The 230,686-nt window shown below is 38.4% G+C and carries 227 protein-coding genes, 1 other RNA gene, 7 pseudogenes, 4 riboswitches and 4 other annotated features (1 of these 243 cut by a window edge); of the genes and pseudogenes, 191 read left to right on the top strand and 44 right to left on the bottom strand.

Features of this window, described 5'->3' with window-relative positions:
- The first annotated feature begins 124 nt into the window (after window positions 1–124).
- The 27 genes from BAOM_RS18385 to pheA all read left to right on the top strand — a co-directional run bounded on the left by BAOM_RS18385 (window position 125) and on the right by pheA (window position 24,774).
- Window positions 125–1,102 (top strand): PulJ/GspJ family protein, encoded by a 978-nt coding sequence (locus BAOM_RS18385; protein ID WP_127761526.1) that lies wholly within the window; start codon window positions 125–127, stop codon window positions 1,100–1,102.
- Window positions 1,103–1,114: 12 nt separating this feature from the next.
- Entirely contained in the window at window positions 1,115–2,755 is a 1,641-nt protein-coding gene (locus tag BAOM_RS18380; RefSeq protein ID WP_127761525.1) for a GspE/PulE family protein, read from the top strand.
- A gap of 12 nt (window positions 2,756–2,767) precedes the next feature.
- The gene (locus BAOM_RS18375; RefSeq protein ID WP_127761524.1) at window positions 2,768–3,808 is read left to right on the top strand and encodes a type IV pilus twitching motility protein PilT; all 1,041 of its coding nucleotides are present in this window, start codon (window positions 2,768–2,770) and stop codon (window positions 3,806–3,808) included.
- Window positions 3,808–5,016, top strand: coding sequence for a type II secretion system F family protein (locus BAOM_RS18370; RefSeq protein ID WP_127761523.1), 1,209 nt, complete (start codon window positions 3,808–3,810; stop codon window positions 5,014–5,016). The genes BAOM_RS18375 and BAOM_RS18370 overlap by 1 nt, the downstream gene beginning before the upstream one ends.
- Window positions 5,017–5,114: 98 nt before the next feature.
- Window positions 5,115–5,198: riboswitch (cyclic di-GMP riboswitch) on the top strand.
- An 80-nt stretch (window positions 5,199–5,278) separates the two neighbouring features.
- Window positions 5,279–5,737, top strand: coding sequence for a type II secretion system protein (locus BAOM_RS18365; protein WP_127761522.1), 459 nt, complete (start codon window positions 5,279–5,281; stop codon window positions 5,735–5,737).
- Between the two features lie 148 nt (window positions 5,738–5,885).
- Window positions 5,886–6,638: a prepilin peptidase gene (locus tag BAOM_RS18360; RefSeq protein ID WP_127762634.1), complete on the top strand. Its 753-nt coding sequence runs from the start codon at window positions 5,886–5,888 to the stop codon at window positions 6,636–6,638.
- An 11-nt stretch (window positions 6,639–6,649) separates the two neighbouring features.
- Window positions 6,650–7,633, top strand: a complete 984-nt coding sequence (pilM, locus tag BAOM_RS18355; RefSeq protein WP_127761521.1) for a type IV pilus biogenesis protein PilM — start codon at window positions 6,650–6,652, stop codon at window positions 7,631–7,633.
- Window positions 7,634–7,641: 8 nt separating this feature from the next.
- On the top strand, window positions 7,642–8,232 hold the full coding sequence (locus BAOM_RS18350) for a PilN domain-containing protein (RefSeq protein WP_127761520.1): 591 nt from the start codon (window positions 7,642–7,644) through the stop codon (window positions 8,230–8,232).
- Window positions 8,229–9,170 carry a LysM peptidoglycan-binding domain-containing protein gene (locus BAOM_RS18345; RefSeq protein WP_127761519.1) on the top strand — a complete coding sequence of 314 codons (942 nt, stop codon included), beginning with the start codon at window positions 8,229–8,231 and terminating at the stop codon, window positions 9,168–9,170. The genes BAOM_RS18350 and BAOM_RS18345 overlap by 4 nt, the downstream gene beginning before the upstream one ends.
- Window positions 9,171–9,264: 94 nt before the next feature.
- A complete protein-coding gene (locus BAOM_RS18340; RefSeq protein ID WP_127761518.1) occupies window positions 9,265–10,143 on the top strand; it encodes a hypothetical protein in 879 nt (292 codons plus the stop codon).
- 165 nt (window positions 10,144–10,308) lie between these two features.
- On the top strand, window positions 10,309–10,884 hold the full coding sequence (locus tag BAOM_RS18335) for a Maf family protein (protein ID WP_127761517.1): 576 nt from the start codon (window positions 10,309–10,311) through the stop codon (window positions 10,882–10,884).
- Between the two features lie 83 nt (window positions 10,885–10,967).
- Complete coding sequence (radC, locus tag BAOM_RS18330) at window positions 10,968–11,642, top strand: RadC family protein (protein WP_127762633.1); 675 nt, start codon at window positions 10,968–10,970, stop codon at window positions 11,640–11,642.
- Between the two features lie 147 nt (window positions 11,643–11,789).
- Entirely contained in the window at window positions 11,790–12,809 is a 1,020-nt protein-coding gene (locus BAOM_RS18325; RefSeq protein WP_127761516.1) for a rod shape-determining protein, read from the top strand.
- 408 nt (window positions 12,810–13,217) lie between these two features.
- Window positions 13,218–14,090 carry a rod shape-determining protein MreC gene (mreC, locus tag BAOM_RS18320; RefSeq protein ID WP_127761515.1) on the top strand — a complete coding sequence of 291 codons (873 nt, stop codon included), beginning with the start codon at window positions 13,218–13,220 and terminating at the stop codon, window positions 14,088–14,090.
- Entirely contained in the window at window positions 14,087–14,608 is a 522-nt protein-coding gene (gene mreD / locus BAOM_RS18315) for a rod shape-determining protein MreD (protein WP_164853287.1), read from the top strand. The genes mreC and mreD overlap by 4 nt, the downstream gene beginning before the upstream one ends.
- A gap of 82 nt (window positions 14,609–14,690) precedes the next feature.
- Window positions 14,691–15,365 (top strand): septum site-determining protein MinC, encoded by a 675-nt coding sequence (gene minC, locus BAOM_RS18310; protein WP_127761513.1) that lies wholly within the window; start codon window positions 14,691–14,693, stop codon window positions 15,363–15,365.
- A 2-nt stretch (window positions 15,366–15,367) separates the two neighbouring features.
- Window positions 15,368–16,174 carry a septum site-determining protein MinD gene (minD, locus tag BAOM_RS18305; RefSeq protein ID WP_127761512.1) on the top strand — a complete coding sequence of 269 codons (807 nt, stop codon included), beginning with the start codon at window positions 15,368–15,370 and terminating at the stop codon, window positions 16,172–16,174.
- Between the two features lie 338 nt (window positions 16,175–16,512).
- Window positions 16,513–17,376, top strand: a complete 864-nt coding sequence (locus tag BAOM_RS18300; RefSeq protein WP_252282598.1) for a M23 family metallopeptidase — start codon at window positions 16,513–16,515, stop codon at window positions 17,374–17,376.
- Window positions 17,369–18,235, top strand: coding sequence for a M50 family metallopeptidase (locus BAOM_RS18295; RefSeq protein ID WP_127761511.1), 867 nt, complete (start codon window positions 17,369–17,371; stop codon window positions 18,233–18,235). Before BAOM_RS18300 ends, BAOM_RS18295 begins: the two co-directional genes overlap by 8 nt.
- Before the next feature lie 40 nt (window positions 18,236–18,275).
- Window positions 18,276–19,757, top strand: a complete 1,482-nt coding sequence (locus BAOM_RS18290) for an Rne/Rng family ribonuclease (protein WP_127761510.1) — start codon at window positions 18,276–18,278, stop codon at window positions 19,755–19,757.
- Window positions 19,758–19,804: 47 nt separating this feature from the next.
- Window positions 19,805–19,884, top strand: a sequence feature (ribosomal protein L21 leader region).
- A 13-nt stretch (window positions 19,885–19,897) separates the two neighbouring features.
- Window positions 19,898–20,206 (top strand): 50S ribosomal protein L21, encoded by a 309-nt coding sequence (rplU, locus tag BAOM_RS18285; RefSeq protein ID WP_119116034.1) that lies wholly within the window; start codon window positions 19,898–19,900, stop codon window positions 20,204–20,206.
- A 12-nt stretch (window positions 20,207–20,218) separates the two neighbouring features.
- Window positions 20,219–20,551, top strand: coding sequence for a ribosomal-processing cysteine protease Prp (locus BAOM_RS18280; protein ID WP_127761509.1), 333 nt, complete (start codon window positions 20,219–20,221; stop codon window positions 20,549–20,551).
- A 12-nt stretch (window positions 20,552–20,563) separates the two neighbouring features.
- Window positions 20,564–20,854, top strand: a complete 291-nt coding sequence (rpmA, locus tag BAOM_RS18275) for a 50S ribosomal protein L27 (protein ID WP_119116036.1) — start codon at window positions 20,564–20,566, stop codon at window positions 20,852–20,854.
- Window positions 20,855–21,333: 479 nt separating this feature from the next.
- Entirely contained in the window at window positions 21,334–21,876 is a 543-nt protein-coding gene (locus tag BAOM_RS18270; RefSeq protein WP_127761508.1) for a Spo0B C-terminal domain-containing protein, read from the top strand.
- A gap of 52 nt (window positions 21,877–21,928) precedes the next feature.
- Window positions 21,929–23,221 (top strand): GTPase ObgE, encoded by a 1,293-nt coding sequence (gene obgE, locus BAOM_RS18265; protein ID WP_127761507.1) that lies wholly within the window; start codon window positions 21,929–21,931, stop codon window positions 23,219–23,221.
- 27 nt (window positions 23,222–23,248) lie between these two features.
- Window positions 23,249–23,698: an ACT domain-containing protein gene (locus BAOM_RS18260; protein ID WP_119116039.1), complete on the top strand. Its 450-nt coding sequence runs from the start codon at window positions 23,249–23,251 to the stop codon at window positions 23,696–23,698.
- Between the two features lie 200 nt (window positions 23,699–23,898).
- The gene (gene pheA / locus BAOM_RS18255; RefSeq protein ID WP_127761506.1) at window positions 23,899–24,774 is read left to right on the top strand and encodes a prephenate dehydratase; all 876 of its coding nucleotides are present in this window, start codon (window positions 23,899–23,901) and stop codon (window positions 24,772–24,774) included.
- A 40-nt stretch (window positions 24,775–24,814) separates the two neighbouring features.
- Here the strand turns inward: pheA and BAOM_RS18250 are convergent, their stop codons facing one another.
- Together BAOM_RS18250 and BAOM_RS18245 are read right to left on the bottom strand one after the other, a co-directional pair.
- Complete coding sequence (locus tag BAOM_RS18250; RefSeq protein ID WP_127761505.1) at window positions 24,815–25,351, bottom strand: transcription repressor NadR; 537 nt, start codon at window positions 25,349–25,351, stop codon at window positions 24,815–24,817.
- A gap of 37 nt (window positions 25,352–25,388) precedes the next feature.
- Window positions 25,389–26,513, bottom strand: a complete 1,125-nt coding sequence (locus tag BAOM_RS18245; RefSeq protein WP_164853286.1) for an IscS subfamily cysteine desulfurase — start codon at window positions 26,511–26,513, stop codon at window positions 25,389–25,391.
- A gap of 161 nt (window positions 26,514–26,674) precedes the next feature.
- Between BAOM_RS18245 and nadB the strand changes: the two genes are divergently transcribed.
- The 13 genes and pseudogenes from nadB to yajC all read left to right on the top strand — a co-directional run bounded on the left by nadB (window position 26,675) and on the right by yajC (window position 39,862).
- Window positions 26,675–28,261, top strand: a complete 1,587-nt coding sequence (gene nadB, locus BAOM_RS18240) for an L-aspartate oxidase (RefSeq protein ID WP_127761503.1) — start codon at window positions 26,675–26,677, stop codon at window positions 28,259–28,261.
- Window positions 28,242–29,090 carry a carboxylating nicotinate-nucleotide diphosphorylase gene (gene nadC, locus BAOM_RS18235; RefSeq protein WP_127761502.1) on the top strand — a complete coding sequence of 283 codons (849 nt, stop codon included), beginning with the start codon at window positions 28,242–28,244 and terminating at the stop codon, window positions 29,088–29,090. The genes nadB and nadC overlap by 20 nt, the downstream gene beginning before the upstream one ends.
- Window positions 29,090–30,193, top strand: a complete 1,104-nt coding sequence (gene nadA / locus BAOM_RS18230) for a quinolinate synthase NadA (protein WP_127761501.1) — start codon at window positions 29,090–29,092, stop codon at window positions 30,191–30,193. The genes nadC and nadA overlap by 1 nt, the downstream gene beginning before the upstream one ends.
- 209 nt (window positions 30,194–30,402) lie before the next feature.
- Window positions 30,403–30,573 (top strand): annotated as a pseudogene (safA, locus tag BAOM_RS25595) (SafA/ExsA family spore coat assembly protein); the annotation flags it as partial.
- A gap of 2,440 nt (window positions 30,574–33,013) precedes the next feature.
- The gene (locus tag BAOM_RS18220; RefSeq protein ID WP_164853284.1) at window positions 33,014–33,955 is read left to right on the top strand and encodes a phosphotransferase; all 942 of its coding nucleotides are present in this window, start codon (window positions 33,014–33,016) and stop codon (window positions 33,953–33,955) included.
- A 72-nt stretch (window positions 33,956–34,027) separates the two neighbouring features.
- A complete protein-coding gene (locus BAOM_RS18215) occupies window positions 34,028–34,645 on the top strand; it encodes a YhcN/YlaJ family sporulation lipoprotein (protein WP_164853283.1) in 618 nt (205 codons plus the stop codon).
- A 143-nt stretch (window positions 34,646–34,788) separates the two neighbouring features.
- Window positions 34,789–35,295 carry a BofC C-terminal domain-containing protein gene (locus BAOM_RS18210; protein ID WP_252282596.1) on the top strand — a complete coding sequence of 169 codons (507 nt, stop codon included), beginning with the start codon at window positions 34,789–34,791 and terminating at the stop codon, window positions 35,293–35,295.
- 78 nt (window positions 35,296–35,373) lie between these two features.
- Window positions 35,374–35,979, top strand: coding sequence for a Holliday junction branch migration protein RuvA (ruvA, locus tag BAOM_RS18205; RefSeq protein ID WP_127761497.1), 606 nt, complete (start codon window positions 35,374–35,376; stop codon window positions 35,977–35,979).
- 11 nt (window positions 35,980–35,990) lie between these two features.
- A complete protein-coding gene (gene ruvB, locus BAOM_RS18200; RefSeq protein WP_127761496.1) occupies window positions 35,991–36,989 on the top strand; it encodes a Holliday junction branch migration DNA helicase RuvB in 999 nt (332 codons plus the stop codon).
- Window positions 36,986–37,192 carry a DUF2905 domain-containing protein gene (locus tag BAOM_RS18195; protein ID WP_119117478.1) on the top strand — a complete coding sequence of 69 codons (207 nt, stop codon included), beginning with the start codon at window positions 36,986–36,988 and terminating at the stop codon, window positions 37,190–37,192. Before ruvB ends, BAOM_RS18195 begins: the two co-directional genes overlap by 4 nt.
- Window positions 37,193–37,346: 154 nt before the next feature.
- Complete coding sequence (queA, locus tag BAOM_RS18190) at window positions 37,347–38,375, top strand: tRNA preQ1(34) S-adenosylmethionine ribosyltransferase-isomerase QueA (RefSeq protein WP_127761495.1); 1,029 nt, start codon at window positions 37,347–37,349, stop codon at window positions 38,373–38,375.
- 32 nt (window positions 38,376–38,407) lie between these two features.
- Window positions 38,408–39,547 (top strand): tRNA guanosine(34) transglycosylase Tgt, encoded by a 1,140-nt coding sequence (gene tgt, locus BAOM_RS18185; protein ID WP_119117476.1) that lies wholly within the window; start codon window positions 38,408–38,410, stop codon window positions 39,545–39,547.
- Window positions 39,548–39,580: 33 nt separating this feature from the next.
- Window positions 39,581–39,862 (top strand): preprotein translocase subunit YajC, encoded by a 282-nt coding sequence (gene yajC / locus BAOM_RS18180; RefSeq protein WP_127761494.1) that lies wholly within the window; start codon window positions 39,581–39,583, stop codon window positions 39,860–39,862.
- 36 nt (window positions 39,863–39,898) lie between these two features.
- Here yajC and BAOM_RS18175 read toward each other — a convergent pair whose 3' ends face one another.
- The gene (locus tag BAOM_RS18175) at window positions 39,899–40,261 is read right to left on the bottom strand and encodes a TIGR04086 family membrane protein (protein WP_127761493.1); all 363 of its coding nucleotides are present in this window, start codon (window positions 40,259–40,261) and stop codon (window positions 39,899–39,901) included.
- Between the two features lie 151 nt (window positions 40,262–40,412).
- On the opposite strand from BAOM_RS18175, the gene BAOM_RS18170 reads away from it, so the two are divergent.
- Entirely contained in the window at window positions 40,413–41,072 is a 660-nt protein-coding gene (locus BAOM_RS18170) for a DUF421 domain-containing protein (protein ID WP_127761492.1), read from the top strand.
- Here BAOM_RS18170 and spoVB read toward each other — a convergent pair.
- Complete coding sequence (gene spoVB / locus BAOM_RS18165) at window positions 41,069–42,634, bottom strand: stage V sporulation protein B (RefSeq protein WP_127761491.1); 1,566 nt, start codon at window positions 42,632–42,634, stop codon at window positions 41,069–41,071. The genes BAOM_RS18170 and spoVB overlap by 4 nt on opposite strands.
- A 130-nt stretch (window positions 42,635–42,764) precedes the next feature.
- On the opposite strand from spoVB, the gene BAOM_RS18160 reads away from it, so the two are divergent.
- The 6 genes from BAOM_RS18160 (at window position 42,765) to dtd (ending at window position 51,450) form a co-directional block, all read left to right on the top strand.
- The gene (locus BAOM_RS18160) at window positions 42,765–43,067 is read left to right on the top strand and encodes a post-transcriptional regulator (protein WP_127761490.1); all 303 of its coding nucleotides are present in this window, start codon (window positions 42,765–42,767) and stop codon (window positions 43,065–43,067) included.
- Window positions 43,068–43,259: 192 nt separating this feature from the next.
- A complete protein-coding gene (gene secDF, locus BAOM_RS18155) occupies window positions 43,260–45,512 on the top strand; it encodes a protein translocase subunit SecDF (RefSeq protein ID WP_127761489.1) in 2,253 nt (750 codons plus the stop codon).
- Window positions 45,513–45,654: 142 nt separating this feature from the next.
- Window positions 45,655–48,027, top strand: a complete 2,373-nt coding sequence (gene recJ / locus BAOM_RS18150; protein ID WP_127761488.1) for a single-stranded-DNA-specific exonuclease RecJ — start codon at window positions 45,655–45,657, stop codon at window positions 48,025–48,027.
- Window positions 48,018–48,530: an adenine phosphoribosyltransferase gene (locus tag BAOM_RS18145; RefSeq protein WP_119117469.1), complete on the top strand. Its 513-nt coding sequence runs from the start codon at window positions 48,018–48,020 to the stop codon at window positions 48,528–48,530. The genes recJ and BAOM_RS18145 overlap by 10 nt, the downstream gene beginning before the upstream one ends.
- A 271-nt stretch (window positions 48,531–48,801) precedes the next feature.
- Window positions 48,802–50,997 (top strand): RelA/SpoT family protein, encoded by a 2,196-nt coding sequence (locus BAOM_RS18140; RefSeq protein WP_127761487.1) that lies wholly within the window; start codon window positions 48,802–48,804, stop codon window positions 50,995–50,997.
- Window positions 50,998–51,009: 12 nt separating this feature from the next.
- Window positions 51,010–51,450, top strand: coding sequence for a D-aminoacyl-tRNA deacylase (gene dtd / locus BAOM_RS18135; RefSeq protein WP_127761486.1), 441 nt, complete (start codon window positions 51,010–51,012; stop codon window positions 51,448–51,450).
- Window positions 51,451–51,518: 68 nt separating this feature from the next.
- On the opposite strand, the gene BAOM_RS18130 is transcribed toward dtd, so the two are convergent.
- Window positions 51,519–53,240 (bottom strand): N-acetylmuramoyl-L-alanine amidase family protein, encoded by a 1,722-nt coding sequence (locus tag BAOM_RS18130; RefSeq protein ID WP_164853282.1) that lies wholly within the window; start codon window positions 53,238–53,240, stop codon window positions 51,519–51,521.
- Between the two features lie 109 nt (window positions 53,241–53,349).
- On the opposite strand from BAOM_RS18130, the gene BAOM_RS24630 reads away from it, so the two are divergent.
- From BAOM_RS24630 to BAOM_RS18075, 12 genes and pseudogenes are all read left to right on the top strand, one after another.
- Window positions 53,350–53,520: a hypothetical protein gene (locus BAOM_RS24630; RefSeq protein ID WP_164853281.1), complete on the top strand. Its 171-nt coding sequence runs from the start codon at window positions 53,350–53,352 to the stop codon at window positions 53,518–53,520.
- Between the two features lie 75 nt (window positions 53,521–53,595).
- Window positions 53,596–53,833 (top strand) — a binding site (T-box leader).
- A gap of 62 nt (window positions 53,834–53,895) precedes the next feature.
- Window positions 53,896–55,167, top strand: a complete 1,272-nt coding sequence (hisS, locus tag BAOM_RS18125; protein WP_127761484.1) for a histidine--tRNA ligase — start codon at window positions 53,896–53,898, stop codon at window positions 55,165–55,167.
- 12 nt (window positions 55,168–55,179) lie between these two features.
- Window positions 55,180–56,952, top strand: a complete 1,773-nt coding sequence (gene aspS, locus BAOM_RS18120; protein ID WP_127761483.1) for an aspartate--tRNA ligase — start codon at window positions 55,180–55,182, stop codon at window positions 56,950–56,952.
- Window positions 56,953–57,007: 55 nt separating this feature from the next.
- Window positions 57,008–57,192, top strand: a non-coding RNA gene (gene ssrS / locus BAOM_RS18115) — 6S RNA.
- Between the two features lie 197 nt (window positions 57,193–57,389).
- Window positions 57,390–58,532: a M20 family metallopeptidase gene (locus BAOM_RS18110; RefSeq protein ID WP_306821273.1), complete on the top strand. Its 1,143-nt coding sequence runs from the start codon at window positions 57,390–57,392 to the stop codon at window positions 58,530–58,532.
- Window positions 58,533–58,641: 109 nt separating this feature from the next.
- Window positions 58,642–59,409, top strand: a complete 768-nt coding sequence (locus BAOM_RS18105; protein WP_127761481.1) for a tRNA threonylcarbamoyladenosine dehydratase — start codon at window positions 58,642–58,644, stop codon at window positions 59,407–59,409.
- 285 nt (window positions 59,410–59,694) lie between these two features.
- Window positions 59,695–60,882, top strand: coding sequence for an ABC transporter substrate-binding protein (locus tag BAOM_RS18100; protein ID WP_127761480.1), 1,188 nt, complete (start codon window positions 59,695–59,697; stop codon window positions 60,880–60,882).
- A gap of 84 nt (window positions 60,883–60,966) precedes the next feature.
- Window positions 60,967–61,844, top strand: a pseudogene (locus tag BAOM_RS18095) (branched-chain amino acid ABC transporter permease).
- 13 nt (window positions 61,845–61,857) lie between these two features.
- Window positions 61,858–62,820 (top strand): branched-chain amino acid ABC transporter permease, encoded by a 963-nt coding sequence (locus BAOM_RS18090; protein ID WP_127761479.1) that lies wholly within the window; start codon window positions 61,858–61,860, stop codon window positions 62,818–62,820.
- Window positions 62,795–63,577 carry an ABC transporter ATP-binding protein gene (locus BAOM_RS18085; RefSeq protein ID WP_127761478.1) on the top strand — a complete coding sequence of 261 codons (783 nt, stop codon included), beginning with the start codon at window positions 62,795–62,797 and terminating at the stop codon, window positions 63,575–63,577. The genes BAOM_RS18090 and BAOM_RS18085 overlap by 26 nt, the downstream gene beginning before the upstream one ends.
- Complete coding sequence (locus tag BAOM_RS18080) at window positions 63,577–64,284, top strand: ABC transporter ATP-binding protein (protein WP_127761477.1); 708 nt, start codon at window positions 63,577–63,579, stop codon at window positions 64,282–64,284. The genes BAOM_RS18085 and BAOM_RS18080 overlap by 1 nt, the downstream gene beginning before the upstream one ends.
- Window positions 64,285–64,412: 128 nt before the next feature.
- Window positions 64,413–66,269 carry a S8 family serine peptidase gene (locus BAOM_RS18075; RefSeq protein WP_127761476.1) on the top strand — a complete coding sequence of 619 codons (1,857 nt, stop codon included), beginning with the start codon at window positions 64,413–64,415 and terminating at the stop codon, window positions 66,267–66,269.
- An 84-nt stretch (window positions 66,270–66,353) separates the two neighbouring features.
- Here the strand turns inward: BAOM_RS18075 and BAOM_RS18070 are convergent, their stop codons facing one another.
- Window positions 66,354–67,538 (bottom strand): MFS transporter, encoded by a 1,185-nt coding sequence (locus BAOM_RS18070; RefSeq protein WP_127761475.1) that lies wholly within the window; start codon window positions 67,536–67,538, stop codon window positions 66,354–66,356.
- Between the two features lie 249 nt (window positions 67,539–67,787).
- Here BAOM_RS18070 and BAOM_RS18065 point away from each other — a divergent pair, with 249 nt between their 5' ends.
- A complete protein-coding gene (locus BAOM_RS18065) occupies window positions 67,788–68,639 on the top strand; it encodes a hypothetical protein (RefSeq protein ID WP_127761474.1) in 852 nt (283 codons plus the stop codon).
- Between the two features lie 233 nt (window positions 68,640–68,872).
- Here BAOM_RS18065 and BAOM_RS18060 read toward each other — a convergent pair whose 3' ends face one another.
- Both BAOM_RS18060 and BAOM_RS18055 read right to left on the bottom strand, forming a co-directional pair.
- A complete protein-coding gene (locus BAOM_RS18060; RefSeq protein ID WP_127761473.1) occupies window positions 68,873–69,541 on the bottom strand; it encodes a DUF2642 domain-containing protein in 669 nt (222 codons plus the stop codon).
- Between the two features lie 39 nt (window positions 69,542–69,580).
- Entirely contained in the window at window positions 69,581–70,921 is a 1,341-nt protein-coding gene (locus BAOM_RS18055; protein WP_127761472.1) for an arsenic transporter, read from the bottom strand.
- 198 nt (window positions 70,922–71,119) lie between these two features.
- Window positions 71,120–71,203: riboswitch (cyclic di-GMP riboswitch) on the top strand.
- A 23-nt stretch (window positions 71,204–71,226) separates the two neighbouring features.
- On the opposite strand from BAOM_RS18055, the gene BAOM_RS24625 reads away from it, so the two are divergent.
- Window positions 71,227–71,364: a hypothetical protein gene (locus BAOM_RS24625; protein WP_164853280.1), complete on the top strand. Its 138-nt coding sequence runs from the start codon at window positions 71,227–71,229 to the stop codon at window positions 71,362–71,364.
- A gap of 182 nt (window positions 71,365–71,546) precedes the next feature.
- On the opposite strand, the gene BAOM_RS18050 is transcribed toward BAOM_RS24625, so the two are convergent.
- Complete coding sequence (locus BAOM_RS18050) at window positions 71,547–72,824, bottom strand: replication-associated recombination protein A (RefSeq protein WP_127761471.1); 1,278 nt, start codon at window positions 72,822–72,824, stop codon at window positions 71,547–71,549.
- A gap of 193 nt (window positions 72,825–73,017) precedes the next feature.
- Here BAOM_RS18050 and cymR point away from each other — a divergent pair, with 193 nt between their 5' ends.
- The 19 genes from cymR (at window position 73,018) to BAOM_RS17955 (ending at window position 93,486) form a co-directional block, all read left to right on the top strand.
- Window positions 73,018–73,437 carry a cysteine metabolism transcriptional regulator CymR gene (gene cymR, locus BAOM_RS18045; RefSeq protein ID WP_127761470.1) on the top strand — a complete coding sequence of 140 codons (420 nt, stop codon included), beginning with the start codon at window positions 73,018–73,020 and terminating at the stop codon, window positions 73,435–73,437.
- Between the two features lie 121 nt (window positions 73,438–73,558).
- The gene (locus tag BAOM_RS18040) at window positions 73,559–74,704 is read left to right on the top strand and encodes a cysteine desulfurase family protein (RefSeq protein ID WP_127761469.1); all 1,146 of its coding nucleotides are present in this window, start codon (window positions 73,559–73,561) and stop codon (window positions 74,702–74,704) included.
- A gap of 13 nt (window positions 74,705–74,717) precedes the next feature.
- Complete coding sequence (gene mnmA, locus BAOM_RS18035) at window positions 74,718–75,833, top strand: tRNA 2-thiouridine(34) synthase MnmA (RefSeq protein ID WP_127761468.1); 1,116 nt, start codon at window positions 74,718–74,720, stop codon at window positions 75,831–75,833.
- A 93-nt stretch (window positions 75,834–75,926) separates the two neighbouring features.
- Entirely contained in the window at window positions 75,927–76,592 is a 666-nt protein-coding gene (locus BAOM_RS18030) for a tetratricopeptide repeat protein (RefSeq protein ID WP_127761467.1), read from the top strand.
- A gap of 85 nt (window positions 76,593–76,677) precedes the next feature.
- Complete coding sequence (recD2, locus tag BAOM_RS18025) at window positions 76,678–79,020, top strand: SF1B family DNA helicase RecD2 (RefSeq protein WP_373995346.1); 2,343 nt, start codon at window positions 76,678–76,680, stop codon at window positions 79,018–79,020.
- Between the two features lie 188 nt (window positions 79,021–79,208).
- On the top strand, window positions 79,209–79,667 hold the full coding sequence (locus BAOM_RS18020; protein ID WP_373995345.1) for a PRC-barrel domain-containing protein: 459 nt from the start codon (window positions 79,209–79,211) through the stop codon (window positions 79,665–79,667).
- Between the two features lie 16 nt (window positions 79,668–79,683).
- On the top strand, window positions 79,684–79,872 hold the full coding sequence (locus tag BAOM_RS18015) for a hypothetical protein (protein WP_373995344.1): 189 nt from the start codon (window positions 79,684–79,686) through the stop codon (window positions 79,870–79,872).
- 258 nt (window positions 79,873–80,130) lie between these two features.
- Window positions 80,131–81,207, top strand: coding sequence for an AI-2E family transporter (locus BAOM_RS18010; protein ID WP_127761463.1), 1,077 nt, complete (start codon window positions 80,131–80,133; stop codon window positions 81,205–81,207).
- 29 nt (window positions 81,208–81,236) lie between these two features.
- Window positions 81,237–81,446: a binding site (T-box leader), on the top strand.
- A 52-nt stretch (window positions 81,447–81,498) separates the two neighbouring features.
- The gene (gene alaS, locus BAOM_RS18005; RefSeq protein ID WP_127761462.1) at window positions 81,499–84,135 is read left to right on the top strand and encodes an alanine--tRNA ligase; all 2,637 of its coding nucleotides are present in this window, start codon (window positions 81,499–81,501) and stop codon (window positions 84,133–84,135) included.
- A gap of 66 nt (window positions 84,136–84,201) precedes the next feature.
- A complete protein-coding gene (locus tag BAOM_RS18000; protein ID WP_127761461.1) occupies window positions 84,202–84,471 on the top strand; it encodes an IreB family regulatory phosphoprotein in 270 nt (89 codons plus the stop codon).
- The gene (gene ruvX / locus BAOM_RS17995) at window positions 84,471–84,896 is read left to right on the top strand and encodes a Holliday junction resolvase RuvX (protein WP_180319795.1); all 426 of its coding nucleotides are present in this window, start codon (window positions 84,471–84,473) and stop codon (window positions 84,894–84,896) included. The genes BAOM_RS18000 and ruvX overlap by 1 nt, the downstream gene beginning before the upstream one ends.
- Before the next feature lie 11 nt (window positions 84,897–84,907).
- The gene (locus tag BAOM_RS17990) at window positions 84,908–85,189 is read left to right on the top strand and encodes a DUF1292 domain-containing protein (protein ID WP_119117440.1); all 282 of its coding nucleotides are present in this window, start codon (window positions 84,908–84,910) and stop codon (window positions 85,187–85,189) included.
- A 312-nt stretch (window positions 85,190–85,501) separates the two neighbouring features.
- On the top strand, window positions 85,502–86,635 hold the full coding sequence (gene mltG, locus BAOM_RS17985; RefSeq protein WP_127761460.1) for an endolytic transglycosylase MltG: 1,134 nt from the start codon (window positions 85,502–85,504) through the stop codon (window positions 86,633–86,635).
- Between the two features lie 238 nt (window positions 86,636–86,873).
- Window positions 86,874–87,539 (top strand): O-methyltransferase, encoded by a 666-nt coding sequence (locus BAOM_RS17980; protein ID WP_252283573.1) that lies wholly within the window; start codon window positions 86,874–86,876, stop codon window positions 87,537–87,539.
- Window positions 87,526–88,455 carry a peptidase U32 family protein gene (locus BAOM_RS17975; protein ID WP_127761458.1) on the top strand — a complete coding sequence of 310 codons (930 nt, stop codon included), beginning with the start codon at window positions 87,526–87,528 and terminating at the stop codon, window positions 88,453–88,455. Before BAOM_RS17980 ends, BAOM_RS17975 begins: the two co-directional genes overlap by 14 nt.
- A gap of 23 nt (window positions 88,456–88,478) precedes the next feature.
- The gene (locus BAOM_RS17970; RefSeq protein WP_127761457.1) at window positions 88,479–89,753 is read left to right on the top strand and encodes a peptidase U32 family protein; all 1,275 of its coding nucleotides are present in this window, start codon (window positions 88,479–88,481) and stop codon (window positions 89,751–89,753) included.
- A gap of 479 nt (window positions 89,754–90,232) precedes the next feature.
- Entirely contained in the window at window positions 90,233–90,709 is a 477-nt protein-coding gene (greA, locus tag BAOM_RS17965; protein WP_127761456.1) for a transcription elongation factor GreA, read from the top strand.
- Between the two features lie 311 nt (window positions 90,710–91,020).
- A complete protein-coding gene (locus BAOM_RS17960; RefSeq protein WP_127761455.1) occupies window positions 91,021–92,760 on the top strand; it encodes a peptidoglycan D,D-transpeptidase FtsI family protein in 1,740 nt (579 codons plus the stop codon).
- 78 nt (window positions 92,761–92,838) lie between these two features.
- A complete protein-coding gene (locus BAOM_RS17955) occupies window positions 92,839–93,486 on the top strand; it encodes a YrrS family protein (protein WP_164853279.1) in 648 nt (215 codons plus the stop codon).
- A 52-nt stretch (window positions 93,487–93,538) separates the two neighbouring features.
- On the opposite strand, the gene BAOM_RS17950 is transcribed toward BAOM_RS17955, so the two are convergent.
- On the bottom strand, window positions 93,539–93,751 hold the full coding sequence (locus BAOM_RS17950) for a DUF2536 family protein (protein WP_127761453.1): 213 nt from the start codon (window positions 93,749–93,751) through the stop codon (window positions 93,539–93,541).
- A gap of 279 nt (window positions 93,752–94,030) precedes the next feature.
- Here BAOM_RS17950 and BAOM_RS25225 point away from each other — a divergent pair, with 279 nt between their 5' ends.
- From BAOM_RS25225 to BAOM_RS17905, 11 genes are all read left to right on the top strand, one after another.
- Entirely contained in the window at window positions 94,031–94,399 is a 369-nt protein-coding gene (locus tag BAOM_RS25225; RefSeq protein WP_257467408.1) for a hypothetical protein, read from the top strand.
- A gap of 196 nt (window positions 94,400–94,595) precedes the next feature.
- Window positions 94,596–94,835 (top strand): transposase, encoded by a 240-nt coding sequence (locus BAOM_RS25220; RefSeq protein ID WP_252282588.1) that lies wholly within the window; start codon window positions 94,596–94,598, stop codon window positions 94,833–94,835.
- 4 nt (window positions 94,836–94,839) lie between these two features.
- Entirely contained in the window at window positions 94,840–95,352 is a 513-nt protein-coding gene (locus BAOM_RS25215) for a zinc ribbon domain-containing protein (RefSeq protein ID WP_306821311.1), read from the top strand.
- Window positions 95,353–95,669: 317 nt separating this feature from the next.
- Complete coding sequence (locus tag BAOM_RS17940; RefSeq protein WP_127761452.1) at window positions 95,670–95,924, top strand: ferritin family protein; 255 nt, start codon at window positions 95,670–95,672, stop codon at window positions 95,922–95,924.
- 15 nt (window positions 95,925–95,939) lie between these two features.
- Window positions 95,940–96,635, top strand: coding sequence for a 5'-methylthioadenosine/S-adenosylhomocysteine nucleosidase (gene mtnN / locus BAOM_RS17935; protein ID WP_127761451.1), 696 nt, complete (start codon window positions 95,940–95,942; stop codon window positions 96,633–96,635).
- A gap of 102 nt (window positions 96,636–96,737) precedes the next feature.
- Entirely contained in the window at window positions 96,738–97,661 is a 924-nt protein-coding gene (locus tag BAOM_RS17930; RefSeq protein WP_127761450.1) for a PLP-dependent cysteine synthase family protein, read from the top strand.
- Between the two features lie 2 nt (window positions 97,662–97,663).
- Entirely contained in the window at window positions 97,664–98,800 is a 1,137-nt protein-coding gene (locus BAOM_RS17925; protein WP_127761449.1) for a bifunctional cystathionine gamma-lyase/homocysteine desulfhydrase, read from the top strand.
- A gap of 110 nt (window positions 98,801–98,910) precedes the next feature.
- On the top strand, window positions 98,911–99,159 hold the full coding sequence (locus BAOM_RS17920; RefSeq protein WP_252282586.1) for a YrhC family protein: 249 nt from the start codon (window positions 98,911–98,913) through the stop codon (window positions 99,157–99,159).
- 198 nt (window positions 99,160–99,357) lie between these two features.
- The gene (locus tag BAOM_RS17915) at window positions 99,358–100,431 is read left to right on the top strand and encodes a hypothetical protein (RefSeq protein ID WP_127761448.1); all 1,074 of its coding nucleotides are present in this window, start codon (window positions 99,358–99,360) and stop codon (window positions 100,429–100,431) included.
- A 357-nt stretch (window positions 100,432–100,788) separates the two neighbouring features.
- Window positions 100,789–101,889, top strand: coding sequence for a CotS family spore coat protein (locus tag BAOM_RS17910; RefSeq protein ID WP_127761447.1), 1,101 nt, complete (start codon window positions 100,789–100,791; stop codon window positions 101,887–101,889).
- Window positions 101,886–103,619 (top strand): glycosyltransferase family 4 protein, encoded by a 1,734-nt coding sequence (locus tag BAOM_RS17905; protein WP_127761446.1) that lies wholly within the window; start codon window positions 101,886–101,888, stop codon window positions 103,617–103,619. The genes BAOM_RS17910 and BAOM_RS17905 overlap by 4 nt, the downstream gene beginning before the upstream one ends.
- A 210-nt stretch (window positions 103,620–103,829) precedes the next feature.
- On the opposite strand, the gene BAOM_RS17900 is transcribed toward BAOM_RS17905, so the two are convergent.
- Window positions 103,830–104,024, bottom strand: a complete 195-nt coding sequence (locus BAOM_RS17900; protein WP_127761445.1) for a YjcZ family sporulation protein — start codon at window positions 104,022–104,024, stop codon at window positions 103,830–103,832.
- Window positions 104,025–104,236: 212 nt separating this feature from the next.
- On the opposite strand from BAOM_RS17900, the gene sigK reads away from it, so the two are divergent.
- Window positions 104,237–104,950, top strand: coding sequence for an RNA polymerase sporulation sigma factor SigK (gene sigK, locus BAOM_RS17895; RefSeq protein WP_119115608.1), 714 nt, complete (start codon window positions 104,237–104,239; stop codon window positions 104,948–104,950).
- Between the two features lie 250 nt (window positions 104,951–105,200).
- Here the strand turns inward: sigK and BAOM_RS17890 are convergent, their stop codons facing one another.
- The gene (locus BAOM_RS17890) at window positions 105,201–106,094 is read right to left on the bottom strand and encodes an ROK family protein (RefSeq protein WP_127761444.1); all 894 of its coding nucleotides are present in this window, start codon (window positions 106,092–106,094) and stop codon (window positions 105,201–105,203) included.
- Window positions 106,095–106,177: 83 nt separating this feature from the next.
- Window positions 106,178–106,609 carry an AAA family ATPase gene (locus tag BAOM_RS17885; protein ID WP_127761443.1) on the bottom strand — a complete coding sequence of 144 codons (432 nt, stop codon included), beginning with the start codon at window positions 106,607–106,609 and terminating at the stop codon, window positions 106,178–106,180.
- A 311-nt stretch (window positions 106,610–106,920) separates the two neighbouring features.
- Between BAOM_RS17885 and BAOM_RS17880 the strand changes: the two genes are divergently transcribed.
- Together BAOM_RS17880 and BAOM_RS17875 are read left to right on the top strand one after the other, a co-directional pair.
- Window positions 106,921–108,882, top strand: coding sequence for a glycosyltransferase family 2 protein (locus tag BAOM_RS17880; protein WP_127761442.1), 1,962 nt, complete (start codon window positions 106,921–106,923; stop codon window positions 108,880–108,882).
- A gap of 9 nt (window positions 108,883–108,891) precedes the next feature.
- Window positions 108,892–109,138, top strand: a pseudogene (locus BAOM_RS17875) (sigma factor-like helix-turn-helix DNA-binding protein); the annotation flags it as partial.
- A 291-nt stretch (window positions 109,139–109,429) separates the two neighbouring features.
- On the opposite strand, the gene pssA reads toward BAOM_RS17875, so the two are convergent.
- A complete protein-coding gene (gene pssA / locus BAOM_RS17870) occupies window positions 109,430–109,969 on the bottom strand; it encodes a CDP-diacylglycerol--serine O-phosphatidyltransferase (protein ID WP_127761441.1) in 540 nt (179 codons plus the stop codon).
- A gap of 125 nt (window positions 109,970–110,094) precedes the next feature.
- Between pssA and BAOM_RS17865 the strand changes: the two genes are divergently transcribed.
- Window positions 110,095–110,874 (top strand): phosphatidylserine decarboxylase, encoded by a 780-nt coding sequence (locus tag BAOM_RS17865; RefSeq protein WP_127761440.1) that lies wholly within the window; start codon window positions 110,095–110,097, stop codon window positions 110,872–110,874.
- Window positions 110,875–110,937: 63 nt separating this feature from the next.
- Here BAOM_RS17865 and BAOM_RS17860 read toward each other — a convergent pair whose 3' ends face one another.
- Window positions 110,938–111,093, bottom strand: coding sequence for a sporulation histidine kinase inhibitor Sda (locus BAOM_RS17860; protein WP_127762628.1), 156 nt, complete (start codon window positions 111,091–111,093; stop codon window positions 110,938–110,940).
- A 418-nt stretch (window positions 111,094–111,511) separates the two neighbouring features.
- On the opposite strand from BAOM_RS17860, the gene BAOM_RS17855 reads away from it, so the two are divergent.
- The 8 genes from BAOM_RS17855 to BAOM_RS17820 are packed head-to-tail and all read left to right on the top strand — an operon-like array spanning window position 111,512 to window position 116,520.
- Window positions 111,512–112,033, top strand: a complete 522-nt coding sequence (locus tag BAOM_RS17855; protein WP_127761439.1) for a YqeG family HAD IIIA-type phosphatase — start codon at window positions 111,512–111,514, stop codon at window positions 112,031–112,033.
- On the top strand, window positions 112,030–113,139 hold the full coding sequence (gene yqeH / locus BAOM_RS17850) for a ribosome biogenesis GTPase YqeH (RefSeq protein WP_373995306.1): 1,110 nt from the start codon (window positions 112,030–112,032) through the stop codon (window positions 113,137–113,139). The genes BAOM_RS17855 and yqeH overlap by 4 nt, the downstream gene beginning before the upstream one ends.
- A gap of 16 nt (window positions 113,140–113,155) precedes the next feature.
- Window positions 113,156–113,998 (top strand): shikimate dehydrogenase, encoded by an 843-nt coding sequence (gene aroE / locus BAOM_RS17845; protein WP_127761437.1) that lies wholly within the window; start codon window positions 113,156–113,158, stop codon window positions 113,996–113,998.
- Complete coding sequence (gene yhbY, locus BAOM_RS17840) at window positions 113,992–114,282, top strand: ribosome assembly RNA-binding protein YhbY (protein ID WP_127761436.1); 291 nt, start codon at window positions 113,992–113,994, stop codon at window positions 114,280–114,282. The genes aroE and yhbY overlap by 7 nt, the downstream gene beginning before the upstream one ends.
- Before the next feature lie 10 nt (window positions 114,283–114,292).
- Window positions 114,293–114,865 (top strand): nicotinate-nucleotide adenylyltransferase, encoded by a 573-nt coding sequence (locus BAOM_RS17835; RefSeq protein ID WP_127761435.1) that lies wholly within the window; start codon window positions 114,293–114,295, stop codon window positions 114,863–114,865.
- Window positions 114,852–115,424, top strand: a complete 573-nt coding sequence (gene yqeK / locus BAOM_RS17830; protein WP_127761434.1) for a bis(5'-nucleosyl)-tetraphosphatase (symmetrical) YqeK — start codon at window positions 114,852–114,854, stop codon at window positions 115,422–115,424. The genes BAOM_RS17835 and yqeK overlap by 14 nt, the downstream gene beginning before the upstream one ends.
- Window positions 115,424–115,780 (top strand): ribosome silencing factor, encoded by a 357-nt coding sequence (gene rsfS, locus BAOM_RS17825; protein ID WP_127761433.1) that lies wholly within the window; start codon window positions 115,424–115,426, stop codon window positions 115,778–115,780. The genes yqeK and rsfS overlap by 1 nt, the downstream gene beginning before the upstream one ends.
- Window positions 115,777–116,520: a class I SAM-dependent DNA methyltransferase gene (locus BAOM_RS17820; protein WP_127761432.1), complete on the top strand. Its 744-nt coding sequence runs from the start codon at window positions 115,777–115,779 to the stop codon at window positions 116,518–116,520. Before rsfS ends, BAOM_RS17820 begins: the two co-directional genes overlap by 4 nt.
- Window positions 116,521–116,598: 78 nt before the next feature.
- Here BAOM_RS17820 and comER read toward each other — a convergent pair whose 3' ends face one another.
- Entirely contained in the window at window positions 116,599–117,441 is an 843-nt protein-coding gene (gene comER, locus BAOM_RS17815; RefSeq protein ID WP_127761431.1) for a late competence protein ComER, read from the bottom strand.
- A 100-nt stretch (window positions 117,442–117,541) separates the two neighbouring features.
- Between comER and BAOM_RS17810 the strand changes: the two genes are divergently transcribed.
- From BAOM_RS17810 to BAOM_RS17800, 3 genes are all read left to right on the top strand, one after another.
- Entirely contained in the window at window positions 117,542–118,183 is a 642-nt protein-coding gene (locus BAOM_RS17810) for a helix-hairpin-helix domain-containing protein (protein WP_127761430.1), read from the top strand.
- A 70-nt stretch (window positions 118,184–118,253) separates the two neighbouring features.
- Window positions 118,254–118,814, top strand: a complete 561-nt coding sequence (locus BAOM_RS17805; RefSeq protein WP_127761429.1) for a ComE operon protein 2 — start codon at window positions 118,254–118,256, stop codon at window positions 118,812–118,814.
- 13 nt (window positions 118,815–118,827) lie between these two features.
- On the top strand, window positions 118,828–121,137 hold the full coding sequence (locus BAOM_RS17800) for a DNA internalization-related competence protein ComEC/Rec2 (protein WP_127761428.1): 2,310 nt from the start codon (window positions 118,828–118,830) through the stop codon (window positions 121,135–121,137).
- Between the two features lie 103 nt (window positions 121,138–121,240).
- Here BAOM_RS17800 and BAOM_RS17795 read toward each other — a convergent pair whose 3' ends face one another.
- The gene (locus BAOM_RS17795) at window positions 121,241–121,375 is read right to left on the bottom strand and encodes a YqzM family protein (RefSeq protein ID WP_119115592.1); all 135 of its coding nucleotides are present in this window, start codon (window positions 121,373–121,375) and stop codon (window positions 121,241–121,243) included.
- A 364-nt stretch (window positions 121,376–121,739) separates the two neighbouring features.
- Here BAOM_RS17795 and holA point away from each other — a divergent pair, with 364 nt between their 5' ends.
- Window positions 121,740–122,756 (top strand): DNA polymerase III subunit delta, encoded by a 1,017-nt coding sequence (gene holA, locus BAOM_RS17790; RefSeq protein ID WP_127761427.1) that lies wholly within the window; start codon window positions 121,740–121,742, stop codon window positions 122,754–122,756.
- 144 nt (window positions 122,757–122,900) lie between these two features.
- Here the strand turns inward: holA and rpsT are convergent, their stop codons facing one another.
- Window positions 122,901–123,167: a 30S ribosomal protein S20 gene (rpsT, locus tag BAOM_RS17785; RefSeq protein WP_119115590.1), complete on the bottom strand. Its 267-nt coding sequence runs from the start codon at window positions 123,165–123,167 to the stop codon at window positions 122,901–122,903.
- A 269-nt stretch (window positions 123,168–123,436) separates the two neighbouring features.
- Here rpsT and gpr point away from each other — a divergent pair, with 269 nt between their 5' ends.
- From gpr to deoC, 13 genes are all read left to right on the top strand, one after another.
- Entirely contained in the window at window positions 123,437–124,555 is a 1,119-nt protein-coding gene (gene gpr, locus BAOM_RS17780) for a GPR endopeptidase (RefSeq protein WP_127761426.1), read from the top strand.
- Between the two features lie 209 nt (window positions 124,556–124,764).
- Window positions 124,765–125,964 carry a stage II sporulation protein P gene (spoIIP, locus tag BAOM_RS17775; RefSeq protein WP_127761425.1) on the top strand — a complete coding sequence of 400 codons (1,200 nt, stop codon included), beginning with the start codon at window positions 124,765–124,767 and terminating at the stop codon, window positions 125,962–125,964.
- Window positions 125,965–125,982: 18 nt separating this feature from the next.
- Complete coding sequence (locus tag BAOM_RS17770) at window positions 125,983–126,306, top strand: DUF3679 domain-containing protein (protein WP_127761424.1); 324 nt, start codon at window positions 125,983–125,985, stop codon at window positions 126,304–126,306.
- 297 nt (window positions 126,307–126,603) lie between these two features.
- Complete coding sequence (gene lepA, locus BAOM_RS17765) at window positions 126,604–128,439, top strand: translation elongation factor 4 (protein WP_127761423.1); 1,836 nt, start codon at window positions 126,604–126,606, stop codon at window positions 128,437–128,439.
- A gap of 78 nt (window positions 128,440–128,517) precedes the next feature.
- Window positions 128,518–129,669, top strand: a complete 1,152-nt coding sequence (hemW, locus tag BAOM_RS17760) for a radical SAM family heme chaperone HemW (RefSeq protein WP_127761422.1) — start codon at window positions 128,518–128,520, stop codon at window positions 129,667–129,669.
- Window positions 129,670–129,782: 113 nt separating this feature from the next.
- Window positions 129,783–130,814, top strand: coding sequence for a heat-inducible transcriptional repressor HrcA (gene hrcA, locus BAOM_RS17755; protein ID WP_127761421.1), 1,032 nt, complete (start codon window positions 129,783–129,785; stop codon window positions 130,812–130,814).
- A 95-nt stretch (window positions 130,815–130,909) separates the two neighbouring features.
- A complete protein-coding gene (gene grpE, locus BAOM_RS17750) occupies window positions 130,910–131,491 on the top strand; it encodes a nucleotide exchange factor GrpE (protein WP_252282583.1) in 582 nt (193 codons plus the stop codon).
- Window positions 131,492–131,520: 29 nt separating this feature from the next.
- Window positions 131,521–133,353, top strand: a complete 1,833-nt coding sequence (dnaK, locus tag BAOM_RS17745; protein ID WP_127761419.1) for a molecular chaperone DnaK — start codon at window positions 131,521–131,523, stop codon at window positions 133,351–133,353.
- 436 nt (window positions 133,354–133,789) lie between these two features.
- Window positions 133,790–134,917: a molecular chaperone DnaJ gene (dnaJ, locus tag BAOM_RS17740; protein ID WP_127761418.1), complete on the top strand. Its 1,128-nt coding sequence runs from the start codon at window positions 133,790–133,792 to the stop codon at window positions 134,915–134,917.
- Window positions 134,918–134,938: 21 nt separating this feature from the next.
- Window positions 134,939–135,880, top strand: coding sequence for a 50S ribosomal protein L11 methyltransferase (gene prmA / locus BAOM_RS17735; RefSeq protein WP_127761417.1), 942 nt, complete (start codon window positions 134,939–134,941; stop codon window positions 135,878–135,880).
- 57 nt (window positions 135,881–135,937) lie between these two features.
- Entirely contained in the window at window positions 135,938–136,690 is a 753-nt protein-coding gene (locus tag BAOM_RS17730; protein ID WP_127761416.1) for a 16S rRNA (uracil(1498)-N(3))-methyltransferase, read from the top strand.
- 5 nt (window positions 136,691–136,695) lie between these two features.
- On the top strand, window positions 136,696–138,036 hold the full coding sequence (mtaB, locus tag BAOM_RS17725; protein WP_127761415.1) for a tRNA (N(6)-L-threonylcarbamoyladenosine(37)-C(2))-methylthiotransferase MtaB: 1,341 nt from the start codon (window positions 136,696–136,698) through the stop codon (window positions 138,034–138,036).
- 166 nt (window positions 138,037–138,202) lie between these two features.
- Entirely contained in the window at window positions 138,203–138,874 is a 672-nt protein-coding gene (gene deoC / locus BAOM_RS17720) for a deoxyribose-phosphate aldolase (protein ID WP_127761414.1), read from the top strand.
- Window positions 138,875–139,138: 264 nt separating this feature from the next.
- On the opposite strand, the gene BAOM_RS17715 is transcribed toward deoC, so the two are convergent.
- Together BAOM_RS17715 and BAOM_RS17710 are read right to left on the bottom strand one after the other, a co-directional pair.
- On the bottom strand, window positions 139,139–140,845 hold the full coding sequence (locus BAOM_RS17715) for a choice-of-anchor I family protein (protein ID WP_127761413.1): 1,707 nt from the start codon (window positions 140,843–140,845) through the stop codon (window positions 139,139–139,141).
- Window positions 140,846–140,987: 142 nt separating this feature from the next.
- The gene (locus BAOM_RS17710) at window positions 140,988–141,908 is read right to left on the bottom strand and encodes a Na/Pi symporter (RefSeq protein WP_127761412.1); all 921 of its coding nucleotides are present in this window, start codon (window positions 141,906–141,908) and stop codon (window positions 140,988–140,990) included.
- A gap of 227 nt (window positions 141,909–142,135) precedes the next feature.
- Here BAOM_RS17710 and rpsU point away from each other — a divergent pair, with 227 nt between their 5' ends.
- From rpsU to BAOM_RS17580, 26 genes and pseudogenes are all read left to right on the top strand, one after another.
- A complete protein-coding gene (gene rpsU, locus BAOM_RS17705; RefSeq protein ID WP_119115575.1) occupies window positions 142,136–142,309 on the top strand; it encodes a 30S ribosomal protein S21 in 174 nt (57 codons plus the stop codon).
- 14 nt (window positions 142,310–142,323) lie between these two features.
- A complete protein-coding gene (locus BAOM_RS17700; RefSeq protein ID WP_127762627.1) occupies window positions 142,324–142,767 on the top strand; it encodes a GatB/YqeY domain-containing protein in 444 nt (147 codons plus the stop codon).
- Between the two features lie 206 nt (window positions 142,768–142,973).
- Window positions 142,974–144,281 carry an NfeD family protein gene (locus BAOM_RS17695; protein WP_306821272.1) on the top strand — a complete coding sequence of 436 codons (1,308 nt, stop codon included), beginning with the start codon at window positions 142,974–142,976 and terminating at the stop codon, window positions 144,279–144,281.
- Between the two features lie 41 nt (window positions 144,282–144,322).
- On the top strand, window positions 144,323–145,291 hold the full coding sequence (gene floA / locus BAOM_RS17690) for a flotillin-like protein FloA (RefSeq protein ID WP_180319852.1): 969 nt from the start codon (window positions 144,323–144,325) through the stop codon (window positions 145,289–145,291).
- A gap of 22 nt (window positions 145,292–145,313) precedes the next feature.
- Complete coding sequence (locus tag BAOM_RS17685; RefSeq protein ID WP_127761411.1) at window positions 145,314–145,814, top strand: hypothetical protein; 501 nt, start codon at window positions 145,314–145,316, stop codon at window positions 145,812–145,814.
- 476 nt (window positions 145,815–146,290) lie between these two features.
- Window positions 146,291–146,575: a sporulation protein YqfC gene (gene yqfC, locus BAOM_RS17680; protein ID WP_127761410.1), complete on the top strand. Its 285-nt coding sequence runs from the start codon at window positions 146,291–146,293 to the stop codon at window positions 146,573–146,575.
- 16 nt (window positions 146,576–146,591) lie between these two features.
- On the top strand, window positions 146,592–147,779 hold the full coding sequence (gene yqfD, locus BAOM_RS17675; protein ID WP_127761409.1) for a sporulation protein YqfD: 1,188 nt from the start codon (window positions 146,592–146,594) through the stop codon (window positions 147,777–147,779).
- Between the two features lie 3 nt (window positions 147,780–147,782).
- Window positions 147,783–148,745 (top strand): PhoH family protein, encoded by a 963-nt coding sequence (locus BAOM_RS17670; RefSeq protein WP_127761408.1) that lies wholly within the window; start codon window positions 147,783–147,785, stop codon window positions 148,743–148,745.
- 146 nt (window positions 148,746–148,891) lie between these two features.
- Window positions 148,892–151,048, top strand: a complete 2,157-nt coding sequence (locus BAOM_RS17665) for an HD family phosphohydrolase (protein WP_373995305.1) — start codon at window positions 148,892–148,894, stop codon at window positions 151,046–151,048.
- On the top strand, window positions 151,045–151,521 hold the full coding sequence (ybeY, locus tag BAOM_RS17660) for an rRNA maturation RNase YbeY (protein ID WP_127761407.1): 477 nt from the start codon (window positions 151,045–151,047) through the stop codon (window positions 151,519–151,521). The genes BAOM_RS17665 and ybeY overlap by 4 nt, the downstream gene beginning before the upstream one ends.
- On the top strand, window positions 151,493–151,873 hold the full coding sequence (locus BAOM_RS17655) for a diacylglycerol kinase family protein (protein ID WP_127761406.1): 381 nt from the start codon (window positions 151,493–151,495) through the stop codon (window positions 151,871–151,873). Before ybeY ends, BAOM_RS17655 begins: the two co-directional genes overlap by 29 nt.
- 25 nt (window positions 151,874–151,898) lie before the next feature.
- Window positions 151,899–152,297, top strand: coding sequence for a cytidine deaminase (locus BAOM_RS17650; protein WP_119115566.1), 399 nt, complete (start codon window positions 151,899–151,901; stop codon window positions 152,295–152,297).
- On the top strand, window positions 152,290–153,219 hold the full coding sequence (gene era, locus BAOM_RS17645) for a GTPase Era (RefSeq protein WP_127761405.1): 930 nt from the start codon (window positions 152,290–152,292) through the stop codon (window positions 153,217–153,219). Before BAOM_RS17650 ends, era begins: the two co-directional genes overlap by 8 nt.
- Before the next feature lie 100 nt (window positions 153,220–153,319).
- On the top strand, window positions 153,320–153,463 hold the full coding sequence (locus BAOM_RS17640) for a YqzL family protein (protein WP_127762624.1): 144 nt from the start codon (window positions 153,320–153,322) through the stop codon (window positions 153,461–153,463).
- A 35-nt stretch (window positions 153,464–153,498) separates the two neighbouring features.
- Window positions 153,499–154,251 carry a DNA repair protein RecO gene (gene recO / locus BAOM_RS17635; RefSeq protein ID WP_127761404.1) on the top strand — a complete coding sequence of 251 codons (753 nt, stop codon included), beginning with the start codon at window positions 153,499–153,501 and terminating at the stop codon, window positions 154,249–154,251.
- Between the two features lie 48 nt (window positions 154,252–154,299).
- Window positions 154,300–154,478: a binding site (T-box leader), on the top strand.
- A gap of 143 nt (window positions 154,479–154,621) precedes the next feature.
- Window positions 154,622–155,518, top strand: coding sequence for a glycine--tRNA ligase subunit alpha (glyQ, locus tag BAOM_RS17630; RefSeq protein ID WP_127761403.1), 897 nt, complete (start codon window positions 154,622–154,624; stop codon window positions 155,516–155,518).
- Window positions 155,505–157,574, top strand: coding sequence for a glycine--tRNA ligase subunit beta (gene glyS / locus BAOM_RS17625; protein ID WP_127761402.1), 2,070 nt, complete (start codon window positions 155,505–155,507; stop codon window positions 157,572–157,574). The genes glyQ and glyS overlap by 14 nt, the downstream gene beginning before the upstream one ends.
- A gap of 283 nt (window positions 157,575–157,857) precedes the next feature.
- A complete protein-coding gene (locus tag BAOM_RS17620; protein WP_286676322.1) occupies window positions 157,858–158,502 on the top strand; it encodes a transcriptional regulator CcpN in 645 nt (214 codons plus the stop codon).
- 26 nt (window positions 158,503–158,528) lie between these two features.
- Entirely contained in the window at window positions 158,529–159,341 is an 813-nt protein-coding gene (locus tag BAOM_RS17615; RefSeq protein WP_127762623.1) for a pyruvate, water dikinase regulatory protein, read from the top strand.
- A 441-nt stretch (window positions 159,342–159,782) separates the two neighbouring features.
- Window positions 159,783–160,265: a YaiI/YqxD family protein gene (locus BAOM_RS17610; RefSeq protein ID WP_252282581.1), complete on the top strand. Its 483-nt coding sequence runs from the start codon at window positions 159,783–159,785 to the stop codon at window positions 160,263–160,265.
- Between the two features lie 48 nt (window positions 160,266–160,313).
- On the top strand, window positions 160,314–162,122 hold the full coding sequence (dnaG, locus tag BAOM_RS17605) for a DNA primase (RefSeq protein WP_127761400.1): 1,809 nt from the start codon (window positions 160,314–160,316) through the stop codon (window positions 162,120–162,122).
- Window positions 162,123–162,158: 36 nt separating this feature from the next.
- Entirely contained in the window at window positions 162,159–163,289 is a 1,131-nt protein-coding gene (gene rpoD / locus BAOM_RS17600; protein WP_119115558.1) for an RNA polymerase sigma factor RpoD, read from the top strand.
- A gap of 120 nt (window positions 163,290–163,409) precedes the next feature.
- Window positions 163,410–163,946 carry a hypothetical protein gene (locus BAOM_RS17595; protein ID WP_127761399.1) on the top strand — a complete coding sequence of 179 codons (537 nt, stop codon included), beginning with the start codon at window positions 163,410–163,412 and terminating at the stop codon, window positions 163,944–163,946.
- A 220-nt stretch (window positions 163,947–164,166) separates the two neighbouring features.
- On the top strand, window positions 164,167–164,538 hold the full coding sequence (gene cccA, locus BAOM_RS17590) for a cytochrome c550 (RefSeq protein ID WP_127761398.1): 372 nt from the start codon (window positions 164,167–164,169) through the stop codon (window positions 164,536–164,538).
- Window positions 164,539–164,671: 133 nt separating this feature from the next.
- Complete coding sequence (locus BAOM_RS17585) at window positions 164,672–165,376, top strand: tRNA (adenine(22)-N(1))-methyltransferase (protein ID WP_127761397.1); 705 nt, start codon at window positions 164,672–164,674, stop codon at window positions 165,374–165,376.
- Window positions 165,376–166,495 (top strand): annotated as a pseudogene (locus tag BAOM_RS17580) (Nif3-like dinuclear metal center hexameric protein). Before BAOM_RS17585 ends, BAOM_RS17580 begins: the two are co-directional and overlap by 1 nt.
- A 35-nt stretch (window positions 166,496–166,530) precedes the next feature.
- On the opposite strand, the gene BAOM_RS17575 reads toward BAOM_RS17580, so the two are convergent.
- Both BAOM_RS17575 and vrrA read right to left on the bottom strand, forming a co-directional pair.
- The gene (locus BAOM_RS17575; RefSeq protein ID WP_127761396.1) at window positions 166,531–167,475 is read right to left on the bottom strand and encodes a 4-hydroxy-3-methylbut-2-enyl diphosphate reductase; all 945 of its coding nucleotides are present in this window, start codon (window positions 167,473–167,475) and stop codon (window positions 166,531–166,533) included.
- Between the two features lie 85 nt (window positions 167,476–167,560).
- Window positions 167,561–168,232 carry a VrrA/YqfQ family protein gene (vrrA, locus tag BAOM_RS17570; RefSeq protein ID WP_127761395.1) on the bottom strand — a complete coding sequence of 224 codons (672 nt, stop codon included), beginning with the start codon at window positions 168,230–168,232 and terminating at the stop codon, window positions 167,561–167,563.
- A gap of 268 nt (window positions 168,233–168,500) precedes the next feature.
- Between vrrA and BAOM_RS17565 the strand changes: the two genes are divergently transcribed.
- Together BAOM_RS17565 and BAOM_RS17560 are read left to right on the top strand one after the other, a co-directional pair.
- A complete protein-coding gene (locus BAOM_RS17565) occupies window positions 168,501–169,817 on the top strand; it encodes a DEAD/DEAH box helicase (RefSeq protein ID WP_127761394.1) in 1,317 nt (438 codons plus the stop codon).
- Window positions 169,818–169,853: 36 nt separating this feature from the next.
- On the top strand, window positions 169,854–170,747 hold the full coding sequence (locus BAOM_RS17560; protein WP_127761393.1) for a deoxyribonuclease IV: 894 nt from the start codon (window positions 169,854–169,856) through the stop codon (window positions 170,745–170,747).
- Window positions 170,748–170,935: 188 nt separating this feature from the next.
- Here the strand turns inward: BAOM_RS17560 and BAOM_RS24620 are convergent, their stop codons facing one another.
- Window positions 170,936–171,196, bottom strand: a complete 261-nt coding sequence (locus BAOM_RS24620) for a DUF2624 family protein (RefSeq protein WP_164853278.1) — start codon at window positions 171,194–171,196, stop codon at window positions 170,936–170,938.
- A gap of 153 nt (window positions 171,197–171,349) precedes the next feature.
- Here BAOM_RS24620 and BAOM_RS17550 point away from each other — a divergent pair, with 153 nt between their 5' ends.
- The 3 genes from BAOM_RS17550 to BAOM_RS17540 are packed head-to-tail and all read left to right on the top strand — an operon-like array spanning window position 171,350 to window position 173,402.
- On the top strand, window positions 171,350–172,111 hold the full coding sequence (locus BAOM_RS17550) for a metal ABC transporter ATP-binding protein (protein ID WP_127762621.1): 762 nt from the start codon (window positions 171,350–171,352) through the stop codon (window positions 172,109–172,111).
- A 21-nt stretch (window positions 172,112–172,132) separates the two neighbouring features.
- Window positions 172,133–172,966 carry a metal ABC transporter permease gene (locus BAOM_RS17545; RefSeq protein WP_127761391.1) on the top strand — a complete coding sequence of 278 codons (834 nt, stop codon included), beginning with the start codon at window positions 172,133–172,135 and terminating at the stop codon, window positions 172,964–172,966.
- 13 nt (window positions 172,967–172,979) lie between these two features.
- Complete coding sequence (locus BAOM_RS17540; protein WP_127761390.1) at window positions 172,980–173,402, top strand: Fur family transcriptional regulator; 423 nt, start codon at window positions 172,980–172,982, stop codon at window positions 173,400–173,402.
- 66 nt (window positions 173,403–173,468) lie between these two features.
- Here BAOM_RS17540 and BAOM_RS17535 read toward each other — a convergent pair whose 3' ends face one another.
- Window positions 173,469–174,044: a 5' nucleotidase, NT5C type gene (locus tag BAOM_RS17535; RefSeq protein ID WP_127761389.1), complete on the bottom strand. Its 576-nt coding sequence runs from the start codon at window positions 174,042–174,044 to the stop codon at window positions 173,469–173,471.
- A 318-nt stretch (window positions 174,045–174,362) separates the two neighbouring features.
- Between BAOM_RS17535 and BAOM_RS24740 the strand changes: the two genes are divergently transcribed.
- Window positions 174,363–174,818 carry a DUF308 domain-containing protein gene (locus tag BAOM_RS24740; protein ID WP_180319793.1) on the top strand — a complete coding sequence of 152 codons (456 nt, stop codon included), beginning with the start codon at window positions 174,363–174,365 and terminating at the stop codon, window positions 174,816–174,818.
- 88 nt (window positions 174,819–174,906) lie between these two features.
- On the opposite strand, the pseudogene ispG reads toward BAOM_RS24740, so the two are convergent.
- Together ispG and BAOM_RS17520 are read right to left on the bottom strand one after the other, a co-directional pair.
- Window positions 174,907–176,041, bottom strand: a pseudogene (gene ispG / locus BAOM_RS17525) (flavodoxin-dependent (E)-4-hydroxy-3-methylbut-2-enyl-diphosphate synthase).
- A gap of 139 nt (window positions 176,042–176,180) precedes the next feature.
- Window positions 176,181–176,510 (bottom strand): LysM peptidoglycan-binding domain-containing protein, encoded by a 330-nt coding sequence (locus tag BAOM_RS17520; RefSeq protein ID WP_127761388.1) that lies wholly within the window; start codon window positions 176,508–176,510, stop codon window positions 176,181–176,183.
- 350 nt (window positions 176,511–176,860) lie between these two features.
- Here BAOM_RS17520 and BAOM_RS17515 point away from each other — a divergent pair, with 350 nt between their 5' ends.
- Complete coding sequence (locus BAOM_RS17515; RefSeq protein WP_164853277.1) at window positions 176,861–178,567, top strand: methyl-accepting chemotaxis protein; 1,707 nt, start codon at window positions 176,861–176,863, stop codon at window positions 178,565–178,567.
- Between the two features lie 205 nt (window positions 178,568–178,772).
- Here the strand turns inward: BAOM_RS17515 and BAOM_RS17510 are convergent, their stop codons facing one another.
- Window positions 178,773–179,543: a DUF1189 domain-containing protein gene (locus tag BAOM_RS17510; RefSeq protein WP_127761386.1), complete on the bottom strand. Its 771-nt coding sequence runs from the start codon at window positions 179,541–179,543 to the stop codon at window positions 178,773–178,775.
- A 161-nt stretch (window positions 179,544–179,704) separates the two neighbouring features.
- Between BAOM_RS17510 and BAOM_RS17505 the strand changes: the two genes are divergently transcribed.
- From BAOM_RS17505 to pstB, 8 genes are all read left to right on the top strand, one after another.
- Entirely contained in the window at window positions 179,705–180,190 is a 486-nt protein-coding gene (locus tag BAOM_RS17505; RefSeq protein WP_127761385.1) for a DUF456 domain-containing protein, read from the top strand.
- Window positions 180,191–180,326: 136 nt separating this feature from the next.
- Window positions 180,327–180,935 carry a superoxide dismutase SodA gene (gene sodA / locus BAOM_RS17500; protein WP_127761384.1) on the top strand — a complete coding sequence of 203 codons (609 nt, stop codon included), beginning with the start codon at window positions 180,327–180,329 and terminating at the stop codon, window positions 180,933–180,935.
- A 117-nt stretch (window positions 180,936–181,052) separates the two neighbouring features.
- Window positions 181,053–182,264: an MFS transporter gene (locus BAOM_RS17495; RefSeq protein ID WP_127761383.1), complete on the top strand. Its 1,212-nt coding sequence runs from the start codon at window positions 181,053–181,055 to the stop codon at window positions 182,262–182,264.
- Between the two features lie 106 nt (window positions 182,265–182,370).
- Window positions 182,371–184,530 carry a peptidoglycan D,D-transpeptidase FtsI family protein gene (locus BAOM_RS17490; RefSeq protein WP_127761382.1) on the top strand — a complete coding sequence of 720 codons (2,160 nt, stop codon included), beginning with the start codon at window positions 182,371–182,373 and terminating at the stop codon, window positions 184,528–184,530.
- Between the two features lie 243 nt (window positions 184,531–184,773).
- Window positions 184,774–185,739, top strand: coding sequence for a PstS family phosphate ABC transporter substrate-binding protein (locus BAOM_RS17485; protein WP_127761381.1), 966 nt, complete (start codon window positions 184,774–184,776; stop codon window positions 185,737–185,739).
- A 60-nt stretch (window positions 185,740–185,799) separates the two neighbouring features.
- On the top strand, window positions 185,800–186,759 hold the full coding sequence (gene pstC, locus BAOM_RS17480) for a phosphate ABC transporter permease subunit PstC (protein WP_127762620.1): 960 nt from the start codon (window positions 185,800–185,802) through the stop codon (window positions 186,757–186,759).
- Window positions 186,760–186,762: 3 nt separating this feature from the next.
- The gene (gene pstA, locus BAOM_RS17475; protein ID WP_127761380.1) at window positions 186,763–187,641 is read left to right on the top strand and encodes a phosphate ABC transporter permease PstA; all 879 of its coding nucleotides are present in this window, start codon (window positions 186,763–186,765) and stop codon (window positions 187,639–187,641) included.
- A 59-nt stretch (window positions 187,642–187,700) separates the two neighbouring features.
- Window positions 187,701–188,486, top strand: a complete 786-nt coding sequence (gene pstB, locus BAOM_RS17470) for a phosphate ABC transporter ATP-binding protein PstB (RefSeq protein WP_127762619.1) — start codon at window positions 187,701–187,703, stop codon at window positions 188,484–188,486.
- Between the two features lie 203 nt (window positions 188,487–188,689).
- On the opposite strand, the gene BAOM_RS17465 is transcribed toward pstB, so the two are convergent.
- The gene (locus BAOM_RS17465; protein WP_127761379.1) at window positions 188,690–189,166 is read right to left on the bottom strand and encodes a hypothetical protein; all 477 of its coding nucleotides are present in this window, start codon (window positions 189,164–189,166) and stop codon (window positions 188,690–188,692) included.
- Entirely contained in the window at window positions 189,159–189,548 is a 390-nt protein-coding gene (locus BAOM_RS17460) for a hypothetical protein (RefSeq protein ID WP_127761378.1), read from the bottom strand. Before BAOM_RS17460 ends, BAOM_RS17465 begins: the two co-directional genes overlap by 8 nt.
- Before the next feature lie 517 nt (window positions 189,549–190,065).
- On the opposite strand from BAOM_RS17460, the gene BAOM_RS17455 reads away from it, so the two are divergent.
- The 5 genes from BAOM_RS17455 to BAOM_RS17435 all read left to right on the top strand — a co-directional run bounded on the left by BAOM_RS17455 (window position 190,066) and on the right by BAOM_RS17435 (window position 193,488).
- Window positions 190,066–190,671, top strand: coding sequence for a hypothetical protein (locus BAOM_RS17455; protein ID WP_127761377.1), 606 nt, complete (start codon window positions 190,066–190,068; stop codon window positions 190,669–190,671).
- 103 nt (window positions 190,672–190,774) lie between these two features.
- Window positions 190,775–190,924 (top strand): 50S ribosomal protein L33, encoded by a 150-nt coding sequence (rpmG, locus tag BAOM_RS17450; RefSeq protein WP_119115532.1) that lies wholly within the window; start codon window positions 190,775–190,777, stop codon window positions 190,922–190,924.
- Between the two features lie 119 nt (window positions 190,925–191,043).
- Window positions 191,044–191,607: a 5-formyltetrahydrofolate cyclo-ligase gene (locus BAOM_RS17445; RefSeq protein WP_127762618.1), complete on the top strand. Its 564-nt coding sequence runs from the start codon at window positions 191,044–191,046 to the stop codon at window positions 191,605–191,607.
- A gap of 64 nt (window positions 191,608–191,671) precedes the next feature.
- Entirely contained in the window at window positions 191,672–191,857 is a 186-nt protein-coding gene (locus tag BAOM_RS17440; RefSeq protein WP_119115531.1) for a hypothetical protein, read from the top strand.
- A gap of 116 nt (window positions 191,858–191,973) precedes the next feature.
- Entirely contained in the window at window positions 191,974–193,488 is a 1,515-nt protein-coding gene (locus BAOM_RS17435; protein ID WP_127761376.1) for a rhomboid family protein, read from the top strand.
- Between the two features lie 4 nt (window positions 193,489–193,492).
- Here the strand turns inward: BAOM_RS17435 and BAOM_RS17430 are convergent, their stop codons facing one another.
- On the bottom strand, window positions 193,493–194,350 hold the full coding sequence (locus tag BAOM_RS17430) for a hypothetical protein (protein ID WP_127761375.1): 858 nt from the start codon (window positions 194,348–194,350) through the stop codon (window positions 193,493–193,495).
- Between the two features lie 171 nt (window positions 194,351–194,521).
- Between BAOM_RS17430 and BAOM_RS17425 the strand changes: the two genes are divergently transcribed.
- The 5 genes from BAOM_RS17425 to BAOM_RS17405 all read left to right on the top strand — a co-directional run bounded on the left by BAOM_RS17425 (window position 194,522) and on the right by BAOM_RS17405 (window position 200,121).
- Entirely contained in the window at window positions 194,522–194,728 is a 207-nt protein-coding gene (locus BAOM_RS17425) for a YqgQ family protein (protein WP_119115528.1), read from the top strand.
- Between the two features lie 16 nt (window positions 194,729–194,744).
- Complete coding sequence (locus tag BAOM_RS17420; RefSeq protein ID WP_127761374.1) at window positions 194,745–195,713, top strand: ROK family glucokinase; 969 nt, start codon at window positions 194,745–194,747, stop codon at window positions 195,711–195,713.
- Window positions 195,714–195,741: 28 nt separating this feature from the next.
- A complete protein-coding gene (locus BAOM_RS17415; protein WP_127761373.1) occupies window positions 195,742–197,589 on the top strand; it encodes an LTA synthase family protein in 1,848 nt (615 codons plus the stop codon).
- Between the two features lie 97 nt (window positions 197,590–197,686).
- Complete coding sequence (locus BAOM_RS17410; RefSeq protein WP_127761372.1) at window positions 197,687–198,844, top strand: M14 family metallopeptidase; 1,158 nt, start codon at window positions 197,687–197,689, stop codon at window positions 198,842–198,844.
- Window positions 198,845–198,939: 95 nt separating this feature from the next.
- Window positions 198,940–200,121: a YqgU-like beta propeller domain-containing protein gene (locus BAOM_RS17405; RefSeq protein WP_127761371.1), complete on the top strand. Its 1,182-nt coding sequence runs from the start codon at window positions 198,940–198,942 to the stop codon at window positions 200,119–200,121.
- 48 nt (window positions 200,122–200,169) lie between these two features.
- Here BAOM_RS17405 and BAOM_RS17400 read toward each other — a convergent pair whose 3' ends face one another.
- Window positions 200,170–200,343, bottom strand: a complete 174-nt coding sequence (locus BAOM_RS17400; protein WP_119115525.1) for a DUF2759 domain-containing protein — start codon at window positions 200,341–200,343, stop codon at window positions 200,170–200,172.
- 211 nt (window positions 200,344–200,554) lie between these two features.
- Between BAOM_RS17400 and BAOM_RS17395 the strand changes: the two genes are divergently transcribed.
- The 3 genes from BAOM_RS17395 to BAOM_RS17385 all read left to right on the top strand — a co-directional run bounded on the left by BAOM_RS17395 (window position 200,555) and on the right by BAOM_RS17385 (window position 203,550).
- Window positions 200,555–201,178 (top strand): MBL fold metallo-hydrolase, encoded by a 624-nt coding sequence (locus tag BAOM_RS17395; RefSeq protein ID WP_127761370.1) that lies wholly within the window; start codon window positions 200,555–200,557, stop codon window positions 201,176–201,178.
- Window positions 201,179–201,223: 45 nt separating this feature from the next.
- Window positions 201,224–202,393, top strand: coding sequence for a M20 metallopeptidase family protein (locus BAOM_RS17390; protein WP_252282574.1), 1,170 nt, complete (start codon window positions 201,224–201,226; stop codon window positions 202,391–202,393).
- Window positions 202,394–202,473: 80 nt separating this feature from the next.
- Window positions 202,474–203,550 (top strand): class I SAM-dependent methyltransferase, encoded by a 1,077-nt coding sequence (locus BAOM_RS17385; RefSeq protein ID WP_127761368.1) that lies wholly within the window; start codon window positions 202,474–202,476, stop codon window positions 203,548–203,550.
- A gap of 45 nt (window positions 203,551–203,595) precedes the next feature.
- Here the strand turns inward: BAOM_RS17385 and BAOM_RS17380 are convergent, their stop codons facing one another.
- Together BAOM_RS17380 and BAOM_RS17375 are read right to left on the bottom strand one after the other, a co-directional pair.
- On the bottom strand, window positions 203,596–203,838 hold the full coding sequence (locus BAOM_RS17380; RefSeq protein WP_127761367.1) for a DUF2626 domain-containing protein: 243 nt from the start codon (window positions 203,836–203,838) through the stop codon (window positions 203,596–203,598).
- Window positions 203,839–203,924: 86 nt separating this feature from the next.
- Window positions 203,925–204,626: a helix-turn-helix transcriptional regulator gene (locus tag BAOM_RS17375; RefSeq protein WP_127761366.1), complete on the bottom strand. Its 702-nt coding sequence runs from the start codon at window positions 204,624–204,626 to the stop codon at window positions 203,925–203,927.
- A 450-nt stretch (window positions 204,627–205,076) separates the two neighbouring features.
- Between BAOM_RS17375 and comGA the strand changes: the two genes are divergently transcribed.
- The 8 genes from comGA to BAOM_RS17335 all read left to right on the top strand — a co-directional run bounded on the left by comGA (window position 205,077) and on the right by BAOM_RS17335 (window position 209,439).
- The gene (gene comGA, locus BAOM_RS17370) at window positions 205,077–206,120 is read left to right on the top strand and encodes a competence type IV pilus ATPase ComGA (RefSeq protein WP_127761365.1); all 1,044 of its coding nucleotides are present in this window, start codon (window positions 205,077–205,079) and stop codon (window positions 206,118–206,120) included.
- Window positions 206,086–207,138 (top strand): competence type IV pilus assembly protein ComGB, encoded by a 1,053-nt coding sequence (gene comGB / locus BAOM_RS17365; RefSeq protein ID WP_127761364.1) that lies wholly within the window; start codon window positions 206,086–206,088, stop codon window positions 207,136–207,138. Before comGA ends, comGB begins: the two co-directional genes overlap by 35 nt.
- A complete protein-coding gene (comGC, locus tag BAOM_RS17360) occupies window positions 207,128–207,466 on the top strand; it encodes a competence type IV pilus major pilin ComGC (protein ID WP_127761363.1) in 339 nt (112 codons plus the stop codon). Before comGB ends, comGC begins: the two co-directional genes overlap by 11 nt.
- Window positions 207,453–207,887 (top strand): competence type IV pilus minor pilin ComGD, encoded by a 435-nt coding sequence (gene comGD, locus BAOM_RS17355; protein WP_127761362.1) that lies wholly within the window; start codon window positions 207,453–207,455, stop codon window positions 207,885–207,887. Before comGC ends, comGD begins: the two co-directional genes overlap by 14 nt.
- On the top strand, window positions 207,874–208,212 hold the full coding sequence (locus BAOM_RS17350; protein WP_127761361.1) for a hypothetical protein: 339 nt from the start codon (window positions 207,874–207,876) through the stop codon (window positions 208,210–208,212). Before comGD ends, BAOM_RS17350 begins: the two co-directional genes overlap by 14 nt.
- Entirely contained in the window at window positions 208,196–208,642 is a 447-nt protein-coding gene (gene comGF, locus BAOM_RS17345) for a competence type IV pilus minor pilin ComGF (RefSeq protein WP_127761360.1), read from the top strand. The genes BAOM_RS17350 and comGF overlap by 17 nt, the downstream gene beginning before the upstream one ends.
- Complete coding sequence (gene comGG, locus BAOM_RS17340) at window positions 208,632–209,012, top strand: competence type IV pilus minor pilin ComGG (protein ID WP_127761359.1); 381 nt, start codon at window positions 208,632–208,634, stop codon at window positions 209,010–209,012. Before comGF ends, comGG begins: the two co-directional genes overlap by 11 nt.
- 229 nt (window positions 209,013–209,241) lie before the next feature.
- Window positions 209,242–209,439 (top strand): YqzE family protein, encoded by a 198-nt coding sequence (locus BAOM_RS17335; RefSeq protein WP_119115514.1) that lies wholly within the window; start codon window positions 209,242–209,244, stop codon window positions 209,437–209,439.
- Between the two features lie 79 nt (window positions 209,440–209,518).
- On the opposite strand, the gene BAOM_RS17330 is transcribed toward BAOM_RS17335, so the two are convergent.
- Both BAOM_RS17330 and BAOM_RS17325 read right to left on the bottom strand, forming a co-directional pair.
- Window positions 209,519–210,313 (bottom strand): YqhG family protein, encoded by a 795-nt coding sequence (locus BAOM_RS17330; protein ID WP_127761358.1) that lies wholly within the window; start codon window positions 210,311–210,313, stop codon window positions 209,519–209,521.
- Window positions 210,291–211,979 carry a DEAD/DEAH box helicase gene (locus BAOM_RS17325; protein ID WP_127761357.1) on the bottom strand — a complete coding sequence of 563 codons (1,689 nt, stop codon included), beginning with the start codon at window positions 211,977–211,979 and terminating at the stop codon, window positions 210,291–210,293. Before BAOM_RS17325 ends, BAOM_RS17330 begins: the two co-directional genes overlap by 23 nt.
- 195 nt (window positions 211,980–212,174) lie before the next feature.
- A riboswitch (glycine riboswitch) is annotated at window positions 212,175–212,263 on the top strand.
- A gap of 3 nt (window positions 212,264–212,266) precedes the next feature.
- Window positions 212,267–212,344, top strand: a riboswitch (glycine riboswitch).
- Window positions 212,345–212,433: 89 nt separating this feature from the next.
- Between BAOM_RS17325 and gcvT the strand changes: the two genes are divergently transcribed.
- From gcvT to gcvPB, 3 genes are read left to right on the top strand one after another with little or no spacing between them, the layout of a single operon-like run.
- Window positions 212,434–213,540 carry a glycine cleavage system aminomethyltransferase GcvT gene (gene gcvT / locus BAOM_RS17320; RefSeq protein ID WP_127761356.1) on the top strand — a complete coding sequence of 369 codons (1,107 nt, stop codon included), beginning with the start codon at window positions 212,434–212,436 and terminating at the stop codon, window positions 213,538–213,540.
- Between the two features lie 17 nt (window positions 213,541–213,557).
- Window positions 213,558–214,904 (top strand): aminomethyl-transferring glycine dehydrogenase subunit GcvPA, encoded by a 1,347-nt coding sequence (gene gcvPA, locus BAOM_RS17315; protein ID WP_127761355.1) that lies wholly within the window; start codon window positions 213,558–213,560, stop codon window positions 214,902–214,904.
- Window positions 214,897–216,354 carry an aminomethyl-transferring glycine dehydrogenase subunit GcvPB gene (gcvPB, locus tag BAOM_RS17310; RefSeq protein ID WP_127761354.1) on the top strand — a complete coding sequence of 486 codons (1,458 nt, stop codon included), beginning with the start codon at window positions 214,897–214,899 and terminating at the stop codon, window positions 216,352–216,354. The genes gcvPA and gcvPB overlap by 8 nt, the downstream gene beginning before the upstream one ends.
- Before the next feature lie 68 nt (window positions 216,355–216,422).
- Here the strand turns inward: gcvPB and BAOM_RS17305 are convergent, their stop codons facing one another.
- Entirely contained in the window at window positions 216,423–216,806 is a 384-nt protein-coding gene (locus BAOM_RS17305) for a rhodanese-like domain-containing protein (RefSeq protein ID WP_127761353.1), read from the bottom strand.
- 504 nt (window positions 216,807–217,310) lie between these two features.
- Here BAOM_RS17305 and BAOM_RS17300 point away from each other — a divergent pair.
- The 4 genes and pseudogenes from BAOM_RS17300 to BAOM_RS17285 form a co-directional block, all read left to right on the top strand.
- Window positions 217,311–218,105, top strand: a pseudogene (locus BAOM_RS17300) (ribonucleotide reductase N-terminal alpha domain-containing protein); the annotation flags it as partial.
- A gap of 344 nt (window positions 218,106–218,449) precedes the next feature.
- Window positions 218,450–220,219 (top strand): annotated as a pseudogene (locus BAOM_RS17295) (vitamin B12-dependent ribonucleotide reductase); the annotation flags it as partial.
- Window positions 220,220–220,585: 366 nt separating this feature from the next.
- Window positions 220,586–221,548, top strand: coding sequence for a helix-turn-helix transcriptional regulator (locus tag BAOM_RS17290; protein WP_127761352.1), 963 nt, complete (start codon window positions 220,586–220,588; stop codon window positions 221,546–221,548).
- Window positions 221,549–221,623: 75 nt separating this feature from the next.
- Window positions 221,624–222,256, top strand: coding sequence for a type 1 glutamine amidotransferase family protein (locus tag BAOM_RS17285; RefSeq protein WP_127761351.1), 633 nt, complete (start codon window positions 221,624–221,626; stop codon window positions 222,254–222,256).
- A gap of 176 nt (window positions 222,257–222,432) precedes the next feature.
- On the opposite strand, the gene BAOM_RS17280 is transcribed toward BAOM_RS17285, so the two are convergent.
- Window positions 222,433–223,311, bottom strand: a complete 879-nt coding sequence (locus BAOM_RS17280) for an IS3 family transposase (protein ID WP_127759246.1) — start codon at window positions 223,309–223,311, stop codon at window positions 222,433–222,435.
- 8 nt (window positions 223,312–223,319) lie between these two features.
- Window positions 223,320–223,610 carry a helix-turn-helix domain-containing protein gene (locus BAOM_RS17275; protein ID WP_127759245.1) on the bottom strand — a complete coding sequence of 97 codons (291 nt, stop codon included), beginning with the start codon at window positions 223,608–223,610 and terminating at the stop codon, window positions 223,320–223,322.
- A gap of 262 nt (window positions 223,611–223,872) precedes the next feature.
- Here BAOM_RS17275 and BAOM_RS17270 point away from each other — a divergent pair, with 262 nt between their 5' ends.
- On the top strand, window positions 223,873–224,517 hold the full coding sequence (locus BAOM_RS17270; protein WP_127761350.1) for a hypothetical protein: 645 nt from the start codon (window positions 223,873–223,875) through the stop codon (window positions 224,515–224,517).
- A 213-nt stretch (window positions 224,518–224,730) separates the two neighbouring features.
- Here the strand turns inward: BAOM_RS17270 and BAOM_RS17265 are convergent, their stop codons facing one another.
- From BAOM_RS17265 to BAOM_RS17240, 6 genes are all read right to left on the bottom strand, one after another.
- Window positions 224,731–225,258: a permease gene (locus BAOM_RS17265; RefSeq protein ID WP_127761349.1), complete on the bottom strand. Its 528-nt coding sequence runs from the start codon at window positions 225,256–225,258 to the stop codon at window positions 224,731–224,733.
- Window positions 225,255–225,737, bottom strand: a complete 483-nt coding sequence (locus tag BAOM_RS17260; RefSeq protein ID WP_127761348.1) for a hypothetical protein — start codon at window positions 225,735–225,737, stop codon at window positions 225,255–225,257. Before BAOM_RS17260 ends, BAOM_RS17265 begins: the two co-directional genes overlap by 4 nt.
- On the bottom strand, window positions 225,730–226,071 hold the full coding sequence (locus tag BAOM_RS17255; protein WP_127761347.1) for a PadR family transcriptional regulator: 342 nt from the start codon (window positions 226,069–226,071) through the stop codon (window positions 225,730–225,732). Before BAOM_RS17255 ends, BAOM_RS17260 begins: the two co-directional genes overlap by 8 nt.
- Before the next feature lie 781 nt (window positions 226,072–226,852).
- Window positions 226,853–227,767, bottom strand: a complete 915-nt coding sequence (locus BAOM_RS17250) for an ABC transporter substrate-binding protein (protein ID WP_127762616.1) — start codon at window positions 227,765–227,767, stop codon at window positions 226,853–226,855.
- A gap of 24 nt (window positions 227,768–227,791) precedes the next feature.
- A complete protein-coding gene (locus BAOM_RS17245) occupies window positions 227,792–228,808 on the bottom strand; it encodes a FecCD family ABC transporter permease (protein WP_127761346.1) in 1,017 nt (338 codons plus the stop codon).
- Window positions 228,809–229,843, bottom strand: a complete 1,035-nt coding sequence (locus BAOM_RS17240; protein ID WP_127761345.1) for a FecCD family ABC transporter permease — start codon at window positions 229,841–229,843, stop codon at window positions 228,809–228,811.
- Between the two features lie 540 nt (window positions 229,844–230,383).
- On the opposite strand from BAOM_RS17240, the gene BAOM_RS17235 reads away from it, so the two are divergent.
- Window positions 230,384–230,686, top strand: partial view of an SMI1/KNR4 family protein gene (locus BAOM_RS17235; protein WP_127761344.1) — the start only. It continues 636 nt past the right edge of the window; the window shows 303 of its 939 coding nt (coding positions 1–303); the start codon lies at window positions 230,384–230,386; its stop codon lies off the right edge, out of view.

The raw sequence follows: 230,686 nt of genomic DNA, 5'->3' as shown, positions 1-230,686 counted from the left end.
TAATAAAGATTAGGACAATTTTATTAAAAAGTAGTGAATTATTAACAGCTATCAAAGACTAAAGAATTATGTTTAATAATTAGTAAACTATTATTTTCATTCTATTAAAAGTGTGGTGTGATAAGTGGGGAAAAAATATATATCACAACAATCAGGGGTAACCTTGATTGAATTATTGGCAGCGCTAGCTATTTCAACACTATTAATAGGCATAGTTTATGGTGTTTTTACCTATTCGGTCCAATCTAATAATAAAACCCAATCTCACATTAATTTAAGACAAGAAGCTAACTTAATTATTACTGAAATGAGAAAACGGCATCAAGAGGCAACAGCAAACTATGAAATATGTTATGACGAGTTACTTGCAAATGAACTACCTTCTAAACAGGGGCTTTTGTTAGAAAAAGTTTCTATTGGTAAAACAACTGTAAATCAAACTACTTGTAAAGAGGAAATAGATCCTTCTCAAGCTTTGCCTGTTCAATTTACCTTGACTGATCAACAAAATCATAATCAATTTACCATAGATACGGTGATTGAAGGGAGACGAATGAATGAATCTTCTGTGTCTGTACCTATAGTAAAGCCTGGTGTTTGCCTACCAAACTCTTCAGAAATTAAGGAAGGTGATAAAGTATATAGTAGTGATACAGAGCTGAAAAATCGTGAAGTAGATAGTGTAGCACAGAACCTATACGCCAAAGGTACTTTAACCATGAAGAATGGGTCTATGATTACTGTAGGATGTAATGCTATTTTTGAGAAAACAGTGACGATGCATAACGATAGTACACTCTTAGTTAACGGTAATGCTACTTTTAAGGATAAAGTTGAGATAAAGAATGGTAAGAATGGCGGTGGAATGTTAATCAAGGGTGATGCTTATTTTGAGGATTTAGATTTGAAGAACGACGCAAAATTAGAAGTAAGGGGTAATGCCCATTTTAATGGAGAATTTATAAAACCGGATAAAGGGAGCATTTGTGTAAAGGGTCAGGCCACTTTCAAAAATAATCCTCCTACTTATTATGAGGTTAAAAATGTTACATCTTGTGGGAATAGTAATGGGATCATTTACGTCTTAAATCAAAAAAAGTAGCAGGTGAATACCATGGTAAAAGAACGAAAACGCCTAGGCGATCTACTCGTCGAGGCGGGAATCATTACTGAGGAGCAGCTCGAGGAGACGTTGCGGGAGAAGAAGAGCGGGCAGAGGCTTGGGGATGCGCTGCTTGAGCGGGGATTGATTAGTGAGCAGCAGTTAATTGAAGTGCTGGAGTTTCAGCTGGGGATTCCGCATATTAGTTTATATCGGTATCCGGTCGATGTGAGTTTGTTGAATCTTGTGTCGAAGGAATTTGCGTTTCGGAATACGCTTTTGCCGATTAAAAAAGAAGATAATCAGCTCATTGTGGCAATGAATGACCCAATGAATTATATTGCGCTCGATGATATGCGGCTATCGACAGGATTTCAGATTTCACCAGTTATTGCAACGAAGGAAGATATTGTGTCGGCGCTTTATAAATATTACAACATGTCGGAAACGTTTGAAGATATGGAATTAGAAGGTTTGGATGACGAAGAGGATGAAGAAGCGCCGGCTGTCCGGCTGATGAATCAAATTTTGGCGGTAGGGGTTCAGCTAAAGGCGAGTGATATTCATATTGATCCGCATGATACGAAAATACTCGTTCGTTATCGCGTCGATGGCATTTTACGGACAGAGCGAGTGTTGTCTAAAAACATCTACAATTTACTTATTTCACGTATTAAAATTATGGCAAATTTAAATATTACCGAGTCTCGTTTGCCGCAAGATGGACGAGTTAGGCTGGATGTTAATCTGACACCGGTTGATTTACGGATTTCACTCTTGCCAACGGTGGATGGCGAAAAGGTCGTTATTCGGATTTTGGACTTAACGAGTGTGCGGATGAATCTTTCACAGCTCGGTTTTAATAAAGTGAACGCCCAGAAGTTTATGTCGATGATTGAACGTCCGTCCGGTATGGTGTTGATTACAGGACCAACAGGATCAGGGAAAACGTCCACTCTTTATGCGGCTTTAAATCAACTGAATACAGAACAAGTAAACATTGTCACAATTGAAGATCCTGTTGAATATCAGCTTCCCGGCATCAACCAAGTGCAAGTGAATCAAACGGTTGGTCTCACATTTGCGGCAGGGTTGCGTTCCATCCTTCGCCAAGACCCTAATATTATCATGATTGGGGAAATTCGTGATACGGAAACAGCGGATATAGCGGTTCGTGCTTCGTTAACCGGCCATCTTGTTTTAAGTACGCTTCATACAAATAGTGCGTTGTTAACGATTCCTCGTTTACTAGATATGGACATTGAACCGTATTTAGTTGTTTCCTCTCTAACTGGGGTAGTAGCACAAAGGTTAGTTCGGAAAGTATGCGGTCAATGTAAACAAGAATATCATCCAACAGAAATGGAAAAATCTTTATATCAAAAACGGGGAATAAAAGTCGATACATTATATAAAGGAGCAGGCTGCAATACTTGTCAAAACAGCGGCTACCGCGGAAGACTTGCGATTCATGAAGTGTTAATGATTGATGATACGATTCGTTCCATGATGATGAATAATAAATCGATTCAGGAAATTAAACAGTATGCAATGCGCAGCGGGATGATCTTTTTACTGGACGATGGATTATTAAAGACGAAAGCGGGGCTGACAACGGTAGAAGAAGTGCTGCGAGTGACGATTCAGGAGTAGGGGGACATCAATATGAAAGAAAAACTAGATTACTTGCTGACGGCTGCGTTTGAATTAGGAACGTCCGATATTCATTTAACCGTCGGGGTTCCTCCAATCATGAGGCTTCATGGGGAACTTAAGCAATATGGTAAGGACGTGTTAAAGCCCGCTGACACGGAGGCGATGGCTCGAGCAATCGTTCCAGAAGGTTTATGGGAGAAACTGAAAACGAATGGAGAACTAGATTTTTCATATAGTATTCCACAAGTATCGCGTTTTCGTGTCAATGCGTATCATCAGCGGAACTGTTTAAGCCTTGCTATCCGGGTTGTACCGACAGAAATTCCAACATTAGAAAAGCTAAACATGCCGAATGTATTACGAGACATTTCTGAAAAACCGCAAGGACTCGTGCTTGTGACAGGACCGACAGGAAGCGGGAAATCAACGACGCTGGCGGCGATGATTGATTATATTAATAAACATTTGAAACGTCATATTATCACGTTAGAAGATCCGATTGAATATTTGCATAAACATGGTATGAGTATTATCAATCAACGAGAAGTTGGTTTTGATACGAGCAATTTTGCCAACGGTCTTCGTGCTTGTCTTCGTCAAGACCCAGACATTATTTTAGTAGGAGAAATGCGAGATTTAGAAACGATTTCGACAGCGATTACGGCAGCGGAAACCGGACATTTAGTGTTAGGTACGTTACATACAACCGATGCTCCAGCGACGATTGATCGAATTATTGATGTATTTCCGCCGAATCAACAGCCGCAAGTACGCATTCAGCTTGCCTCTGTATTAGGGGCGATTATCTCGCAGCGCTTGTTTCCGACAAAAAATCGAAAAGGACGGGTCGCAGCGACAGAAATTATGATTAATAATTCAGCGATTCGAAACTTAATCCGAAACGAAAAAATTCACCAAATCCACAGCATTATGCAAACTAGTAAATCAGCCGGCATGCATACGCTTGAAATGTCGATGAGAGAACTGATTGAAAAAAATCGAATCGATGCACAGTCAGCTGCTCCTTATTTACAAGAGGTTATGGTGTAATGGCTGTTTTTCGTTATGTAGGAAGAGATCGTACCGGGAAAAAGAAAGAAGGCAAAGTAAATGCGGAACACCGAAGAGAAGCGGTAAGTAAGCTGCGTGAAACAGGAATTGCCGTCATTCAAATTGAAGAATTAACCGGTATTTTGTATAAGGAAATCTCGTTAGGAAAGAGAAAAGTAAAAAATAAAGATTTTGTTATTTATTTGCGCCAATTTTCGACGCTATTAAAAGCTGGAATCAGTTTAGTAGAAGCAACGAAAATTCTTTCCGAGCAAACATCTAGTAAAATATTAAAGAAAACGCTCATAGACTTACTTCATAGTTTAGAAGCTGGGAAGCCATATTCAGATGGTGCCGAAAAGCATCCAAACGTCTTTCCTGCAATTTTTGTCAACATGATGCGTGCCGGAGAAGCGGGCGGTAATATTGATGAGATTTTAGAAAGAATGGCTGTTTATTTTGAAAAGCAATATCAAACAAGAAAAAAAGTTCAAGCGGCGATGACCTATCCTGCAACTGTTGGAATTATCACGATTACAATTGTTATTTTTCTCTTATCGACCGTCGTTCCATCCTTTCAAAAGGTATTTGTTTCATCAGGAGCCGAGCTTCCGCTTATTACTAAAATCGTCATCGGCATGGGAGGCTTTTTTCAATCGTTTTGGTGGCTGTTTGTTCTGTTTGCGATTGCCCTATATATCGGTATTCGTTTAATTCTTGAAAATCGTCAAACGAAATATTATTGGGATTATGCTCTTTTAAAAGTTCCGTTATTCGGCTCCATGCTTCAAAAAGCACAAATGGCGCGGATGACGCGGACGCTTAGCTCGCTTTTTTCAAGTTCTGTCCCGATTTTGCAATCGTTAACCATTGTTGAGAGAATTGTTGGGAATGAAGTCATAGCTCGAGTTGTTAAAGAGGCAAGAAGCTCGATTGAAAAAGGAGAATCGATGTCTGTTCCGATGGAAAGGCATTGGGCTTTTCCGCCGATGGTCACACAAATGATTGCGGTCGGGGAACAATCCGGGTCAATTGATGTCATGCTTGAGAAAGTAGCGGATTTTTACGACATGGAAGTGGACAATGCGACGGATCAAGTGAAATCATTAATAGAACCGATGCTCATTGTCTTTTTAGCAGGAGCTGTTGGAGGAATTGTAGGTGCTATTGCGTTTCCGATGTTTAAGATATTTGAAACAATTCAATAAATAGAAACATTTTATTAATTTTTTTAGGTAAAATGTAAGGAAATGTACAAAAATAAGCGTTGTATTTTGGGGATAAATGCCTATATAATAAAATAAAAGGTAAAGTTGGAAGCGTTGAAAGATTATTCGTATGTGGGCACTTGAATGATCCGGAGCTAGTAGTGCACCCCGCCAATTTTAAGTCTTTGAAACTGGTAAACTACTAGATTTAGTGAATATTTACATACACACTACTTCTAAAATAAAAAAGGGGGATAAAGGTATGAAAAAGAAATTACAAAAATTACTAAAAAACCAAAAAGGTTTGACACTCGTTGAATTACTAGCAGTTGTTGTTATCTTGGGGATTATTGGAGCGATTGCGGTGCCGAGTATTGCGAACATTATTGACAACAGTAAGAAAGATGCGCATGTGGCAAATGCTGAACAATTGATTGGGGCTGCGAGATTGGCGGTTGCGGCGAATGAGAAATCATTATGGGCAAACAGTGGTAATAATGCTAATGATGGTGGCAAAATTACTATGACAGAATTAGTAAGTGCTGGATACTTAGAAAGTGCAATTGAAGATCCGGATAAGGATGGTACATCCTACCCGGAAGCTACTGCCTACGTAATGTATAATGGAACTGATAAATCATATATTGTAACTCTTGAAGGTAGTGAAAGAGGTATATCAGGTAAAAAACCATCGGAACTTAAAAGAGATATTGTAGAATAAAAATATTGTGAATTTTAATAACTCCTTCCCAAGGAGTTATTTTTTTACCTATTCCTACATATCCCACCATCCTACTATCGAATCATGTTGTATTTCGTTATAATAGAATTATGGATAAGTAGAGAAGAAGCAGAGGAACATGAAGATGATGATATTTATATATAGTTATTTATTAGTGCTCGGTCTTGTGCTAGGGTCGTTTTATAATGTTGTCGGGCTTCGGGTTCCGGAGGGGCAGTCGATTGTAAGGCCGCGGTCGCATTGTCCGACGTGTAAGCGAACGCTTAGTACATTGGATTTAGTTCCGGTTTTGTCTTTTGTGTTTTTAAAAGGAACATGTCGTGGATGCGGCAGTAAGATTTCGCCGTTTTATCCAATTATGGAGCTTGCGACGGGAATTTTGTTTATGCTGGCGTTGTATCAGTTTGGTTTGACAGGTGAACTGATTGTCGCCTTGACACTTATTTCACTGTTAGTGATTATATTTGTGTCGGATATGAAGTATATGATTATTCCTGATAAAGTGCTGTTGTTTTTTTTGCCGCTTTTCTTTCTTGAACGGTTGTTCATTCCGCTTACTCCGTGGTGGGACCCATTAGTTGGTGCCTTCTTTGGCTTTGGTTTGTTATTGTTGATTGCCGTCATTAGCAAAGGCGGCATGGGCGGAGGCGATATTAAGCTCTTTTTTGTGATTGGAATTGCGCTCGGGTTTTCGCAAACATTGCTTACCTTTTTGATGGCCACTTTTTTAGGAGCTGTATTTGGTGTAGGCGGGATGCTGCTTGGGAAGCATAAACAAAAAGAGCTCATTCCATTTGGTCCGTTTATTGCAGTTGGGGCTCTTCTTTCTTACTTTTATGGAGAGAACATCATTAGCTGGTATTTCTCGATGTTCATGTAGGCGGTGAAAATATGAATTTTTTACGAAGCAACAGGCAGCATTCTGTTCATTTTACGATTAGCGATTCGTATATTCGTTTTGTCCAGAGCGATCGCAATCGGACGTTTCATACGTATGGACAAAAGTGTCTGCCGCCCGGTGTTGTCGTTGAAGGGCAGATTAAGGAGCGAGACACGCTTGGAATGATTATCGATGAGATGGTGGACAACTGGAAGCTGAAAGGGAGTAAGATGTCGTTTTGTGTTCCCAATGAGTTTGTCATTTTGAGAAAAACAGTTGTCCCGCTTGAAATTATGGAAGAGGAACTGACTGGTTATTTATATATGCAATTAGGAGAAAGCATTCATTTGCCTTTCGAAGATCCACTACTCGTACCTGTTTTATTAAAGGAAACAGAGGAGAATAAAGAAGTGCTTTTGATTGCTTCAAAAGAATCGGTGCTGCAAGAGTTTTCTGAGCTGTTCCGAGAATCTTCATTAAAACCGGTTGTGGCTGACTTATCCATGTTAGCCGCTTATCGCACTTATTTTCATCTTGGGTTAGCAACGAATGATGAACATGTGTTGATGGTTCAAATCGGTTTAAAGACGATGATTCTTTCTGTTTTTCATCAATATAAACCTGTATTTGTCCATCATTTCCGCCCATCATTCTCGGACGAGTCGTTTGAAATTGTTAAGAATAGAAGAGGGGCAGAATACTATACATGTCACGATGACGATGAAACGCTGGCGGGACATGCGCGTGATATTGTGATGGAAATTCAGCGTTTTATCTCCTATTATCGTTTCAATTTAACAGGCGGTAAATACGAAATTTCCAAACTATTAGTGATGGGCGACCATCCTTGTATAGAAGCTTTTTATCGGAATATGAAAGAATCGTTTGAATTTGAAATGGACGTACAATCGATGCTGCAACCGATTTTTCAAACAAAAAAAGGAACCAACATTCCTTCTGTGTATACAGAGTGTATTGGTCTTGCATTAAAGTAGGTGTCTACATGCTAGTTGATATAAATTTATTGCAGAAAAAAGAAAAGAAAGCATCCTTTTTTCTCATTTTTATTCTCGTTGGTGTTATCGTTCTTGTAGCTGCAGGGATTTTTGCGTGGAAGATGTATCAGACACAAGTAGCGAAAGAAAGGCAACTGGAGACGGTGCTTTCACAATATAAAGAAGAAAAGGTATTAAAGGAACAAAGTTTATCTAAAGCCGCAAGTGATAACGGAGTGGAGCAATTGAAGGCGGCGATTACATGGGCGGAAGAAACGGATACATCGACCTCTTTTCTTTTACAACATATCACCTCTTTATTGCCGAAAAGAGGGTATTTTATGAACTTTTCTTTTGCGGAAGGCAAGACGGCAGATTTGTCAATCCAATTCGATAGTTCACGAGAAGCTGCTTTTTATTTAAAAAGCTTGCAGAACTCCCCTTATATTGAAGAAGCGGAATTATTAAGTATAGAGACAGAATCTATCTCCTCTGAAGAAGATACAGTAGAAGAGGAGAATGTATTGCCAAGATATATGGCATCCTATCGTTTTGTTGTGAATGAAAAGGCGCTTCAAGAAGGGGAGGGATCTCCTTGACTTCTAAAACATCCAAGCTTCTTTTGTTTATCTTAACGATGGTTGTTGTTATCGGGGGTGGACTTTATGTATACTTCTTCCACTTTCAGCCGTTGCAACAGAAGGTGAATGAATTAGAAGCATCTATTACAAAAGAAAAGCAAGAATTGGCTATGATAGATGAAACAGGCCAATCTTCTGCGAAAAAAGAGATAGTCAATACAAGTGAGCTGCAACAAAAAATCCCTGTTCAACCTTTAACCGACCAAATTGTGTTATCTCTTGAAGAAGCGGAGGTCGCATCGGGAACGTTGATTACAAGTTTGACGTTTCAAGAAGGAGAGGAAGATGAGCAGCAAAGTTCGGAAACGGAAGACGCTCTCGGTATTGAAAAAGAGACAGAGAAGACAGCTGAAGGCGCAGAGAATCTTCCTGGCGGTGTGAAACAAATCCAAGCAGAGATGACGGTTATCGCTCCTTCTTATAAAGAATTAGAAACGTTTGTGAAAGAGATTGAACAGTTGCCGCGTATGGCAAAAGTAGAGAGCCTTCAATTCGCAGGCACACAAGAAGCAAGAGAACTAGTAGTTGAACCGGAGAATCTTTCTTTTCAGGTTGTCGTTTCTTTCTATTATTATCCGGAATTAGAAGAACTCGTTCAACAGCTACCAAACTACGAAGCACCGCCAGCTAGTGATAAAGAAAATCCTTTATATGAACCAAAAGTAGAAATTCCGCCAAAGAATGAAGCGGAAAAAGGAAACATCGTAGAAAAAGACAATATCACTTACGAAGTGTTTACGTATAAAGTTCAGCCAGGAGACACACTTTTCCGTATCTCGATGCGCTATTACAATAGCCGAGCGGGAGAAGTGTTGATTAAAAAGTGGAATAATATGACGATATTAATGGCGGGAACAAACATTGAAGTTCCAGTGCCAGTGGATGGAGAAAATTGACGAAAGCTATTGTGAACAAGACGACAAAAGTCTTGTTCTTTTTTTTGATCTCTATGATAGCATGGAAAAAAATGCTGCGAAGGGGGGAGAAAACGTGGACAAGTCTAATCAAGAGAATGGGTTTACGATTAAAATTAATGGTCAAGAGAAATCATTTAAAGAACATTCGGCAGCTCCTATAGAAGAAGGGCGAACGGAAGCAGCCGCTGTCGAATCGCCAGATGAAAGTTTCGATTGGGTTCTACCAAATGAAATTATACCGGCGCCGAATTCGAAGAAAAAGGGAAAAATTCATCCTTATCCTCAGCCTCGTCGTCCGTGGAAGTTAAAGACTCCGTTTATACTGGCTATTGTAGCGATTGTTGTTGGAACAAGCCTTGGTGTTCTTGCTATTCGAACGATTACGGCAGAGCAGACTGTTACTCCACCGATAGAAGTTGAAGAAGAAACACCGGCAGTCGTACCACCGGTTGAACAAACAAGTAAAGGGGCAACGGTGCAAACTTTTTTAGTGCAGGGCGGCGTATTTAGTACAGAAGAGGCAGCGAAGGAAGTGCAGGCGACTCTTCAGGCAAAGAAACTTCCAGCCGAAGTGTTTAAGATGGAAAACGAATACTATTTATTTTTAGGTGTCGCGGAAAGTCTAGCTGCCACGAAGGAGCTTGCTCTTGAATATAAAACGCAGGATGTGGATGTATTTTGGAAAGAAATCCGTTTTAAAGCGAAAATCGCAGAGGATGATGCGGCTGTAGACGTATATTCATCGCTTGCGGAACTTTCTGCAGCGAAGCTTCGCAATACTGATTCAAGTGTAGACCTGCAGCAAGTCACGAAGCAGCTCAATGGAGTGCAGTTATCAGGAAACAAAGAAGGTAAGAAGCGATTAATGGAAGCTAGCGAACTATTACAAAAAAATCAAGCGAGCGAGGCTCAAGAGAAGCTGCTTCTATTTTTACAAACGATTGTCTCCTAATATTATTTTTCGGGAAATATCGCAAAGGGGAACCACTATTCCCTTTTGCGACGGCTATTTTTATAGAAGTGAAAAATTGTTTTATAAAGAAATTTGTCGAGCACTCATTTATTTGGTACGATAAAATAGTATCTCCTAATTGTAAAAGAAAGGTGTTTAACGTATATGCAACCATTGATTTTAGCTTCATCTTCCCCACGTCGTAAAGAACTCCTGAAACTTCTTCAAATTCCCTTTCAAAGTATGAATGCCAATGTGAATGAAGATTTTCCAAAACAGATGAAAGCCGATGAAGTCGTCAAGGAATTAGCTTTCCGTAAAGCGTCAGCTATTGCACGTACACATTCCGATCATTGGGTCATTGGCTCGGATACGATTGTCGTTTTAAACGATACGATATTAGGAAAGCCGCTTGACCGTAATGATGCGAAAAGAATGTTAACCGAGCTGTCAGGACAAACACATGAAGTGTATACAGGTGTAGCGATTCTATTTAAGAAAAACAGCACTGTGTTTTTAGAGAAAACGAAGGTCACTTTTTGGGAGCTGTCGGAAGAGGATATTGAACAGTATCTCGATAGCGGCGAATCTTTTGACAAAGCCGGCAGCTATGGCATTCAAGGGTATGGATCATTGTTTGTAAAGCAAATTGAAGGTGATTATTTTTCGGTAGTAGGTCTTCCTGTCTCAAGACTTGCTCGTGAACTAAAGGCAATGCAAGCAAAATGGTCTTCATGCTGAAGACTTAGTACTGGATTTGTTTCGGCGAGCAGTTATTACTTCGGCACGCTCCCTTTAAGTGGATAAAGGAGTGTGAATGCTTGATGTTAATGAGAGAATATCGAAAAGAAGAAAAGCCGCGCGAGAGGTTTTTACAAGATGGTCCGGAAAGCCTCTCTGATCAAGAGTTATTTGCTTTATTACTCAGAACAGGTACGAAGGAAGAGTCGGTTTTACAAATGGCTAACCGACTGATGGATGCGTTTGAGGAATTACGGTTGCTCAAAGAAGCATCGATTGAAGAGTTAACCGCTATTAAAGGAATTGGTGAAGCCAAGGCTATGCAACTGTTGGCAGCTGTAGAACTCGGTAGACGCATCCATCGAGTCAATAATCAAGAACGTTATGTTATTCGCTCCCCGGAAGATGGTGCGAAGTATTGTATGGAAGAGATGCGTTTCTTAACACAAGAGCATTTTGTCTGTTTGTATTTGAATACGAAAAATCAAGTGCTCCATAAGCGAACCATTTTTATTGGCAGCTTAAATGCCTCGATTGTACATCCGCGAGAGATATTCAAAGAAGCCTTTCGAAGATCTGCAGCCTCTATCATTTGTCTCCATAATCATCCCTCCGGAGATCCGGCTCCAAGTAAAGAAGATATTGAAGTAACGAAAAGGCTAGTCGAATGTGGTAAGATAATAGGGATTGACCTATTAGATCATCTTATTATTGGTGAACATAAATATGTGAGCTTAAAGGAAAAAGGTTATTTATGACACTATCAAAATTTTTGTCAATAGGATATAATGTTGTTTGTGATTTTTAAAGAGGAAACTTTTTCAAAGTTAATTATTGTGGGAAGATTGACAAGCTTTCATTGACCTTATATAAGAGCATTTTTTTTACGAAAGGGAGATACGGAGATGTTTGGAATTGGTGCGAGAGATATTGGAATTGACTTGGGAACAGCAAATACGCTTGTTTATGTAAAAGGAAAAGGAATTGTAGTACGAGAGCCGTCTGTTGTTGCTGTACAAACAGATACGAAACAAATTGTCGCTGTTGGGAATGATGCGAAAAACATGATTGGACGAACTCCGGGAAATGTTGTGGCTCTTCGTCCGATGAAAGATGGTGTAATTGCGGATCATGAAACGACAGCTGCAATGCTAAAATATTACATGAAGGAAGCGCAAAAAAAAGGTGTGTTTGGTAATAAACCTTATGTAATGATTTGTGTACCATCGGGGATTACGGCAGTAGAACAGCGTGCGGTTATTGATGCAGCAAGACAAGCAGGTGCACGTGATGCTTATCCGATTGAAGAACCATTTGCAGCGGCAATTGGTGCGGATTTGCCTGTTTGGGAGCCTACAGGCAGCATGGTTGTTGATATCGGTGGGGGAACGACAGAAGTTGCGATTATTTCTCTTGGAGGAATTGTAACAAGCCAATCCGTTCGTGTTGCGGGTGATGAAATGGATGAAGCGATTGTCGCGTATATTCGTAAACATTATAATTTAATGATTGGTGATCGTACATCTGAAGCGATTAAAATGGAAATCGGTTCTGCTGGCGACACAACAGACATCCCGAACATGGAGATTCGTGGCCGCGATTTATTAACAGGGTTACCAAAAACAATTGAAATTACGGCAGAAGAAATTTCACAAGCTTTACGTGATACGGTATCAGCGATTGTAGAATCGGTCAAAAATACATTAGAAAAAACACCGCCAGAGCTTGGTGCGGATATTATGGATCGTGGAATTGTTTTAACCGGCGGTGGAGCATTATTACGCAATTTAGATAAAGTAATTAGCGCGGAAACACAAATGCCTGTGATCATTGCAGAAAATCCATTAGACTGTGTAGCTATTGGAACAGGTAAAGCGTTAGATCATATTCATTTATTTAAAACAAAATCAAAAGATTCTCGCTAATTATATTCGTACTGTTTGGATAAAAATAAGATTAACTATCTTCGGAAGGCAAGGCTGTAACTGCACATTTCTATAAGGTCATATTCGGTTTTTTGTTACACGCTGTAGGATCAGCTATACACATGAAATGTGAACGAATGATTACGATAGGTAAATGTGTTTGATGTAGAGGAAGTCGGCTCGAAATTTTGGTAAAGAGCCGATTTTTTTATGGTATTAGGAAAACGATGAGCCGCTTTAGGCAGTCGCCTAAAAAGGAGTGCAGCCGTGTTCCATACCTAGGCCCTTCAAGTTGTCTAACCAGTCGATGAAGTGAAACTTCACCTTCTGGTTTTTCAGCACTTGTCGCCAATAGTCGGGCGCCTTGTGCTTTCTTAGTAAACTAAAGTAAATTGAGGTGTAGACACCATGCCACAGTTTTTTAATAAAAAACTTCTTCTCTTACTGATTAGTATTATTGTTCTCGTGGCATTGATTGGGTTCTCATTAAGAGAGAGAGAAGAATTAAGTTGGCCCGAGCAGTTTTTAAAAGATACAACGGGTTGGTTTGTGAATGTATTTAATAAGCCTGTATCGGCTGTGACAGGTTTTTTTGGGGACTTAAGTGATCTTCAAAATACATATGAAGAAAATCAAAAATTAAAAGAGCGCCTCGATGAGTATGTTTTATTAAAAACACAAGTTCAGGATTTAAAAGAAGAGAATCAAGAACTGCGCAAAATTTTGAAAAAAGAAGATGATTTAAAGCAATACTCATCGATTCATGCCGCAGTCATTGGGCGTAATCCAGATCGTTGGCACGAAATCCTGACGATTAACCAAGGGAAAATAAATGGTGTCGAAAAGGATATGGCTGTTATAACGGCAACAGGTTTAATTGGAAAGGTTAAAAATGTTGGGCAATTCTCAGCTTCCGTTCAATTATTAACATCTATGGATACAGCCAATCGAGTTTCCGCTTATGTTCAAGGCGATAAAAAAGCATTTGGGTTGATTGAGGGCTTCGATGAGAAAACAAATCTGTTATTAATGAATAAGATTCCTTACAATAAAAAAATCAAAAAAGGTTCTTACGTTGTAACATCTGGTTATGGCGGCGTATTTCCTAAAGGATTGTTAATCGGAAAAGTAGTGGATGTAAAGGTGAATCAATATGGGTTGAATCAAACTGCTTATCTTGAACCATCGACCGATTTTTATGATATTAGTGATGTAATCGTTGTGAAACGGAATGTAGCCAATCAAATGGAAGAAATTCAATTGGAGGAGGAAGAAGAGTGAAGCATTTCATCCTTTCTCTGATTGCCTTGATTTTCTTTGTCTTCGATAGCATTTTTGCACAATTATTTGCCAGTGAGTTGTTCGGAAAAGGAAACATCTTGGTTCCACATTTTATGATGGTATTTATCTTTTTTCTAACCATTTTTGGTTCAAGAAGATATGGTATGATTTACGGAGCAGCTCTTGGACTTGCTTATGATGTTGTGTATACAGAAATTCTCGGGATTTTTATGTTTTTAATTCCTTTTTTAGCATACTTGATGGCTAAGTGTATGAAAGTCTTGCAATCTAATTGGTTGATTGTCATTGTCATATCGACTGTATTTATTGCGATTTCAGAAATGATTGTTTATGAAATGAACGTAATTATGTCGTTTGCTGCATTAACCTTTGCGGAATTTGCAGAGCGGAGATTGTGGCCAACTGCATTGTTGAATTTAGTGTTTATTATCGCAAGTTATTATCCAATCCAAAAACTTATTCGAAAAATTGTGACAAAAAGTGAAATGGAGTCTTGAATTTTTCTGCTTTTGCCAAGTGAGAAAAAGGAAAAATGTTTTCTTGTGTCGAATTATATTTCATTGAGGTGAAACAAACGTCATGAATAAAAGGATTCAGCAAAATGTAATGATAAAAGGGACAAAAGACGGGTTTATGCTTCATCTCGATGATTCTTGTTCCTTTTCCGAATTGTTAAAAGAACTAGCAGCGAAGCTATCTGAGAATTATCAGTTTCAAGAAAATGATCCCGTTCTTTCTGTGAAGCTGCATACAGGTAATCGCTATTTAACTCCAGAACAAGAGAACCAAATAAAAGAGGTTATTCATAAACAGAAAAAACTAACGGTTTCAGATATTCTTTGTAATGTTGTGACGGTAGAAAAAGCAAAGCATTGGAAAGAAGAAAATCAAGTGACGACGCTTAATAAAGTTGTTCGTTCTGGACAAATTATAGAGGTTCCGGGTGACTTATTATTGATTGGTGATGTGAATCCTGCTGGTACGGTTCGAGCAGGAGGCAGCATTTTTATTATGGGGCAATTGAAGGGCATTGCTCATGCTGGTTTTTATGGGAATAATCAAGCGGTTATTGCGGCATCTGTTATGACACCTGCACAATTGCGGATTGCGGACCAAATAAACGTAGCACCTGATCAGAAAAAAGGTCATGAAGTGAAATGTGCTTTCATGAATGATGATGAAATTATTATAGATAAGCTACATGTACTGAGGAAATATAGACCAAATTTTAATAGATTAGAAGGGGGACTCTAATCGTGGGAGAGGCAATCGTAATTACATCTGGAAAAGGCGGCGTTGGGAAAACAACTACGTCTGCCAATTTAGGAACATCATTAGCTCTTCTAGGCAAAAAGGTTTGCTTAATTGATACAGATATTGGTCTGCGAAACTTAGATGTTATTCTGGGACTAGACAATCGTATTATTTACGATTTAGTAGATGTTGTAGAAGAGCGTTGTAAGATTCATCAAGCGCTTATTAAAGATAAACACTTTGAAGATTTATTATATTTGCTTCCTGCACCGCAAACGCGTGACAAATCAGCCGTTAATGAAGAACAAATGTGTAAGCTTATTAACGATTTAAAGCCAGATTATGATTATATTATCATCGATTGTCCAGCGGGTATTGAACAAGGGTTTCGCAATGCGATTGCGGGAGCAGATAAGGCGATTATTGTGACAACCCCGGAAAGACCGGCGGTGTATGACGCGGACCGTATTATCGGGTTGTTAGAAAAAGAAGAGCATATTGAGGCTCCTAAATTAATTATTAATCGTATCCGTGGTCATTTGCTTAATGAGGATGAGGAAATGGATATTAACGGTGTGACCGATTTTTTGAAAGTCGATTTACTAGGTATTATTCCTGATGATGATCAAGTCATTGTTGCGGCCAATAGAAAAGAGCCAATTGCTTATGACCCTAATAATCGAGTGTCAATTGCTTATCGAAACATAGCTCGCCGTATTTTAGGCGAGTCTATTCCATTGACACCGATTGGTGAAGAACGAAAAGGCTTTATTGCAAAAGTGAAGAAATTTTTCGGTGCGCGTGTATAGTTTGTATGTACTCTATATACATATAAGAGGCTGTTTTGAGAGCCTCCTTTCGCATGGTAAGTGAATAATGAGGCATGACTTTATGCCGGATTTTCTATCGTGTTCATGAAGAAAGCGTGATTAAAAGGTCGAGTGCAGGACCTTTTGAATCACGCTTTTTTCTATTATAGAATCATTGAATCATTGAATCATTGAATGGTGGCTAAGTGCTTAGCCCATTAAGGTCGCGTTCTACCCAGACGATGAAAGGTCAAAGGGCGGCTTCACTTCTAGGCCCGTAAGCTGCTTTGGAGGCTGAATAAAGCGTTGTCCTAAAGGCTATGTGAAAAGGTGGGCAGATGCAAAAGGATTCTTTAGGCAGCTATGTTTTCATCATTGGTTTACAGGTATACTCCGGACAAGTTCATCATAAGTTTGTTAAAGAAGCTTGGGATTTGCAAGGGGGAGATGGCGGAATGGATAATCGCAGAAAAAATATCCGTGATCGAATTGAAAAGCGACGGAAAATCAGTGAACGAAAGACGGAAGGTGCTTGGAGGCATGTGGATAACCATGATGAAGATTTGTACACATATACAGCCTATGAGAGTAGTCCGGATCATCCACTGTTTAAAAAAGAATATTTTCTCTTTAAAATGTTAGCGGCTGTTTGTTTGTTTTTAATTATAGCGGTTATCTTTAAGCATCCGTCACAGCAATTGGATACAGCAAGAGATTACGTTTCTAAGACGATGGAACAAGATTTTCAATTTGCCTCGATTTCTAGCTGGTATGAATCGACTTTTGGGAAGCCAATTGCTTTTTTGCCACAGGAGAAAGAGAATGAAACAGAAACGGTTAATGAGTCGTATGCACTGCCTGCCACGGCTAAAATTACACAAACTTTTGAGACAAATGGAGAAGGTATTATCGTTGAAACAACGAAGGGCTCGATGGTATCGGCAATCAATGAAGGGTTTGTGACATTTGCTGGGGTGAAGGAAGGGATTGGGAAAACGATTATTGTTCAACATGAAAATAAAAGTGAGTCATGGTATGGACAATTAGAATCGTTTGATGTGGGCTTATATGAGCCGATTAAAAAAGGGCAACAAATCGGACAGGTTACAGGAAGTGAAGACGGTTCAAAAGGAACGTTTTATTTAGCAATCAAAGAAAATGGAGCTTTTATTGATCCAAAACAGGTGATTTCCTTTGAATGAGTATGGAAAACTGCTGCTCAAAATCAATGTGCATCCAACGCTTTGGTTTGTTGTCGGCATTTCGGTTCTTACAGCTCATTTTATAGAAATGATGATGCTTCTTGTGATTGTATTCGTTCATGAAATGGGGCATGCTGTTTGTGCCCAATATTTTAAATGGAGGATTAAGTCCATTAAGCTTTTGCCATTTGGTGGTACGCTTGAAACAGAGGAGTATGGAAATAAAAGTTTAAAAGAAGATATAGCGGTTGTTCTTGCAGGCCCCTTGCAGCATATTTGGTTAATTGGAGGAGCGTATATTCTTTATCTGCTCTCTTTTCTTTCCTATGACGTCTATCAGGTATTTTTTCATATGAACATTATTTTATTCTTATTTAATCTACTTCCGATTTGGCCCTTAGATGGAGGGCGTTTACTTTTTAACGGAATAGCTTTATATGTTTCCTTTCTTGAGGCGCAGAAATATACGCTTTATATATCTGCTATTTTTGCCGTTCTTGCTTTTGTAATATGGATGGTCCTTGATCCTCTTAACTTAAATGCATGGATGATTGCTTTCTTTCTTAGTATCTCGCTTTTACTTGAATGGCGTCAGCGTTATTATGCTTTTATGCGCTTCTTACTTCAACGGCACTATGGGCATAGCAAAGACTTAGTGACATTGAAGCCGATTAGAGTGGATGTCAATGAACCCATCTATAAAGTGTTAGAGCTATTTCAACGTGGATGTAAACATTCCATTATTGTGATGAAAAATGGCAAAGAAAGCGGCACATTAGATGAGACAGAGCTTTTATATGCTTATTTTTCTCAAAAGAGGACAGAAGATAGAATCGGTGACCTGTTATATTCTTATTAAGTATGGTATCCTTTCTTCAAAATAGAGAAAGGATTTTTTTATGAAAAAAATAATTGCCAACTTGTCGTCGCGTGAAAAGCGATATGCGGTGTTGGAGCAAAATGAAGTGATGAAAATAGAGAGCATGCCGCCAAATCAATTGAGTGCGGTAGGCAATATATATATGGGAAAAGTAGCGAAAGTTCTGCCCGGCATGGATGCGGTATTTGTCGATTACGGGGCAGAGAGGCATGGCTTTCTTCACCGAGACGAATTACCGGCTTTTCAGCTTGCTGATAAACCATTGAAAGGAGGAACAATCAGTCAGTATATCCGTCAAGGAGAGAAGCTGCTCGTACAGGTGAAACGAGACGAGACAGGAAATAAAGGGGCTAAGTTATCAGGCTTGATTGAGCTGTCATCTTCATCTTTAGTATACATAGCGGGCTTAGATTATGTTGGTGTTTCGAAAAAGTTCCAACATGAAGATCGGCAAAAGTATTGGAGAAACCTAGCTTTTCAACATAAGAACCAAGATGAAGGACTTATTATTCGGACATCCATGGAGAATCAAAGTGAGGAGTCTTTTGTTCACATACTGCACGCCCTTCGCGAACAGTATAATGAGTTACATAAACAGGCTCGCGCTTTAAAACATCCTGGATTAGTACTGCAAAAGGACACATTCGTCGAATTATTGTTAGCTGAGATGGACAAAGGAGAGCAGGGAGAAATTATTTTGGATGATTTTAATCTGTATCAGGAGCTGTCTAAACAAGCTTCAAGCGGTGGTGGGACATGGAAAATTTCATATGAGGCAGGGCCGAAAAATATTTTTTTCGAGCATCACCTTGATATTCAGTTGTCCAAGGCAATGAAGAAAATCGTTTGGCTTGAGAATGGGAGCTATTTAATTTTTGAAGAAACAGAAGCCTTCACAGTGATTGATGTAAATACCGGGAAATTTACTGGTAAAACTGAAAAAGAAGAAACGTTATTTCAAACAAATCTTCTAGCTGCGAAAGAAGCAGCTAGACAGCTTCGTCTTCGCAATATTGGCGGGATTGTACTCATTGATTTTATTAATATGGACAGCCGCCAGCATCAGCAAGAAGTGATGAAGCTGATGAAACAGGAAACGGTGAAGGATGACAGGCGTGTCAAAGTCATTGGTTTTACAGAACTCGGCATTCTACAATTGACTCGAAAGCGGACTTCTCCTTCTCTATATGAAAGAACAACTGTTAGCTGTACAGTTTGCGGCGGCAGCGGAAAAGTTCTAAGTCCAGAAACAGTTGCTTTTCAATTAGAGCGAGAATTAATGGAACATCGAAAAACGGATGATGAAGCGGTATGGGTGGAAGTGAATCAAGCGGTTGCGGATGTTTTATTGGGAGAAAAAGAGATCTACCGCCCCATTTTAGAAGAAGCGATTGCGAAAAAACTTGTTCTTTCGATTAGTAGTACACCGCTGAATCAATATCATATTAAACGATTCGGGAGCTATCAGGAAATTTATGAAGCATCTCGTTTAACGTATTGACAAATAGTTTGCTTGCATGGTAGACTTGTAACGTTATGTTTGTAGCACCCGTGCTACAACCGCTCATATCAGGTTTTAAGTTTTATTTTATGTAAAACGCCTGTACATGGCGAGTCTGAGACATTCAAGGAGGTGCAGGTATGTACGCAATTATTGAAACTGGCGGTAAACAAGTAAAAGTAGCAGCTGGTGAAGCAGTTTACATCGAAAAAGTAAACGCAGAAGCAGGCGAAACTGTTACATTTGACAAAGTTTTATTCGTAGGTGGCGAAAACGTGAAAGTTGGTGCTCCATTCGTGGAAGGCGCTACTGTAACGGCTAAAGTTGAAAAACAAGGTCGTCAAAAGAAAATCACGGTTTTCAAATACAAAGCGAAGAAAAACAATCGTAAAAAACAAGGTCATCGTCAACCATACACTAAAGTTGTAATTGAAGCAATCAACGCGTAAGGCTGATTTAAGATGATTAAAGTAACCTTTAATGTTCCCGATGAACGAATTACTTCGTTTACAATGAGTGGACATGCTGATTTCGCTAAAAAAGGTTCCGATATTGTTTGCGCTGGTGCATCCACTGTTTCATTTGGAATGGTGAATGCAATTATGTCCTTAACGGATGTAGAACCGGAGATTGAGTTAGGCAAAGATGGTGGATATCTTCGCTGTGTGATTCCAGAGAATCTTTCAACGGAATCCGAAGAAAAGGTACAGCTTCTTTTAAATGCCTTGCTTATATCATTGCAAACTCTTGAACGTGATTATGGTAAATACATTCAAATTACTCTTAGTAAATAGGAGGTGGAACATATGTTAAGATTAGATCTTCAGTTCTTCGCATCGAAGAAAGGGGTAGGTTCTACAAAGAACGGTCGTGATTCACAAGCTAAGCGTTTAGGCGCTAAGCGTGCGGATGGTCAATTCGTTTCTGGTGGTTCTATCCTTTACCGTCAACGCGGAACAAAAATCTATCCAGGTGAGAACGTAGGCCGTGGTGGAGACGATACTCTATACGCAAAAGTAGACGGTGTTGTACGTTTCGAGCGTTTCGGACGTGACCGCAAAAAAGTAAGCGTATATCCAGTTGCACAAGAAGCATAATTGCATCTTTGAAATTAGGATGACTCAAAAGGGTCTGATTCCTTCTACTGATAATATATATCGCGATATTGTTGGATATATATTGCTTAGATGGAATCGGCCCTTTATTTTTTATTTTGGCTTTGTTCAATCATAGTGTTGCTGACACAATTTTTGGTGAAAATGAGCCGAAAATCAATAGTGCCTTACAACAAAGCCTTAATTTTTGCTCTACCATCGTCCAAAGAATTCAAAGGAGCAAGATTTGTTTTTTTTGGACGGGGGCATTCATGTCATTTATGAACGAGTATTCATGACCGGACTTGTGCATTTTTGATATACTGGTAAATAGCAGCATGATAGAGCTTGAAGAGAAGTTTTTGTCCGGAATTAATGGGAGTGAGTGCTCTGTTAGAGGCAAGCTTTATAAAAGTTCCATTGATTCAACTGATACTCTAAGGAGTGAAATTTCATGTTATCATACATTGAAGGTGTTAATAATGGATAAAAGTTGGACAACTGTCGAAGTACTTCGACAAACGCGGCATGATTGGTTAAATAAAATCCAAATTATTAAAGGCAATTTGGAATTAAATAAGATTGATCGTGTAAAAGGGTTTATTGAAGAAATTATTATTGAAACGCAGCAAGAAGCTCGGCTTTCTAGTTTAAATATGCCAAAATTTAGCGAACTGCTAATGACGGCAAATTGGGAAAATTGGACGTTCAATTTTGAATATGAAATCGTAGATGTTTTTGAAGCATCTGAATCCATGGATGAATTGATGTATCAATGGACGAGAAGCTACTTTCAGTTATTAGGAGAACAGTTAAATCCGTTTACTGAAAATATGCTTACGATAGAGGTTTCTAAAAAAGAAATCAGAAATATGTGTTGTTCTTTCCATTTACAAGGCAAGCTAAAAGAGCAGGACACTGTGACAAAGTTTCTGACTAATTCACTAACAGAGCAGCAAACAGTTAATGTGCAATCGTTGAGTGAAGAGGAGCTTTTTTTCACAATGGACGTGAGGTTTGAATAAGAAATGACGCATACAGCAAGATAGTACATATAGAAAACAAGGAAGTGATAGCATGTTTGTCGATCAAGTCAAAGTGTTTGTAAAAGGTGGAGATGGCGGTAACGGAATGGTTGCATATCGTCGTGAAAAATATGTACCAAAAGGTGGCCCAGCAGGCGGAGATGGCGGTAACGGAGCGAACGTTGTGTTTGAAGTAGAGGAAGGTTTACGAACATTAATGGATTTCCGTTATCAACGTCATTTTAAAGCATCGCGCGGCGAGCACGGAATGTCGAAAAATCAACATGGTCGAAATGCACAGGATATGGTTGTGAAAGTTCCACCAGGTACGGTTATTATTGACGATGATACGAAAGAAGTAATTGCCGATTTAGTCGAGCATGGACAGCGTGCCGTTATTGCTAAAGGCGGTCGCGGCGGTCGCGGGAACTCTCGTTTTGCTACACCAGCTAACCCTGCTCCAGAGATTGCTGAAAATGGTGAGCCAGGGCAAGAGCGCTATATTGTAATGGAATTAAAATTACTTGCTGATGTAGGTTTAGTTGGTTTTCCAAGTGTAGGGAAATCGACATTATTATCTGTTGTGTCAGCAGCGAAGCCAAAGATTGCTGAATATCACTTTACGACGATTGTGCCGAATCTAGGTGTAGTTGAAACAGAAGATAATCGAAGCTTTGTTATGGCTGACCTGCCAGGTTTAATTGAAGGGGCATCGGAAGGTGTTGGACTCGGTCACCAGTTTTTACGCCATATTGAAAGAACGAGAGTCATCGTTCATGTGATTGATATGTCTGGTCTTGAAGGTCGCGACCCTTACGAGGACTATCAAACGATTAACAAAGAGTTGCAGGAATATAACTTGCGTTTAACCGAGCGTCCGCAAATTATTGTGGCAAGTAAAATGGATATGCCAGATTCAGAAGAAAATTTGGCGGTATTTAAAGAGAAATTACAAGAAGATTATCCGATTTTCCCAATTTCAGCTTTAACACGAGAAGGAATTCGGGAGCTGTTGTTTGCGATTGCAGATAAGTTAGAAGAGACACCAGAATTCCCGCTTGATCATGATGAAGATGAAGATAAAGGGGTTCATCGAGTATTATATAAACATGAAACGCAACAAGATGAGTTTGACATTACGCGCGAGCCAGATGGCAGCTTTGCTGTTTCTGGATTTAAAATCGAGCGTCTATTTAAAATGACGGATTTCAGTCGTGAAGAATCTGTTCGCCGTTTTGCAAGACAGCTTCGTTCATTCGGAGTGGATGAAGCCCTTCGTCAAAGAGGAGCAACAGATGGTGATATTGTTCGTATTTTAGAATATGAATTTGAATTTGTTGATTAATAACGGTTGGGCAGAGGGGGAAGGTAAGTGAACGGCATTGATAAGAAGTTTTTCCTCGTTCGCGAAGATGTCCTTCCAGAGGCCATGAAGAAAACGTTAGATGCTAAGGAAATGCTTGAACGCGGTAAAGTAGAATCTGTTTGGGAAGCAGTTCAGCGTGTGGATTTAAGTCGAAGTGCTTTTTATAAATATCGCGATACGGTATTTCCCTTTCATACAATTGTGAAAGAAAAGTTGATTACGCTCTTCTTTTATCTTGAAGATCGTTCAGGCACTTTGTCAGAGCTATTACGAGTCGTTGCGTTGTCTGGCTGCAACATTATGACGATTCACCAAACGATTCCTTTGCAAGGACGTGCCAATGTTACGCTTTCTTTAAATACGGCTGGAATGACGATGGACATTGATGAATTACTTACCACATTTCGAAAAATGGAGTTTGTTGAAAAAGTTGAAATATTAGGAAATGGTGCGTAATGATGGAGCCCGTGCATATCAATTGTACGGGCTTTTTTGCGTATAAAGAAGAAAGGGTAGATAATTTGTACGGGGTTAAAGTATTGTAAAAAGTCTGAAAATAGCATAAAATAAAGGGATATATCTAATGGTAAATAACGATAACAGGCCTGTAAATAGGGCAAATAGCTATATTGTCGTGAAAAAAGGAGAGTTTTTAGATGTCGCACAAAATTGCTTTTCTCGGACCTAAGGCTACATTCACAGATTTAGCGGTCTCTCGGCTTTTTCCGAATGAATTAAAAATGCCAAAGGCTACAATTCCAGATTGTATCGACGCTATTCAAGAAGGAGAAGCTGATATTGCTGTTGTTCCAATTGAGAATGCATTAGAAGGTTCCGTTAATATTACAATTGATTATTTAATTCATGAGGTTCAGCTTCCGATTCAGGGAGAAGTGATTACACCGATCCAGCAGCATTTTATGGTGCATCCAGATCAGGCTGTACCTGGTTTTAAACCAGACATGATTTACTCACACCCGCATGCTATTGCACAGTGTCATAAATTTTTACATAAGGAATGGAAAGGTATTCCATGTGAAGAAGTGACATCAACAGCAGCGGCAGCGAAAATGGTTAGTGAGCAACCGGAACGAAAGATTGCTGCAATTGCGAATGAATTAGCGGCCGAGGAATATGGATTAACGATTGTTCAACATAATGTTCATGATTATTCTTATAATCATACGAAGTTCATCGTCGTGTCGAAGGAGAGTGTCGACTATAAAGGGCATGTAACGGTTAATCGAGGCTGGAAAACGACGCTGATGGTGATGCTTCCTGCTGACCATTCTGGAGCCCTTCACCAAGTGCTTTCAGCGTTTGCATGGCGCAAATTGAACTTGTCCAAAATTGAATCCCGCCCAATGAAAACGGGATTAGGAAATTACTTCTTTATTATTGATGTGGAAATGGCGCTTGATGAAGTGCTTATTCCAGGTACTATTTCTGAATTAGAAGCACTTGGTTGTAAGGTTTCTATTCTTGGAAGTTATCCGAGCTTCGCTGTGGAGACAGCTGTGAAGATGGGATAAGGAAAGCCCTCATTCTTATTGAATGAGGGCTTTTCTAAATCTATTCCACAAGAATATTGGCTTTTTTTAAGACAGCTTCCGCTTCATCTAACAGCTCTTCTGATGATGCGCTTAATGTATGAAGATGAATACCATCGGTTAGTTCTAGTAAATAGGAAGCATTTGTTTCTGACATTTTAGTAAGAAATTGTTGAACGTCTTTGCGGCTGCTAACCATAATAGATGCTGTTAAATCGCCGTATATAGGATGTTCAATGCTCACATTTTTAACAGTTACCCCGATATCAACAAGTAAGTTTAGCTCTTCCTCTGTACGTGAAGGCTCATGGTGACAGGCAACGGTACGCTCATAATTTTGTGTTTTGTTTGCTGTATGCATATATAAATAGCCTTGGCTTGTTGCGATAATCGGTTCATTTCGGGCTTTTAGAAGTGTGATGTCACTCACAATTACTTGTCGGCTAACATTAGCTTGTTTTGAAAGCTCACTTCCTGTAATAGGCCGGTCACTTGATTGGAGAATGTGCAGTAGTTGCAATCGTCTTTCTTCACCGAGTAACTTTTTTTTCGTGTCCATATGATCTCTCCTCAATGTTTAAAAACGAATAATTATTTCATTGTACCACAGCCTGAATAAAGTTTTCGGCTAATTTTTTCACATCTGCTTCTGTCGTCATTTTGCCAAATGAAAGGCGAATAAGCTGATGTGCTTCCTCAATGGTTTTCCCCATAGCAAGCATCATTTTGGAAGGCTCCTGCTTATCAATCTGGCAAGCACTTCCTGTAGAAATAGCTAATCCACGTCGATTTAATTCAATCATTATATATTGTCCTTGCAGTCCTGAGCAGGTTAACGCAAGAATATGCGGCAACTGGCTTCTTTTTGATTCTATGACTTCAAAGAGTACATTCGATTCATGCAGCAGCTCAATGAATTGTGTGCGTAAGGTGAATATGCGTGCTAATTCCTGATCGAGCTGGTTTACTAGCTTTGTAGCAGCTGTCACAAAAGCGGCAATTCCTGGCACGTTGACAGTACCAGCTCGAAAGCCATATTCATGAGTCACATTTGGAAGCGCCGGTTTTAGTTTATGTTTATTTGGAAAAATAACCGCTCCGACACCTTTTGGACCATATACTTTATGGCTGGAGATTGCCATGCTGTCACAAGCTCTGCTAATCGATTGTAGTGGCAGTTTAGCAAAAGATTGGACACAATCGACATGAAGAAAAGTATCTCGGTTGTGTAGGATTGTTCGTATATCTTCAATTGGCTGTACGACTCCTGTTTCGGAATTAACGTGTTGAACGATGACGAGACATGTTTGTTCCGAAAGCTGGTTTTCTAAATAATCGAGATCTATTGTGCCATCTTGTAGATGCTCAAGGTACGTAATATGATAGCCGTTGTTTTTAAGCTTTTCAACATATTGATAGATGGAGGCATGCTCCGCTTGGCTAACTAATATATGGTTTTTATGTGGATGTTTAGATGACAATAAGGTGTCAATCGCAAGTACATTGCTTTCAGACCCGCCGCTTGTAAAAATCACATGCTCTTTTTCAACGTGTAGTAGTGCAGCGAGCTGTTGACGTGATACATCAAGTAGCTTGGCAGACTGGGAGCCGCAATCATGAAGGCTGCTTGAATTTCCATAAAACTGCTGTGAAGCATCTATCCATACTTTTAAAGCATCAGAATCAATTGGTGTTGTTGCTGCGTAGTCAAAATAAATCAAAATGGTCACATCCACTTCATAGTGTAGGATTAGGTTATAGAGAATGGTTATCTTTCCTAATGCCGTTATTTAACAGGTCTATTCTAAAAAACTCTTGATTATAGTTTAATAATGTGTAAATATATGTGTCAAGACACTTGTTAAATCAAGGAGCGGTAAAAATGAATAATATGGAAGTCATTATCGTCGGCAGTGGAATTTCAGCATTAAAAACGGCAATAGAAGCGAGTACAACCAAACATGTGATGCTTATCACAAAATCTAAGCTTCGTCATAGCAACTCGTATTTAGCACAAGGTGGAATTGCCGTTGCTATGTCTAAAGAGGATACACCGATTTCCCATAGAGAAGATACGATTCAAGCAGGCCGTTATTATAACAATGTAAAAGCGGTAGAAGCATTAGTGCAAACAGCTCCTGTTGCCATTTCAGAACTAATAGCATCTGGGATGGAATTTGATCGTAATCCAGAAGGACATCTTATGCTCGGGATGGAAGGGGCTCATAGTGAGCGTAGAATTCTTCATAGTCATGGTGATGCAACTGGAAAATACATCATCGAGCATTTGCTTAGAGAGTTGGCTCTTTCAAAGGTGGAAGTGATGGAAGATGCAGCAGTCGTTGAGCTCATAATGGGGGATGATGCTTCCTGTATTGGTGTTAAGATAGTGGATCCTGAAGGCCAGCTTCAAACGATGTATGGTGAACATATTGTGTTAGCAACTGGCGGATGTGGTTCATTATTTCAGTTCACGTCTAATGCCAACACCGTATCTGGAGACGGAATTGCTCTAGCTCTTAAAGCGGGAGCGCGTATTCGTGATATGGAGTTTATTCAATTTCATCCGACTTTATTATATTGTAACGGCAAAACACAAGGACTTGTATCTGAAGCCGTTCGTGGTGAAGGAGCAAAGCTTGTAACAGCATCAGGAAAAGCGATTATGAAGGATGTTCATGCTTTAGCAGATTTAGCGCCACGTCATATTGTCGCGCAAACGATTTACTCCTATATTGAACGTGGAGAAAACGTGTATTTAGATATTTCGATGATTTCTAATTTTAGCGAGCGTTTTCCAACAGTTGCTGCCCTTTGCTTAAAAAATGGAATCCATCTTGAAGAAGGAAAAATTCCTGTAGCTCCCGGCAATCATTTTTTAATGGGAGGAATTGAAACGGATGGGAAAGGGCGAACTTCTGTCGAAGGTTTATATGCTGTTGGAGAAGTCGCTTGTACAGGTGTTCATGGTGCCAATCGTCTTGCTAGCAATTCACTATTAGAGGGGTTAGTTTTTGGGAGCACTCTCGGTCGCTATTTGCAGCAAGCTCCTGAAAGAGTATTACCTCAAGAAAAGAAAACGTTAAAAGAGACCAGTCATGTTTTAATTATGTTGCCTGAATTAGAGGATATTCAAAAGCATCTTATGCATTATGCGGGTATTGTTCGGAATACGAAGGATCTTGGCCGCTTAAAAGCCTGGTTGGAATCATTTCAGATTGATTGTTTGCTCGAGCTAGCATGTGAGGATGTTTCGATCCAGCAGTTAGCAAAAGTGAATGCGATTATTGTCTCATGGTTGATTGCTGAATCGGCATTAGCAAGGCAAGAAAGCAGGGGTGGTCATTTCCGAAGTGATTATCCAATGGAAAATGATGCGGTTTGGCTGGATACTTCCATAATATTAGATCGTCATGAAGTGATGAAACGTTTGAAAGGAAGCGTTGTATATGAATTTATTAAAGCTTAGGCAATTATTAGAGCAATTCTTTATTGAGGATATCGGCGAACGCGATGTGACGAGCGACACTTTATTTCCAGTTGAATCACAAGGTACGTTAACATTTTTGGCAAAAGAAGCTGGTATTTTCTCAGGAGGAGACGTCATTAAAACAGGCTTTACGATGTTAGATTCAACCATTGAAATTGAGTTGTTTGTAAGAGATGGTGAATCGTTTGAAGTTGGTCAAAAGCTTGCGCAAATGACGGGGAGTATGGCCGCTCTTTTAAAGGGAGAGCGAGTGGTGCTGAATTTAGTCCAACGAATGTCGGCCATTGCGACAGAAGCTAATAAAGCAGTGCAAATATTAGCCGGAACGAAGACGAAGCCCTGTGATACAAGAAAGACAACACCGGGTCTACGTATGTTAGAGAAGTATGCCGTTCAATCTGGCGGGGCTTTCAATCATCGCTATGGCTTGTATGATGCGGTTATGATTAAAGATAATCATATTTCCTTTGCAGGTTCGATTACAAAGGCTGTTGAGATCGTTAAAGCGAAGCTCGGTCATACAGTTAAAATTGAAGTCGAAACAGAGTCAAAAGAGCAAGTGATTGAAGCAGTCCAGGCTGCTGCTGATATTATTATGTTTGATAATCGAACACCAGAGGAAATTAAACAACTTGTTCAATTAGTTCCGCCTCATATTGTGACAGAAGTATCGGGAGGAATTACGTTAGAGAATTTAGTTTTGTACCGAGATTGTGGAGCAGATATGATTTCGTTAGGATGCTTAACGCATAGTGTACGTGCGCTTGATATTAGTGCCAAGGTAAGAGAACGGGAGGGTGTGTATTAATGAGTTTATTAGAACAAGCGTTAGTCGCAACAGCTTTACCGGAAGTATATAAAACGATGACAACAGAAGAAATGGAAGCGCGTGTTTGGGAGATAAAAAAACAGCTCGGATCCCGTTTGTTTATTCCAGGGCATCACTATCAACGTGAAGAAGTGATTCAGTTTTCTGATGCTACGGGTGATTCCCTGCAGCTTGCTCAAATTTCTGCGGCGAATCGAGAGGCTGAATTTATTGTCTTCTGTGGTGTACATTTTATGGCAGAAACAGCGGATATTTTAACGACGGAAGCACAAACAGTTATCTTACCGGATATGCGTGCAGGCTGTTCGATGGCGGATATGGCGGATATTCATCAAACAGATCGAGCTTGGGTAAAACTGCAACAGTTGTTTGGTGATACAATTCTTCCTTTAACATATGTAAACTCAACAGCAGCGATTAAAGCGTTTGTGGGTAAAAATGGAGGAGCAACCGTTACCTCTTCAAACGCGAAGGAAATGGTATCTTGGGCTCTATCCCAGAAGGAACGGATTTTATTTTTACCTGACCAACATTTAGGGAGAAATACGGCTTATGATTTAGGAATTCCTTTAGATCAGATGGCTGTATGGGATCCGCATAAAGATGAATTAATTTATGAAGGAAATATCGAGAACATTAAAGTATTGCTTTGGAAAGGCCACTGCTCTGTTCATGAAAACTTTACAACTGCTAATATTGAAGAACTGCGTAAAACGCAACCAGATATGAGAATTATTGTTCATCCCGAATGTCGCCGTGAAGTAGTGGCAATGGCGGATGATAATGGCTCAACTTCTTATATTATTAACGCTATTGAACAGGCGGAACCGGGCAGCTCATGGGCAATTGGAACGGAAATGAATCTTGTTAAACGATTGATGGCTAAGCATCCGGATAAGAATATTATCTCTTTGAATCCGAATATGTGTCCATGCTTGACGATGAATCGAATTGATTTGCCGCACTTACTATGGTCTCTTGAATCGATTAGTAAAGGGCAAGTGATTAATCCAATTAAGGTAGAAAAAAATATTGCCGATGATGCCATTCTTGCATTAAATCGAATGTTACAATATAAATGATCATGAAGAAGACCTGAATGGAACATGATTCAGGTCTTTTTACTGTTTCGTATATGTTCCCTTGGTTTGAACTTCGAAGGTGAAAAGTGAAATGTATATAAATTTTTCATAAAGTCTTTCTTTCTGGCATAAGTTTTGATGATGAAATATTATCAATTTAATAATCGCTTCATAGTATATATGGACATATGCACAGGAGGGATTGCAGCGTGAAAATTCATATAGTCCAAAAAGGCGACACGCTTTGGAAGCTGGCTAAAAAGTATGGCGTCAGTTTCGAAGAATTAAAAAAATTAAACACACAGTTAAGCAACCCGGATTTATTAATGCCGGGTATGAAACTAAAAATACCAGGTTCAGCTGGCAACGTGAAGAAAGAGGCGGTCAAGCCGAGCAAAATTGTTCATAAAGGAATAAAGGAAGCGCAGATTCCTTCCACTCCACCACAAGTTTCTAAAGAGGAAGAACAACCTATTATGCAGTTAAAGCCAATGGCAGAGGAACAGCCTATTATGCAGCCAAAGCCGGTTGAGAAAGAACAACCAGTCGTTGTTCAAAAAGAGGTACCTATTCCTGAACCGGTCATCCCACAGGCGGATATGGCGAATAATTATACGTTAAGCATGAAGGAGATGCAGGTTACACCTCTACCTGAGGCGAAGGAAGAAGTAAAAGTTCCTGAAGTACCGAAGCCCCCAGAAATTCCGCAAGCTCCACCCGTTCAGATTGAAGCGATGGTACAGCAGCCTATTGAGACATGTATTCCGGTGACACCAATTTTGCCAGGAACAGGATTTTGTTATCCGCCTCCACCGCCAATCCCGCAGCAATGGATGTATGGGCAATGTGAAGGGGGACAAATGAACCCACAAGTCTATGAAGAAAGTCCAGATGTTTTGGGGGAATTCGCTATGGAAGCTCCGGTGAATGCTCACTATGTGGCTGGTGCGAGTATGCCAGGCATGATGCAGACACCGACATTTAATCCATATTCAGGAGGATTACCGCAGCAGCCCGCACAGCAATATGATGGATATGAATCAATGAACATGCAGCCTTCAGCATCTCTAGCACAGCCGTACGTACAGCCTACTTACCAAGAAGAATCAGAGGATTGTGGATGTAGTAAAGGCTCTATAGGAATATATGGGCCGGATAAAGGGAAAAACCCATATCCGCAAGCGGTTTATACCCAACCGAATTTTTCTAATGCATCCTATCAACAGCCGCAAAATTATTCGCAGTATCAACAACCATTTCCAGGCACACCGTATCAACCACCACTTGCGGGAACTCAAGTACAGCCTACTTACCAAGAAGAATCAGAGGATTGTGGATGTAGTAAAGGCTCTATAGGAACATATGGGCCGGATAAAGGGAAAAACCCATATCCGCAAGCGGTTTATACCCAACCAAATTTTTCTAACGCACCCTATCAACAGCCGCAAAATTATTCGCCGTATCAACAACCGCTTCCAGGCACACCGTATCAACCACCATTTGCGAGTGCACAAACGCAGCCATCGTATCAACAGCCAGGTGAGCAAGCAGAGTCGCCGTCCCAGCCGTCATTTATGGGAATCCAAATGAATCCATCGTATCAACAGCCAGGTGAGCAAGCAGAGTCGCCGTCCCAGCCGTCATTTATGGGAATCCAAATGAATCCATCGTATCAACAACCAGGCGAACAAGCAGAGTCGCCGTCCCAGCCGTCATTTATGGGAACCCAAATGAAGCCATCGTATCAGCAACCAGGCGAACAAGCAGAGTCGCCGTCCCAGCCGTCATTTATGGGAACCCAAATGAATCCATCGTATCAGCAACCAGGTGAACAAGCAGAGTCGCCGTCCCAGCCGTCATTTATGGGAACCCAAATGAAGCCATCGTATCAACAACCAGGCGAACAAGCAGAGTCGCCGTCCCAGCCGTCATTTATGGGAATCCAAATGAAGCCATCGTATCAACAACTAGGCGAACAAGCAGAGTCGCCGTCTCAGCCGTCATTTGCGGGAATCCAAATGAAGCCATCGTATCAACAGCCAGGCACCCAAGCGCCGCCGTCGTACCAGCAACCATTTGCGGGAACCCAAGCACAGCCATCGTACCAGCAACCATTTGCGGGAACCCAAGCACAGCCATCGTACCAGCAACCATTTGCGGGAACCCAAGCACAGCCATCGTACCAGCAACCATTTGCGGGAACGCAAGTACAGCCATCGTACCAGCAACCATTTGCGGGAACCCAAGCACAGCCATCGTACCAGCAACCATTTGCGGGAACCCAAGCACAGCCATCGTACCAGCAACCATTTGCGGGAACCCAAGCACAGCCATCGTACCAGCAACCATTTGCGGGAACCCAAGCACAGCCATCGTACCAGCAACCATTTGCGGGAACGCAAGTACAGCCATCGTACCAGCAACCATTTGCGGGAACGCAAGTACAGCCACCGTATCAACAACAGCCAGGTACCCAAGCGTCACCGTCGTACCAGCAACCATTTGCGGGAACCCAAACAAAGCCGTCTTATCAACAGCCATTTCCAAATATGTATGCTCAGCCAAAGCATATGTCAGGTCAATATAAAAATACTCAACGAGAGAATCCAGCAGAGCAACAAGATTATTCAGGGGAGCATGGTTTGAATCCGTATCTGCCACAACAAGATAATCCATATGCGACCATTCCATTCGGTGGACAGCCGGGCATGAATGTACCAGGACACTTTGGCGGTCAGCCAGGACCTTTTATTCCAGATCAATTCGGTGGGGTTCGTGCGCCTGAGACATTTGGTATGCCAACGTATACTGAGGAAAGCAATGACTTTTAGTCGAAATCATCGCTTTAAAAATCGCCTTTTTTCTAAAATTAAAGGGTTAAAAAGCAGACCGGAGAGAATGAAGCAACTTCAAGGGGATGTGTATTTACTTACCTTTAAAAATCATCCTCCCCTTATTTTAAAGGGCTTTACTAGTCGTGAGAAATGGTATCGTCAGCAAGTATTGACCTCTTTATTAAAACAAAAGGGTTTTGACCGTACGTATAGTATGTACAGTGAGCCAGAACCATTTCAGCTAGATGGCATGTGGTACAGTTTTATTGAATTTTTGCCGCCAAGTGCCAATAAATTTAATTTTGCTAATGAGTCTAATCGAAAAGAAGGAGCGCAGCTGTTAGAAGCATTTCATAACAGTGCTGACCAGATTTCATTACCATCACTTCCCGTTTATAATCAATTAAATAAATGGAGAGATCGCTTAGCTTTATTCCGACAAAATGTGTCATATATTCGCGAGCATATTCCAGAGTCTATTTTGGAAGAATGGATTGCTTGGGCAGAGTGGTCCTTAAAGGGCTTAGAGACTTATCAAAAGGAGATAAATCAAGAAACCAATACGATTATTCATGGGGACTGTGCCCATCATAATTTTCTCCGTAAGGAAGACGGGACACTGGCTTTAATTGATTTTGATTTAATTGCTAAAGCTCCACGTATGATAGATTATTTACAATATGCGAATCGGATTTTACCTCATTTGGATAACCCGTCTAAGGACGTTTGGAAGTATCGGCAAATTGCAGCATATAAAAAAAATCCAGCTTTTTTGTATGCCCTTGCTTATCCGTCTGATATTTTTCGTGAGTGGAACCTTTTATTTAAAACACGTTTTCGTTTAGATCATGTGTGGAAAATAACCGTTGAAGATTTTGAGAAACGAATGGAGTTGAATAAGCAGTTGGCACAGCTCGTTTCTAAATAGGGCAATAACTAACAGAGTAAAATCCCCCCTTGTTATTAATGCTATAAATGAGCAATCAAAGGGGGGTTGTTATTGCGACAGAAATTATGGATAGGGCCCTTATGCCTAGCAGTAGTAGTGGGACTAAGCGGCTGTAATAACCAACAAGCAACAGAAAATGAAAACTTCCTTAACCGAACGAGCTATCAGTCAACAGAAAAAGATCAGCTTGTTCGAAATATAAATAATGAAATACCGATGTTAGATGATGCGGAAGATGGTTTACACAATGGCAATGATAGCTACAGTGAAAGGGACCGTAATTATCATGGTCACGCGAGTAAACCACTTCATGCGAAGTCTTCATATTATAATTCTTATGAAGGTAATCTCGTCGATCGTATTAATCGTCAGGTCAATTCTATTCCAAATGTGAAGGATACTCGGGCAATTGTGATGCAAAAGGATGTACTTGTAACGGTTTTGCTTGATGATTATGCACAAGCAAGAGCGATTAAGAATGTTGTTATCGAACAAGTACAGCCGCTTGTTAAAGGGCGAACTCTTCATGTAACAACAGATACAGGGGTATATTACCGCACGATGACACTTGATAACAATTTACGTGATGGAGGTCCGACAGACGTAGTGATTTTAGATGCAGATGATTTATTTGATAATCTGGACATTCACGAAGATCATCTTAGGTAATCAACATGAACTGACTTCAATCTTGGAGTCAGTCCTTTTTTGTTTACCTTTGTTAAACAATATTCATTAACATAGCCTTTGGTTAAAAAGCTTTTATTCGGTCACACTAATAAAAAAAGCAGATACCGCAAGAGGTGAGGGTTATGATAATACGAATTCTGGCTTGTTTCATGTTCCTGTTTTTTTCCTTCGTCTGGACGGGATCAGCAGAACTATCGATTCAAGAGTACCAGCCTATTGAAAGAAAGGTCATTCTTCAACGCGAATATTTAGATGGAGAGCTGAGCGAAGAAAAAGTAATGGAAGTCATTGGGTCGATGGCTCAGTTTCAAAAAAAATATCGAGAGTGGCAAATTGTTGAACAGACAAAAGAACATCTTGTGCTGCATAAATTCGAAAATGATATTTCCCCTTTGCTTAAAGCGAACGGTTATTTCGGCATAACAGAAGATGGAACGTTGTCTATTTTTAATGGAAAACCAGAGTATGAAAAAGTGATTCATACTTTCTTTCAATTGGATGTTGGAAAGCTTGAGGCCTATCAACAAGAGGAATTACAGCAAGGTATTCCGATTATCAGTAAGGAGCAATTTACTAACTTAATTAAGGAATATAAAGTATATTCGATGCCTTCTAACTCCGCTCATTAGGAAATAGATTCTTCCTTCCGCAAATTCCTCAATCTATGGTACAATGAGAGATACAGCAAAATCAGGGAGAGAAGAGATTTGTATGATTATTTAAAAGGAATGGTCGACTATATTGGACCGGAATACATAGTAGTAGAAAATGGGGGAATTGGGTATCAGGTCGTGACACCAAATCCTTTTGTTTTTTCCAATCAATTAAAAAAAGAAATTCAAATTTATTTATATCAGTATGTTCGAGAGGATTTAATTGCACTTTACGGATTTCAAACACGTCAAGAAAAGGCGTTATTTATGAAACTCTTAGGTGTAACGGGAATTGGTCCCAAAGGGGCGCTTGCTATTTTAGCATCTGGTCAAGTTGATCAAGTGGTTCAGGCTATTGAACAGGAGGATGAATCATTTCTTGTGAAGTTCCCAGGTGTTGGGAAGAAAACAGCACGCCAAATGATTTTGGATTTAAAAGGGAAACTGGAACATATTATTCCCGATGCTTTTCCGAGTTTATTTCATGAACCGAGTGAGCGCGTAGAAACGAAGTCAACGGAACTAGATGAAGCCATTCTTGCCTTAAAGGCACTAGGTTATTCGGATAAAGAAGTGCAAAAAGTAGCAAAGCAGCTTGGTGCAGAGACATTCACGACGGAACAGTATATTAAAAAAGCATTACAAATGATGTTAAGATAAGGGGTGGCGTAATGGAGGAGAGAATAGTGAATCAGGAGGTTGATTCGAACGAACTGTCCTTTGAACAAAGCTTGCGACCACAAACATTACAGCAATATATTGGCCAAGATAAGGTCAAGGCAAATTTAAGTGTGTTTATTGAAGCGGCACGGATGCGTGAAGAAACACTCGATCATGTACTATTATATGGACCACCTGGTCTTGGGAAAACGACATTAGCGGTTATTATTGCGAATGAAATGGGCGTAAATATTCGTACAACATCTGGACCTGCTATTGAAAGGCCTGGTGATTTGGCGGCGATTCTAAGTGCGCTTGAACCAGGAGATGTGTTATTCATTGATGAAATTCATCGTTTGCCGCGTGCTGTAGAAGAGGTATTGTATCCTGCTATGGAGGATTTTTGTCTTGATATTGTTATTGGGAAGGGGCCTGAGGCGCGTTCAATACGGATTGACCTTCCGCCTTTTACTTTAGTTGGAGCTACGACAAGAGCCGGTGCTTTATCGGCCCCGTTACGTGATCGCTTTGGCGTATTGAGTCGCTTAGAATATTATACGGAGTATCAATTAACAGATATCGTCATGCGAACGTCGGTTATTATGGATACAGAAATGGATGTGCAAGCGGCAGGGGAAATTGCGAGAAGATCACGCGGTACGCCTCGAATTGCCAATCGTCTGCTTCGAAGAGTACGAGATTTTGCTCAAGTGCGTGGGGATGGTACAATTACAAAGGAACTAGCTGACTATGCTTTAGAGCTTTTACAAGTTGATCGCCTAGGCCTTGATCATATTGATCATAAGCTTCTCAAAGGAATTATAGAAAAATTCCGCGGTGGACCAGTAGGGCTAGAAACGATTGCGGCGACAATCGGAGAAGAAGCTCATACGATTGAAGATGTATATGAACCGTATTTATTACAAATTGGTTTCTTACAAAGAACCCCTCGTGGTCGAATGGCCACACCTCTTGTATATGAGCATTTTCAAATGGAGGTGCCGAAATGACAGGGTTGCCTAAGATTTTGATGACTCTTGGTGTTATTCTTTTTATTATTGGCTTTGCGATGAAATTTATTAATCTTGGTAAACTTCCAGGTGATATTGTCATTAAAAAAGAGAATACAACGTTTTATTTTCCGATTGTCACGTCGATTATTGTCAGCTTGATTTTATCGGCGATTTTTTATGTTATTGGAAGGTTTAAATAATGGCTCTGTTACATACTGTGATGTTTTTTTGCTTATCTAAAAACAAAGATTCCATATGAACAGTCCAAAAAAAGCGCATGAATTAACATAATGAATTAACATAGCCTAAGTATGAAAGATACTTCAAGATTGAACTTATGAGGAAGTGGAAGAAGTGAAATTAGATTTATTTGATTTTCATTTGCCGGAGGAATTGATTGCTCAAGTCCCATTGGAAAATAGGGAAGCAAGCAGACTGATGGTGTTAGATAAAGAAACGGGAGACATACAGCACGATGTATTCAAACATATTACAGAGTATCTGCAACCAGGCGACTGCTTAGTATTAAATGATACAAAGGTGCTGCCTGCGCGCCTGCATGGAAGCAAGGAAGATACGGGTGCTAATATAGAGGTGCTGTTATTAAAACAGCAGCAAGATGATGAATGGGAAACGCTTGTGAAACCAGCGAAACGAATTAAAGAAGGCTCAACGATTTTCTTTGGAGATGGGAAATTAAAGGCTGTTTGTACAGGTGTACTTGAGCACGGTGGACGCATGTTACGATTTCAGTATGACGGGATTTTTTATGAAGTGCTTGAGGAATTAGGGGAAATGCCATTACCTCCTTATATTAAAGAACAGCTGGATGACCAAGACCGTTATCAGACGGTATATGCACGAGAACGCGGTTCAGCAGCAGCGCCAACAGCCGGACTTCATTTTACGAAAGAGCTGTTAGCGAAGGTGAAGGAGATGGGCGTTCATATTGCCTTTATTACGCTTCATGTTGGCCTGGGTACATTTCGTCCGGTAAATGTCGAGGATATTGATGATCATGATATGCACTCAGAATTTTATCAAATGACAGCGGATACGGCTCATTTGTTAAATGAAGTGAAAGCGAATGGCGGACGCATTATTACGGTTGGAACCACTTCAACGAGAACACTGGAAACGATTGCTTCTCGTCATAATGGTGTGTTTAAAGAAGAAAGTGGTTGGACAAGTATTTTTATTTATCCTGGCTATGAATTTAAGGGAATTGACGCAATGATTACCAATTTCCATCTGCCTAAATCTACGTTAATTATGCTGATTAGTGCGCTCGCTGGTCGAGAGAACGTGCTTCATGCTTATAATCTAGCTGTGGAAGAAAAATACAGGTTCTTTAGTTTTGGAGATGCAATGTTTATTAAATAAGAGTGAATGGCTCTTGAAAGGAGTTATATGAGTTGACAGCAATACGATACGAACATATTAAAACATGTAAACAAACAGGGGCAAGGCTTGGAATTGTTCATACACCTCATGGTTCTTTTGAGACACCAGCATTTATGCCGGTTGGAACGATGGCTACTGTAAAAACGATGTCACCTGAGGAATTAAAACAAATGGGGGCAGGCATTATCTTAAGCAATACATATCATTTGTGGTTACGTCCAGGTCATGATATTGTGAAAGAAGCAGGCGGCTTACATCAATTTATGAATTGGGATCGTCCGATTTTAACAGATTCGGGTGGCTTTCAAGTGTTTAGCTTAAGCGATTTTCGTAAGATTGAAGAGGAAGGCGTTCATTTTCGAAATCATTTGAATGGTGATAAATTATTTTTGTCCCCTGAAAAAGCGATGGAGATTCAAAATGCGCTGGGCTCTGATATTATGATGGCGTTTGATGAATGTCCGCCATTCCCTGCAACAGAAGAGTATATGAAAAAATCGGTTGAGCGTACATCGCGTTGGGCTGAGCGCTGCTTAAAAGCACATGAGCGTCCGCAAGATCAAGGTTTATTTGGTATTGTTCAAGGTGGCGAATATGAGCATCTTCGTAAGCAAAGTGCTCAAGATTTAATATCTTTAGACTTCCCAGGCTATGCGATTGGTGGTCTATCGGTTGGTGAACCAAAAGACATTATGAATCGCGTTCTTGAGTTTACAACACCATTATTACCAGCGGATAAACCGCGCTATTTAATGGGCGTAGGTTCTCCTGATTCCTTAATTGATGGCGCAATTCGCGGAGTTGATATGTTTGATTGTGTTCTTCCAACACGTATTGCACGTAATGGAACACTGATGACAAGTAATGGTCGACTTGTTGTAAAAAATGCGAAATACGCTCGTGATTTTGGTCCGCTCGATGAAAACTGTACTTGTCATGTTTGTCAAAACTACAGTCGTGCTTATATCCGTCATTTAATTAAGTGTGACGAAACGTTTGGAATTCGACTTACGACTTATCATAATCTTCATTTTCTGTTAAACTTAATGGAGCAGGTCAGACAAGCTATTAGAGAAGATCGTCTTGGAGACTTTAGGGAAGAGTTTTTTGAACAATATGGTTTTAATAAACCGAATGCGAAAAACTTCTAATTCCATACATATTACGTAGAAAGGAGATTACATATGGACAGTTTAGTACAATTAGCACCATTACTTATTATGTTTGTATTGTTCTATTTTTTGCTTATTCGTCCACAAAAGAAGCGCCAAAACAAAGTTCAACAAATGCAGAACAGCTTGAAAAAAGGCGACAAAGTTGTGACGATTGGCGGCTTACATGGAGCAGTCGATTCAATTGATGAATTGAAACTGGTTATTAAATCACCAGACGGTACAAAATTAACTTTTGACAGACAAGCTATTCGCGAAGTCGTTGAAAGTGCGCCTGAGAAGGTAGAAGCTTAAGAATAAAGAAACCGAGCGGATTCCCGCTCGGTTTCTTTATTCTCCTTTACTTATATTTACTCCAAGTATTCCTCCCATTGTAGCCGTCACAATGAAGCATCCATAAGAAACCCATTGCTTTACAGAAAATAATGAATCGTGTCCTAAATATTGAAATAATAAAATAATCGCTAAGTAGACAATTCCGGTGCCTCCACCGAGTAGGATTCCTTGCTTTCGTCCTTTACCTCCTGATACAAAGCCTCCAATGAAAATCGATAAAAATGTGACAATCATTACAACGAGACTTATGGACGATTCTGTTAATGCTGTGAAGCGAAGCAATGTAGAGAAGATAAGACTGGCAATTATCGCTAAAACAAAAATGGTGCTAACACCGTATAGGATGGCGAAGCTCATTCTTTTTGTTTCGATTGTCGTTCCCCCCTTTTTAGTACAAGCATATTCGCAGAAACCCTTGCCTAGACCAAACGATTAAAAAATGGAAAAATATTTTCCCAATTCTTGCACATTCTAATAACGAATGATCATTTAATGAGCAAGGGAGTGGATGTATGTGGAGTTGTATGCCACGATTGGTTTAAGAACAGTCATCAGTTATTTGCTTATTTTAATTATTTTTCGTTTAATGGGTAAGCGTGAAATTGGTGAATTAAGTATTTTAGATTTAGTCGTTTTTATCATGCTAGGGGACATTGCTGTTATTGCTGCTGAAAGACAGGAAAAACCTTTTCTAGAAATTCTTTTTCCTATGCTTATTTTACTCGTTATTCAACTCTTATTTTCATATATGTCATTGAAAAGCTCGAAGTTTCGTAAAGTACTAGACGGTAGTCCTAGTATTATTATTAACAATGGGAAGATTGATGAAAAAGCAATGCGCCAGCAACGCTATAATTTTGATGATTTACTGACGCAGCTTCGTGAAAAAGGCATTATTGATATCAACGAGGTTCAGTTCGCCATTTTAGAAACAACAGGTAAGCTGTCTGTTATTCAACGAGATAACAAGGCAGTTTCCCAACATAAGGAGACTGCATTTCCCCTAATTATGGATGGCGAAGTACAGGAGGATAGCCTCAAACACATTGGGCAAAATCAGTTTTGGCTTCGTCAGCAATTAAAGAAACGGGGCTATGAAGATATAAAGAAAATATCCCTATGTAGCTATAAGAACGGAACGCTGTATATTGATCAAAGTGACAGTTAAGGGCGCCATGCAAAACGGGCTAGAAAATGTCCAATTCGCGGAATGCGCTTTAGGTCACTCTTTTTAATGTTACCAGTAGCAAGCATCAGTACAATATACGTGATCAGAAGAATAGTCAGTGAACTTAGTAATCGGGTACTAATAGAGAAATTGGTTAAAAGATAATGGAACATATAATAACCGCTGGCACCCGAGATGAGGCCAATGAGCAGAGCAGAACAATAGCTGCGAACATGAATGGTGAACGGTACGACTTTTAAGACCGTTGAGAAATGCAAAAAAGTCACGAGCACTGTTCCGACAGCAATCCCCATGGCTGCTCCCATAATGCCAAAATTCTCTTTTGTCGCTAATAAGAAGATCACTACAATTTTAACGATGGCGCCAATCAAACTATTAATCATCGCTGCTCGCGCTAAATTCAATGCTTGAAGCATGGCTTGTAAAGGAATTTGAAAATAGAACATAACAAAAAAAGGTGCGAGAAATTTAATAAAAACCGCAGCGTTTGAGGAGCCGTACATCAGCTCTAAAAGCGGGTCAGCAAACACATAAAGAGCAATAACGGCTAAACAACCCGTGCTGAAGGTAATATTTAATGTTTGTTGCAATCGATGTTCAATTAATTTCATATTTCCAATTGACTTTGCTTCACTTACCGCTGGAACAAGTGATGTAGCAAGGGACGATGTAATGAAGGAAGGAAGCATTAATAAGGGCAAGGCGTATCCAGTTAACTCCCCGTATTGCTTAGTAGCGACAGTTGTAGCTACACCCGCAATCGCTAAACTTTGAGCGACTACAATCGGTTCTAAAAACCAAGCAAAAGAACCGATCATTCGACTGCCCGTTGTCGGAACGGCGATGCCCATTAATTCGGTAAACGTGTCTTTGCCTGAGTGAGCCATCTTAAAAAAGCCTTTACGTAATTTAAAGTGTTTTTTCAATTTAAAGGCACGCAGTAAGTAAAGAAGGGAGGCGAGCTCTCCAATAATGGATGCTAGCATGGCTCCTGCCGCCGCATATTCAATGCCATAAGGTAAAAAGGTTTTCGTTAAGACTGCAATAAAGGTGATTCGTACTATTTGTTCAATCAGTTGAGAAAGGGCAAATGGTTTCATATTTTGTTTGCCTTGAAAATAACCGCGCAGAACAGAAGAAATCGCAATAATTGGTACGACAGGGGAAATTGCTAGTAAAGGCCAAATCGTACGTTGATCTGTAAATAAAGTTTCAGAAAGTATAGGAGCCAGTATAATTAACAGTGGTGTGAAAATCATGGATAACGAAAAAGTACAGGCGAGGGAAACGACAAGAATTTTTTTTACTTTTCGCTCATCACCCCGTGCATGTGCTTCAGCAACAAATTTAGAAATGGCAACTGGAAGTCCGAATTGAGTAATCGCAATAACAAGAAATAATGTCGGGAGTGCCATCATATATAACCCGACCCCTTCTTCCCCGATAAAGCGGGCGATAACAATTCGGTTAATAAATCCGAGTACCCTCGTGATTAAGCTAGCTGCGATTAAAATTAATGTTCCTTTTAAGAATTTTGACATTGCTTACAATCCCTGCCTTCTCAAACAAGCTGTCATATTATACAATTAACTATATGCAGTGACTTGGACAAAGCATGACAAAAGTGTTTGCGTTAGATACAAATAATCTTTCTTCGATGGGGGAAAAGCGATGACACAGAATCATCCTTATCAACGATATTACATTAAGGTAAAGCCAGCTTTAAAAAGCAAGCGGGAAGAGTTTAGGATGCTCGGATTACATGCGGTGACTGAAGAGGACATTTGGAGTTACTTAACAGACAAAACATGGAAGCGTCCACAAGAAACGGTTCGTATTCATGAAATTGTCGCCGATATTTTAGCTCTTTCAAGCAGTCAATTTATGACGTTTCAAATGATTGCTGCTTATAAAGCACCGAGCCTTTTTGAACCTTTGTCATCAGAGGAATTGAAAGATTTGTTACGTGACTAAAGTGCATATAGAAGAGCGGCTCTTCGAAAAAATTGACAGTTGGTTGAATTTGAATCATAATACTTATGGTTATGCATTTTTCTGGTAAAAGGTAAAGTTTGCGGTAACACAGGCACTTCTTTCGAATGCGATTCGAATGAGCAATATAACATCAAGGTCATAGGCATATTATAGAAAGGGGCCTACTATATAATGGTAAAAAGAAGCAGGATTGTGGCGTTTTTCCTCATTGCTATTGTGATTTTTTCAGCAATGGGCACAACATCCAAGGGTATTCTCGATAATATTAAATTGGGACTAGACCTTCAAGGTGGTTTTGAAGTACTTTATGAAGTAAAAACACTTGATGGCGGGGAAGTTACGGAGTCTATATTGACAAGTACACAAGGTGCGCTTGAAAGACGTATCAACGTACTTGGGGTTAGTGAGCCGAATATTCAAATTGAAGGCAAGGATCGCATCCGCGTTCAATTAGCTGGTGTAACGGATCAAAATAACGCCCGTAAAATTTTATCGACTCAAGCTAAACTATCATTCCGTGATTTCAACGATAAGGAAATGATGACAGGTGCCGACTTAAAAGAAGGCGGTGCTAAACAAACGTTCCAAGATAATAAACCAGTTGTCGAAATTACGTTAAAAGATTCCAACAAATTTAAAGAAATTACACAAAAGATTTCACAAATGGAACCAGGAACAAATGTCTTAGCGATTTGGCTAGACTTTGAAGAAGGCAAAGATTCATTTGCGAAAATAGAATCACAAGATAATATGATTTCTGCACCACAAGTAAGTGAAGTATTTAATACGAATACAGTATACATAACAGGTCAATTTACAGTAGAAGAAGCAAAGGAATTAGCGAATTTATTAAATGCAGGTGCTCTTCCTGTTGATTTAAAAGAAGTATACTCAACGTCTGTAGGCGCACAGTTTGGGGAAGAAGCGCTTAACAAAACTATTTACGCTGGTATTATCGGGATTGCGTTGATTTTCTTATTCATGCTATTCTACTATCGCTTCCCAGGCTTTATCGCAATTGTGACATTATCGATCTATATCTACTTAACACTGCTTGTGTTTGATTGGATGAACGCGGTCTTAACGCTTCCGGGAATTGCAGCATTGGTGCTCGGAGTTGGGATGGCTGTAGATGCGAATATTATTAGCTACGAGCGAATTAAAGATGAATTAAAACTAGGTCGTTCCGTGAAAGCAGCCGTTGCAGAAGGGAATAAAAACTCTTTGGCAACGATTTTGGATGCCAACTTAACAACATTGCTTGCAGCAGCTGTTTTGTTCCTTATTGGGCAAAGTTCAGTTAAAGGGTTTGCTACAACGTTAATTATTTCGATTCTAATGAGTTTCATCACTGCTGTTTACGGTACACGTCTTTTCTTAGGCTTATGGGTAAAAAGCGGCATCTTTGATAAGCATCCGGGCTGGTTTGGGGTCAGAAAGAAAAACATTCATCAGTTATCGGAAAAACTTGATTTAGTTGATCTGCGTACACCTTTTGATCGTATTGACTTTGTCAAACCTCGAAAAGTGTTTTACGGCATTTCTACAGCAGTCACAATTATCGGGATTATTTTCTTGTTTGTGTTCAATTTAAATCTTGGTATTGATTTTACAAGTGGAACACGTATTGAAATTGGTGCTGAAAAGCCGTTAACGGCAGAACAAATTAAAACAGAAATGAGTAAGCTGGACATTGAAGTGAAGGATATTAATTTTGCCGGTACGAATCAAGAAATTGGTGTCGTTCGTGTAATCGGTGTTCTAGATAAAGAGGAAATTGCTGAACTAAAAGATCATTTCAGTAAAGACTTTGGTGTGGAGCCAAATGTTAGTACCGTTTCACCAACAGTTGGTAAAGAATTAGCGAAAAATGCGCTAATTGCTGTGGCCATTGCCTCACTTGGAATCATTTTATATGTTGCTGTACGATTTGAGTGGAGAATGGGAGTACCAGCTGTTGTGGCTTTAATACATGACGCCTTTTTCATCATTACGATTTTCAGTGTTCTGCGATTAGAAGTAGATATTACGTTTATTGCCGCGATTTTAACAATTATCGGGTATTCGATTAATGATACAATTGTTACCTTTGACCGAATTCGTGAAAACTTGCGTAAGAAGAAGAAAATTAAAACAGTGGAAGAACTTGAGGAAATCGCGAATATTAGTATTCGTCAAACCTTAACAAGATCGATTAACACGGTATTAACGGTTCTTGTAACGATTATCGCTTTAATGATTTTTGGTAGCGAATCAATTCGCAACTTCTCGATTGCCTTATTCATTGGTATGATTTGTGGCGTGTACTCTTCTCTATGCATTGCTTCTCAATTCTGGTTAGATTTGAAAGCGAAGGAATTAAAGCAAAAAGGTACATTGAAAACAGAAAAAGTGAAAAGAGAAAGCTTAGAAGGACAAGTATAAGCTTTTGAATGGAGAGACTGGCAATATGTCAGTCTCTTTTTTTATGGAATTGGCAGATAAGAGGCGTTCTTTTTGAGTGTGAAATTAAAATTGAAACTGCTCCTCTCTTTTTTGTATAATGAATAGATTGAGGGGTGAATTCATGTTAAAGCCAAAAACGCGGTGGAATGTACAAGCCGCTGATTCAAATAAAATTACTGCACTAGTGGAACAGCTTCATATTACACCTCTAGTAGCAACGCTATTAGTTAATCGAGGCTTAGATGATGTCGAAGCTGCTCGATCTTTTTTATATGTAAAAAAACAAACGTTTCATGACCCATTTCTATTAAAAGATATGGATAAAACTGTTCATCGTATACAAGAGGCGATTCACCGTGGCGAGAAAATTCGCATATTCGGCGATTATGATGCGGATGGTGTCACATCGACAACGGTGATGATGACAACGCTAAAAAGACTAGGCGCTCACGTAGATTTCTATATTCCTAATCGTTTTACAGAAGGATATGGGCCGAATGAGATGGCTTTTCGTCTTGCTGCTAGTGAAAGCGTTCAGCTATTAATTACCGTTGATACAGGAATTGCTGCCGTAGCAGAAGCAGCACTTGCCCGTGAGCTTGGGATGGATTATATTGTGACAGATCATCATGAACCAGGACCAGAGCTTCCAGAAGCATTCGCTATCATTCATCCAAAGTTAGAAGATAGCAGCTATCCGTTCAAAGAATTAGCTGGAGTTGGGGTAGCATTCAAGCTTGCACATGCCCTGCTTGGAGAACTGCCGGAAGACTTACTAGAAATTGCTGCGATTGGAACGATTGCAGATTTAGTACCGTTGATTGGGGAAAATCGCTTGATTGCTGCAAAAGGGATTGAAAAGATGCGCCAAACGAGAAGACCAGGTCTCGTTTCTTTAATGAAAGTAGCGAACATTGAGCAAAGTTCGTTAACGGAAGAGTCGATTGGTTTTTCTTTGGCGCCGCGTTTAAATGCAGCCGGACGTTTAGGTCCTGCAGATCCTGCTGTTGATTTATTAATGGCAGAAGATTTGTTAGAGGCAGCTGAGCTTTCAGAAGAAATTAATGAGCTCAATAAAGAACGTCAAGCAATTGTAGCAGAAGCAGTAGAGGAAGCGATTCGTGAAGTAGAAGAACATTATCCACTTGCTAATAATCAGGTTCTGATTGTTGGGAAAGAGGGATGGAATTCAGGTATTGTAGGAATTGTCGCTTCAAAGCTTGTTGAGCGTTATTATCGACCGACAATCGTTCTAAGTTATGATCGAGAAAAAGGTTTAGCAAAAGGATCAGCACGCAGTATTGCTGGATTTGATTTATTTCGGAATTTATCTACTTGTCGCGAATTATTACCTCATTTCGGAGGTCATCCAATGGCAGCCGGAATGACGTTACAAATTGATGATGTGCCCGAATTGCGTATGCGTTTAAATCAATTGGCGGCTGAACAATTAACAGCGGAAGATTTTATTCCTGTAGTGAGCTTAGATGGAGCCGTACATATTGAAGAGGCTTCCATTCAAACAATTGAGGAAATGAGCTTATTAGCTCCATTTGGTGTCAGCAATCCTAAACCGAAAGTTTTACTTGATTCTGTTCAGCTTGCAGGCATTCGAAAAATCGGTGCCAATCAAAATCATTTAAAGTTCCAGTTTGCAGAGGAAGATAAGCAGCTTGATGGGGTGGGATTTGGCTTAGGACATTATGCTGATCATATTGCTCCGCATGCCAAAGTGTCCGTTATTGGAGAACTTTCTATTAATGAATGGAATAATATGAAAAAGCCGCAAATTTTTGTGAAAGATGTCGCTGTTGATCATTGGCAGCTATTTGATTATCGTGGTAAAGGGCAAGTGGAAAAGTGGTTAACGGAGATTTTGCCAACGAAGCGAAAAATCATTGTTTTTTCGGCAGAGACGATGAAACAGTATCCGTTTTTGCAAGATTATCCAGATGTGATGTTGATTCAAACGGAGCAGGATGTAGAGAGGATAGAAGGAATTAATAGCTATTTAGTATTGATGGACCTGCCAATGTCTCGCGAGATTTTACAGAAAATCATTCGTAATCAACAACCAGAGCGGATTTATGTTCACTTTTTTCATCAACAAGATCATTTCTTAAGTACGATGCCAACTCGGGACCATTTTAAATGGTTTTATGCATTTTTAGCGAAAAAAGGGCCGCTCGATTTAGGAAGATATGGAGATGACCTTGCGGCATACCGTGGTTGGTCTCGAAATACAATTGATTTTATTTCTAAGGTGTTTTTTGAATTAGATTTTGTTACAATAGATAATGGATTAATTATGCTTAAAACCAATGCGAAAAAACGCGAACTAACTGATTCAATATCGTATCAACGAAAGAAAGAGCAATTTGAGCTTGAAAAAGAGCTTGTTTATTCTTCCTATCAGCAATTATTCGATTGGTTCAATCAAGAATTAATTCAAGAGGTAATAGACCTTGAGGAGGAAACAAAGCAATGGATTTAAAGCAATTTGTAACAATTGTGCCAGATTGGCCGAAAAAAGGAATTATTTTTAAAGATATCACGACGTTAATGGATAATGGTCAAGCCTATAAATATGCAACAGATCAGATTGTAGAATATGCACGTGATAAAAAGATTGATTTAGTCGTTGGACCGGAAGCACGTGGCTTCATTATTGGCTGCCCAGTTGCTTATGCATTAGAGGTTGGCTTTGCACCGGTACGTAAAGAAGGGAAGCTTCCACGAGAAACTGTGAAAGTCGAGTATGGATTAGAGTATGGGAAAGATGTACTAACGATTCATAAAGATGCGATTAAGCCGGGACAGCGTGTGTTAATTACCGATGACTTGCTGGCAACAGGAGGCACAATCGAAGCAACAATTAAACTTGTGGAAGAATTAGGCGGAGTAGTTGCAGGGATTGCCTTTTTAATTGAGTTAAGCGATTTAGATGGTAGAGATAAACTAAACGGCTACGATGTCTTAACATTAATGACATATTAATAATGAAGAAAGAGCATTCTTGAAATAGAATGCTCTTTTTTACAAGGCTGCTTAATAAAAAATGGCCAGTTATTAAGAAAATACAAGGAATTCTCTTTACATCCTCCCTTTTTTTTTCGATAATAGTAACAATAATGTTTTTTTTCTGCAAAAATTGTCGTGTTTTGAATAAAGTCTAATAGATATGATTAATTATACTCAATCCGGTGTATTAGTATAAATAGAGACAGTAAGATACCGGTGGCAGTTAAAGTGGGGTTAAGGTGATTTCATGGCTAATGATCAAATATTGACTGCCGAGCAGGTTGTCGAAATAGCGAGCCGGTATCTTCAGCCCGAAGAAGCTGAATTTGTTTATAAAGCATACAAATATGCTGAGCATGCTCATCGTGAGCAATATCGTAAATCGGGTGAGCCTTATATTATTCATCCGATTCAAGTAGCTGGAATTCTAGCCGATCTTGAAATGGATCCAGCGACGATTGCAGCGGGATTTTTGCACGATGTTGTGGAAGATACCGAGGTGACGCTGAAGGACCTTGAGGAACATTTCAGTGCTGAAGTTGCGATGCTCGTTGATGGTGTAACAAAACTCGGAAAAATTAAATATAAATCTCAGCAAGAACAACAAGCAGAAAACCATCGCAAAATGTTTGTTGCTATGGCTCAAGATATTCGTGTTATTTTAATTAAGCTTGCGGATCGCTTGCATAATATGCGGACATTGAAGCACTTGCCGCAAGAAAAACAGCGTAGAATTTCGAATGAAACCTTAGAAATTTTTGCTCCGCTTGCTCATCGACTTGGAATTAGTACGATTAGATGGGAGCTTGAGGACACAGCGCTTCGCTACTTAAATCCACAGCAATATTATCGAATTGTTAATTTAATGAAGCGAAAGCGTGCTGAGCGTGAGCAGTATCTTCAAGAGGTTATTAATGAAGTTCGGGATAATGTTGGTGCTGTGAACATTAAGGCAGATATTTCAGGAAGGCCAAAACATATTTATAGTATTTATCGTAAAATGGTGATGCAAAATAAGCAATTTAGTGAAATTTATGATTTGTTGGCAGTTCGTGTTGTTGTCAACAGCATTAAAGATTGCTATGCCGTACTTGGGATTATTCATACATGTTGGAAACCAATGCCGGGGCGCTTCAAAGATTATATCGCTATGCCGAAGCCAAATATGTATCAATCTTTGCATACGACGGTGATTGGACCAAAAGGTGATCCGCTAGAAGTCCAAATTCGGACGAGTGATATGCATCGAATTGCTGAATTTGGTGTTGCAGCTCACTGGGCGTATAAAGAAGGAAAAGATGCAAGCGATCAGCCATCACTTGAGGATAAGCTTACATGGTTCCGTGAAATTCTTGAATTTCAAGATGATGCTACAAATGCTGAGGAATTTATGGAATCGCTGAAAATTGACTTATTTTCGGACATGGTGTTCGTTTTTACTCCAAAGGGTGACGTAATTGAACTGCCGGCTGGTTCGAATCCAATTGACTTTGCTTACCGAATTCACTCGGAGATTGGTAACAAAACAATCGGTGCAAAAGTAAATGGGAAAATGGTTCCGCTAGACTATAAATTAAAAACGGGCGATATTATTGAAATTTTAACATCTAAGCATTCGTATGGCCCAAGTCAAGACTGGTTAAAACTAACGCAAACTTCACAAGCGAAGAATAAAATTCGAGCCTTTTTCAAAAAGCAACGCCGCGAGGAAAATATCGAAAAAGGAAAAGAGCTTGTTGAAAAAGAGATTAAGGCGATGGAATTTGATACAAAAGAAATTCTTACGCAGGATAATTTAAAGAGAGTAGCTGAGAAGTTTAATATTATTAATGTAGATGATCTGTTTGCTGCTGTCGGCTATAATGGTATAACCGCTCTACAAGTAGCTAATCGCTTAACGGAAAAATTACGCAAACAAAAGGAACGTGAACAAGAACCGGATATTAAAAATGCGGTTTCTGAATTAAAATCGTTCCCAATGAGTAAAAAGCGTGAATCGGGTGTACGTGTACCAGGAATTGATAATTTATTAATTCGTGTTTCTCGTTGTTGTAACCCGGTGCCGGGTGATGAAATTGTTGGTTATATTACAAAAGGGCGCGGTGTTTCAGTTCATCGAAAAGACTGTACAAACCTAGATGTAAGCGAAGATGAAAATCGCCTTATTCCGGTTGAATGGGAAAGTATTGCGAATGATCGAAAAGAATATACAGTGGAAATTGAAATTAGCGGTTATGATCGTCGCGGCTTGTTGAATGAAGTATTACAAGCGGTAAATGAAACGAAAACAAATATTTCGGCTGTTTCAGGAAAATCAGATCGTAATAAAGTAGCGACGATTCATATGTCCATTTATATTTTTAATCTGGCTCACTTACAGAAAGTCGTCGAACGGATTAAGCAAATTCCAGATGTCTATTCTGTAAGAAGGATGATGAATTAAGGAGTTTTATTCATGCGTGTAGTATTGCAACGATCAAAGGCGGCTAAAGTAGTAGTAGCTGGAGAAACAATTGGTGAAATTGAAAGCGGTCTTGTTTTGCTAGTGGGTGTCACTCATGGTGATACAGCAGAAGACGCTGCTTATTTAGCTGAAAAAATTGTGAATTTACGAATTTTTGAAGATGAGAATGGAAAAATGAATCACTCGGTTCTTGATGTTGGTGGCTCTATTCTTTCTGTCTCTCAATTTACGCTATATGGTGATTGTCGCAAAGGTCGTCGTCCAAACTTTATGGATGCAGCACGTCCGGAAGAGGCCGAGGTGTTGTATGAACGATTTAATGAGGAAATTCGTAAGCGAGGCGTCCGTACCGAAACCGGGCAATTCGGTGCAATGATGGATGTTCAGCTTACAAATGATGGGCCTGTCACCCTAATATTAGAAAGTAAGTAACAAAAAAATCCCTATCAGGGATTTTTTTGTTGTTTAATAGTAGATTCATTATATCTAGTAACATAGCCTTATTTGAAATATCGAGCAAGTCCGTTGTAGATTGCCGATGTGACATTTTCTTGATAGTCATTTGTTGTGACAATTAACTCATCAGCAGGGTTACTTAAATAGCCGAGTTCGACTAGTGCTGCTGCTCGTTTATTTTCCCTTAGTACGTGATAATTTCCAAGGCGATGCCCGCGGTTTTCAACTTGTAAGGCCGAGGCGAGCGAGTAACTAATGGATGAGGCTAAAGCTTGTTGATATCCATGATAATAATAGGTCGTGATTCCACTCGTTGCGAGATTTACCGTACTATCATAATGCAGGCTAATAAAAGCGTCTGCATTATGAATATGAGAGATGCTTACGCGAGAGGGAAGCGGTACATATGTATCCGTACTTCTTGTTAAGATGACATCGGCTCCAGCTGCATGCAGCTTGTCGTATAGCAACTTGGCTGTGCGACTTGTTAAATGCTTTTCAAGTGTGCCTCGCAGGCCAATCGTTCCGCCGTCACGTCCACCATGACCAGGGTCAATAATAATGACCTTATCTTTTAAATATTTTTCTACACCAGGGCGGGTAACTTGTTCGTGCTGGCCATCGATGCTTACCATCCAGCCCGCTACATAGCCTGTTTTTCCGCTCTTCCATTTTACTTTATACCAATCGTCTTCAAGACCTGTAACCGAGAAGGTATCTCCTTCTTTTGTTTGTTTAAGGATGGTTGAATTTGCAGTTGGTTTTTCTCGAATCAATGTATCATCGTACATAATGGAAATTGTGCCGTTCGTTGCTTTCTTTTTTTCGGAAGAGAGTGCTGGCTGTTCTTCTTTTTCTAAAAACCAGTTAGCTACCCACCCTTTTTTTTTCGAATTAAGCTGAATTTGTGTTAGGTATCCTTTTTCTTTTATAATAGGATAACTTTCATTTTTTTTGACTTCACCTAATATGCTGCTCGTTAGCGAGGCCTCTTTATGAACGGCTAAATTTGGTGCTAATACTTTTGCGGTTGCCCGGCTGGATGCTGCATCTTTTGTTTGAATATATTGCTTTAAAACCCAGCCTTTATAATTTTGGAAGTTAATTTGCACCCAATTGCCTTCTTCCTGATAAACAGTCACTTCGCTATTTTTCGCTAATTTGCCTAAAACTGCTCCGCTCGTAGATGGTTGTAAGCGTACATTTAATTGATCAACGTTTACTAAGCCTGTATATAGTTCTTTTGTTTTTGTTTTCGCTTCTTTTGCTTTTTCAGGTTGCTTGATGGCAGAAAGCTGAACATATTGCTTAGCTACCCAGCCTTGTACATGATCGGTTTTGATTTCGAGCCAATTCTCGTTGTCTGTTATGGTGATGTTGACAGCTGTACCGTGAGATAGTGAACCAATCGTTTGAAAGGATGTTCCAGGTCCAGTACGAATGCGAACAGAGTCTCCAATGATGGTACCTTGCTCCGTTGTCTGGTTCACTGCTTCAGTTTTTTCTACAAGCCAATTGGCAACCCAGCCTGTTTTGGCTGCTGATAATTTAATTTGAATCCAATCGTCTTCTTCTTTTATAACAACGTATTCTTCCCCTTTTGTTAATTGACTGATGACAGGAAAGCTAAGTCCTGCTCCATTGCGCACATTGACGCTGTTGGATGTTGCAGTAACTTTTTGCTGCTCGCTAAAGGCGTATGCATGTGGAAAAGCAATGAATATGATAAGTAAAGCGAGAGTAAGTATGATCCCTTTTTGTTTCAATGAGCTCAATGCCTCCTCTTAGATAAAATTTTGTTTATATGTAACATTTCAATATTTAAAAAACCCTCTAATAGGAAATACTATAACTAAATGAGGAGGGGGTTCGTTTATGAAATTTAGTGAGAAAGGGCAAACGAGTTTAACTGGTGCCAATCAATTAACAGGAGTCGACTTTCACGATTTTATTCAAAAAGAGCAAAGCACTAATTTAATTGAATTAGCGACTGAATTTGGCGTGAACGTTCGGACAATTAAAAATCTAAAAAAGCATTTACGGTAAAGCGAAATTTGTCGAGCGAGTCTTGACATTTGAAGACAACGTCCGTATGATTATAGAATATCATACATATTACTGCAACAACCAATGATGGAGAAAAGTAGTTAAGATACACATGAAAAGAGAGGAAATGCCTTAGGCTGAGAGCATTCCACATGATGCCTTAATGAAAGAACACTCTGTAGGCTTCACTCTGAACAAGCATTCTTTAGTAGGAGATGAACGTAGGCAGGCGTTAACTGCTTAAAAGAGGGAGGCACTTATTACGTGCTTCAACTAGGGTGGCACCACGGGATATTCAACTCTCGTCCCTTGTAGCGATTGAGTTACAGGGGACGAGAGTTTTTTGTATGGGCAAATAAGAATGGAGGGAACGCAATGGGTATTCAAATTCCACGAGGTACGCAGGATTTACTGCCGGGCCAAACGGAGATCTGGCAATACATTGAGAATACAGCGCGCGAGCTTTGTCGTCGCTATCAATATAAAGAAATTCGCACACCGATTTTCGAGCATACGGAACTTTTTTTACGCGGTGTAGGTGATACAACAGACATCGTGCAAAAGGAAATGTATACGTTCCAAGATCGTGGTGGAAGGGACTTAACGCTGCGTCCAGAAGGAACGGCATCTGTTGTTCGGTCGTATATTGAAAATAAAATGTTTGGTCATCCAACACAACCAGTTAAGCTTTATTATATTGGACAAATGTTTCGTTATGAGCGTCCACAAGCGGGTCGCTTCCGTCAATTTGTTCAATTCGGAATTGAAGCTTTGGGCAGCAAAGACCCAGCTATCGATGCAGAAGTGCTGGCATTAGCGATGAACCTTTATCAAGAGTTAGGGTTGAAAAAACTAAAGCTTGTCATTAATAGTTTAGGTGATAGCGAAAGTCGAATCGCTCACCGCAATGCGTTAATTAATCATTTTGAACCGCGCATTGGTGAGTTTTGCGGCGATTGTCAAAATCGCTTGCAAAAGAACCCGCTTCGCATTTTAGATTGTAAAAAAGATCATGATCATGAGTTAATGAAAACGGCTCCGTCGATTATTGATTATTTAAATGAAGAATCACGTACGTATTTTGATAAGGTGAAACAGCATTTGACAGATTTAGAGATTGAATTTGTGGAAGATCCAACGCTTGTACGTGGTTTGGATTATTATAATCACACGGCATTTGAGATTATGAGTGAAGCGGAAGGATTTGGGGCGATTACAACATTAGCTGGAGGCGGGCGTTATAACGGCCTTGCTGAAAGTTTAGGCGGTCCAGAAACACCGGGTATTGGTTTTGCTCTTAGTATTGAACGTTTAATTGCGGCTTTACAAGCAGAAAACGTTGAGCTTCCTATTGAACAAGGCATTGACTGCTATTTTGTTTCATTAGGAGATGCTGCACGTGATTATACGGTAAAGCTTGCTTACCAATTGCGCAATGCGGGCTTTACTGTTGAAAAAGATTATTTAGACCGTAAAGTAAAGGCACAATTTAAATCAGCTGACCGACTAGAAGCAAGATATGTGGCTGTACTTGGGGATGATGAGTTAGCAAATAACAAAATCAACCTTAAAAACATGGCGACAGGCGAGCAAGTTGAATTAGACTTAGCAACATTTATTGAAAAATTTAAGAAGTTACAAGCTTAAGGAGGAACTAAGATGTTTGGTAGATCATACTTCTGTGGAGAAGTTTTAGAAACAGCAATTGGTGAAAAAGTAACATTAAAAGGATGGGCTCAAAAGCGACGTGATTTAGGTGGATTAATTTTTATTGATCTGCGTGACCGTACAGGCGTTGTTCAAATTGTGTTCAACCCAGATGTATCAGCGGAAAGCTTAGCGATTGCTGAGAAAGTTCGTAACGAATACGTTCTTGATGTGCAAGGAACGGTTGTAAAACGTGATGAAACAACGGTGAATCCAAATATTGCAACAGGTACAATTGAAGTACAAGTTGAAAATATTACGATTATTAACGAAGCGAAAACTCCTCCATTTGCTATCGATGGAAATACGGATGTATCTGAAGATGTTCGTTTGAAATATCGTTATTTAGATTTACGTCGTCCAGCGATGTTTGAAACATTAAACATGCGCCATAAAGCGACAAAAGCAATCCGCAACTATTTAGATAGCGAAGGATTCCTAGACATTGAAACACCAATTTTAACAAAAAGTACACCAGAAGGAGCACGTGATTATTTAGTACCGAGCCGTGTTCATGAAGGGGAATTCTATGCCCTGCCGCAATCACCGCAATTATTTAAACAATTATTGATGGTATCTGGATTTGAACGTTACTATCAAGTAGCTCGTTGTTTCCGTGATGAAGATTTACGAGCTGACAGACAACCTGAATTCACACAAATCGATATTGAGACAAGCTTCATGAGCCAAGAAGATATTATGTCTATGACAGAAAACATGATGGCTAAAGTGATGAAAGAAGTAAAAGGCTTAGATGTGACACTTCCATTCCCTCGTATCACATATGATGATGCGATGAATCGTTATGGTTCAGATAAACCGGATACTCGCTTCGGCATGGAACTTATTGATATTGCTGAAGTGGCGAAACAAAGCAGCTTAAAAGTATTTACAGGTGCTCTTGAAAAAGGCGGCCAAGTAAAAGCAATCGTAGTCAAAGGCGGAGCTGCGGACTACTCTCGTAAAGAAATGGATGCTTACGCAGAATTTGCAGCAATTTACGGTGCAAAAGGTCTTGCTTGGTTAAAAGTTGAAGAGGACGGTTTAAAAGGACCAATCGCGAAATTCTTCGGTGAACTTGAAGAAGCGTTAATCCAAACTGTGAAAGCTGAAGTTGGCGATATTATCATGTTCTGTGCCGATAAGAAAAGCATTGTAGCGGACACACTTGGGGCTCTTCGTGTGAAGCTTGCGAAAGAACGCGGCTTAATTGATGAATCTGCATTCAACTTCCTTTGGGTGACAGATTGGCCGCTTCTTGAGTACAATGAAGATGAAAAACGTTACACAGCAGCACATCATCCATTCACAATGCCATTCCGTGAGGACTTAGATAAATTAGAAAGTCAGCCACAAGAAGTACGCGCTCAAGCGTATGACATTGTCTTGAATGGTTATGAACTTGGCGGTGGATCTCTGCGTATTTTTGAACGCGATGTTCAAGAGCGTATGTTCACAGCACTTGGTTTCTCTGAAGAAGAAGCAAAAGAGCAGTTTGGTTTCTTATTGGATGCCTTCGAATACGGAACACCTCCACATGGTGGAATTGCTCTTGGTTTAGACCGTTTAGTGATGCTGCTTGCAGGTCGTACAAACTTACGTGATACAATTGCGTTCCCAAAAACAGCAAGCGCAAGCGACCTGTTAACAGCGGCACCAAGTACGGTAAGTCCAGCGCAGCTAAAAGAATTGAATTTAGCGATTACACCTTCGAAAAAATCATAACCAATATCGCTTGAAACAGACAAAAGCAATATGGTATGATATTTCCAAGTAAGAGAGAGTCCTGATGTGTACGTTTCCAAACCTATAAGTTTTGACCGAACACTTATAGTTAAGGGAGCTCCCAAGTTTCTAAGCCGCGTACATGCCTCCTTGAGAGGACTTACAATCGTTTAGAACAGAGCACCCACCTGCGGAGAGCGGGTTCAAAACAAGGGCACAAACGGCATAATTGGGACCTCTTAATCATGAATGTAAAACCCTACATACGTAGGGTTTTTTGCATTTAACGGGTAAAGTACTGCCATTGGCAGGTAAATATATCAATTTAACAGGTAAACGAGTTAATATAGTAGATAAAAGTAAATAATCATAATATAACAGCACATTCCTGGTAAACTTTCGTACATATATAATAACGATAACAAGTGAAGAGAAGAGTGGGCATCTTGAAGGATCTATTGAACGCAAAGAAACAAGAAATGCTTCATTTTTTAGAACAAATCGTAAATATAGATAGCGGTTCTCACATAAAGTCGGGGATTGATGAAATAAGCGGGTTACTAAAAGTAAAATTTGAGCGTCTTGGTTTTATCGTAGAGGTAGTAGAAGAAAAAGCGCATGGCAATCATCTAGTTATCCAACATCGTGATGCTGTACAACCTGAAATTATCATTATTGGTCATATGGATACAGTCTTTCCAGAAGGAACGGCAAAAAGACGGCCATTTACAATGAAGGACGGCTGTGCATATGGTCCGGGTGTAATTGATATGAAGGCAAGCTTAGTGGAGTTAGTCTATGCACTAACCTGCATGAAGCAGAAAGGAAAAAAGGGATACCAGAACGTTCAGATTGTTTTAAATAGTGATGAAGAGCTTGGGTCTCCAACCTCTAGGTCGCTTATTATGAATCAGGCTATCAATAAAAAATATGCTTTAATTTTAGAGGCGGCACGTCCGGATGGTTCAATTGTAACAGCGAGAAGAGGGGGAGGGCAGTTTAAAATTTTTGTAGAGGGTAAAGCAGCCCATTCCGGGATTGAGCCAGAAAAAGGTCATAGTGCCATTGAGGAACTGGCTTATAAAGTAATTAAACTTCAACAATTGACGAATCATGAAGAAGGAATTAGTGTAAACGTTGGTCTTATACAAGGTGGAACTGCTGCCAATACTATAGCAGCTGAAGCTTCTGCTCAGGTGGATGTTCGTATTTCACAAAAGAAACAAATCAATCCTTTGAAAGAACAAATTGAAAAAATTTGTGCAACAAATTATATTGCTGGGACAAAAACAAATGTAATCGGGAAAATAGAGAGAATTCCAATGGAAAAAAGCCAAAGAACAGAGGCTCTGCTATCCGTAATTAAGCAGGCGGGGCAGGAGCTTGGTTTAACGATTACAGATACGGCGACAGGTGGAAGTTCAGATGCTTGCCTTACATCTGCTATGGGGGTGGCGACGATTGATGGGCTCGGGCCAATTGGTGGTTTCTTTCATAGTGAAGAGGAGTATTTAGTCATCTCGAGTTTATTGGAACGAACGTTATTATTAGCGACTGTTATCCAAAAGCTGTCGGAATAATTTAGAGCGGGAATCATTCCGATAGGCTGGCTTTTCATTTTAACTTGTCATGTACTGTAGTTATGTTATATTCTTGACTTTATAAGTAATTTTATTGGAGTTGAGAATAATGTTGCACCAATTTTCGCGAAATGAATTAGCTTTAGGCCAGGAAGGCTTAAACTTATTAAAAAATTCAACGGTCGCTGTACTCGGTATTGGCGGAGTCGGCTCGTTTGCAGCAGAGGCCTTAGCACGTTCCGGTGTTGGACGTCTTGTTTTAGTCGATAAAGATGATGTAGATATTACAAATGTTAATCGACAAATTCATGCCCTGCTTTCAACAGTTGGACAGCAAAAGGTTGAATTGATGCGCGACCGCGTAAAAGAAATTAATCCAGACTGTGAAGTTATTGCTTTAAAAATGTTTTATACAGAAGAAACATATGAACAGTTTTTCAGCTATGGCTTAGATTATGTCATTGATGCGTCTGATACGATTATGTATAAAATACATTTGATGAAAGAATGTTTAAAGCGTAATATCAAGATGATTTCCAGCATGGGTGCTGCCAATAAAATGGATCCAACTCGTTTTCAAATTGCGGATATTTCTAAAACACATACCGATCCGCTGGCGAAAGTGATTCGTACCAAACTTCGTAAAGAAGGCATTACAAAAGGGATTCCTGTTGTCTTCTCTGATGAAAGTCCAATTGTCATTCGTGAAGATGTTCGAAAAGTGGTTGGTAACGATGAGGCAAAAATTCGTAAAGCGAAAATGCCGCCATCATCCAATGCATTTGTTCCTTCAGTGGCAGGATTAATTTCCGCAAGCTGGGTAGTTCGAGATATCGTTCGTGATATTGATATTCGCCGTGTAAGCGACGAGAAATAAATATAGTTGAACTGACTCTATAAGCAGGGTCAGTTTTTTTATTTGAAAAAGATTCGTAAATATTAGTGTTCAATAATAAAACTGGATTTGTAGATGAGCTAGAGAATAGTATTTCTAATGAAAAAGTTCATATGGAATTCCTTGTTTCCCCTATTTTGATAGAAAAAAACAATAGGGGTATAGACGTAATTAAGTTTTTAAGGTAGAATATTTTTAATATTTACTTATTTGTAAATATTTGGTTAATATGTGTTTTTTTACAAAAGATGTTGGGGGGATTTTTGCATGAAAAAGAAAAAGCTAGCGGGAATATTTATGTCCCTATCACTAGCGGCAGGGGTACTAGCTGGTTGTTCCGGCTCGGATGAAAAGGCAAGTAATTCTTCTACAGGTAAAGAAGAAACGATTAAAGTTGGAGCTAATCTTGAGCTATCCGGCGGTGTTGCTTCATATGGGCAATCGGTTTTAGAAGGGCTTGAACTGGCACTGGAGGAAATTAATAAGGAAGGCATTGATGGCAAGAAAATTGAGCTTACGACCGTTGATAATAAATCGGAAGCCGCTGAATCGACAAGCGCAGCATTAAAGCTTACCTCACAAGATAAGGTAGCGGTCATTATTGGAGCGGCGACAAGCGGGAATACGATTGCACAGGTGCAAATTGCACAAGATAGTCAAACACCGGTTATCTCACCAAGCGGGACAAGCCCAGATATTACATTTAAAGATGGAAAATTAAATGATTTCATTTTTAGAACAAGCTTTATTGATCCGTTCCAAGGAACAGTAGCCGCAAACTTTGCAACGAAAGAAGTAAAGGCGAAGAGTGCAGCAGTTTATATTGATAGTGCAAGCGATTACTCCAAAGGCTTAGCAAAAGCGTTTATTGAGCAATTTAAAGCAAACGGTGGCAAAATTGTAGCTGAAGAAGCGTATGTTGCAAAAGATACAGATTTCCGTGCAACACTAACGCGAATTAAATCAGCGAAACCAGACTTTGTTTTCCTTCCTGGTTATTACGAAGAGGCTGGCCTAATTGTAAAACAAGCTCGTGAAGCCGGATTAGACGTACCGTTTATGGGTGGAGACGGCTGGGATTCTCCTAAGCTTGTTGAAATTGCCGGTGCAGACGCTTTAAATAACACCTTTATTACAAATCATTATTCCTCAGGTGATCCCGATGAGAAAATTCAGAATTTTGTAAAAGCGTTTAAAGCAAAGTATAAAGATAAATCACCGGATGCGTTCAACGCTCTAGGCTATGACACGGGTTATTTCTTAGCGGATGCGATTAAGCGCGCTGGCTCAGCGGATTCTGTAAAAATTAAAGAAGCACTTGAAGCGACAAAAGATCTTGAACTAGTATCAGGTACATTTACATTAGACGATAAACATAATCCAATTAAATCCGCTTCTATTCTTGAATTTGTAAACGGAGAACAACAATTCAAGACAAAAATCGATCCTGAATAAGAGATTGACGGAGTAGGGGGGGCGAAATGGCCTCCTATTTCGGGTTTGAAAAAACCATCATCATAATAAAGGAGGTTCAAAATCATGGAACTGATTCAACAGCTTGTGAACGGACTTTCACTAGGCAGCATATACGCCCTCATTGCCCTCGGCTATACGATGGTATATGGGATTGTTAAGTTGATTAACTTTGCCCATGGGGATGTATTTATGGTTGGGGCATTTGTCGGTTTTTATTCTATTACTATTTTAGAGTTACCTTTTTTACCAGCTTTATTGATCTCTATGATTGTCTGTGCCATCTTTGGAGTACTCATCGAGAGAATTGCGTATAAACCTTTGCGAAATGCGACGAGAATTGCTGCATTGATTACAGCAATTGGTGTGTCCTTGCTTATCGAATATGGGATGATTTATATTCGCGGTGCGCAACCGGAAGCCTATCCAAAAGATGTTATGCCAACGAGCAAGATTGATATTTTAGGCGTTTCAATTAGTAGCCAGTCCCTATTAATTTTCTTTGTTGCGATTGTATTAATGATTATTTTGCAATTTGTTGTACATAAAACAAAAATCGGAAAAGCGATGCGTGCTGTCTCTTTTGATGCCGATGCGGCAAGATTAATGGGCATTAATGTAAATAACACGATTTCGGCGACATTTGCGATTGGCTCTGCCTTAGCGGGTGCAGCCGGTGTTATCTTTGGTATTTATTATATTAAAATCGAGCCTTTAATGGGAATCATTCCTGGACTAAAAGCGTTTGTTGCGGCTGTCCTTGGTGGGATTGGGATTATACCTGGCGCCATGGTCGGGGATTACTTTTAGGGGTGATTGAAGCGTTAGTAAGCGCAGCTGGATTTTCCTTATGGCGTGATGGTGTAGCATTTGTTGTCCTTATCTTAATCCTCATCTTTAGACCACAAGGCTTATTCGGAAAAAATAAAAAAGAAAAAGTATAGGAGGGACAAGGCGATGACGATTTTGAAGCGAGCAAAAGGCTTTTGGCTCTCTATTTTGCTATCATGTATCTTCTTTACCATTATTCAAACGATGATTAGCGGTGGACTATTAAATCCCTTTTATCAAAATACAATCATGTTAATTGGTATTAATATTATCTTAGCGGCAAGTCTTCATTTAATTATTGGGATTACAGGTCAATTTTCAATTGGTCATGCTGGATTTTTGGCGGTAGGTGCTTATGCATCCGCTATTATGACTATGAAGCTTGAAATGCCGTTTTTTGTATCCTTACTAGTTGGAGGGCTAATGGCCGCTCTTGCGGGATTAATTATCGGAATCCCAAGTTTACGCCTAAAAGGAGATTATTTAGCGATTGCAACACTTGGATTCGGAGAGATTGTTCGAATTGTTCTGCTGAATATTGATTATGTTGGTGGAGCGAGCGGCATGCAAGTTTCCCATTTGACGACGTGGCCATGGGTATTTGCCTCCGTTCTTTTGACCATTTTAATTATTCGTAACTTTACGAGCTCTACGCATGGCCGCGCCTGTATTTCGATTCGTGAAGATGAAACAGCAGCGGATTCTATGGGGATTAATACAACGTACTATAAAGTAGTTGCTTTTGCGATTGGTGCTTTTTTAGCCGGGGTTGCTGGAGGCTTGTATGCACATAATTTTTATATTATTTTGCCTTCGAACTTTGGTTTCTTGAAATCGTTTGATATTTTAATTTTTGTTGTACTAGGAGGTCTAGGCAGCTTATCTGGTGCTGTATTAGCGGCTATTTTGTTAACGGTTGTGACGACTTTCCTACAAGATTACCCGGAAACACGAATGATTATTTATAGTCTTGTCTTAATTATTATGATGATTTATCGTCCGCAGGGATTATTAGGTACGAAAGAGTTTACAAGCTTCTTTAAGCGTAAAGGAGGCCACAAGCATGACAATGAACAAACCATTGCTTAAAGTTGATGCTGTCGGGATTCAGTTTGGCGGGTTAAAGGCTGTGTCCAACGTGAATGTTGAACTCTACCCAGGCGAATTAATTGGATTAATTGGACCAAATGGAGCGGGAAAAACGACGTTCTTCAACTTATTGACAGGAGTGTATGTACCAACAGAAGGAAGTATTTCATTAGAGGGACAGAACTTAAGAAAACTGCCGCCATATAAAATTAACCAAAAAGGAATCAGTCGTACGTTCCAAAATATTCGTTTATTCGGCGACTTGTCTGTTATTGATAATGTAAAAGTAGCCTATCATTCGCTAGCGAAACACAGTATGATAAGCTCTATTTTACGCCTCCCAGCTCATTTTAAAGGTGAGCAAGAAATGGATGAAAGAGCGCTTGAATTTTTAAAAATCTTTAATTTAGATCATTATCAACATGAATTAGCCAAAAACTTGCCTTATGGTCAACAACGGCGCTTAGAGATTGCCCGTGCGTTAGCAGCTAATCCTAAATTGCTTCTTCTTGATGAACCGGCAGCTGGAATGAACCCGCAGGAAACACATGAATTGATGAACTTAATTGCCTTTATCCGCGAAAAATTTAATTTGACCGTCCTTTTAATCGAACATGATATGTCACTTGTAATGGGGGTATGTGAACGAATTTATGTATTGGATCACGGCCAGCTCATTGCTGAAGGAAAGCCCGGAGAGATTCGTAACAACCCAAAAGTGATTGAAGCGTATTTGGGTGAGGAGGTTGTGTCATAATGTTGAAAATTGAAGATATCAATGTGTATTATGGGAACATTCAAGCACTACGCGGAGTTTCAATGGACATTAACAAAGGAGAAATTGTTACCTTAATTGGTGCTAATGGAGCAGGGAAAAGTACGTTATTAAAGACGATTTCGGGCTTACTGAAGCCGAAACAAGGGAAGATTTTATTTGAGGGAGAATCGATTGGTGGAAAAGCGGCGCAATCAATTGTGAAATTAGGCATCTCGCATGTTCCGGAAGGTCGAAGAGTATTTGCGAATATGACTGTAGAAGAAAATCTGGAATTAGGTGCTTTTTTACGAAAAGATAAAGCGGGGATTAAGCAAGATTTAGAGAAAGTGTATACGCTTTTTCCAAGATTGTTAGAGCGAGTTAAACAGCAGTCGGGAACATTATCGGGCGGCGAACAGCAAATGCTTGCGATGGGGCGGGCATTAATGGCTAGGCCCAGACTATTACTTCTTGATGAGCCTTCGATGGGGTTAGCTCCCCTATTAGTAAAACAAATTTTTAATATTGTAGAAGAAATTAATAAAGGAGGAACAACGATTTTACTCGTTGAACAAAATGCTAATCTAGCTTTATCGATTGCGGACCGAGCATACGTTGTAGAAACAGGAAGCATTGTGTTATCGGGAGAAGCGGAAGAGTTAACAGCTAGTGAGGAAATTAAAAAAGCTTATCTCGGTGGGCACTAATGAGAAACCGCTATTGCGGTTTTTTTTTGTTGAATGTGAAAGAATAGGTTGTTTCGTCCTTTTTAACTAAAGCCAAGGTGAGGAAATAGAGCGTATAATAGATTCATATATTTCTAGGAGTGAGCATAATGTACAAATTTGTGAATCGTCTATTATTCTTCATCTTAGTTGTAAGTTTTCTATCCATTCTTCAGAGTGGGTCCGAGGTGTATGCAGAAGAAACGGACATTGGCCAAGTGATTGTAAAATATAAACCCGACGAAGAAATGGTCACGTTAGATGTTCCAGCTAAAAAGTCAACCGCGAACTTTATAGCTGAATTAGAAGAACAGCCGAATGTGGAGGCAGTAGAACCGAACTATGTAATCACCCGTTCTGCTACGGCTAGTGATCCGTATTATACAAGGCAGTGGTATCATCAAGTAGTTGGAATAGAAGATGCTTGGGACGTTACGACAGGATCTAGTGAGGTTGTCGTTGCTATTCTTGATGATGGTCTCGATATCAATCATCAAGAATTTAAGAATCGAATTATCGCTCCTTATGACGTTGTATTAGATAGCAAATTAGAAATTACAGCAGGGGAGCACGGCACTCATATTGCAGGAATTATTGCGGGTTCTATAAACAATGACTATGGTGGGGCAGGGATTGCGCCTAATGTCAAAATTATGCCGATTAATGTTTTTGATGGAGAAAATGCGAGGCATTCCGATGTAATAACAGCGATTGATTACGCAATTAAGCAAGGAGCAGATATTATTAATTTAAGCTTGGGCGGGACAGATCCTTCTGCTTTATTTAATGAGGCTATTCAAAGGGCTCATAAGGCGGGTTTACTTATTATTGCTGCATCAGGAAATGATGGAAAAAACATATATGATTATCCAGCTTCTTATGACCATGTGATTGGGGTAAGTGCAACAGATAGGAGCGATAAAATTGCACGTTATTCCAATTATGGGTCTACGATTGATCTTGCTGCTCCAGGTACTAGTATTTATTCCACGTTACCTTATAATACATATGGTTATATGACAGGTACTTCTATGGCAACACCTATCGTTGCAGGTGTTGCAGCTCTTGTCTGGTCGATTAATCCGAGCTTAACGAATGAACAAATTGAACAACAATTATATAGAACGTCTTTCGATTTAGGGGTGGAAGGAAAAGATCGATATTACGGATATGGGCGCATTGATGCGAAGAAAGCGGTAGCAGTTATTCCGGCTGTAGAGCAGAAACAAGTGATTTTAACGATCGATGAAATTGTCGATTCCGCTACCATTGTAAAAGGAAGAGTATCGACGAGTATTGTAGATGGAAGGGTGACGATTTATACGGATCAAGAGATTCTAGCGACTGCTAATCTAGTTAATCAGAATACTTTTGCTGTTAAGATTCCGAAGCAACGAGCTGGCACCGTTCTCCATATTGAAATAGATCAACCGAATGTAGAACCGGTTACTTTGACGGTCATTGATCAAACATCGCCGGCTCGTCCTGCAGTAAAGGGTGTAGGGGACGATACAACCAAGGTCATAGGTACAGCAGAAGCAGGCTCGACCGTTCGTGTTAAATCTGGTATAAAACAACTCGGTGCAGCAAAGGCGAATAGTGCGGGGAAGTTTACGATCACTATGAAGACAAAACAAAAAGTAGGAACGTTACTCAAAATAACAGCTACAGATAAAGCGGGAAATGTGAGCGTTGCTAAAACAATCAAAGTGATCGACCAAACACCGCCAGTTAAGCCAACGGTCTTGATTAAAGCAACAAGCAAAACAATAACGGTAACCGGAAAATCTGAAGCGTATTCAACGGTCTACTTTCGAGGAAAGGGAAAAATAATCGGTACGCAACAAACCAATGCTAAAGGCAGCTACATGATCAAAATCAGCAGACAAAAAATTGCTAAAATCTTACGTATTTATGCTCAGGATCGAGCTAACAACCAAAGTGAACGTGTCACAGTGACTTTTTAAATTGTGGATAATCTGTGGGTAAATTCCTGTGATTTCCAAATAAAAAAGGGAAGCGAATGTATGTAGAATTCGCTTCCCTTTTCGTTATGTTTGCTTATTTCGTATCAATAGCCAAATGTAGATGACAATAGATAGGAGTACGGATAAAGCAGCTGTTATGTAGATGCTTCGATAGTCCAAAAAGTATCCAATTTGTCCAAATAGAATAGCACCGAATCCAATCCCGAGATCGAAAAAGGAAAAGTACGTTGCATTAGCCATTCCTTTGCGATTGGCGGCCGCTTTTTCGACAGACCAAGCTTGGAGTGCAGGCTGCAAGGCACCGAATCCTAGTCCATAACAGATGGCTGCGATATACAATACGGTGTTGTTTGGCATCCAAGCTAAAAGCAGCATAGCGATGCTAATGAGGATCGTAGATGGAATATAAATTGCTTTATGTCCGTGTTTATCATAAAGTTGTCCGGCAAAAATTCTTGTCGTCATGAGAGCTGCGGCAAAGATAAAGAAATACCATTGAATCCCTGTCACACCGCGTTGGTCTGCATAAAGGGGTAAAAATGTTGAGATTCCTCCAAACGTGACCGAAATGAAAAAGATGAGGATGGACGGCTGAAGGGCGCTTTTTTCGTATAAGTTCCATTTCGTTGTTTTCGCTGCTATAGCAATAGGCTCGGCTTTTTTATAGCGAATGGTCGAAGCGGAAATCCAGGCGATGACACCTAAAAGCCCACAAATTAAAAAAAGTTCTTTAAACGAGATCATATTGACCAAAATTAATCCAAGCGATGGACCAATAGCAAGTGCGACATTTCCTGATAATCCGTAATACCCCATTCCTTCGCCGCGTCTTTTGGCTGGAATAAGGTCTGTTGCGATGGTGCCAGATGCTGTTGTCGAATATCCCCAGCCTATACCTTGAATGACACGTATAGCAAAGAGCAGGATCAAACTTGTGGTAAAGCCAAAAACGCCAATAGTGAAGATGAAAATCGTTAATCCAGCTAGAAAAACAAAGCGTCGACCTTTTGTTTCCAATAATTGTCCAGCAAACGGTCGAATCAGCAGGGCGGAAAAAGTGAAAATGCCGACAACTACGCCAATGAGGCGATCATTTCCACCAAGACTTTCAACGAAAAGTGGAATAGTCGGTAAGGTCATTTGAAAGCCGAGAAATACAAAAAAGTTAGCTAAGCAAATTAAAATAAAATCCCGTGTCCAGATTTTTTCCTTGCTACTTACGTGTTCTTTCACCAAAGATTCAGCCATACACATTCACCTTCAATCTATAGATGCCGTTATTTTACTAAAAATGCATGAAATTTACCAATGATTGAGAATTGAATTGTTGAGTTTTTTATTCGAATCAATGCATCTCCATGATTAAGTTTTTACTGGGCTAACAAACGAATTCCGCTAAAATGGGTTAATAGCAGATAGCGGAATTGATTAAAGGCGCATATACATGCATTATAAATATCCCTAAAGTATAAATAACTATTTGGAGGCAAGGTAAATATGGCAGATAAAGTGGGTTTATCATACCTTGAGAAGTTAGTCAGTAAAACTGTGACCGTTTTTAAAGGAGGACCACATTCAAGAACAGGTGAGCTTTTGGCGGTGCAAAGTGATTATTTGGTGTTGAAAACGGAAGATCAACAAGTTGTGTATTATCCATTAACACAATTAAAAAGCGTGATTGATAATACGAAGAATAGCACAGTATCAATCGAGAATCTGTACACAAGACTAGCGGCACAGGAAACAATTATTTATCCTGATACGTTTCAAGAATTAGTGCAGTCTCTGCAATTGGGCTATGTTCAAGTAAATGGAGGAGGACCATCTTCTAGTAAAGGCTACTTACTTGATGCTAAGTCCGAATACATTGCTTTGACAACAGAAGAAAAGGGACTTGTTTTCTATCGACTTGATCAAATCAAGAGTCTTTCTACAACCGAATCTGATTTTTCAGAGGTGTTACCAACAATTGCATTTGGCGGTAGTGACTTATTTACAGATTTGCTAAGGTCTCTTCTGTTACAATGGACTACGGTTAATCATGGACCAGATAAAGTAGAAGGTATATTGATTGAAGTAAATGACGAATATTCTGTACTTGTGAAACATAAAGAAGTTATCTATGTACCAAATGATTCGATTAACTTTGTTGCTCAGAAAGTAGCAGTTGAAGAGGAAGAAAATGGTGAAAATATGGATAATACTACTCAAAACATTATCCAGCCTGAAATTACTCAAAGTAATACACAGCCTGTAAATAGCACCCCTGCAAGAACCTCTGCAAGAAACTCTACAATTAGACGTATGTTAATCGAGAATATTATGAGAAATTCAACGATTGGACAGTGATAAATAAGTAATAAAAGTACAACAACATGCTCGTTGTTGTACTTTCTTTTTGGCCTTGTTAAGCAATATTGTTGATCATACGGTTTTAGAATCATTTGTGTCAGATCAAAGTCTTGCATAAATGATTCCAAAATGAATAGTACTCTGTACCAAAGCTTTCTTTTTAAATTAAGTCCTATGAGGCGATCGAAATCAGTCAAACCTCAATAGTGACATAACTTTTAGCTTGGACATTATGGCAAATGAAGCGTTTTGAGATGCTGACAATTCCAATAGACGATTTCCTCTTCCGCAGTTATGAGTGTCAATTGTTGATTTTGTACTTTTTGAAGTAGACCAATTTTCTCGGGATGATCACCGCCATCTAAGATGACCATATTATTTTCAAGTTTTTTACACTGTTCACTAAAAGATCTAGCTAATGCAATTGAAGTAGGGTTAACAGGGAGAAATTCATTATTTAATGAATAAGGGGCAGAATTTTTGCTATATGGAATTAACCACTTTAAGTGATTCATGGAGATAAACATGACTTTATAGGCAGGAGAGTAGAAGACGAAGTAATCATTCATAATGCTTGTTAAATAGCCATGAATCGTTTTATTTCCTTCAATATAGATTTGGACAAAAGTTCCTTTCGCATTAGTGAGAATCTTTCGAAAGGAGATGGATTCTGAGTTTGTTGTAATAGGCTGTTCTGGCTGAAAGTCCGCTGCTAATTCTAATATATTTTGAGTGTCTAGCTTGACTCGTTGAATATGAACAATGGGGATATAGAAATATTGTCCATTATAGAGAACGAGAATATCTAATCCAGCATCGACAAGTTGCCCAAATATCTCTATTTTCCCTGATATCTCTACATTTATTGTTTTACCGATTAGGTGATGAAAATGATTCATAATTCATTGTAGCTCCTATTCTTTTATAAAATGTTGTTGTTAAAATAGCCAAGATACCCAGTAGTATAAGAGAACTAAAGTTAAAAGTGTGGCAGGGGGAATGACGATAAAGGTTACCTTCATATACTGTCTCCACGTAATCTTGATTCCGCTGCTTTTGACAATGTGCATCCACATAATGGTCGCTAATGTTCCCATAGGGAGAAGCAGTGATCCCATATCGCTACCGATTACGTTTGCCAGATAGGAGACTTTTAATGTGAGTGGGTCAAGATTCATATTCATTAAAGTTAACGTACCGACCATCAATGCTGGATGATTATTAAAAATATTGGAGAGAATGGATAGTAATCCACCCATCATGACACTTGCATGCAGTAAGCTTCCAGAAACGATTGGGTCCATGATTTTAATCAACAATGTTGTTAAGCCAATATTATGCAGCCCGTAGATTACGACATACATACTAAAGGCAAAGACAAGAATATACCAAGGTGTTCTTTTTAGCACATCAATTGGCGATACTTTTAAATAAAACCAACGCCATCCGAGTAGGACAACAGAGCCGAGTACCGCCATAACGGAGACAGGAATGCCGTAGTAAGAGGCTAGAAATAAGCTGATACGAACGATTAATACAAATAGAAGAATTTTAAGCATAAAGCGAGTATTTTGCTTCGTTAATAAGGAGGTTGAATTTTTAAGAGGATGATATGAACCAGTTACCATGCCTGTCACTTTCGTAGGAATCACTTTCGGTAGTTTATTGTAAAAAATTAGAAATAGAAGCAGAACAAGGAATAATAAACCGACTGTCGCAGGTACAAACATCATGGCGGTCTGCATGTACAAATCCATGTCAACAATCTTGAGCGCGATTAAATTGACGATATTACTGACACCAATTGGAGCACTTGAGGCAGTTGCAATGAGGGCACCAGATAACAAGTACGGAATTTTCTGATGATGCTTCACACCTAAATTATTGAGTAGGAGAATGAGAATCGGGGTTGTAATGAGAATACTACCATCATTATTCACGAATAGCGTCATGAGAAAGCATAAGAGGTTTACATACCAGAATAAGCGAATCCCAGAACCTTTTGCTTGATGGGCTAATAATTCAGCTGTCCATTTAAAAAAACCAAAACTCTCTAAAACTAGCGCCATTACAATTGTTGCTATAATAGTGATGGCTGCACCGCCAATGGTTTCGGTAATTTGCCATAGGTCTGAAATAGAAACACTGCCTGTCATCAAAATGAGAACAGCGCCAATCGTCGCTGGAATAGCTTCATTTACCCCTTTTGGCCGCCACATTACAAACACGATTGTAAATAAAAAGGCTAAAACGGTTAATAAGCTTGTAAAGTCAAGCACGTTTTCCTCTCCCTTAGTGGTTGTTCATAGAACCTAGTTATAAATAATTCGGCGAATGTCACTATCTTACAAACCTCCTTTATATCCATTTTCCCTATAATATATGCGTTATGGATAAGACAAGCTTCCGTCATTATCCTAATATTTTAAAATTCCGCTCATGAATCTATTAAACATTTGCATGCAAGGGACGATATTTTAGAAGAAAGGCAAAATTGCTGAAAAGTAATGACGCAAAACTAGAGGGGCTTCTACCTATGGTGAAGTCAGCCAGTTATCATCAAACGTAAGGAGAGTTATTATTGATGTCAAAACAACGTTGGGTTACAGCTGAAGAAGCTTACGAAAGAAAATTGCGAAATAAGAAAATTTTTATTGCCTCTTATCTATTGTTTACAGTAATCCTGATTTCATCATTGACTATTTTATTAGGGTCATTGTAATTAGATTGATAGTTGTTGCTATTATGCTCTATTGGGCAATATAGCTTACTTAGAAAAAGGCAAATAAAAGAGACTGCTTCGTTTTTGAAGCAGTCTCTTTTATTTAGGCTGTATTAATGAACATTGTTGATTTATATGATTTTTGGCTCATACGTGTAAAAATGCGGTTTCACACGTACTTCTTATCTTTTTGAACTTTTTTCGATTTTTTCGTACACAGAGGCGAGAGCTTGTTCGAATTTACCGCTTTTTTTAGGTATATAGTATTTTTTGTTGAGTAATTTATTCGGTAAATATTGCTGTTTGACCCATCCGCTTTCGTAATTATGCGGATATAAATAATCAATGCCTCGTCCGAGCTCTGTGGCACCTAGATAATGTGCATCTTTCAAGTGATTTGGCACATCGCCGCTATGTCCCGAACGGATATCTGTAAGAGCATGGTCAATAGCTAAAATAGCTGAATTGGATTTTGGCGATAAGCATAGTTCAATAACAGAATTAGCAAGTGGGATGCGAGCTTCAGGGAAACCGAGTCTTTCGGCTGCTTCTACTGCAGCCAATGCGCGTGGACCAGCTTGAGGGTTAGCAAGACCGATATCTTCATACGCGATGACAATTAAGCGACGGGCAATGCTTGTCAGATCACCTGCTTCTACTAAACGACCAAGATAATGGAGCGCAGCATGAACATCACTGCCGCGAATCGATTTTTGGAATGCAGAAATGACATCATAATGAGCATCGCCATCTTTGTCATGAGAGAAGCTTTTTTTCTGCATGCATTCTTCAGCAATTTCCACATCGATTGTTACAATATTAGCCGTGTCTGGTTCAGTTGAGATTACAGCGAGTTCTAAGGCATTTAAAGCGCTGCGAACATCGCCGTTTGAAGCGGTGGAAAAATGAGCAAGTGCCTCGGTTGTGACGTTTGTTTGATAGGTTCCCAGACCGCGTTGGTCATCTGCCAAGGCGCGCTGCAGGGCTTGAATAATTTCTGCTACTTCGAGTGCATGTAATTCGAATATTTGGCAACGACTGCGAATGGCGGGATTAATCGCATGATATGGATTACTTGTTGTTGCTCCGATTAATGTAATCATGCCATTTTCAAGATAAGGAAGCAAAAAATCCTGTTTCGCTTTATCAAGACGATGTACCTCATCAAGAAGTAAAATGACTTTGCCCGACATTTTCGCCTCAGCGACTACAATTTCTATATCTTTTTTATTATTTGTGACGGCATTTAATGTACGGAAAGCGAATTTTGTACTTCCTGCAATGGCACTTGCGATGGATGTTTTACCAATCCCTGGAGGACCGTATAAAATCATCGAAGACAGCTGCCTCGCTTTAACCATACGTTGAATGATTTTTCCTTCTCCCACAAGATGCTGTTGACCGATAATTTCATCGATTGTGCGCGGACGCATACGAAAGGCTAGTGGTTGAATCGGCATCTTCTTCACTCCTTCCTATATACAGTAACACAACTTGAGAATCATGCGTAATGATTGAAGGGATTCTGTTGATTTTCCAACTTATTTGATGGGGATAATTGACAACACGAGGAGTCAAAGTATGCATTTCTGATGGGAATATGCTATAATTTCATCAGTTTAAAGTTACGGAAAAAATTTGAGGTGTATGAAAATGAAAATTTCAACTAAAGGCCGTTACGGTTTAACCATTATGATTGAATTAGCGAAACATTACGGTGAAGGTCCAAAATCTTTAAAATCGATTGCGCAGTCACATGATTTATCGGAGCATTATTTAGAGCAGTTAATTGCGCCGCTTCGTAATGCGGGACTAGTAAAGAGTATTCGTGGTGCATATGGAGGATACATTTTATCACGAGAACCACAGGAAATTACTTCTGGAGACATTATTCGTGTTTTAGAAGGTCCGATTTCTCCGGTGGAAGGAATTGAAGATGAAGAGCCGGTAAAACGCCAACTCTGGATTCGCATTCGCGATGCCGTGAAAGATGTGTTAGACAATACGACATTATTGGACTTGGCGAACTATAAAGATACAGGTGAGCAAGGCTCTTATATGTACTATATTTAAAATGAAAACAAGAGGTAGTTTTTTAAAGCACTGTTGTGATAACGGTGCTTTATATCATTGTTGAGACGAATTAAAATATGCCACCGTTAATGGTGCGTTTAGATTTTTTGGAGGCGACAAAGTGAACAGAATATATTTAGATCATGCTGCGACTTCGCCCATGCATCCAAATGTAATAGATAAGATGATGACGGTGATGAAAAGTGAGTTTGGTAACCCGTCGAGTATTCATGCGTTTGGGCGTCAAGCACGTCATGTTTTAGATGAAGCAAGAATGAGTATTGCTGCAAGCATTGGAGCTGAACGGAACGAGATTATTTTTACAAGCGGCGGGACGGAAGCGGACAATACAGCGCTTATTGGTATTGCTGAGGCAAACAAGGCGAGAGGCAAGCATATTATTACGACTGAAATTGAACACCATGCAATCTTGCATACAAGTCAGTATTTAGAGAAAGAAGGCTTTGAGGTTACTTATTTGCCTGTTAACAGTGAAGGACTTATTTCGGTGGCTGATGTAAAAGCAGCTCTTCGAGAGGATACAATCCTAGTTTCTATCATGTATGGAAATAATGAAGTCGGTACGATTCAGTCGATTGCTGACATTGGTGCTCTTTTAAAAGAACATCAAGCTTATTTTCATACCGATGCTGTACAAGCGTATGGTTTAGTTCCCATTGATGTAAATGCGCTTCATATTGATTTATTAAGTGTATCAGCTCATAAAATTAACGGACCAAAAGGAATTGGATTTTTATATGTTCGTGAAGGTGTGAAGCTGCAACCACATGCTCATGGCGGGGAACAGGAGCGGAAGCGCCGTGCTGGAACGGAAAGTGTTCCAGCAATTGCTGGATTTGCCGAAGCGGTGAAGATTGCGCAACAGACGATGGCAGAAAAAGTGGAGAAGTATCGTACATTTAAAGAAATCTTGCTTGCTCGTTTTGAAGAAGCTGGTATACAATATCAACTTAACGGCTCATTAGAAGCATCGCTGCCACATGTATTGAATATTAGTTTTCCTGGAACGAATGTGGAATCAATGCTCGTAAATTTAGATTTAGCGGGAATTGCTGTCTCCAGCGGTTCGGCATGTACGGCAGGTTCTATTGATCCGTCGCATGTGCTTGTTGCGATGTTTGGTAAAAATTCAGAGCGGACGAAAAATTCCATCCGCTTTAGCTTTGGTTTAAACAATACGAACGAAGAAATAAAACAAGCTGCAGATGAAACGGTGAAAATCGTGAGCAGATTGGTTGATAAATAAAGAGGTGACAAGAATGAAGAAAGCACCAAAAGATACGCGTGTCGTTGTCGGTATGTCAGGTGGTGTGGATTCTTCTGTTGCAGCCCTGCTTCTGAAACAACAAGGCTATGATGTGGTCGGGATTTTCATGAAAAACTGGGATGATACAGACGAAAATGGAGTTTGTACGGCAACGGAAGATTACAACGATGTTATTGCGGTATGCAATCAAATTGGCATACCTTACTATGCGGTCAATTTTGAAAAGCAATACTGGGAGAAAGTATTTACGTATTTCTTAGAAGAATATAAAGCAGGACGAACACCAAATCCGGATGTAATGTGTAATAAAGAAATTAAGTTTAAAGCATTTTTAGAGCACGCAGTTAGTCTTGGCGCGGATTACTTAGCAACAGGTCATTATGCTCAAGTAGCCTTTAGAGATGGCGATTACAAAATGCTTCGCGGTATCGATGATAATAAAGACCAAACGTATTTCTTAAATCAATTAACTCAAGAACAATTGGAAAAAGTAATGTTTCCATTAGGGCATATTGAGAAAAAAGAAGTGCGTGAAATTGCGAAACAAGCTGGACTTGCTACAGCAGCGAAAAAAGACTCCACTGGTATTTGTTTTATTGGAGAGCGCAATTTTAAAGAGTTTTTGAGTCAGTACTTGCCGGCGCAGCCTGGTGAAATGATGACGATGGATGGAAGAGTGATGGGCAAACATGATGGGCTGATGTATTATACAATCGGCCAACGTCATGGTCTTGGAATCGGCGGAAGCGGCGAACCTTGGTTTGCTGCTGGAAAAGACTTGAAACGCAATATTCTATATGTGTGCCAAGGATTTAACAATGATTTGTTATACTCGACTTCTTTGACGGCAGTGAAAATGAGCTGGGTTGCCAATCAAGCACCAGCGAAAGAATTCACATGTACAGCTAAATTCCGCTATCGTCAAACAGACAGCCCTGTTTCTGTGAAAGTGCTGGAAACGGGCGATGTTGAAGTTGTTTTCGCTGAACCTGTGCGTGCGATTACCCCTGGACAAGCGGTCGTGTTTTATGATGGGGATGTCTGTCTCGGCGGCGGCACGATTGATGAAGTGTTTAAACATGGTGGAAAATTAACATATGTAGGGTAATATAAATAAGGTCCCCAACTGTTTACGGTTGGGGACCTTATTTGGTAAAGCCTTATGGTATACTTTCTATAGAAAATTAGGAGTGTGAAATAGATGGATAAAAATCAACAAGGAATTCAATATATGCAAGAAGGAAAATATGAGGAAGCAGCGAAGGTTTTTAATGAAGCGATTGAGGAAAATCCGAAAGATCCCGTTGCGTATATTAACTTTGGAAATGTGTTGACAGCAGTTGGTGATTATGAAAAGGCAATTCGTTTTTATAAAAGAGCACTTGAAATAGATGAACAGGCAGCAGCGGCCTACTATTCGCTTGGAAATTTATATTATGAAAGTGATAAATTAATAGAAGCGAAAGATATGTTTGAAAAAGCACTTCGTCATGGTTTGGAAAATGCGGATGCGTATTTCATGCTCGGCTTGACTTTAATGGCGCTTGATCAAGCAAAACTGGCGATGCCTTATTTACAACGTACAGTCGAGTTAAATGAGGATGACGTAGATGCGCGTTTTCAGTATGCCCTTTGCCTCGCTAATGCAGAGTTGTATGAGGAGTTGATTCATCAATTGAATATCGTGATTGAACAAGACCAGAATCACGCCGATGCTTACTATAATTTAGGTGTCGCTTTTGCAGGGTACCGTGATGATGTGGATGCGGCCATTGCTTATTTTGATAAAGCGCTTGAGGTGCAAGAGGACCATATGCTTGCCGCTCATGGGAAAAAACTAATGGAACAAATGAAAGCAGAAAACTAAACACAGTTATTTTAAGTCATGAAAGGTGGGAGAGGCTTTGAGTCAACAAGAGGCTTTAGATTTGTTTTCGGAAGAGAAGCAGTTTATGAAAGGGCGGCACTTAGTGACAATTTTTCATAATGAGGAAAATATGTATTCTGTTGTTCGGATTCGCTTGGATGAAACAAATTTGAATTATGATGAGCAGGAAGCTGTCGTGACTGGTTATTTCCCACGTATTCATGAGCATGAAACGTATATCTTTTACGGAGTATTGAAGGAGCATCCTCGCTTCGGTCTACAGTTTCAAGTTAATCATTTTCGCAAAGATTTGCCACAGTCGAAGGAAGGTATTGTGGCTTATTTATCCGGCGATATGTTTAAAGGAATTGGGAAGAAGACGGCAGAAAGCATTGTGGAAACGCTTGGTGAAAATGCAATTTCAAAAATTTTAGCGCAGCCTTCCGTACTGGATAATATTCCGCGTCTGTCAGGCGAGAAAGCAAAAGCCTTATATGATACATTGCTTGAAAATGAAGGTCTTGAGCAAGTGATGATTGCACTGAATCAATATGGTTTTGGACCGCAGCTTTCGATGAAAATTTATCAAATGTATAAACAGGATACGGTTTCTATTATTCAAAGTAACCCATATAAGCTTGTAGAGGATATTGAGGGAATTGGTTTTGGACGGGCGGATGAACTTGGATTTCAGCTAGGCATTTCCGGGGGGCATCCAGATCGTATTAAAGCGGCTTGCCTATATTGCCTTGACACGCAATGCATGCAGGATGGACATGTCTATATGGAGGCGGAGGAATTATTAGAGGCCGTTCAACGTTTATTGGAAGAAAATAAGCGTGATGTCATTGAATTTACGAATATTTCCTCAGAAATAATCAAATTAGAAGCGGAAAGAAAGATTGTTGTCGAGGAAACACGTATTTACTTGCCTGCTTTGTACTTCTCGGAAAAAGGAATTGTCATGAATATTCAACGGCTCCTGCAACAAACAGAGTATGAAGACCAGTTTCCAGAATCGGAGTTTTTATTAGCGCTTGGTGAATTGGAGGAGCGTCTTGGTGTGACATACGCTCCCGCACAAAAAGAAGCGATTCAGACGGCTTTGCAATCGCCTATGCTTATTTTAACAGGCGGCCCGGGAACAGGGAAAACGACGGTCATTAAGGGCATTGTGGAGCTATATAGTGAGCTTCATGGCGTGTCGATGAACATAAAAGATTATAAAAAGGATGAGGAGCCGTTTCCCTTTGTGCTTGCTGCGCCGACTGGCCGTGCAGCTAAGCGAATGGCGGAATCTACTGGTCTGCCTGCTGTGACGATTCATCGGCTGCTCGGTTGGAATGGCAGTGAAGGGTTTGCTCATGATGCAGACAATCCTATTGAGGGGCGAATTGTGATTATTGATGAGATGTCGATGGTCGACACATGGCTGGCTCATCAATTGTTGAAAGCATTGCCAGAGCATAGTCAGCTCATTCTTGTTGGGGATGAAGACCAGTTGCCGTCTGTTGGTCCTGGTCAAGTGCTGAAGGATTTACTAGCTTCAAAAGCTATTCCAACGATTGCTCTCCAACATATTTATCGTCAAGCAGACGGTTCTTCGATTATTGAACTTGCTCATGAAATGAAAAAAGGCCATGTGCCGCATGATGTGGCAAAGCAACAAGTTGATCGTTCTTTTATTCGATGTCAACAGAGCCAAATGGCTGATGTCATTAAGCAGGTCGTTCAAAATGCACGTAAAAAGGGGTATAGTTCACGTGACATTCAAGTACTTGCCCCGATGTATAAAGGTCCAGCTGGGATTGATGTACTGAACAAGATGCTCCAAGAAGTATTAAATGGGGATAGCGAGAAAAAACGTCGTGAGTTGCAATTTGGTGATGTCGTCTATCGAACAGGTGATAAAGTGTTACAGCTTGTGAATCAGCCTGAAGAAGGTGTTTTCAATGGAGACATGGGCGAAATTGTAACGATTATATTTGCGAAAGAAAATACCGACCATGTAGATAAAGTTGTCATTTCTTTTGAAGGCATTGAAGTGACGTATACGAAGCAGGATTTAAACCAAATCACACATGCGTATTGCTGTTCGATACATAAATCACAAGGAAGCGAGTTTCCAATTGTTATTTTACCTGTTGTGCGAAGCTACTATAGAATGTTACGTCGAAATTTATTGTATACGGCGATTACACGCAGCAAGGATTTTCTCATTATATGTGGAGAAGAAGAAGCATTTCGACTTGGAGTGGAACGTAATGATGAAACACAGCGCCGGACAACATTGCGGGAAAAATTACAGGAAATACATGCAAGAAGCGATACTAAAGTTATTGAAGAAGGTGAATCATACCTCGATCGCTTAATGAATGAGGACCCGATGATTGGCATGGGCGATGTAACTCCGTATCATTTTATGTAAAGGTTTTGTTATGAGACGCTGTTGTAATCGTTTTATCAACCATATTGTTTAACACATAGCCTATGTAAAAGTAAGCGAGAGACCCTTTATGGTTTCTGGCTTATTTTTGTTTTAATGTAAGATGGAAAACGTTTCAGCTTATCATTCTCGACAAGAAGATGAATACTATACTTGTTCGAGAAGGTGGGATGACTTTGCGGACGTTTTCTTTATTAAAAGGTTTGCCGGTTGTTGATAAAAATGGAGAAAAAATCGGTATGGTTAACGATTTATGTATATCTGAAGCTGGGATTATTACAGGACTTGTTGTGCAGAAGCAAAGATTGTTCAAAAAAAATGTCTATGTAGCGTTAGATGACGTATCTTCTTTTGGTCCTGATGGAGTCATTGCAAGCGGTGAGTTTGAAGAACAAATTCCAGAAGTGGACATGTTGCTGAATAAGGATGCAATGTTAGGAAGAATGATGCTTTCAGAAATGGGCGAGGAATTAGGATTGCTGCAAGATGTATGTTTTTTGGAAAAAATGGGCACGATTGTAGCATATGAAACAACGGATGGTTTTTTTTCAAAAAACAAGCTAATCCACTCAGAAGAGCCGCCTATATGTGGAAAAGATGCCATCATTGTTTCAGTATCAAAACAGTGAGGTGTCCATTTTGGAAATTATATGTCCGAATTGCCGCAGTAAAGATGTCGGAAAAATCGGTGTGAACCAGTATTATTGCTGGGGTTGCTTTATTGAAATGTCGCTCGCTAATGGACTTATTTCAACGCATCAGGTCGAAGAAGATGGAAGTCTTAGCTCCCTAGATGATTTATTTGAGGAACATGATCGCCGCTTCACGATGTAAAGAAAAGAGGTGCGAGAGATGGCCAGACGAAATGTCGCAAAAACGATTAATAGAAGCATCAAAAAAATGAGAAAAAAATTAAAAGCAATGTTGTAATAGAAAGCAGCCTCCGCAAATATGCATGGAGGCTGTATTTTGTATGAATACTTGCTAATCATGAAGATTATCCTGCCAAATTCAACACAAAACCTGCTAATTTCCATCATAAACGCATGAAACGTCAGCTTGATTCAAAAACTAAGCTGGGAGGCATCATTTGTGGATATTCGCTTAAAATGGTTTTATCGACTGGGATTTATGCTGCTTTTGTTTATTGTTTTTTATATTTTTATGAAATTGAAGCCGATGTGGGGCCCCGTTTTGTCCGTTATGCTGGTTGTATTACTTCCCTTCATAATCGGTGCATTTATTAGCTATCTATTACACCCTGTTGTTGAAGCGCTTCATCAAAAAGGCGTAAGGCGAGGGCTGTCTGTTATTATTATTTATTTACTTTTCTTTGGAGGTTTAGGGTTTGGGATTTATAAAGGCATTCCAATCATGATGAATCAAGTAGAAGAGCTTTCTGACAATGTTCCTGTTGTAATGGAACAATATAAAATGTGGATGAAGAATCTGGAATATCAAACGTCTAATTGGCCCATTGATGTACATGAACGAATTGAAAGAGGAATGGATGTACTTGCAATACGTATGAATACCTTTTTAAATCATTTAATGAATTATGCAATGAAAGCATTTGATTTTTTGGTGCTTATTGCCCTAATTCCTTTCATTGCTTTTTATATGTTAAAAGATTTTGAGTCGTTAAAGAAAATGATTTGGTATATTACACCGAAGAAATGGCGTAAGCAAGGTCGTGCATTTTTACGCGATGTCGACATATCGCTTGGTGGCTATATTCGTGGACAGCTATTTGTGTGCGTGGCGATTGGAGTTGCTGCCGCGTTATTGTTTTGGTTATTTGATATGAAGTATCCGTTGCTGCTTGGTGCCATTATCGGGATTACGAATGTGATTCCATACTTTGGGCCAATTTTTGGAGCGGTTCCGGCCATCATTATTGCAGCGACATTATCAATCAAAATGGTGATTACGGTTGCGATTATTGTGCTCGTTTTGCAATTTTTAGAAGGGAATGTACTATCTCCGTTAATTGTGGGGAAAAGTCTGCATATGCACCCGTTATTCATTATGCTTGCCTTGCTAGCAGGCGGTGAAATAGGGGGAATTATCGGTATGATTGTATCGATTCCAATCCTTGCTATTTTAAAAGTTTTTGTTCTTCATGCACGTGTTCACTTCGGAAAGAAGGAGCCGCTTGTTGACAAATAAAATAGTAGTGAATAAAATACAATACATAAGATAATTCGTTGAAGGATCAAGTATGCTGAACACTGTCTACTAGAGAGAAATCCCCTGGGCTGAAAGGATTTTAGATAAAGAGCAGCAGAAAGCTAGTCCAGAGAGCAGCTAATACCTGCCGTTACGCCGCGTTAAGGCTAGATGAAGGTGATGGACAGGCAAGATGTCCATAATCAGGGTGGTACCGCGAGCTAACTCTCGTCCCTGTTTTTTAGGGATGGGAGTTTTTGTATGCCCAAAATTAAAAGGAGGAAAAAATAGATGAAATATTTAACTGGTGCACAGATACGCCAAATGTATCTTGATTTTTTTAAAGAAAAAGGACATAACATTGAACCGAGTGCGTCACTTGTTCCGCATGAAGATCCATCTTTATTATGGATTAACTCTGGGGTAGCGACGTTGAAAAAATATTTTGATGGACGAGTGATTCCAGAAAATCCAAGAATTACAAATGCGCAAAAAGCAATTCGTACAAACGATATTGAAAATGTAGGGAAAACAGCGCGCCATCATACATTCTTCGAAATGTTAGGAAACTTCTCAATCGGTGATTATTTTAAAGAAGAAGCAATTACATGGGCTTGGGAATTCCTTACAGATGAAAAGTGGATTGGTTTTGATAAAGATAAACTAGCTGTAACGATTCATCCTGAAGACGATGAAGCATTTGAGTTATGGAATAAGAAAATTGGGGTTCCAGCTGAGAAAATTATTCGTTTAAAAGAAAACTTCTGGGATATTGGAGAAGGCCCAAGTGGTCCAAATACAGAAATTTTCTACGATCGCGGACCAGAATATGGTGACGACCCGAACGATCCAGAATTATATCCAGGTGGAGAAAATGAACGTCATTTAGAAGTATGGAACTTAGTTTTCTCTCAATTTAATCATAATCCAGATGGTACATATACACCGCTTCCAAAGAAAAATATTGATACAGGTATGGGCCTTGAGCGTATGGCTTCTGTCGTTCAAAACGTACCAACGAATTTTGATACAGATTTATTTATTCCAATTATTCGTGCCGTTGAACAATTTACAGATGTGAAATATGGGGCAAATAAAGAAACCGACGTAGCGTTTAAAGTCATTGCCGACCACATTCGTACGGTAACATTTGCAGTAGGTGATGGTGCGCTCCCATCTAATGAAGGCCGCGGCTATGTATTACGTCGTTTACTTCGTCGTGCCGTTCGTTATGCAAAACAAATCAACATTAACGAACCATTTATGTTAGAATTAGTGCCCGTTGTTGGGGAAATCATGAAAGACTTCTATCCAGAAGTGCTAGAGAAAAAAGACTTTATTGCTAAAGTTGTGAAAAACGAAGAAGAGCGATTCCATGAAACACTGCATGATGGATTAAGCATTTTATCTGAAGTGATTAAGAAACAAAAAGAGCAAGGGCAAAGTATCATTCCAGGTGCGGATGCGTTCCGTTTATATGACACATATGGTTTCCCAATTGAATTAACAGAAGAGTATGCAGAAGAAGAAAACATGACCGTTGACCATGACGGCTTTGAGAAAGAAATGGAAGCACAACGTGAACGTGCACGTGCTGCGCGTCAAGATGTAGATTCTATGCAAATTCAAGGCGGCGTTTTAGGTGATGTGAAGGTTGCAAGTGAGTTTGTTGGGTATGAGAAACTTCAAGTAGAAGCGCAAGTTGTGGCAATCGTTAAAGACGGTGAGCTTATTACAGAAGCGCACGAAGGCGAAGAAGTTCAAATTATTTTAGATCAAACACCGTTTTATGCAGAAAGCGGCGGTCAAATTGCTGATACAGGAATGATTACTAGTGAAGCTGTACAATTAGCTGTACAGGATGTTCAAAAAGCACCGAATGGACAAAATCTTCAACGCGTAACAGTCGTTGCTGGAACATTATCGGCTGACGCACAAGTTACGGCAACTGTTGACTATGCAAACCGCAGCGAAATTGTGAAGAATCATACAGCGACACATCTTTTACATCAAGCATTAAAAGATACACTCGGTACACATGTTAACCAAGCGGGTTCCCTTGTGCAGGCAGAACGCTTACGTTTTGATTTCTCACATTTTGGTCAAATTACACCAGAGGAATTGGAGAAAATTGAGGCGATTGTAAACGAGAAAATTTGGCAAAGCTTAGAAGTAACAATTGATTTGAAAGATATTGACGAAGCAAAAGCAATGGGGGCAATGGCTCTATTCGGTGAAAAATACGGTAAAATTGTCCGTGTTGTTCAAATTGGAGACTATAGCTTAGAGCTTTGTGGTGGTTGCCACGTACCAAATACAGCGGTAATCGGTCTATTCAAAATTGTTTCAGAAAGCGGAATTGGTGCTGGAACTCGTCGTATTGAGGCTGTAACAGGAGCTGGAGCTTACAAATTAATGGCGGATCAAATTACGCTTTTAAAAGAAGCGGCGTCTAAACTAAAAACGAATTTGAAAGACGTACCAGCACGTATTGATGCCGTGTTAGCTGAAACGAAAGAACTTCAGCGCGAAAATGAAAGTTTATCTGCGAAGTTAAGTAACATTGAAGCTGGAAACCTTGTTTCAAATGTAAAAGAAGTGAATGGTGTTAACGTATTAGTTGCGAAAGTGCAAGATACAGACATGAATAACTTACGCGTCATGGCAGATGATTTAAAACAGAAATTGGATTCTGTTGTTCTTGTACTTGGTTCTGCACAAGGTGACAAAGTAAACTTAATTGCAGGTGTAACGAAAGATCTTATTGATCGAGGCTACCATGCAGGAAAATTAATTAAAGAGGTAGCTACTCGCTGCGGCGGTGGCGGCGGTGGCCGTCCAGATATGGCACAAGCTGGCGGGAAAGATCCAGCAAAATTGGATGCAGCACTTGATTTTGTCGAAGAATGGGTACGTTCACTTTCATAATCGGTAAGAAATGTTGTACAATGTATATTATGGAAGTCTCTACGTAGAGGAGAGGTGCATGACCATATGAGTTCCTTTGATAACACGATGAAATTTAGTTTTCCTGAAGAACCATTTGAAAGAGATGTACAGGAAGTATTATTTCAAGTGTATTCTGCTCTTCAAGAAAAAGGGTATAACCCAATCAATCAGATTGTTGGCTATCTATTGTCAGGTGACCCCGCTTACATTCCACGTCATCAGGATGCGAGAAATCTAATTCGTAAGCTTGAACGGGATGAAATTATTGAAGAGCTGGTCAAATCGTATTTAAAGAATCAGCGAGAGGAATACTAATGCGTACAATGGGACTTGATTTAGGTTCAAAAACGCTTGGCGTTGCAATTAGCGACGCCATGGGTTGGACCGCACAAGGATTGGAAACAATCAAAATTAATGAAGCAGTAAAAGACTTTGGCATAAAACGGCTTGGAGAAATTATTCAAGAGCATGAAGTGTCAAAAATCGTACTCGGTCTTCCCAAAAATATGAACGGGACGATTGGACCGCGCGGAGAAGCAAGTCAAAATTTCGCAGCGTATTTAGAAAAGAAATTCAAACTGCCTGTCGTGTTATGGGATGAACGATTAACTACAATGGCTGCCGAACGAGTGCTGCTTGAAGCCGATGTGAGTCGGAGTAAACGCAAGAAAGTTATTGATAAAATGGCGGCTGTCATGATTCTGCAAGGTTTCTTAGACAATCAAACAAATTCTCTTTGAGGTGAAAAAAAATGGAACATGGTGAAAATAATATTACAGTAGTAGACGAAAACGGAAATGAGCAACTTTGTGAAATTTTGTTCACATTCGATTCTGATAAATTTAACAAATCATATGTGCTATACTACCCGATTTCTGATAATGAAGATGAAGAAATCGAAATTCATGCTTCTTCTTTCACACCAAGTGAAAATAACGAAGATGGTGAACTTGCTCCAATCGAAACAGATGAAGAGTGGGATATGATTGAAGAAATGCTGAACACGTTTTTAGACGAAGAAGGCGAAGAGTAAGATGCGGGCTGATCCTCTTAATGGGGATCAGCTTTTTTTGTATGAAACTATTTAATTATATTATTGATAAAGTGAAACTTTTGTCAGTGGGGCTCCTCATCCCAGTTAAGTGTGAGATAAAATGATTTTTTCCTTCTTTTCCCCTCTTTCCTCTTAAGATAGGGGCTTATTGCCTGTTAATCTGCGATAAATATGTAGGATAAATTGTATAATTTCGTAAAAGTTATGTATTTGCTGTTTTGTTTTAGTATAATATTCGAAGTGATTATTTCTATAAATAATCAATTTGTGTTGTGGTTGTGCAAGGGGGGAATGAAGATGGACTCAAAGCAATCTAAAAAGGAAAATATTAGAGAGAAGTTATTAGAGCAGCAAGAGGATGCTCAATTAGTTCGAAAGATTGTTCTTCGAATTATGATCGCGATGATTGTGATAATAGGAATAACAGGAATAGGCGGTTATTTATATGTCAATTCAGCGCTAAAGCCGCTGGACCCAGATGATAAGAAAAAGAGAACGGTAGAAATTCCAATTGGTTCTTCTGTTAGTTCTATCTCTAACTTGCTAGAAGAAGAAGGAATTATTAAGAATGCACGAGTGTTTAAATATTATATTAAATTTCGCAATGAATCTGGTTTTCAGGCTGGGAAGTATTCATTATCTCCGTCGATGACGCACCAAGAAATTATTAACAGCATTAAGACCGGAAAGATGATGAAAGAGGCGGCTCTGAAGATTACGATTCCTGAAGGCAAGCAACTGGTCCAAATCGCCGAGATTGTAGCCGAAAAAACAGATCAAAATCCGAAAGAAGTATTTAAGAAACTAAATGATAAAAAATTTATTCAAAGTATGCGAGATAAGTTCCCTGCTTTATTGACAGACGATATTTATGACAAGGATATTAAATATTCACTTGAAGGATATTTATTTCCTGCAACGTATGATTTTGAGGAAGAGTCTCCATCGTTAGAAACCGTTATTTCAAAGATGCTTAAACAAACAGAAGAAATGTTAACTAAATATGAAGAACAAATGATAGAGCAAGATTACTCTGTCCATACGCTGTTGACAATGGCTTCTCTTGTGGAAGAAGAAGCAACAGAAAAAGTCGATCGTGCTAAAATTGCTTCTGTTTTTTATAATCGTCTAGATAAAGGGATGCCGTTACAAACAGATCCAACGGTGCTATATGCAAAAGGAGAACATAAGGACCGCGTTTTTTATAAAGATTTAGAGATTGATTCTCCTTATAACACCTATAAAGTGAAAGGCTTACCACCAGGACCGATTGCTAATGCTGGTGAGATGTCCATTAAAGCAGTGTTAGAGCCCGAAAAGACTAAATACCTGTATTTCTTAGCAACTCCTGAAGGGGAAGTGCTGTATTCGAAAACATTGGATGAGCATAATGTGAAGAAAGCAGAACATATTACAAATCAATAATAAGGGATTAGGTATTCTCACTAAATATTTCATCAGAATAAATCGTCGGTTTGAAAAGCAAGATTTATTTTTATATGATAGAATAAGACAAGTGAAAAAGGACATAATGACCTTTTGGCTCGGCAGTTGCCGAGTTTTTTCTAGTGTAGGCCGATTAGAGGACTCCAAAAGTCTAGTCGTCGCAAATATTAAGAATGTACGACCGTGCTTAAGGGACCGTACGTATTTGGAGGAACAGATTTTGAACGGAAAAATAGATGAATATCTTCAATCATTAATTCCAGACCGGACTGGATTACTGAAAGAGATTGAAGAATTTGCAGAAGCAGAGCATGTCCCGATTATGGAGCCGGAAGGGATTGCGACTTTATTACAGTTTTTACGACTTCAGCAGCCGCAAAAGATTTTAGAACTAGGGACGGCGATTGGATATTCAGCCATTCGCATGGCGATGACTTTGCCAAGTGCTCGTATTGTCACGATTGAGCGGATTGAAAAGCGAATCGAAGTGGCGAAGCAAAACTTTGAGAAGTCTGGTTTGAGTAATCGTATTACCCTTGTTGAATCTGACGCATTGGAAGCCTTTGAGGTTGTGAAGGACCATGGACCATTCGATTTAATTTTTGTAGATGCAGCGAAAGGACAGTATCGTCGTTTTTTTGAATTGTATGAGCCGCTGCTAAGTGAGAGAGGAATTATCATTACAGATAATGTTTTATTTAAAGGTCTAGTTGCGGAGGATTTAGCTACTATTACCCCAAGGCGTAAACGCGGTTTAATTAAACGAATTCAAAATTTTAATACATGGCTGCTCAGTCATCCACATTACGATACGGTAATTATACCGATTGGAGATGGCATAGCCATTAGTAAACATAGAGGTGAACAAAATGAAAAAGCCTGAATTGCTCGTAACTCCAACAAGTGTAGCAGATATAGAACCGCTTATTAAGGCAGGAGCCGATGCATTCATTATCGGTGAGCAACGTTATGCGCTTCGCTTACCCGGAGAATTTACACGTGAAGATGTGAAGGAAGTCATTCAAATTGCTCATGCTGCAAACAAAAAAGTATATGTATCGATGAATGCACTTTTTCATAATGAAAAAGTAGATGAATTAGAAGAGTACATTGCTTTTCTAAAAGAAGCAGGAGTTGACCGCATCGTTTGGGGAGACCCGGCCGTGTTAATGGCAGTCCGCACTGCAGCGCCAGATATGCCGTTGCACTGGAATACAGAAATGACGGTAACAAATTGGTATACAGCGAACTATTGGGGACGTCGCGGCTCAGTTCGTGCTGTCGCAGCTCGTGAAATTAATATGGATGCTGTAATTGAAATGAAAGAACATGCTGAAGTAGAAATTGAAGTACAAGTGCATGGAATGACGTGCATGTTTCAATCTAAGCGAACATTGCTTGGAAACTATTTCGAATACCAAGGGAAATCACTAGAAGTAGAAAATCGTACACAACAACGCAATATGTTTTTACATGACAAAGAGCGTGAAAACAAATATCCGATTTATGAAGATGAAAACGGGACACATATTATGAGCCCGAACGATATCTGTATGATTGACGAGCTCCAAGAATTAGTTGAAGCAGATATTGATTCGTTTAAGATTGATGGGATTTTAAAAACACCAGAATATATTATTGAAATAACGAAATTATATCGTCAAGCTATTGATTTATGTGTAGAAGACGTAGATCGTTATGATGAAATGAAGAGTGAGCTTTTTGAAAAAATTGAAGCGATTCAACCGAAGAATCGTGCGTTAGATACAGGATTTTTCTTTAAAGAAACAGTTTATTAATACAGGAATGAGGAGGAATAGCCTTGAACGCTATTGCTGATAAAATTTCCAAAATTATTGATGGAAAAAGAGTCATTGTGAAAAAGCCGGAGCTGCTAGCACCTGCCGGAAATTTAGAAAAATTAAAAGTTGCTGTGCACTACGGTGCAGATGCTGTTTTTATTGGTGGACAAGAGTATGGTTTACGTTCAAATGCCGGAAACTTTACATTTGAAGAAATGAAAGAAGGCGTTGAATTTGCGAAAAAGTATGGAGCAAAAGTATATGTAACAACGAATATTTTTGCCCATAATGAAAATATTGATGGGTTAGAAGAATACTTAGCTGGTTTAGAAGAAGCTGGTGTACATGGTATTATCGTAGCGGACCCATTAATTATTGAAACATGTAAGAGAGTAGCACCGAGTGTGGAAATTCATTTGAGCACTCAGCAATCATTATCGAACTGGAAAGCCGTTCAATATTGGAAGGAAGAAGGGCTGGAGCGCGTTGTACTTGCTCGTGAAACAGGTGCTGAAGAAATTCAATTAATGAAGGAAAAAGTCGATATTGAAATTGAAGCCTTCGTGCATGGTGCGATGTGTATTGCTTATTCTGGCCGCTGTACGTTATCTAATCATATGACGGCTCGTGATTCTAACCGTGGTGGCTGCTGTCAATCTTGCCGTTGGGATTATGATTTATACGAGCTGGATAGTGATGGTGAAAAAGCATTATTTGATGAAAAAGATGCTCCATTTGCTATGAGTCCAAAAGACTTAAAATTATTGGAGTCACTGCCAAGAATGATTGAAATTGGCGTGGATAGCTTAAAAGTAGAAGGACGAATGAAGTCGATTCACTATATCGCAACTGTTATTAGTGTATATCGTAAAGTGATTGATACGTATTGCGCGGATCCAGACAACTTCTCAATTAAGCAGGAATGGTTAGATGAATTGGACAAATGTGCGAATCGTCCGACAGCTCCAGCGTTTATGGAAGGAGATATTCCGGGGTATAAGCAGCAGATGTTTGGGAATCATAGCACAAAGACTCGTTTTGACTTTGCAGGGCTTGTGTTAGATTATAATCCGGATACTCAAATTGCTACATTACAACAGCGAAATTTCTTTAAGCCAGGGGATGAAGTAGAATTTTTTGGTCCAGAAATCGAAAACTTTACGCAAAAAGTAGGCGTCATTTTAGATGAGAAGGGCAATGAACTAGACGCTGCTCGTCATCCGTTGCAAATTGTTCATATTAGAGTAGATTACCCTGTATTTGTTAACAACATGATGCGTAAAGAAAATGAATAGGACGTATACATGGACAAAGTGTTAAACAAAATCTTGAATAAAAGTCTATTTTGTAATAACATAGCATAAATAAAGATAGGTGAAATTTTCCTGAATTCTACTGCTTTTCTAAAGTCTATGTTAATGAATATTGTGGATGTATACGATTTTTCGCTCATTCGTGTGAAACCAACCGCTGTTTTACACGTCTTTCAGCTCTGCTGAAAGTTAAATGGGCCAACAATCAACAATGTTATTTAACAAAACCTTTGTAAAAAGACTAGACAAATGAGGGGAAAGGTCATACTCTATCTTAAAGACAGTGAAATAATCGACTGCTTCTTTAAAGGCAGTCGATTTATATGCTAGGATTTCCCTAGTAGATAGCGCGTCCTTTTACGAGGTCGCGCACTTATATATATTCGACTTGTTTGAATTAAAAAAGTACATATACATCACGGGACCTTTGTATCTGTGAGAACTTGAAGGAGTGAAGAGTTTTGGCTATAGAAAAAGTATTTCCGATGACAAAAGAAGGTAAAGAGAAATTAGAGCAAGAGCTTGAACAGTTAAAAACAGTAAAACGTAAAGAAGTAGTGGAAAGAATTAAAATTGCACGCAGCTTCGGAGATTTATCAGAGAACTCTGAGTATGATTCTGCAAAAGATGAGCAAGCATTTGTAGAAGGCAGAATTACAACCCTTGAAAATATGATTCGCAATGCGAAGATTATTGAAGAAAGTGATTTAGATTCAGATACGGTTTCTCTTGGGAAATCTGTTACATTTATTGAGCTTCCAGATGGAGACGAGGAAACGTATACAATCGTTGGTAGTGCAGAAGCAGATCCGTTTGAAGGGAAAATTTCAAACGATTCACCAATTGCTCAAAGTCTAATTGGTAAAAAAGTGGGCGACCAAGTAACAGTACAAACACCAGGCGGCGAAATGCAAGTAAAGATTACTTCTATTCAGTGATTTTTCTGCAAATAAATGAGTAGTAAAACGCTGTCTTAGAACATCATGAAATCTTTGCCGCTTCCAGGTAAAGATTTAGGCAAAAAAGCAGATTTGTTTGATGAATCTGCTTTTTTGTCATTTGGAGACTTATAAAGTGAAACTTCCATTAGTAGGGGCTTTCTATTCTTTAAGTATGGGATAAAATTTGAAAATGGTAGACCATCTTTTGATATCCAGTGCAAGCGAACTCAGGTTAATTGGTGAGTTTTCTAATGGGGAAAGAATTAAATTGTTTAATCGCGTCAACAATGGTAACGAGGTGTTGTTGGATGCATAAACGACGAATGATAATCGTTGCCACGATATTAATGGTATTAATTATCACCTTAGTTGGCCGGCTCGTACAAATACAGCTGGTTGCGACAGAATCGTTTTCTAAACATCATGTAAATTTAATTGAAGCGAGTGTGAAGCAGCGTTCGCAAGTATTAAAGATTGATGATGGAAGAGGAAAGTTTTATGATCGAAATGGAAAGCCGCTAGCTCATGAAGAAATTCCAACGCTTGTACTCTTTCCGTTTTTAAGTAAAATGACATGGCCCGCTGATGAAGTGGCGCGTATTGTTGGAACTTCAGAACAAGCACTGATTACCGCAGTCGAAAATGCAAAAGAGCCTTTTGCATTTGGCGGGGATACGCCAATTCAGTTATCATTAAGTCAATCAAAAGCTATTAATGAATTAAAAATCCCAGGCGTGTTTGCGGTCAATCAGAAAATTTACGGAGAGGATAGGCTTGCTGCTCAATTAATTGGTACGACGGTTAAATCGGATGCGCTAAAACTGGAGCGCTATCCCGATTTAAATTTATCCGCTGAAACGAGAATTGGAGATAAGGGTTTACAGCGAACATTTGATGAGTTTTTACTATCGGAAGGTGAATCTAAGCTTGTGTTTCATGTCGATGCAAGCGGCGGCCCTTTGTTTGGAGTCGATGTGAAATATGTGGAGCCTGCGAACCCCTTATATCCTGTTAAAGTCATCACAACTATTGATAGGGAGATTCAAGAAAAAGCAGAAGCACTTGTTGACCAATATAAGATTACCAATGGCGGGCTTGTTTTACTAGATATCGAAAAAAGTGAGATTGTTGCGATGGTATCACGTCCAGCACTTAAAAAAGATGACCCAAATGGAATAGGCTCAGTCAATATGATGACGACACAAAAAGCCCCAGGTTCGGTGTTTAAAACGATTACGGCAGCAGCGGCAATCGATTATGGTGTCATTCCATCTAATCGAATGTTCAATTGTGACCTGACGATTGAAGGAAAGGTTGATCAACAACGTCCGTTAGGCATGCTAAACTTTAAAAATAGTTTTGCTCAAAGCTGCAATCGAACATTTGCTGAGCTTGCTACAGAAATAGCGGAAGAGAATCCTAACTTTTTCGAGGAATATGCTAAAAAGTTAGGAATCATCGGTCAAGTAGGGTGGAGCGGCGATGTATATCACACCCATGTTACCCAGCTTTATCGCGAGCAATCGGGAAAAGTTTGGCATGATCAAGCATTAAAAAAAGATAAGAAAATGATTGCCAAAACAGCGATAGGACAGCAGGATGTTCAGACGACACCACTTGCTATGGCAAATATGATGGCCACGATTGCGCGCGGCGCTAAAAAAGAGCAAGTAAAAGCGGTATCAAAAGTTGAGTTTAATAATGGGACAACAGTGGTCGATTTTCCAAATCAAAAGATAGAAGGAGAGACTATCTCACCTTATACAACGATTAAACTGCAGCAGTTGTTAAGAGGGGTCGTTACGGAAGAGAAAGGAACAGGTGCCTTGCTGCAGAACCTTCCTTATGAGGTTGCCGGTAAGTCAGGGACAGCTCAGACAAATCTAGAAACAGGCAAGTTAAATAAATGGTTTGCTGGCTATTTTCCATATAAAGAACCAAAATATGCACTTGTAACAGTTAGCTTAGATACAACGGAACAGTCAAGCAGTATGACTCCACTATTCGCAGACGTTGTGAAAGTGGTTCATCAACTTGAGTCCCAATGACGAAAGAAGTAGGATGCGATTTACGGATAGGTCATGTTAAAATAGAGAGAGAAAAGATAAGATAAGGGGGTTTATATTTTGGCTTCTCGTCTTGGTCGACATGATAAAAAGCGAAAAATAAATAAATTTTACAACATTGCGATTACGATTGTATCTTTACTTATTGTGATTGTTGCTATTACTATTTTCACCAATAATGATGTAGATCCAGTATCTAAAGAACAGGAAAAAACAACTCCAAAAGAAGAAGTAAAGGAACCAACACCAGAATCGGAACCGGAGGATAAAGGGAAAGATGAAACTGAGGAAGCGGTTACTGAAGAAGCAGAAGAAGAATCAGAGTCAGAGTCAGAAGAGGAACAGACTGACGGTGTTAAACTTGAACAAATAGAAGGTAGTGGAGATGCCAATGTATTAAATACGTACACAAGCGAAGATTGGCAGCCGATTGGAACGGAGCAAACTGGTTCACATACGACAAGCTTTGAAAAAGGCTCTAAAGATTGGAATGAAATGACGAAGGCTATTGCTTACGGAGCTGGGTTAGATGAAGGAAGTATGCGCCTTTGGTGGTTGAAAAATGGAGGTTCCCCAACTACAGCCATTGGTACTGTATCAGAAGGGGATAATCCGCAAGCTTATCGCGTGTATATTGAATGGGTTGATGGAGCTGGCTGGAAGCCTGTGAAGGTGGAAGAATTAAAGGAAAATGATAGAGGCAGATAATAGTCTTTAAACAAAGAGCCCTCAGGCTATGTGAGGGTTCTTTGTCATTTCATTATTTCTTCGCTTTAAAATGGACAACAGCGCTATAAAAACGTCGCCCTTCTTCGCTTACATACATCTCATGTGAAACAGAGTGAACATGGAGCATGAGTGCTTTATTGTTGTCAATTTGTGTTTGAATTTTTTCCTCTAATATCTTAATGCTTTCAGCTTCAAAAAATTCAATTTTATCATCTATTAAGTCTAAGTTTAGTTGAAAAGTCATTGTTCTGCCCTCCGATGTTTTATTCACTTTATTGTAGCATGCATGGCGGTTCATTTATATTGAAACCGTTTGAAGATAAGGGCGTTTTACCGATTTTTCGAACGAGAAAGCCCATTACGGTGTGAGTCACACCCCCTTTAGGGATGGGATGAGAGTGAGGTCGAACCGGGCGTGTTTTATGACACGTCAGAGGTTCGATTTTATAGGATATACTCTTGTGTTAAGAACGAATGTTCTGCTATAATGAGTGTAAGTAAAAGAGAAAGGAGGCAAAACGATTTGTTTGTCACTCATTCCTTTCAAATTCCTTATGATCGAAACATATACAAAGAATTAAGAACGATGCAACGAGAAGCAGCCTCTGTTTGGAATGATATCGTGCGGGAAGCCACTTCCTATTATTTTTCTTGTAAAAAGTGGATAAGTAAAACCGAAATTCAAGCCATCCGAAAACAAACCTACAACCTTCATTCGCAAACGGTTCAAGCCATTGCAGATAAGTATGCGGCGAACCGTGAAACGATTCGACAGCTGAGAAAAACGGATAAAAAAGCCAAATATCCATGGCGAAGAAAATATTATTATTGTATCCCCTTAAAAAAGCTTCTATGGACATTTCAACAGACACCATCACGATTAAAAAAGTAGACTATGGATTCTCCCTCTCTGACCTTTTAACGAATAAGAAAAAGAAAAACTGGAACGAAAAGTTTCCGAAGCAACATACATCGGTCGTCACCCCAATCGATCAGAAGAACACGTAGACGCATGTAACTATGCGGAAATTGTCTGGCGGAACGGAGCGTATTGGTTTTGTTATGCGGTTCAAGTTTCTGAACAAGATTTGTCTGCGTATGAGAAGAAGGTGGCAGGTGGAGATTTAGGAGAAATTCATGCGGTCACGGTGGCCACCGAAGATCGAGCGCTTGTCTTGTCAGGACGTGCGATGCGCAGTATCTCTCAATTCCGTGCCAAAGCTTTAGCGGACTTAAGCAAGAAAATGTCCCGTTGTAAAAAAGGCTCTCGGGAGAAAGTACAAAGACGCCAGAAATCGCCTACGCCAAACAAGCAACAACCAACTTGAAGCTCTGGAACATAAAACGACGGAAGAAATTGTCGCCTTTTTAGAAGCAGAAAAAGTGACGCATTTGGTCATCGGAAACGTGTCAGGTATTGAAAGAGGGACCAAGAAGAACGAACAAAAGAAACGAAAACAGAACAAAGTGAGAAGACAACAACTGTCCCTGTGGAATCAAGGGAAAATCAAACAAAAGCTCACCTATAAAGCGAAACTAAAAGGCATCCATGTGACAGAAACGGAAGAAAGCTATACGTCTCAAGACTGTCCGTTTTGCGGAGGCAGACATCGGGCAAAGGGAAGAACGTTTATTTGTTCTGTTCACAAAACAAAAATCCATCGTGATGTAAACGGTGCTCAAAATATTGCACGTAAACAACATCACATGGCCGTCCAACCACTTGTTTCTGTGGTGTTTAAACAACCTGTTTGGTATCAACGTTTTTTGTCCAAAAAACAAGGAGATTCCTCTCTTGAGGACAAGCCCCCAACAGGAAAAAGTATCGCCGGTCGAACGGCGTAGTCGGCACAGACCTTGCCCACTTGAAAGACTGTTTTTCTCTCAAGTGTTGCTCACTCAAGTCTTGCCTCTGCCTCTTCTTATGGAAGGTGTTAAGTGGGGTGTTTGTGAGAAAGAACCCCGTGGCTTTAGCCATGGGAGTGGTCAGCATAAATATCGAACCATTTTCGAATAAAATCATACTATATCCATATGTTTTATATATAATATTTTTAAAATTGAAGACCATGTTATAGAACGTTGTTTATTTTTGGTTTAATAACATTGTTAGCACGTACGCCTTTCATCATTTAACAGATGAAGAGAAAGAAAAAGCGATTGTGAACTATAGCAAGTTACTCCATCCAGGTGGTAAAATAGTATTTGCAGATACGATGTATGAGTCTAAAGAAACGTATCGAGCGGCTATTCAACAGGCAAAAGATGCTGGATTCCTGAATCTAGCAACGGATTTGTCAACGGAATACTATACAACGATTCCTCTTTTACAGAAGGTGTTGAAAGAGAACGGATTTGATGCTTCGTTCACTCGTTGCAATCAATTTGTTTGGATTGTTGAAGCTCAAAAATTATAGGAAGAGGTTTAGTGAATGAAAGTAGCAATTATCGGAGCAATGGAAGAAGAAGTAACGATTTTACGAGATAAATTAGAGAATTTAGAACAAGTTAAAATTGCTGGGTCGGAGTTCAATATCGGTACACTGAATGGTATGGAGGTTATTGTCCTAAAGTCAGGCATCGGGAAAGTCAATGCGGCGATGTCGACGACTATTTTATTAGAGAAATTCAAACCAGATGCCGTAATTAATACAGGTTCAGCTGGTGGATATCATGAGGAATTAAATGTTGGAGATGTCGTTATTTCAACGGAAGTTCGCCATCATGATGTAGACGTAACGATTTTTGGCTATGAATATGGTCAAGTACCGCAATTGCCGGCAGCCTTCTTGCCAGATCCAAAGCTGTTTGCCATTGCAGAAGAAGCAGCGAAGGAAATGACTCATTCACAAGTAGCAAAAGGGTTGATTGTAACAGGAGATTCTTTTATGAACGATCCTGTTCGTGTGGAGTTTGTACGCAGTAAGTTTAAAGACTTATATGCAGTGGAAATGGAAGCAGCAGCAATTGCTCAAGTGGCTCACCAATTTGGAACGCCTTTTGTAGTGATTCGTTCCCTTTCTGATATTGCAGGAAAAGAATCGAATGTATCATTTGATCAGTTCCTAGAAACGGCAGCCCTACATTCTGCTGAGCTTGTTTTAAAAATGATTGAAAAAATTAGGTAGTCATCTGATAATTGACGAAATTATTTTTCGTCAATTATCATTTTACACATTAACCGGGTAAAGAGGTATGTTAACTTATATTTGGTGAAAAGGTGGGAGAATATGAAAGTTGTTCGGAATATACATGAATTAATTGGGTCTACCCCTATGTTAGAAATTACTCGATTTTCTCTTCCTGGAGATGTGAGAATTTTCGCTAAATTGGAGTTCTTTAACCCAGGTGGCAGTATAAAAGATCGTTTAGGAGTAGAGCTATTAGAAGCAGCTTTTGCGAGCGGTGCATTAAAGCCAGGTGGAACGGTGATTGAACCGACGGCCGGAAATACGGGGATTGGTCTAGCGCTGGCAGCTCTTCATTATGGGGTCCATGTTATAGTCTGTGTACCAGAGAAGTTTAGTATAGAGAAGCAAGAGTTGATGCAGGCTCTCGGTGCCGAGATTGTGCGTACACCTTCGGAAGCAGGGATGCGAGGAGCCATTGCAAAAGCTCAAGAGCTTTTAAAAGAAATTCCTCATTCCTATTGTCCGCAGCAATTTGCCAATCCAGCCAATCCAGCAACATATTATAAAACACTAGGACCTGAAATCTGGGAGCAGCTTGATGGAAAAGTAGATGTATATGTTGCCGGAGCTGGAACGGGAGGTACGTTTATGGGAACCTCCCGCTATTTAAAAGAAAAAAATCCTTCTGTAAAAACAGTTATTGTTGAACCGGAGGGATCGATTTTAAATGGTGGCAAACCCGGCCCGCATAAGACAGAAGGAATAGGCATGGAGTTTTTACCAACCTATATGGATGAATCTTATTTTGATGATACTCATACGATTGTAGATAAAGAGGCGTTTCGCTATGTAAAAGAGTTAGCTGCCAAAGAAGGACTGCTCGTTGGAAGCTCTTCAGGCGCAGCTTTTGCTGCTGCAGTGAAGGAAGCACAAGTTGCTTCGAAAGGTACAAACATTGTCGTAATCTTCCCAGATGCGAGCGATCGCTACTTAAGTAAAAAAATCTACCAAGGAGGTATTTGAATATGAAGAGGAAAACACAATTAATTCATGGCGGTATCTTTGGTGATGAACAAACAGGAGCGGTTTCTGTCCCGATTTATCAAGTGAGTACGTATAAACAATATGGACCAGGCAATCATACTGGTTATGAATATTCACGTACAGGTAATCCGACACGTCATGCGCTAGAAACATTCATTGCGGAGCTAGAAGAAGGAAAACGCGGTTTTGCTTTCGGTTCAGGAATGGCAGCGATGACAGCGGTGCTGATGCTGTTTAATCAAGGAGATCACATTTTAGTGACAGATGACGTATACGGCGGTTCTTTTCGTGTAATTACAAAAGTGTTACATCGATTTGGACTAAGTGCCACATTTATTAACACGAGCGATTTAAGTGAAATTGAAAAAAATATTCAAGAAAATACGAAAGCGTTGTTTATCGAATCCCCAACAAATCCTCTTCTGAAAATTACCAACATTAAAACCGCAGCCAAAATTGCAAAAGCAAACGGCTTATTAACCATTGTAGATAATACATTCTCAACACCATATTGGCAAAATCCAATTTCGCTTGGTGCGGATATTGTTCTTCATAGTGCAACGAAATATCTTGGCGGTCACAGTGATGTTGTCGCAGGTCTTGCTGTTGTGAAGGATGAGAAGTTAGGTGAAGACCTTCATTTTGTTCAAAATTCAACAGGGGGTGTGTTAGGCCCTCAAGATTCTTGGTTATTAATACGAGGTATGAAGACGCTCGGTCTTCGTATGGAAGAGCATGAGAAAAATGCCAACAAAATTGCAAGGTACTTAGTTGATCATGATGCTGTTTCAAAAGTGTATTACCCAGGACTAGAAAGTCATCCCAATCATGATATTGTGAAGCACCAATCTCGTGGCTTTGGCGGCATGATTTCCTTTGATGTCGGCAGTGCCGAAAAAGCAGCGCAAGTGTTGAATAAAGTGAAGTATTTTACACTTGCAGAAAGTCTTGGGGCAGTGGAAAGTTTAATTTCTATTCCCGCTCTTATGACACACGCATCGATTCCAGCAGAGCGCCGTGCCCAATTAGGTATTACAGACGGTCTGATTCGGATTTCTGTTGGTCTTGAGGATGTTGAAGATTTACTTGAAGATCTAGAACAAGCCTTACAAGACTAATCCTATTCTTCACCTTCTCTATTTGAAAATATTAACAAATAGTAAATGGATGTATATATGATAGAATAAATTATCCGTGTTTTACTAGTTATGAGAGAAGGTGAGTATTCTTGAATAAAAAACTGAAAAACCTTTCTGCAAAAATGATAGATTACAAACGCTTTGCGATTACTTTATTATGTGTAGGTTCTTTTTTCTATTTAGGAACGATTCTTCCGACAGAAGGAAAGACAGCATTTGATGTGAACGGTTATATGCTTGCTTCGGTTTTGTTTTTGGCAGCATCGATTGGATGTTTCTTGCAATCTTCTAGATATAAAAAGAATCTTGCTGAATTAAACGAGCTAGATTCACAGTAATCGATTTTTTTGAATAACCTCAATCCTATTTTTAATAGGATTGAGGTTATTTTTTATATGGCTATGATTATCAACAAAAGCTATATAAAAAATGTCCAGTATCCACTATTGTATTACACAAATTATTACCTACAGAATATCTTATGAATAGAACTTGAAATCAAATAAATGTATGCATAAGAACAGGAGGTAAATGAAGTGAAGGATTTTTCACAACAAGGAAATAATCATTCATCTTTTCGAAAAGCCGTATATTTGTATAAGCATTTTATGGAGGGGGTAAACAAGCAGGAACAAGAGGATAGAGAGGTAGAAGATGAAGCGATTGAAAATATGGATTTAGATTTACTAACTCAAGGTACATCTGGGAATCAAGTATTTGGAACAATAATGGAAAATTTAGAAGAAATTCTAGCAGAGGAAGTTCCAACAGGTGAAAACTCAGAAGATGGAAGCTGGAGTGATGAGAGTTCACAAGAGGAAAGCTCAAGTTCCGAAGAAGAAAGCTCAAGTGCTGAAGAGGAGAGCTCAGGTTCTGAAGAAGAAAGCTCAAGTGCTGGAGAGGAAAGCTCAAGTTCGGAAGAGGAATGCTGTTCAAGTTCTGAAGAAGAGAGCTCAGGTTGGGAAGAGGAATGCTGTTCAAGTTCTGAAGAAGAGAGCTCAGGTTGGGAAGAGGAATGCTGTTCAAGTTCTGAAGAAGAGAGCTCAGGTTGGGAAGAGGAGAGTCAAGAAGAGTACGAGTCAGGAGACGGAAGCGGGGACGAAGAAGAAGAGGAAGAGGAGAGTCAAGAAGAGTACGAGTCAGGAGACGGAAGCGGGGACGAAGAAGAAGAGGAAGAGGAGAGTCAAGAAGAGTACGAGTCAGGAGACGGAAGCGGGGACGAAGAAGAAGAGGAAGAGGAGAGTCAAGAAGAGTACGAGTCAGGAGACGGAAGCGGGGACGAAGAAGAAGAGGAAGAGGAGAGTCAAGAAGAGTACGAGTCAGGAGACGGAAGCGGGGACGAAAGCGGAGAAGAAGAAGAGGAGAGTCAAGAAGAGTACGAGTCAGGAGACGGAAGCGGGGACGAAGAAGAAGAGGAAGAGGAGAGTCAAGAAGAGTACGAGTCAGGAGACGGAAGCGGGGACGAAGAAGAAGAGGAAGAGGAGAGTCAAGAAGAGTACGAGTCAGGAGACGGAAGCGGGGACGAAAGCGGAGAAGAAGAAGAGAGTCAAGAAGAGTACGAGTCAGGAGATGGAAGCGGAGAAGAAGACGAGGACGAAGATGAATCATAAAATAATATAGGTTGTATAGTATGGTCTTAATACTTAGACCGAATATACAATTTTATTCAGCAGGTTTTTCCTTAAAGGGGACCTGCTTTTCACATGCATGCGGACTTTTATTGTAACACTGCAAGTTAAATGATGAACGTACATATTGGAATCTTGTTATGGACATTATCTTTCAATTGTTGAATTCTTTAAGCGGTTGTCCTATACAAATATTTTTTTTGAGCATAGCTTAGTAAAAAGTAGTGAATGAATCCTGCAGGTACAAAAACCTAGACATAATGCATCTGTTAGGAAGAATGAATGCTCTATGCTTTAATTTTGGAAACTTGATTATTTTGATTTTATAGGAGGGATAAGGTGGAGAACATACTGATTGAACCATGGGAACTTGACGAGTTGATGTCGGAACTTTTTGTGCCTGAATATATTGAAAAAATAGCAAGTGAAGTGCTGGTGCATTATGATTTTTCGGTTCAAAGTATGCAAGTCATGGCAACTAAGCCGGCAAGAGGTGGCGCTATTTGGAAAGTGGAGACATCTGCAGGGCCAAAAAGTTTGAAGTTATTGCATCGTAGGCCGACTAGAAGCTTATTCAGTTTAGGAGCTCAAGAATATTTAGTGGAAATTCAAAAAGCAAGAGTTCCGGCGATTGTGAAAACAAAGGATGGAAGCAATTATGTTGAAGCAAGCGGGAAATTATGGTTTGTTGCGGAGTGGATTGAACCTTTAGCACCTGCTTCAAAAGACTTAGAAGGTGCGAAACATTTATGTAGAGCTATTGGTGAGTTTCATCGTTTAAGTAAAGGATATGAACCTCCAAAGCATGCTGAAATGGCGACAAGGCTGCATAAATGGCCAAGGAATTTTGAAAAGATTATTACTAAAATGGATTGGTTACGAAATATTGCGTATGCTTATCCAGAAATGCCGGCTAGCTCTCATTTATTACAAGCAGTAGATGTCTTTGAACAGCAAGCCATACAGAGTTTAGAAAGACTGAATCAATCAAGCTATCTTGATTTAGTGGCTAAAGGAAACACGTATTGGGGATTAGTGCACCAAGATTATGGCTGGTCCAATGGTCAAATGGGTTCAGATGGGATGTGGATTATTGACCTCGATGGTGTCGCCTTCGATCTTCCGATTCGGGATTTACGAAAACTAATTTCGAATAAAATGATAGATAATTCTCAGTGGGATACGACTTGGGTACGAGAAATGATTAAAGCTTACCATGAAGTGAATCCAATAAGTGCTGAAGTATATGATATCTTAATGATTGAATTGTCACTTCCTAATGAATTCTATAAGAACTTGAAAGGAGCCATATTTGAGCCGGAATTATTTTTAAATGAAGAAGCGGTTCAATTAATTCAAACGATCATCAATCTCGATCAAACGAAATGGCCTGTGTTAGAAGAAATTAAAGACGATTGGATTGGGGTTGAAGCATTATGAAAGTTTTAATGATCTGTACTGAAAAACTTCCTATGCCTCCGATACGAGGGGGGGCCATTCAAACATATATAGCGGGTATTCTCCCTTATTTAAAACAATCGCATGATATTACCGTACTTGGAATTAGTGATCCTGAGTTACCAGATGAGGAAACAATCAATGGTGTTTCTTATGTGCGGGTGCCAGGAAAAATATTGGAATTGTATAAAGAAGGAGTCGTTCGTTATCTTGAATCTAATCAATTTGATTTAATCCATATTTTTAATCGTCCGCGACTTGTTCTCCCTGTTCGCAATGTAGCTCCGGAAGCTAAAATTACATTAAGTATGCATAATGACATGTTCAATGCAGAAAAAATTGATCCTATTGAGGCCAATGCGGTCTTGAATGAAGTATCAAGTATTGTAACGGTTAGCGATTACGTTGGAAACGTTATACAGAACTTATATCCACAGGCTGTTGGAAAGGTTCATACGGTTTATTCTGGGGTAGATACCGATCAATTTTTACCAGGTAGCCATCCAAATATGAAAGAGATTCGCCAAGATATTCGTCAGGCACATGGATTAGAAAACAAAACAGTCATTTTATATGCGGGAAGGCTTTCACGAAATAAAGGGGTCGATAGATTAATCGGGGCATTGCCGGAGCTATCTCAGAAATATAAGGACTTAGCCTTGGTCATCGTAGGAAGTAAGTGGTTTAGTCAGGATGCTGTAACAGATTATATTGCCTATGTAAGAGCACTGGCGAAAAAGTTGTCGATACCTGTTGTGACAACAGGTTTTGTAGCACCAAGTGAAATTCAAAATTGGTTTGCGGCCGCTGATTTATTTGTGTGTACATCTATTTGGCCAGAACCTTTGGCAAGGGTTCATTATGAAGCGATGGCAGCAGGCCTTCCTATCGTAACAACGGCAAGAGGAGGAAATGCAGAAGTTATCCAATTAAGAGAAAATGGTCTTGTAGTAGAAAATCCCGAGGACCCAGGTCAGTTTGTAGAAAAGATTACAGAAGTATTATCGAACAAAGCAATGATGAAAAGAATGGGAGAAAGAGGAAGAGAGCTTGCCCTATCGCACTACAAATGGAATCGCGTAGCTTCTGAGGTTCTTACAGTATGGAAACAAGCTAAACAAACAGCGGTTTCAGTGAATACGGCAGAGACTCCTATGGAACTTACAGCCAGCCAGCCTAAAACTGCAGGAACTATTTCATTTATTACAGATAGAATAGATAAACCAACAGAGAAACAAGCCACAACGAAAAATCAAAAAACTAAAAAGAAACGAATCACAACGAAAAATCAAAAAGTAACAGAGAAACCAGCCACAGTGAAAAATCAAAAAGTAACAGAGAAACCAGCCACAGTGAAAAATCAAAAAGTAACAGAGAAACCAATCACAATGGAAAATCAAAAAGTAACAGAGAAACCAATCACAATGGAAAATCAAAAAGTAACAGAGAAACCAATCACAACGGAAAATCAAAAAGCAATAGAGAAACCAGCAACAGTAGAAAATCAAAAAGCAATGGAAAACAAAAAGCAAGTTGCAGGAGTGACTCGATCAAACCTTGATGAATTGATTATAGCGCATCAAATGCTGATGAAAGCTAGAAACAAAAAAAACAATAAATCAAATGGAACAATGAACGGAAGTGCCAATCGTAATAATCGAAATAGGGAATTGCTGAATATGCTGTTAAGGGAATGGGGAAAGAACGCATAGTGAAGTAAAGCAGAAACTCTTTCTTTTTTCATAGACCCTGGATACCAAGTTAGTCTAGGGAGTAATAGACTCGTAAATAGGGATTTTTAAAGCTTTGGTGAGGTTCATCAAGGCTTTTATCAGTCCCTGGCTGCTTGATTCATCAAAAAATAATGGTGGTGTTTAAGATCAGCCACTATAAAAAACTCGGCCTACTCGCCGAGTTTTTTGTTAGCAGCCTAGTCCACAGCCCCAACCGCCTGCTGCGAACCACCACCAGAAACCGAAAATGAGCAGCAACACGAAGAGGACAACGACTAGAGCGAACCCAAACCCCCAGCCTCCAGCTCCATATGCTACTGGGGCAGGTCCAGGATAAGCTCCAACTCCATAACCACATCCGTATGGGCCATAACTGTATCCCATAGAAATACCTCCTTCTTGTTTTGACGTATATTAGTATATGTAGCAGCGTTTAAGAGCGATTGGGGCTTCGTCCTAATCCGATAAAACAGGCCTAGTGAGTAATACCCATAGTGGAATTTGCTATGATTTTCGAGTAGGACAGACAAGAACAAGTTTCCTCTTGCATAACAATAATGATAAGAGAACGCCAAAAGAAACGGGAGGTTATATTTATGCCCGGAATTCTTACTGCAATTGGCTATTTAATGAAAGAATTTTATTTATTAGTTTCTTACGTAAAAAATAATGCCTTTCCCCAGCCTTTATCCTCTCAGGATGAAAAGAAATATTTAAAGTTAATGAGTGAGGGGGACAGTGATGCTCGAAATAAGTTAATCGAGCATAATCTTCGCCTAGTTGCTCATATTGTTAAAAAGTTCGAAAATACAGGTGAAGATTCAGAAGATCTCATTTCTATTGGGACAATCGGTTTAATTAAAGCAATTGAAAGCTATTCTGATGGAAAAGGAACAAAACTAGCAACCTATGCTGCGCGTTGTATTGAAAACGAAATTCTTATGCATTTAAGAGCGACAAAAAAAACGAAGAAAGATGTTTCTTTGCACGATCCTATTGGGCAAGATAAGGAAGGAAATGAAATTAGCTTAATAGATGTATTAAAGTCTGAATCTGAGGATGTAATTGATACAATTCAACTCAATATGGAGTTGGAAAAAGTTAAAAAGTATATTGATATCCTTGATGAGCGTGAGAAAGAAGTAATTGTTGGCAGGTTTGGCCTTGACTTAAAAAAGGAAAAAACACAGCGGGAAATTGCTAAGGAGCTGGGCATTTCTCGAAGTTATGTTTCTCGCATTGAAAAGCGGGCACTGATGAAAATGTTTCATGAATTTTATCGGGCGGAAAAGGAAAAGAAATCACAATAATTGAAGGATAAATACAGTAAAGATTTACGTACCTCTTCTTACTGCTTTCTCTCCGTCTTGAAGTGAGGCTTTACCGTTAATCTATAATAGAAAAAAGGAGCTAACCCAAGAGACACACTTTGTACCTTTTGGGTTGAGCTCTTTTTATATTGAAAAAGGCTGTCAAAAAAATAAAAGAAGACCATAAGTAATAAGTTTTTGTAGTATACTCTTAATGCACTATAATTATGAATGTAGATGATATAAAGATTTATGAACCTTGTTTTTGAATTAAATGATACATTGCCCCAATCATTCCAGCGTTATTTCGATGTTTACATGGTTCAACTGGAATTTTAATATCATTCCACCATGGAAGCTCGTCTAGATGTTTTTTAATAGTAGTTAATAAATCTTGTTGGGAGGATACTCCACCACTGATCAATATTTTTTGTGGGTTTAAAGTTGCTGCTAGGTTAAAAATTCCATAACTAATATTTCTAGTCCATTCATCAATAAGTCTTTTTACCGATTTACTTTTAGCTGCCTCTAAAAAAATGGTCTCCCCTTTAATATTTTCATATTTACTTATTCCCTTAAGTTTTTTATAGGAATTAATTAAGGTAGAAGTAGAAGCTGTCGAATGCCATATATCACCGAAATTCTTTCCACTAGCTTGAGTAATCATAAAGCCAAATTCACCGGCTCTAAAACTATGACCATGTAAAAGTTTACCACCGACAAAAATCCCCCCTCCAATTCCAGTGCCAATTGTTACACATATAAAATCGTTACAATTTTTGGCGTTACCGCTTATTTTTTCTGCTATAGCAGCGCAGTTGCCATCATTTTCAATTTCAACTGGAAGAGGAACTTTTGCTTCTAGTAAACTCTTTAAATTTTGATTAATTAATGCGGTAACAGCACCTGCTCGTTCTGAGTAGCCTGTATAGGGGTTAATAAAGCCTGGTAAACTAATAGCGACTCCCATCACATGATTATTTCTTAAGTACTTCTGAATTGTTTCTACCATCTCTTTTATAAATATATCTAGATTTGTGCACGGGGTATTGTAGCTACCTTTTGAAAGAATAGTTCCATTCTCTAACAAGAGTCCGTGCTTTACTTTTGTCCCGCCGACATCAAAAGATATATACTTTTTCACTTATCTTCCTCCTGTTATATCGTTCTATTTATCATGTTTTTTATAAAAATAAAACTATCACCTCTATTTATATTAGATGGAATCTAAATTACGTTAATAATAGTCCCCTCATTCAACGTGGGTTTCTCGTATTCTTTGTGAATTTGTTTTAATATATCTTGAGGTAGTCGCTTTAGAACTTTATTTCGTGCTTTACATGTTTCATAATCTGTATTCACTTGGTAAATTTCCAACGTAAGTCCAAATTCTTTAGCTACACGTCTCCATCTTCTACGACGTTCTCTGGTTCTGTTTGTGGTATCGACAATTACTTTATGACCACTTTTTAGCAACGACCTGACCATGAGTTCAGCGATTGCCCACACTTGTGGTTCAGCCTCTGCTTTATAAACTTGGCCATGTAAAGCAAGCCTGAGGTCATCGATAGATACACGTACCCATCCTTGACTTTGTAGAACTTTAGCATATGTTGATTTACCACTTAGTGGGATTCCACACATGATACCCAATTTCACATTGCATCTCTCCAAATCAGAATTTGCACCAGTTGCACTCAGATACTAGTAACCGAACTGCTAATATGCATCTATCTTATAAAATGCGAGCGAGAGTTAATTCGAAAGGGACAAATTAACTATGTTGATATGTGAAATTTTCTATAAGGATTATGATGTAAGATGATTGCTCACTATACCTGAACATCTAATAGGAAAAATTGTAACATTATGGCAAAAGCCCTGTCCAACTTAGTTGAAATCACATAGTAATAGAACGTTAACACTCTGAGTAATCTTTTTATCCATACTAAGGAAGATGAGGCGAGACTATGTTAGAAAAAGTTTCAATAATTATTCCTTTCCAAACAGACAATGGTCCAAGAGCGGAAGCTTTTAAATGGATTAAACAATATTATAATCGTGTCATGCCCGAAGCAGAATTATGTTTGGGTATAATTGATAAAGATGAAATTAATAAATCCAAGGCTGTAAACTTAGCAGCTAAAAAGGCAACAAGAGAAATTTTTGTAATAGCTGATGCAGATATCATTTTTGATCCTAAACTAATTGTTAAAGCAATAGAGGTACTTAATGAGGCAGCATGGGTAGTTCCTTTTACTGGGATCTATGATATTGAAAGATCAGGAACAGAAAGATTACTTAAAACAACACCTAAGTGGCCTATTGATGTAAAATCAGAAGAATGTACTAAAGCAAATTGGATTTACAAAGGATTTGCGGGAAAACTTATTGTTATACCTAGAGTGAATTTTGAGGCAGTTGGAGGGTTTGATGAACGGTTTAGTGGTTGGGGAGGCGAAGATGATGCCTTTTCACTTTCTGTTCAGACGCTTTGTGGTAAATTAGTGAATAGTAAAGGTGATATATACCATTTGTGGCACCCTACTTCAAACTATGAAACAAATCCGAATGGTGAAGCGAATAGAGCACTTCTCAACCGTTATAAACGCGCAAGTGGAAATAAGAAGGAAATAATTAAACTTATTTCCGAACGGAAGAATGATATAGAAAAGATTCAACTTAATAATATTAAGATTTTAAATAGCAATGAAAATGCATATATGAGATCACCTAAAAGCAAAATTTGTTTTGCCATCCTTGTTCATGAAAATAGAGAGTTAGTCAAGAAACTAATTGATAATGTCCGTTATTATTGTCCTAACAGTGCAATCGTCTTATACAACGGGGGGCATGATTGGACCCTTTGTGAAGGCCTAGGTGTTCCTGTTTGTCCCTCTAGCCGTAAATTAAAGTATGGGTATACTGCCATTTATTTTCTTGAAACTATGGAATGGTTGGAAGAGTTAGGGATTAATTATGAATACTTTATTAATATTGACTCAGATGCTTGGTTTATCAAAAAAGGATATGAAGAATTTATTCAAACTGAAATGAAAGATTCGGATTACATGGGGGTCAAGCTTAGGATTCCAAGTGAAGATTGGTTTATTGGAAAAGAACTTAAGAAAGACATTAATAGATGGAGGAAATTATTTAATGTAAAACCTTTGTATGGAGTTTTTAATGTTGGTCAGGTAATTTCGAGATCAATAGTTAAAGCATTACTTGAACCAGAAAGGAAGGAAAAGTTAAGAAAAGCTTTATTAAAGACTACTTCCTGGGGAGTAGATGAGATTGTCTTTGTAAACATGGCAAAGGAACTTGGATTCAGGCAAAAAAATTATCCAAATCCTTTGGACTCAAAGATGGTCCGTTATCGTCCTTACTTTACATTGGATGAAATTATATACTACTACCTTAGTGACAATAGTGGCTATCTATGTCACCCCATTATTCGGGACGAGAATAATCCTGCTAGGAAATTAATCCAACATATTGAAAGGGGACATAATTCAGAAATATATAAAAACAGGAAATATCCATGGTACGAACGTAACCCAAATAATTATTCTATTTATCTTCCAATCAAAGATGAGTCTGATGATTTAAATCTCATCGTTTACTCAGGTTCTTCCTTGACTCACTATTGGCAACATACAGATGGAAAATGGTATAAAACTCAGACATTTGCTAGAGGTGTTACGGGGATTCCAATATTTTTCGAAACTCATTCAGGCGTTTTAGGGGTAGTGTGCAAATTAAAAAATGGTGGAGTTGGTTTTTGGCAGAGAGACCAAAATACACAAGGTAACCATTGGTATGGATCTGTTTTTCAGCTTGAGAGCGTGGAGTTGGCTCGTGGTCGAGGGACCGCAATGCACAAGGCAACGCTTGGTATGGAACCTCTGTTTTTCAGCTTAAGAATGTAGACCCGATAAATTAATACCATTCAGCTTAATATGGAACTGGAAAAAGTTAAAAAATACATTGATATTCTGGATGAATGTGAAAAAGAAGTAATTGTTGGCAGGTTTGGCCTTGACTTAAAAAAGGAAAAAAACACAGCGTGAAATTGCTAAGGAGTTAGGCATTTCGCGAAGTTATGTCTCTCGTATTGAAAAGCGGGCGCTAATGAAAATGTTTCATGAATTTTATCGAGCGGAAAAAGAAAAGAAGTCACAATGATCGAATGATGAATATAAAAGACCTTCACAGTGCTGAAGGTCTTTTATAATGGCTATATGAAAAAACGGCATCACATAAAGTCTTTATTTATTTTTTCAAGAAATTTTAAAAAAGCATAATAGATGTTTAGCCCTTGTCATACAAATAGTCTCGCAGCAGTGAGTGAAAAGAATCCAATCATTAAAAAGATTTTAACAAAAATCGGGGCAGCATACTAATCAAAGCGGTTAATAAGAAAGGAGCCTTCTGCAAATCTTTCAGAAGGCTCCTTTCTATTTGTAGATACGTTTCCTACATCTTTTTCAGTCTTAATGGACTAATCATCAGTATAGATAATATAATCATGAGGAATGCGAAGAATACCGGTGTGACATATGGATAAGCTAAGAAGCTTAATGTGGCAATACAACCAGCGACTGTAATCGGCACACCCGTGAAATAACCGTTATTCTCACTAATATTAAATCGTGCTAAACGAAGGGCTCCACAAGCAATATACAAAATAGTGAAAGCTGCTCCAGGAGCGCCGAATTCTACTAAAATTCCTTGATATATAAGCAGGGCAGGCGCCACTCCAAATGAAATAATGTCGCACATGGAATCTAATTGTTTGCCGAGCTCTGACTCGATATTAAACCTTCGTGCAACCATGCCGTCAAAACGGTCGGCAAGTGCCGCTAGGAAAATTAAAAGTAAGCTTAAGTTTAATTGGTTGTTCATAACAGATATGATGGCAAATCCACCTAAGGATAAATTTAATAAGGTCAAAATATTAGCTGTTTGAGCTTTTAGTTTTCTGATAGTCTGGTCTATAGCGTCTAATAAAAACATTTTTTCACTCCTTTCGTAAAACTAGATTAATTAAACGCAAGTATTTATTATATAATAATATTTTAGGTGACACAAATTATGCAAGGGATTTATGAAATAATTTACAAATTGGTGGTGGGTGTTGTTTGTTTCCATTTCTTTATCGCTTTTTTATTGAACTGACGAATGGTAGGGTTACTTCAGCGTTGTTGAAAAACTTTAGTCAATCGCGCTTGAGTAAGCCTATTATTCCATTATATACAAAAGTGTTCCGGCTTGACCAGCAGGAAGCCAAAGATGACTTTGCTTCATTTGCAACTTTACATGATTTATTTATCCGAAAATTAAAGAGTGATGTAAGGCCTATTGCAGAAGGAGAACAAGCTGTTGTTAGTCCAGTTGACGGGATTTTAGAAGACTTTGGCGACATTCAGGAAGATAAAAAGATTATCGTAAAAGGGAAAACATATTCGATGGAAGAGATGCTCGGTGATCCCAAAACACTTCAAAAGTATCTAGGTGGAAAATATCTCGTGCTATACTTAAGTCCTAGTCACTATCATAGGATTCATACACCAATTTCTGGAGAAGTAACACAACGTTGGAGTTTAGGGCAGAAGTCTTATCCAGTTAATAAATGGGGGATGCTGTATGGAAAGGCCCCTTTGTCTAAAAATTATCGTATTATAACAGAACTTGATTATGGTCAAGGGTGTGTAGCGATTGTGAAAGTTGGAGCGATGTTTATTAATTCCATTGAAATTACAGATAAAGCGAAGCGATTACAAAAGGGACAAGAGTTTTCGTATTTTAGTTTTGGTTCAACTGTCGTGCTTCTTTTTGAGAAGGATAGCTTTGAGATTGCATCGGATTTAGTTATACCGGCGAATGTTCGTATAGGAGAGAAGATTGGGTATATAAAATGACTGTATGAAACAACAGGGTGCTGTAACAATAGCTAAATAAAAAGAAAAGAGCTGACATACAGGTCAGCAGATTGATTCACTAATGGGAGTATAGATTTGATTTGTTAAAGATCTTCGATGTATTTCGGATTCGATTAAGCGAATAAACTCTGCATCTAAGTTTAATTGTTTTGCTTTGAAATATGATTCGAGTAATAAATCATCCGATAATGTATGCATCATTTCGCCAATGTAGGCTGCTCACCTCCGAGCTATTAAAAATGAGAGACTGTTCTTCTGTTTCTTCGTACAGTATGTTTTCTGTTTGTTTTCGTTGGTGTATTCATACTGTATCAAAAAAGAATAAGAAGAACAATTGGTTGATTATCCACAATTACCAGTGGATAACTTGTGGTTAAATTGTTTGTAAAGGAAGAAAAATGAAAAGGAACAATAGGGATAATGTGGGTAACTTTATCCACAAAATATTATGTCGAGTTTTTTGTCGAAAACTATTTGGAATAAATAGGTAATAATTAAAGAAACTTTACATAATTAATGAAGTCAATTTTAAGAACCGTTAGAATTTTTTTGAAAGACGGGCGAAAATTAGATATGATGGATACGGTAAATTTCTAGGAAAACGTTGAGGTGTACTATGCTTAAATTATTTTTACCGAGTGAACAAATAAAAAGCATTTTTGATATAACGCCGGAAGACTTGAAAAAGCGTGGGATTAAAGGGATTATTACTGATTTGGATAATACACTTGTAGAATGGGATCGTCCGAACGCTACGCAAAAGTTAATGGAATGGTTTGATCAGATGCGTGAGCACGGGATTTTAGTGACGATTGTATCGAATAATAATGAACAAAGGGTGCGTGCCTTTTCAGATCCTTTGCGTATTCCCTTTATTTATCGAGCAAAGAAGCCGTTAACAACGGCTTTTAAAAAAGCTTGTGTCCAAATGGGGCTTAAGCGTGAGGAAACTGTTGTCGTAGGAGACCAGCTGTTGACGGATGTGTTTGGCGGTAATCGAGGCGGGTTCCATACAATCTTAGTGATTCCTGTGTCACAGTCAGATGGGATTAATACAAAAATTAATCGCTTCTTTGAACGAAAAATTATGTCAGCGCTTAAACGAAAAGGAATGATAGAATGGGAGGAACGCAATTGAACAATCATCAAGAGGTAGTGTGCATCGGCTGTGGAGTAAAGGTTCAGACCGATTCCCCAAAAGAATTAGGGTATGCGCCAAAGTCAGCGCTTGAGAAGGAGACTATTATTTGTCAGCGCTGTTTTAAATTAAAGCATTATAATGAAGTCCAAGATGTTTCGTTAACAGATGATGACTTTTTGAAAATTTTAAATAGAGTAGGCGAAACGGATTCATTAATTGTAAAAATTGTTGATATTTTTGATTTTAATGGCAGCTGGCTTCCGGGATTGCACCGTTTTGTTGGTCGGAATGATGTGTTATTAATCGGTAATAAAGTGGATTTATTGCCGAAATCGGTAAAACATAATAAATTAATCAATTGGATGAAGCAATCCTCAAAAGAGTTAGGTCTACAGCCGGTTGATGTATTATTGGTGAGTGCAGAGAAAGGAAAATACATTGCGGAAGCTGCGGAAGCTATTGAGCATTACCGTCAAGGTCGTGATGTGTACGTTGTAGGTTGTACAAATGTCGGCAAATCTACGTTTATTAATCGCTTAATTAAACAAGTAAGTGGGGAAAGCGATATCATTACAACTTCTCATTTTCCGGGCACAACACTTGACATGATTGAAATTCCGCTAGATGATGGACAAGCGATAATTGATACACCGGGTATTATCAATCATCATCAAATGGCTCATTTTGTGGATTCACGTGATTTTAAAATCATTATGCCTAAAAAAGAAATTAAGCCAAAAGTATATCAGTTAAACGAGGAGCAGACGCTCTTTTTTGGCGGCTTAGCACGATTAGATTATGTATCGGGTGGAAGACGTTCTTTAACATGTCATTTATCAAATGAATTACATATTCATCGTACGAAATTAGAAAAAGCAGATGAATTGTATAAAAATCACGCGGGTGAGTTATTAACGCCGCCGCGGCCGGAACAAATGGATGAGTTTCCAGAGCTTGTGCCGCATGAGTTTTCGTTAAAACAACCGAAAATGGATATTGTCTTCTCGGGACTTGGTTGGGTAACAGTAAATGAACCGGGAGCGAAATTTGTTGCTCACGTTCCAAAAGGAGTCAATGTTATTGTTCGTAAGTCGTTAATTTAATAGTAGGGTGATGAAGGTGAAGAAAATATATGGAGTAATCGGAGATCCTATTGCACATTCCATGTCTCCAGCTATTCATAATGATGCGTTTGACCAAGAACAAATGGATGCGGTGTACCATCATTTTCATGTAACGCCGGAGTGCTTACAGGATGCAGTAAAAGGGATGAAGGCGATTGGGGTGTCTGGCTTTAACGTCACAATTCCGCATAAGACAGCTATCATTCCATTGTTGGATGAAGTGGATGAATTAGCACAAGCAATTGGTGCGGTGAATACGGTCGTCTATCGGGATGGTCGTTATATTGGGTATAATACAGATGGGAAAGGGTTTTATAAAGCTTTAGCTGAAGAAATCTCCGGAGATTTAGCTTCTAAAAAGACATTGATCATCGGAGCGGGTGGTGCTGCACGCGCCATTTATTTCACCCTTGTGAAAGAAGGCGTGAAGCAAGTGGATATTGCCAACCGAACAAAGGAGCGAGCAGAGACCCTTATTTCAGAATGCCCATACGATAAACAGTCTACAGCGTTAACGATGCTTGAAGCAGAAGCGAATATTAAGGCGTACGATTTAATTATTCAAACGACATCTATTGGCATGAGTCCAAAAGTTGATGATACACCACTGGATGTTACAGCTATTAAAGCTTCTGCTTTTGTAAGCGATATTATTTATAACCCGTTGAAGACGAAAATTCTTATGGAAGCAGAGCAAAGTGGTGCGAAAACGCAAAATGGATTGGGGATGTTTGTGAATCAGGCAGCTCTTGCTTTTCAAATATGGACAGGCGTAATGCCCGATACATCTAGAATGGAACAGATTGTGTTAAATAAATTAGGAGGTCAGACATGCTGACAGGTAAACAAAAAAGATTTTTACGATCAAAAGCACATCACTTGAATCCTATTTTTCAAGTAGGAAAAGGTGGAGTAAATGATAATTTAATTAAACAGATTGGTGAAGCATTGGAAGCGCGTGAATTAATTAAAGTGAGCGTTCTGCAAAATTGTGAGGAAGATCGTCACGATGTGTCGGCATCCCTTGCAAAAGGTGCAAGAGCAGAGCTTGTACAAGTTATCGGTAATACAATTGTTTTATATAAAGAATCACGAGAAAATAAGCAAATTCAATTACCATAAGGTGATTGTTATGAAGAAGATTGGAATTTTAGGCGGAACGTTTAACCCTCCGCATATTGGGCATTTAATCATTGCTAATGAAGTGTTAGATGCACTGGAATTAGATGAAATTAGATTTATGCCAAACTATGTTCCTCCTCATAAGGAGCAGACGGAAGAAGTGACCGCTTATGACCGCTTAGCGATGCTTGAGCGTGCACTTTACGATCATCCTTCTTTTATCATTGAAGGAGTAGAAATTGATAGAAAAGGTACTTCTTATACGTTTGATACGATGAAGCTGTTGACAGAACAAGAGCCGGATGCGTCGTTCTATTTTATTATTGGTGCGGATATGATTGAGTACTTACCTAAGTGGCATCGAATTGATGAACTGCTTCAGCTTGTTCACTTCGTTGGTGTGAAGAGACCCAATTATAATGAAGAGACAGAGTATCCGATTATTATGGTGGATGTTCCTCAAATGTTCATTTCGTCTTCCGTGATTCGACGGAAGCTGCGGACAGGAAAAACTGTTAAATATTTAATTCCTGATTCTGTCGTAAACTATATAAAAGGGAATGGTTTATATGAATCGAAATGAAGCTTTACAACTTGTGAAAGCACAGCTGACTGAAAAGCGGTATGTGCATACATTGGGGGTAGCGGAATCAGCCGTAGAGCTTGCTGAACGCTATGGAGCAGATGTAAAAAAGGCAGAGCTTGCCGCCATTTTTCATGATTATGCGAAATTTCGTCCGAAAGAGGAAATGAAGCAAATTATTATGGAGCAAAATATAACAAAAGACTTATTAGAGTATCATTCGGAGTTATGGCATGCACCAGTTGGCGCGTATCTTGTTGAACAGGAAGCAGGCATTACAGACCAAGAAATTTTAGATGCCATTGCTTACCATACATCGGGTCGAATCGGAATGACGCTGCTGGATAAAATCGTGTATTTAGCGGACTATATTGAGCCAGGTCGCTCGTTTCCAGGTGTAGAGGAAGTGAGGAAATTAGCTGAACAAAGTCTCGATGTAGCTGTCATTCAGGCTGTTCGAAATACAATTAATTTTTTAATGACGAAAAAACAAGTAATTTATCCAGCTACATTCCATACGTATAATGACCTCATTAAGAATTTGAAGGAGAAGATGTAATGACTGAAAGAGAACTTCTAGTATTAGCAGCAACAGCAGCAGATGATAAAAGGGCAGAGGATATTGTTGCCTTAAATATGCAAGGAATTTCATTAATCGCTGATTATTTCCTTATTTGTCATGGTAACTCAGAAAAGCAAGTTCAAGCCATTGCGCGTGAAATGAAGGAAAAAGCCGAAGAAGCAGGCGTGAATGTAAAGCGACTTGAAGGGTTTGATGAAGCGAAATGGGTATTAGTCGATATGGGAGACGTTGTTGCTCATATTTTCCATCGTGACGAAAGACTGTACTACAATCTTGAACGTTTATGGGGAGATGCCCCTCGAGAAGATGTACAAAGTGAATTAATGCCATGAGCTACGAACGCTTTGCTTACGTATACGATGAGCTGATGAAAGATGCTCCGTATGAAAAGTGGCTTGCGTTGTTAACAGCAAAGCTTGAGCAATATGGAGTTCAGGGGAAACAGCTGTTGGATCTTGCTTGTGGAACGGGAGAGATGACTATTGAGTTGGCACGAAATGGCTTTCATGTAACGGGTGTTGACTTATCGGATGAAATGCTCCTGGTGGCTCAAGAGAAATCGTCTAAGCAAGGGGTATCCATTCCGTTTTATCAGCAAAACATGGCCGAACTTGAAGGATTGGGCAGTTATGACTGTATCACCATTTTTTGTGATTCACTGAACTATCTTAAAACGGAAAACGAGGTCCTTCAAACGTTTCGCGGTGTATACCACCACTTACGTAAGGGTGGCTTGCTATTGTTTGATGTGCATTCGATTTATAAAATGGAACATATTTTTGATAATAATACATTTGCAGTTAATGAAGAAGAAGTAGCCTATATTTGGAGTTGTTTTCCCGGAGAGGCTCCATATAGTGTTGAACATGATTTGAGTTTTTTTGTACAGGATGCGGAAAGTGGATTGTATGAACGTTTTGATGAGTTTCATTACCAGCGTACGTATATGCCTTCTCAATATAAGGACTGGCTAGAAGAGGTGGGCTTTGAAGTGCTGGAGGTTCTTGCTGATTTTGAGGAAGCGCCTGTCGAAGATCAAGCGGAGCGTATTTTATTTGTAGTAAGAAAATGAAACGGAGACTGACTAAATTTAGTCAGTCTCTTTTCTTAGGAGAAAAACTTTTTTAAAATGAGGGCAGGAGTTCGTCAGTTAGTTGCGAATATTATAATCATATCGAAATTGTTTTTCGATTTCCTCGATGTCTTCATCAAATTTCTCGTGCGTTGCTTTAAATAATTGACCAAGTACCTCGTGTAGTTTTGCTGCCTCTAACACTTTAATCCCTTCGCCTGTAATTCCCCCTTTTACACTCACTTTTTCTTGTAAAGTGGGTAATGTGTAAATTCCTTTACTTAATAAATCTCCAAGCCCGATTAACATTTTTTCTGTTAAAATCGTTGCTGTTTTTCTGTCAATTTCCGTTGATTGGCAAGCAGCGTCAATAAACGATTGTGCGAAAAAACTGAAAAAAGCTGGTCCACAACTAACGATATCTGAGCTAACTCTTGTAATATCATTGTTAATGACAACGGGTGTCGAAATCTTTCTTGCTAGTTCATGTAAATAGCTCCTCCACTTTGGCAAACAAGCTTTACTATAGCTTAATAGAGAAACTCCAGAGCAAGCTCGATTAGTGATACTTGGGATAAAACGCGCGCATGAACAAGGAACTTCATGTTCAAGCTGAGCGACTGAGAGTGGACTTGTAATAGAAACAAGTAGTTGGTCTTTGTTTATATATGGTTTAATGACCTGTAATAGGTTGTGAATTTGTAAAGGTTTTACACATATGAAGATGACATCTGCTCGTTTTGCTATATCTACAGCTGTTTCGGTGACTTCGATACAGGCATATTTTTCTTGAAGCGCTAAAGCTTTGGAGAGCGTACGATTTGTAATAAGTAGATTGGCAGGCTCCAATGTCTTGGTTTCCAGCCATGATTCGATTAAGATCGTCCCCATGTTTCCAGTTCCTATGACACCGATTTTCATACTTTCAACTCCCCTCACGTAAAGCGGAACCACTTCTAAACACTATGTAAAATCTGCTTGTATTATTCCGAATATCCATTTTTATAAGGAGAGATAACCTATGGATCTGTTCAGAAAAAAGAAAATGGCGGTTATTTCAGTTGTCATCTTAATTAGTTTTATAAGTTGTTTGATGTTCTTTTTCTCATCGAAACCGCAGGAAGCAGAGCAAGAAAAGATGTTTGTTGAACTGGAGCAACAAGAAGAGCAAGAGGTTGCTCAAGAAATAGATGAGCCAGTCGTTATAAAGGTTGATGTAAAGGGAGCTGTTCAAAGTCCAGGTGTATTTATTGCCGAACCAGGTGATCGAGTAATTGATGTGATTGAAGCGGCAGGTAATTTTAAGAAAGACGCCGATTTAGATAAGGTAAATCTTGCCCAACTCGTAGAAGATCAAATGGTGATTTATGTACCTGCTATAGGAGAAGAAGATATAGGTTTGCCAGAGAGCATAGATGTAATAGGCGGGGGAGCGAAAACAGTGTCAGGTAATGGGGGAACGGATGGTGATAAAGTAAACTTAAATACAGCCACGAAGGAAGAACTAGAGACATTGTCGGGTATAGGTCCAGCAAAATCAACAGCCATTATTGAATATCGAGAAAAGACGGGGAAGTTTGAACAAATTGAAGACTTAAAAAATATTTCAGGAATCGGGGATAAAACATTTGAAAAGCTACAAGATTCGATTACTGTCAAGTAAATGGACTACCCAAATAGACGGGAAGAGAGTAAAATTGAGAGAAAAGATAGTTGGTTAAGGGGAGAACATCATGAATCGAATTAGTTGGGATCAATATTTTATGGCACAAAGTCATTTATTAGCGTTAAGAAGCACATGTACTCGATTAGCGGTTGGCGCAACAATTGTTCGAGATAATCGCATTATTGCGGGGGGGTACAATGGTTCTATTGCTGGTGGGACACATTGTATTGATGATGGCTGTTACGTAATCGATAACCACTGTGTGCGTACGATTCACGCAGAAATGAACGCGATTATTCAATGTGCGAAATTTGGGGTACCGACAGCAAACGCTGAAATTTATGTCACACATTTTCCTTGTTTACAATGCTGTAAGTCGATTATTCAAGCGGGTATTCAAGCTGTTTATTATGCCGAAGATTATAAAAATCACCCATATGCGATTGAATTATTTGAACAAGCGGGCGTGAAGATGGAAAAAGTTAAAATGATTCAGCCGATTGATGTGCACGGCAAACAAAAACAGGACTTTGTCCATTCTCTATTACAGCAATTAGAAGCAACGGGTGTTGGCCAAGAAGAGCTGAGCAAGCTGCAACAAAAAGCGTACCAATTATTTAATGATTAAATAGGAGGTTTGCATGCCGACACACATCCTCTTTTTAGCCGTTTCTGCCACTTTAGGCGTTGCGGCTCATTCTTCTTTTCAAGTGAAGTTTATCCTCTATATTCTCCTCTTTTTTTGTTTTCTTTGCTATCGTTTTAACGGACAGTTAAACATTTTATTGATGAACGGAGTCACCTTGTTAGTATTTTACATGGCAGCCTACTTATCAGATGTGTACCATCAAACAGGATATACAGGTGAGGAGTCAACCTTTGAGATTACGTTTAGTACCCAGCCGAGTGTAGACGGTAATCTGTTAAAAGCCGCTGTGACGACGAGTACAAAGGAAATTCTCCAGTTGCGTTATACCATTCCTTCTGAAATGGAAAAGAAAGCGATTGAAACTAATCTGCAAATTGGTTTGATTTGTCCTGCAACTGGGTCATTACTTGAGCCAGAGCAAAATCGAAATGAAAATAGCTTTAATTATAAACGTTATTTACAACAACAGCATATTTATTGGATTTTAAAAGCGAATTCTATTGTCTGGGCGGATTGTCGTGTAGGAAAAAAATCGATTGTTACAACACTTCAACAGGTGCGGCAAGCGGGCATTACTTATGTGAATGTCCATTTTCCATCTGAAGCGGGCAGCTTTGTTAATGCTCTTTTATTTGGAGATCAAACGTATATTGATGAAGAAATATTAACGAATTATCAACGACTTGGAATTGTTCATCTGCTTGCGATATCTGGTTTGCATGTCAGCTTTTTAACAGGGCTGCTGTTTTATGGAGGGATTCGAATTGGCATAACTCGTGAGAAAATGATGATGGTCATTCTAGTATGTTTACCCATGTACGCGATTTTATCTGGAGCAGCTCCTTCTGTGTTACGAGCCTGTTGTATGGCTATGTTATTTTTTTTGCTCCTTTTGTGGAAAAAGAAGGTGTCAGCTAGTGGAACGATTGGAGTTGTCTATTTACTGCTGCTATTCGTTCAGCCTTCTATGCTCTATAATATTGGCTTTCAGCTTTCATTTGCAGTAACGTTAGCCATTATTATGTCGCTTACGATTGTTCAAAGCTATCCGCAAAAAACGATGCAGCTTCTTATTGTTAGTATTGTGTGTCAATTAGCAGCTGTCCCTATTTTGCTCTATCACTTTTATGAAGTGTCTGTCCTCGGGGTATTGTTGAATGTGCTTTATGTTCCTTTGTATTCCGCCTTTTTGCTCCCCTTTTCTTTAGTTGCTTTTTTTACACACCTTATTTTCCCCTCCATTGGTCAACTGATGATAGCCTTATTAGACCAAATTTTTCTTCTCTGTAATGAGTTGGCTGCTTGTATCTCTCGTTTACCACTGGCGTCGATTGTTTTTGGAAAACCTTTTCCTATTATTATGTTGCTGCTCGTTTTCGTCATTATTTCCTTATTTATTCAATGGGAATCCGCTTCTTTATTTAAAAAGAAAATATCGATAGTGGTTTTAGTATGTATTTTATTCTTTCAATATCATATTCAGAAATTGAATCCTTATGGTGAAGTTGTATTTATTGATATTGGTCAAGGTGATGCAATCTTGATTAAGCTTCCATTTAACCAAGGTAATTATTTAATTGATACAGGTGGAGCGATTACGTTCCCGGTGGCAGAATGGCAAAAGAAGCGTAAAACATATAACACGGGCGAAGATGTTATTCTTCCGTTTTTGAAAAGTAAAGGGATTCATGAAATCGATAAGCTGGTTTTAACCCATCCTGATGCCGATCATATTGGAGGTGCAGCAGAAATAATTAAACATTTTAACGTGAAAGAGGTAGTAATTGGAGAAGGCAGTGAGAGCATGTATCGGGATAAGGAATGGATTAAATGGGCATTAGCCAAACATATTCCGATTTCTACAGTGAAAAGAGGGGATAGTTGGTTGGTTGCTAGTGCTCAATTTTATATTTTGCACCCTTATCAAAAGGACGAAGATGTGAATGAATCGTCTATTGTATTAGCTGCCAAAATGGGCGGGTTAATGTGGTTACTGACGGGAGATGCAGGAGAGGATACGGAACAAGAACTATTGAGGGCTTTTCCAGGGCTTCGAGTGGATATTTTAAAAGCAGGTCATCATGGTAGTAAAACATCTTCGTCAAAAGTTTTTTTGGAGAAGGTTCAACCAAAAGTGGCGATTATTTCAGCAGGGAAAGGGAATCGGTACGGACATCCGCATCATCAAGTAATAGAGGAGATGGAAGCATTACACGTGACGATACTGCGAACAGATCAAAAGGGCGCTATATCTTATAAATATCGTCATGAATCAGGAACCTTTCAAACGGTCTTGCCATAGGATATATCGAGCTGTTCCAACAGAAGAGCAGGCGGGGTCAGCTATAAAAAAGAGACTGCCAGTGCAGCCTCCGCATCATGATTCGAGTGTGCTAGGAGAATACTTAAGATCCGATAGCTTGGATAACAACAGCAATGATGAACATAGTAGCAAAAAATCCAAATGAAACAACGAAACCGATTGCAGAATCAGCTACATCGTCCGTTTTTGATTGGACGTCCTTTTCAAATTCGTTCATTGTCCATCCCTCCTATTTATGGTAATAGTATAAAACATTTCCAAAAATAAATCTACATGGCACAATCTCGATTTCCTATACTGACAAGAGTTGTCACAAATAGTTTGAATGTGTACGGTCAAAATAAATGTACAAACAAGACAGCTTCACCTTTCGCTTTAACCGCTGGATAGGAAAGTAACCCGGGCCTTTCTTAACAGCGTTAATATAGATTGGGCAAACGGCTCTGATGGCAGAGCCGTTCCCTTATAGCTTGTCAAATCGCTCTTTCAGCTATACCATAAGGAATAGAATACATAGAAAAGCGGAATGCCTTGTCAGCTAGGCGTTAGAGCTAGATATAGAAAAGCGAGGACGAGTTCTATTGGTATTAGACGTTTGGAAGAATATAAAAAAAGGGCAATTTTCTCCTGTTTATCTTCTGTATGGAACAGAGGCGTATTTAATAAATGAAACGAAGCAATTATTGCTTGAACACGCATTGCATGAGGATGAGATTGATTTCAACTTTTCACAATTTGATTTGGAGGAAACGCCGATAGAAACAGCTCTTGAGGATGTAGAGACGCTCCCCTTTATGGGAGAGAGGCGTCTTGTTTTCATGCAAAATCCTTTTTTTCTTACAGCAGAAAAGACAAAGTCTAAAGTGGAGCATAACGTGAAGCGGTTAGAAGCGTATTTAGCAGACCCTGCCCCGTATTCCATTGTTGTTTTTACAGCACCGTATGAAAAACTTGATGAACGGAAGAAAATTACGAAAGAATTAAAGCGGAAAGCAACTGTTGTAGAGGCGAAAAAATTAAACGAACATGAATTAAAAAAATGGATTCGGGAACGAACAACTGCAGCTCATGTTGAAATGGAAGAAGCGGCAATTGAACGATTGCTAGAGCTCGCAGGAACAAACTTAATGATGCTTACGAATGAAATTGATAAATTAGTACTATATGTGGAAGGGACGAATCGAATTAACCAAGATATTGTTGAGGAATTAGTCGCTAAATCGTTAGAACAAAATATTTTTACCCTTGTGGATTCAGTGCTGCAGCGAAATGTAGAACGCATGATGACAATTTACCGTGACTTAATGAGACAAAATGAGGAACCGATTAAAATTTTAAGTGTGATGGCTGGACAAGTTCGTTTGATGTATCAAGTAAAAGAGCTTTCACGCCAAGGGTACAGTCAGCAAAAAATAGCGACTGTATTAAAGGTACATCCGTTTCGGGTAAAATTAGCGCAAGAAAAAGTCAATCAATTTCATGAGGGAGAGTTATTACAGTTGATTCGGGAGCTTGCTGATGCGGATTATAAGATGAAAACGGGGCAGGGAGATAAAGTCATGACACTTGAACTATTGCTCTTAAAAATGAAAAGGTAATGAATGATTATGTTTTTTTTCATATAGGATACAAGCGATGTGCGGCTCATTTTAGTACGGCTGAAATGAGCTGCACATCGCTTGATTTGGGTTTGCAAAGAAAAAAGCACCTTGATATTCAAGGTGCTTTAATTTCTTATTTCATTACGCGTTTAGAGCGTTAAGTCTTTTCGCTAAACGAGATTTTTTACGGGCTGCCGCATTTTTATGGATTAATCCTTTAGATGCAGCTTTATCTAATTTCTTAGACGCCGTTAATAAAGCTTCTTTAGCAGCTTCAACGCTTTCACCAGCTAGTGCAACTTCAGCAGTTTTCACAGCAGTACGCATAGTAGATTTTACTGTAGCGTTATGAGCGCGGTTTTTATCGTTTACTTTTACGCGTTTAATAGCAGATTTAATGTTTGGCATTCCGTTCACCTCCTACACAGAAATCGAGATTATATGAACTCGACTTTTCAAATCCATACCAAATAGCACAAGTGATATTGTATCAGAATGTACTACATTATGCAATACTCAGATTGAGAATCGAAAAGGAATTATAGTATCCAAAAAGATTTATCTCGTTATACATGATTGTACCAAAAAAATGAATAATACAAAAGATAAATCGGGCACAATGTTTATAGAGATGATGGAAAATACTAGAGTGAATAAAGTAACACGAGGAGGAAGTCATGAAAAATGAACTAGATTTAAGTCAATACAGTGTGCGAACAGATTTAGCAATTGAAGCCCGTGAACTAGCGCTTGAACATAAAGGGGTTGAAGGAGAAAGGAATATTTCGCAAATAGAAGGCGTCATTATTAAGGAAAGAGAAATTGATGATATAAAAGTAGCATTAGTAGAAGTGACAGAAGCAGGGGAGAAGGAAATTGGTAAGAAAAAAGGGAGTTATTTAACAATTGAAGTACAAGGTATTCGTGAGCAAAATACAGAAGTTCAACAAAAGGTTGAAAAAGTATTAGCAACTGAATTTTCTCATTTTTTAACAAGGAATAATATTTCGAAAGAGAGCAGCTGTCTAGTTGTAGGGCTTGGAAATTGGAATGTGACGCCGGATGCACTAGGACCGGCAGTTGTTGAGAATCTAGTAATAACGCGGCATTTATTTGAGTTGCAGCCGCATGCCGTAGAGGAAGGTTTTCGTTCAGTCAGCGCAATTTCTCCAGGGGTTATGGGGATTACGGGCATTGAAACGAGCGATATTATTCTTGGTGTGATTGAAAAAAGTAAGCCTGACTTTCTCATTGTTATTGATGCGCTAGCAGCTCGTTCTATTGAAAGAGTAAACTCAACCATTCAAATTTCGGATACTGGCATTCATCCTGGGTCCGGTGTAGGTAATAAGCGAAAGGAATTGAGTCAGGAAACACTTGGTATTCCTGTCATTGCAATAGGCATTCCAACTGTGGTCGATGCCGTTTCTATTACGAGTGATGCAATCGATTTTATTTTAAAGCATTTTGGCAAAGAGTTAAAAGAAGGAGATCGTCCATCCCGTTCGCTTGCACCAGCGGGTTTTAGCTTTGGTAAACGAAAGAAACTGACGGAGGAAGATTTACCAGGTGAACAAGAACGTCAAACATTTTTAGGGATTGTCGGCGGCCTGTCGGATGAAGAAAAACGAAAACTCATTTACGAAGTGTTGTCACCTATTGGTCATAATTTAATGGTTACTCCAAAGGAAGTGGATGTATTTATAGAAGATATGGCTAATTTAATTGCCAATGGTTTAAATGCAGCGTTGCATGAATCTGTGAATCAAGACAATGCAGGTTATTATACACGTTGAATCTATTTTTTTGTCGAGCTCCAGGCGCCGTCTGTCCAAGGCCGGCATCAATCGCTTCGGCAGGCAAAGAATATCTGCCAGCCGCGTGCCTTATGCTTGTTGCCGATAAGCGGGCGCCTTACGCTTTTCTAATCTGCCGAAAAATGGTGTTCTACCCTCTCTAGTAAAATCATATTTATGAAGTAGCAAGCGATAGAGAGGGTGAAAGAATGAAAAGAAGATATTCGACAGAAATCATTACCGTGATTCATGGTTCAACAATTATAAAAAGCTTTTTCATTGTATTTTCCTTACTTCTTTTTGTATTTTCCTTAAGTGCGGTGATGACTTCGTTAAAGCCGGAATATCGACTATCCTCGAAGTCTGTTCATACTGTCACCAATCAGTTTACGGGTAAAATGTTATTTTCCTTGTTGGCGAATGAGAATCATTACTTTTTTTCTGTGTTACCGAAAGAAAAAGAAGCATCAGGTCTTTCTAAGGGCCTGTTAAAATTATCCACAAATATTTCCCTTGATGATCCACGAAGCTTGCTTGGACGAGAATTGCCGGGCTTCTCTATTTTTGATAATGAAATTTTAGTAGCAGGTGAAGGAACGGATTATACAAATATGCCGTACGAATCGTCTCCTCCTATTGATGTCTTGAATGAAGAGCGAGATGCGGACTTGCAAAATGTCGATGGAATCAAAGAGCCGCAAGCAGATACGAAAGAAACACCTGCTCAGACGACCAATGGTAGAAAGGTTGTTCATATTTATCAAAGTCATAACAGGGAATCGTTTTTACCTTATTTGAAAGGAGTTACGGACCCTAATTTAGCTCACCATTCTCAAATTAATATTACGAAGCTGGGGATGAAATTACAGGCTGATTTAGTGGACAAGGGAGTCGGAGCTTTCCATGATACAACGGATATTATGGCTAATTTAAATAAAAAGGGTCTGACGTATCCTAAATCCTATCAAGAATCGCGACTAGCCATTCAAGCAGCTAAAGCAGAAAATAAAGATCTAGAATACTTTATCGATATTCATCGAGATTCCCGTAGAAAGAAAGATACAACCGTCACTTTAAAAGGAAAATCGTATGCCAAAATCGCCTTTGTTGTGGGGCGGAACAATCCAAATTATGAAAAAAACGCAGCGCTTGCAACAAAACTTCATAACGCGTTGCAAAAAAAATATCCGGGAATCTCCCGAGGGGTTATGAAACAAGGCGGTGCTGGGCATAACGGAGTATATAACCAAGATATTTCTTCAAATGCAATGCTGATTGAAATAGGCGGAGTAGATAATACATTTGAAGAGATGTATTTAACAGTAGATGCTTTTGCGGATGTATTTAGTGAATATTATTGGGAGGCAAAAGCGGTGGATAATGTGAAAGGTGATTCAGAAGCGCAGTAACAGAAAGGAGCTCCACTCATGGTTCGATTTACATTAAAATGTACGTTTGTTCTACTTGTCTTATTTTTAGGTGTCCTAATTGGCATGCAGACAGCAAACGATGGGATTAAGAAAATGAAAGGATACGATGATCCTGCGTTGGCAAGTGCTTTTGAAGTAAATCAATCCGACCAAGGTGAGATGGAGGCGTCGGTTCTTGGTGAGAAAGTAACAAGTCATGATTTAGAAAAGAAAAAGGAACGATTAGAAGAAATGAAAGCTTATAATGTTTTTTCTACAATTGGCAAAAAGCTTGGAGACGCTTTAACAAGTTTTGTAAACAGCATAATCGATTTGCTGTAAGGGAGCATAAAAAGAAAATGATATCTAAAAAACGAGCATTCCGCATAAACTGTAGAGATTCAAGCTGAATTCAACAATCCCCCATGTTGAGTTCGGCTTTTTTTAATGACTTTATTATATTTTAAATTCACCATGTTCTATTACACAGATTTATTTAGAGGTAAAGGGGGATTTTATTAGCAACTCGACAAATTTCTTCAAGAAGAGGAGTTGTTGTCACTCTTTTATTGAATCTTGCATTTTCTATTGATATAATTAAAATTAGTGTATTGTGTCGATAAGTAGGAGTGAAACGTTATGAATAGAGAAGAGAAATTAAAAAGACAATCGAAAATTCGTAACTTTTCCATCATTGCTCACATTGACCATGGTAAATCAACTTTGGCGGATCGTATTTTAGAAAAAACGAACGCATTGCAGCAACGCGAGATGAAGAATCAGTTGCTAGATTCTATGGATTTAGAGCGTGAACGGGGAATTACGATTAAATTGAATGCTGTTCAATTAAAATATAGAGCAAAAGATGGCGAAGAGTATATTTTCCATCTAATTGATACACCGGGACATGTCGATTTCACCTATGAGGTATCGCGAAGCCTAGCTGCCTGTGAAGGGGCGATTCTTGTTGTGGATGCGGCTCAGGGAATTGAAGCGCAAACGTTAGCGAATGTATATTTGGCGCTCGATAATAACCTTGAAATCCTTCCGATTATTAATAAAATTGATTTACCAAGTGCTGACCCAGAGCGAGTTCGTAATGAAATTGAAGAAGTGATTGGTTTAGACGCTTCTAATGCGGTACTAGCTTCGGCAAAAGCAGGTATCGGAATTGAAGATATTTTAGAGCAAGTTGTTGAATTAGTTCCACCGCCACAAGGCGATCCTGATGCTCCGTTAAAGGCGCTTATTTTTGACTCGTTATTCGATGCGTATCGTGGGGTTGTTGCCTATATTCGAGTTGTTGAAGGCTCTGTTAAAGTGGGCGATAAAATTAAAATGATGTCTACAGGAAAAGAGTTTGACGTAACAGAAGTCGGTGTATTCAATCCTAAAGCTCAGCTTCTTGATGAGTTAAACGTTGGGGATGTAGGGTTTTTAACCGCTTCGATTAAAAATGTGAGTGACACAACAGTCGGGGATACAATTACAAGTGCGAAGAATCCAGCGAGTGAGCCTTTAGCTGGCTACCGTAAAATGAATCCGATGGTATATTGTGGTTTATATCCAATTGATGCATCGAAATTTAATGATTTACGTGATGCACTAGAAAAATTAGAATTAAATGATTCAGCGCTGCAGTTCGAACCAGAGACATCACAAGCGTTAGGTTTCGGCTTCCGCTGTGGTTTCCTAGGGCTTCTTCATATGGAGATTATCCAAGAGCGAATTGAACGTGAATTCAAAATCGATTTGATTACAACAGCACCAAGTGTTATTTACGATGTTATCAAAACGGATGGTACACTGGTGAAAGTGGATAATCCTTCTAATATGCCAGATCCTCAGAAAATCGAGCGTGTGGAAGAACCGTACGTGAAAGCTACGATGATGGCACCGACAGAGTTTGTAGGAGCTATTATGGAGATTTGTCAAAACAAACGAGGAAATTTCATTGATATGCAATACATTGACGAAACACGTGTGAGCATTCATTATGAAATTCCACTATCGGAAATCGTCTATGACTTTTTCGATCAATTGAAGTCGAACACAAGAGGGTATGCGTCATTTGACTATGAATTAATTGGTTATCAGCCTTCGAAGCTTGTGAAGATGGATATTTTATTAAATGGTGAAACAGTCGATGCTCTAAGCTTTATCGTGCATAAAGATTTTGCGTATGAACGCGGTAAGGTCATTGTAGATAAGCTGAAAACGTTAATTCCAAGACAGCAATTTGAAGTGCCGATTCAAGCGGCAATTGGACAAAAAATCATTGCCCGTTCAACAATTAGTGCGATGCGTAAAAACGTATTGGCGAAATGTTACGGTGGGGATATTTCCCGTAAGCGTAAATTGTTAGAAAAGCAAAAAGAAGGTAAAAAGCGGATGAAGCAAGTAGGTTCTGTTGAAGTACCGCAAGAAGCCTTCATGGCTGTATTAAAAATGGATGATACAACTCCAAAAAAATAAATGATAGATAGAAAAAAGAGGATAGATTCGGTTCTAGCCTCTTTTTTCTATCCGAACATGATAAAGGTAGTGAACATAATGATTAAGAGTGCTTATATTCATATTCCGTTTTGTGAGCATATATGCCACTACTGCGACTTTAATAAAGTGTTTTTACAAGGTCAGCCGGTAGATGAATATATACAGATGTTAAAGGAAGAAATGAGGTTTCAGCTTGCGGCATATCCTACAGATGAATTAAAGACGATTTTTGTTGGTGGAGGTACCCCGACGTCGCTTAACGAAAAACAACTAGCGATTCTTTGTGAAACGATTGATGAGATGCTGCCGCTAAACAAACAATTTGGAGAATATACATTTGAAGCAAACCCTGGAGATTTATCAAGAGAGAAGTTGGAGATTTTATATAACGCTGGAGTGAATCGTCTCAGTTTTGGGGTGCAAAGCTTCAATGATCAACTATTGCAGAAAATTGGTCGTACACATCGTGCTGCTGATGTGTATGAAACGATTGAACTTGCTCAAAAAGTGGGATTCTCGAATATTAGTATCGATTTAATTTATGGATTGCCGGGACAAACGATGGAAGATTTTCAAGATACGCTGAACCGAGCGTTAGCTCTTGATCTACCTCATTATTCTAGCTATTCCTTAATTGTTGAACCCAAGACGGTTTTCTATAATCTAATGCAAAAAGGGAGGTTAAATCTGCCTCCGCAGGAACTTGAGGCATCCATGTATGAGCGAGTGATGGAAGTGATGGAACGTCATGGATTGCATCAATATGAAATTAGCAATTTTGCTAAAACTGGTTTTGAAAGTCAGCATAATTTAACCTATTGGAATAATGCTGAATACTACGGGATTGGTGCGGGTGCACATGGATATACGCAAGGAAAAAGGATAGCCAATTACGGTCCATTGAAGAAGTATATAACACCCCTTCAAGCAGGTAAGCTTCCTGTTTTAGAGGAGCATCTGGTTTCATTAGGTGAACAAATGGAAGAGGAAATGTTTTTAGGATTAAGAAAAACAGAAGGTGTTGCACTTGAACCATTTAAAGAGAAGTATTTTGTCGAAATGGAAGAGGTTTTCTCGCAACCCCTTAAACAGCAAGTGGAGAAAGGGCTGCTCACTATTGAGGATGGCTTCGTCCGGTTGACGAAACAAGGCAGGTTACTTGGGAATGAAGTATTCCAGGCTTTTTTAGGAATTGTTGAAAATTCCTAATCGAATTTATCTCGCTCTAAACGGTTTTTTTCGTTGACATCAATAGCTTCATTTGATAATTTATTAATATATTAGCACTCATTGATGTAGAGTGCTAACAGAGGTGATCATATATGCTAACTGATCGTCAATTATTAATTTTACAAGTAATTATCGAAGATTTTATCCAATCTGCGCAACCAGTTGGGTCGCGAAGTTTGTCGAAAAAAGAAGAAATTTCTTTTAGCTCAGCGACGATTCGTAATGAGATGTCCGACCTTGAGGAACTAGGATTTATAGAAAAAACACATACGTCTTCAGGGCGTGTGCCATCTGAATTAGGGTACCGTTACTATGTGGATCACCTGCTTTCACCTCAAGCGTTAAAGAAAAATGAGATGCAGTTGTTAAAGTCTGTTTATGCTGGGCGTATTTATGAGCTGGAAAAGGTCGTTCAAAAAGCGGCGAAGATTCTTTCTGAATTGACGAATTATACGGCCATTGTTCTCGGTCCGAAAGTAAAGGATCATAGGCTTAAAAAAATCGAAATTGTTCCTTTGAATTCAGAAACAGCTATTGCAATTATTATTACAGATACAGGGCATGTTGAAAATCAGTTAATTACTTTACCATCATCGATTGATATGAGTGAAATCGAGAAAATGGTTAATATTTTGAATGATCGTTTAACAGGTGCTTCTATGTCTGATTTAAAAGATAAGATTTATAAAGAAGTGGCTGTTTTGCTAAGTCAACATATTCGTAACTACGGAGCACTTGTATCTACCCTTGCGGAGTCTTTAACATCGACAAAGCCTGAAAAGTTATTTTTCGGCGGGAAAACGAATATGTTTCGACAGCCAGAATTCCATGATATTCATAAAATTCATTCGTTGATGTCGATGATTGAGCAAGAACAAGGGTTTTACGAGTTGATTAAACAAAACCCGGCAGGCATTAATGTTAAAATTGGACGTGAGAATCAAATATCGGCTCTTGAGGATTGTAGCTTAATTACAGCAACTTATTCCATTGGAGCGGATCAAGTAGGTACTTTGGCTATTTTAGGGCCGACACGAATGGAATATTCGAGGGTCATATCCTTGCTATCTACGTTTTCTACTGATTTAACTGCTTTGCTTACAAAGTTGTATCAAAAACCATAACAACGGCAATATTGATAGAGGGCAAGAGGGGATTTGTGCCCTCTATGATTGCGCGATTTGAAACATGTAAATACTCTTTTAGGGAGGTGAAATTTGTGACAGAAAACAAAAATAATGAGCAAACGATAGAAAAGGAAACAGCTGAAGAAACAGTCGTTGAGGAGGTTTTTGCTGAAGAGGCAGAACAAACTTCTGAGGAAACGGAAGTAGATGAACTTCAAGCTGCACAACAAAAAATCGCTGAACTAGAAGCTAAGATCGAAGAAATGGATAACCGTTATCTTCGTCTTCAAGCGGATTTTGATAATTCACGCCGTCGTGCCAAGTTAGATATGGAAGCGGCTCAAAAATATAGAGTTCAAAGTCTTGCTACAGATTTACTGCAAGCTCTTGATAACTTTGAAAGAGCGACAAAAATTGAAGCAGACAATGAACAAACAAAGTCTTTACTTCAAGGTGTAGAAATGATTTATAACGGAATTGTTGAAGCGTTGAAAAAAGAAGGCGTTGAGGCGATTGAAGCTGTCGGTCAAGAGTTTGATCCACACTTACACCAAGCTGTTATGCAAGTTCAGGATGAAAACTTTGGTTCTAATATTGTTGTAGAAGAGTTCCAAAAAGGATATAAACTGAAAGACCGCGTCATTCGTCCAGCGATGGTAAAAGTAAACGAATAAACGCTTACATATAGTAGGAGGTAATAAAAATGAGCAAGATTATTGGTATTGACTTAGGTACAACAAACTCATGTGTATCTGTACTCGAAGGTGGAGAACCGAAAGTAATTCCAAACCCGGAAGGTAACCGTACTACTCCATCTGTTGTTTCATTTAAAAATGGTGAAAGACAAGTTGGGGAAGTAGCGAAACGTCAAGCAATTACAAACCCAAATACGATTATCTCTATTAAACGTCATATGGGTACAAACCATAAAGTAACAATTGAAGGAAAAGAATACTCTCCGCAAGAAGTATCTGCAATCATCCTTCAATATTTAAAATCTTATGCAGAAGAGTATCTTGGTGAAAAAGTAACGAAAGCGGTTATTACAGTACCTGCATACTTTAACGATGCTGAGCGCCAAGCAACTAAAGATGCTGGTCAAATTGCTGGTCTTGAAGTAGAACGTATTATTAATGAGCCAACAGCTGCTGCTCTTGCATACGGTTTAGATAAAACGGATGAAGATCAAACGATTCTTGTATTTGACCTTGGTGGTGGTACGTTTGACGTATCTATCATGGAACTTGGCGATGGTGTATTTGAAGTTAAGTCAACTGCCGGTGATAACCGTCTAGGTGGGGATGACTTTGACCAAGTAATTATCGACTACTTAGTAGCTGAATTTAAAAAGGAAAATGGAATCGATCTTTCACAAGACAAAATGGCTGTTCAACGCTTGAAAGATGCAGCTGAAAAAGCGAAGAAAGATCTTTCTGGTGTAGCTTCTACACAAATTTCATTACCATTCATTACAGCAGGAGAGGCTGGTCCACTTCACTTAGAAGTAACGTTAACTAGAGCGAAATTCGATGAATTATCTGCTGGATTAGTAGAACGTACAATGGGTCCAACTCGTCAAGCATTAAAAGATGCTGGTCTTTCTGCATCTGAAATCGATAAAGTGATTCTTGTTGGTGGATCAACACGTATCCCTGCTGTACAGGAAGCCATCAAAAAAGAATTAGGTCAAGAGCCATCTAAGGGTGTAAACCCTGATGAAGTTGTTGCAATGGGTGCAGCGATTCAAGGTGGCGTGTTAACAGGAGATGTAAAAGATGTTGTTCTTCTTGATGTAACACCACTTTCTCTTGGTATTGAAACAATGGGCGGCGTATTTACAAAATTAATCGATCGTAATACAACAATCCCAACAAGTAAATCACAAGTATTCTCAACAGCTGCTGATAACCAAACAGCTGTAGATATTCATGTACTTCAAGGTGAACGTCCAATGGCAAGCGACAACAAAACGCTTGGTCGTTTCCAATTAAGCGACATTCCACCAGCACCACGCGGTATTCCGCAAATTGAAGTATCATTTGATATCGATAAAAATGGTATCGTAAGTGTTCGTGCGAAAGATCTTGGTACAAACAAAGAGCAAACAATCACGATTAAATCATCTTCAGGTTTATCTGAGGAAGAAATCGAACGTATGGTACGTGAAGCAGAAGAAAATGCTGAAGCGGATCAACAACGTAAAGAAGAAGTAGAGCTTCGTAACGAAGCGGATCAACTTGTCTTCCAAACAGAAAAAACATTAAAAGACTTGGAAGGAAAAGTGGACGAAGCGGAAGTTGCAAAAGCAAATGAAGCAAAAGATGAATTGAAAGCTGCAATCGAGAAAAACGAATTAGAAGAAATCCGTGCGAAAAAAGATGCACTTTCTGAAATCGTTCAAAACTTAACAATGAAGCTTTATGAAGAAGCAGCAAAAGCTCAACAAGCAGCTCAAGAAGGCGGAGCACAAGACCCTGCTGACGATAATGTGGTAGATGCTGAATTTACAGAAGTTAAAGATGACGATAAAAAATAATTAAGCTTTACTAAAGGCGATGTATTATTTGCCTAAGTGTACGAAAAAAGTCAAAGTCAGGTTTTCTTGACTTTGGCTTTTTTTGAATCGGAAAAGTGAATGAGGCACCCTATGCTTTTCTTATTGTCTAGCTTCACCGGCCTAGCTCACTGTGAAAAAGATAAGAGTCACCAAAAGGCAAAGAACGCCTTTATGGGCCTCTTCCTATTTTCTTCGTGAGCTGACCAAGCCGGTTACACTTTTCTTATTGTCTAGCTCCGGTGGCTAGCTCGCTGTGAAAAAGATAAGAGCCACCAAAAGGCAAAGAACGCCTTTATGGGCCTCTTCCTATTTTCTTCACGAGCTGTTCGAGCCACCTATGCTTTTCTTATTGCTTTACAGCTTGAATCAGTGATAATATAAAATTTATGTGAAACGAATCGGGAGTGGATAAACTATGAGTAAACGCGATTACTACGAGGTGCTTGGTGTTTCCAAAAGCGCATCGAAAGACGAAATTAAAAAAGCGTATCGAAAACTCTCCAAACAATATCATCCTGATATTAATAAGGAACCAGATGCGGCGGATAAGTTTAAGGAAATTAAGGAAGCTTATGAAGTATTAAGCGATGAACAGAAAAAAGCGCATTATGACCAATTTGGTCATACGGATCCTAATCAAGGCTTTGGTGGGTTTGGAGGCCAAGATTTTGGTGGTTTCGGCGGGTTTGAAGATATTTTTAGCACGTTTTTTGGCGGTGGTGGCGGACGTCGACGTGACCCTAACGCTCCACGTCAAGGAGCCGATTTACAATATACGATGACGTTATCTTTCGAGGAAGCGGCTTTTGGTAAAGAAACGGAAATCGAAATTCCACGTGAAGAAAACTGCGGTACATGTAGCGGTACGGGGGCTAAACCAGGAACGAAAGTTGAGACATGTTCACAATGTCATGGCTCAGGTCAAATTAATGTAGAACAAAACACTGCTTTTGGCCGTGTTGTGAATCGTCGAACATGTAACGTGTGTAGAGGAACAGGTAAACATATTCCTAATAAATGTACGACGTGCAGCGGAATAGGTAAAATTAAAAAACGTAAAAAAATTCAAGTTAAAGTGCCGGCAGGAATCGATGATGGTCAACAACTTCGCGTATCAGGCCAAGGGGAGCCAGGTGTTAACGGCGGTCCAGCGGGTGATTTATATGTTGTCTTCCATGTTCGAGATCATGAATTTTTTGAGCGCGATGGGGACGATATTTACTGCGAAATGCCAATTACATTCGCACAAGCTGCATTAGGTGATGAAATAGAAGTACCGACTTTACATGGTAAGGTGAAATTGAAAGTTCCAGCAGGCACACAAACAGGAACTCGTTTCCGTTTAAAAGGAAAAGGTGTTTCAAATGTAAGAGGGTATGGGCAAGGCGATCAACATGTGGTCATCCTGGTCGTAACACCGAAAAAATTAACAGAAAAACAAAAGCAGCTTCTTCGTGAATTTTCCGAAATTAGCGGTGAATCACCAGATGAACAAGAAGATGGTTTCTTTTCAAAATTAAAAAGGGCCCTTAAAGGCGAGTAATAGAATTGGGAGTTGGTAGATATGAAGTGGTCGGAAATTGCAATCCATACAACAAATGAAGCGGTTGAACCTGTTTCGAATATTCTTCATGAGGCAGGTGCAAGCGGTGTTGTCATTGAAGATCCTCTAGAATTAATCAAAGAACGGGAAAATGTCTTTGGTGAAATCTACCAGCTGAATCCAGCTGATTATCCGGATGAAGGTGTGCTTGTAAAAGCATACTTGCCGGTCAATAGCTTTTTAGGTGAAACAGTTGAAGAGATTAAATTAGCGATTAATAACTTGCTTTTATTTGATATCGACCTTGGTCGAAATGCGGTTTCTATTAGTGAAGTAAATGAAGAAGAATGGGCAACGGCTTGGAAAAAGTACTATAATCCGGTTAAAATTTCAGAACGTTTTACGATTGTTCCAACGTGGGAAGAATATGAACCAGTCAGCAGTGATGAGCTCATTATCGAACTAGACCCTGGTATGGCTTTTGGTACAGGTACGCACCCAACAACGGTTATGTGTATTCAAGCGTTAGAGCGGACGGTGCAAAAAGGCGATTTAGTAGTTGATGTTGGAACAGGTTCAGGTGTATTGAGTATTGCTGCGGCATTATTAGAAGCTAAACAAGTTCAGGCACTTGATTTAGATGAGGTAGCGGTTCGCTCTGCGAATATTAATGTGAAATTAAATAAAGTGCAAGAGCGTGTACATGTTTCACAAGGCAATTTATTGGATGGAGTAGAGGAACAAGCGGATATTGTCGTTGCCAATATTTTAGCAGAAGTCATTATGCGTTTTACGGATGATGTAGCAAAAGTTGTAAAGCCGGGCGGTTATTTCGTTGCTTCTGGAATTATTCAACCTAAGAAAGATGATGTAAAAGCAGCGATTGTAGCATCAGGTTTTACGATTGAAGAAACGATTCAAATGGAAGACTGGGTTGCAATTATTGCCAAAAGAAATGCATAATATGAGGAAGTGGCGCTGTAACAGCGCCATTTTCTTAAGGGTTAGAGGTGTTGAAGTGTGCAGCGATATTTCCTTGAAAATAAACAAGTTAATGAGCAGAACATTAGGATTACAGGTGATGATTATCATCATATTACACGAGTTATGCGAATGGAGCCTGGTGCAGAAATTATCGTTGTCAATAAAGATGGACAAACAGCTATTGCGAAAATTTCAGAAATTACCAATGATGCAGTAGTTGGAGCTGTTATAGAATGGAAGAATGAAGAAAAGGAATTACCAGTTCACGTAACCATCGCGAGCGGTCTGCCAAAAGGGGATAAGCTAGACTATATTGTTCAAAAAGGAACCGAATTAGGTGCCCTAGAGTTTATCCCTTTTATTGCGGCTCGTTCAGTGGTAAAATGGGACAGCAAAAAGGCTAGTAAAAAAATTGAACGCTTGCAAAAGATTGCGAAAGAAGCAGCAGAACAGTCACATCGCTCTGTATTGCCTGCTGTCAAAGAACAAATGACAGTTTCGCAATTGATTCAGTATGCGAAAAACTTTGATTACAAACTTATTGCTTTTGAAGAAGAAGCCAAACGTGGTGAAACAGCCAGGCTTGCGAAAGTATTAACGGAAGCAAAACGAGGACAGTCTATTCTTTTTGTTTTCGGTCCTGAAGGTGGATTGACTACAGAGGAAGTAGAGAAGCTAAGTGAGGCAGGATTTGCTGCTTGCGGTTTAGGTCCAAGAATTTTAAGAACAGAAACAGCACCATTGTATGCTCTTGCTGCTGTTTCTTATCATGTAGAATTATTGAGGTGATGAAAATGTCTTCGGTCGCTTTTCATACATTAGGATGTAAAGTAAACCATTATGAAACAGAAGCCATTTGGCAATTATTTAAATCAGCAGGTTATGAACGGGTTGAGTTTGAAAGCATGGCAGACGTATATGTTATTAACACATGTACGGTTACGAATACAGGTGATAAGAAAAGTCGCCAAGTAATTCGTCGCGCCGTTCGTAAAAATCCAGACGCAGTCATTGCTGTAACAGGCTGTTATGCGCAAACGTCTCCAGCTGAAATTATGGCCATTCCAGGTGTAGATATTGTAGTAGGTACTCAAGATCGTGTGAAGATGCTTGACTATATTGAACAATACAAAGAAGAACGTGAGCCGATTAATGCAGTCGGTAATATTATGAAAAATCGTGTGTACGAAGAATTGGATGTGCCAGCATTCACAGATCGTACACGTGCATCGCTGAAAATTCAAGAGGGCTGCAATAACTTCTGTACATTTTGTATTATTCCTTGGGCGCGCGGTTTAATGCGTTCACGCGATCCAAAAGAAGTTATTCATCAAGCACAACAGCTTGTTGAGGCAGGGTATAAAGAAATCGTCTTAACAGGGATTCATACAGGCGGTTATGGTGAAGATATGAAAGACTATAACTTGGCGATGCTTTTACGTGAATTAGAAGAACAAGTAGAAGGGTTGAAACGTATTCGTATTTCTTCTATTGAAGCAAGTCAAATTACAGATGAAGTAATTGAAGTGTTAGCGAATTCGAAAAAAGTTGTAAACCATTTGCATATTCCGATTCAATCTGGTTCTGATACAGTATTGAAACGAATGAGACGTAAATATACAATGGAATTCTTTGCAGACCGCTTAGTAAAGCTAAAAAAGGCCTTACCTAATCTTGCGGTAACATCCGATGTCATTGTAGGCTTCCCTGGTGAAACAGAAGAAGAGTTTATGGACACATATAACTTTATTAAAGAGCATAAATTTTCTGAGCTTCACGTTTTCCCGTATTCAAAGCGAACAGGTACTCCAGCAGCAAGAATGGATAATCAAGTGGATGAAGAAATCAAAAATGAACGAGTACATCGTCTTATAGAGCTTTCGAATCAACTAGCTAAAGAATATGCATCGCAGTTTGAAGGAGAAGTGCTTGAAGTGATTCCTGAAGAACAGCTAGAAAATGGCTTGTTTGAAGGATATACAGACAACTATTTAAAAGTTCAGTTTGAAGCAACAGAAGAAATGGTTGGACAAATTGTGAAAGTGAAAATTACGAAAGCCGGCTATCCATATAATGAAGGGCAATTCGTAACAGTCATGAAAGATTTTCCAATTCAACAAGTAGTAAATGGGTAAGACAGCGATTTTTCGCTGTCTTTTTATTAGTAGAGTTTTCTCTGTTTTCATGATTAGCAGCCTCAAAAAAGTTATCTCAATTAAGTGTATATCTTCTAAATAACTGAAGTATGTTATGATAAAAGATAGTATAACAAAGTCTCTTTATTTGAAAGGAGAATCACCTATGACGGTTGAAATAGCCAGTCTTATTGATCATACACTATTAAAAGCGGATGCTACAAAAGAACAAATAGAAGTATTATGTAAAGAAGCAAAAGAATATAAGTTTGCTTCTGTTTGCGTGAATCCTACTTGGATAAAGTATTCAAGTGAGCTGCTCCAAGGTTCAACTGTAAAGGTATGTACGGTAATTGGCTTTCCATTAGGTGCCAATACGCCGGAAGTAAAGGCTTTTGAAACAGTAAATGCTATTGAAAATGGTGCACAAGAAGTGGACATGGTCATTAATATTGGGGCGTTAAAAGATCAAAATGATGAATTAGTTGAACGTGATATTCGTGCTGTTGTAGATGCGGCGAAAGGCAAAGCGCTAACGAAAGCAATTATTGAAACATCGCTATTAACAAAAGAAGAAAAAGTACGCGCGTGTGAGCTTGCGGTAAAAGCAGGAATCGATTTTGTTAAAACATCGACAGGGTTTTCAACAGGTGGAGCAACTGTTGAGGATGTCGCTTTAATGAGAGCCACTGTAGGGTCTGGTATTGGCGTTAAAGCATCAGGCGGTGTTCGGAATACAAAGGATGCCCAGGATGTCATTGCAGCAGGGGCAACGCGTATTGGCGCAAGTGCCGGTGTCGCTATTGTGAATGGATTAACAGCTAAAACGGATTATTAAGTGAGTGTGTTTTTGGAATGTCATATAAAAAAGGAGAAGAGAGCGGTAACTGCCTCTTCTCCTTTTTCTTCATAGGAGATTGTGAAATCCCTGTAAATTGGGGTGAATGTCTCGACCTAAACGTAAGTGTCTAGTCTCCCGAAGTCGCGATTTGCTCGGCCAGTGAAGTCAAGAAACAACTGCACCTTTGGGTTTGTGACCAAGGTGCTTCTGTGTTTTACTGGCTAACCCTCATTACTTTGGATGGTTTATTTCCTGCTTTGTTTATTGCATATACTTTAATGGTAGTTTTAACTTTGAAGAATTAAATGGTTTGCTATTCATCTCATTGATTGAAGCGGTTCCGCTTACTTCATATCCTGCTAAAATCAATGGCTTTAGAGTTGGGCTCATGTGTGCGGGGATGAATTCAAGTCCCTCGGGTGAAACATCGCCTGCGATACTTTGGCTAAAATCTCTCGTATTTAAATAATTTACAAATACAGGATTAGTCGGATCAGAAATATCATAGGTCATGATTCCGCCAATTCGTTCAAGTCCAATAAATGCGAATAATTTACCATCGACTTTTCCAATCTTTATATCTTCCGGCTCTGGCCCCTTTTTAACGCTTCTTTTATCCATTATATTATCGTCATTCGACCAGTTAAAATAGTTTGGATATCGTTGAGCTGTAATGCTTTCGAAGTCACTGCCACTGTCAAAAACCAATTCCATTGTATCAGCTTTCCAGATAGAGAAGGAGCGTCCGCCATAAGTATAAACGGCATCATTTCCCATGTCTTGAATGACCTCTAATTTGTTATAAGCTGAATCATTTTTCATCATTTCTAGTTTATTTTCAGCTTCCTGTTTTGTCATGCCTTGAAATGTACCTTCTCTAATAGTGATTGTATCTTTTATGTCCTTAAATTCTGAGACATTTACGAATTCCTCCCATTCTGTAGCATCTCCTTCATTCGCTGTTATGAGATAGCTGATACCATTGATAGTTACTTCAGCAATAGAGTCTGGCATATAGGCCCCTAGTATAGGTAAAGTAGTAATATTGATTTTGTCATCTCTTGCTGCATCCAATGCATTCTGAGGTAAAGAATGATCTTTAAAACCTAAGGATTTCACAGATTGTACTTTTCCTTTCTTTATATCAATAGTTGCAACTGCATTGTTTTCTTGAAGTGTGACATATGCTTTTTTGTTATTAGCGGACAATGCAATATATTCTGGTTCTAAATCTTTAATAGCGTTTTGTTTCTCTGCCTTATTTCGTATATATACATCGTCAGCAATGACTTTAGTATCATTAAACTTAACTTGCTTTGTTTTTCCAGATGGATACTGAACAATAGTGACTGAACCTTCGGGATCTATTCCATTTACTAGGCCTTTTCTTGGTTCGCCTTCATCTGCGGTTAAAATATAGGAGCCATCTTTACTCATTTTAATCATGTCAGGCTGAACACCAGTATGAAAAGTTTTTAGAACCTTTCCTGTATAGTCCATCACGACAATCTTTCCGCTTTTTGTATAATCCTTTTCTTGAACAGCAGCAACAATCACTTTCTTTTTTGTATTAATATCAATGCTTGTTAAATCTCCGTACGTAAAAGATTTTGTATTAACAGCTTTGGCGATATCGATTGATTTTTCTTTTGCTAATGATTGACCTCTATTGGAAGTCAAGTTTTTTAAGCTAACGATATCAAGCGTTTGTGTTTTTCCATTAACGAGGTAAAACTTTTTATTATCGGGATTGTACTTAATAATTTCGGCTACTCCACCTTCTTCGTCCGTAGCCCCAGTACTATAACCAGCGATTTTCGAAATTTCTAGTGTGTTATTGAAACTTGTGGGCTTTGTATGTATCGAACTGGTTGTTTCTTGTGCTTCTACAATTGTGCTAGGTATTAATAAAGAGATAGCTAATGCATAGGGAAGTGTTTTCTTAAAGGGATGTAATTTTTTGAGCATATTTATACTCCTTTTCCAATTAAAATGTATACGATGTTATCTGCATTTTAATTGGAAAATAAAAAAAGAAATACCACAAATAAGTAAAGAAATCATAAAGAATTCATTAAAAATCTCAAGATGAATTCTTTACAATAAATTGTTAACGGTGATGTAAAAATAAAATAAATTTTGCAAAATGTTTAGCAAAAGGAAGCACAATCACAGAGGTTATAACATTAAATAGGACGCTAGCATGGGCAAGCTGTGTTGCTGGATTTGTTGTAAAATAGGCAGCGAGTTGTTCTAATTGATTAACCAATGGAAGAAAGGCAAAAACGCCTAAGACATTTAGCCATATATGAGCATAGGCGGTGAAGGTTGCTTCTTTACCTGAACCGATGCTCGCCATGTAGCCTGTAATACATGTGCCGATATTCGAGCCGAGCATAATAATAATGGCTGAGGAAACGGATAGCTCCCCGCTTGCTAAAAAGCTCATCGCCATACCGATAACGGCTGAGCTAGAATGGATGCAAGCTGTTAACACAATCCCCACTAGTAAGCCGATAATCCAATGCTCCTTCATCTCTATTAGGAGGGTTTGAACAATTGGATAGCTTGCAATCGGTGATGATAAATATTTAAAGCCGCTCATGGCCGCAAATATGGCACTTAGGCCGATGAAGGCAATTCCGCTGCTTCGTAAGACAAGATGAGGAATACAAGTTAAACAGGCTCCACAAATAAGACCAGGAATGATGAGGGAATCTAGAGAAAATGTTAAAAACTCCGTAATGAAGGTTGAACCAATGTTTGTCCCAAGGATAATACCGATTGTTTGTGGGAACGTTAAACTGCCAGCGGATACGAAGCCGACTGTCATCACCATTACAGCGGAACTGCTTTGTAACAATCCGGTAAAGCCAATCCCGGTAAGAAATCCTTTCCACGGTTTATTTGTTAGTTTTAATAAGAGAGCTTGTAAGGCTTCTCCGGATAAGTGGAATAAACCCATTCGAAGTACAGCCATTCCAGCTAAGAAGATTCCAATAAATAAAAGAAATAAAAATAAATTGTACATGCCTCCACCTCCTTATCATGTTATGGCTAAGTAAATGAGGAAATAACTTCTAAATAGGAAAAATTTCAAAAGATGCATAGCTGTCTATTTAAGTTCTGTTTGCGCTTTTGAAATAAGTTTTGTTTTATTGGTTGACCTGTTAAAAATGATATATTATAATTGTTTAGTACATGTATAACATGTTGCGAATATAAGTTAGTGTGTTGTTTTCGGAGGGAGGGAAAGAGATGTCTAAAACCGTTGTTCGTAAAAACGAATCGCTTGAAGATGCTCTTCGTCGTTTCAAACGTACTGTATCTAAATCAGGATCGCTTCAGGAAGCTAGAAAGCGTGAATTTTATGAAAAGCCAAGCGTAAAACGTAAGAAAAAGTCTGAAGCTGCAAGAAAACGTAAATTCTAAGAGAGGGTGGAATGATGAGTCTTCTCGAGCGTTTAAATAATGATATGAAACAAGCGATGAAGAACAAAGAAAAGGACAAACTCTCTGTTATTCGCATGTTAAAAGCTTCGCTTCAAAATGAAGCGTTAAAGCTAAGACAAGAATTAACAGAAGAAGAAGAATTGACAGTGCTCTCTCGCGAATTAAAACAACGCAAAGACTCCCTCAATGAGTTTGCAAATGCAGATCGTACCGATCTCGTGGATAAAATCCGTATCGAAATAGGTTACGTTGAGGCATATATGCCGGAGCAACTTTCAGCAGAAGAAATATCTTCAATTGTTAAACAAACAATTGAAGAAGTAAATGCCACATCTAAAGCAGATATGGGGAGAGTTATGAGTGCTTTAATGCCTAAAGTAAAAGGCAAAGCAGATGGTTCTCTGGTTAATAAATTAGTACAACAACATCTATCTTAAACTCAAAACCTAAGCCGCAGGCGTATGCCTGTGGTTTTTTGCTGTATATAAGCTAAACTTGAGGAACGCTTCTTTAAAGAAATTCTTCTGATTTGTTTGGTAATCTCGAAAAAACTTTATATTTTGAAACTTTATCTGAAACTTTTTTAAAAGTGAATCGTACTGTTAAGTATAGAAATTTAAAAAACGGGAAAGGAGGAGTCTCGTTGAGAAGTTGGCGTGTTGTTTTTCTTTTTTGCCTTATGATATTTTTACTAGTGCCCTTTGCATCTGCAAAAGATAAGGTCGTGTATGTTGTGCCAGTGGAAGCGACCGTTGAAAAAGGCTTGGCTGCTTTTTTAGAGAGAGCTTTAGATACAGCGGAGTCAGCTCAGGCGGATCTTGTTATTTTTGAAGTGAATACGCCAGGTGGTGCGGTCGATGCTGCTGGGGAAATTGCAAAATTATTAACAGATACATCAGTCAAGACGGTTGCTTATGTGAATAATCGTGCTTTATCTGCTGGGGCGTATATCTCGCTAAGTGCGGATGAAATTTATATGGTGCCAAGTGCGACAATGGGGTCAGCTGCTGTGATTGATTCAGCTGGAAATGCAGCGGACAAGAAAGCGCAATCATATTGGTTAGCGGCTATGGCTACAGCTGCTGAACAAAATGGACGTGACCCCATCTATGCAAAAGCGATGGCGGACGAAAATCTTGATTTGCCGGAGTATGGAGCCGAGAAGGGAAAACTGTTAACCTTCACAGCTAAACAAGCAAAAAAGGCGGGATATAGTGAGGGTACGGTCTCAGGGAAAGCGGAACTGTATAGTATACTAGGAATAGAGGATGCAGATATTCGTTCACTTGAAGAAAGTTTTCCTGAAAAGCTTGCTCGTTTTTTAACGAATCCGTATGTTATCCCTCTTTTATTAACGCTTGCTGGTATAGGGATTGTGATTGAGATATTTTCTCCAGGATTAATTTTTCCTGGGCTTATAGGTGTGCTTTCATTAGTCTTGTTCTTTTATGGACATCTTGTTGCCGGGCTAACAGGTTATGAAACGCTCGTGCTGTTTATACTTGGTATAGTTCTAGTTATATTGGAATTCTTTATTCCAGGAGGGATTGCAGGTTTATTAGGCCTTACTGCGGTTGTTGGAAGCTTATTTTTGGCAGCGAGTGATCCAGTCCATATAACAATTTCGTTGTTAATTGCGCTGACAGTGTCTATTTGTTTATCCATTCTATTAGTAAAGGTGTTTGGGAAAAAGATGAAATTTTTTAGAAAAATGATATTAACTGATTCAACGAACACGGAACAAGGGTATGTAAGTAATCCGAATCGAACAGAATTGATTGGGATGCAAGGGAAAGCGGTAACTGATTTAAGGCCTGCTGGTACGGCAATTATCAATGAAGAAAGACTAGATGTCGTGTCTGAGGGAAGTTTTATTTTAAAAGGTTCTAGTGTTAAAGTGGTGAAAGTAGAAGGGTCTCGAATTGTCGTTCGAGAAGTTCCAGAAAATTAAAGAACGCAGAGGAGGATGAAATAGTGTTAGGAGCAGATACAATCTTTTTAATCGTGGCTGTTATTGCAATTATTGTGGTATTGGCTGTATTTTTTACATTTGTACCAGTGATGCTTTGGATTTCAGCTTTAGCAGCTGGTGTTAAAGTGAGTATTTTTACATTGATTGGGATGAGGTTGCGTCGCGTTATTCCAAGCCGTGTTGTGAATCCGTTAATTAAAGCACACAAGGCAGGTCTTGGAGTAAAGACGAATCAATTAGAAAGTCATTATTTAGCTGGTGGGAATGTAGACCGAGTTGTGAATGCGTTAATTGCTGCTGAACGTGCAAATATCGTATTGCCTTTTGAACGAGGTGCAGCCATTGATCTTGCAGGCCGTGATGTATTAGAAGCTGTGCAAATGAGCGTTAATCCAAAAGTAATTGAAACGCCATTTATTTCTGGTGTTGCGATGGATGGAATTGAGGTAAAAGCAAAAGCAAGAATTACTGTTCGAGCGAATATTGAGCGCTTAGTCGGTGGTGCTGGTGAAGAAACGATTATTGCCCGTGTTGGTGAAGGGATTGTTTCAACAATCGGTTCGTCTGACAATCATAAAAAGGTGTTGGAAAACCCGGATTTAATTTCGAGAACGGTTTTAACTAAAGGGTTAGATGCTGGTACAGCGTTTGAAATCTTATCGATTGATATTGCGGATGTAGATATCGGAAAAAATATTGGGGCGATTCTTCAAACAGACCAAGCGGAAGCGGATAAAAAAATCGCTCAAGCGAAGGCCGAAGAACGTCGTGCGATGGCTGTAGCCTTAGAACAAGAAATGGTTGCTCGGGTTCAGGAAATGAGAGCGAAGGTAGTAGAATCTGAAGCGGAAGTACCGCTTGCGATGGCAGAAGCATTAAAAACAGGAAATCTTGGTGTGATGGATTATATGAACATCCAAAATATCACAGCTGATACGAGCATGCGCGATTCAATTAGCAATATTTCTAAAGATCAAAAAGAAACATAATAGGGGAAATGGAGGAGTGTAAATGTTCGAGTTTTTATTCGAGAATCCATTTCTACTGATTATTTTAATTGGTATCCTCTCTTCGATGTTTAAGAAAAAGAAAGAGCCGAATCGAACTTCACCGCGTCAACCTGAAGCACCGAAGAAGAAATGGCAAGAAGTGATTCAAGAGATACAGGAAGAGTGGGAAGAGAAGACGACTGCAAAGCCTATTCAAGAAGCAAAGCCAGTTCAATCTGCTGAAGCTGTAGAAGTACAGGAAGAGGATGAAAGAAGAATTGCTGAATTAAAGCGTCTTCAACAGGCATATGAGGAACAACAGAAGCGAGAAAGGGAATCCGAAACGGCTGTTTCTACACCGTCTATTGCTTCTGCTGCTGCGAAGGTCATTTCAGATGATCAAAGCCCTGTGTATCATAAGGAGCTTTCATTTGGGAAACAAGAATTAATCAATGGTATTATTATGTCTGAAGTGCTTGGGCCTCCAAGGGCGAAGCGAAGTTTGCGGCAATCTCGTCGTTAGTAATTTTTAAGCTTATGATACTGTTGATTTTTGGCTCATTTAATTAACAGGCATGATTACAATTGAATGGAAGTGATCTAGGTGAGGTGGAGTTTAAACCTCACCTTTTCCATTTAATTTCCGATTTAATGATTTCAAGCTTCTTGTTCTTTTCTATTGTATATCCAACCGAAGGGACACCCTGCCCCCATTCACCACGCTTAGCATCTTCACGTTTATCTCTTTTTAACGTTTAGCAATCAAACGTATTTCTTAAGAAGCTATACACTTCACATAACAAACATCAATCTATCATCATCGTTAAAGTCATAGGGCTTCTGCGGTATCAGAATGTAAACGTCATTGTCTGCTAATACCTTTTCCACATATTGAGTGTAATAATTATCCGTGCTGATACGGTCTGTTGAAATCACAAATGTTTATACATATATTGATAAATAATTTCATACATTTGAGATGAAAGGAGGTTCTTTTTTATGGCGCGTAAATGGGGGCAACAATTAAAACAGCTCATTGTCAAAAAAGCAGACCTTCCAGAAGATGTCATAATGGACCTTCCACGAATCACGATGATTGGACAATTGCATATTTATATTGAAAACCATCGGGGATTGTTAGCCTTTACCGATCGTGAAGTAAGGCTGATGCTTAAACATGGTCAACTGTTAATAAAAGGCTCAGCCTTTGTTATAAAAACGATTTTACCTGAAGAGATTATGCTCGAGGGTCAGATTGAACAAGTTCTTTTTATTAATGAATGAGTCCTGGGAGGTACCGATGAAAAACCAATGGACAAACTATTATACAGGCTATGTAAAAGTAAAAGCATTCGGGAGAGGGACAGAACGTTTGATTAATAGCTTAACAAGAAGAGGGCTTCATGTGTGGGATGTCAAGCGCATAGGCACTGAGGCCCTTGTTTTTTATATGGAGATAAGCGATATTCCAAAGCTACGTCAAATCGTTCGCAAAAGTGATTGCAAGGTTACCTTTTTACATGGAAAGGGCGTTCCGTTCTTATGGAAGCGAGTTTTAAAGAATAGCGGTTTTTTAGTAGGCTTATTTGCTTTTTTGTTTTCTATTTTTATTCTCTCTAATATGGTCTGGGGGATTGAAGTCCACAATGCTAAGCCTGAAACGGAGCATGCGATTCGTAAAGAGTTAGAGAGAATGGGCGTGAAAGTAGGAAAGCTGCAGTTCTACCTTGATGATGTGGATACGATTCAGCGTAAACTATCAGATGAAATCGAGGAGTTAACATGGGTGGGTGTGGAATTAAAAGGGACGACCTTTCATTTTCAAGTCGTTGAGAAACAACAACCGAAAAAGGTGGAAGCGACATCGCCACAGCATCTTGTTTCCAAGAAAAAGGCAATCATTACGGAGATGTTTGTTGAAAAAGGAAAATCGATTGTTAAAGTGAATGATTATGTCGGAAAGGGACAACTGCTTGTTTCAGGTATTATCGGTACAGAAGAGAAACCAGAAATTGTGCCAGCAAAAGGCGTTATTAAAGGACAAACATGGTATAAAGCGAAGGTGGAAGTGCCGCTTGAAACGAAATTCTCAGTCTATAATGGTGATGAAAAAACAAAACATTATTTAAAATTTTGGAATGTATCTATCCCGATTTGGGGATTTGTAAAACCAGACTATTCAGATTATGAAGAGGAAGTAACAATCCGGCCGCTGTACTTTTTACAGTGGAAATTACCGGTGAGTTATAAAGAGAAGACATGGAGAAGTAAAGAGGAAATAAAGCGAGTCTATACCAAGAAGGAAGCTGTTGCAGAAGGCAAGAAAATGGCAAGGAGTAATCTTGAAAAACGAGTAGAAGAGGATGCGGAAATCATTGGCGAAAAAATTTTGCATCAATCGATAGAGAATGGTAAAGTTAAATTATCGATACATTACCAAGTTATAGAAGATATAGCGACAGGACAATCAATCATTCAAGGAGACTAACGAATGTCAGAAGATGTAAAAGTATTAAACTTAGAACTTGAATCAACGAATGAAGCTTATGCTCTATTAGGGAATGCTGATTCGAATGTAAAAGTACTCGAAGAAGAGTTGCACGTTTCTGTTATCACACGTGGTGAAGCAATTTGTGTGGCAGGGAGCCTTGAAGAAGCTGAAATGGCTCAGGATATTTTAAAGGCGCTGTTATCTGTTGTACGTAAAGGAATCAACATTAGCTCTCGTGATGTTGTATATGCGATTGAACTGGCTAAAAAAGGAACATTAGAGTATTTTCGTGATTTATATGAAGAAGAAATAGCGAAGACAGCAAGAGGAAAATCAATCCGTGTTAAAACCATTGGTCAAAGACATTATATCCAGGCGATTAAAAGACAAGATTTAGTGTTTGGCATCGGTCCTGCGGGAACGGGAAAAACGTATCTTGCTGTTGTGATGGCTATCAATGCATTAAAAGATGGACGAGTTAAGCGAATTATTTTAACAAGGCCAGCTGTTGAAGCGGGGGAAAGCTTAGGCTTCTTACCAGGCGATTTAAAGGAGAAAGTGGATCCGTATTTACGTCCATTATATGATGCTCTGCACGACTTATTAGGAGTGGAGCAAACGCAAAGAATGATTGAACGAGGTACAATTGAAATTGCGCCGCTTGCCTATATGCGTGGACGTACATTAGATGATGCATTTGTCATCTTGGACGAAGCGCAAAATACAACAGAAGCGCAAATGAAAATGTTTTTAACTCGTCTTGGCTTTGGTTCTAAAATGATTATTACAGGTGATCGAAGTCAAATTGATTTACCAAAAGGTATAAAATCCGGTTTGATTCGGGTAGAAGAGATTTTAAAAAATGTTAAAGGTTTAACTTTTATATATTTAGAGCAAAGTGATGTAGTGAGGCACCCGCTTGTTGCACGAATTATTACCGCATACGAGCAGGCGAATGAATAGACCAAAGCAATCCGCCATGTGAAACTGGCGGATTTTTTAAACGAAGGTGAAACTTTGATGAAAAACTGTTATCATTTTACATAACTTATTACTTCATTTGAATCCGCACATCAAAAGTATGTTTTTTCTTGAAAGGAGAGTCTTCTTTGAGTCAGATTCAGAAGTTTTTTGCAAAATTAAAAGAGCTAATGGTCCATCGGCTGTTTCAAGTGTTATTATTTATTGTGGTTGGTACGTTTGCTTATGCCTTGATGTATTCTAATGTGAAACCTGAGAAGATTCATATCGAGCTTTTTAAACCAGCTGAACAAACAATTCGTGCGACTAAAACGGTTGAAGATACATATAAAACAGAACAAGAAAAAGAAGAAGTTTTAAAGCAAGTGGCTGATGTATATACGCTTAAAAAAGAGTATGCCAAGAATAAGGTTGACTTAATTGCTTCGATTTTTGACTCGGCGATTGAAGTGCATGAGGAAACGAGCGAAGAGGCATTAAAGGAAGACGAGAAAGCTATTGCTAAGACAGATGCACAGAAGGTTTCCATTTTAAAAGAAAAGCTGACAGATGAAGTGAATAAAGACATTGAAGAATCTGTTTTTTTAGCATTAGTTCAAGCAGATGAGGACGAATTAAACATTACAAAAGATTTAACGATTACAGCTGTTAATAATGTGATGAGTTCAAGAATTGCAGCGGGTGATGTGGAGAATGCAAAAAAACGAGCTGAAGAGGAATTGCGTTATACAAGTATTAGCAATGATATGAAGAAAGCTGCTATTTCGTTAGCTCGTTCGGCTATTATTCAAAATGTATTTTTTGATAACGAAAAAACGGAAGAACAGCGAACAAAAGCGGTTGAAAATGTGGAGCCGGTGCGTATTCTTCAAGGGCAAGTTATTGTAAAGGAAGAACAGCTTGTTGATCGCGAAATTTATCGTCAACTTGAATTAGCTGGGTTTTTAAATACGGAAAAAACAATATATCCATATCTGGGCTTATTATTATTTATTGTGCTAACTTTGATAGCCTTTTATTATTTCTTTTATTCTTCCGCTTCAAAGAAGGAACAGCAGCATAATCAGCTGTTAATTTTTAGTCTTGTCTTTGTCATCGCTTTATCGATGATGAAAATCTTTAGTATACTTGCTGATTTTCAACATGCCGATTTAGTGTACTTCTTTCCAGGAGCAATGGCAGCGATGATTAGTAAAATGCTCTTGAATGATCGTTTGTCTGTAGCAATGACGCTTTTACTAAGTTCATATGGAACGATTATTTTTAATGGAGAAACTCCGAGTAATTTAGATTATTCAATGGGATTATACATTATGTTTAGCGGTTTCGCCGCGATTATTATTTTATCTCGTGATAATTTTAAAACAAAGGTGTTATCAGCAGGTAGTCTATTGTCGTTAGTGAATGTAGCGTTTTTATTCTCATTGTTATTTATTATGGATGGGCATTATTTAAAAATGGAGTATGTATATTATAGTATTGCAGCCATTGTATCCGGCCTTAGTTCAGCTGTTTTAACGATGGGGCTGTTACCATTTTTTGAGGCCGGCTTCGGTGTATTATCGACAATTAAGTTACTAGAGCTGTCTAATCCCAATCATCCATTGCTTCGAAAGATTTTAACGGAATCACCGGGAACCTACCATCATAGCGTTATGGTAGCTAATTTGGCGGAGTCTGCTTGTGAAGCAATTGGGGCGAATGGTTTACTTGCCCGGGTAGGTTGTTACTATCACGATATTGGTAAAACAAAACGACCTCAGTTCTTTATTGAAAATCAAATCACGGGAAGCAATCCACATGATCAGTTGCCGCCGAGAACAAGCAGGGATATTATTATTGCGCATGCAAGTGATGGCGGTGAGTTGTTGCGAAAGCATAAGTTTCCTAAGGAAATTATCGATATTGCCGAACAGCATCATGGCACAACTTTATTAAAGTTCTTTTATTATAAAGCGTTAAAACAAGATGAGACCGTACAGGAATCAGAGTATCGTTATCCCGGCCCGAAAGCGCAAACGAAGGAAGTCGCCGTGATTGGCATTGCCGACAGTGTGGAGGCTGCTGTAAGGTCGATGCAACAGCCGACTCCAGAAAAGATTGAAGAGCTCGTGATTCAAATTATTAATGACCGTATTCAAGATCACCAATTTGATGAATGTGATATTACGATGAAGGAGTTAAGTATTGTGAAATCTTCACTCTGTGAATCGTTAAATGGGATTTTTCATTCGCGCATTGAGTATCCTGAGTTTAATAAATTAGAACAGAAGGTGGAAGCATGAGATTAGAGCTTGATTTTATCGATGAAACAAATGAAATTTCCGAAGAAGTGCAGAAGCTGGTAGAAAGTGTTTTGCAGTTTGCCGCTGAAAGGGAAGATATTGAGGAAGGGACAGAGCTTTCCGTTACGTTTGTCAATAATGCTAGAATCCAGGAGATTAATAAAGAGTACCGTAATAAAGATGCAGCAACGGATGTCATTTCTTTTGCACTTGAAGAAATGGGAGAAGAAGAGATTGAAATTATTGGTGCGGATATGCCTAGGGTTCTTGGAGATATTATTATCTCTATTGAGCGTACGAAAGAGCAGGCGGAGGAGTACGGGCATTCCTTTGATCGCGAACTAGGCTTTTTGGCTTTGCATGGCTTTTTGCATTTGCTTGGCTATGATCATATGACCGAAAGTGATGAGCGGGTCATGTTTACAAAACAAAAGGATATCCTAGATGAGTACGGGCTATCGAGAGAAGGGTAAATATCCTTTCGTCAAGAGTTTTTATTTTGCTCTAAGAGGGATTTGGGAAGGTGTTAAAGCAGAGCGAAACGTTCGAATTCATAGTATGATGACAGTGGTGGTCATTTTATTAGGAGCGTATGTTTCACTTAATTGGATAGAATGGCTCTTTGTTCTGATTGCCGTTACGGGGATGATTGCGCTTGAACTAGTCAATTCGGCGCTTGAACGAGTAGTCGATTTAGTGACAGAAGAGTATCATCCGCTAGCACGTCAAGCAAAGGATATGGCAGCAGGGGCTGTCTTATTATATGCTGTATTCTCTGTGATTGTTGGAATTGTCATCTTTTTGCCGAAGCTGATCAGTACGTAAATATTTATTGGAAGGATGATGTTAGATGAATCAGCAGCAATTAATAGAAGAAGCAAAATTAGCAAGAGAGAAGGCCTATGTGCCATACTCCAAATTCAAGGTAGGTGCGGCTGTTTTAACGAAAGATGGAAAAGTTTATCATGGGTGTAATATTGAAAATGCAGCTTATAGCATGTGCAATTGTGGGGAAAGAACGGCTTTATTTAGTGCGTATGGTCATGGAGACCGCGAGTTTCAAATGCTTGCGGTTGTAGCGGATACGGATGGTCCTGTGTCTCCTTGTGGAGCATGCAGACAAGTTATTGCAGAACTTTGTGATAAAGATATGAAAGTGCTATTAACGAATTTAAAAGGCGATGTGAAGGAAATAACGGTTGAAGCCTTACTTCCAGGCGCTTTTTCAGCGGAGGATTTACATGAATAAATTATTTGATGATAGACAAGTGCAAGGTCATAAATCGGGATTTATCTCGATTATTGGTCGACCGAATGTAGGGAAGAGTACGTTTTTGAATCGTGTTATTGGGCAAAAAATTGCCATTATGAGTGATAAGCCCCAAACAACGAGAAACAAAGTACAAGGTGTATTAACATTGAATGATTCCCAAATGATTTTTATAGATACGCCAGGTATTCATAAGCCGAAGCATAAGCTTGGCGATTTTATGATGAAAGTTGCGACTAATACACTGAAGGAAGTAGATTTGATCTTATTTATGATTAATGCGACAGAAGGATATGGTCGCGGTGATGAGTTCATTATTGAAAAATTAAAAAATGTAAACACACCTGTTTTTTTAGTTGTAAATAAAATTGATGCGGTTCATCCTGATGAACTGCTGCCACTTATTGAGCGCTATCAGCGTTTATATCCTTTTACATCTGTTGTACCAATTTCAGCTCTAGAAGGAAATAATGTGGAGACGTTGCTCGCGCAAATTAAAGATCATCTACCAGAAGGACCGCAGTTTTATCCAGCAGATCAAGTGACTGATCATCCGGAGCGGTTTATTATTTCCGAGTTAATTCGTGAAAAAGTGCTTCACTTAACACGTGAGGAGATCCCTCATTCTGTTGCTGTTGTAATCGATTCGATTAAAAAAATGGACAATAGTGAAACGATTAATGTCATGGCAACCATTGTAGTCGAACGAGACTCACAAAAAGGAATTGTCATTGGCAAACAAGGAAAGATGTTGAAGGAAGTAGGGAGTCGTGCTCGAATTGACATTGAAAATTTATTAGGCTCAAAAGTGTTTTTAGAGCTATGGGTCAAAGTGCAAAAAGATTGGCGCAATAAAGCAGGCCAGCTTCGTGATTATGGATTTAACGAGGACGAGTATTAATTAGCAAATTTTACGCTTCATGAAAGTAGAAAATTAGGTCAAGCTATTCGTAAGGTTGGAAATGAACATATGCTAGTTAACATGAAAGGTGGGTCTTATGATGTTGGATTTTACCTGGAAAGTATTTAGTGAAACAGGTAATGTGGACACTTATCTTCTTTTTAAAGAGATAGAAGTCGAAAAACAGGAAAGAGCCGAGCAGTCAACTGAGGAGCTAGCAAATATTGATTTTCCTGTTTCCTAACGTTTAGTTAGGCGAGAATTGGTGGTGTCTTTATTATGTTTCAAAAATGTGAAGGCATAGTCATTAGGCGATCCGATTATGGAGAGAACAATAAAGTCATCACGATTTATACACGTGAATTTGGAAAAATAGGTGTTATGGCAAGAGGAGCAAGCAAGCCTAATAGCAGGCTTGCTTCTGTTACGCAATTATTTTGTTATGGTTATTTTCTTGTAACGCCTTCAACAGGTCTTGGGAGTCTACAGCAAGGTGAAATGGTAGATTCTATGCGTTTTATACGCGAGGACTTATTTGCGACAGCTTATGCCTCTTATATTATTGAATTATTGGATCGAAGCGTCGATGATAAAAAGGCGAATCCATACTTATTTGAGCTTTTATATCAAACGTTACATTACATAAATGAAGAATATGACCCAGAGGTGTTAAAGTTTATTTTTGAAATGAAAATGCTTCCGGTTAATGGGATTCATCCTGTATTAAATCAATGTACAGTCTGCGGAGAAACAGAAGGTGTGTTTGCTTTTTCACTTCGGGAGGCAGGGTTTATTTGTCATCGCTGTTTTGATAAAGATTCCTATCATTTAAAACTATCGCCGGCTGCGGTTAAGTTGTTGCGTCTGTTTTATTATTTTGATTTATCACGCCTTGGCAATATTTCCATAAAGCCGGAAACGAAGAAAGAGCTGCAAACGATTATTGATGCCTATTATGAAGAATATTCCGGACTTCACTTGAAATCAAAAAGATTTTTAAAGCAGTTGGATTCGATGAAAGATTTGCTTTAAGGTTGACTTTTTTTACTTTGTTGGATAGAATACAATCATCTAAAATATGAAGTTGCGTTGATGGAAAGGAGTACCTGTCTTTCTCCATAAAAGCGAGCCTGGGATAGTGGGAGCCAGGATATGGACATTCAGGGAAGGGCGTTCCGGAGCATGATATTTAACAAAAGAGGTCATTTCCTTAGAAATGACAATTAGGGTGGAACCGCGGGTAAACTCTCGTCCCTATGCTTACATTTTGGCATAGGGACGGGAGTTTTTTGTGTTACGTAGGATATGGCAGGTAATCTCTTAAAATTGGCAAGTAAATAGCCAAATTCAGCAGGGAAGGCGACAAATTTCATTTTCGCTTTAAAAATTTGGAGGTGCAGGAATGAATATTCAAGATATGATTTTAACGTTACAGAAACATTGGTCTGAACAAGGCTGTATTTTAATGAATGCTTATGATGTGGAGAAAGGTGCGGGCACAATGAGCCCTTATACATTTTTACGAGCGATTGGACCAGAGCCGTGGAATGTAGCATATGTGGAGCCATCACGTCGCCCTGCGGATGGACGCTATGGTGAAAACCCAAACCGTCTGTATCAGCATCATCAATTCCAAGTGATTATGAAGCCATCGCCAGACAATATTCAAGAGTTATATTTAGATTCTTTAAAAGCTCTTGGAATTGACCCGCTTGAGCATGATATTCGTTTCGTTGAAGATAACTGGGAAAACCCTTCATTAGGTTGTGCAGGCCTTGGTTGGGAAGTATGGTTAGATGGAATGGAAATTACACAATTTACGTATTTCCAACAAGTTGGTGGACTTGAATGTAAGCCTGTTTCGGTTGAAATTACATATGGAATTGAGCGTCTGGCTTCTTACATTCAACAGAAAGAAAATGTATTCGAGTTAGAGTGGACAGATGGTTTTACTGTACGCGATATTTTTGGTCAGCCTGAATATGAGCATTCTAAATATACGTTTGAAACGTCGAATCTAGATATGTTATTCCAACTATTTACGATGTATGAAGCAGAAGCACAGCGTCAAATGGAAGAAGGACTTGTTCACCCAGCTTATGATTATGTGTTGAAATGTTCTCATACATTTAATTTGTTAGACGCAAAAGGAGCCATTTCGGTTACAGAAAGAACGGGATATATCGCTCGCTGCCGAAATTTAGCGCGTAAGGTTGCCAAAACCTTCTACGAAGAGCGGGAAAAATTAGGCTTCCCGATTTTAAAAGTGAAAGGGGAGAATGCAAATGAGCAAGCGTAATTTATTGTTGGAAATTGGTTTAGAAGAATTACCAGCACGTTTTGTGACATCATCAATGAACCAATTAGCAGATAAGGTTCAAAAATGGTTCACAGAAAAAGCAATCGAATTCGGTGATGTTCAAGCTTTTTCAACACCTAGACGTTTATCGCTTCTTGTTACGGATGTGGCAGAAGCACAAAAGGATATTGAAGAAGAAGTAAAAGGACCAGCTAAAAAAATTGCCATGGATGCGGAAGGCAATTGGTCAAAAGCAGCAATTGGTTTTACAAAAGGTCAAGGACTGACAACAGACGACATTTATTTCAAAGAAATTAAAGGCGTTGAATATGTTCATTTAAATAAATTTATTAAAGGACAACCGACGAAAGAGTTACTAGTGGAGCTGCAGAATCTTATTACAAGCATGACATTTGGTAAAAATATGCGCTGGGCAAACCAAGAGCTTCGTTTTGTCCGTCCAATTAAATGGTTAATTGCATTATTTGGTCAGGAAATTGTACCTTTTACCATTGCCGATGTAGATACAAACCGTACAACAAAAGGCCATCGCTTCTTAGGGGAAACAATCACAATTGAAGATCCTGCTGAATATGAAGCACGTTTAACTGAGCAATTTGTTATTGCGAACCCGGATACACGTCGCAATATGATTTTGGCACAAATTAAAGAGCTAGAAGCCAAAAATAATTGGGTAATTCCAGTTGATGCAGAATTGCTTGAGGAAGTCAATAACTTAGTTGAATATCCAACGGTTTTATTTGGTCGTTTTGAAGAAGAATTTTTGGAGCTGCCAAGTGACGTATTAATCACATCTATGAAAGAACATCAACGTTATTTCCCTGTAAAAGATCAAGCTGGCAACTTGCTTTCTTTCTTTGTTACTGTTCGAAATGGGGATGATCGTCATTTAGAAACGGTATCGAAAGGAAATGAGAAAGTATTGCGTGCACGTCTTTCCGATGCTGCGTTCTTCTACAAAGAAGATCAGAAGAAAGATATTGCAGATGCTTTAAAAAAGCTTGAAACAATTGTTTATCATGAAGAAATTGGTACGCTGGCTGAGAAAACAGAGCGTGTTACAGCTATTACAGGAGCGTTAGTCGATGCACTTGAAGTATCTGTCGATAAAGAGTTGGCCCTTCGAGCAGCACGCATCGCTAAATTTGACTTAGTCAGTCATATGGTGTATGAGTTCCCGGAATTACAAGGTTACATGGGAGAAAGGTATGCCCTTTTAAAAGGAGAAGCGAAGGAAGTGGCGGCGGCAATTCATGAACATTATATGCCAAAGTCTGCTGACGATAGCGTACCGCCTTCAACGATTGGCGCCATTTTAAGTGTTGCTGAAAAAATGGATACTATCGCATCATTTTTTGCAATTGGGATTATTCCTACCGGCTCTCAAGATCCGTATGCATTAAGAAGACAAGCGGGCGGAATTGTCCAAATTTTAGCGGAGAAGAATTGGAATATTTCTTTAGAAGCAATCGTCGCTTTAGCATTGCACGAAGTAGAAGCGAAAAATATTGTGAAACGTGAGCTTGCCGATGTGCAGGAAGATATGCTTACTTTCTTTAAAGCCCGAATTAAGCATATGCTACAGGAACAGCATATTCGCTATGATTTAATTGATGCGGTTTTATTAGGTGAAATTGGCTATATCTCATCTCTTGTAGAGCGTGCTGGCGTGTTGGAAGCGAAGAAGAACGAAGCAGGCTTTAAAGAAGAGCTAGAAGCACTAAGCCGTGTTATGAATATTGCTGGTAAATGTGAACATCAAGTATCTGTGGATGCTGCTAAATTTGAAAATACTCAGGAAACAGCACTTTATGAGAACTATCAACGTGTGTCTGTTGCTTATCAACAAGCAGATAATGAAACAGAGCGTTATGAATTATTAGCCTCTCTTCAAACAGATATTGAACAGTATTTCGAGCATACAATGGTTATGGCAGACGATGCATCTATCCGTAATAACCGTTTATCACTCATGAAAGAGATTAGTGATTTAGTGGCTACTTATGCAGCGATGAATAAAATTATTGTATCGTAATCAATGATACAAAAGAACGGATACTGCTTCAGACGACGTTTGTATAGTAGTATCCGATTTTCTTTTTCGCTATGTTAAACAAGATGATTAGTTGAAATGAACAGTATGATCTAATAGGAGTCTTTTAGTAGGATACAGTTTTGATAAAGGATGATGTGAGTAGATTGAAGTTTCCTGAAAATATATAAACAAGCAGGAGATAAGAATTTTATGTCTATTTACGATATAATAATGGAATATACTAATCATTATAAAAACAGATATCCTTTTTCTCTCTTAACGCATTAGGGTGGTGATTAAAATCGAATTGAATAAGCGTCAAGAACAGATACTACAAATTGTGAAAGAAAATGGGCCAATCACGGGTGAAAATATTGCTGATCGATTGAATCTGACGAGAGCAACACTTCGACCAGATTTAGCAATCTTAACGATGGCAGGCTTTCTTGATGCGAGACCTCGTGTCGGGTATTTTTATTCTGGTAGATCGGGGACTCAACTTTTGACGGATAGTTTAAATCATATTTTTGTAAAGGATTATCAATCGATACCGGTCGTTGTTAACGAGAGTATTTCCGTATATGATGCAATAGTCATGATGTTTTTAGAAGATGTAGGTACGTTATTTGTTGTTGATAAGCAATCCGTATTAGTAGGAGTTCTTTCACGGAAAGACTTATTACGAGCAAGTATCGGGAAGCAGGAATTATCATCCATTCCTGTTAATATTATTATGACGAGAATGCCGAATATTACGATGTGTACAAAAGAAGATTTAATGATTGATGTAGCGAAAAAGCTGATTGATAAGCAAATTGATTCGTTGCCGGTCGTGAAGGAGACGGAAAAGGGCTACGAAGTGATTGGGCGAATTACAAAAACGAATATAACAAAAGCTTTCGTAGCTTTAGCAGACGAAAAGTTTTAGGGGGGCTCGCAAAAAGCATGACAGGAATGAACGGTTCAATCATATATGTTGTATCGGACTCAGTAGGAGAAACAGCGGAATTAGTAACAAAAGCAGCGGCGAGCCAGTTTATGGGGGCCTCTTTTGCAATCAAGCGAATACCATACATAGAAGATGAACAAAACGTTGATGAAGTCATTTCGCTTGCTAAATTAAATGATGCGGTTATTGTGTATACGCTCGTAAAGCCAGACATTCGAGCATATATGGAACAGCAAATTAAAAAGGAGAATCTACCTGCTCATGATATTTTAGGTCCGCTTATGGACTTGCTTCAACAACGAGCGACGTTTAAGCCTTTAAATGAGCCAGGTTTAGTACGCAAGCTTGATGATGATTATTTCAAGCGTGTAGAGGCCATTGAATTTGCTGTGAAATATGATGACGGACGTGATCCACGAGGGATTTTACGATCGGATATTGTGTTAGTTGGTGTGTCTCGAACATCTAAAACGCCGCTTTCGCAATATTTAGCTCATAAGCGTTATAAAGTAGCGAATGTGCCGCTCGTTCCGGAAGTAAAGCCTCCAGAAGAATTATTTTTAGTGTCGCCGGAAAAGATTATTGGTCTGAAAATTAGCCCAGAAAAACTCAACCATATTCGGAAAGAACGTTTGAAATCACTTGGACTAAATGACCATGCTATCTATGCAAATATGGAAAGAATTAAAGAGGAACTAACCTATTTTGACTCTATTGTTTCGCGTCTTAAATGTCCAATCATTGATGTAACAAATAAAGCTGTTGAAGAAACAGCTAATTTAATTATTAATATTCTTCAAAATCGAAGCGTGAAATAACCATTTTTATGATGAGTTCATACATGATGATGGACGATAAGCTAACATATAATGTATAGCTTATTGCTCCATCCACTTTTTTGTGTACAGGGCTATAAAAAAGTGGATGTAGAAACAGATTTTTTAGATTGAAATGATGGCAACTTTTGAAAAAATAGATTATAATAAAAAATTGCGAGAAATTGTATTATAAAGGTTTAGAGTTCCTTAATAAGGAATAAACTAGTGATTAACGAGAAGTCAAGGTTTACGTTATACATTCATTCACCTATTCATGAACGAGAGAAAGTAAAGTGTCCATTTACAGAAGAGGTAGCTGAGACATAATCAAGTCTTGTGCAGGTAGTTGTTCTCTTCTCTTTTTATCGCTTTCTCTCGATTTCTAAGTAGGCGTTTATTGCCTGTTAATTTGCGATAAAGATTCAATGGAGAAAAAGGATTATGGAGAAAGATGTAGAATTTAATGTTATGGACGATAAACCATCAATCTACGTTGATGCAGATGCATGCCCTGTGAAAAAAGAAATTTTGGATGCTGCTTCATTATTTAAGGTGAACGTTACATTCGTTGCTTCCTACAAAAATATGATGAGTAATCCGGAAGGAAAATGGGTATATGTTGATGCAGATAAGGAAGCGGCGGACTTATATATCGTTAACGCAGTAAAAAAGGGTGATATTGTTATAACAAATGATATTGGATTGGCTGGAACATTACTCCCTAAAGCTGTATATGTTCTTTCTTCAAAGGGAAAAGAATATACCGAAGAGAATATTTCGATGCTTTTAGATATGCGTTACCTTTCAGCTAAAATGCGCAGAGCTGGTAAACATACAAAAGGGCCAAAAGCATTCTCGAAGGAAGATCGCATTAAATTTGCACAGGTACTTGCAAAAATTTTGTCGAACCTTGAAGGAATTTAGCCGTACATATCGAATAATAAACAATCACCTAAATTATAAGGTGAGAATATGACAAATGCCCGAATAGAAGATGAAAAGATTAATGAAATTCGCGAATCGGTCGATATCGTCGAGTTAATTGGCGAATATGTTCAATTGAAAAAACAAGGTCGAAACTATTTTGGTCTATGTCCTTTTCATGGTGAAAATAGTCCTTCGTTTTCCGTTTCTGCTGAAAAGCAAATTTTCCATTGCTTTGGTTGCGGAGCAGGTGGTAATGTTTTTACCTTTTTAATGGATATAGAAGGATATAGCTTTGTTGAAGCTGCTAAGGTTTTAGCGGAAAAAGGAAATGTTCCTTTAGATGTTGAAATCAATAAAGGACAATCACGCTCCAATTTGCCGGCTGGTTCAGAGCAAATGCTTGAAGCACATGATTTATTACGAAAATTTTATCACCATCTTCTGGTTCATACAAATGAAGGTCAAGAAGCGTTAGAGTATTTATTAAATCGTGGGTTTACTGAGGAGACAATTGAACAATTTCAAATCGGTTATGCTCTAGATTCATGGGATTTTGCGGCTAAGTTTTTGAAGAAAAGAGGATTTTCTTCAGAATTAATGGAGCAAGCAGGCCTCATTATTTTTAGAGAGAAAGGTGAATCTTATTTTGACCGTTTTCGTAATCGGGTAATGTTTCCGATTATGGATCATCAAGGAAATACGATTGCTTTCTCGGGGAGAGCGTTAGGTGAGGATCAGCCTAAATATTTGAATAGCCCTGAAACGCCAATCTTTAATAAAAGCAAAACTTTATATAATTTTCATCAAGCAAGGCCGCATATTCGAAAAAAAGCGCAGGCGGTTATTTTTGAAGGCTTTGCTGACTGTATTTCAGCTGTTCGTGCAGGCGTTGAACATTCGATTGCTACAATGGGAACAGCTTTGACAGAACAGCATTTGCAACTTTTGAAACGGAATACAGATCAAATTATTATTTGTTATGATTCTGATTCGGCTGGGTTACACGCAGCGAATCGTGCAGCTAATATGCTTCATGAAAACGGTTTTGGGATAAAAGTGGCGCTTATGCCAGACCACCTTGACCCCGATGACTACATAAAGAAATTTGGTGAAAAAAGCTTTGTTTCTGAAGTAATAGGGGCTAGTCAGACCTATATGGCTTTTAAGCTTCACTATTTACGTTTAGGAAAAAATCTAAATAGTGAAGGAGATAGGATTCAATATATTGAAGAAGTGTTAAAGGAAATTTCACGCTTACCAAATGCTGTTGAGCGAGATTATTATCTGCGCCAGCTATCAAGCGAATTTTCACTTTCTTTAGATGCCCTAGAGAAACAGCAACGGCAAATTTTTTTCAATGAACGAAAGAAAGGAACATTGCCACAACCTTCTTTGCAAAAAACAGTAACTTTGCAATATGAGCATAAGCTAAGGCCAGCGCATCAGAATGCTGAAAGATATTTAATTGCTCATATGTTAAAAAGTAAAGAAGCTGCTTATAAAATTCAACAAATGTTAGGAAACAATCGTTTTCATTTGGATGAACACCAAGCAATCATTACGTATCTATACGCTTATTATGAAGATGACCATGAGCCGGATACCAGTTTTTTTCTAACATATTTATCTGATCAAAACTTGAGAAGAATTGTTTCTGAAATAGAAATGATGTCAGTGGGTGAGGAAGTATCTGATAAAGAACTGACAGATTATATAAATCAAGTGTTGAAATATGAAAAAATGTTAAAGATAAAAGAAAAACAAGAAGAAGAGAAGGAAGCGGTGAGACGTAACGATACACAAGCGGCCGCCCGGATTGCGATGGAGATTATTCAATTGAGAAAAATGTTGTAAGAATGGTAAGTGTAAGTTTTGGAAGGAGGGGAACTAATGGCTGAGAAACCAGCACGTTCCAAAGAGGTTGATAATGAATTAAGTCTTGATCAAGTAAAAGAGCAGTTACTAGAGTTAGGGAAAAAACGAGGCTCATTAACGTTAGAAAAAATTGCTGCTAAGATTGGCGGCTTTGAATTAGACTCTGATCAAATGGATGAGTTCTATGAATATTTAGGTGAACATGGCATTGAAATTCTCACAGATGGTGAAGAAGAAGATGAAGATGACCCGAATGGGAAAGAACTAGAAAAAGAAGAAGAGTTTGATTTAAATGATTTAAGTGTTCCTCCAGGTGTGAAAATTAATGATCCTGTCCGTATGTATTTAAAGGAAATTGGACGAGTAGATTTATTATCTGCTGAAGAGGAAATTTCTTTAGCAACACGTATTGAAGAGGGAGACGAAGAAGCAAAGCGCCGATTAGCTGAAGCAAACTTACGACTTGTTGTTAGTATTGCGAAGCGCTATGTAGGGCGAGGTATGCTATTTTTGGACTTAATTCAAGAAGGAAATATGGGATTGATTAAAGCTGTTGAGAAGTTCGATTATCGTAAAGGCTTTAAATTCAGTACATATGCAACTTGGTGGATTCGTCAGGCTATTACTCGTGCTATTGCTGACCAAGCAAGAACAATTCGAATTCCAGTTCATATGGTAGAGACGATTAATAAATTAATACGTGTGCAAAGACAGCTATTGCAAGATTTAGGACGTGAACCGACTCCAGAGGAGATTGCGGAAGATATGGATTTAACTCCAGAAAAAGTTCGGGAAATCCTGAAAATTGCTCAAGAGCCTGTTTCTCTTGAAACGCCTATTGGAGAAGAAGATGATTCACATTTAGGTGACTTTATTGAAGACCAAGATGCAACATCTCCTTCAGAGCATGCAGCGTACGAACTTTTGAAAGAACAGCTTGAAGATGTACTAGATACGTTAACAGATCGTGAAGAAAACGTTCTACGTCTTCGATTTGGGTTAGACGATGGTCGTACTCGAACATTGGAAGAAGTAGGGAAAGTGTTTGGTGTTACTCGTGAACGTATCCGACAAATAGAAGCAAAAGCATTGCGTAAGCTGAGACATCCAAGTCGAAGCAAACGTTTAAAAGACTTTTTAGAATAGAAAAAACACTCCGAGAGCCGGCTTGATTCATATCAAGTGCGGCTCTTTCTTTCTTCTCAATAGTTCCTTCTTTTTGCCGATATAGTAGGTAAGAAGGAATTTGGAATTGAGGGTGGGAATATGAATGAAACACGTAAAAAAATTATTTTACAGGAAATCAAGTATTGGAAGCAAACGAATCTTTTGCCTGAGCAATATTGCGATTATTTATTGACTTTATATAGTCGCGGTGAAGAACAAATTACACCGCCGACAAAAGAGAGTAGCAGGTCCCTAGCCATTCCATTATGGATATTTACGTCCCTTTTTTTTCTAACCTTATTTGTCAATTATTTTACTGAAATTAACAAGGGATTGCAAATCGCAATTACAGCATTTTTCATTATTATGTTTGGTTCCTTTATTTATCGGTATATTAAAAGTGCATGGTTATTGCAGTTAGCTTTAGTTGGTTTAGCATTACTCGTTCTTATGGAATCGGTTCATATTGTTGACCTAGTATTTCCGAATAGTACTGGTGCTCTCTATATGGTCTTGCTAGTTCAATGTGTTATTTGGTTTCTAGTAGGTCGCCGATTAAAATTATTGTATTTTTCTATCTCTGGAGTGATTGGAGCTTTCATTATTGTCTATTTTTTAGCAAGATTATTTTTTTAATGCTTTTTTATGGAAAAAAATTGGTAAATGATATACTATATAATGGTAATGGTAGTTGTGACAAACCTTGAGAAAGCGCATAAATATTTGTTAAATTTAACAAAATAGAATATATCTGTTTATTTTTACTCTTTTCCTTAACCATGTTTAAGTAAATTAATAGTTGTTTGGACAGAATACTCTGATTGAAACAGTCTAGGTTCTATGGGAGGTTAATTCTATGAAGCGTAATCCAGTTGTACCATTTATTGTGATTATGGTGTTTGGAATTGGACTTATGTTTATGCTTTCTTTCAAAGGTTTAAGTGATTCTAAACAAATGGCTAAGGAGCAAGAAAACGGTGGTAAAACGGAAGAATCTACTGAGAATGCAGCGGCAACTCCTGAGGATATTTATAAACAAAACTGTATTAGCTGCCATGGTGATGCGTATCAAGGCGGTGTCGGTCCTGCTTTAAAAGGTGTAGGTGACCGATTATCTGCAGATGAAATTAAAAATACTTTAACGAATGGGAAAGGCGCTATGCCTCCTGGGTTAGTACAAGAAGATCAGCTGGATGGAATGACTGAATTTTTACAAGGGTTAAAATAATGAAAAACCACTGAGTTGTTCATATAGGACAATTCAGTTCTTTTTTTGTATAGATAAATTTCGCTGAACAAGTGAAGTTTTGTTATAATCTTAGAGAAAATGATTTGAAATACATATAAGAGAGTTGATTTAGATGAATCATGAAAAACTATCGATGCGTTTGCAGCGTGTCGCCTCATATATTCCAAAAGGAAGTGTTCTAGCGGATATTGGTTCGGATCATGCTTACCTTCCTTGTTATGCGATCAACAATCAGTTGTGTGCGAAAGCAATCGCTGGGGAAGTCGTAGAGGGGCCTTATCAATCGGCGTTAAAGCAAGTACTAGAAACCGGTTTACAGGATGAGATTGCTGTCCGTAAAGGGAATGGGCTAGATGTTCTCGAAATTGGCGAAGCAACGGCTGTAACGATTGCTGGCATGGGTGGTACATTGATTGCAAGCATTTTGGAAAGAGGTAAAGAGAAATTAACAAAAGTAGAGCGTCTTATTCTTCAACCGAATGTAGGTTCCAGAAACGTTCGAACATGGTTAATAGAGAATGGATGGGAATTGAAAGCGGAAGAAATTCTTGAAGAAGACGGGAAAATCTATGAAATTTTGCTGGCTGAAGCAGGGGAGCCGCTTAAGCCTTATCAAAATAAGCATGAAACAGGTCTTCAGTTTGGTCCGTTTTTGCAAGCGCAGCGCAGCCCTGTTTTTATAAAAAAATGGATGCAAGAAAAGGCTCATTTATTAAATGTAATTGCGCAAATGGATGCAAGCGGAAACACTAATTTAGAAGAAAAGCGAAATGAATTATTGAAGCAAATTAGGGTTATTGAGGAGGTGCTGGCATAATGAAAACAGCGAATGGACATCAAATTATTGAATTGTTTGAGCAGTTTTCTCCGAAGCATTACGCAATGGAGGGAGATCCAATTGGTCTTCATATTGGCTCTTTAAATAAGCCTGTTTCAAAAGTAATGATTGCTTTAGATGTACTGGAGGAAGTAGTAGATGAAGCGATTGAAAACGGCGTGGAGCTCATTATTGCCCATCACCCGCTTATTTATCGTCCGCTCAAAAAAATTGATACAACGAGTACAGCTGGTAGAATTGTTGAGAAATTGATTAAGCATGATATTGCCGTGTATGCTGCTCATACGAATTTAGATGTTGCAAAGGGCGGTGTGAATGATTTACTAGCGGAAGCCCTGCAATTACAGCAAACGGAAGTATTAGCTCCAACACATGAGATCACTTTGAAAAAGCTCGTTGTGTTCGTTCCTGTTGAGGCTGAGGATCAAGTAAGAGAAGCGCTTGGAAAAGCTGGAGCTGGTGCAATTGGAAATTATAGCAATTGCTCATTTTCTGCTGAAGGAACCGGACGATTTTTACCGGGAGAAGGTAGTGAACCAGCAATTGGTACGCAAGGCACATTAGAATCGGTATCAGAAGTGCGAATTGAAACGATTTTTCCAGAAAATATCGAGAAAAAAAGTGCTGTCAGCTATGATTAAAGCACACCCATATGAAGAGGTCGCTTATGATTTGTATCGCTTAGATAACAAAGGAGAAGTGTTAGGTCTCGGAAAAATTGGTTCCCTTGCTTATGAAATGACACTTGAAGAGTTTGCTGAGCATGTGAAGCGTACATTGGACGTGGATCGAGTGCGTGTTGTAGGAAATTTGAATACAACAGTTAAAAAAGTAGCCGTACTCGGTGGAGATGGTAATAAATATTTTACAACTGCTAAATTTAAAGGGGCAGATGTCTATGTGACGGGTGATATGTATTACCACACTGCACATGATGCGATGATGATTGGTTTAAATATTGTAGACCCAGGACATAATGTGGAAAAGGTAATGAAGCAAGGTGTGGCAACGGTGTTATCGAATATGTGTCAAGAACGAAAGCTAGATGTGACCTTTATTCCGTCTAAATTGAATACAGACCCGTTTACATTTGTTTAATAATAGAAAAAGTCGTCCAAGGACGACTTTTTCTATTATTTAGGTACTTTAATTTTCGGTAAAATTTTATTTAATGGTGTTTTCTTTTCTGTGCTCCATGTTGATTCGTCATTTGGATTATATTTTTCTAAAAAGGTAATGACCTCTTTGGTAATCGGTGTTGGTGTTGAGGCACCTGATGTCACTGCTACGGTTTCAACATCTTTTAGCCAATCAAGATTTAACTCAGAAATATCCGCAATTCGGTATGCTTTCGTCCCAGCAATTTCCTCTGAAACTTGAGCTAAACGATTCGAGTTATTACTTTTTGGATCACCGACAACAATGAGAACGTCTGCTTCACCAGCTTGCTGTGCAACGGCTTCTTGACGAACTTGAGTTGCCAGGCAAATTTCTTTGTGTACTTCAGCATGCGGATACTTTTCTTTTACTTTTTCCATAATATCTAAAACATCCCATTGGCTCATTGTTGTTTGATTTGTAACGATAATTTTATCGCTTTCAATGGTTAATGCTTCTACATCTTCAGCATGTTGGACAAGGTGAACGATATCTGGCGCAACACCAATCGCTCCTTCTGGCTCTGGATGTCCTTTCTTACCGATGTAAATGACTTGATAGCCTTCTTTTTGTTTGGCACGAATTAAGTCATGAGTCGCTGTTACATCCGGGCATGTGGCATCAAGCGTCACGAGCCCTTTTTCCTCTGCAATTTTACGAATTTCTGGTGAGACACCGTGAGCAGTAAAAATCACGGTTCCTGAATCGACCTGCTCAATAATTTCTTTTCGATTTTTGCCATCAAGTGTGATGATACCATCTTCTTCAAATGCATCTGTTACATGCTTGTTATGCACAATCATGCCTAAAATATAAATGGGGCGAGGCAATGTTTTATCTAAAGCCGCATTTCTGGCGATAACCATGGCATCGACAACACCATAGCAATAGCCGCGCGGGGATATTTTGATTACTTTCATCTATATGTCCTCCTTATAAAAGCAAAAAAACAATTAATTTTATTATATAGGAGGAATGAGCATAATACAAAACATCCAATAGTTATTAAATGTATAGTTTCGGCCCGGATGTCTTTTTCTTTTTTGGTTTCGGTTTTTTTTCCATTTTTTGTTGTGCGGTTTGTTCAGCGGTCGATTTAGGAGATTCTTCTGTAGGAATCTCGGTGACTGTTTCTTTTGATATGTTTTCCTCTTGTTTTGGTTCTTCTTTTTTATCGTTGTCGTTAGAACTAAAGGCCTGAATAATATTCCACATGGACGGTAAGTTTTTAATCATTGGACCATATTGTTGAACGATTGGGGTAAATTGTTCTGCTGCTTGAAGTACTTTTTGCGTATTGTTAAGCAGGTTTGTAATACCTTCAGGATTTCTAAGTGTTTCCATGATACCGCCGCCGCTATTATTGCTCCGTGTTTCTTGTTTTCCTTGTGAGGGTGTTGCGAATAAGTTTTGGGGAGCAGCCTTTTGTTTAGACTTACCGAGTAACCTTCCAATCAGACCTTCTTTTTTAGGTCGTTGTTGCATCATGTCTTGTTGATGGAAAGGTGCATTTACCCTTGGTTGACGCATACGAGGTTGTTGCGGCATTTGCTGGAAAAAGGAGTTTGATCCTGAAGGTGCAGGCATTCCTCTTTGAAAGTTTGATGGCGGATACATATTTCGTCGATTGGATGGCGGAAAGTTTGGCCCTGAACCAGGGTGTCTTCCTTGAATCATATTGTTTCCCTCCTTATCAGGGGAAAATTATTTTTTCTATATTAGTATGCAAAATAAGAAAAAAGGTTTGAACAATGGTAAAACTAGAACGATTTGTTGTGAAGTTGGTGGAAAGAGGGTAAGATGGTAACGATAGTTTGTTTGTAAGCAGTCCATGATGCTTATATCAATACTTAATAAAACCAAGTGCCTTGCGCTTTTCTTCATAATTATTTTATAATCATAGGATATGTGAACGATTTGACCCATAGGATAAAGGAGTTTTTTGATGAAACAAAATCAATTTGAACGTTTTAATTTGCAGAGCCATATAGTTGATGCGGTTCAGAATTTAGGGTTTAAAAAGCCGACGGAAATTCAAGAACGTGTGATTCCTGCGATTTTAAACAATCATAGTTTAATTGGCCAATCGCAAACAGGAACGGGAAAAACCCATTCATACTTGTTACCGATTATGGAAAAACTGAATCCAGCTAAACAAGAAGTTCAAGCGATTATTTCTGCGCCAACTAGAGAATTAGCTACTCAAATTTATAAAGAAGCTTTAAAAATTGCCGATCATTTTCCGGAAGAGGCTCCTGTTCAAGTCCGCTGCTTTATTGGCGGAACGGACAAGCAGCGGACGATTGAAAAGTTAAAAACACAGCCGCAACTTGTAATTGGGACTCCAGGTAGAATTAAAGATCTTGTGGAAGAACAAGCTTTGCAAGTATATGGAGCAACGATGCTTGTTGTGGATGAAGCTGATTTGATGCTAGATATGGGCTTTATTGAAGATGTTGATAAATTTGCTGCAAGAATGGCTGAAAAAATCCAAATGCTTGTCTTCTCAGCAACGATTCCAGAAAAATTAAAACCATTTTTGAAAAAGTATATGGAAAATCCGAAATATGTTCAAGTGAATCCGAAGCAAGCAACAGCAGCGAAGATTGAACATGTACTGATTCCACTTCGTCATCGCAACAAAATTCAACTATTACATGATATCGCTGTTCGCTATAATCCATATTTAGCGATTATTTTTACGAATACGAAAAAAATGGCTGACACTGTTGCGGATGAGTTAATAGCCAAAGGATTGACGGTTGGACGTATTCATGGTGACCTTTCACCGCGTGATCGTAAACGAATGATGAAGCAAATTAATAATTTAGATTATCAATTTATTGTGGCGACAGATCTGGCTGCGCGTGGAATTGATATCGAAGGTGTTAGTCATATCATTAACTATGAGCTGCCATCAGATTTAGACTTCTATATTCATCGTACAGGCCGAACAGCACGTGCAGGTCAATCGGGTATTGCGGCAACGATTTATGATACATCGGATGAAGATGCATTAATTCGTCTTGAGAAAATGGGTGTCACTTTCCACGATGTGGATATTCAAAATGGTGATTGGATTGAAATCGATGAACGAAATAAACGAAAACATCGTAAAAAGCAAACTTCTGAAATTGATGTAAAAGCAAAAACAATGGTTAGAAAATCAACTAAAGTCAAACCAGGCTATAAAAAGAAACATCAACGTGAAACGGAAGAGTTTAAGAAACGACAACGTCGCATGGCTAAAAAACAAAGATAAGCTGTATTGAATGTTTGAAGAGAGGAGGACATTAGAGTGTTGAAAATTGGATCTCATGTATCGATGAGCGGGAAAACGATGCTGCTCGGTGCAAGTGAGGAAGCAGCTTCTTATGGAGCAAATACCTTTATGATTTATACAGGGGCTCCGCAAAATACGCGTCGTAAAAAGCTAGAAGAGCTAAATATTGAAGCGGGAACGAAACATATGGCTGAACACGGAATGACAGATATTATTGTTCATGCTCCGTATATTATTAATATTGGAAATACGACAAAGCCAGAAACATTTGAACTTGGTGTCAATTTTTTAAGAAGCGAAATTGATCGTACAGAAGCGATTGGTGCGCGTCAAATTGTTCTTCATCCAGGAGCGCATGTTGGGGCTGGTAGTGAAGCGGGAATTAAGAAGATTATTGAAGGATTGAATGAAGTGCTAACAGCTGAGGATCAAGTGCAAATTGCTCTTGAAACGATGGCAGGGAAAGGAACCGAATGCGGCCGCTCGTTTGAAGAGCTAGCGATGATTATCGATGGTGTTACACATAATAAACAACTGTCTGTTTGTATGGATACTTGTCATATTCATGATGCTGGATATAATATCGTTGAAGATTTTGATGGCGTGCTAAATGAGTTTGACAAAATTGTCGGCATTGACCGTATTAAAGTGCTTCATATTAACGATAGTAAAAATGTACGTGGAGCGCGTAAAGACCGTCATGAAAACATTGGGTTTGGTCACATTGGGTTTGATGCTTTAAACTATATTGTCCATCATCCACAGCTTTTATCCGTTCCTAAAATTTTAGAAACACCATTTGTTGGTGAAGATAAAAATGATAAAAAAGCACCGTATCAATTTGAAATTGAGATGCTAAGAAACAAGAAGTTTGATGATAATTTGCTAGAGAAAATTAAAAATAGCTAACTGTAAAAAGGGACATTTCATCGAATTGGATGAAACGTCCCTTTTTGGTTTACCATTCATAACGATGTATAACTAAGCTTTTTTGATTTTTTACAGTTTTGGCGTCTAGCTGCACCTGCTATGAAAAAGATGAGAGTCCTCAACATCCTATTTTCTACATATACATAAACGAGCCATTTCCCCTGTTCTTAATAAGAACCAGTCAGTTGATAGAAAATATTTTCGATTTGCTTTGCTTTATTCATGCCAGTGATGCCGGCAATTCGACCAATGACCGTTTGTCTTTGACGAGAATCAAAAATGTTAATATTTTGTCCTGCAAGCAGTCTTGTAATACCTACTGCTTCTTGTTGGGTTAAAGATACTTGATACTGTGCCGCTAGAGCGAGCAACTCATCTGGTTTAATTTGATTAATCTTATGATTGACCATCATTTCAAATAATTTCATAATCGTTTTCCCTCCTTTTTTAAAACATATGAAGAGGGGATGAAGATGTGAACGAAAACTGTAAGCGCGGTTCTTTACTTCTTCTTCTTTTTTCGATATACTTCTTTTTATCAAATCGTAATGATTCTTAAAAAAAGGTGATGTAATTTGGAAATACAGGATAATCATCCAATTATTAAAGTGAAAAATCTTTCCTATAAATACACAAAAGATAAAGTGTTAGAAGATGTGTCTTTTGAAGTGCCACGTGGAGCTTTTTTAGCTATCGTAGGTCCCAATGGATCAGGTAAGTCGACTTTATTAAAGTTAATTCTTGGGTTGTTAAGAACACAAGAAGGTACAATTAAACTGTTTGATGAAAATATCCGTTCATTTAAAGAGTGGCAACAGATTGGTTTTGTTTCACAAAAAGCGAATTCATTCAATTCAGGTTTTCCGGCAACGGTGTTTGAAGTCGTTCAAAGTGGATTAACGAAGAAATTAGGTTTATTTAAATTTCCTAAAAAAGCGGATAAGCAAAAAGTGAAAAAAGCTCTAGAGGCTGTCGATATGTTATCCTTTCAACATCGAAATATTGGTGAATTATCAGGCGGGCAACAACAACGGGTGTTTATTGCACGGTCGCTTGTAAGTGAACCACAATTACTGATTTTAGATGAGCCGACCGTTGGAGTGGATTCTAAACATGTGCATCAGTTTTATGAAATGCTTGAAATGCTGAATAAACAATTAGGCATTACACTTATTTTAGTTACACATGATGTCGGTACAGTAACGGATAAAGTGACACATGTAGCCTGCTTGAATAAAAAGCTGCATTTTCATGGAGATGCATGTGAATATAATCAATTAAATGAAGAAGAGCTGTCGTCTTTTTATGGACATGACGTCAAGCTTTTAAGTCATAATCATTAAGATGTTTTGGAGGATAGCCGAATGATATCGGGGTTATTGCAATATGAGTTTTTGCAAAACGCATTTATTACAGGAATTATTATTGGAGTATTAGCGCCGCTCTTGGGCGTTTTTATTGTGGTTAGACGGATGTCTATGATTGCAGATGCCTTAAGTCATGTAGCACTTGCAGGGATCGCGTTTAGTTTACTGCTGCAAAAGAGTTTTGTTTCGCTAGTTGGATTAAATCCACTTTATATGGGAATGGCATTTTCTGTTGGTGGTTCTTTATTTATTGAGAAGTTAAGAACCATTTATAAGCATTATCAGGAGCTGGCAATCCCAATTATTTTATCAGGCGGAATCGGACTTAGTGTTATTTTTATTTCCGTTGCAGATGGATTTAATGCGGATTTATATAGTTATCTATTTGGAAGTGTAAGTGCAGTTAGCCGCTCTGATTTATATGTCATTATCGGAGTAGGCATAGCGGTTATTGTAACGTTAATATTGTTATTTAAGGAACTGTTTTTACTTTCATTTGATGAAGAACATGCGAAGGCTTCTGGTATTCCTTCTAAAGTGATTCATTTTATTTTTATTGTACTTGTCGCTCTTGTGATTGCAGCATCTATGAGAGTGGTTGGAATTTTGCTTGTCTCATCTTTAATGACGCTGCCGGTTGCTGCGAGTTTACGATTTGCACAAGGATTTAAACAAATGATTGGTTATTCAGTTGTTTTTGGTGAAATATCCGTCATAGGTGGTTTATTTTTATCTTATGAGCTAGATCTTGCTCCAGGTGGAACGATTGTAATGCTAGCTGTACTCATTCTTGTTTTAGCAATTATTATTGATAAGTGGAAAAATAGGTAAATGAGGTGTTTTTTTGAATGTAACAACAGCGATTCAATTACTAAAGGATAAAGGGTATAAACAAACGGGAAAAAGAGAAGATATGCTTCAGCTTTTTTCGTCTAGTAATAAATATTTAACGGCAAAAGATGTATTAGAGAATATGAAGTCGAGCTATCCAGGATTAAGCTTCGATACGATTTACCGCAACCTTTCTTTATTTGTACAATTAGGTATTTTTGAAATGACAGAACTTGAAGGAGAGAAACGTTTCCGATTTACTTGTAGTCACTCTGAACATCATCATCATTTTATTTGTTTAGATTGTGGAAAGACGAAAGAAATTGCAGCGTGTCCGATGGAAAGTCTAGAAGATAATTTACAGGATTATGATGTGTCTGGTCATAAGTTTGAAATTTATGGCCGTTGTCCTGACTGTTGTGTACAGTCACAGTAAAAAGCGTGAAGACCATTTAGGTTTTCACGCTTTTTTTTTAGCTATATCCAGAACTCATATGACAATTTATACTTGCTGCTCCTGCAGCCATTTACGAACCCAAGTTTGTGCTTCGTGCCAGGATTGAACCCGAATGACACTGTTTGGAACAGGATCTTGATTATAGGGTGTATTAAAGAGTAAGACAGGGATATTACATTCTTCAGCGATTGCAACTGCATTATCATGTTTATCTTCTAGAAATAGGTCGACCGCTAATTTTTTGGCTGTAGCTACTTTGTTGTGCGATCCAATTAATTCTAGATGATGATAGCTCAGTCGATGTTTGGCAAACCACTTTTCTGTGACATCAAGAAGATGTGGAGTACGTGCGCTAATATAATATAAATCAGCCGAAGCTGTCCATGCATTTAATACTTCTTTTGCCCCATCAGCAGGTAAAGATTCTTTATAAAAGATTGGTTCATTTGTTAAGAACCAGTGGTTAAAATCTTCTTTTGATACGTTCACATATGGATAAAAATCATATTGGGTAATGTCTTCATATGTTAAATTTAATTGAAAAGCGTCATTTAAAAATGGAACAAAGGTGTCTGGTCGTGTGACGGTTCCATCTATATCTATTCCAAATCGTTTCTTCATCGTTGATGTGCCCTCTCCTTATTTTTCATACATATAGTGTAACATAAATTAGTGAAAGCGTTCTTTTAGTAAATGGCAACAATATTGTTTAACAAATCCATTATAAAAAGGGCACGATAATTATCCAGGGCTAAAAAGCATTGCAGTTCTTAGGAGCCGCGGTTTAGATTAGGGTAGTTTTTTCGTATAATTTCATTTATACAATCTGTTCAGACAGATGTAGTTTATCCCAATAGATGAAAGATTTTTAACGTAGTTTTTCATTTTTCTTACACACACTATAAATGCTCCTACTTAACGAAAGTGAGGAATGCATGTATGGAAGAGAATCGTTACACAAGTGTTGACAATGAAGTGCGTTTGACTCCAAAGCCAATGGATTCCACTTCGACCTCGACTTCGACTTCACAGATTCATCAAACAGTTGATGAAGATCGAAATAGATACGAATCCGGTGAAGCGGTAAAAAATCATTATCTAGAAGAAACATCTGCTGAGGTTGCGGCACCGATAAGTAATCGTGGACAAGCAACGAATTCAGAAAGATATGATGATCCTGCATATGGTATTGGTTTCGGTGGTACATTAGTTGGGACCCTTGCGTTAATTGCATCCATCCTCTCCTTATTTATGATGCCAATTTTACTTGGTATTGTCGGCATTGTGGCTGGGTTTATTGCCCGTAGTAAAGGAGCAAAAAGTCTTGGAGCATGGGCAATCGGGATTGGTGCTGTCTCAATTATTGTTGGCATCTTTATCTTGCCGTTTTTTTAACAAGACGAAAAAAGCTTGGATTCGACGACGAATCCAAGCTTTTCTTAGGAAAACAGTATAGAATTTGTCTAGCTTAATTACTTTATTTTTATTTCAACGCTTCAGCTTTTTGTTTAGCGTAATATTCCTCGGCAATTAAGTCGATTTCTTTCTTTAATTCTTCTACCATTGTTTCTTCAGGTACTTTACGAACAATTTGCCCTTTTCTAAATAGAAGTCCTTCTCCTCGGGCTCCAGCGATGCCGATATCAGCTTCTCGAGCTTCACCAGGTCCATTTACCGCACAGCCGAGAACAGACACTTTAATCGGCGCCTTAATCGTTTGGATATACTCTTCTACTTCGTTTGCAATAGCAATTAAGTCGATTTCAATACGACCGCATGTTGGACAAGAAATCAGTGTAGCCATATTAGAGGCAAGACCAAATGACTTTAATAATTCCCGTGCTACTTTTACTTCTTCAACAGGATCAGCACTCAAAGAAATTCGTAATGTATTACCGATACCTTTGCTTAGAATAGCTCCTAAACCAGCAGCGCTTTTTACTGTACCAGAGAATAAAGTTCCTGATTCTGTAATGCCGAGATGTAATGGATAGTCAAAGGCTTGTGCGGCTTTTTCGTATGCTTCAATGGCTAAGTTAACATCAGATGCCTTCATGGAAACGATAATATCATGAAAATCTAAGTCTTCTAAAATTTTGATATGATGCAAAGCACTCTCTACCATGCCGTCGGCTGTTGGGTATCCGTATTTTTCGATAATGCGTTTTTCTAATGAACCAGCATTTACACCGATTCGAATTGGTACACCCTTTTCTTTCGCTGCCTTTACAACCGCTTCGACTTTCTCGCGACGGCCAATATTTCCTGGGTTAATCCGAATCTTATCGGCTCCCCCCTCAATCGCTTTTAAAGCAAGTCGATAATCAAAGTGAATATCAACAACAAGTGGAATGTTGATGCGTTTTTTTTATTTCTGGAATGGCATCGGCTGCTCGTTCATCTGGACATGCAACGCGGACAATTTGGCAGCCTGCCTCTTCAAGGCGCAGAATTTCAGCTACAGTCGCTTCGACATCATGGGTTTTTGTCGTTGTCATACTTTGAATAATTACTTCATTATTACCGCCAATGGTTAAATTACCAACCTTAATAGGGCGGGTTTTAGTACGATGTATAATTTCACTCAAGTGGGATTCGCTCCTTTTGGAAGAAATCATGTTTGATTTTCCCTATTGTTCACAAAATATTGTATCAATGTTAGGCACTAGTTGACAAGGAAATGGATGTATTATCTTTTTTAATAGGCTGTGTTAAACATCGAGAAAATTCTATCTTATCCTTGTTTTATATCGCTGTCTATTTATAGCTCGGAATTTTATAGGTTTTTCCAATTTGCATTTGTTCGGGTTTTAGCCCTTCATTTAGCTCTTGAAAATCACTCACAATCGATTCAATTGGCTGTTTTAGTGTCCCTTCTTCTTGCTCAATAATTGACAATAAGGTGTCACCCGGCTTCATGGTTTTTTTTACATATTGCAGTTTGTGTTTATTCGCTGTTTGATGAACAGGTTGTGAAGGTTCTTTTGCAGGAGAAGAAGATGACTTTGGTAAAGTTCCTGTTGTGACATCAAAGTAAACGATAAACAGAATAAAACATACGCATAGAAAACCGATTAGCCGTTTCATTTGTAACCCCCATTACTTGTCTTTACTTTATATATATTTAGGAGATCTTTTTTTATGCCTAAAATTAAGCACTATTCTTTTGTTTCTATGATTCGATGAATCCATTGTTAATGGAGTGAAGTAAAGCTGCTATGTTCCTTCCTGTTAAAAAATACTTCAATTATTTAATATAGTAGATTTAATGGTCTAGATGCTCCTAATAGAGGGGTTTGTGTAAAAATATTACTTTTATAAAGGTATAAACCTTTAGATTTGTTGGTATATAGGAAATTTATCTTATTTTTTACAGGTTATTTACAGAACGTTAATAATTTCATCGGATAATGAAAGTGATTCAAAAGGAGGGTTTTATGAAAAAAAAGTTTATTCATTACATATTTCACTCGAATTTAGTAGTTAATTGCACCCTAAAAACAAGGTTACTTATCTTGCTTATTAGTTCTTTAGTCTTAACATCATCAGGGATAAGTTATATTGCTTATGTACAATCGAAGGCTTCCACAATCAATGCTGTGGAACAGAGGCTAGAGCGAGAGTCCGTATTGTTTTATCAAATGGTGCAAAATTTAATGTATCTCTATGTTGGAGATGAGGAGAAGTTTTCACAGAAAGTAGAATCTGTCGTGAAAAGTCAAAGTTCTCAAATGGCTCAGGATGGTCTGCGAAGTGATTATTTTCTTTTAAAAGATGAAAAGCTAACTCCGTTTTTAGATAGTAAACAATCGAAAGTACATCTTTCTGATTCGCTTCAACGGAAAATCGTTGAGCAACAAAATGGAATTGTGACGACGTCGATTGAAGGCAAGAAATATACGTTAGCTTTCCGCTATATTCAAGAGTTAAAGGGGCAATATATTATTGTTTTGCCACAAGAGAAATATTTAGGAGAAATTCAGCAAATGGCTTGGTCGATTAGTGGAGTAGCTTTGATCTGTTTAATCCTATCTGCGTTATTAGCGGCTTTCATGATTAACAAGCTAACGAAGCCACTAGAGCAAATTCGTGAAATGATGAGAAAAGCGAGAGAAGGGAATCTTGATATTTCGTTTGAAGAGATTCAACAAACAACTCCAGAAGTAAAATCCTTGATTAAAAGTTTTGGAACCTTGATTAGTTCACTGCAGGGATTGCTGCAAAATATTGGAGCGACGGCAGGGCGTCTCCATCATACAGGACAGCAGCTGCAGCAATCTTCTAATCATGTATTAGTCACTAATCAAGGACTCTTGGCAGGTATTGAGCTGGTCAAAAAAGCGGCTGAAGAAACGGCAAGCAGTTCAGACATACATATAGAAACTTTTCATAAAATGAAAAAGGATGTTCATTTAATTTTTGAAGAAATGGATCAATTATTTCATATTGCTAGAAATATGGATGAATCCGCTCAAGAAGGTACAGACCAAATGAATCTCTTATTAAGAAGAATGGATGTATTTCAACAAGAATCACAACATATTACGAAAACTGTTCATATGATGAGCACGCATTCTCAATCGGTTAACTCGATTGTTGCGCTTATTCAATCTATTGCAGAACAAACGAAATTATTAGCCTTGAATGCTACGATTGAGGCTGCGCGTGCGGGAGAGTATGGAAAGGGATTTTCTGTTGTGGCGACAGAGGTGAGAAAACTAGCAAATCAAACATCTGAAGCGGCGAAAGATATCTCTACAAATATGAGTCAAATGCTAGAGATAACGTCGAGAACGCAACTTGAGTTTGAACATCTCAATCTGCATCTTAATGAAAATGTAGAAGCTGTAATGGAAAGTAAACAATCGATTGATATTTGGAATGTAAAGGTGCAGCAAGTGAAAGAAACACTTCATTCTATACACGATTATTTAGGTCATTTACAGAAATCTTTGCCTCTAGTAGAAGAATCGACAGAGCGGTACGCCGCTTTATCTCAGCAAACATCTGCAAGTTCCGAAGAAATGTTAAACAGTTCTTACGCGCAGCAAAATCAATTAAAAGAAAGCTATGAAATTGGCACGGTGTTAAATGAATTATCAAGTGCCCTTAATCAACAAACCAAACAATTTCGCTCATCATAAGAAAAGGGAGAACAAAACCTACCTTTTAAAACGGTTCTATTAAATAACGCTTTGGATTTTCAACTCATTTAACTTTCAGCAGAGCTGAAAGGTGTCCGAAACCGCGTTTTCATATGAATGAGCCAAAAATCGTATACATCAACAATTAATATAGTCTTTAAAAAAGCGCAAGGACCTTTACTAGTTAGGTCCTTGCGCTTGACGTTTACGTTTGTTGTTCTTGCTCGTGAGGTATTTCTTTTAATGTTAGGAAAAGAAGGATGAAGATAATGAACCAGTTCAAAGACATACTGAATGGAACGGTTGCCTGAAAGAGGTCCATAATTGTAAAGAAAATCGTCGGTAATGTTACGCAATAAGCAGTGATTGTCCATATTTGCTTGTAACGGAGCGGTTTCTGAAAAGCATTTTTGAGCACCAATCCGAAAATAGAAAAAATCGTTATTTTAATAAATAAGATTACTGCGGCTATTATGTAAAAAATAAAAATCATAATAGATAAGAACATCCATAATAAACTGTCCGCTTTATCAAGCCATGAGGAAATGGTTTCATTATTCCCTTCGATAAACGTATAAGGAGAAGACTGGGCACTTCCGGCAGATACAACGACAAATTCGGATTGTAGAAAGGCGAGGCCGTTCGTCGTTTGATTGGCAACTTTACTAGGTGTTAGTACACCAGAGTCATCCATAAAAATAGTAAAGCCTTCTTTGTGGATAATAATAGGTTCGTCGCTTTCTGTCGTTAACTTGCCATCTTTAATCTCAAATGCGGGTATTTCTGTTGAAACAGTTTGTTTAACCGCATAAATACTATCCTTTATCATCATGCTAAAATAATAACTAGCGGGAAGAATGGATAGGAGGGAAAGTACGAATACAAAAAAAATCGTTTTGCCTAATCCTTGATAACGAAAGGTCGCTATATCCTTAGGCGAGTACAAACTAACATATAGTTGTTTAAAGACATTCATATAAAACAGCACCTTTTTCTATTCTATCTTGTTCATTGTATCTATCAGTTTGTGATAATACAACATAAACGATACAAATTCCCCCTTTTAAAAATGAAGGCAAATGAAGGCGTGTTGTCGAAGTTCATATTAAGTGAAATTATTTTTGAAAGGAGATACATATGGATATTCTTTATTGGACGGTTGTCATCACCATGTTTATTATCGGTTTTATTGGCTTGATTTATCCAATTATTCCAAGCGTGCTCTTTATTTTCGCCGGCTTTATTTTATACGGATTTTTTTATTCATTTGAACCATTCCATTGGCTGTTTTGGACCATACAAATTTTATTTGTTTTGCTTTTATTTATGGCGGATTATGTAGCGAATATGATCGGCGTTAAAAAATATGGTGGCTCCAAAGCGGGGATATGGGGCAGTACTATTGGCCTTCTAGTGGGACCGTTCGTCATTCCTGCTTTCGGTATTATCATTGGTCCATTTGTTGGGGCAATTTTAGCAGAACTGCTTGTTCATAAGCGAGACTTATGGACCGCTTCGAAGATTGGGTTTGGCTCTGTTATTGGCTTTATTAGCAGTGTGTTGACAAAAAGCATTATTCAAATCGTAATGGTTGGATATTTTTTCTTTGTTATATATAAATAGTCTGAATAAAAAAACTAAAAAAGTGAAGCATAACGTTTGAAAGGCTAGTGAAATTTTGATAATCTATGCTTATGGGCTTTAGGAAACTTTGGAAAACTAAAGCCAAATATAGGTATACATAGGGAGGATTTTAATCATGGCATTTGAATTACCACAATTACCATACGCAGTTGATGCATTAGAACCACACATTGACAAAGAAACAATGAACATTCATCACACAAAACATCACAACACATATGTAACAAACTTAAACGCTGCAATTGAAGGAAACGAAGAGCTTCAAAGCAAAAGCATTGAAGAACTAGTTGCTAACCTAGATGCAGTTCCAGAAGCTATTCGTACAGCTGTACGCAACAATGGTGGAGGACATGCTAACCACTCTTTATTCTGGACAATTTTAACTCCAAATGGTAGCGGTGCACCAGCTGGTGAACTAGCGGACGCAATTGCTGCTAAATTTGGTAGCTTGGATGCGTTTAAAGAAGAATTCGCTAAAGCAGCAGCAACTCGCTTCGGTTCTGGTTGGGCTTGGTTAGTTGTAAATAACGGCGAATTAGAAGTAACAAGCACACCAAACCAAGATTCTCCATTATCAGAAGGGAAAACACCTGTTCTTGGATTAGATGTTTGGGAGCATGCTTACTACTTAAACTACCAAAACCGTCGTCCTGATTACATCGGTGCTTTCTGGAATGTTGTAAACTGGGATGAAGTTGCAAAACGTTACGCAGCTGCAAAATAATAAAGTAATGAACACGGGAATCCTCGAATAAGAGGGTTCTCGTTTTTTATTGTCTTTTTTCACATAAATGCTCCTCTTTTTTCAAACACTAAAATGAACAAAAAGGAGCGTTTGAATATGGGGATTTTACAAAAAGTAATCGGAGAAGGAGCAGTGCAAAAAGAATTAAATCTGCTGCTCATAATCGGTGGTTTATATAGTTTAAGCATCGCTTTATCTAATACATTTGTGAATATTTATTTATGGAAGCAATCAGGGGATTTTTTAGATATTGGCATTTATAATTTAATCGTTGTTATCGTTCAACCATTAATCTTTATTTTAGCAGGCCGGATGGCGAAGAAAGTCGATCGAATCATCGTGTTACGGCTTGGTGTTATTTTCTTAGCTCTTTTTTATTTAACGGTGCTCTTAGTAGGGGGAAATGCGACGAATTTTCTTTGGTTACTTGGAGCGTTGCTTGGAATGGGATATGGATTTTATTGGCTTGCTTTTAATGTATTAACATTTGAAATTACTGAGCCGGAAACACGTGACTTTTTTAATGGGTTTATGGGAGTTTTAAACTCTAGTGCTGGGATGATTGGTCCAATTAGCGCTGGATTCATTATTTCGCGGCTAAATCAATTCTCAGGATATACATTTGTCTTCGGTTTATCGTTGTTGTTGTTTGCAGTTGCCGTTTTATTAAGTTTCTTTTTAAAAAGACGACCTGCACATGGAAAGTATTGTTTTGTACGTGTTTTACAAGAGCGAAAAAATGATCGTAATTGGAGTTTGATTACGTGGGCCAACTTTTGTCAGGGGTTACGAGAAGGTACATTTATGTTTGTTATTTCTATTTTTGTATTTATTCAAACAGGAAGTGAATTGGCACTTGGGAGCTATGGGTTACTCCATTCAGCCGTTGCTTTTGTTGCTTATTATTTTGCTTCTCGCCTTATTAAGTCCGACATGCGCAATAAAGCGATTCTCTTTGGAGGAGTACTGCTTTATGCGGCAGTAATTTTCATTGCTGTGGATGTTACATATGCCAGACTTTTAATATATGCGGCAATGATTGCCGTTGGATACCCGCTTTTACTCGTACCGTATGTTTCCCTTACATATGATGTGATTGGGCGTGCATGGCATGCGGCGGAGATGCGAATTGAATATATAGTCGTTCGAGAGCTATTTATTCATCTTGGTCGTATTGTTTCTATTCTAGGTTTTCTCTTTGCTGTTTATTATTTCGACCCTAAGCAAAGTTTGCCGATTTTTTTATTAATTGCTGGTTTAGGTCATACGGTAATTTATTTCTTTGTCCGTCAAATCAAGCTAACCTAGATAGACATTGGATAAAATTAATAGTATTTCAAGGTAGAAAAAAACAACAATGTTCTATAGAATAAGGTAGTTAGCAAGACAATGGATAAAGGAAGTGTGGCATATAGTGAATAAAAAGAAAAAAACGCATGTGCCGTTCAGATTAAGTATTCTTTTCTTTTTAGTTTTTGTACTATTCTCTGCGTTAATCTTACGTTTAGGATTTATTCAAATTGCCTATGGCGATGACTATCGTCGTGAAGTAGAAAGAACAGAAGAAGTGACGGTCAATAATGCTGTTCCACGTGGTAAAATGTATGATCGCAATTTAAACATTATGGTGGATAATCAGCCTTTAGATGCGATTACATATACAAGAAAACAAGGAACAAAATCAGCGGAAATGTTGGAAACAGCTGAGAAGCTAGCTAAGTTAATTGATAAAGAAGTCGATAAGGTAACAGAGCGGGACAAGAAAGATTTTTGGATTATGTTACATCCAGAACTGGCTGATCAAAAAATCACTGCCCAAGATAAAAAGAAAGTGACAGAAGGGGAGCTTACAGAAGCGGATTTATATAAGCTTCAAATTGAGAGGATTACGAAGGAAGAGTACGATACCTTTTCTAAGGAAGAGCTTGAGGTACTAGCTATTTACCGCGAGTTTACGAGCGGTTATGCATTAACGCCACAAATTGTAAAAAACAAAAATGTAACAAAAAAAGAGTTTGCACGAGTGAGTGAACATTTAGGTTCTTTGCCTGGTGTAGGGATTACAACAGACTGGGATCGTTCTTACGCATATGATAAAACGTTGAAGTCGGTATTAGGAAAAGTTTCTTCATCAGAGGAAGGGTTACCGAGTGAAAGTCTTGATTATTATTTAGCACGTAATTACAGTCGAAATGACCGTGTTGGGAAAAGCTATATCGAAGCACAATATGAAGAGGTTCTACAAGGTCAAAAGACAAAGATTCGTAATATTACCGATAAATCTGGAGATGTGGTTGATTCACAAGTGATTACCCCTGGACAACGTGGTAAAGATCTTGTCTTGACGATTGATATTGATTTACAACAGGCTACAGAAAAAATTATTGAAAAATATTTACTTGCTAATAAAAGAATGGGAAATACGAAGTTTTTAGATCGAGCTTTTGTTGTTATGATGGACCCAAATACGGGTGAAGTATTAACAATGGCAGGGAAAAGGTATGTGCGAGATTCAGAATCGGGGAAAGCTTCTATCGAGGATTTTGCGTTGGGGAATATTACCACTTCTTATGCGATGGGTTCTGCTGTTAAAGGGGCGACCGTACTAACAGGTTACCAACAGGGCGCAATTCAACCGGGATCTGTCTTTTATGATACGAAGTTACAAATTAAAGGAACACCAGCGAAAGGTTCTTATAAAAACTTTGGAAACATTAATGATTTGACTGCTTTAAAAGTATCTTCAAACGTATATATGTTCCGAACAGCTATTAATATTGGTGGAGGTACGTATATACCAAATCATTCTTTGAGCATTAATCCGAAGGCCTTTACAACAATGAGAAATTCTTATGCACAGTTTGGATTAGGCGTACGTACAGGTATCGATTTACCAAATGAAATGGTTGGATTTAAGGGGACTGAAACTTCTCCAGGTAAGCTGCTTGACTTGTCTATCGGTCAGTATGATACGTATACACCGATGCAACTTGCACAATATGTATCCACTATTGCTAATGGTGGTTATCGAATGAAGCCGCATATTGTTAAGGAAATTCGTGAACCTGTAGAAGATAATGAGGAGTTAGGTTCCGTGGCTGAAGAAATTACGCCAACTGTTCTCAATCGTCTGCCTATGAAAGATTCCTGGATTCAACATGTTCAAGAGGGGTTTAAAAAGGTAATGATGGAATCAGGTGGAACGGCCTACCAATTTTTTGGCGGAAAACCTTATACAGTAGCGGGAAAAACAGGAACAGCCGAAGCGTTTTATGATGGCCCTGATCGTGAGAAATACAGCGAGCCGCAAGAAACGATGAACTTGACTATTGTTGGTTATTCACCAGCAGATAAGCCAGAAGTCGCTTTTGCAGTTGTCGTGCCATGGGCGTATCAAAGACATACGACAGATCATCATATGAATAAATTAATCGCTAGTGAAATTATGGATGAGTACCATAAGCTGAAAAAAGAACGTGCGAAGCAAGCAAAGGCAGAAGCAACGACTACAGTAAAGGTTAATCATAACAAAGATAAGAAAACAGATGAGAGTGAAAGCTCAACAAATGAATAATAAATGAAAAACACGCTTTTGATTCAGAAGCGTGTTTTTTTTTGAAGGTGACTTTGTTATATGATGCTACCAGTTGTTACTTAAATAGCTTTTTCTTCTATCGACACAATAAAAGAAAGGGTGTATTTACATGATTCGCACAACTCTTTACACAATCTTAATATTGCATTCAAATGGAATTAATAGTGCTATTGTATTCTTGTAACTGTAGGGAAGATAATTAATCATTCAGGGGGAAAATTGATGAAACGTCTTAAATTTGCAGCATTCGCAACAATTATCGGAGGAGCTATGGCTGTAACAGCTGCATGTGGTTCTGATAGTGCAAAAGATAGCAACAGCAGTGCAAGTGAAACGGACAAACCATTACAAGGTGAAATCGCAATTGATGGATCTTCAACGGTTTATCCAATTATGGAAGCTATCGCTGAAGAATATATGGCGCAACAGCCTGATGTAAAAGTATCAGTTGGTTTCTCTGGAACGGGCGGAGGCTTTGAGAAATTTATCGCAGGCGAAACAGATTTAAGTAATGCATCACGACCTATTAAGGATGAAGAAAAAACTCAATTAGAGCAAAATAAAATCGATTTTACGGAATTAGAACTAGCTTATGATGGTTTATCCATTGTTGTAAATAAAGAAAATGATTTCATTGATCACTTAACAGTTGATGAACTGAAAAAATTGTGGGTAGAAGATGGAAAAGCGAAGAAATGGTCGGATATTCGTCCAGAATGGCCGAAAGAAGAAATTAAATTCTACTCACCAGGAACGGATTCTGGAACATATGATTACTTCAATGAAGTCATTTTAGAAGAACAGCCACTTGTTGAAAATGCTACTCTTTCAGAAGATGATAATGTTCTTGTTCAAGGAGTAAAAGGTGATAAAAATGCTATCGGTTTCTTTGGATATGCATACTATGCGGAAAATCAAGATTCATTAAAGGTTGTCCCAATCGATAATGGTAATGGTGCAGTTGAACCAACGCATGAAACGATTAAAAGCGGAGAATATGCACCTCTATCTCGCCCATTATTCACATATGTAGCAAACCAATCAGTAGCTGATAAAGAGCAAGTAGCAGATTTTGTAGAATTTATGGTTGAGAATGCTGGTGAGCTTTCAGAAGAAGTAGGTTACATTTCTTTGGAAGATAAAGAATACGATAAAGATTTAGAAGCAGTGACTCAACTTAAGAAATAAGCTTTAAATTTAGCGAGAAGGTGGGAAGTACCTTGCTTCTCATCTTGCATTTGCTAAATGATGAACGAGGAAGGAGTTACAATTTTGCGAGTACAACAAGCTCAGTATTCTATAAGAGAAATGATTCAAGAGCGTAAGCAAAAGAAACGTATTCAAATAGAAAGATTTATTCCGTCTATTCTTTTATTAACTGCGGCTGTTTCAATATTAACTACATTAGGGATTGTTTTTACGTTAATCTTTGAAACAATAACTTTCTTTAAAGAAGTATCTGTTTCAGAATTTTTTACTGCAGATAAATGGTATCCCTTTGCTGAGGCTGCTTCTTACGGAGTAATGCCACTTGTCTTAGGTACCTTAAAAATAACAATGATTGCTGCTTTAGTTGCTGTTCCAATCGGGCTGGCAACAGCCATTTACTTGAGTGAATATGCTTCAGAGAAAACACGCAGAGTGATTAAACCGATTCTAGAAGTATTAGCTGGAGTACCGACTATTGTATATGGGTTTTTCGCTTTAACCTTTGTGACACCGGTATTGCGATCCATCTTTCCTTCGCTAGAGATGTTTAATGCATTAAGTCCAGGACTTGTCGTTGGAATTATGATCACACCGATGATTGCTTCACTATCAGAAGATGCCCTTGTTTCTGTACCACGTGCTATGCGTGAAGGTGCATTGGCGTTAGGATCAACGAAATTAGAGGTAACTTTAAAAGTAGTCCTTCCTGCTGCTATTTCTGGAATTGTTGCTTCTATTGTTCTAGCGTTATCAAGAGCGATTGGTGAAACGATGATTGTAAGTGTTGCTGGTGGGTCGACACCAAGTTTGAATATGGATGTAACAACTTCTATTCAAACAATGACTGCTTATATTGTGCAAGTAAGTACAGGAGATGCAGGATATGGAACAACGATTTATTATAGTATTTACGCTGTAGGTATGACGTTATTCCTCTTCACTCTTGTTATGAATTTACTAGCTCAGTACATCTCTCGCAAAGTTAGGGAGGAATACTAAATCATGAAGCTTATTGATAAAACAATTGTGGCAAAGAAAATGCCTATAAGACTTGTGAGGAACACGATTCTAAAAGGGTTATTTTTCTTAGCAACCACATTCGGACTTCTCGTACTTGGTATTTTATTGTATCGGATATTCACTCAAGGAATTGGTTATCTAGATTGGGATTTCTTCCAAAACTTCGCTTCAAGAAGGCCGGAGGAAGCGGGAATTAAGGCTGCGCTAATCGGATCGATTTGGTTAATGCTCGTTGTAGCACCTGTCGCACTGTTACTTGGCTTAGGGACAGCGATTTATTTAGAAGAGTATGCAAAGAAAAACTGGTTTACTTCCTTTATTAAATTAAACATTTCAAATCTTGCAGGTGTACCATCGATTATTTTTGGATTGTTAGGACTTACGATTTTTGTTCGAGCGCTTGCTTTAGAACGTTCTGTTTTAGCGGCAGGGTTAACGATGAGCCTTCTCGTATTACCTGTTATTATTGTCGCTGCTCAAGAAGCAATTCGTTCTGTGCCGCGTGAGTTACGTGAAGCATCGTATGGAATGGGAGCAACGAAGTGGCAGACTATTGTTCGTGTTGTATTACCGGCTGCAATCCCAGGGATTTTAACCGGAAGTATTTTAGCTCTATCTAGAGCCGTTGGGGAAACAGCACCGCTCGTTGTAGTTGGTATTCCGATGTTTATCGCCTTTTTACCAAAAACCGTATTTGATACGTTTACCGTTTTACCGATGCAAATTTACAATTGGACTTCACGTCCGCAAGAAGAATTTCAAAGTGTAGCAGCTGCAGGTATTCTCGTTTTACTGTTCTTGCTGATTTTTATGAATTCCATTGCTGTTTTCATACGTAATAAGTTCCAAAAAAGATATTAATGAAGGGAAGACAACGAATCATGAATATGACGTTATTGAGAACAAGTGAGGCTTTTAATATGGACAAAACGGTCGTGTCTCAATTAGCTAAAGAGAAGGTATATGAAACGTCTCAGTTAAATTTATGGTACGGAGAAAAGCATGCTTTAAAAAATATTGAATTAGACATCTACCAAAATGAGGTTACGGCTATCATTGGACCATCTGGATGCGGGAAATCAACGTATTTAAAAACGTTAAACCGTATGGTTGAACTGACTCCTAGTGTCCGAACTTCGGGGGAAATTAAATATCGCAATCGAAACATATTAGATAAATCATATAAAGTGGAAGAGTTGCGTACGCAAGTTGGTATGGTGTTCCAAAAGCCAAATCCATTTCCAAAGTCTATTTATGAAAATGTTGCCTACGGACCAAAAATTCATGGAATTCGAAATAAAAAAGTGTTGGATGAAGTAGTTGAAAAAAGTTTACGTGGGGCAGCGATTTGGGATGAAGTGAAAGATCGTCTTCATGACAATGCGTACGGATTATCCGGTGGACAACAACAACGTTTATGTATTGCTCGTTGTTTAGCGATTGAACCGGATGTAATTTTAATGGATGAACCGACTTCAGCGCTCGATCCTATTTCAACGTTAAAAGTAGAAGAACTTGTACAACAGCTTAAAGAGCACTACAGTATTATTATCGTGACACATAATATGCAACAAGCAGCTCGGATTTCAGATCGCACGGCGTTTTTCTTAAATGGAGAAGTGATTGAATATAATGATACAAATACCATTTTTTCTCGTCCAAGTGATCAAAGAACGGAAGATTATATTAGCGGTCGCTTTGGGTGAAGCGAACAAGCACTCTTTTGGGGGCGGGATTCAATATCCGGCCTTTTTGGTTATTCTCATAACAGTCCGATATTTGTTAGATTCTTTATCCCGCACTTAACGGGCAGTAAGCCCCCGTTGATAGAGTTTCACTTTATTTTGAAGATGAAGAAAGCATAACTAAAAAGGATAAGTCCATGCCATTTTTAGCTACGCTCCGTTTTCTAATGAGTTAAGAGATGTCCTAATTCTTCATAGCTCATATCGCTTGTTACGACAAATTCATCGACTTGAACGCGTCGTGTTAGTCCGTTTTTGTGCATATAGTTTTGAAACTTCGCTGCATCATCAATAATTTTTTCAGTTGCCAACGTTTCGGCGATTTCTTTCACTGTCATTTTGTATGTAATTTGTAGCGTATAAGTTTTGACGTCTTGTTTTGGTTGTTCTTGTTTTTTAGCTATATTGTTGGACACTTCTACCGTTTCTTGTTTTACTTCTTTCTTTGGTTCTGCTTCTGCTTTGTTTATAGCGGCCGTTTCTTTCATGACGATGTAATTTTGCTCTTCTAACATCTTTTTAGCGTCCATTGCAGTGATTGTACAATCTTGATGTAAATCGTTTCCGTAATAAAACCCGGCGATAAGAGCGGTTGAAAAAATAATACCAGCAGCAAAAGCTCGAAGTGTTGCGTTACTCATGCTCTAATCCTCGCAATCCCTGTTCTTCAATCACCTGAATAATTTGTTCTTTTGTTAAAGTAGACTGTTTCTCAATTTGTTCTAAAGAACGGCCTTGACGATAGAGTGCAGCTACCTGGCTTTTGATAATTTCATTAATTGGTTGGATTGTTGAAAGAGGTTGATAAGGTACAGAAGTTGAGCGATATTTAGGTTCGTCCTGAATTAAAAGCTCCTCTTCAAGGATTTTCACTTTTTTCTTTAATTGAAAGATGTCCTGCATATGAGTTAGTGTTACTTGTTCTAGTTCTTCTTCTAACTTGGCTACTTTGTCTTTTTTTATGAATGAAATGATCAGCAAGACAATAGCCAAGGAAAATAGAGAGAGTATAATCCACTCCATGTTTTCACCTCGACGTTAAAATTAGATATATATACTTCTATTCTACACATTTCTTATGAAAAAGGACAATCTTGCTTCAGTCTGGCCTAGGAAGATTTGTCTATTTTTATCGTACGGTCACTTGATTGAAGCGAAGCGGAAATCTTAGTGAGCGCAGAACGCGGCTAACCATCAGTGGGGGATGAAGAAAAACCCCCACTGATGGAGGTTTTACTTTATAGGTAAAAAGTATTGCGATTATGTATAGTGCTTTCGCTTTTGTCCAAAGAATGCTTGTGAAAAAAGTTAAGATTCGACAAAAAGTGTTTATTGTCCATATGACTATTCAATGATAACATTATATTAAGTTAAAAATATTGAAAATTCTGTATTTTGGAACGGATTAGTAGTCCGTTAGGCTCCTTACTTTAAAGCGGAAAACCATCAAAAAAAGGATAAGTAAGGGACGAATAAAACTCCCACTGAATAATGTTTCACTAACATGTTATAAACTCAATTTTAAGAAAGGGATGATCACGTGAATGCACTGTCAGCGTACATTGAGCATGATAGCCGGGAATTACCTCGTAAGACATTGAAAGCAGGGTTATGGATGGATGAAAGCTTTGATTGGTATTCAGAGGAAGATATGATGAGCCATCCTGAAGGAGGAATTCGTACACTTCTACAATCCTTTACAAAACAGAAAATTATGTATTCCAAGTTCACCATTAAAAATACGACTTTAGAGGTGAAATCTCCTAAAGTATTCTTTCAGTATGAAAACGCTTTCGAACGTCAGGCCGTCGCTTTTTATAGTCCTCATGAGCAAGCAATTACGCATGTTGCACCAAATTCTGTTGCGTTGCTAGGAGGCGTGATGAAAGGCAAAGGAATTGCACAGTACTGCATCCAAGGTAAAGGCGGACTCTATGAAAATGGTTGCTTCAAATCTTTAAGAGAAGGTCTATTATTCTATTCACCGCTCGCAAAAGGTCAAGTAACCAGTATTTTTACTCTCGAATCAGAAATCTTACCGTTAGAATGCGTAGAAGTGGTTGCTTGGGCCATTCATGCTGATACAAAGGAAGAAGCTCAATTTCTTAACCGCGAATTGTTTCAAGCAGTTCAAAAAGAATTCTGAAACATATGATTTCCCGAAAAACAGACTAGCATTTCAACCAGAATAATGCTATTATAGATGAGTCCTATGTACAAAATGTTAATATGTTTGGAGGGAAATACACATGCGCGTAAATATTACATTAGCTTGCACTGAATGTGGAGATCGTAACTATATTTCTAAAAAAAATAAACGTAATAATCCAGATCGTTTAGAGCTTAAAAAATACTGCTCAAGAGAAAAACGCAGCACGCTTCACCGCGAAACAAAGTAAGCAACAGGAGTTTTCCTGTTGTTTTTTTTATGCAAATTTTTTGCTCAGCTGTATGTAGTTAAGGCGATATAATGAACAACTAAAATACATTATAAAAAGGAGTGAGGAACGTGAAGGAAATGAAACGAAAGATTAGGAATGATATGAAAGCTACGCTTGAAAGGCTTTCAGAAGAACAGCGTATAAAGTATACGAATCAAATCACTGAGCAATTATTTCACCTTGAAGAATGGAAAAAGGCGAAAGTGATCGGAATAACGATTGCTGTTCCTCCGGAAGTGCCAACGGCCTCTATTATTGAGCAAGCATGGAGTGAAGGGAAGAAAGTAGCTGTACCGAAATGTTATCCGCAAACGAAAGTGATGGAATTCAAAGAGATTACCTCATTTCAACAGTTAGAATCGGTGTATTCTAATTTACTAGAGCCTATTGCTGAAACAGTGTGCGTTGATTCAGAAGAAATAGATGTATTAATTGTACCTGGATTAGCCTTTACAAAAGAAGGATATCGTTTAGGGTTTGGCGGCGGCTATTACGATCGATTCCTTGTTTCTTTTAAAGGAACGACTCTTGCACTTGCTTATGAATGTCAATTAGTCGAAAGTTTGCCGATTGAGGCACATGATTTGCCTGTTCATCAAGTTGTGACAACAAACACAGTATTTCGAACGTCTACCCCGTAAATTTCTACATATTGCCTTCATAAAAATCTTCGCCTGTACCAAACTAATTGTAGGAGGGATAATTATGTGGAAAATGGTGCTTCAAATATTTGCAATCGGTGCTGTCGTTTATGTTGGGTATCAAAATCGTTATCGGTTATTAAATGTCGCTTTGTCTAGTGGAGCGCTTCGAAGATTTCTTGTTACACGCTCTTTAGATTTACCAGTTGTTCGAGATCGAATGATGCAAAGTGTATTAGGTCGAGGTTAAAGAAGGGAGCCGGGGCAGGCTCCTTTCTTTTTTTACATTTGTAAACGAATCGTCTATAGTTAAATAAGATGAAAGAAGGGGCAGCAACGGAGTTTGTGAAGAAAGTGGGGAAGGTTTTGGGATTCAAAGAGGATTATTTATATTGGTCAGTTATTTGGCAGCTAACATCTAAGTATGATTATCAATTAATTACAGCAACGGAAAACCAACAGGAAATTTGGTTGGAAAATGTAAGAAATAGAGAGTTTCCAGTGATTCGTCTCTTGCGTTATGACTTAGATTGGGCGAACTGGTTAAAACGGGATATTGAACGAACGATTCAAAATGGAGAACAAATTCGAAAAAAACTGTATAGGAAGCCATTAAATGTATTCAATATTTATGTGACAAAATTTACTCCGGTAGATGACTATAGTTTTGCCACGCAGTCTTTTCATTATCAAAAAACAAAGCTGCAATCCTTTGTTTTGGATAGTGAGAACTTTCCAGAAGCGTTACAACTCCTTGAAAAGAAATTGCGAATGGAATTTTCGATTCAACTGCAAGAAGAAGAAGAACAAGTTCGGTATTTAAAGGAGAAAACATTAGCTGAATCGGTAAAAAAAGTAAAGAAAGAACAGCAAGTATTTGTTTCTGGTAAACCTTTTTTCACGTATATATTTATAGCGATTCAAGTGGCTGTCTTCTTGCTTATGGAAATAAGCGGAGGTAGTAAAAATTCAGCGACTTTAATTGAATTTGGAGCGAAATATTCCCCTTATATGTTGCAAGGGGAATGGTGGCGCTTCTTTACTCCAATTGTTATTCATATTGGTTTTATTCATTTATTGATGAATACAGTTTCTCTTTATTTAATTGGGTCAGAAGTAGAAAGAATTTATGGAAACACCAGGTTTTTGTTCATTTATTTATTGGCAGGTTTTACAGGTACATTAGCTAGCTTTGTGACAACCCCCAATTTAGCAGCAGGAGCAAGTGGTGCGATTTTTGGTTGCTTTGGCGCTTTATTGTATTTTGGGACCGTGTATCCAAAGTTGTTTTTCCGGACAATGGGTTCAGCTGTTATTGTGTTAATTATGATTAATCTAGCCTATGGCTTCTCTGTTTCTGGTATTGATAATGCAGGACATATTGGTGGTTTGATTGGTGGTTTCTTAGCTGCTGGCATTGTATCGTTACCGAAAAGAAAAACATGGCGACAACTTATCTTCTTAGCAGGGACAGCAGGTTTGATATATTTCCTTCTTCAATATGGATATAATCATCCGAATAGCGCAGCACTCAATGATGAAACGATGGCGCTAGTAGCTCAAAATTATGTGAAGGAAGGAGAAACAACAAAAGCTAGTGAGCTATTACTCGATTACACAGAACGTCATGCTAGTACGCCAATTTCTTATTTTGTACTTGGAAATATTTATGCAGAAAAAGGCGACACAGCAGAAGCAAAGGCTTCTTATGAAAAAGCGATTGAACAAAATCCAAGATTTCATGAAGCTTATTATAATTTAGCTTTAATGCATACGCGTGAACAAGAAATGGAACAGGCTAAAAAGCTTGTTCAAAAAGCAATTGAGCTCGATCCTTCCAAGAAGTCGTATCAAAAATTAGCGGAGCAATTAGCTGACTAGTTAGCTAAATCTGTTGACGAAGCATGAACGGTGTTCCATCTTGAAGCGTGAATAAAACGAGCAGCTCGCTCTGGTCCTTGGCAACTAAAATTTGTGGAATGGAGCTGCCTTCAACTGGAAGGACTGTACCGTCTTCCGTTTTAATTCCTAAAATATAATGTTTATAAATGCCTTCCCAAAGTTTGCCGATGATTTCTTCTCGCTTTGCGCTTGGAAAGGTGCGAAAGATATGATTAGCCTTCGTTGGTAATTCAATTAAGGAAATTGTTTCGTACTGGCTTTTATCAATGTGAAAGTAAGTTAATGATTTATTCAAACGTGAAGCTAGTCTGGCATTTAGGTTATTATCTAGAACACTTTGCCATTGCTGCTGCTCAGCAGATACTGGCCTCTGGAATGTTTCAAAAGAAGGCGTTGTAATCGCATAGAGCTTTGCTTGGCTCATTTGTTGAACACTTGTGAACACATCTTTATTAGGATGAACTTCTGCATAATGGAACGTGACGGCATCATAACGAGCGCTGTCTCGTTCTTTCTGTTTGTCTTTTTGTATAATAGTTCGTTCATGCTGCTTCCATTTATTTAAGATTCCGATTAAGTCGCCGTTTTTATACAAAAGGGAGACATCTTGGCGTAAATAAGCAGGTTCAGTTAGTGTGGAACGAGTTTGCCAGTGGACCTGATAGGTTTTGTTATTAATTGGTTTGGCCGTTATATGAGTGGCCGCGTCTTCAAAATGAAGTGTGGGATCAATTGGGAAAAAAATGATGGTTTCTTCAGCTTGCCGCGTCGTTGAAAAATAAATCATAATAATCACGGTAACGAGCAATAGAATAAAATTATATATATATTGTCCTTTCATAGTTTCCTCCCCCGACTTATGCGCTGATTTCAGTATATGAAGGGAGAGGGACATGTATGAAAGGGTTTAAGTATAGGCGAGATGTTGAGTGAAGCTTATATAGGTAGAAGGCTTGTTACCTAGTAGTTAATTCGATATACTTTCAAGTAGAAAATAGTAAAGAGGTATGAGATGAAAACAATCTATGATATTCAACAGTTTTTAAAAAAATTTGGAACATTTATTTATATTGGAGATCGTGTAGCTGATTTAGAGCTTATGGAAGCAGAAGTTCGTGAAATATATCGTTCACAAATGATGGATACAAAAGATTATCAAATGGCCATTTTATTACTACGACAAGAAATTGAACGTGAGAAGAAACGGAAAAATTCTTGATAAAAGGTGGGTGGCTATGGGGAAATGGCTGGTAGGTGTTGACTTAGGCGGTACATCAACGAAGCTTGCCTTTATTAATACATCGGGAGAGATTATATATAAATGGCAAGTTGTCACCGATATTTCAGAAAATGGTGTACATATTATTCCGAATATCGTCAAGGAAATAGACGCTAAGCTAGCAGAATTGAAGAAAAAGAGAAGTGAGCTTCTAGGTATTGGGATGGGAGCCCCGGGGCCAGTACGGTCTGAAAGCGGCTCCGTTTATGAAGCAATCAATTTAGGCTGGCGAAATTACCCGCTAAAGGATGTATTAGAAAAGAAGACATTGCTGCCTGTTGTCATTGACAATGATGCGAATATGGCCGCCTTAGGAGAAATGTGGAAAGGGGCTGGTCAAGGAGCAAAAGATCTCGTTTGTATTACGCTTGGCACAGGTGTTGGTGGCGGTGTCATTGCGAATGGGCAAGTCGTTCACGGAGCGAGCGGTGCTGCTGGTGAGGTTGGTCATATTACGGTTGTTACCGACGAGAATGGCGCACCTTGTAATTGCGGGCATACAGGCTGCTTAGAAACTGTGGCTTCAGCGACAGGAATTGTCCGTCTGGCTAAAGAAGCGTTAACGAAGAAAAAGATTTCTCTCCTACAAGAGAAAGTGAATGAGGGAAACTTGCTCTCTGCTAAACTAGTGTTTGAATGTGCGGCAGAAGGAGATAAGCTTTCGTTAGAGATTATTGAACAAACAAGTCATTATTTAGGGATGGCTCTAGCTCATATCGGTAACCTTCTTAATCCAGAGAAAATCGTTATTGGTGGAGGGGTTTCTAAAGCTGGTGATTTGTTAATTAATTCTGTTCGTACCGTTTTTCAAAAGCACGCTTTTAAACGTGTTTCGAAGTCGACGGAAATTTTACAGGCTACATTAGGCAATAACGCAGGCGTCATTGGTGCAGCTTGGTTGATAAAAAATCAATTAGATAAATGATTGGAATGGTTTGCAAGGGGGTGTATATTTGCATAAGAAAAATAGGAATTATTCTTTGTTTTGGCTGGCGTTTATATTTCTTTGGTTAAAAACGTATATTGCCTATAAAGTAAGCTTTAACATTAACACGGATAACTTATTTGAAGAACTTATTTTATTTTTGAATCCAATTAGCTTTTTGTTGCTTGTTTTAGGTGTTTCAATCTTTTTAAAAGAAAGCAAGCGAACGCCGTATATATTAGTGATGAGTACACTCATAACATTTGTTTTATTTGCTAATTTAATGTTTTTCCGCTTTTTTAATGATTTTTTAACGATTCCTGTTCTTTTTCAAACGAGTAACATGAGTGATTTAGGCAGCAGTGTGCATGAATTAATGAATGTGACGGATTTGTTCTACTTCGTTGATTTGTTCATACTTATTTTGTTAGTGAAGTATAGACCGATTGCATTTGTTCAGCGAACATGGAATCAGAAAAGTCGAAAAGCTTGGGTGTTTTTTGCGTTAGGCGTGACATTTTTTCATTTAGCATTAGCGGAAGCGGAACGTCCAGAACTATTAACAAGAACGTTCGATCGTGAAATACTTGTGAAAAATATGGGGGCGTATCAATATCATTTGTATGATTTATTTTTGCAAACGAAGTCTTCTACACAACGTGCTTTAGCTGATGGCAGTGAATTAACTGAAATTGAAAACTATGTTCGAGCCAATCAAAGAGAACCAGCTGCCGATTTGTTTGGCATTGCTAAAGGGAAAAATGTGATTATGATTTCATTGGAATCGTTGCAAAGCTTCGTTATCAATGAAAAGGTGAACGGGAAGGAAATTACGCCTTTTTTAAATGAATTTATTAAAGAAAGCTATTATTTTGATAATTTTTATCATCAAACAGGGCAGGGAAAAACTTCTGATTCAGAGTTTATTATTGAAAATTCTTTGTATCCGCTTGGTCGGGGCGCTGTGTTTTTTACAAATGCACAAAATGAATATAAAGCAATGCCAGAAATTTTAACGGAACATGGCTATTTTACTGCATCTCTTCATGCAAATCATCGTAGTTTTTGGAATCGGGATATCATGTATGATGCTCTAGGCTATCAGCATTTTTATGATAGTGATGCTTATAAGACTACAGAGGAGAATTCTGTAAACTGGGGCTTGAAGGATAAGGAGTTTTTCTCACAGTCGATTAATCATTTAAAAGAGATGCAAGAGCCTTATTATGCGAAGTTTATTACGCTTACTAATCATTTCCCATTTACCTTAAATGAGGAAGACCGGACAATTGATCCGTATGATTCAAGTTCTAATACGTTAAATCGCTATTTTCCAACCGTTCGGTATATGGATGAGGCGGTCGAGCAGTTTATTCATGATTTAAAGCGGGAAGGTTTATACGATAATTCGATTATTGTTTTGTATGGTGATCATTATGGCATTTCAAAAAATCATAATGATGCTATGAGTCAATTTCTTGGAAAAGATATCACGCCATTTGAAACGGTGCAACTTCAACGTGTCCCGCTGATTATTCATATTCCTGGTCAAGAAGGGCAAACCATTTCACATGTGGCCGGACAAATTGATGTAAGACCAACATTGCTGCATCTATTAGGGATTCAAACGGACAATTATATGGAGCTGGGGAATGATTTATTCGCTAACGATTATGTGGACTTTACTGTGCTTCGGGATAGTAGTTTTATTACCGATAATTATGTCTATACGATGGATACATGCTATGACAAGAAAACAGGAGAAGTTACTGATTTACAAGCCTGTCAGCCTTATGTCGATATCGCAAAGCAGGAGCTTAATTATTCGGATAAACTGATTTATGGAGATCTTCTTCGTTTTTATGAAAAGAAATGAACCTGGCTGAGGCCAGGTTTTTTATGGTGAAATTCAGATTTCTTTTACATTTTTGGTTAGTTTCACTCATAGAGTGAAGCAAGGATGGAGGGATGATATGAAAATTATCAGTAGAGAAGGAGACAGTTTAGAGTATTATAGCCGTCTTTTTCAAATTCCACTAGAATTGATTCAGGATGCGAATCCACAGATGAAGAAAGAGAAACTATCAAGCGGATTTAAAGTAAAGATTCCTGGTTTTATGTTGCAAAAAGAGACCGAAATGTCGATGGAAACGGCAGGACGAGTGTATCAGCTTCCGCTCGATGCGTTGTATCTTGTGAATGGAGTGCAGCAATCGATGAACTCTCCATTTCTCATCCCAGTTCGCCTAATAAAACCGCTGATTAAGACGGAAAAATTGTATAGTTCGGCATCATTACAGAGAGATTTAGAGCTTTTAAGTACGTATTACCCATTTATGAAAGTAGAAACGATTGGTCATAGTGTATTAGGAAAAGATATTGTGGAAGTTCAATTTGGTCGTGGAGATTCAGTTGTGCATTATAATGGTTCGTTTCATGCCAATGAGTGGATTACATCGGCGGTATTAATGAAGTGGTTAAATGAATTGCTGCTGTCCTTTACAAATGAATCTTCCGCTTTTCTTCATCTATATCATCGTGTGAACATATCCATCGTTCCAATGGTGAACCCGGATGGCGTTGATCTTGTTGTATTAGGAGATCGAGCGGCGGAAGGGAAATTCAATGTACGTCATATCAATGAAGGGGAAACAGAATATTATGGCTGGAAGGCAAATATCCGCGGTGTAGACTTAAATAATCAATTTCCGGCCAATTGGCAGATTGAAAAAGAGCGGAAACTCCCAAAAGTGGAAGCACCGAGAGATTTTCCAGGTGAAATATTTTTATCCGAACCGGAAGCGATTGTGATGAAACAATTAGCGGAACGACGTAATTTTTCTAAGGTCATTGCACTTCATACACAAGGAAAGGAAATTTATTGGGGATATGAGGGACATGAACCAGAGGAATCAGAACGAATTGCTAAAGAAATGGAAAGACAGAGTGGATATCGAGCGGTTCGATATGTAGATAGTCATGCGGGGTATAAAGATTGGTTTATTCAAGAGTTTAAACGACCAGGTTTTACGGTTGAACTAGGCAAGGGAATTAATCCACTTCCACTTTCACAAATGCCTGCGATTTATCGAGAAGCTGTTAAAATTTTAATGGTTGGTTTATTTTTATAGAAAAAGGAAGAAAGTTTGAGTCCCATATTTCCTATTTTTGCTTTATAATGAGGTCGTAAGGTGGTTTAGTTACCTCGCTCATAAAAATGGGAGGTGTGTGGAGGATTAAAGCGTGTTATGCTGCTTTAAGCAAGCAGTTTCAAGGTAAGATTATGATAAATTTGAAATGTAGTGTTTGTTTTGTTTTATTGTCAATCTCCACTTTCCTGTTTTTAGCGGCTTGTGAGCCTGCCAAAAATCTACATCATCGTGAAAACGAAAATTCTAATCTACAAGAGCATTTTTCCTTCAATCAATTGGCTGCAATAGACCAAGGTACAGATGACATAGAAGCTGTTTACGGATGGCTTGATTCCAATACGATTCTATATTCTAAAAAGGCGGAAATGGAAGAATGGCCTCAGTTAATGGCCTGGAATTTGAAGTCGAATAAACATACCATTTTGTATCAGCCATCTGCACCAATCTCGTCGGTTTCGATTAGCCCGTCTAAATCGTATATTCTTGTATCAACACCGCTAGAAGAAAAAATACAAAGTAGTATTTTACGTGCCAATGGAGAGCTTGTATATTCTGTAGCATTACCTGCTTATGAAATCACATATGAGTGGAATATATATAAAGATGGCGTTTTGTTTTTTTCCAATTTTTCAAAAGACTGGTCGTATAATAGCTATATTGTCAATGTAAATGAGCAAACTATCGATATGATAGACCAGTCACAGCCATTTGCTCAGTGGGATAGTGAAAACGGAATGATGTTTCTTGATTGGCAAAAGGATCAACAAACGTTGACAGCACCGTTAGTTAGAAAAGAGTTAGATCGTGAAGAATCAGAAAGCATCATGTTAGATGTTGTTCATTTTAAGAAGATGAAGCAAACGTTGATGACGATTCAACGGCAAACTGAAAATCTAAATCGGGCTACGTATACATTTTTTGACGAACAAAACAAACCGGTTACTTCGTTTTCCGTTCCGTATGTAAACAGCTATTCGGATTGGAAGATTCCATCCTATGATTTTAATGAGAAAAAAGGAGATTTCTTGACCTTTATTCCTTCAAAACCTACGTATTCTAATCAAAATGAAGCAGTGTTTAATTTGATTACACTTAATTGGAAGACAGGTAAAAAAGAAAAGATACTCGAAAATATTAAAAGTAAATCATTAAGTTGCTCACCTGATGGGAACTTCTGTTTATATGGTTATCAATTGGAGAACATCATTGATATACAGCATAAAAAAGTGAAACCATTGTTTAAACTAAAACAATAATACATACAAAAATCCCACCGTAAGTGGGATTTTTGTATGTATACATGTTTAGTGAGCAACAGGAAACCCGCTGTTAAGAATCGTCATGACAGTGAACCAGCCAAAGACAGCGGCACTTCCGCCAGCAAAGAGCAGGCCTAAATAATTCTTGTTTTTTAAAGTAGTAAAAACAGCGAACAATGCGAGGATTGAAACAAGTCCAAAAATAATCATCAGTACCATGATTTTGACCTCCTTATTAATCATTCAGCTTGAATAGTGTACCCAAAAACAAGATGGTTAAGAGAAATACAGGAAGAAATTTGCATTTATTAACAGTTTACTTGGTTTTGAATAGTTTGTCGAGATGGAAAAATAGCTATGTTGATTGCTATTCCAATTTACGATTTGGTTATATAATGAAAGGAATAAAGAAATTGGAGTTGATAAGGATATGAAATGGAATCAAATCCCACTAGGGCCATTACAAACAAATTGTTACATACTTTCGGATGATCAAACATGTATTATTTTCGATCCGGGCGAGGAGCCGCAAAAACTTATTCAATATATTCAAACGAAAAAGTTACAACCACTTGCCGTGTTATTAACGCATGCTCATTTTGATCATATTGGGGCTCTCGATGCTATTCGTGAACACTATCAAATTCCTGCCTATATTCACCAAAGAGAAGCAAAATGGCTCTCAGATCCAGCGTTAAATGGTTCGCAAAGATGGTTTCCAGATCGTCCGATGCGCCTAAAGCCTGCTGAACATGTGCTAACAAGTGAACAAGAGCTGACGATTGGCTCGTTTCATTTTCAACTATTTGAAACACCAGGTCATTCACCGGGCAGTATTTCTTACTATTTGAAAGATAAGGGTATGTTATTTTCAGGCGATGTTCTGTTTTTAAATAGTGTTGGTAGAACCGATTTACCAGGTGGAAATCACGATGAATTATTGCAAAGTATTGAAAACAAATTACTTCCTTTACCGGATGATACAATTGTTTGTCCAGGGCATGGACCAGTGACAACAATTGGCGATGAGCGAGTAAGCAATCCATTTTTGTAAACGGTAAGGCTTTATGATGGGATGGGAGAGGTGAAGTCGATGCATATGGAACAGATATATGCACAAATAGAAAATAGCTTTTCTGACCTTGTTGAATGGCGAAGATATTTACACCAAAATCCCGAGTTATCTTTTCAGGAAACGGAAACCGCAACGTTTATTGCCCAGAAGTTGCGTAGTTTTGGGTTAGACGTAAAAGAGAATATTGGCGGAAATGGTGTTATTGGTATTCTTACAGGAGAACAAGAAGGGAAAACAATCGCCTTAAGAGCAGATTTTGATGCTCTTCCGATTCAGGATGAAAAGGAGACGACATATAAATCACAAAAAACAGGTGTGATGCATGCTTGTGGTCATGATGGCCATACATCTGCACTGCTTGGGGTAGCACGAACGCTTAGCCAGTTTCGAGAAAAAATAAAAGGGAAACTCATTTTTATTTTTCAACATGCAGAGGAGAAGCCTCCTGGCGGCGCAAAATTTATGGTCGAAGATGGGGCATTAGATGGAGTAGACGCTGTATTTGGTGCACATCTAGCAACAGATATTCCCTATGGAAAAGTGGCGGTTGGTTCAGGATTTCGTATGGCTGCAGTCGATGCTTTTACGATTACAATTGAAGGAAAAGGGGGACATGGAGCGAGACCTCATCAGTCAATTGATTCTATTGTGATTGGAAGCGAAATTGTCCAATCTTTGCAAAAAATTGTGAGTCGCAGAATTAATCCTTTACAGGCAGCGGTGGTCACTATTGGCGTTTTTCAAGCAGGTGATGCTTTCAATGTTATTGCCAATTCAGCTAAGCTTGAAGGAACCGTTCGTACCTTTGACCATGATGTGCGTGTTCAAATTGAAGAAGAAATTCGTTCTATTGTTAAAGGGATTACGGAGGCACATCATGCTAGTTATCATATTGATTATTTAAATGGCTATCCGGCTCTATATAATCATCCTTCGGAAACGGAATTATTGAGAGAAGTTTTGATAGAACTATTTTCAAAAGAGTCGATTGTAGAATTCGAGCCGTCCATGGGCGCAGAAGATTTTGCATACTTTTTACAAGAAAAACCGGGAACGTACTTTAAAGTGGGGGCTCGAAATGAGCATGAAAGCACGCATTTCCCACACCATCATCCTCGTTTTGATTTTGAGGAGAAAGCGCTGGTCATAATCGGAAAAGCCTTTGTGAAAATTATTGGGCATTATGTATTCTAGCTAACAGGCATCTGAGACAAATTTTGTTTCAGGTGCCTATTTTTTATAATATTTAGAAGGCAAATGGGGGTGGCAGTGTAATGGAGAAGTATATGAAACAGCTAATTATGAATAGTCCGGACCAAAAAATTTCTTTTTGCGAGTACATGGAGGCCGTTTTATATACGCCGGAGATTGGCTATTATATGCGTTCTAGGGAGAAAATTGGGAGAGAGGGGGACTTTTATACATCTGTCAATGTAGGAGATGTATTTGGGAGAGTATTAGCTAAATGGTTTGCTTATTTAATAAAGGAATACAACCTGCCTCCAACAATCATTGAAATTGGTTCTGGAGACGGAAAGCTTGCTTATGATATATTGCATTATTGGAAACAGAAGGAGATTCAACTTTTTGATTGTGTTGAATATAGATTAGTTGATCGTAGTTTAGACCATCAGCAGAGGCAAAAAGAACGGCTAATGGCTTTTCCGCAGGTTTCTTTTGGAGGTGTTCTTGAGCAATATTCAGAGATAAATGGAATTGTTTTCTCCAATGAGTTGTTCGATGCTTTGCCTGTTCATAGTATTGAGAAGCAGAATGGAGAAATGGTAGAGGTATTTGTTACAGTAAAGAACGAAATACTTATTGAAATAAAATCGCCATTGAGGAATGATAAAATTATTTCTTATTTAGAGAGTCAGAACATTTGTTTAAAAGAAGGACAGCGTATGGAAATACCATTGCAAATGGTGGAACTGTATCAAAATCTTGCATCGCGAATACAATCTGGATTGCTTGTAACGATTGATTATGGTTATACAGATAAAGAGTGGCAACAACCCATTCATTGTCAAGGCAGTTTGCGTGGTTATTACCAACACAGAATGGTAAGGAATGTTTTAGAGCATCCAGGTAAGATGGATTTAACGTCCCATATTCATTTTGATTGTTTAAGAAGAGAAGGAGTAAAGTATGGATTTGTCGAGAAGGATTTTTTACAACAGCAGGCATTTTTAGTGAAGGCAGGAATCATGGATGAATTAGAAGAAGATAATGGACTTGACCCATTTTCGGAAACAGCGAAGCGAAATCGAGCCATTCGAAGTTTACTTGTCGGGGGATATAGTGAGTATTTTCGAGTTCTTGTTCAGTCAAAGGGGCTTATTAACGGGTAAATCAACAGCCCATAAAATAAGATTTATGGGCGATGTATTATTATTTTAGTGAGCGGTACCAGGGGTCATTAAAAAGACCGTATAGTACGTAAATCCAGCAAAGAAAACGGTTAAGTATGCGCCAAACACATACAAATACATCCGTTCAGACAGTTTTAAATAACTTAAAAGCACAAAGAATCCTGTTTGAGCAAAGAAAAGTAAAGAAGTTTGGTACATATCGCCTAAATAGAAGAAAATGGCCATGATTCCTGTCCAAAAGCCACATACTCTAAACATGCGTTCCATTTGTAACCCTCCTCTTTTTTCCAAACATTGTCATTATAAAACCATTATAGTGTAATTGATGGGGCTATGTAAAGCTGTGTTTGTATCTACTTTGTAATGATTGCTTTATATGTACAGAATGCGTATTCAGAAATAGAGTCTTGAATTTCTACTAGTTCTACTTTATCGAATACAGCTTGAACGATTCCGTTTAGAAAAGCGGCGTGCATTGTGGCAATGGCCTGCCGATTGGTTACAGCAATTTCACTAAACGGACAGTTAGAAATGCGTAAAACAATTTCATTTTCTTCTGAATTTAGTTGGAAATTAGGAGAAAATCCTGCAGCGGTTGCGACATTATTGAGCAAATTGACTTTTCCTTGAAAGGATAAATGCTCAAAAGTAATGGCATTTTGAGCTAATTGTTGATTCACGAGTTCTTGACCGAATGTTCTTCCAGTATGGGATAAGGCCTCAATCCCTTGTTCCCCTAACTTACTCATCGATTCGATGGCTATTTTAGCAAGAAGCTGATAATCTCGGCTAGGAAAATGAAGCTGAATAACTTTATCCGATAATCGATATAGCCTGCTTGGGCGCCCTCCCTTACCAGTTTTTCTTGTCTCAGAAACCAGCATATTTACGTCTTCTAGCTTGGATAGATGGAGTCGGGCTACGTTTGGATGAATGTCAAATGAATCAGCAATTTCTTGTACAGTGACATCATGATGATTTTTAATAATGTATTGGTAGATGTAAAATCGTGTAGGGTCTGCCAGCACATTTGTAATTCGTAATGTTTGTTCCACCTTCTCGCCTCCTAATGTTATTTGTTCCATTATAATACAGAGAGTAAAAAATGGAATGAAGGAAACGAGGATACACTTTTTGTTTAGAAAATGTTCACATTTTACACAGGTTAATAGTGTTTAATTATATACAAAAGCTATAAAATGCTTAAAAGTTAGTAAATTGTGAACAATTGATGTTTTTTTAAACCGTCATTAGATGGCTTTAAAGTGTAATAGAACAGAACCTATAAGTAATATGAACGAAATGAGGTTATTTAATAAGTGGTATTTACTGGTTGTTTTTGAGTTGTAAATAAGTAACTTTGTTTAACAATAATTTTGATACTCAAACATTGAAAGTATAATCATGACATAGCCAAATAAATAAATTTTTTTGAAAAAAGAAGGATTTCCCCAAAAAGTGTCGAAACTTGGAAACATAGAAAATGAGGAGGTGAATGCTCAGGCATGTCTATTGAAAAAACGGCAGATGATATTTTGAAGCGTGCTATCAGGTTAGCTGCATCAGATATTCATATTTTGCCTCGCAAAGAAGGTCCACTCGTTCGATTTCGAATCGATAATCGACTCATTCCCCAAGAAAATCTCTCTTTTGAAGAAACAGAACGTCTTATCTCTCATCTAAAATATCTCGCATCAATGGATATCGGTGAAAAAAGAAGACCCCAAAACGGTTCGATTACGCTTCATTTAGAAGATCGAGTGATCGGACTTAGATTATCAACATTACCTACAGCATATGTTGAAAGTTTAGCCATTCGTTTAATTCCCCAGCAAAACATTCTGCCACTTAACCAACTCTCTCTTTTTCCAACCACTACCGAGCGATTGATTTCTCTTTTAAAGCACTCACATGGAATGATTATTTTCACAGGTCCGACTGGATCAGGTAAAACGACAACGCTGTACTCCATCCTTCATCATGTGCAGGAATTGTATAACCGCCATGTTATTACTCTTGAAGATCCTATCGAAAATCAATCCGAAAACGTATTGCAAGTTCAAATTAATGAGAAAGCGGGAATTACGTATTCAGTCGGCTTAAAGGCAGCTTTACGTCACGATCCTGATGTGATTATGGTGGGAGAAATTCGTGATTCAGAAACAGCTAAAATAGCGATTAGGGCGGCACTTACAGGCCATTTACTGTTAACAACGATGCATAGCCGCGATGCCGCAGGAGCTATTTCACGGCTGTTAGAGTTTGGTGTAAGTTGGTTAGAAATTGAACAAAGTTTAATTGCTGTAACGGCACAACGTTTAGTCGAATTAAGAAATCGAAGAACAGTAGGCGGTGCTGCAAATAAGCGAGCAAGTGTGTATGAACTTCTTTATGGAAGAGATTTAGTGAAAGTGTTACAAGGAGTAAAAGGAGAGAATATTGAAGCTCGCCATCGAACGTTGAAAGAAGAAATCGGTAAAGCTGTAGCGATGGGCTTTGTCGAGAACAAAGAATTTGAAAGATTGGTATTTATTGATGAGAGGGGGTAAATGGAAGGTAAAGGAGCAAGCTTCATTTTTACTAAAGCTTGGGGAATTGTTGGAACATGGTTATTCTTTAGCACAAGCCATTCGTTTTTTAACGTTTCAGGAGTCAAAAAAAAGACAAGAAGATTTACAGGAAGGAATGGAACAGTTAAAAAATGGTGAGGCTTTACATCAAGTTTTAGCCGAAATGAAATTTCATTCTCAACTTGTAAGTTATATTTATTATGGAGAGCAATATGGTGAGTTATCGCGAGCATTAAAGGAAGGAGGGAAATATTGGACGAAGAGAGCGGAGGACTTGGACAAAATAAAGAAGCTATTCATTTACCCAATTTTTCTACTCTTTTTTATTGGTAATGTGTTTTTTATTTTGCAACGTGTACTTTTACCGAAATTTGAGACGCTTTTTGCTTCGATGCATATTGAACACAATATATTCTTGAACAGTATATTAGCTATCTCGGCTATTCTCCCGAAAATCCCTATCATTTTACTTTTATTGTGTATCCTCATTTATCTACTTAAACGATATTGGTTTAACCAATTATGCCCCCTTACTCAAAGAAGGCTTATATTGCATATCCCGGTTATTGGGATGCTTATTCGCTTATATGAAACCCACTTTTTTGCAAGTCAGTTTAGCGGCTTATTGTCCGGTGGTCTTTCTATTAATGAGAGCATACAGCTATTGGCGCAAAACAGGCAACAGCCTTTTTATCAAAAGCTATGTACCCAAATGCAGCGCGAGTTATTAGAAGGAAAGCAGTTTGAGGCGATTGTTCAGAAGCTTTCTTATTTTGAAAAGAACCTTTATATTGTGATAGCAAACGGTCAAAAGTACGGAAGACTTGATGAAGAATTATTTCATTATAGTCGTTTATTGTTAGAAAGAATTGAAGAGAAAACGAGTATGATTATGCGTATTATTCAGCCTATGTTGTTTTCATTCATCGGTCTGCTTATTGTCTCTATTTATTTAGCTGTATTATTGCCAATGTTTTCATTACTTAATGGCTTATAAGGAGGAGCTTTTGTTGAAAAGATTACGCAATGAAAAAGGATTTACTCTCATCGAGATGCTCATTGTCTTGCTCATTATTTCCGTTTTATTAATCATTACGATACCGAATATTACAAAGCATCAATCGACAGTTCAGACAAAAGGATGTGAAGCATTTGTGAAAATGGTACAGTCTCAAGTGCAAGCTTATGAAATTGATCATAATAAATGGCCAGCTGATGTAGCGGAACTAAAAACGGAAGGTTATTTAATACAGACTACATGTCCAAATGGAGATACGGTTAGCATTGATAGCGATGGAAAGGTAAAAGCTGATGCTAAAGAATAACAGCGGAGGGTATACGTTAACTGAGATTTTGATGGTTTTGTCCATTTTTCTTTTAATTGTTTCATTAAGTATCAATCTATATCCGCCATATATAGAAAGGATGGAAATAAAACAGTTTGTCAAGCAATTTGGAGACGATCTTTTTTACGCTCAGCAATATGCTATAAGCCATGAGCAACAGACAACTGTTTATATGTATAGTGATAATTATAAAGTGTCTTCGTCATCAGGCGATTATACACTGCAAAGAACACTTCCTTCCCATATTACATTTAAGAATCGGACATTAGGAGAAAGAATTACTTTTAATAGTGTCGGTACAGCCATCACATCAGGAATTATGCATGTTCAATCAAAGCACGAGACATATAAATTAACAGTGTATATTGGTAAAGGGAGATTTAAATTTGAAAAAGTGTGACGGGTATATTTATTTAGATATGCTAGCAGCGTTATCCATGTGTTTATTTATTGTATTTGCGTTATTTCCTATATTCGATCAATTAAAGCTTAATAAGAAAAACATGTTGTTAAGAACAGAAGCGCATTATCTATTATATGAAAAGTTAACTGCATTTGCGGATGGAGAGATTGAGGCTGTGTCTATAGAAATCCAGCGCCAAAATCATTTGTTTACTTTGAACTGGGGAGTACCAAACGGCTTTCCTGAAATGGTGGAGGGGTGCATCCAGTATCAAAACGCCTTTGGTAAGAGAGAAGAGGTGTGTGATGCTACAAAAAAGTAATGGGTTTACGATGGTTGAAATGCTCATATCACTCGTCGTATTCATGATGATTTCTCTTTTTGTTTTACAAATTTTTTTGGTTATGTATCCCAATGGTATAACGAACAAGCAGCTCCACCATAAGGAATGGGAAGTTTTTTCGATACAGTTGCAAAAAGAATTGCGGGAATCGAAGAATCAAACAGTAAAGAATAATAAACTGTATTTGCTCACGAATGGAAGTGTGGCTTCGGTTGAATTGTATCAAAATATCGTACGGCGCCAAGTAGAGGGTTTAGGACATGAAATTTTATTGCAAAATGTCGCTGACTTTCAAGTAAACCAGAAGGGAAACCAAATTAGTGTAAAAGTTACAGATTATAGTGGAAAGCAATATAGTCGCACATTTCATCCATATTTTAAGAAAGAGTTTAACGTAAATGAAGAATGAAAAAGGTTTTGCGTCGCCAATTTTACTTGTTGTTTCGACCTCTTTCATTTTGTTGGCAGGGTATATGATGGAGCAATTTGTTCTGGATAAACGGTTTTATAAAGAAGTGGAAGAAACCTTAATGTCTGATCATTTATTGCGCTTAGCTGTTCGTGATTTGGAAAGAGAATGGGGTGAATTAGAAGAAGTCATAATTGAGCCGGGGATCCTTCTGTATCCAAATGGTGATGTGTATTATGAAGTGGTAAATCAAAATGAGGAAGTTGCTTCAGTTTATTTATACGGATCTACAGTCAATAACAGAAAGGGAGTGGTATTAATTTATTATGATAAGAATGTAGGAAAGGTAACAGAATGGGTGGAAAAATAGTCAATAGGTGTTTTTAGGGATGAATACAATATAGTTAACAGGGTTTATGGGAACGGGAAAATAACGGGCGGTAAACAGCTTGCTAAACAAAGGTAAGTATACGGGCCAAGAAGCTGGAAATGGATTGCTAACATAACGAAGCAGATTGGAGCAAGGATACAGTAGGACGTCTGTTAAATGTCGTATAAAGCCAAGAAAAAATGGGTATGCTTATGAGCAGGTGATGCTTATGTCAACAAATGCTTATATTAAATACTTGACACAACAATTGGTTCAATATTTTAATTTAACAAAAACAGAACGTAAGGAAAATCGTCAACAAAGGAAGGGAGAGCGTACTTCTTCTGTCTCTACTTGGTTTGGCATTGTTCCATTTGCGTTATCGATGTTTTTTAAGAAAATGAAAAAAGGAAAACAGATGTCCTAATTAGGCATCTGTTTTCTTTCGTTATAGATCAATAAATATTCAAGGCAGAGAGGAAGTTGTTTTTCTAGGAAGGCTCAACTTATGATGTTTTATAATCAGATAAATAAAATAACCCTCCATTCACGATTGAAATGTGTATTTTCGGTTCGTATTGAGCTTTTAACGCTTCCTTTTCTGTATAATAGCTTTCGCTTTTTTCTTCACTTTCGTTGTAAAAATGTTCTAATAAACGGAGGTCATTATTCCATCGCTGCATCGCTTGCTCTGCCCAAGTATGATCATCCTGCTCAAAGTTTTGGCGAATATAACGATCCAATCTGGTTAATCCGCTTTTAGGCATAATGAGCGGAGAGAGTGTGAAAGAATAATCAGGAATTTTAGGTGTTAATTTAATAGAAAAAATGTGATTATGAAATTCATTTACGATTTCCCCGGTAATAAGATTAAGCCCGACGGATTGGAAAATATCTTTTTTACGGTCACATTGATAAGAGATTTTTACATTCAGATTTAACCAAGGAAATAGAGAAACTTGTTGGCCGTTTGTTTGTTTATCTTCATATAAGCGAATGTAGCTAGCTAGTTTTTTTGTTGATTCAATAATTTGATGAAGACGTGGTGAACCGAAATAAATATGTTCTCCTTTTATATTTTCTGGTACGTTTTGGCTGTCTGTTATAAATGTTAATTGTGAAGGATTAGGGATGCCGCCTGTTTTTTCAAGGTAGTGCCAATAAAAAGGGCGGTTCATTAACTCTTTATCCATTTCAATTGTTAATTGAACAGTTAAATAAGTATTATGATTTTCAAGTATTTCACAATGATTCGCTTCAAAGTATGTGAGTAAAAATTTATGAATGTCCTGCTGCTGCATGAACGTCACCATCTTTCATTTGTTGAGCAAATTGAATGAGGGAAGATAAATTGTCCATTTTAATTTTCATTTCTCCTTCTGATTTGGACTCACCAACGACATCAATTAAATACTCTTCGATATTGTGAATATCTAGTTTTGTTAAAATATCATCTAGTTCACCGATTACTTTTTCGAATAAATGAATTTTTTCATATAAGAGTTTGAGGATATGTTCCTCCACCGTATTTCGAGTTGCAAAATTATAAATCATGACATCCTTTTCTTGTCCAAGTCGATGGATACGTCCGATTCGCTGCTCTAATCTCATTGGATTCCACGGCAAGTCAAAATTAATTAAATGATTACAAAACTGAAGGTTGATCCCTTCTCCTCCAGCCTCTGTTGCGATTAAGACCTGCGTTTGTTTTTGAAACAGCTCACGCATCCAATCCTTTTTACCGCGTTTAAAGCCGCCGCGAAATGGCACAGAAGAAATGCCATTTTGTTGCAAATACCATTGTAAGTAGAGTTGTGTCGCACGATATTCCGTAAAAATAATGACTTTATCATCGATTTTTTTAATTAACTCCAGCGCTTTTTCAGCTTTGGAATTCTGTTCTGTCTCGTTCACTTTTTGTAATATATTGTCAATCATCGCTGTAAAGGCTGCAGGTGGATTTTCATACTTCGCTTTCATATTTTTTAATGTATAATATACAGCTTCGCGACTACTGCATGCTTCTCTTTGGAGTGTGAGCGTTGAAAAAGAGGAATGTCCTACTCCATCTGAATGGACTTTAAACTGCGAAACTGCATCATATAGAGCTTGTTCTGTTTTAGAAAAATCAATAATAATCGTTTCAACTTGGCGTTTCGTCCATTCGATTTTCGTATCTGCCCGGCGGTTGCGAATCATCACCGTGTTGACGAGTTCTTTTAGATGCTGATTTTCTTGGATAGTACGTCCTTTTCCTTTATATTTTTCGGCAAATAATTTGGCATTTCCTAAATGTCCTGGTTTTAATAGAGAAACGAGGTGAAAAATTTCTTCCACCTTATTTTGAATAGGTGTTGCTGTTAGCAATAAGCAAAACTTTTTTTTGAGATTTTGGACAAACTCGTAATTTTTTGTTTTATTATTTTTAAGTTTATGTGCTTCATCAATAATGACAAAATCATAATCTTGATTCAAAATCATCTCACTATGCGGCTTCCTTTTAGCGGTATCAATCGAGGACACCACTACATCGCAAGAGTCCCATACATAACTTTTTCTTTGTGTAACCGCTGGTATATGAAACTTTGTATTTAATTCAAACGCCCATTGAGTGACGAGGGAAGCGGGTACAAGAATTAATACTTTTTTGACAAGGCCGCGAATCATATATTCTTTTAAAATTAAACCGGCTTCAATCGTTTTTCCAAGTCCTACTTCATCTGCTAAAATGGCTTTTCCATTCATTTCTTCTACTACTTGTCTAGCTGCTTCAAGCTGATGAGGTAACGGTTTTAAATAAGGCAAATATTTAGGTGCCTGTAATCCTTCAAAATCAGAAATAACAAGGTCTTTAGTGACTTCTATTGCTAATTTATACAGCTCCCAGTTTGCCCAGGGCCCATCCTCATTAATTTTCGTTAAAAAATTATCACTCCATTCTAAATCAGAGGTAATTTCAATTTTCACACGCTCCAACCCCTTTCAAATTGTTCTAAACACGAATGTTTTATTGTGAAACGCTCGGAAATGATCAGTTTTTAGAATTTATTTTATAAAAAATGATTGCAGTTATATCCCTCTTAAGGTAGGATGAAAGTATCTTAAAGAAAAGCATAATTTGTTTTTCATAGTATGAGCAGTACGTGACAATTTTATAAGCGAATGAAGGCAAGGGGAGAGACTACGTCATGTAGCGCCGAAGGAGCAAACGAAGCTGTGAATCTCTCAGGCAAAAGAACTCTTGCTGGACGCAACTCTGGAGAGTGTCACGATAGGTGACCACCAAAGGGGAAAGCCTTGTATAAGGTAAACTTTCAGGTTTCAGGACAGAGAAAAGCTATGATAGGCTTTCTCTGTCCTTTTTTATGCCTTTTTTGAGGAATATCTTCGCGTTAACAAGTTTATTGAAGGAGGGAATTCATTGACGAATTTAAAAAGAACACCATTATTTGAAGTGTATCGTGAGAGTGGTGCCAAGACGATTGATTTTGGAGGCTGGGAACTGCCTGTACAATTCTCAGGAATTAAAGAGGAGCATGAAGCAGTTCGCACAAAAGTGGGGTTGTTTGATGTTTCGCATATGGGTGAGTTTGAAGTTAAAGGAAATCAAAGTCTTGCTTTCTTGCAAAAAATGCTTACGAATGATTTATCCAAGCTGCAAGCAGGTGGAGCACTTTATACAGCGATGTGCTATGAAAATGGCGGCACAGTAGATGATTTAATTGTTTATAAAAGAGCAGAACAGGACTATTTGCTTTGTGTGAATGCTGCAAATATCGATAAAGATTTTGAATGGTTACAATCACATCTTATTGAAGATGTAGAGCTTGTTAATGTTTCTAGTGAATATGCACAACTTGCTTTGCAAGGGCCTCTTGCAGAAACGGTACTTCAAAAGTTGACGAAAGATTCAGATTTGAGTGAAATTGGATTTTTCAAATTCAAGGATGGTGTGAATATTAATGGTGTTCAAGCACTAGTTTCCCGTACTGGTTATACAGGGGAGGATGGGTTTGAAATCTATTGCCGTTCTGAAGAGGGGCCGCAACTATGGCGCAAATTGTTAGAGGCTGGTCAAGAAGAAGGGATTTTACCAATCGGATTAGGTGCGCGCGATACGCTTCGATTTGAAGCGAAGTTGCCATTGTATGGTCAAGAACTTTCTGCTGATATTACACCGATTGAAGCTGGTATTGGATTTGCGGTTAAAACGGAAAAGAGCACAGACTTTTTAGGGAAAGAAGTACTTGCCTCACAAAAAGAAAATGGAGCTCCGCGCAAGCTAGTTGGATTGGAAATGATTGATCGCGGGATTCCGCGTCATGGCTATAAAGTCTACAGCGGCGAGAAGTTAATTGGAGAAGTTACGACGGGAACTCAATCACCAACTTTAAAGAAAAATGTTGGGTTGGCACTGCTCGAGCAAGCATTTACTACTCTAGGCACTGAAGTCGAAGTAGAGATTCGTTCGAAACGCTTAAAAGCTGTTACAACGGCAACACCATTTTATAAACGACCACGAAACTAGAGGGGAAGGTTATTTAAATGAAACATCGCTATTTACCGATGACAGAACAAGATCAAAAAGAAATGCTATCAGCAATCGGGGTTTCTAAAGTTGATGAACTTTTTAGTGATATTCCGGAAAGCGTTCGTTTTCAAGGCGAATATAACATTAAACAAGCAAAATCAGAGCCTGCTTTATTAAAGGAATTAACGAAACTAGCAGGTCGAAATGCAGATTTAAAAAGCTATAGTTCGTTTCTAGGAGCGGGTGTGTATGATCATTATGCGCCAATTATTGTGGATCACGTGATTGCTCGTTCAGAATTTTATACAGCATATACTCCATATCAGCCTGAAATTTCACAAGGAGAGCTGCAAGCAATCTTTGAATTTCAAACGATGATTAGTGAGCTAACAGGTATGGATGTAGCCAATTCTTCGATGTATGATGGCGGGACAGCTTTGGCTGAAGCAGCGATGTTAAGCGCAGGTCAAACACGTCGTAAAAAAATCCTCCTTTCAACAACTGTTCATCCAGAAGCAAGAGATGTGGTAAAAACATATGCAAAAGGACAACATGTTGAAGTAATCGAAATTCCTTACAAAGACGGTGTAACAGATGTAGCAGCGCTTAAGGAATTGATAACAGATGAAGTTGCTGGTGTGATCGTTCAATATCCAAACTTTTTCGGTCGAATTGAACCATTAAAAGAAATAGAAGAAATCGTTCATAGTGTAAAATCGCTGTTCATTGTATCCAGCAATCCACTTGCGTTAGGGGCGTTAACTCCTCCAGGTCAATTAGGAGCTGATATTGTGACAGGAGATGCACAGCCATTTGGTATTCCATCTTCGTTCGGTGGACCTCATTGCGGGTATTTTGCTGTTACAAATAAGCTTGTTCGTAAAGTGCCAGGTCGACTTGTCGGTCAAACGGTTGATGAGAATGGTAAGCGCGGATTTGTATTAACACTTCAAGCGCGTGAACAGCATATTCGTCGTGATAAAGCAACGTCTAATATTTGTTCTAACCAAGCCTTAAATGCATTGGCAGCGTCTGTTGCCATGACTGCTCTCGGCAAAAAAGGTGTAAAAGAAATGGCCGTTCAAAATATTCAAAAAGCTCATTATGCGAAACAAGTACTAAAGCAACAAGGGCTTGAAGTGGTCTTTGATGGTCCTTCATTTAATGAGTTTGTGTTGAAGCTGCCTGCTTCTTATCAAGAAACGAACAATCGATTGTTTGAAAAGGGAATTATCGGCGGTTATGACTTAGGAAGCAGCTATCCAGAATTACAGAATCATATGCTTGTCGCTGTAACAGAGCTTAGAACGAAAGAAGAAATTGATGCATTTGCTAATGAATTGGGGGATCATCATGAATAATCAAGACCAATCGTTAATTTTTGAAATCAGTACACCAGGTCGTATTGGTTATAGTTTACCAGAGATGGATGTAACAGAAGTTTCATTAGATGATATTTTACCTGCGGAATATATTCGTGCTGAGGAAGCGGAATTGCCTGAAGTATCAGAACTTGATATTATGCGTCATTATACGGCTCTTTCTAAGCGAAATCATGGTGTAGATTCAGGGTTTTATCCACTAGGTTCTTGTACGATGAAATATAATCCAAAAATTAATGAAAATGTTGCTCGTTTAAATGGATTTGCTCATATTCATCCGTACCAAGAAGCGAAAACGGTTCAAGGAGCTCTAGAGTTGATGTATGACTTGCAAGAGCATTTAATTGAAATTACTGGAATGGATCAAGTCACGTTACAGCCAGCAGCTGGAGCGCATGGTGAATGGACGGGATTAATGATGATTCGTGCTTACCATGAAGCAAATGGAGATACAGGTCGTACAAAAGTTATCGTACCAGACTCAGCTCATGGTACAAACCCAGCTTCTGCAACGGTTGCAGGTCTTGAAACGGTTACGGTGAAATCCGATGAAAACGGCTTAGTTGATTTAGAAGATTTAAAGCGTGTAGTAGGTGCTGATACAGCTGCATTAATGCTGACGAATCCGAATACACTTGGATTATTTGAGGAAAGCATTTTAGAAATTGCGAAAATTGTGCATGATGCTGGTGGTAAATTGTATTATGATGGAGCGAACTTAAATGCTGTGTTATCGAAAGCTCGTCCAGGAGACATGGGCTTCGATGTGGTTCATTTAAATCTTCATAAAACGTTTACAGGTCCGCATGGAGGCGGTGGCCCTGGCTCAGGTCCAGTTGGTGTAAAAGAGGATTTAATTCCGTTTTTACCTAAGCCGATTGTTACAAAACAAGGGGATCAATATGTATTAGATTATGACCGACCACAAGCTATCGGTCGTGTAAAACCGTACTATGGAAACTTCGGTATTAATGTCCGTGCGTATACGTATATCCGCTCAATGGGTCCAGATGGTCTTAAAGCGGTTACGGAAAATGCCGTTATTAATGCGAATTATATGATGCGTCGCCTGGCTCCTTTCTATGACCTTCCTTACGATCGTCATTGTAAGCATGAGTTCGTGCTCAGCGGTCGTCGTCAAAAGAAACTAGGTGTACGTACGCTGGATATTGCGAAAAGGCTGCTTGATTTCGGCTACCATCCGCCAACTATTTACTTCCCATTAAATGTGGAAGAAGGAATGATGATCGAGCCAACAGAAACGGAATCAAAGGAAACGCTAGATGCTTTTATTGATGCGATGATTCAAATTGCGAAAGAAGCAGAGGAATCACCAGAAATCGTGCAAGAAGCACCGCATACAACGGTAGTTAAACGTTTAGATGAAACACTTGCTGCTCGAAAACCTGTGTTACGTTATCAAAAATAATCATCAAAAAATCCCTGCTTTTATATAAAGTAGGGATTTTTTTATGCATTTTATGCAGAATAAGTTTCTTAGCTTTTCTTTTTAATTTTACCGGTCCACATTCTGAACCCGCCTTTTAAATGAAACAGTTCTTTATACCCTTTTTTCTTTAGTAAAAGAGCTGCTCGACCGCTTACAATTTCGCTTTGTGCATATAAATACACAGGCTTGTCCGGCCTAATTTCTACAAGACGCGTTTTTAGTTGAGTTAGCGGGATATTTCTTGCTCCTAAAATGTGACCATTTTCAAAGTCATTTGGCTCGCGTACATCAATTAGCTGTACTTTACGATATCCTGCAATGAATTCTTCTTGTGTAAGAGGTGTAACAGCTCGTTTTTGGCGAAACCATGTAAATAGGGAATAAGCAACAACAATTACAATGAAGATGAGCAGTGAATATAAAAAATCCAAACGTAAAACTCCTTTCTACCTAAGCAACATACAGACATCTCTTATTATATAGTTGCACCAGTTAATAATCAAAATAAATTTTAACAAAGAACAAAGGCGTTTTGCATACACAAAGATTAAGAAATCAAGAGAAAAAAATATTTTTATTTTTTTAGTAGAACGAACAGGAGTTTCTACTTTCCTTGAGAGACCTAGGTTGAAAATACATAATGAAATTGCAAGTTTGAAATTTATCGAAATATCTCCAAAAATAATTAAAAATCAATCCTATTCTCCTTTTTTCTACACAAATTAAGCCTTTTGACGTTTGACAAAAATAAAAAAATCAGAAGGGGACACAACATGTAGTATAGAAAATAATTAAGTGTATACTATATGTTGATTAAAAAGAATGCGTATGATAGATTTATATTACTGCTTAATGAAACGGCAATGTATGGGCTACATACACATTTCTACAGCAAGAAGAGGTTTAAGAATTTGTATGAATAAGGAGAGGACAATATGTCGGTTGTTTTAAATTCCACTTCAAAGGTTAATGTCGAAAGGTTGAATAAGGATATTTCTTTATTTGCTCCCGTTCACCCGATTACACCTGATATGAAGATGACACATAAAGGGGTTTCACGCCTTGTGATGATTGATCGCTACTCATTTAAGGACACAGAGAAAGTGACATTAACTGAGGGCGATTTCGTTGTGTTAACGATTAAAGAAGATCCTAAATTCCCTGCACGAGGCTTAGGATTTATCGTAAGCATTGACTGGGAGGCGAAAAAGGCCCGAGTGTTAGTGGAAGAAGAATTCCGCGGTGTGTTAGATAAACCAGAGGAAGTGGAAACAGGCATCGTTAACCGACCGTTAGATGTCATTGAGAAACCACTTGAAATTTTCTATGAGCAAATTGCGAAGCGTAACGCTACAGGCTTAGCTTCTGTTGAAGAAACAGAGGAAAAGAGACAAGAGTGGTTTGAGAAATTTTATCGTGAATTGAAAGAGTTAAATTTTGTTCCTGCAGGACGTGTATTATATGGAGCGGGAGCGGATACAGATGTCACATACTTTAACTGTTACGTAATGCCATTTGTACCGGATTCTCGTGAAGGGATTTCTGAGCATCGTAAGCAAGTGATGGAAATCATGAGCCGAGGCGGCGGTGTTGGAACAAATGGTTCTACACTGCGTCCACGAAACACGCTTGCAAAAGGTGTAAACGGGAAATCATCAGGTTCTGTATCATGGTTAGATGACATTGCGAAATTGACGCATCTTGTGGAGCAAGGTGGGTCAAGACGTGGTAGATTAGCATAAGTGTGCCTCGTCTATAAATAAACCTCGTGAATTGCTGGGAACTCTTTATTGGTGATGTTAAAAACGTCCCACATGACTTGCTGGCTACAACGTAACTGGAAACGGTAAGCGTGAAAGCTTAAAAACAGCAAGTGGAAAAAGACAATCAGCAGCCAAGCTCCTTTAATATGGAGAAGGTTCAACGGCCATCGAAAACACGCTGAAATGCGGAAGTTAGTAGAGTAGGAGTCAAGCGACTCCGAAGTGCGAGGGCATCTAGTTTAGATGTAAGATATGGTCTGAACTCTATGGTGACATAGAGCGTTAGCTTAGCGAACTAACATAACAAATTGGCACAGATGATCATGCTTTCGGACTGGCATCCAGATATCATTGAATTCATTATTTCAAAAATGCAAAACCCACGCATTCTTCGTTATTTAGTGGAAAACACAAAGGACGAAACGATTAAAAAATATGCGTTAGATAAATTGAAATTTACACCGCTAACAGAACAAGAAGAAGCGATGTACCAAGGAATTGTGAATTATAAACAAATTCCTGGTTTAGGCGGTTTTAACGAGAAAATCATTAAAGAAGCAGAAACGAAATTGCGCACAGGCGGCAATTACAGCGTTCATAATTCTGAGTTCTTAACAGGGGCTAATATTTCCGTTTGTTTAACGAAGGAATTTATGGCAGCTGTTGAAAACGATGATTTCTACGATCTTCGCTTCCCAGACGTGGAAAGCTATGATGCGGATGAAATGGCTCACTACAACGCAGAATGGCATAATGTCGGCGATGTACGCGAGTGGCAAAAGTCAGGCCATAAAGTACGTGTATATCGTAAAATTCGCGCTAAAGAGCTTTGGAACTTAATTAATATTTGTGCAACATATTCAGCAGAACCAGGGATTTTCTTTATTGATAATGCGAATGAAATGACAAATGCTAAAGCGTATGGACAGCAAGTTGTTGCTACAAATCCGTGTGGGGAACAACCACTAGCACCATTCTCCGTTTGTAACTTAGCAGCGGTTAACCTTGCTGAAATGGCAGATAAAGATACAAAAACAGTGAATTTTGAAAAGCTGAAACGTACTGTTGAAGTCGGCGTTAGAATGCAAGATAACGTCATTAATGCCACACCTTATTTCCTTGATGAAAATAAAAAGCAAGCACTTGGTGAAAGACGTGTTGGCTTAGGTGTTATGGGACTTCATGACTTACTTATTTATTGTGAAACAGAGTATGGTTCTGAAGAAGGTAATGTATTAGTTGATAAAGTGTTTGAAACAATTGCAACGACTGCTTACCGTGCTTCTGTAGAGCTTGCTAAAGAAAAAGGAAGCTTCCCATTCCTTGTTGGTGAAACAGAAGAGGAAACGATGGAATTACGTAAGCGATTCACTCAAACTGGCTTCATGAAGAAGATGCCAGAAGATATTCGCGAAAGCATTGTTGAATCAGGTATTCGTAATTCGCATCTATTGACAGTTGCTCCTACGGGTAGTACAGGAACAATGGTCGGAGTATCAACAGGTCTTGAACCATACTTCTCATTTACTTATTTCCGAAGCGGACGTTTAGGGAAGTTCATTGAAGTAAAAGCAGATATCGTTCAAGAATATTTAGATCGTCATCCAGAAGCGGATGCAAACGAGCTTCCAAAATGGTTTATTTCAGCGATGGAACTAACGCCAGAAGCACATGCGGATGTTCAATGTATTATTCAACGCTGGATTGATAGCTCAATTAGTAAAACGGTGAATGCGCCAAAAGGTTATACAGTGGATCAAGTAGAAAAAGTATATGAGCGCTTATACAAAGGCGGCGCAAAAGGCGGTACAGTGTATGTAGATGGTAGCCGTGATAGCCAAGTATTGACGCTGAAAGCTGAGGAAAATCAGCTGGATGAAGAAGTCCAAACAGAGGAAAAACCTGCAGATAAGAAAAAAGTTGTATTAGTTGATACGATTAACGAACTTCGCTCAACGAATGTAACGATTGGTTCTGAAGTGGGCAATACTTGTCCTGTTTGTCGAAAAGGAGAAGTAAAAGATATTGGCGGCTGCAATACATGTACAAACTGTGGCGCACAATTAAAGTGTGGACTATAAGAATATGATTCGTAAAAAAGTTGTGGATTTAAAATAAAGTCGTACCGTTTTACCCCTTTGGATATTTTTATCTAAAGGGGTGTTTTTATAGTGAAAAGAAAAAGAACATCTGAATTGAAAGATCGATTGAGGAACTGTTGAGTGACAATAAGTTGTTCCGTTAAAGGGCCAGATTGTGGAATAAAGCAGTTGATTAGTTTTACCAAAAATTAGAATACACTGTGAACAATTATACTTAAACCTAACAAGGCATAATAGTCTAATTCAAGGAAATAAATTAAATTTTAAATGATAAATATAGTGAAATTCATTTATTACTAAAACTTATATAATAGATAATAAATTCCATATAGAGGGTGGATTTATATGCCTAAAATTGACAATATACTAGCAATTCTATGGATGCTTAGTTCAGGTGAAAAAATTACTGCGAAACAAATTTCAGAAAAGTTAGAGATGAATATAAGGACTGTGTATCGTTATATTGATACACTTTCAACAAGTGGTGTACCTATAATTTCAGACACAGGACATAACGGTGGATACACTTTATTGAACAATTTTATTGAAGCTCCTCTTTTTTTTGATTTTGAGGAACAAACTTCACTATTTCACGCTGCTGTTTTTGCAGAAGAAGCCGGATATTATGGAGGTGAAGCACTAAATAGGGCTATTTCAAAACTAAGCAAATATTCAAATAAAGAGCAGGAAACAAAGATAAACCAACATTTAACTAGTCTTGAAGTAATAAGTCGATTAAGTTCCCGCTCTATGGAACCTTTTTTGAAGGAGTTGGAGCAGGTCGTAGTTGACGGATACTCAGTAAAAATTCTTTACCATAAAAGTGGCGAAAAGCAATTAAAGTATAGATTGGTCGATCCGTACAGAATTATCTATTGGAATAATAAGTGGTATGTGATTGGATTTTGTCATCTTAGGAATGATATCCGTAGTTTTAGAGTAGATCGAATTGAAAGTCTAATGCTAACTGAAAATAAGTTTAACCGGCCAGAAAATTTTTCAGCACGTGACTTTTTTATGAAAAACCTCCTTCCAACTATAGAAGATAAGGAAGAGATTACTTCTTTAGTTATTAATGGGGATACAAGGACGTTGGAAGATATTTGCCAACATTGGTTTTTAGGACATTATTTACAAGAACGGACTTTACATCAAGCAGTATTTCTTCTTGAAAAAGATATGCTACATACATATGTACCTAATTTACTTTTACAGTATGGTAAATCTATTCAAGTTATTGAGCCAATAAGTCTAAAGAAAAGACTTGTTGAAGTTCTGTTTGAATTAATAAAATTTCATCAAGTATGAAAACTTCCCTGACTGTAGCTGTCAGGGAAGTTTTATTATAATAGGCTATATCAATTGTGATAGGAGTGTTATTGGATGCAAACAAAAAAAGTTTATCTATATGTATTTAATACAATGTCAGACTGGGAATATGGATATTTAATTGCAGAACTAAACACAGGAAGATATTTCAAAAAAGAATTAGCACCTTTAAAAGTAGTTACAGTAGGAGTTAATAAAGAAATGATTAATACGATGGGGGGACTGACCATAAAACCAGATATTTCTCTTGATGAGTGTACTCTTGAGAGTAAAGATCTTTTGGTTTTACCCGGAGGGACTACTTGGAGAGAAGATATTCATCAACCTGTCTTGAAAAAAATTGGCGAAGCTTTACAGCTTGGCACTATTGTTGCTGCAATTTGTGGTGCAACCGAGGGCCTCGCGAATATTGGATACCTAGATTCTAGAAAGCATACAAGCAATAATTTAGAGTATATTAAAATGGTCTGTCCTAATTATAAAGGAGAAAAATTTCATGAGATGGGACCTGCAGTATCTGATGCGAATTTGGTTACTGCATCAGGAGTAGCTCCTCTGGAATTTGCGATGGAAGTACTGAAAAAATTAGATGTATTTTCACCAGATACATTACATTCATGGTATAACCTATATAAGACTCATCAACCTGAATACTTCTTCCAGTTAATGAATTCAATAAATAGATGAGCTAAAAGAATCAACGTCGTTATAAATAGAACTGGTAACTAAATCTCTTTTTAATCTTATTGAACAATGGTGGGCTTTTTTTCTTTGGTAATTATAATGGAACGATCTTCAAGAATCGGGCGCTATTCTGGAACTGATCTGACCCCTGTCAAGTAGACATAAAAAAATAAGCGCAGTTAAGAAGCCTGACTTCTATATTCGATAGGAGTCAGGTTGTTTAGCTTGGTTTGAAACCTTTCGTGGTTATAAAAGTGAATGTAGTCTTTAATAGCCCTTCTAACCTCTTGTGAAGTTTTAAAAGTATGCAGGTTAAAACATTCTGTTTTTAAATGACTAAAGAAATTTTCCATACTAGCGTTATCCCAACAGTTGCCCTTTCTAGACATACTAGCTTTCATTTTATTTCTTGTGAGTAGCTGATTATAGTTATGGGAAGTGTATTGGTATCCTTGATCACTATGGAGAAGGAGTCCCTTTACATTCCTTCCTTTTATGGCTTTTTTAAGAGTATCCAAGACTAGTTTATAATCATTACGTCTACTAATTTGGTACGCAACAACTTCGTTATTATATAGGTCTTTGATGGCAGACAAGTATAGTTTCTGTCCATTGAAAATGAGGTACGTAATATCCGTTACCCACTTTTCATTAGGGCGAGAAGCGTAAAAGGATCTATTTAAATAATTATTCGAGATAAGATAAGGTTCTTTCTTACCGTAATAAATTCGTTTCTTCCTGATAATTGCTTTAATACCTAGCTCACTTAGTAACCGTTGAACTTTTTTGTGATTAATATGAATATCATAGGTCCTCTTTAACCAAATTTGTATTCTTCTATAGCCATAGATGCCCTTATATTTCTGATGACATTCTATTATTTTCTGCTTTAGCTTCTCATCCTCTATCTGCTTTTCCGAAGGTAATGCTTTACGCTTTATCCACTTGTAGTATCCACTTCTTGATACTTTAGCTAGATGACAAAGTAGCTGTATAGAGTGAGCTTGTTTAGATAAATCATTAATGATTGGAAATAGAATACTAGGTTTTAGATTCATTCCTCCTTTCACATCTTTAAAAGCTTTTTTAATAGTTCATTCTCAGCTTCTAATCGCTTTATTTTCTGTTGGGTATTTTCAAAGGTAGATGAAGAGACTCTACTAGACCCACTTTTTCTGCCACGTTTTTCTCTAAGACCAACCATCCCATCTTCACTAAACTGTTTAACCCATCGTTGTATGTTTTTTCGATGAGTGTTTAATTCTCTGGAAACGGCTGCATAATTCTTCTTTTGATGAAATAAATCCACTGCTTTTTTCTTGAATGATATATCATAAGTCTCTGCTTTTTTCTCCATAAAAAATACCCCCTTAATAATAGACAGATTAATGCGCTTTTTAAAACGTGTCTACTATAAGGGGAGCATACCAGAACAAGGGTAAGCGCCTATTTTTCATTATAGGGCCATTTAATGGAGGAAGTATCTCAAGAAAAATTGAATACTTTGGCTAAAGCTAGGATGGTGTTTATGAAAGATTGTACTTAAACTATAGGAGCAGGATACTTTAATAGGTGTTATGGGTTTTTATGGTAAATTATTAAATAAGGGAGGAGATGTTTTGAATAAATATCTAAAAATCACACTTGGTGTTTTGGGTGTCATCTTGTTAGGAATTGGACTACTTGTAGTTACCTTTGTATTAGAAATGAAGCCTGATAAAGATGAAGAAGACAAGATAAAGATTCAAGCGAAGCAATATTTAGAAGATAAATTTAATGATAACTTCGAGATATATGACACTCTGTATGATAATATGGGGAACTTTGGATTTGAATATGCTGCACAGGTTAGGGATAAGAAAAATAATACACAATTTTTAGTTTATTATGATGATGAAACAAAACAAATGGTTGACACATACATTGCTGATAAATGGGCGGATGATTTAGAAACTGAAATACGTCCTTTTATTAAAGGGAATTTTGGAGAAACAACTGATTTCCATGTTTTCTTTAACAATGATAAAATTGGGCAAGAATTGGGTATTGACCCTGTTAATCCTAGAAGTTATAAAGAGTTCGATGTTGCACCTACCATCCGTATTACTGTTCCCCGAAAAAGGCGCGGCGGGGACGAAAAAATTCTCAATGAGTTCATATCTTTTCTAAAAAGCGAAGATAAATTGAAACATGGTTCGGTTATTATAGAATATATCGCTGAAAATGGTGTAATTTTAGATGATGAATGGGGTAAAGAGTTTTAATTAGATATTTTCTTAAATTAACAGGTACGTTAGCACAAGAAGAAATAGTGGTGAAGCATTGGTTCTTTTATGCTAAGTGTAGCTTTGAAATAAAGTCATACCGTTCTAAAGAAAGTTATACTGTTTGCAAAAAAGATGTACCGTCGTATCTTTAAAGGTTACAGCTACAAAAGAATCTGGGATGGAAGGGCTTAAAGACTTATTGATCTAAATCTAAACTTCTTTAGTTATATCATACTTTAACAGTTGTCGTTGGTTATAAAACTTCTCATAAATAATACCCATTAAATAGAAAAATAATAGACCAAAACAAATGTGAATGAGTGTAAATTTAGCTCCAAATGAAGAAAATTCATACACCATAACCGGTAATTTTGCAGTTGTCCAAACTCCTAGAAAAAATACAATGTATCGTATGCTCGCTCCTTTTTTTAATAAAAGTGCCGCGATTGGAAAAGCAACATAGAGGGGACCAGCTGCAATTCCTCCTAATAATAGGGAGAACAAGATGCCATAGATGCCAGATTTTTTCCCCATATATTTAATTAATGTTTCTTTCTTCACCCACTGATCAAGCAACCCTACGAATATTAAGACAGGAGGAAGTAGAAACAGCATATCTAAAATACTTTTTCCTGTTAATTGAAATGCGTTCCATCCCAAAGCTTGGTTTATAAAAGTCAATATAATGAGTCCCAATAGTAAAATGAAAAAGAAACGATATCTTCTTAATTCATTCATACCATCACCACCCAAATAATATACGAGAATATGAGAGACATTAACAGTGCAGATGCATTACGAGAATAAGCAAAACTTCGCCCAAATATCTTTTGTTCCATCGGTAAAGTTGTGATTCCTACTGACATTAATGTAGACATTAATGCCGCAACTTGAGGGAGGCCCGCACCATTTTGGACTAATGTATTTCCAAGAGGAAACACAACAAAGCTTGGAATGAGTGCAACAGAGCCAATTATTGCTGAATAAACAATACCGATGAATCCAGATTTTTCCCCAATGATGGAAGAAATGAAGGAAGGCGTTAATATAGATAGTGATAGTCCAACGAAAAGCATAATTGATAGCATGGAAGGTATAAGATTACGAAACATGTTCCATGACTTTAATAGAGCATCTTTTGTTTTATTCCGATCCTTTACAAAAGAAATACTGATAAGAATAATGGCTAAAGAGTAAAGGAGAGCGCCATTAATCATGATTAGACTCTTTCCAGTCTTTATATTTGTCTAAGAAAAATGATAAGTTTTTCATTTTTTCTTCAATATCTATTTGAAACTCTTCTAATTGTTTTATTCCTACTGTAGTAATTTTGTACATCTTTCTCGGCTTATCTTGATCAGATGTGTCCAAATAAGATTCAACAGCACCTTCTTTTTCTAATTTTTTTAGGGTGCGGTATATGATGGCACTATCAATTGGATTGACGGGAAGCTCTTCTTCACATTTCTGCAGAAATTTCCCTCCATAGCTATCTCCCTCTGTTAAAAACAGCAAAAGAAATGCACCTGTATGTCTCCCTGTATGTTTCATAAAATATCTAACCTCCTGAATTAAATGTAAAAAATATTTTTTGTCATCATAACATTAAAAGTATTACTGTTAGTAATATTATACTGTCGTTAACAGTAATATGTTACTGACAGTATAAATTTAATATAATGTCATGTCAGTTCTAAAAATAAACAACATGTTTTTTTTATCTTTCTGATAACATGAATTCAATTGTAAATACTACCGAAGAATTAACAAGGTCAACAGAAATGAATGCGATGTCATCTATAGATGGTGTCGAGGTGAAAAAATCTCAAGAAAAGCAAGAGTGATTTAAAAGTGAAGTAGTTGAAAATGACAGATAGTCTTTTACAAATAATAAAAAACGATTAAACTTTTTTATGAAAATTGAACACTCGATCATAAAGAAAGAATCCTATTTTGATCAATCTATTTTTCAAAATGGATTCTTTTTATTTATTGTAAAATATGGGTTTTTAGGATATTTTTGATAAAACTTTATTCCGAAGCTACACTAAGATCTTCAACTATCGGGCGCGATTGTTCAATTAGAGCAATCGCTTCTTGTGCTAACGAAGCAGTTTAGTTTAGGTGCAATTCTTCACAAAGTTATTGAAAAGAACCGACCTCCACAGGAGAAATCAGGCAGGTTAGTGAAAGGATACAACTAAAGTTGATTTACAGGCTCTTAATTTAAGAAGCCTATGGATTTTCTTCCACAGGCTTTACCATTGAATATTAAAAAATGCCACCAAACATGTCCATTCGATACTAAAAAAATCAGTCATATTTATATTATTTATTTCGAGAATATTTCTTTTGCATCATCCATTGCCAGTTTATTTCCTAATGCTGAATAGTCAAGCCAAGGCTGATCTGGAATTACGTAAACATGGTTACTCTTAACAGCTTTTAACCCTTTCCAAATAGGTGATTCTTGTAACTGTTTAAAAGCTGTTTGAGCATCATCATCACTATTTACAACAACAAATATAGCATCAGCATCAAAATCTGGAAGAACCTCTTGGGAAATCACTTCGTAAGGCTGATTTGAATCAAGTTCCACAATACCGTTAGCAGGCTTTAAACCTAAATCTTCGAATAAAATCGGGCCCATTGGACGTTTTGTACTGAATACTCGTAATTCTTTAGCGGTCACACGAATGGCCATTACTTTACTATCTTCACCAAGTTCATTTTTAATCAAAGTGCGTACTTCTTTTGTTTCTTTTTCGTAATCTGCAATAAATTGTTCAGCTTGCTGCTTTCGGTCAACAAGTTTACCAATCGACCTTAAATGATCTCTCCAGGTCCCTTCGTCAAGATCAAATACTTCGGTGGATGCAATTTTTTCATACTTTGATACATCTTGTCCAGCAAATTCTTTATCAAGATAGATTACAGAAGGGGTCAATTCGAGCAATGCTTCCATGTCTGGATCTTTAGCAGGTCCAAGCTGTTTCGTATCTTTCAACTGATCCTTTACATGGGGAAGAAAATCTTTTAACTCTCCACCAACCACAGAACCAACGGGCTTAATCCCTAATGCAAGTAAATCATTTGTTACGTGAATAGAGAGGGAAGCAATTCTAGTTTCTTTGTCAGCCGCTTTCTCTTTGTTAGTTGATCTAGCCTCATTTGAAGTGGTTTGTCCGCAAGCGGACAATAAAAGTAACAACATTGTACTGAATAAAAGGGTAAGTTTCTTTTTCATCATTGTTTCTCCTTGTTGTTGAATTTATTTTGTTTTTGCCAATAAATAAAGAAAATAAGGGGCTCCTATTGCTGCAACTATTACACCTGCTGGAATCGCATTGGGTTGAAAGATAGAACGTCCCACCGTATCTGCAAGTACTAAAATGACCATCCCGATGAGTCCTGAGACAGGAAGAAAATTCTGATACATCGGGCCTACAAGACGACGTGCAAGATGGGGTGAGACTAGACCAATAAAACCAATGCCGCCTACCATTGCTACACTCGCACAGGATAAACCAACTGCGGTTGCCAGCATAAGCAAACGTTGCCCTTGAACAGAGATACCAAGTCCAACTGCAACATCATCCCCTAAAGATAGTACATTTAATGTTTTAGATTGAGACCAAGCATATGGTGCCAAGATAAGAATCCAGGGAAAAAGGGCTATCACATGGATCCAGTCTCTCCCCCAAACATTTCCTACAAGCCATCTTGAAGCAAATGTGTAAGTTTCTTCATCAAGGCGAAGGGATAGGAAAAGCGTAACTGCACTAAAACCCGCTGAAACGGCAATTCCTGTGAGAATAAGTCGGATCGGCAGTAAACCCTTGGTACGGTCATAGGTAAGTAAAATAATAATAAATGCCGTTAATAATCCACCTAAAAAAGTAAATAACGGGATAAGAATGGCAGCATGATGATTTAATGAATGAAAATATGTAACAAAAAGAATCAGACCAAAGGAGGCACCTGAATGTAGCCCCAAAATTCCTGGGTCCGCCAAAGGGTTACGGGACAATCCTTGTAAAATCGCACCAGAAATTCCTAAGCCAATCCCGCCCAACATGGTTATCAGGATTCGGGGCATACGATATTCGAACAACACTATAGAGCTTTTATAATCACCGTATCCAAAAAGAGTCTGGATTACTTTAAATGGAGCAATTTGTAAAGATCCTGTATTCAAACTAATTAAAACAATACTAATACTAATCAAAATTAATACTAGAGCAACAGTATAGGTTCTCTTGTTGTTTGCATTGGCTTGGGATTTCATTTATAAATCCCTCCCAGTTTTACGAGCAATATAAAGAAAAAACGGAACTCCTACAAGGGCTACTAAAATACCAATTGCCAATTCACGAGGTGGATTGATTGTTCTCGCTCCTAAATCAGCTATAATCAGTAAGAGTGAACCCAATAACGCAGACATTGGAATGACAAGTCTATAATCTACTCCAACCAACTTTCGAGAAATATGTGGAATGACTAATCCAATAAATCCTATTGATCCAACAGCTGAAACAGAAATGCCTGCCAAAATAACAGCTATAATAATAGATAGTACCTTTATTAGAGTTACGTTTATCCCAAGACCTATAGCTATATCATCCCCCAAGGAAATAAGAGAAACAGAGCGACCCATAGTTATAGCCCAAATAATCGTGATGAGAATAACGGGAACCAACACCTTTAAATGATCCCACTTAATTCCCGCAACACCTCCTGCATACCAAAAAGCTAAATCTTGGTTCAAATCAAAGTAAATGGCTACACCTGCACTAAGTGAATGTAAAAGTGCTGCTATTACTGCACCTGAAATAGTTAATCTCATAGGTGTTAGCCCACCTGGGACAGAAGATCCGATGATATAAATGAATAGAGTACTAAGTACAGCTCCAATAAAAGAAAAAACCATTAATAGTGAATACGGAATACCTGGAAAAAAAGCAAAACAAAGAGTAACTATAAACATTGCTCCAGCATTAATACCAAGAATCCCTGCATCTGCTAATGGATTACGGGTTACTCCCTGCATTAGACACCCCGCAACTGCAAAAGCTGCCCCGACGATTGCAGCACCTATCATCCGTGGAAACCGCAATTCATGAATAATCTGTTGTTCAGTCAACTTAGGATTATAATTAAAAATTGCAGATAATACTGTAGTAAAAGTAACCTCTTTGGCCCCAAATGAAATAGCCAATATCATAGAACCTAATACTCCAAGAATTGCAAAAATGAATAAAAGCAGTAACAGAAATTTGTTTGAACCATCCTTTACGCATTTTTGAAAAGGGTTATGTAACATTTTGAACGCAGCCTTCTAATGTTTTTATTAATAACGAAAATCATTATCGTTTGTATTATATTTTATAATCCTCTTATTTGGCAATCATTTTTTGGATGATTTTATATCCAAATGGAATCGATACTTGATTAAAAAAAAGAGAGACCTGTGATAGCCTTCTCTTCAATACTAGTTAGATTTAATACATTTTTTATGGAATATCTTTTCATCCTGTCAGAACAGGAATAAGATTAATACGCTTTTCTTCGAATTGTGATTAGAAATGTAAAAAGATGTAAATTTAGTGCGGTAAGATTACGTCAGCTTTCGAAGATATTGTGAAGCAATATACTTAAGCTAACGGGTGCGTTGATCCAAGAAGGATTAACGCACTTTTTTGTTGAAGTTCTTATTGTGCTAACGTAAGCAGTTTAGTTGAATAAGAGATGACATTAATTTGTTGTATAAATAAAGGGTTTTTAATAATAAATATCAAAAACACTCTTAGTTAATTTACAATTTAGCATGCCATAATAATCCGAAAGTATCATGGAGGAAGAAATGAAGAAAGTAATAAACATGATTAATCCGAGTTCGAAAGTGGCAGGTGTGTCGTTACTTGAATTGAAAAAAATAGAAAAAGCACTTGGTGCTACCTTTCCAGAGGAATACAAAGAACTCTTTTTAGAAACGAATGGAGCAAGATTTGGTGATTGGACTTTGTTCCCTATTCAAACTAATGAACAATCAGCATTAACAATTGATATTGTAAAACAAAATCGAGAGAATAGACCAAAAAGTGTACCGAGTGAAATGATTTGTATTGGTGAAAGTATCAATGGTGATAAACTTTGCTACCGTATT

This window comes from Peribacillus asahii, from assembly GCF_004006295.1.
GTDB classification, from domain to species: Bacteria; Bacillota; Bacilli; order Bacillales; family DSM-1321; genus Peribacillus; species Peribacillus asahii_A.
The sequence above is the reverse complement of the archived record's forward strand: the minus strand, read 5'-3'. Positions and strand labels throughout refer to the sequence as shown.

Excerpts from the sequence above, each read along its gene's own strand:
- BAOM_RS18380 (WP_127761525.1), top strand. The coding sequence starts at position 1,115 with ATGGTAAAAGAACGAAAACGCCTAGGCGATCTACTCGTCGAGGCGGGA.
- BAOM_RS18375 (WP_127761524.1), top strand. The coding sequence starts at position 2,768 with ATGAAAGAAAAACTAGATTACTTGCTGACGGCTGCGTTTGAATTAGGA.
- BAOM_RS18370 (WP_127761523.1), top strand. The coding sequence starts at position 3,808 with ATGGCTGTTTTTCGTTATGTAGGAAGAGATCGTACCGGGAAAAAGAAA.
- BAOM_RS18365 (WP_127761522.1), top strand. The coding sequence starts at position 5,279 with ATGAAAAAGAAATTACAAAAATTACTAAAAAACCAAAAAGGTTTGACA.
- BAOM_RS18360 (WP_127762634.1), top strand. The coding sequence starts at position 5,886 with ATGATATTTATATATAGTTATTTATTAGTGCTCGGTCTTGTGCTAGGG.
- pilM (WP_127761521.1), top strand. The coding sequence starts at position 6,650 with ATGAATTTTTTACGAAGCAACAGGCAGCATTCTGTTCATTTTACGATT.
- BAOM_RS18350 (WP_127761520.1), top strand. The coding sequence starts at position 7,642 with ATGCTAGTTGATATAAATTTATTGCAGAAAAAAGAAAAGAAAGCATCC.
- BAOM_RS18335 (WP_127761517.1), top strand. The coding sequence starts at position 10,309 with ATGCAACCATTGATTTTAGCTTCATCTTCCCCACGTCGTAAAGAACTC.
- radC (WP_127762633.1), top strand. The coding sequence starts at position 10,968 with ATGTTAATGAGAGAATATCGAAAAGAAGAAAAGCCGCGCGAGAGGTTT.
- BAOM_RS18325 (WP_127761516.1), top strand. The coding sequence starts at position 11,790 with ATGTTTGGAATTGGTGCGAGAGATATTGGAATTGACTTGGGAACAGCA.
- mreC (WP_127761515.1), top strand. The coding sequence starts at position 13,218 with ATGCCACAGTTTTTTAATAAAAAACTTCTTCTCTTACTGATTAGTATT.
- minC (WP_127761513.1), top strand. The coding sequence starts at position 14,691 with ATGAATAAAAGGATTCAGCAAAATGTAATGATAAAAGGGACAAAAGAC.
- BAOM_RS18300 (WP_252282598.1), top strand. The coding sequence starts at position 16,513 with ATGCAAAAGGATTCTTTAGGCAGCTATGTTTTCATCATTGGTTTACAG.
- BAOM_RS18290 (WP_127761510.1), top strand. The coding sequence starts at position 18,276 with ATGAAAAAAATAATTGCCAACTTGTCGTCGCGTGAAAAGCGATATGCG.
- rplU (WP_119116034.1), top strand. The coding sequence starts at position 19,898 with ATGTACGCAATTATTGAAACTGGCGGTAAACAAGTAAAAGTAGCAGCT.
- BAOM_RS18280 (WP_127761509.1), top strand. The coding sequence starts at position 20,219 with ATGATTAAAGTAACCTTTAATGTTCCCGATGAACGAATTACTTCGTTT.
- rpmA (WP_119116036.1), top strand. The coding sequence starts at position 20,564 with ATGTTAAGATTAGATCTTCAGTTCTTCGCATCGAAGAAAGGGGTAGGT.
- BAOM_RS18270 (WP_127761508.1), top strand. The coding sequence starts at position 21,334 with ATGGATAAAAGTTGGACAACTGTCGAAGTACTTCGACAAACGCGGCAT.
- obgE (WP_127761507.1), top strand. The coding sequence starts at position 21,929 with ATGTTTGTCGATCAAGTCAAAGTGTTTGTAAAAGGTGGAGATGGCGGT.
- pheA (WP_127761506.1), top strand. The coding sequence starts at position 23,899 with ATGTCGCACAAAATTGCTTTTCTCGGACCTAAGGCTACATTCACAGAT.
- BAOM_RS18250 (WP_127761505.1), bottom strand. The coding sequence starts at position 25,351 with ATGGACACGAAAAAAAAGTTACTCGGTGAAGAAAGACGATTGCAACTA.
- nadB (WP_127761503.1), top strand. The coding sequence starts at position 26,675 with ATGAATAATATGGAAGTCATTATCGTCGGCAGTGGAATTTCAGCATTA.
- nadC (WP_127761502.1), top strand. The coding sequence starts at position 28,242 with ATGAATTTATTAAAGCTTAGGCAATTATTAGAGCAATTCTTTATTGAG.
- nadA (WP_127761501.1), top strand. The coding sequence starts at position 29,090 with ATGAGTTTATTAGAACAAGCGTTAGTCGCAACAGCTTTACCGGAAGTA.
- BAOM_RS18220 (WP_164853284.1), top strand. The coding sequence starts at position 33,014 with ATGACTTTTAGTCGAAATCATCGCTTTAAAAATCGCCTTTTTTCTAAA.
- BAOM_RS18210 (WP_252282596.1), top strand. The coding sequence starts at position 34,789 with ATGATAATACGAATTCTGGCTTGTTTCATGTTCCTGTTTTTTTCCTTC.
- ruvB (WP_127761496.1), top strand. The coding sequence starts at position 35,991 with ATGGAGGAGAGAATAGTGAATCAGGAGGTTGATTCGAACGAACTGTCC.
- BAOM_RS18195 (WP_119117478.1), top strand. The coding sequence starts at position 36,986 with ATGACAGGGTTGCCTAAGATTTTGATGACTCTTGGTGTTATTCTTTTT.
- yajC (WP_127761494.1), top strand. The coding sequence starts at position 39,581 with ATGGACAGTTTAGTACAATTAGCACCATTACTTATTATGTTTGTATTG.
- BAOM_RS18175 (WP_127761493.1), bottom strand. The coding sequence starts at position 40,261 with ATGAGCTTCGCCATCCTATACGGTGTTAGCACCATTTTTGTTTTAGCG.
- BAOM_RS18170 (WP_127761492.1), top strand. The coding sequence starts at position 40,413 with ATGTATGTGGAGTTGTATGCCACGATTGGTTTAAGAACAGTCATCAGT.
- spoVB (WP_127761491.1), bottom strand. The coding sequence starts at position 42,634 with ATGTCAAAATTCTTAAAAGGAACATTAATTTTAATCGCAGCTAGCTTA.
- BAOM_RS18160 (WP_127761490.1), top strand. The coding sequence starts at position 42,765 with ATGACACAGAATCATCCTTATCAACGATATTACATTAAGGTAAAGCCA.
- secDF (WP_127761489.1), top strand. The coding sequence starts at position 43,260 with ATGGTAAAAAGAAGCAGGATTGTGGCGTTTTTCCTCATTGCTATTGTG.
- recJ (WP_127761488.1), top strand. The coding sequence starts at position 45,655 with ATGTTAAAGCCAAAAACGCGGTGGAATGTACAAGCCGCTGATTCAAAT.
- BAOM_RS18145 (WP_119117469.1), top strand. The coding sequence starts at position 48,018 with ATGGATTTAAAGCAATTTGTAACAATTGTGCCAGATTGGCCGAAAAAA.
- BAOM_RS18140 (WP_127761487.1), top strand. The coding sequence starts at position 48,802 with ATGGCTAATGATCAAATATTGACTGCCGAGCAGGTTGTCGAAATAGCG.
- dtd (WP_127761486.1), top strand. The coding sequence starts at position 51,010 with ATGCGTGTAGTATTGCAACGATCAAAGGCGGCTAAAGTAGTAGTAGCT.
- BAOM_RS24630 (WP_164853281.1), top strand. The coding sequence starts at position 53,350 with ATGAAATTTAGTGAGAAAGGGCAAACGAGTTTAACTGGTGCCAATCAA.
- hisS (WP_127761484.1), top strand. The coding sequence starts at position 53,896 with ATGGGTATTCAAATTCCACGAGGTACGCAGGATTTACTGCCGGGCCAA.
- aspS (WP_127761483.1), top strand. The coding sequence starts at position 55,180 with ATGTTTGGTAGATCATACTTCTGTGGAGAAGTTTTAGAAACAGCAATT.
- BAOM_RS18105 (WP_127761481.1), top strand. The coding sequence starts at position 58,642 with ATGTTGCACCAATTTTCGCGAAATGAATTAGCTTTAGGCCAGGAAGGC.
- BAOM_RS18100 (WP_127761480.1), top strand. The coding sequence starts at position 59,695 with ATGAAAAAGAAAAAGCTAGCGGGAATATTTATGTCCCTATCACTAGCG.
- BAOM_RS18090 (WP_127761479.1), top strand. The coding sequence starts at position 61,858 with ATGACGATTTTGAAGCGAGCAAAAGGCTTTTGGCTCTCTATTTTGCTA.
- BAOM_RS18085 (WP_127761478.1), top strand. The coding sequence starts at position 62,795 with ATGACAATGAACAAACCATTGCTTAAAGTTGATGCTGTCGGGATTCAG.
- BAOM_RS18080 (WP_127761477.1), top strand. The coding sequence starts at position 63,577 with ATGTTGAAAATTGAAGATATCAATGTGTATTATGGGAACATTCAAGCA.
- BAOM_RS18075 (WP_127761476.1), top strand. The coding sequence starts at position 64,413 with ATGTACAAATTTGTGAATCGTCTATTATTCTTCATCTTAGTTGTAAGT.
- BAOM_RS18070 (WP_127761475.1), bottom strand. The coding sequence starts at position 67,538 with ATGGCTGAATCTTTGGTGAAAGAACACGTAAGTAGCAAGGAAAAAATC.
- BAOM_RS18065 (WP_127761474.1), top strand. The coding sequence starts at position 67,788 with ATGGCAGATAAAGTGGGTTTATCATACCTTGAGAAGTTAGTCAGTAAA.
- BAOM_RS18060 (WP_127761473.1), bottom strand. The coding sequence starts at position 69,541 with ATGAATCATTTTCATCACCTAATCGGTAAAACAATAAATGTAGAGATA.
- BAOM_RS24625 (WP_164853280.1), top strand. The coding sequence starts at position 71,227 with ATGTCAAAACAACGTTGGGTTACAGCTGAAGAAGCTTACGAAAGAAAA.
- BAOM_RS18050 (WP_127761471.1), bottom strand. The coding sequence starts at position 72,824 with ATGCCGATTCAACCACTAGCCTTTCGTATGCGTCCGCGCACAATCGAT.
- cymR (WP_127761470.1), top strand. The coding sequence starts at position 73,018 with ATGAAAATTTCAACTAAAGGCCGTTACGGTTTAACCATTATGATTGAA.
- mnmA (WP_127761468.1), top strand. The coding sequence starts at position 74,718 with ATGAAGAAAGCACCAAAAGATACGCGTGTCGTTGTCGGTATGTCAGGT.
- BAOM_RS18030 (WP_127761467.1), top strand. The coding sequence starts at position 75,927 with ATGGATAAAAATCAACAAGGAATTCAATATATGCAAGAAGGAAAATAT.
- recD2 (WP_373995346.1), top strand. The coding sequence starts at position 76,678 with ATGAAAGGGCGGCACTTAGTGACAATTTTTCATAATGAGGAAAATATG.
- BAOM_RS18020 (WP_373995345.1), top strand. The coding sequence starts at position 79,209 with ATGACTTTGCGGACGTTTTCTTTATTAAAAGGTTTGCCGGTTGTTGAT.
- alaS (WP_127761462.1), top strand. The coding sequence starts at position 81,499 with ATGAAATATTTAACTGGTGCACAGATACGCCAAATGTATCTTGATTTT.
- BAOM_RS18000 (WP_127761461.1), top strand. The coding sequence starts at position 84,202 with ATGAGTTCCTTTGATAACACGATGAAATTTAGTTTTCCTGAAGAACCA.
- ruvX (WP_180319795.1), top strand. The coding sequence starts at position 84,471 with ATGCGTACAATGGGACTTGATTTAGGTTCAAAAACGCTTGGCGTTGCA.
- BAOM_RS17990 (WP_119117440.1), top strand. The coding sequence starts at position 84,908 with ATGGAACATGGTGAAAATAATATTACAGTAGTAGACGAAAACGGAAAT.
- mltG (WP_127761460.1), top strand. The coding sequence starts at position 85,502 with ATGAAGATGGACTCAAAGCAATCTAAAAAGGAAAATATTAGAGAGAAG.
- BAOM_RS17975 (WP_127761458.1), top strand. The coding sequence starts at position 87,526 with ATGAAAAAGCCTGAATTGCTCGTAACTCCAACAAGTGTAGCAGATATA.
- BAOM_RS17960 (WP_127761455.1), top strand. The coding sequence starts at position 91,021 with ATGCATAAACGACGAATGATAATCGTTGCCACGATATTAATGGTATTA.
- BAOM_RS17950 (WP_127761453.1), bottom strand. The coding sequence starts at position 93,751 with ATGACTTTTCAACTAAACTTAGACTTAATAGATGATAAAATTGAATTT.
- mtnN (WP_127761451.1), top strand. The coding sequence starts at position 95,940 with ATGAAAGTAGCAATTATCGGAGCAATGGAAGAAGAAGTAACGATTTTA.
- BAOM_RS17930 (WP_127761450.1), top strand. The coding sequence starts at position 96,738 with ATGAAAGTTGTTCGGAATATACATGAATTAATTGGGTCTACCCCTATG.
- BAOM_RS17925 (WP_127761449.1), top strand. The coding sequence starts at position 97,664 with ATGAAGAGGAAAACACAATTAATTCATGGCGGTATCTTTGGTGATGAA.
- BAOM_RS17905 (WP_127761446.1), top strand. The coding sequence starts at position 101,886 with ATGAAAGTTTTAATGATCTGTACTGAAAAACTTCCTATGCCTCCGATA.
- BAOM_RS17900 (WP_127761445.1), bottom strand. The coding sequence starts at position 104,024 with ATGGGATACAGTTATGGCCCATACGGATGTGGTTATGGAGTTGGAGCT.
- sigK (WP_119115608.1), top strand. The coding sequence starts at position 104,237 with ATGCCCGGAATTCTTACTGCAATTGGCTATTTAATGAAAGAATTTTAT.
- BAOM_RS17880 (WP_127761442.1), top strand. The coding sequence starts at position 106,921 with ATGTTAGAAAAAGTTTCAATAATTATTCCTTTCCAAACAGACAATGGT.
- pssA (WP_127761441.1), bottom strand. The coding sequence starts at position 109,969 with ATGTTTTTATTAGACGCTATAGACCAGACTATCAGAAAACTAAAAGCT.
- BAOM_RS17860 (WP_127762628.1), bottom strand. The coding sequence starts at position 111,093 with ATGCATACATTATCGGATGATTTATTACTCGAATCATATTTCAAAGCA.
- BAOM_RS17855 (WP_127761439.1), top strand. The coding sequence starts at position 111,512 with ATGCTTAAATTATTTTTACCGAGTGAACAAATAAAAAGCATTTTTGAT.
- yhbY (WP_127761436.1), top strand. The coding sequence starts at position 113,992 with ATGCTGACAGGTAAACAAAAAAGATTTTTACGATCAAAAGCACATCAC.
- BAOM_RS17835 (WP_127761435.1), top strand. The coding sequence starts at position 114,293 with ATGAAGAAGATTGGAATTTTAGGCGGAACGTTTAACCCTCCGCATATT.
- yqeK (WP_127761434.1), top strand. The coding sequence starts at position 114,852 with ATGAATCGAAATGAAGCTTTACAACTTGTGAAAGCACAGCTGACTGAA.
- rsfS (WP_127761433.1), top strand. The coding sequence starts at position 115,424 with ATGACTGAAAGAGAACTTCTAGTATTAGCAGCAACAGCAGCAGATGAT.
- BAOM_RS17820 (WP_127761432.1), top strand. The coding sequence starts at position 115,777 with ATGAGCTACGAACGCTTTGCTTACGTATACGATGAGCTGATGAAAGAT.
- comER (WP_127761431.1), bottom strand. The coding sequence starts at position 117,441 with ATGAAAATCGGTGTCATAGGAACTGGAAACATGGGGACGATCTTAATC.
- BAOM_RS17810 (WP_127761430.1), top strand. The coding sequence starts at position 117,542 with ATGGATCTGTTCAGAAAAAAGAAAATGGCGGTTATTTCAGTTGTCATC.
- BAOM_RS17805 (WP_127761429.1), top strand. The coding sequence starts at position 118,254 with ATGAATCGAATTAGTTGGGATCAATATTTTATGGCACAAAGTCATTTA.
- BAOM_RS17800 (WP_127761428.1), top strand. The coding sequence starts at position 118,828 with ATGCCGACACACATCCTCTTTTTAGCCGTTTCTGCCACTTTAGGCGTT.
- BAOM_RS17795 (WP_119115592.1), bottom strand. The coding sequence starts at position 121,375 with ATGAACGAATTTGAAAAGGACGTCCAATCAAAAACGGACGATGTAGCT.
- rpsT (WP_119115590.1), bottom strand. The coding sequence starts at position 123,167 with ATGCCAAACATTAAATCTGCTATTAAACGCGTAAAAGTAAACGATAAA.
- gpr (WP_127761426.1), top strand. The coding sequence starts at position 123,437 with ATGAAAAATGAACTAGATTTAAGTCAATACAGTGTGCGAACAGATTTA.
- spoIIP (WP_127761425.1), top strand. The coding sequence starts at position 124,765 with ATGAAAAGAAGATATTCGACAGAAATCATTACCGTGATTCATGGTTCA.
- BAOM_RS17770 (WP_127761424.1), top strand. The coding sequence starts at position 125,983 with ATGGTTCGATTTACATTAAAATGTACGTTTGTTCTACTTGTCTTATTT.
- lepA (WP_127761423.1), top strand. The coding sequence starts at position 126,604 with ATGAATAGAGAAGAGAAATTAAAAAGACAATCGAAAATTCGTAACTTT.
- hemW (WP_127761422.1), top strand. The coding sequence starts at position 128,518 with ATGATTAAGAGTGCTTATATTCATATTCCGTTTTGTGAGCATATATGC.
- hrcA (WP_127761421.1), top strand. The coding sequence starts at position 129,783 with ATGCTAACTGATCGTCAATTATTAATTTTACAAGTAATTATCGAAGAT.
- dnaK (WP_127761419.1), top strand. The coding sequence starts at position 131,521 with ATGAGCAAGATTATTGGTATTGACTTAGGTACAACAAACTCATGTGTA.
- dnaJ (WP_127761418.1), top strand. The coding sequence starts at position 133,790 with ATGAGTAAACGCGATTACTACGAGGTGCTTGGTGTTTCCAAAAGCGCA.
- prmA (WP_127761417.1), top strand. The coding sequence starts at position 134,939 with ATGAAGTGGTCGGAAATTGCAATCCATACAACAAATGAAGCGGTTGAA.
- mtaB (WP_127761415.1), top strand. The coding sequence starts at position 136,696 with ATGTCTTCGGTCGCTTTTCATACATTAGGATGTAAAGTAAACCATTAT.
- deoC (WP_127761414.1), top strand. The coding sequence starts at position 138,203 with ATGACGGTTGAAATAGCCAGTCTTATTGATCATACACTATTAAAAGCG.
- BAOM_RS17715 (WP_127761413.1), bottom strand. The coding sequence starts at position 140,845 with ATGCTCAAAAAATTACATCCCTTTAAGAAAACACTTCCCTATGCATTA.
- BAOM_RS17710 (WP_127761412.1), bottom strand. The coding sequence starts at position 141,908 with ATGTACAATTTATTTTTATTTCTTTTATTTATTGGAATCTTCTTAGCT.
- rpsU (WP_119115575.1), top strand. The coding sequence starts at position 142,136 with ATGTCTAAAACCGTTGTTCGTAAAAACGAATCGCTTGAAGATGCTCTT.
- BAOM_RS17700 (WP_127762627.1), top strand. The coding sequence starts at position 142,324 with ATGAGTCTTCTCGAGCGTTTAAATAATGATATGAAACAAGCGATGAAG.
- BAOM_RS17685 (WP_127761411.1), top strand. The coding sequence starts at position 145,314 with ATGTTCGAGTTTTTATTCGAGAATCCATTTCTACTGATTATTTTAATT.
- yqfC (WP_127761410.1), top strand. The coding sequence starts at position 146,291 with ATGGCGCGTAAATGGGGGCAACAATTAAAACAGCTCATTGTCAAAAAA.
- yqfD (WP_127761409.1), top strand. The coding sequence starts at position 146,592 with ATGAAAAACCAATGGACAAACTATTATACAGGCTATGTAAAAGTAAAA.
- BAOM_RS17670 (WP_127761408.1), top strand. The coding sequence starts at position 147,783 with ATGTCAGAAGATGTAAAAGTATTAAACTTAGAACTTGAATCAACGAAT.
- ybeY (WP_127761407.1), top strand. The coding sequence starts at position 151,045 with ATGAGATTAGAGCTTGATTTTATCGATGAAACAAATGAAATTTCCGAA.
- BAOM_RS17655 (WP_127761406.1), top strand. The coding sequence starts at position 151,493 with ATGAGTACGGGCTATCGAGAGAAGGGTAAATATCCTTTCGTCAAGAGT.
- BAOM_RS17650 (WP_119115566.1), top strand. The coding sequence starts at position 151,899 with ATGAATCAGCAGCAATTAATAGAAGAAGCAAAATTAGCAAGAGAGAAG.
- era (WP_127761405.1), top strand. The coding sequence starts at position 152,290 with ATGAATAAATTATTTGATGATAGACAAGTGCAAGGTCATAAATCGGGA.
- BAOM_RS17640 (WP_127762624.1), top strand. The coding sequence starts at position 153,320 with ATGTTGGATTTTACCTGGAAAGTATTTAGTGAAACAGGTAATGTGGAC.
- recO (WP_127761404.1), top strand. The coding sequence starts at position 153,499 with ATGTTTCAAAAATGTGAAGGCATAGTCATTAGGCGATCCGATTATGGA.
- glyQ (WP_127761403.1), top strand. The coding sequence starts at position 154,622 with ATGAATATTCAAGATATGATTTTAACGTTACAGAAACATTGGTCTGAA.
- glyS (WP_127761402.1), top strand. The coding sequence starts at position 155,505 with ATGAGCAAGCGTAATTTATTGTTGGAAATTGGTTTAGAAGAATTACCA.
- BAOM_RS17615 (WP_127762623.1), top strand. The coding sequence starts at position 158,529 with ATGAACGGTTCAATCATATATGTTGTATCGGACTCAGTAGGAGAAACA.
- BAOM_RS17610 (WP_252282581.1), top strand. The coding sequence starts at position 159,783 with ATGGAGAAAGATGTAGAATTTAATGTTATGGACGATAAACCATCAATC.
- dnaG (WP_127761400.1), top strand. The coding sequence starts at position 160,314 with ATGACAAATGCCCGAATAGAAGATGAAAAGATTAATGAAATTCGCGAA.
- rpoD (WP_119115558.1), top strand. The coding sequence starts at position 162,159 with ATGGCTGAGAAACCAGCACGTTCCAAAGAGGTTGATAATGAATTAAGT.
- BAOM_RS17595 (WP_127761399.1), top strand. The coding sequence starts at position 163,410 with ATGAATGAAACACGTAAAAAAATTATTTTACAGGAAATCAAGTATTGG.
- cccA (WP_127761398.1), top strand. The coding sequence starts at position 164,167 with ATGAAGCGTAATCCAGTTGTACCATTTATTGTGATTATGGTGTTTGGA.
- BAOM_RS17585 (WP_127761397.1), top strand. The coding sequence starts at position 164,672 with ATGAATCATGAAAAACTATCGATGCGTTTGCAGCGTGTCGCCTCATAT.
- BAOM_RS17575 (WP_127761396.1), bottom strand. The coding sequence starts at position 167,475 with ATGAAAGTAATCAAAATATCCCCGCGCGGCTATTGCTATGGTGTTGTC.
- vrrA (WP_127761395.1), bottom strand. The coding sequence starts at position 168,232 with ATGATTCAAGGAAGACACCCTGGTTCAGGGCCAAACTTTCCGCCATCC.
- BAOM_RS17565 (WP_127761394.1), top strand. The coding sequence starts at position 168,501 with ATGAAACAAAATCAATTTGAACGTTTTAATTTGCAGAGCCATATAGTT.
- BAOM_RS24620 (WP_164853278.1), bottom strand. The coding sequence starts at position 171,196 with ATGAAATTATTTGAAATGATGGTCAATCATAAGATTAATCAAATTAAA.
- BAOM_RS17545 (WP_127761391.1), top strand. The coding sequence starts at position 172,133 with ATGATATCGGGGTTATTGCAATATGAGTTTTTGCAAAACGCATTTATT.
- BAOM_RS17535 (WP_127761389.1), bottom strand. The coding sequence starts at position 174,044 with ATGAAGAAACGATTTGGAATAGATATAGATGGAACCGTCACACGACCA.
- BAOM_RS24740 (WP_180319793.1), top strand. The coding sequence starts at position 174,363 with ATGGAAGAGAATCGTTACACAAGTGTTGACAATGAAGTGCGTTTGACT.
- BAOM_RS17520 (WP_127761388.1), bottom strand. The coding sequence starts at position 176,510 with ATGAAACGGCTAATCGGTTTTCTATGCGTATGTTTTATTCTGTTTATC.
- BAOM_RS17515 (WP_164853277.1), top strand. The coding sequence starts at position 176,861 with ATGAAAAAAAAGTTTATTCATTACATATTTCACTCGAATTTAGTAGTT.
- BAOM_RS17510 (WP_127761386.1), bottom strand. The coding sequence starts at position 179,543 with ATGAATGTCTTTAAACAACTATATGTTAGTTTGTACTCGCCTAAGGAT.
- BAOM_RS17505 (WP_127761385.1), top strand. The coding sequence starts at position 179,705 with ATGGATATTCTTTATTGGACGGTTGTCATCACCATGTTTATTATCGGT.
- sodA (WP_127761384.1), top strand. The coding sequence starts at position 180,327 with ATGGCATTTGAATTACCACAATTACCATACGCAGTTGATGCATTAGAA.
- BAOM_RS17495 (WP_127761383.1), top strand. The coding sequence starts at position 181,053 with ATGGGGATTTTACAAAAAGTAATCGGAGAAGGAGCAGTGCAAAAAGAA.
- BAOM_RS17485 (WP_127761381.1), top strand. The coding sequence starts at position 184,774 with ATGAAACGTCTTAAATTTGCAGCATTCGCAACAATTATCGGAGGAGCT.
- pstC (WP_127762620.1), top strand. The coding sequence starts at position 185,800 with ATGAACGAGGAAGGAGTTACAATTTTGCGAGTACAACAAGCTCAGTAT.
- pstA (WP_127761380.1), top strand. The coding sequence starts at position 186,763 with ATGAAGCTTATTGATAAAACAATTGTGGCAAAGAAAATGCCTATAAGA.
- pstB (WP_127762619.1), top strand. The coding sequence starts at position 187,701 with ATGGACAAAACGGTCGTGTCTCAATTAGCTAAAGAGAAGGTATATGAA.
- BAOM_RS17465 (WP_127761379.1), bottom strand. The coding sequence starts at position 189,166 with ATGAGTAACGCAACACTTCGAGCTTTTGCTGCTGGTATTATTTTTTCA.
- BAOM_RS17460 (WP_127761378.1), bottom strand. The coding sequence starts at position 189,548 with ATGGAGTGGATTATACTCTCTCTATTTTCCTTGGCTATTGTCTTGCTG.
- rpmG (WP_119115532.1), top strand. The coding sequence starts at position 190,775 with ATGCGCGTAAATATTACATTAGCTTGCACTGAATGTGGAGATCGTAAC.
- BAOM_RS17445 (WP_127762618.1), top strand. The coding sequence starts at position 191,044 with ATGAAACGAAAGATTAGGAATGATATGAAAGCTACGCTTGAAAGGCTT.
- BAOM_RS17440 (WP_119115531.1), top strand. The coding sequence starts at position 191,672 with ATGTGGAAAATGGTGCTTCAAATATTTGCAATCGGTGCTGTCGTTTAT.
- BAOM_RS17430 (WP_127761375.1), bottom strand. The coding sequence starts at position 194,350 with ATGAAAGGACAATATATATATAATTTTATTCTATTGCTCGTTACCGTG.
- BAOM_RS17425 (WP_119115528.1), top strand. The coding sequence starts at position 194,522 with ATGAAAACAATCTATGATATTCAACAGTTTTTAAAAAAATTTGGAACA.
- BAOM_RS17420 (WP_127761374.1), top strand. The coding sequence starts at position 194,745 with ATGGGGAAATGGCTGGTAGGTGTTGACTTAGGCGGTACATCAACGAAG.
- BAOM_RS17410 (WP_127761372.1), top strand. The coding sequence starts at position 197,687 with ATGAAAATTATCAGTAGAGAAGGAGACAGTTTAGAGTATTATAGCCGT.
- BAOM_RS17400 (WP_119115525.1), bottom strand. The coding sequence starts at position 200,343 with ATGGTACTGATGATTATTTTTGGACTTGTTTCAATCCTCGCATTGTTC.
- BAOM_RS17395 (WP_127761370.1), top strand. The coding sequence starts at position 200,555 with ATGAAATGGAATCAAATCCCACTAGGGCCATTACAAACAAATTGTTAC.
- BAOM_RS17390 (WP_252282574.1), top strand. The coding sequence starts at position 201,224 with ATGGAACAGATATATGCACAAATAGAAAATAGCTTTTCTGACCTTGTT.
- BAOM_RS17385 (WP_127761368.1), top strand. The coding sequence starts at position 202,474 with ATGGAGAAGTATATGAAACAGCTAATTATGAATAGTCCGGACCAAAAA.
- BAOM_RS17380 (WP_127761367.1), bottom strand. The coding sequence starts at position 203,838 with ATGGAACGCATGTTTAGAGTATGTGGCTTTTGGACAGGAATCATGGCC.
- comGA (WP_127761365.1), top strand. The coding sequence starts at position 205,077 with ATGTCTATTGAAAAAACGGCAGATGATATTTTGAAGCGTGCTATCAGG.
- comGC (WP_127761363.1), top strand. The coding sequence starts at position 207,128 with ATGGCTTATAAGGAGGAGCTTTTGTTGAAAAGATTACGCAATGAAAAA.
- comGD (WP_127761362.1), top strand. The coding sequence starts at position 207,453 with ATGCTAAAGAATAACAGCGGAGGGTATACGTTAACTGAGATTTTGATG.
- comGF (WP_127761360.1), top strand. The coding sequence starts at position 208,196 with ATGCTACAAAAAAGTAATGGGTTTACGATGGTTGAAATGCTCATATCA.
- comGG (WP_127761359.1), top strand. The coding sequence starts at position 208,632 with ATGAAGAATGAAAAAGGTTTTGCGTCGCCAATTTTACTTGTTGTTTCG.
- BAOM_RS17335 (WP_119115514.1), top strand. The coding sequence starts at position 209,242 with ATGTCAACAAATGCTTATATTAAATACTTGACACAACAATTGGTTCAA.
- BAOM_RS17330 (WP_127761358.1), bottom strand. The coding sequence starts at position 210,313 with ATGCAGCAGCAGGACATTCATAAATTTTTACTCACATACTTTGAAGCG.
- gcvPA (WP_127761355.1), top strand. The coding sequence starts at position 213,558 with ATGAAACATCGCTATTTACCGATGACAGAACAAGATCAAAAAGAAATG.
- gcvPB (WP_127761354.1), top strand. The coding sequence starts at position 214,897 with ATGAATAATCAAGACCAATCGTTAATTTTTGAAATCAGTACACCAGGT.
- BAOM_RS17290 (WP_127761352.1), top strand. The coding sequence starts at position 220,586 with ATGCCTAAAATTGACAATATACTAGCAATTCTATGGATGCTTAGTTCA.
- BAOM_RS17285 (WP_127761351.1), top strand. The coding sequence starts at position 221,624 with ATGCAAACAAAAAAAGTTTATCTATATGTATTTAATACAATGTCAGAC.
- BAOM_RS17280 (WP_127759246.1), bottom strand. The coding sequence starts at position 223,311 with ATGAATCTAAAACCTAGTATTCTATTTCCAATCATTAATGATTTATCT.
- BAOM_RS17275 (WP_127759245.1), bottom strand. The coding sequence starts at position 223,610 with ATGGAGAAAAAAGCAGAGACTTATGATATATCATTCAAGAAAAAAGCA.
- BAOM_RS17265 (WP_127761349.1), bottom strand. The coding sequence starts at position 225,258 with ATGAATGAATTAAGAAGATATCGTTTCTTTTTCATTTTACTATTGGGA.
- BAOM_RS17260 (WP_127761348.1), bottom strand. The coding sequence starts at position 225,737 with ATGATTAATGGCGCTCTCCTTTACTCTTTAGCCATTATTCTTATCAGT.
- BAOM_RS17255 (WP_127761347.1), bottom strand. The coding sequence starts at position 226,071 with ATGAAACATACAGGGAGACATACAGGTGCATTTCTTTTGCTGTTTTTA.
- BAOM_RS17250 (WP_127762616.1), bottom strand. The coding sequence starts at position 227,767 with ATGAAAAAGAAACTTACCCTTTTATTCAGTACAATGTTGTTACTTTTA.
- BAOM_RS17245 (WP_127761346.1), bottom strand. The coding sequence starts at position 228,808 with ATGAAATCCCAAGCCAATGCAAACAACAAGAGAACCTATACTGTTGCT.
- BAOM_RS17240 (WP_127761345.1), bottom strand. The coding sequence starts at position 229,843 with ATGTTACATAACCCTTTTCAAAAATGCGTAAAGGATGGTTCAAACAAA.